The following is a 225,716-nucleotide window of genomic DNA, read 5'->3' as shown; positions in this document are numbered from 1 at the left end:
TGCCTTATCGGCGGTCGATGCGGGTCAGCGTCGCATCACATTTGGAGTACTACCACGTCGATTACCGCCAGTTTCCCGACGCCGACGGGATGAACACGTTCTCGCCAGCCGAACCCGCGTCCGACGTGCTGGACACGCTCCGGTCCGCCGGCGCAACCGACCCCAAGCCTGCGGCCGCCGGCGTCGCGCACAGCAATCGGGTCATCGATCTCCCCGCCGGCGCCGGGCAGACCATCGCCGAATCGACCGGATCGGCCAGCATCTCGGCGCTGAGGCTCCAGCTGCCCGAACCGGCGGCCCAGCAGTTGACCGGATTGCGGCTGCAAATCGAGTTCGACGGCAGGACCACGGTGGATTCGCCGCTCGGGGAGTTCTTCGGCGCCGGACTGGGCGCGAATCCCGTGCGGTCTCTGATGTTCGCGACCATCCCGGCACCCGATGGGTCGTTAGTGTTATCCGATTGGTGGCCAATGCCTTTCGCGGAGTCGGCCCGCGTCACGCTCGTCAACGCGGGGGCCGAACCGGTGACGGGGATAGCCAGCGACGTCGCCACCACCCCCGACGCGCAGTGGGCGCCCGCGCTGGCCGGCGGCCGCGCCGGCTACTTCACCGCGCGCTCACATGCCGGACCGACGACGCCCGGCCGGGACTGGGTTTTCGCCGAAGAACAGGGGCACGGAAAATTCGTCGGCGTCAGTCACACCATTCACGGCTACCGAACCAAAACGGCATTCAGTGACGATGCACCGTACTTTCTCGAAGGCGCCGAACGGGTCTACACCGACGGATCCGCGTCCCCGCAGTGGTACGGAACCGGCACCGAGGACCTCTACGAGGGTGGCTGGTACTTCAAGAACGGCACCCACTTCAGCGACCCGCTCAACGGCCAACCCGATCAACGCACGGCCACGGGCGGGTGCGCCGACTACTGCGTCTCCGTGTACCGGATCATGCTGGCCGACGCGATCGGCTATCACTCCGGGATCCGGTTCGGCATCGAGCACGGCAAGAGGAACATGGTCCAACCCGACTACAGCTCAACCGCATTCCTCTACACACAGCCGGACGCCGATGTCACCGGGGGAGACGACGTCAGCCCCGCCGACCCCATCAGCCGAGTCCTGCACGGCTACAACGATTCTGACGCAATCGATCAGCTGCTGGTCAGCGAATACGAGGGCACTCAGGACACCCTGCCCGTCGTCGGCTCGGTGCGTAGCGCCCAGGGTGCGATCACGTTTCACGTCCAGATCGATCCGGACAACCACGGCTTATTGCTGCGCCGCACATCGGATCAAGCGGCCGGCTTCCAATCGGCCGACGTTGCGGTCGACGGCGTGCCAACCGGGAACTGGCTGCAGCCGCGCAGCAACACCTTTCACCGGTGGCTCGACGACACCTACCTGGTGCCGCGGTCGGTCACCGCGGGCAAGTCGCAGGTGACGGTCAGTTTGACGCCGACCGCGGGCTCACCGCCCTGGACCGCCGGCCGCTACCGCGTCGACACACTGACGGGGCCCTCTGACTAGCGAGCGATTGCCGGCCAGTCCGATGAGCGCGCCCGCCAGCCCGCCGACCGGCGCCAGCAGCGACGGCCCGGCGAGCACGAGATAGCCGAACGTCACGCCCACCACCAGCAGGGCCTGGTGCAGGGGTGTCCATGAGGTGAGCGGGCGCATCCGGAACGACAACCCCATGCCGAGCAGCAACGCCACCACGTGGCCGACGGCGGTGAAGTCCGCGCCCGCGGCCGCCACCACCGCGGCACCCAGCCACCAGCCCGCCCAGACACCGCGCCAGCGCGCGGGAACCGCCGCCGTGAACGCGCCGAGCACGCACATCGCGCCATAACTGATCCCCACGTCACTGGCACGTGCGACCGAGGCCGGCAGCATTCCCGTTTCGATAGCGGCGACCAGCCCGACCGCGACGATCAGCGTGGCGCCGATGTGGCCGACGGCGAAGGTCAGGAGTAGTCCCCGGCCGCACCACATCAGTTCGCCCAACGCCAATAGGCAGGCGAGCCCGGGCAACCAGAAGAACAGATCACCGCCGTCGTTGACGAATGCGCTCCCGATCAAGGTGCCCAGCTGTCCGCGCCCGAGATTGTGCACGTTGGTGCTCATTCGGCTTACGGCCACCTCGTGAGCGTGTGGACCGAGCGCCGCCAGGATGAGATAGACGCCGAGCAGGGTGACCGCATAGGTGGCCGTCACCCGCACCGATGCCGCGCCGGGCACGGCACGCAGCGGCGCCTCAGTCCAACGCAGGGCGCCGTCGCGGGTGGCGGCGGCTGTCATAGGTCTACCGTGCGGGTCGCGCGGCCGTCGTGCCTCGTTCTTAACGAAGCCTTCACACCCGTGCCGCAAATCTTCACGGAGTGGACGGCCTTGTGACGTGCCCTTAAAGGGAGGTGATCGCAGCGACGGCCTCGTCGGCGGTCACGATGGCCGAGGCGTAGTTGGGCATGTTCACCTCGAGGGCGGCGCGCATTTCGGTGTCGGAGTAGTCGGCGGTGGCATCCCGGACCACGGTGACGTCATAACCGAGTTCGGCGGCGAATCGAACCGTCGCCTCGACGCAGGTGTGCGCGATCAAACCCATGACGATGACCCGCTCGATACCGTGACGCTTGAGTTGCAGGTCCAGATCGGTGTTGGCGAAACCGCTCGAACACCAATGCTCATGCGCGACGACGTCGCCCGGTTGCGGCTCGAACCCGGGACGGATCTCGCCGCCCCAACTGCCGTATTCGAAGGTCTTGCGCGACCACGCCGCTCGTTGCACGGGCGCAACGTATTTCCACGTCTCGTAGTCGCCCGGCCGGTAACGACGATGCAGCGCATAAAAGACCCGCAGGTTCGCCCCGCGGGCGGCCTCGAGCACCTGCTGCATATGGGTAACGCAATCATTGCCCTCGATGACGCCCCGCAACCGATCCCACACTTTCCCGCCCGGGGAAATGAAATCGTTGTAGGGATCGATCAGCAGAAGGCCGGTCGCCGCTTTGTCATTCGCCATCGGACCATCATCTCCCGCGGCCCGAATGATGAACTGCAGATCGTCGGCGCACCGCGGTCTTGACGGACTCGTCGCGATGCTGCTAGACATGGCCTGCGCCACGCGTTTGGGCGATCGCCCAAAGTCGATGGGTGGAGGATGTCATGGGCCGGATGGACGGCGAGGATCACCATGGTCGGCGTCTGTCGTGCATTCAATGGATCGCCGGTCCCCGCCGCTGCGCTGGACGATCTCACGGCGATCTGCCCGCCGGCAGCTGCCTGAAGTAAGGAAAGCATCGATGACCGTCACCAACGACACCGTCTACTACGACCCCTACGACGTCGACATCAATGCCAACCCCTACCCGATCTATGCGCGGCTTCGTGAAGAGGCGCCGATCTACTACAACGAGCGCTACGACTTCTGGGCCCTGTCAAGGTATTCCGACGTCGAACATGGACTGGCCGACTGGGAGACGTTCTCCAACCGGCGAAGCGACATCCTCGAGCTGGTCCAGTCGAAATTCGACATGCCCGGCGGCGTCATGATGTTTCAGGACCCGCCGGAACACTCCAGGTTGCGCGGACTGATGTCGCGAGTGTTCACCCCCCGCCGGATGGCCGCCCTCGAGGACCAGATTCGGCAATACTGCGTATGTTGCCTGGATCCGCTGGTCGGATCCAGCGGTTTCGACATCATCGCCGAGCTGGCGTCCATGATGCCGATGCGCGTGATCGGCATGCTGCTGGGAATTCCGGAATCCGAACAGATCTCGGTGCGCGACGCCAACGATGCCAACCTGCGCACCAAGCCGGGCGCACCGTTGAAGGTCGCCGACGCCGACTCCATCGCCGACGGCCGGATCTATGCCGACTATGTCGACTGGCGCTCCAAAAACCCCTCTGATGACCTGATGACGACTCTGCTCAATGTCGAATTCGATGACGAGAACGGGGTGCACCGCAAGCTGACTCGCAAAGAGGTGTTGCACTACACGCAGGTGGTCGCCGGCGCGGGCAACGAGACCACCGGCCGCCTGATCGGCTGGCTGGCCAAGGTGCTCGCCGAGCACCCCGACCAGCGCCGCGAAGTCTACGAGGACCGGTCACTGTTGACCCGTACCATCGACGAGACGCTGCGATTCGAGCCCACCGGTCCGCACGTCGCGCGTTGGATGGCAAAGGATTTCGAGTGCTACGGCACGACGGTCCCGGCGGGCAGCGCCATGCTGCTGTTGTTCGGCGCCGCCAATCGCGATCACCGCCGCTACACCGATCCGGACACCTACAACATCCGCCGCGACAACATCTCACACATCACGTTCGGAAAAGGTGTGCACTACTGCCTGGGCGCCAACCTGGCTCGCCTCGAGGGCCGCGTCGCGCTCGACGAGATCCTCAACCGGTGGCCCGAATGGGACATCGATTACGACACCGCACAATTGGCGTCGACGTCGACCGTGCGCGGCTGGGAGCGGCTGCGGGTCGTCTTGCCCTGAGTGAGGACGGGTGCGTGAAACTCGCCGAACGTGATCTCAGGGCGGAAGAATGGCCGAAATCCCGCCCCCAGTGCACGTTCGGTGACGACGCTAGCCGGCTCAGCCCTTGCGGCCGCGGCGGCCCTTCGGCTCGGGCATCTCGTACTTGTCCAGGAGCCGGTTGACCAGGGCGATGGCGGCTTGGTGGCCCCCGGAGGATCCCAGCCCTTCTTCCAGGATCAGGGTGCGGCCGATCGAGGCGATGAAGACCGCGATGGCCGCGGGCGGGAACTCGTCGGTGTCGATGTCGTGTTCGCGGATGATGAAGTTCAGCGCGGTGATCTGCTGCTCGCGCCACCGGTCCGACCACGTGGCGATCTCGGCGCGAATCTCCTTGCGGTGGTTGGCAAGTCCCATGAACTCCAGCAGTAGCCGGGTGTCCTTGGGCTCGATGAGGGTATCCCAGAAGGCGTGCAACGGCCGGTCGGACGCCAGCGCCTCCTGCTGGCGCTCCAGGTACACGGCCGCGCCGCGGCGGAAGACGGCCAGATACAGGTCGTCCATCGTGGGGAAGTAGTAGTGCACCAACGCCGGTTTGACGCCGGCCTTGGCGGCCACGCGGCGCGACGTGGCCGCGGCGTAGCCCTCCTCGAGCATGATCTGACTCGTCGCGGCCACCAGCATGTCGCGCGTCGTCGAGTCGCGCGCCTTGGGTCGTTCGGCTGCCGTCACGTTGTGGTCCTATCGCGCGGCCGGCGCGCCTGGCAGACCATGAACAGGATGCCGTCTTGGTCGAGCTCTCGCCGGTAATTCGCGTACCGATCGTGGTATTCGCTGTACCTGGTTCGCTTTGCCATGGAGCCGTCTCATTTCCGAGAAACCGTCAGCCCGCTGGTTTGGGCGATCGCCCAAACGGGGTAGCTGACATGCTTGCACCCGACATCGCGGTGGTCAAGCTTCAGGCGAGCCGACCACGGTCGCGAAGGATCGACAGTTGCCCGGTGAGCCAATCCATTTCGGCCGCGATGGGATGACCTGCGCCGCCACTAGTCAAGTTTAAGTTTCTTAACTATCGGGGATAGGCTTGGGGCATTCCATTCATAGATAGGGAAGACGCGTGACCCCCAGCTTCAAGGACGTTATTCAGTCCAAGTACTTGCTCTTGACGACGTTCACCAAGGATGGCCGTCCGAAACCGACACCGATCTGGGGCGTGCCCGACGGCGACGACATGCTCTTGGTGATCACCGACGACGGTTCGTGGAAAACCAAGCGAATCAACAACACTCCCAGGGTGACGATCGCCAAGAGCGGCGCGCTGGGCAAGCCGAAGAGCGACGAGGTCGAAGCGACAGCCAGGGTGCTACCGAAGTCGGAGACGCGACGCGTCTACAACGCCGTCCTCAAGCGGTACTGGTACCACGCGCCGTGGTTCTACGCGCACTCGATCGTCCGCGGCGGCATCGACAAGGTGCACGTCGGCCTGGAAATCAAGCCGGCCGGCTGAGACGCACAGTGCTAGCCGCCTTCGGCGCGCATCGCCGCGAAGGTGTCCGCCACCGTCTCCTTGGGATCGCGAAAGGTGATGCCGAGGTCCCGTTCGCTCGGGGAATCGTCGGACGCCGGCATCTGCGTGTAGTACTGCATGCCGGCCCAGGTGAACGGCGTTTCGAAGGGCAGGAAACGGTTCGCCCGATCCAGCACCGCGCCCGCGACGCGAAGCGCGCTGTCCGGGATCGGGACGGCGACCATCGGCGTCCCGGCAACCTCCCCGAGCAGGTTCGCGAGGTCGGCCGCGGGCACCCGATGACCGCCGGCGGTGTAGCGGCGTGGCCCGCGCCCGGGCTCGAGCAACGCCGTGTGGAGCGCGGCCAGATCGCGGACGTCGACGATCAGCCACGCGGCGCTGCGGCCGGGGATCGCGTGCATCTGCACGGCCGCCCGCACCCCCTCGCCGGCCTCACCGAATTGGTCGCCGACCGGCGGGCCGAGCACCATGCCGGGATAGGTGATGTTGACCGGCGCGCCCGCATCCTGTAACCCCCGCGCATAGATCTCGACCTGCGCCTTCGACGTCCCGTATCCGTCCGCCCCGCCCACCACCGGCAGGTCCGCGGTCAGCGTCTCCAGGTCCGGATGGAACAGCGCGGTGAAACTGGACACGTGGACGATGGGATCCAGGCCGAGCTCGACGGACTGGCCCAGCACGTTCTGAGCGCCCTGCATGTTCGTGGCGAGCATCTCGGGTGTCTGGCGCGGGTCGGTCGCGACCAGCGCGGCGCTGTGCACGACGGCGTCGCACCCCTGCAAGGCCGCGCGCACCGCGACGCGATCGATGATGTCGGCGACGGCGAAGTCCGATACGTCGACGCCCAGCTTGGCGACGGTGGTGTGCAGCTTGTCGGGGTTGCGGACCAGGAATCGCACGGAGTGCCCCGCATCGGAGATTGCCTTGGCCGTCCACCCGCCGACGAAACCGGTACCACCCGTGATCAGAACCCGCATGGGCTCATTGTGCAAGACCGCAAAATCTAGAGGTGGCTGGAGGCGAAGTTGGCGGCTTGGTTCGTCATGCCGTTGACCGGATACGATGTGTGCGCGGCGAAGTTGGTGGTGTCGGCGTTCCCGCAGATCGGATCGCCCTGCGCGCACAGTTCGAGCGTCTTCGGCTGATACAGCGGCCCGATGGTCAGCGGCGGCGCGTTGTACTTCTGCAGGAACTGGCCCGATGGGGTGCCGAATAATGTCACGGCGGCGACGTGCTTCGCGACGTCCGGCGGCATCGGTGCGGGCACGGTGGAGGCGGGCACGCCCGCGGGCACGGCGGCCGAGGTGGTGTAGCCCGCCACCGCCGCGCCCTGCGAGTAGCCGCCGAGCACCTCTTTGGTATTAGGGCAATTCGCCGCCATCGATTCGAGGTGCGAACTGGCGTCCCGGATGCCGTCGATCACAGTGAGCGGGAAGTCAGGGCTGGAAAAGTCAGTGCTGGCAGGGTAATTGACTGGATACACGGTCAGTGATCTGCCGCCGACCTGCGAGCGCAACGCGTCGATGAACGGCCGACCGATCCCGCCGACACCGGGCGCTTCCCCGGATCCCCGGGCGAAGACGACTTCGACGTCGGGACACGGCTCGGCCGCCGCGGACGCGGCGGGCGCGCTCGCCACGAACGCACCCGCCAGCGCCGCGGCCGACATGGCCGATAGCTTGCGGATGTTCACTACTTCTTGAAGGCGTCCTTCACCTTTTCGCCGGCGTCCTTCAGGCTGGACTTCGCCTGGTCCGCCCTGCCCTCGTCCCTGGTGTCGTGGTCGCCGGTCGCCTTGCCGATGGCTTCCTTCGCGCGGCCCCCGAGGTCCTCGATCTTGTTCTTCAGCTTGTCTTCGTTGCTCATGGCGTGCTGGCTACCCCTCAACAGGAGATATCGAAACCCCCGCCCTGTCATCATGGACGGGTGAGCACCGCGATCGTGGTGGCAGTAGTGGTGGTGTTGATGCTGCTCGGCATCGGCATGGTGGTCAATCAGCTGCTGCGGCTGAGGCGGTATCTGGGGGACTCACCCACCGAAGAAGGCCGCGGTTCGAAACCCGAGCCACCGGACGACTGATAGCTTCAAGCTCGTGAACGCTCGAGGCGTCGCGACGCGGTGACGCCGTCGACTCTGCTGGTCACCGACGCTGGTTTGCCACGCGGTGTGTCCGGTGCTGCCGACCCTCGTTTCGCGAGCGCCATCAGACTGTTCTCCCAGCTGTTTCCCGGTCGCCGGTTCGGCGGGGGAGCGCTGAGCGTCTACGTCGACGGAATTCCCGTCGTGGACGTCTGGACCGGCTGGTCGGACCGGGCCGGCACCCAGCGCTGGACGGCGGACACCGGCGCCATGGTGTTCTCGGCGACCAAAGGGGTCGCCTCCACGGTGATTCACCGGCTCGCCGACCGCGGCCTGCTCTCCTATGACGCGCCCGTCGCCGACTACTGGCCCGACTTCGCCGCCAACGGGAAGGCCGAGATCACGGTCCGCGACGTCCTGCGGCACCGGTCCGGGCTGTCACACCTGCGCGGGGTCAGCAAGACGGAACTGATGGACCACCTCCTCATGGAGGAGCGGCTGGCGGCGGCGCCGGTCGATCACCTGCGCGGTGTGCAGGCCTACCACGCGCTCACCTACGGGTGGTTGCTGTCCGGTCTGGCCAGGGCGGTGACCGGCAAGGGCATGCGCGAGCTGATCCGCCAGGAGGTGGCGCGTCCGCTCAACACCGACGGGTTGCACCTGGGGCGCCCACCGCAAGGCTCACCGACCACGGCGGCCCAGATCCTGATACCGCAGGGCAGGCTGCGCGCACCGGTATTCAGCTTCATCGCGCCGCGGGTGGCCGGCCTGCCGTTCTCCGGCGCGCTGGGCGCGATGTACTTCCCCGGCGTCATCTCCCTGATCAAAGGCGACACCCCGTTCCTGGACGGCGAGATCCCCGCCGCCAACGGCGTGGTCACCGGTCGGGGCCTCGCCAAGATGTTCGCTGTCCTGGCCAACGACGGCCGCATCGACGGAAAGAAGTTCCTCTCCGAGGACCTGACCCGCGGGCTGGCCGGGCAGGCGCGCCGCAAGTGGCCCGACGCGAACATGGTGGTGCCCATGCCTTTTCACCTGGGCTACCACGAGTCGCCGGTTCCCGGTTTGCTCCGCGGTTTCGGTCACGTCGGCCTGGGCGGAACACTCGGCTGGGCCGACCCAGAGACGGGCAGCGCCTTCGGGTTCGTCCACAACCGGCTGTTGACGCCGCTGCTGTTCGACATGGGATCCTTTGCGGGCCTTGCCCGTCCGCTGCGCAACGCCATCGAGGCGGTCCGTGACCAAGGCCCGCTCGCGGTGCCGTCCCTGGGCGCCCGCTACGCCAAACCCGCTCGGCGACGGGCGAATGTCGGCGAGGCCATGGCGGCGGGCGAGGGCTGAACCGGGCTATCCGACGTAGGCGTTGCCGCGCGGCAGTGTCAGCGGAAGATCGGCGTAGGTGGCGATTCCCGGCGCCGCGGCGACGACGGCGGCGATCCCGTTGATGGCGGGCACCGCCGTCATGATGTGTCCGAGGTCCATGAATTCCTCGAGCGTGGTGGCCTCGAAGTACGGCGGCGGCAGGAAGCCGACCTTGGTGGTGACCGTGGGCTGGCCGTCGACCTGGATGACCCAGCCGTCCTGCTCGATCTTCCAGTCGGGTTCCAGGGTCTGCCCCTTCCTCCACCGGACGTTGAGGTCGATCAGGACCTTGCCGTTGACGATGCCCTGCCAGCTGATGTAGGTCCCCGCGACGTGTCCCGCGGGGATGGTCCAGGAAGCCATGACCAGGTCCTCGGTGGTCTGGGCGAACTCGGCGACACAGCGCACCTCGTCCAGCTCGATTCCGAGCGCGTCGCCCACCAGCCGGACGGCCTCGCCGAAAATGGCCGTGCCCTTCGCGGCCATCGCCGGCAGGTCGGGATGGTCGATCGGCTGGCCGAAGCCGACGGGCTTCTCGGTCTCCGGCGAGTCATAGAAGGTGGTGTCGGCGGCCTCGTTGACGGTGACCTTGTCGATCCGGTTGCACACCATGGCCGACACGATGGCCAACAGTTCGGCGAAGCCCGGGCTGACACCCGAGCCGAAGATGGTGGAACCGCCCTTGTCGCAGGCCTCCAAGATACGGTCACGGCCGTCGCCGAGGTTGTGTCCGGTGATGAACGAGGCGGTGGTCACCACGTTGACGCCGGCGGACAGGATGCGGACAAGCTCGTCGACGTTGATCCACATCGGGTTGTAGACCACACAGTCCGGCTTGAGCGCCAGCAGCTCGTCGATGTCGTTGGTCGCCTTGATGCCGAGCGGCTCGATGCCGACGAGTTCGCCGGCGTCGCGGCCGGCCTTCTCCGGTGACCAGGCGTAGCAGCCGACCAATTCCAGCGTGGGGTTGGTGACGATCGATTTCAGTGAGCTCTTGCCGACGTTTCCGGTGTTCCACTGAACGACGCGATAGGTGTTTGGCACTCGCTCAGCATAGGGAATGAGCGGGGTTCTTAGTAGACCTAATAGGCAGATTCCGACGCCAGAATCTCGGCCAGGAACGCGTCTCGCGGCGGCAGGTCCTGGCGCGCCCGCGCCCACCGGCGCGCCCGCTCCCGCATTTCGGCGGCTTCGGCTGTTTCGGCGCCGACGACCACCGATGTCGTCGACCAATCGTGGTCCCATGCCGCCGACTCCGTCAGGGCGCGCCGCTGGGCGTCTTTCAGCGCAAGGGTGGCGCGCCCGGTCGCGTCCAGGGTGCCGGTGCCGTCGATGGGCGCCGAGCGCAGCCGCACCGGTAGGCCGGTTGCCGGGTCCGGCCCGATGACGGCCGCCTGCACGACGGCGACCACCCCCGTGCCGCCGGACTCGATGCTCCAGTCGACGGTGCTCTCGGCGGCGTCGAAGATCGCGGGGGGAACCCCGCTCCAGGCGATGGACGCGACGCCCCGTGCTATCACGCCCGCGCCGCGCGGACCCGCGCCGGCACCGGCGGCCAGCGCGTAATCGTCGCGACGATCGCTCGGCGGGGCAATGATCACGTCCGTATCATCAACTGCCGCAATCAATTCGGACCACCGATCGCCGTCCGCGCCGAATTCGTCGGCGAGCCCGGCACCGGCACGTACCAGGTCGACGATCCGTGAATCATCGCTGCGGACATGGCCTATCAGCGCGGCGGCGTGCGGCGCCAGCAGCTGCGCCACATCGGAGTCCAGGGTGTCGTCGGGAAAGAAGCTCTGCGCCCCGGCGGTCAACAGCGCGACCTCGGTATCGAGCAGCGCGCGGTCCAGGCCGGCGATGCCGTCCTGCCTGCTGGCCGGCCACCACCGGCGCAGCCAATGCCCGATGGCCAGCCTGCGCAGCGGGGCGATCGAGCCCGGCACCAGCTCGACGCCGGTGAGCTCGATGCTGTGGGGGCGCCCGGTCGTGTGGTTCATGGCCGACACCAGCGCGACATGGCCGGCCTCGCCGAAGATCCGCCACAACCAGTCCGCGCGCGACACATCGGTGAACGTGATGTGCGGAGCCGCATCGTCGGGATCGTCCACCGACCAGGACAGCACCGCGCCGCTGACTTCGAGCAGCGCGACCAGTGGCGTCGCGACGGGCGCATCGACGGGCCAGGTGCTCCAAAGCCCGGCATCAGCAACAAGTCTCATCCGGCCACCTGCAATTCCAGCATCGATTTGATTCGTTGCCGGTGGTCGAGGCTCACCGAGCGCGCCACCCCGTCGAGCAGTGCGCGCACGTCGTCGACGTCGGCACAGGGTTCCTGCCAGACGTCGCGACCATGCAGCCGGGCCCACAGCCGGCTCAGGTACGGCTGCGCGTAGGCGCCCAGGTCGTCGACCACCTGTTGTTGGCGCGGATGAATCGGTCCGTTGTCGGCCAGATAGCGCCGGGCGTGTAACACGTAGGCTTCCTTGCGAAGTCGTGCCTGAATCTGGGTCGCCAAGTCATAGCGGCAAGAAGCGGATGGGTCCAGCGGAGCCAGCTGCACCGCGACCTCGATGCCGGCCACCAAAGTGGCTTGTTTGTCTTCGGCCAGCAGCCCCCACGGCGCGCAGGCCCGGTCGACTTCTTCCTCGCACAGCAACGGGATTTCGGGCAGCGCGTCGCGATCCAGGGCGCGGCGCAGGGTCGCGCGCACGCGGTCCACGATGCTGCGGTCCAGCGGGCGGTCCCCATCCGTACCCCGGGAGATCGCCGGAGGACGCTGCGGCGCAATCGAACTCAAGCCCAGCTCGACGATCGACCATGGCAGCCGCGTCGTGTCGGTGCGGGCCAGCGCACCCATGTTATACGGGGTGGTGCCGGCGATCATCGCCGACCAGACGCGCTGACGTGCCGCCGCGGCGCCATGGCTGCCGGCCGCGCCCAACACCGTGTCGAGCTCGCCCCGCAACGAGTCGACGACGGCCTCGCCCGCCCGCACGTCGCGCCAACTGCGTTCCAACTGCTTGGCCAGCCTGGCAACGACCTCGGCGTCCGCCACGTATCGGTGCAGCACCTCGATCGCGGTGCGATCGCGATCCCGGTGGATGTCACCGAGCACCGCCGCCGCCGTCGCGTAATCATGCGGCGTCGGTGCGCCTTTCGTGACGGCGAGCTCGAAGCAGACCGGAAAGTACAATTCCTGGGCGTTCCCGCTGCGTATCCGCTGCCGGCGGCGCTCCAGTTTGAGCGCCTCGAACCAGGCTGCGGCCGAGCGTAATTCGGAACCACTGCCGACGATGAGGTCGTGCATGGCGCGTGCCGTCTCGCGCGTCACGACCGGGGCCGAATACGCCGGATTGCCGCGCAGTCGCAGCACCAATGGGTCGATGATGCGTTTGACGGTCCGGCTCAGCGGACCCCCGTCGTCGGCGCTGAAAGCCTCCACACCCGGACCGATGGCGCGCCAGGCCGCCTCGATAACCAACCGCCGCGGCTGGCCCACCGCCTCACCCCCCACGGCGGTCGCTACCTGCGGTTCGGCGCTCATCAGCACAGAATAGGGCCATCGCAAAGTTTGCGGCAGCCACAAAGTTGGGTTCGGTAGCCGGTATTCGGCAGCACCCTGGTCGCATGAACAAGCTGTCGGGTGAATGGTTCGGGTCCCGCCGTCGCGGGGATGCGGGAAACCGTACCGTCGGGGTCGGCACCGTGCGCAAGGTCAAACGTCAGGCGTTCATCGAGGTGGTGGCCGTCTCGGGTGAGACGTTCATCGGCAAGCTGGCGCGACGCGAGGGTGGTCGCGACCTATCCATGCTGCGGCCGGGCCTGCTCGTGCTGGTGGCCTTCGATCCGACGGCACGCGAGGAGCTTTCGCTGCCCGACGATGTGCTGGCCGTCCACGCGGCCTGGGTGGCGTCGCTGTGAGCGTCAGCGGGCGCCGTCAACCGCGAACGTGACCAGGGCGGCCCAATACAGCGGGCTGGCGCTGACATCACCGCCGCGCCAGCGCCGCAGCTGTTCCCGCTGCCAACGGTTCACCTCGCATCCCGCCTCCGGCGCGACATCGTGCGAAGCGTCCACCGCGGCCACCAGATCCGCCATCGGGTCGGCCTGCTGCGCGCCCAGCGCATCGCGCGACTCAAATTGCCGATACGCGGCCGTCGTCGGCAGCGACCACAAGGTGGCGGTCACCAACTGCGCGCCGTTGAGGATCATCGCCGCCACCACCCCGGTCGCCTCATCGAATTGATAGTCACCCCCCGAGCCGCACGCCAGCAGCGCCACGCGCGGCGGCATCGGCAATCGAAGGGCCATCAGATCCGAGGCGGTCAGCGGGCGGTGATCGCCGATTGTGTTGGCATCCCCGGGGATAGCCGCCGTGTCGGCCAGGTGAAGGGCCGCCCGGTCCGCCCGAGTTCCCCCGTCGTGTTGTTCGGTCGCCGAACTCGCGTGCCCGACATAGAGCAGCCGGCAAGGGGTTTGAGCGAGCAGGCCGGCCAGCCAGGCGCGATCGGCATCTTGGCGACGGAACAGGTCGACCACGGTGTCGGCATGCGGCAGGACGGGACGCCGTTCGAGGAGTTCGGCGAAGTGCCGCGCCAGCGGCGTGTGCGGCGATGGCCTGCCCAGCACCGAGCCGAGCGCGGAGTCCGGTCGCTGCCCCGGCACCCGTGGGTCGAGAACCAGCAGCGGTGGCCCGCCGCGCCGGGCGTCCCAGCCGGCGGGCGTGCGCGGCGAGTGCACGATGTTGGGCGGCACCGCCATCAGCACGTCGACCAACTCCATCAGCCGATGGCCGTCGGTCAACTCGTCGATGTTGTCCAGCCGCCAAGGGATTTGGGCCGCGGCGCGGCCGCTCGCGGTGATCGCGTCCTGGCGCGCACGCACCAGTTCCTCTTTGCTGGGGCCCGATTTCGGAATCGCCAGCAGTCCCCAGGGCACTCGCGCCAGCCGCGCGCTGGGCGAGACGAACAGCACCGCCCGGGGCGAGGTCATGCATTCGGCCAACAGCTGCCACCCGGGCGCACCGATCAGCAGCACGCCGAGGATGTAGGCGACGGTGAGTTCGGTGTCCGGCTTGGCGAATGGTCCGGTGGTCAGCGCGCGCTCGATGGCGTCACGCCGGGTTTCGTCACCGTGCGGCTCGGGCAGGGCGGCGCTGAGTTCTTGCAGCGCGGCCAGCAGCAGCGGCTCTTCCAGCACCCACGTGACGGTTCTCGACGGCTGACCGACGATCTGGAGGCTGGCGTACGTCGCGATCCCGAGGTCGGCGTAGCGCAGCGTCAATGTCGGCCGGTCGGGCTCACTCACGGCCACGTGCACCAAGCGGGCTCGGCCGCGGTGACCTCGCGCCCGTAGCGCTGCAATGCCAGGGCGCGGTAGTGGCTCAGGATCGGCGCCTCCCCGGGTTGCATCCGCAAGGGCGGCAACGCTCCTAGCCTGGTCAACGAGGCGCCCGCCGCGACGGATGGGCCGGCGGCGGACAGGGCGGCGGGCTCGGCGTCGGCGTCGACGGGCACCGACGCGAGGGCCGTCGAGGCCCATTCGCCGAGTCGCGGACGTTGCAGACCCTCGAAAGTTCCACGCGCACTGTGGTATTCGACGAGCTCACTGATCAGCGTGGTGTTCTCCCACTCCCAGGCCACGGCGAAGGCGCCGGCCAGGATGGGCGCCGAAATGCCGGTGGCCCAGCGGGCCCTCGCGTCGGCGTCGGCGATCGAATACCGCACCGAGTCGACGGCCAGCGCGGCCGGCACCTTGAGCTCGGCGGCCTGCTCGAGCTTGGCCATCCCGCGCCAGTACTCCGGTGTGCCGACCTCGCCGCGCAGGACGCCGAGGCCCTCGGCCTGGCGCGCCTCCGTTTCCTGCAGCGTCTCATCGGGATCGCCCGAGCTGTCGAAGCCGAGATCCGCCAACGCATCCGCGCGCCAGACCGTGCCGAGATGATTGTCGAGCTGGGCGTATTGCAGCCAGCTGCTGCGCGGCGAGGAGTCCAGCAGCTCCCGCGCCTGCGCGATCAGCTCGACCGCGTCCGAGAAGTGGCTCCAGAAGATGGCGATCCAGCTGCGCTGCAACAGGATGCGGTGCAGGGGCAGTGGTTTTCCCAACTCCCGCCAGTGCCGCTCGGCGTGTTCCCAGCATTCGTCGGCGGCCTCCAGTGCGCCGGCTGCCAGCCGAGTGAGTCCCATGTACAGCCAGCACCGGGCGACGTCGTGGGCCCGGTCATGACGGGCGATGACGGGATAGGCCTGTCCCACCAGCTCCTCGGTGCCGGCGTGGTCGTTCGCCCCCCAGCGCGCCGCGGCGCGCTCCAATTGCGCTCTGGCCGTGGCCAATTCCCAGCCGTTGGTTCGCGCGCGCGCTTCGGCGCGGCGCAGCCACGGCTCCGCTTCTGACAACCGACCGGTTTCCACGCAGAACCTGCCGTACCCGGTCGCGGCGGCGACCCACAGATAGTCGGACCGCTCAGCGCCGCCGCCAGTGTGCTCGAGGCCGTCAAGAACGTTCTGCCACAATGGGACCGACCGGACATGCAGGTCGTCGTCGCACAGCGCGGTGGCGCACAGGACATGCGCCAGGGTGCACAGGTACCGGTGTTCGTCGGTGAGTTCACCGGGCTCCGAACCGGAGTCGTTGTCGCCCAAGCGCCCCAGCTCCGCCGCCGCGCCATCGTGGTCGCCCAGCGCCGCGGCCAGACCGGTCTGCAGGAACTGGGCGCGCCGCGAGTAGCGGCGGATCATCAGTGTGATCTCGGCGCCGGACAGCCGCACCCGTTCATCGCCGGCGACGATGCCGGCGTAGATCGCCACGCAGTCCCGGATGCGGCGGACGGATTCGCGGACCCCGTCGTAGGCTCCGCGCGCGAGATAGATCTCCCCAAGCTGCGCAAGGGCTTCCACCATGAAGTCGTCTCGATCCTCCCGCTCGATCCTCGGAATCAGCGAGAGCAGCAGATCCCGCGCACCGGCCTCATCGGCGGCGAGCGCCATACGACGCGCCTTCGCCAATTCGTCCGAGATCGACACGGCTGCATCATAAGTCCGGGGGCGGCGTCTGGTTGGCCAAACCGCGAGCGGCGGACGCGTGAGTGAGGCACGTCCGCCGCTCGAGGCCGCAACCGATCAGCCGCAGGACACCTTGATGTTGAAGTCCTTGGTGATCATTCCCGCCATCGGATTCTTCATGTCGGCACCCTGGGCCTGACCGGTGATGGTGTAGGTCTTGCCATCGACCGCGACGTTGGCCGAACCCACCTTCGCGCCCATGTTGTCGCTGACCGCCAGGGCGTTGCCGTCGACAACGAGGGCCAGCGACTGGACCTTCGGGGTGGCCTCGTCGGTCATCACGACGGCCAGCGCCTGCTGGGCCCCGCCCGTGGAGCCGCTGCCGATGTTGATCTTGCCGCCGGTCCGCACACAGGTCACCGACGCGGGGTTCACGCCGGCCAGGTCGGTACCGCCCACCTTGACTTGCGCATTGGTGCCTGTGGCGACGCTGGCCGTCGTGCTCGACGCGGGCGATGCGCTGTGGCCGCCGCCCGAGCACCCCACCAAGGCCACTGAAGCCGCGGCGCAGCCCAGGGTCGCAATCGCAGCTGCGAGATGACGTTTCACTTGTGGTTCCTTCCTTCGTGCGCCGCCCCAATGGCGTCGTCCTGACGCAAGTACAGAACGCTTCGGTTGCTACCGATCCCAAATTTCGCGGGGCCGAACCGGTAGGCTGCGTCGATGTCGGAGCCGGCGAAGGGAGTAACGCGATGCTCAGCGTGAAATGGCTGGAAAAGCCTGAGGCTCATGACTTTCCGGCGGCGGCGGACTACCTCACCATGCTTGCGGACAAGCAAACCGTGAAGAAGGTGATCAAAAAGCTGAAATCCGGGACCGTGGCGCACCGGAAGGCAAAAGACATTCTGCGGGCGGCGCAGCTGAGCCTGCTTCCGGTGGACAATCCCCACGTCGCCGCGGACCTGACCAAGATCGAAAAGGGCCTACCGCTGTCACCCATCCTGTTGGTGCGCGGAGACTTCATGGCCGGGGTTGCGTTGCAGATCGCCGACGGCTACCACCGGGTCTGCGCGAGCTATCACACCGACGAGAACACGCCGATTCCCGTGGTCCTTGCGACCGTCAGCCGCTGATCGGAGGAATGATCATGATCGACATCAGCACCGTCGGGACCGTGCAGGTGCTGACGCTGTCGTCCGGTCCGGTCAATGCGCAGGATGTCGAGCTGCTCGAAGAGCTGACTTTGGCGGTGCGCGAGCTGGCGCGTTCGGACGCCGGCGCGCTGGTGGTCACCGGCGCCGGCCGCGCCTTCAGCGCCGGCGTCGACCTCAATCGGGTGGTGCAGGGCGGCACCGGCTACACCGATCGGCTGGTCCCCGCGCTGTCCGCGGCGTTCGATGCGATGTTCAGCTATCCGGGGCCGACCGTCGCCGCGATCAACGGCGCCGCCATCGCGGGCGGCTGCGTGCTCGCGTGCGCCTGCGACCGCCGCCTGATCGGCCCGGAGGCGCAGATCGGCGCGGCCGAGGTGCGCGTCGGGGTGCCGTTCCCGGTCGCAGCCTTGGAGGTCATGCGCTACGCCTGCGGAATCCATGCCGACGAGGTGCTGCTCGGGGGCCGCAACTATCGGGGCGCGGAGGCCGTGGCCCGCGGATTGGCCCACCGCATCGTCGCCGACGAGCTCGTCGAGGCGGCCGTGGCGGAGGCATCGGACCTGGGCAGCATCCCCGCCGACGCCTACCGGCAGACGAAGAATCAGTTGCACGCCCCGGCGATGGCGCGGATCCGCGAGGCCCGCGACGTCGACGACGAGGTGCGCCGGATGTGGGGGACGGACGAGACGCTGCGCCGTATCGCCGCCTACGTGGAGCAGCTACGGCGGCGCTGACTATTCCTCGTCGGTGTTTTCGTCTACGGCCACACCGGCCCGAGTGCGCCTGCGGCGCATCCGGTGTGACCCCTTGCCGGTCGGGCGCCGGTTGCGCAGCTTGGCCTTCGACTCGTCGGCGGCCGCGTCGGACGGCTCGGTGGTGTCTTTGACGGGCGTCGCCTCGGCCGCCGGCTCCGGTGCCGCCTCAGCGTCGGTTTCCGCGGTGACTTCGGTAGGGGCCGCCGCAGGCTCGGCCGCCTCGGCTTCTTCTGTTTCTTCGGCTTCGGCAGCGGCGGCCTCCGCCTCGTCCGGCGCGCCTTCGTCGGCTTCGTCGGCTTCTTCTGTTTCTTCGGCTTCGGCTTCGGCTTCGGCTTCGGCTTCGGCTTCGGCGCCCTTCTTGCGCCGCACGCGGCGCTCCTTGGGCTTCTTCGCCTTGATCGGTTTGGGCGGCGGCGGGGGTAGCTCGGCGACGAAGGAGAGGTAGAAGGCGAAAATGCCGAGCAATGCGATCGCGGCGGCCGCCCCGTAGATCCCGAACAACCACCGCCCCGCGGCGTCCAGGCTCAGCCAGATCTCGCTGATCGCCGTCCCGATGATCAGCACCCCGGCCAGCACGTGGGCCACGATCGACCAGATCCTGATGGACAGGGCCAGCTGCGGCGTCCCCAACTCGGGCTTGCGGGTGCGCAGCAGCGTGAACACCACGGGCAGCGCCGCGAGCGCAATCAGCGCACCCGTCACGATGCGCAGCGAAGTCCCCAGCGAGTGTGCGGTGTCGCCCATCAGCTCGGGCCAACGCGGCAACACGAAAAAGAAGTAGAGGACGCCGGCAGCGATCGAAAATGACGCGTGCCACGGGATGGCGACCTTGCGCCCCATACCCCTCCTCGTGCTGGTGAGTCCACGCCAGCCTAAAGCCGGCCGACCCGAATCCATATCAATTCGTACGTGTCCGCTTGGCGGACCAATGGCGGAGGATGCGGGATTTGAACCCGCGAGGGCTGTTAACCCAACCCGCGTTCCAGGCGAGCGCCATAGGCCACTAGGCGAATCCTCCGTGGCCATGGTAACCGAGGGCCAGATGACCCCCGCCAGTTGCTCAACGTCGACTCCGAGGCGGGTATTACACTCGTCGCTGGACCCCGCGCGGCGTCTATCCTGTGAACTCCCCCAGGGCCGGAAGGCAGCAAGGGTCAATGGGCTCTGTCGGGTGCGCGGGGTCCCCTATGTCCGATGAGTGGCGACCCGCTTCGCCCGGCTCCGCCGCGACTGGTTTCCCGCTTCGACAGCGAAAGGGTTCATGGTGTCGCTGGAGTCCCTCACCCCGGCCGAGCTCGCGGCTGCGAACACTCGTCACCAGCAGGACTACGCGGACCTGCAGGCCAAGAAGCTCTCCCTGGACCTGACCCGCGGCAAGCCGGCACCCGCCCAGCTCGATCTGTCCAACCAGCTGCTGAGCCTGCCCGGGGACGACTTCCGCGACAGCGAGGGCACCGACACTCGCAACTACGGCGGCCTGCACGGCCTGCCCGAGCTGCGGGCCATCTTTGGGGAACTGCTCGGTATCCCGGTGCAGAACCTGATCGCGGGCAACAACTCGAGCCTGGAGCTGATGCACGACCTCGTCGCCTTCTCGATGTTGTACGGCGGGGTGGACTCGCAGCGCCCCTGGAAGGACGAACCGAGCATCAAGTTCCTATGCCCGTCGCCGGGCTACGACCGGCACTTCGCCATCACCGAGACGATGGGCATCGAGATGATCCCCGTGCCGATGCTGTCCGACGGGCCGGATGTCGACCTGATCGAAGAGTTGGTCGCTGCCGATGCGGCCATCAAGGGCATGTGGACGGTGCCGGTGTTCGGCAACCCCACCGGGGTCACCTACTCCTGGGACACCGTCCTGCGGCTCGTCCAGATGCGGACCGCGGCGGCCGACTTCCGGTTGTTCTGGGACAACGCATATGCGGTGCACACCCTGACGCATGACTTCGTCCGGCAGGTCGACGTGCTCGGGCTGGCCGCCGCGGCCGGGAACCCCCATCGGCCCTACGTGTTCGCGTCCACCTCGAAGATCACCTTCGCCGGCGCCGGCGTGAGCTTTTTGGGCGGATCGCTGGGCAACATCGCCTGGTACCTGCAATACGCGGGAAAGAAGTCGATCGGGCCCGACAAGGTCAACCAGCTGCGACACCTGCGCTTCTTCCGCGACGCCGACGGGGTGCGGCTGCACATGCTGCGGCACCAGCAGATCCTGGCGCCGAAGTTCGCGTTGGCGGCCGAGATCCTGGATCAGCGGCTCAGCGACTCCAAGATCGCGTCGTGGACCGACCCCAAGGGCGGCTACTTCATCAGCCTCGACGTGCTGCCCGGCACGGCGAAGCGGACCGTCGCGCTGGCCAAGGACGCCGGCATCGCGGTCACCGAGGCGGGTGCGTCGTTCCCGTACCGGAAAGACCCGAAGGACACCAACATCCGGATCGCGCCGACCTTCCCGTCGCTGCCGGACCTGCGTGACGCCGTCGACGGCCTGGCCAGCTGCGCGCTGCTGGCGGCGTCGGAGTCGCTGCTGGCGTCGTCCGCGTCGAGCGTGAACTGACGTCGAGAAAATCGCCGAAATCGCGCCCCACGTTCACGCTCGACGCCCCGCGGGCCCTAGTCACCCGACGCCGGTAGCCTGCTGACCGTGGCCCTCTACCGCAAGTACCGACCGGCAACGTTCGCCGAAGTGGTGGGGCAGGAGCACGTCACCGAACCACTGTCGATCGCCCTGGAAGCCGGTCGGATCAACCACGCGTATTTGTTCTCGGGCCCGCGCGGGTGCGGGAAGACGTCGTCGGCGCGCATCCTGGCCCGCTCGCTGAACTGCGTACAGGGCCCGACCGCCAACCCGTGCGGGGTCTGTGACTCGTGCCAGGCGCTAGCGCCGAACGCGCCCGGCAGCATCGACGTGGTGGAACTCGACGCCGCCAGCCACGGCGGCGTGGACGACACCCGCGAGCTGCGGGACCGCGCTTTCTACGCGCCCGCGCAGTCGCGCTACCGGGTGTTCATCGTCGACGAGGCGCACATGGTCACCACGGCCGGGTTCAACGCGCTGCTCAAGATCGTGGAGGAGCCCCCCGAGCACCTCATCTTCATTTTCGCCACCACCGAGCCGGAGAAGGTGCTGCCGACGATTCGATCGCGCACCCATCACTACCCGTTCCGGCTGTTGCCGCCGAAGACCATGCGGGCGTTGATCGCGCGGATCTGCGAGCAGGAGGGCGTCGCCGTCGACGACGCCGTCTACCCGTTGGTGATCCGCGCCGGCGGCGGCTCGCCTCGCGACACCCTGTCGGTGCTGGATCAGCTGGTCGCCGGCGCCGAGGGCGCGCACGTGACCTATCAACGGGCGCTGGGCCTGCTGGGCGCCACCGACATGGCGCTGATCGACGACGCGGTGGACTCGCTTGCCGCCGCCGATGCCGCGGCGCTGTTCGGCGCGGTGGAGTCGGTGATCGACGCCGGCCACGACCCGCGGCGGTTCGCCACCGATCTGCTCGAGCGGTTTCGCGACCTCATCCTGCTGCAGGCCGTCCCGGATGCGGCCAGCCGTGGCGTGGTGGACGCGCCGGAGGACGTGCTGGAGCGGATGCGTGAGCAAGCGACCCGGATCGGGCCGGCGACCCTGACCCGCTACGCCGAGGTGGTGCAGGCGGGGCTGGGCGAGATGCGGGGAGCCACGGCGCCGCGCCTGCTGCTCGAGGTCGTGTGCGCGCGGCTGCTGCTGCCCTCGGCCAGCGACACCGAATCGGCGCTGCTGCAACGCGTCGAGCGAATCGAGACCCGGCTGGACATGTCGATCCCCGGCTCGGAAGTTTCCACTGCGACGCCACGCAGCGCCCAGGCCGAAGCACAACCCGCCCGGTTCACCCGGCCCTCCGCGGCGCCCGCTCGCAAGCCCGAACCGCAACCGGAACCGAAGCCCAAGCCCGAACCCGAGTCGCCTCCGCCCGCACCCGTCGACGCGCCGGCGGCCGAATCAGCTTCGGCGCCAGGCGAACTCAACACCGCGGCGGTGCGCAGCATGTGGCCCACGGTGCGCGAAAAGGTGCGTCAGCGGAGCCGTACCACCGAGGTGATGTTGGCCGGGGCGACCGTCCGGGCCATCGAGGGCAACACGTTGGTCCTGAGCCACGAATCGGCGCCGCTGGCCAAGAGGCTCTGCGAACAGCGCAACGCCGACGTCATCGCCGAGGCGCTCAAAGACGCGCTCGGTGTCGATTGGCGAGTGCGGTGTGAGGCCGGCGCCCCGGTGTCGGCCGCGTCACCCACCCTCGCCGGCGAGGAAGCCGGGCGCGCGGTTCCCAACGTCGCCGAGCCCGCACCCGACGTCGATTCCGCGCGCCGCGACGAAGAGGAACACATGCTCGCCGAGGCGGTCCGCGACGAGTCGTCTGCGCCCCGCCGCGACCCCGAAGAGGTCGCGCTCGAACTGCTGCAGAACGAGCTGGGCGCCCGCCGCATCGACAACGGCTAGCGCGTCAGGCCGTCCACCACGGCCGCAGTGGCAGGTCGTCATCCCCGCGCGCGTCGGTGTTGGCTGCCAGCACGTGATGGAGCTGAAGGTTGTTCTGCTCGAACGCCACTCGTGAAGCCGCCATGTACAGGCCCCATACCTTGGCGGTCGGCAAGCCGACCTCGCTGACCGCCACGTCCCAGTGCTCGACCAGGTTGCGACACCAGTCGCGCAGCGTCATCGCGTAGTGATGGCGGAAGTTCTCCGCGTGCAGCACCTCGAAGCCCACATCCTGGACCGCACAGGTGATGCGGCCCGAGCCGGTCAGCTCGCCGTCCGGGAAAACGTAGCGGTCGGTGAATCCGCCGGCGAACGAGGTGGAGGTGTTGTCGTGGCGGGTGATGCAGTGGTTGAGCAGCAGCCCGCCGGTGCGCAGCTTCGACTTCAGGAATCCGAAGTAGGCCGGGTAGTTCTTGACGCCGATGTGCTCGGTCAAACCGATCGAGGAGACGGCGTCGAACTGCGTCTCGCCGACGTCGCGGTAGTCGCAGTGTCGCACCTCGGCCAGCTCCGCCAGCCCCTCGTCGGCGATCGCCCGCTGCGCCCACTTCGCCTGCTCGGCCGACAGGGTGGCGCCGATCGCCCGGACACCGTGCCGCGCGGCGTACCGCACCATGCCGCCCCACCCGCAGCCGACGTCGAGCAGCCGGTCGCCGGGCTGCAGCCGCAACTTCTCGAAAATCAGCCGGTACTTGTTTTGCTGCGCATCCTCCAGCGTCGCCTCGGCGTCGGGATACACCGCGCAGGTATAGGTCATCGACGGGCCCAACACCAGTTCGTAGAAGGCATTGGAGACGTCGTAATGGTGGTGGATGGCCTCGGCGTCGCGGGTCTTGCTGTGCATCAGCCCTTCGGTGACCCGGCGCCACCGCGGCCGGGTTTCCTGGGGTGGCGGTGGCACCGGCAACAACCGCTCGAAGCCCAGCGAACGCACGACGTTGGCCAGCACCCGCGCCGGCGGCCGTTTGAATTCGACCCGATCGGTCAGCGTCTTGAGCAGTTGGTACGGGTCACCCGGATGCACGCCGTAGGCCTGCAGGTCGCCCGACACGTAGGCGCGAGCCAGGCCGAGTTCGCCGGGCGCGGTGGCCAGGTAGGTGGCCCCGCGAGGCGTCCGAAGATCCAGGCCCAGTTCGGCGTCTTCGCTTCCCGCCGTGCTGCCGTCGTAGGCGGTGAACCTCAGCGGATGTCGTCCGGTCGCGGCGAAGACCTCCAGGATCTCGGCCATGCTCAATTTGCCGGTCGGCGAGCGGTGGGGTTCTTTCGTCGTCGTCATCGCCGTTGCACCGCCTTCGCGTAGAGGTCGAGTAAACGAGAATCGGGGTCATAGGTTTTCTTGACGGTGTTGTAGGCCTCGCCGCCGTACAACTCGTCGAAATCCTCGCGGGAGTAGTAGGACTCGGAATACAGCGACTTGTGGCCACCGAGTTCGCTCACCTTGGCTTCGATCATCCGATTGGTGGCGCCCTCGCATGAGCCGGCCGGCACCGATGACCAGAAGCCGACGTTGACATAGGTGTGATCCGGCCGCATCGGGTACAGCGGCCAGCCCTGGTGGTCGCGTAGACGCAAGGGGCACAACCAGATTGGCGTGATGGGCACGCTGTCTAGGAACCACTCCAGGAAGTCGCAGGTCCGTTCGACCGGCACCTCGACGTCCTGCACCACCCGTTCGCGGGGTGGGCGGCCGTTGCGCGCCTCGATCCGGTCGGCGATGCCGAACCGCCGATCCATCGCGATGAGCTTCGAGTAGAAGCTGCTGCGCCGGTAGCGGCGCGGCCACCAGCGCCGCAGCCGCGGGTTCTGCACGCCGAACGCGCGTGAGCACCAGAACCAATCGGTGTCCCAGCGCCAGAAGTAATCGTTCATGGTCAGCCGGTCATCCTTGGTGGCTTCGACCCCCGGGGCGTCGTGCCGGATGGACTGGTAGTAGATGTCGCGGCCGGTGTAGTCGCTGACCGGGCCGGGAGTGGTGGTCCGCCGGCCCACGCACAGGTAGCTTTCGTCGGCGCTGAAGACGACGCCGTCCAGGTAGTCGACGGGCGTCCCGCCCTGCCCGCCGGTGTCGATGATGCGTTCCATGGCCGCAACCAGATCGGGCAGCGAGCGGAAACGGATGTGCCGCAGCGCCACGAACGGCGCGACGGGCTCCAGCTCGATGCGGAGCCGGGTTGAATAACCAAGCGTCCCATAGGAATTCGGGAAGGCGCGGAACAGCTCGGGGTGCTGGGTGCGCGAGGTGGTGAGCAAATCGCCAGCGCCGGTGAGGATGTCCATCTCCAACACCGATTCATGGGGCAGCCCGTTGCGGAAGGACGACGACTCGATGCCCAGGCCGCTGACCGCGCCGCCCAGCGTGATGGTCTTCAGCTGCGGGACTACCAGCGGCGAGAGGCCATACGGCAGCGTCGCCGTCACCAGGTCCGCGTAGGTGCACATGCCGGCCACATCGGCGGTGCGGGATTCGGGATCCACGTCCAGAACGCCGGTCAGTCCGGACGTGTCCAGACCGGGCGCATCACGTTTGGTGCGGGCGCGGAACAGATTTGACGTCGGCTTTGCCAATCGGACGGCCGAAGTTGGGGGAATGGATCGATAACTTGCCAGCATCCGGTCAACGCCGGACTTGTGGGCCGAGAGTGCAGATCCAAGGACAGGCACCACATATACCCTAGTCTTCGACAACAACCCGTGCACCCGTCGGAAGGGCCGCGTCGGGGAAATCATCATGAGGAGGGGTCGCTTTGGCACCGGTGAGCGCGGAAAGCACCATCTTGATCAACGCGGAGCCCGCGGCAACCCTTGCCGCCGTCGCGGACTATCAGACCGTCCGTCCGAAAATTCTGTCCCCGCAGTACAGCGACTACCAGGTGCTGCAGGGTGGGCAGGGGGCCGGCACGGTCGCCAAGTGGAAGCTGCAGGCCACCAAATCGCGGGTGCGCGACGTGCAGGCCAACGTCGACGTGGCCGGGCACACGGTCATCGAGAAGGACGCGAACTCGTCGATGGTGATCAACTGGACGGTCGCTCCCGCCGGACCCGGCTCCAGCGTCACCGTGAAGACCACTTGGGACGGCGCGGGCGGTGTGAAGGGTTTCTTCGAGAAGACCTTTGCGCCGTTGGGGCTCAAGAGGATTCAGGGCGAGGTGCTGGCCAACCTGAAAAAGGAACTGGAGAGCTGAGCTAGCGTCGCGGGTCTAGCGCGCCTGGCCCTGCGAGGCGAGGAAGCCCGCGACGCCGCGGACCAGTGCGTCGGCGTACTTCTGCCGGCCTTCGGCGGACTCCATCAGCGCCGAGTCCGCGGGGTTCTTCATGTTGCCGCACTCGACCAGGATCGACGGGTACTGCGCCAGGTTCAGGCCGGTCAAATCCGAGCGGCCGTAGAGGCCGTTCTGGCCGATGTAGTTCGCCGGCGGGATCCCCGAGGCCTGCATCTGGTCGCGCATGATCCGTGCGTACTGCACCGACGGGCCCGCCTGCACCTGGTTGAGCGGCGGGGCCGAATAGTTGACGTGAAAGCCTCGGCCCGACGGCGGGCCGCCGTCGGCGTGGATGGACAGGACCGCGTTGGGGCGCAGGGCGTTGGCCGCGTTGGCGCGCTCGTCGACGCAGGGTCCCAGGCCGTTGTCGTTGGCGCGGGACAGCGCGGTCCGCACCCCCAGGGCGTTCAGCTCGGCGCGCACCCGCAGCGCGGTGTCCCAGGTGAAGGTGTGCTCCATGTAGCCGGAGTTGGTGGCCGTCCCGCTGGTCTGGCAGTCTTTGGTGCCGCCGCGACCGGTCGGCACCTGGCGGTTGATGGAGCCGTCATTGGAGCCGTTGTGGCCCGGATCGATGAAGACCACCATGCCGGCGATGCTGGATGGCGCTGCCATTGCGTTCGGGATGACGATGGCCGACGCAGCAACGATCATGCAGATGATCGTCCTGAGGCCGACACGCCTGCTCACTCGTAGGTCCACGGCGCAAAGCTAGCGCCGCGCGGTCTACGCTGGGTATTTCGAATCGCCGGAGACTCACGAGCGAAACCAACTCGAGACCAAGATGCGAGGGGATTGTCATGCAACCCGGAGGCGATATGTCGGCGCTGCTGGCCCAGGCGCAGCAGATGCAGCAGAAGCTCATGGAGGCGCAGCAACAACTGGCGAACGCTGAGGTCCGCGGTCAGGCCGGTGGGGGCTTGGTCGAGGTCGTCGTCAAGGGCAGCGGCGAGGTGGTCGCGGTGAAGATCGATCCGTCCGTCGTGGACCCGTCGGACGTCGAGACCTTGCAGGACCTGATCGTCGGCGCCATGGGTGACGCGTCCAAGCAGGTCACCCGGATGGCCCAGGAACGGCTGGGGTCGCTGGCCGGCGGCTTCGGCCCGCCGCCGGGGCAACCGCCCGCGCCCGCGCAGGGGCTTTAGACTCCGCGACCGACATGTTCGAAGGACCCGTCCAGGATTTGATCGACGAGCTCGGCAAGCTGCCGGGCATCGGACCCAAAAGCGCCCAGCGCATCGCCTTCCACCTGCTATCGGTTGAGCCGCCGGACATCGACCGGCTGACCGCGGTGCTGGCCAAGGTCCGCGACGGCGTGCGGTTCTGTGCGGTGTGCGGCAACGTCTCCGACAACGAGCGCTGCCGGATCTGCGCCGATCCCCGCCGGGACGGCTCGCAGGTGTGCGTCGTCGAGGAGCCCAAAGACATCCAGGCCGTCGAGCGCACCCGCGAATTCCGCGGCCGCTACCACGTGCTGGGCGGTGCGCTCGATCCGTTGTCCGGCGTAGGGCCCGAACAGCTGCGGATCCGCGAGCTGCTGAGCCGGATCGGGGAGCGGGTCGACGACGTCGACATCACCGAGGTGATCATCGCGACCGACCCGAACACCGAAGGCGAGGCGACGGCCACCTACCTGGTGCGAATGCTGCGCGACATCCCTGGGCTGACGGTCACGCGAATCGCGTCGGGACTGCCGATGGGCGGCGACCTGGAGTTCGCCGACGAGCTGACGCTGGGTCGCGCGCTCGCCGGCCGCCGGGCCATGGTGTGAGGCGCCAGCAGGCTCTCACGCGCCGGCCAGCTCGCCTGCCTCGCGTTCGGCTGCGGGCCCGGACCCCGGCAGCGGCCTGCCCGCGACTTCCGGCATGAATCGAAGGGCGACCGTCCCCACCAAGCCGGCGAAGATCAGCATGTAGGCCGGCACCATGGCGCTGCCGGTGGCGGATATCAGCGCCTGAGCGATCACAGGAGTAGTTCCGCCGACGGTCGATAGCGCGATGTTGTACGAGATGGCCAGCGCTCCGCTGCGCACCCTGGTCGGGAACAGCGCCGGCAGGGCTTGGGGGGTGGTGCTGTCGAAACACAGTTCCATCAGCCCGACCAGCAGCACGCCGATGAAGATCAACGGAACGACGCCGCTGAAGCGCATCAGCAAGAACGCCGGGACCGACGCCAGAACGAGCAATCCGCAGCCCGTCCACATGATCGGCTTGACGCCGATACGGTCGGACAACATGGCGACGAAAACCACCGCGGCCATCAGGATCGCCAAGGTCGCCACGATGATCACCAGTGCGGCCGTGTTACCCACGCGCACAACCACTTTCAGGTATGTCGGCAGGTATCCGGTGAGCATGAAGTCCGGCACCTGCGAGGCCACCACGACTGCCGCGCAAACCACCATCGGCTTCCACTGCTCGACCACTGTGCGCCGAAATTGCCGCCACCCGCGGTCAACCGGCGCATCGGTGTTGCCGCGCGCCTGCGTGTAGGCCGGTGACTCCTCGATCCGCAGCCGCAAGTAAAGGGCGAGCACGCCGAAGGGCGCTCCCAGCAACAGCGGAATCCGCCAGCCCCACGCCAGCATGTCGCGGCTGGGCAGCCAGGCCTGCAACGCGGTCACCAGCAATCCGGCGAGCACGAACCCGACCAAGTTGCCCAACGGCAGGAACCCAACCATCCTGCCGCGTTTGCGGTCCGGGGCCCGCTCGACGAGGTAGGTCATGGCGCCGACAAACTCGCCACCGGTGGACAAGCCTTGAAAGACCCGGGCGACCAGCAGCAGGATCGGCGCCCAGATGCCGATGGTGCCGTAGCCGGGCAGTAGGCCGGTCATGGTGGTCCCCACCGCCATCAGCAGGATCGTGATCACCAAAACCCGCTTGCGCCCGACGCGGTCACCGAGGGGGCCGAGGACGAACCCGCCGAGCGGGCGCACCACGTACGCCGCCGCCAGCGTGCTGAACGTGGCGATGAGATGGACAGCGCTGACGCTGTTGCCCGGATAGAAGACCTGCGCGATGGTCGTCGCGATATAGCCGTAGACGCCGAAGTCGTACCACTCCATGAAATTGCCGATGGCCGTCGCGAGGGTGTCCCGCCGCATCGCCGCATCGGTATCTCGGGAATCAGTGCCCGCAAGCATGCGTTTCCCCCAACCAGGCCCTAGCGGGCGGCCAACCGTTCACGGCGCAGCAGGTCCACCTCCGGCATCGGCAGTGGCGCCAGCTCGCCCACCACCGTGCTCAGCAGCAGGTCGGCCAGTTGCGGGTTGCGGGCCAGGCACGGCCCGTGCATGTAGGTCGCGATCACGCTGCCCTGCACCGCGCCGTCGAAGCCGTTGCCGGCAACGTTGCCCGCGCCCTTGACCACCGCGCCCAGCGGCGACGCCGCCGGTCCCAGCACGGTGCCGCCGCGGTGGTTCTCGAAACCGGTGAGACGCTCGGTCAAGCCCGCCGGCAGCGGTTTGGTCGCCAGCTCGCCGATGGTGCGTGCCGGTTGCGGTGACGTCGTCGCGTCCAGCATCCCCACACCGTCGACGCGCTCCCCGGCCGACGTTTCATACCAGTGCCCGAGCACCTGAACGGCCGCGCAGATGGCCAGCACCGGGGCGCCGCGTTCCGCGGCGCGCTGCAGGCCGGGGTACTTGATCAAATGCCGGGTGGCCAGGCGCTGCGCGTAGTCCTCGGCCCCGCCCAGCGTGTAGAGGTCCAGCGACTCGGGCACCGGGTCGGCCAGCGTGATCTCGACGATTTCGGCGGCGATGCCGCGTAGGCGGAGCCGCTGCCGCAGCACCAGGGCGTTGCCGCCGTCGCCGTAGGTGCCCATCACGTCGGGCAGCACCAACCCGATCCGCACCACCGAGTCAGCCATGGCGCGCCAACGCTCGCTGCAGCTGGAGGAACGCGGTGTAGTTGGCGACGACTTCCACCGTTCCCGGCGGGCACGATGCGATCGCGGCGACGGTGTCGTGCACCAGGGTGTGCTCCACGCCCGCATACCCGAGGCGCACCGCCAGGTCGGTGCCGCGCTCGCCGGCGGCCACGACTTCCGTCTCCTCGAAGTGCTCGAATCGCACATCCCAGAGCCACGACAGGTCTTCCCCGTCGGGCACCTGGCCGTTGACCGAGATGACCACCCCGGCCGCATGCTTGTCCACCATCGACAGCGCCTCCTGCCAGCCGGCCGGATTCTTGGCCAGCAGGATGCGCACCTCGTGCGCGCCGACGCGGACGGTCCGATAGCGCCCGGCGACCTCGTCGACCGTCGAGACCGCCGCCACCGCCGACGCGGGATCGGCGCCCAACGCGACCGCGGCCGCGACGGCCTGGGCGGCGTTGCCCCGGTTGACCGCGCCGGGCAGCGCCAACCGCATCGGCACGGCCAGGCCGTCGGGCCCGTAGAGGGTGTCGTCGTCGAACCACCATTGCGGGCTGGGCCTTTTGAAGTCCGCACCCGTGGAATACCAATGACCCCGCTCGCGGACGATGACCTCGCCGCTGCGCGGGCAGCTGACCGAGTCGTTCGACCACGAACCGCCCGCGGCCACCCACACCACGTTCGGGCTGTCGTACGCCGCGGACGTCATCAGCACGTCGTCGCAGTTGGCCACGACGACCGCCCCGGGGTGCCGGGCCAGGCCCGCGCGCAGGGTCCGCTCGATGACGTTGATCTCGCCGACCCGATCCAGCTGGTCGCGCGAGAGGTTGAGCAGCACGACGACGCTGGGTTCGACGGCATCGGAGACGTGCGGGACGTGCATTTCGTCGACTTCGAGGGCCGCCAGGGGTGCATTGCGGTTGGCCGCCAGCGCCGCGACCAGGCCGGCGTCCATGTTGGCGCCCTCGGCGTTGGTGGCAACCGCACCCAGCGTCGCCAGCGCGGCCGACGTCATCCTCGTGGTGGTGGACTTGCCGTTGGTGCCGGTGACGATCACGGTGCGCCGTCCGGCGGCGAGTTGCCGGAGAACCGAGCGGTCCAGCGTCATCGCGATGAGCCCGCCGATCATCGCCCCGGCCCCGCGTCCGGTCACCCGCGACGCCCAGCGCGCGCTCGCTCCTGCGGCGAGCGCCAGACGGGCGCGGGTGGTAATCACCCGGGAAGTTTAAGGGCGGCGGGTCGCCCGCATCGAATTCCGGGCGATCGCAAGCGCGGCGTTGGCGCCGGGCGCGGCGGGTCGCCCGCATCGAATTCCGGGCGCCCGCATCGAATTCAGCCCGACACGACCCGCAGCGAACGGGCGATGTCGGTCGGCCGTGCCATCCTCAGTGCATGAGCGGGGCTTCCTGGGGTCGGCCGGCCAGCGAGCCGGACGCGGGCTGGGCCGTCGTCGACGTCGAGACCTCGGGCTTTCGGCCGGGTCAGGCACGGATCATCAGCGTTGCGGCGCTCGGCCTGGACCCCGACGGCAACGTGGAACAGTCGGTGGTCAGCCTGCTCAACCCCGGCGTGGACCCTGGCCCCACCCACGTGCACGGCCTGACCGCCGCAATGCTGGAAGACCAGCCGCAGTTCGCCGACATCGTCGGTGATGTGGCCAAGCTGCTGCGCGGCCGCACGCTGGTAGCCCACAACGTGGCTTTCGACTATGCGTTTCTTGCCGCCGAAGCCGAGCTGGCCGACACCGAGCTGCCCGTCGACAGTGTCATGTGCACCGTCGAGCTGGCCCGACGGCTCGACCTCGGCATCGACAACCTACGGTTGGAGACGCTCGCGGCGCACTGGGGCGTCACCCAGGAGCGCCCCCACGACGCCTTCGACGACGCGATGGTGCTGACCCACGTGCTGGCCTCGGCGCTCAAGCTGGCCCGCGCGGGCGACATCTGGTTGCCGATACATCCGGTGACCCGGCGCCGCTGGCCCAACGGCCGCGTCACCCATGACGAGCTGCGACCGCTCAAGGTGCTGGCGTCCCGGATGCCCTGCCCGTATCTCAACCCGGGCCCCTACGTGGGCGGCCGACCGCTCGTGCAGGGCATGCGGGTGGCGCTGGCGGCCGAGGTCGGCCGCACCCACGAGGAACTCGTGGAACGCATCCTGCACGCCGGGCTGGCCTACACCGAGGCCGTCGACCGGGAGACCTCGCTGGTGGTCTGCAACGATCCCGCGCCCGAGCAGGGCAAGGGCTACCTCGCCCGGCAGCTGGGGGTGCCGGTGATCGGCGACGCGCAGTTCATGGACTGCGTGGGCGCCGTCATCGGGGGCACCAGCATGGACGAATTCACCGACGCCAGCACCCTGGACCAGCAGCTGGCGCTGTTCTGATCAGCCGCGAGCGGCGCGGTTGACCGCCGAGACGACCGCGCGCAGCGACGCGGAGGTGATCGACGGCGCGATGCCGACCCCCCAGACCGTGCGACCGTCGACCGACGCCTCCACGTAGGCGGCCGCCTGCGCGTCGTCACCGGCGCTCATCGCGTGCTCGGAGTAATCCAAGACGGCCACGTCGAAACCGACACCGCCCAGCGCGTGGACAAATGCGGCAAGTGGGCCGTTGCCCTCCCCGCTGATCTCGGTCTCCGCGCCGTTGATCTTGACGGTCGCGGTGAGGCGGGTGACGCCGCTGTCGTCCTCGGAAGCGTCGACGCGTTGTTTCATCCGCTCCAGCGGCACCACCGGCGCCAGATACTCCTCGGAGAAGGCGTCCCACATCTCCTTGGGGCTGACCTCGCCGCCTTCCCCTTCACTGATCTTCTGGACCACCTGGGAGAACTCGATCTGCAGCCGCCGCGGCAGCGCCAGGCCGTGATCGGCCTTCATGATGTAGGCCACGCCGCCCTTGCCGGACTGCGAGTTGACCCGGATCACCGCCTCGTAGGTGCGCCCGACGTCTTTGGGGTCGATCGGCAGGTACGGCACCTGCCACAGCATGTCGTCGACGTCGGAGTCCGCGGCGTCCGCGTCGATCTTCATCTGGTCCAGGCCCTTGTTGATGGCGTCCTGGTGGCTGCCGGAGAACGCGGTGTAGACCAGGTCCCCGCCGTAGGGGTGACGCTCGTGCACCGGCAGCTGGTTGCAGTACTCGACCGTGCGGCGGATCTCGTCGATGTTGGAGAAGTCGATCTGCGGGTCCACGCCGCGGGAGAACAGGTTGAGCCCCAGCGTCACCAGGCAGACGTTGCCGGTGCGCTCGCCGTTGCCGAACAGGCAGCCCTCGATGCGGTCGGCACCAGCCTGGTAGCCCAATTCGGCTGCGGCAACGGCGGTTCCGCGGTCGTTGTGCGGATGCAGGCTCAGGATGACCGATTCCCGGTTGGCCAGGTTGCGGCTCATCCACTCGATCGAGTCGGCGTAGACGTTGGGTGTGGCCATCTCCACCGTCGCGGGCAGGTTGAAGATGATCGGGTTGTCCGGCGTCGGCGCGATGATTTCGCCGACGGCGTCGCACACCTCTTTGGCGTACTGAAGCTCGGTGCCGGTGTAGGACTCCGGCGAATACTCGAACCGCCACCGCGTGCCCGGGTGCTTGGCGGCTTCTTCGACGCACTTGCGCGCACCCTCGGTCGCGATGGCCTGTACGGCGGCCCGGTCGGCGCGAAAAACGACGCGGCGCTGCAGGATCGAGGTCGAGTTGTAGAAGTGCACGATGGCCTGCGGCGCACCGTCGCACGCCTCGAAGGTGCGCTCGATCAGTTCCGGCCGGCACTGGGTCAGCACCTGGATGGTGACGTCGTCGGGGATGGCGCCGTCGGTGATGATCTCGCGGACGAAGTCGAAGTCGGTCTGGCTGGCCGACGGGAATCCCACTTCGATTTCCTTGTAGCCCATGCGAACCAGCAAGTCGAACATGCGGCGCTTGCGCGCCGGGCTCATGGGATCGATCAGCGCCTGGTTGCCGTCGCGCAGATCCACCGCACACCACAGCGGCGCATGAGCGATGACGCGGTCGGGCCACGTGCGGTCGGGCAGCCGGATGGGCTCGACCTCATCGGCGAAGGGGCGGTACCGATTGACCGGCATCGACGAGCCCCGCTGCGGGTTCCACGCGGGTTGTCCGGGCGCCGAGGGGCCCGCGGGCTGAACGATGGTTCGCGTCGAGCTGAATGCGTCGGGATTGGAAGTCACGGTAGTTGCTCCGGGGGATTCAGAAGGGAACTTCAGACCGGCGCATCGCGAACACCCGCGACGGGAAGCCGGTCTGGATCAGACCCCGTCGCGGCGTCCGAGGAGGAGCACCCGCTGCACGTCCCAGACTTTACCGCTTTTGGCGCATTGGCAAAAATTGCGCCGAGACCGCGGCGAATGCGCATGACGGGGTGCAGCGGTATCGCGACGTAAATCACCATGCGGTGGCACGTATTCTGTTGTGGACTTATACCCGAAATCGTCAAATGCCGAGGCCGGAGAGGCAGGAATAACGTGGCGCTCGTCGTGCAGAAGTACGGCGGATCCTCAGTGGCGAACGCCGACCGGATCCGGCGGGTGGCCGAGCGCATCGTCGCTACCAAGAAGCAGGGCAACGACGTAGTAGTCGTCGTCTCAGCGATGGGCGACACCACCGACGACTTGATGGATCTGGCCCACCAGGTGTGCCCGGCGCCGCCACCGCGCGAACTCGACATGCTGCTGACCGCCGGTGAGCGAATCTCCAATGCATTGGTCGCGATGGCGATCGAATCGCTGGGTGCGCAGGCGCGCTCGTTCACCGGTTCGCAGGCCGGGGTGATCACCACCGGCACGCACGGCAACGCCAAGATCATCGACGTCACCCCGGGACGGCTGCGGACCGCGCTGGACGAAGGGCGCATCGTGCTGGTCGCCGGATTTCAGGGTGTCAGCCAGGACACCCGGGACGTGACCACGCTGGGCCGCGGCGGCTCGGACACCACGGCGGTGGCGCTGGCCGCGGCGCTGCACGCCGACGTCTGCGAGATCTACACCGACGTCGACGGCATCTTCAGCGCTGACCCGAGGATCGTGCACAACGCTCGCAAGCTGGACACGGTCACTTTCGAGGAAATGCTCGAGATGGCGGCGTGCGGCGCCAAAGTTTTGATGCTGCGCTGCGTGGAATACGCACGCCGCTACAACATGCCGGTGCACGTCCGGTCCTCCTATTCGGAAAACCCAGGCACCATCGTCGTCGGATCGATCAAGGACATAGCCATGGAAGACCCCATCCTGACCGGAGTCGCGCACGACCGCAGCGAGGCCAAGGTGACCGTTGTCGGCATTCCCGACATCCCCGGATACGCCGCTCGGGTCTTCCGGGCGCTCGCCGATGCCGACGTGAACATCGACATGGTGTTGCAGAACGTCTCCAAGGTCGAGGACGGCAAGACCGACATCACCTTCACCTGCTCGCGCGACAGCGGACCCACCGCGGTGGCCAGGCTGGACGCGCTCCAGGACGAGATCGGGTTCAGCCAACTGCTTTACGACGACCACGTCGGCAAGGTGTCGCTGATCGGGGCGGGCATGCGCAGCCACCCCGGGGTCACCGCCACCTTCTGTGAGTCCCTGGCCGAGGTGGGCGTCAACATCGAGCTGATCTCCACGTCCGAGATTCGCATCTCGGTGCTGTGCCGCGACACCGAACTAGACAAGGCCGTTGTGGCGTTGCACGAGGCGTTCGGGCTCGGCGGCGAGGAGTCGGCGACGGTGTACGCGGGGACGGGTAGATAAATGGTTGCCATTGGAGTTGTGGGCGCTACCGGCCAGGTCGGCCAGGTGATGCGCCGGTTGCTCGACGAGCGGGATTTCCCCGCGACGTCGGTGCGGTTCTTCGCGTCGTCGCGCTCGCAGGGCCGCAAGCTGGAATTCCGCGGCCAGGAGATCGAGGTCGAGGACGCCGCGACGGCGGACCCTACCGGCCTGGACATCGCGTTGTTCTCCGCCGGCAAGACGATGTCGCTGGTGCAGGCGCCGCGATTCGCCGCGGCCGGCGTGACGGTGATCGACAATTCCTCGGCCTGGCGCAAGGACCCGGAAGTGCCGCTGGTCGTCTCCGAGGTGAACTTCGACCGGGACGTCCGGGACGCCCGCTCGCTGACCAAGGGCATCATCGCCAACCCGAACTGCACCACGATGGCCGCGATGCCGGTGCTCAAGGTGCTGCACGAGGAAGCCGGGCTGCAACGCCTGGTGGTGTCCAGCTATCAGGCCGTGTCCGGCAGCGGGATCGCCGGGGTCGAGGAGCTGGCGACGCAGGCGCGCGCGGTCATCGACGGCGCCGAGCAACTGGTGCACGACGGCGGTGCGGCGCAGTTCCCGCCGCCCACGACCTATGTGGCGCCGATCGCCTTCAACGTGGTGCCGCTGGCCGGATCGCTGGTGGATGACGACTCGGGTGAGACCGACGAGGACCAGAAGCTGCGCCACGAGAGCCGCAAGATCCTCGGCATTCCCGACCTGGCCGTCAGCGGCACGTGCGTGCGGGTACCGGTGTTCACCGGCCACTCGCTGTCGATCAACGCCGAATTCGCGCGGCCGCTGTCGCCCCAGCGGGCCCGCGAGCTTCTGGACGGCGCGCCCGGCGTCAAGGTGGTCGACGTGCCGACCGCGCTGGCGGCCGCCGGCGTCGACGAATCCCTGGTCGGCCGGATCCGGCGCGACCCCGGGGTGCCCGACGGCCGCGGCCTGGCACTGTTCATCTCCGGTGACAACCTGCGCAAGGGGGCGGCGCTGAACACCATCCAGATCGCCGAGCTGCTGGCCGCCCAGCGGTGACAAGCGGGTGAGCACCACCCATACTCGCTTGGCCGCGCGGTGCTCATTGTTCGCCGCGGTGTGTTTGGTTCTGCCGCAATGGTTTAGCGTCGCGCACGCCGACCCGGCGGCGCCGGCCCCCGAGCCCGTGCTGCAGCCGCTGGCGCCCGGTCAGGTGTTGCGCATCGGTCCCAGTGCCGGAACCGGCACGCCGACCGTGGATTACGGCATTGGCGCGACAGACCTGTGCGAGTTCGTCGAGTTTCCCGCCGAATTGCTCCAGGTCTGCGGCGACAGCTTCGCCGGGCAGGGGGTCGGATTCGGCGGTTGGTACGCACCCGTGGCGCTGCGCGTCGACACCGCTTCCGTCGACGACCCCGCCGGGGTGCGCTACACCGGGGTGACCGGCATCAACAAACCGTTGCTCGCCGAGCCCACCCCGCCGGGAGCCTCGCAGCTACCGGCAGGTGTGGTGCAGATCAACCGGCGCAACTACCTGATGGTGACGACGACCAAGAACCTCGAGCCGCAGACCTCACGGCTGGTGACCGCCGAACCGGCGCGCGCGGGCTGGCAGACGATCCCGGGATCCAAGCGACCCGCGTCGTACCAGGGCGGCTCGCAGACGCAGATCAGCGGCTACTACGACCCGATTCCCACGGCGGACTCACCCAGCGGGTGGGTGTACATCGTCGCCGACAGTTTCACCCGCAGGTATCCGGTGCTGCTGTATCGGGCCACGCCGCAGACGTTCACCGACCGGTCGCGGTGGCAGGGCTGGGCGGTGGGGCCGGGCGGGGGCTGGGGCAAACCGCCGACGCCGCTGTGGCCGGACGCGGTGGGCGAGTTGTGCATTCGGCAGATCGACGGCAAGGCCGTGCTGTCCTATTTCAATGCCGTCACCGGCAACATGGAGGTCCGGGTGGCCAACGATCCGACGTCGCTGGGCGACGCGCCGGTCACCACGGTGGTGCAGCACGACGAGTGGCCCGAGCCGGCGGAAAGCCTGCCGCCGCCCTACGACAACCGGCTCGCGCAACCGTATGGCGGTTATATCTCCCCCGGTTCGACGCTCGACGAGCTGCGAATCTTCGTGAGCCAGTGGGACACTCGGGCGCGGGTCGCCGCGCCGTATCGGGTGATCCAGTTTGCGGTCAACCCGCTGCAGCCCGAGTAGCGGCCTTTCCAATTGGCCTGTTAAGGCCGCGCTGCGCCGGGTCACGCGGACCCGTTTCATGCGCTGAGCGGGACTTTTAGTTCACAGCTGCTACATAAGTAGCGCATAGCGGCCACTACTGTTAACGGCTTCATCATTTGTCTCATGAGTGAAACATCTGAAACCCCCACTGTGCGGCACTCGACCGCAACTGCGCCGGCCGCCGCGGAAGCGGCGGCGGCCTACCGGGCCCCGCGGGTCTTCCAAATCGCCGCGTGGGTCGCCATCGTCGCCGGGATCGTGTTCATCGTCGCGGTCATTTTCTTCACCGGCTTCATCCTCGGCCACCGCGGCGGGCATCACGGCCACCACCACAAGCACCACCACGCGATGATTCACCACCGCGGTCCGGGCGGACCCGGAAACTTCGGTGGCCCAGGCGCACCGGGTGCGCCGGGTGGTCAGGGTGGACAGAACGGACAGAACGGTCCGGGAGCCACCACCGCGCCTCCGACCCCGTCGGGCGTTCGCCCCAGTGGCATGGCCCCGGGTCAGCTGCCGCCGTCGGTCTTGCACTCGGCCGCCGCGCTGGGACAGGTTCCGAGCGTCATCGTTTTGACCAACTGAATCCCTTGTCAACCAGTGGCCCGGCGCTTCACGAGCGCCGGGCCGCCTGTTGTTTGCGGTCACCGACACTGACCGCCGCATCTCGATTCGCCACATTTTTGTCGCCGAACCCTGTTAGAGCACAGGTGTGCGGGGCAATATGGCAAGGCATGAGCGAGACACCCGAACCACGAGATGAGCCGACCACCGAGGCGACGCCAGCCGCATCAGTCGCCGGGCCACCGTCGCAACCACCCCCGCACCGGGTGACACCGCCGCGGCTCTACACGGCGGCGGCCTGGGTGGTGATCGTCGCCGGCGTGGTCTTCATCCTTACGTCGCTGTTCTTCGTCGGTGCCTTCATTTGGAAGCACCAGCACCCGTGCCAGCATCACCACGGCATGTTCCACCCCGGCGGCCCCGGCAATCCCGGGCCGGGCAACGGGCCCTGGGGACCTGGCGGCCCCGGCGGCGGCTACGGACCGTATTACGGCGGACCCGGTGGTCCGGGACCCGACAACGGACCGGGGGGATATGGGCCCGGCGGGCCCGGGTTGATCGTTCCGATGCCCCCGAGCGGTCCGGGCGGTCCCGGCGGACCGCATGCCGGCCCGGGCGTCAGCGGCCCCGGACAGCCGCCTGCCAGCGCGCCCCCCGGCGCGCCCGCGCCGCGTCCTTGATAGCGCTCACTTAAGCCACGCCCGGAATGGGTACTAACCCGTAGTGGGCCGACCGAGAGTTGCCCGCATTTTCGTGGCCACATCAAGATGAGGAGACACCGGGTTGCGGGTCGGAAGATCCGGGGCGTTCAACACCACAATGAGAATGCTTGCTGTGCGGGCAGATTCGGCGAGGCGGTGTGCGACTTCGGATACTGCGGCCTTCAGCCGGTGACGAGGAGAGAGCGTAATGACGGAGCGTTTCACGACCAATGACGCCGGTATCGCTGCGCCGAGCGACGATCAGTCGCTGACGATCGGCCCAGACGGCCCGATCCTGCTGCAGGACCACTACCTGATCGAGCAGATGGCGATGTTCAACCGCGAGCGCATCCCGGAGCGTCAGCCGCACGCAAAAGGTGGTGGCGCGTTCGGTCAGTTCGAAGTGACCAATGACGTCAGCCAGTACACCAGGGCCGCCGTTTTCCAGCCCGGCACCAAGACCGACATGCTGGCCAGGTTTTCCACCGTCGCCGGCGAGCGGGGCAGCCCGGACACCTGGCGCGACCCGCGTGGCTTCGCGCTGAAGTTCTACACCAGCGAAGGCAATTTCGACCTCGTCGGCAACAACACCCCGGTCTTCTTCATGCGCGACCCGTTGAAGTTCCAGCACTTCATCCGCTCCCAGAAGCGCTTGCAGGCAAGCAACGTTCGCGACCACAACATGCAGTGGGACTTCTGGAGTCTTTCCCCGGAGTCGGCGCATCAGGTGACCTGGTTGATGGGCGACCGGGGAATCCCCAAGACCTGGCGCAACATGAACGGCTACAGCAGCCACACCTACAGCTGGATCAACGCGGCCGGCGAGATCTTCTGGGTGAAGTACCACTTCATCACCGATCAGGGCATCGAGTTCCTGACCCAGGAGGACGCGGACCGGTTGGCCGGCGAGGACGGCGACTACCACCAGCGCGACCTGTTCGAGTCGATCGAACGCGGGGATCACCCGAGCTGGACGCTGAAGATGCAGATCATGCCGTACGAGGAAGCCAAGGATTACCGGTTCAACCCGTTCGATCTGACCAAGGTGTGGCCGCACGGCGACTACCCGTTGATCGACGTCGGCCGGATGACGCTGAACCGCAACGTCACCGACTATCACGCCGAGATCGAGCAGGCGGCATTCGAGCCGAACAACACCGTGCCCGGCACCGGCTTGAGCCCGGACAAAATGCTGCAGGCGCGGGGCTTCTCGTACTCCGACGCGCATCGCGCCCGACTGGGGACCAACTACCGGCAGATCCCGGTCAACACCCCCAGAGTCGAGGTGAACAGCTACTCCAAAGACGGGGCGATGCGGATGAACAACGTCTCCGACCCCGTTTATGCGCCCAACTCCTATGGTGGGCCGCACGCCGACCCGGCACGCGCCGCCGAGATCCGCTGGCATGCCGACGGTGACATGGTCCGGTCGGCGTACACGCTGCACGCCGAGGACGACGACTGGGGGCAGGCCGGCACCATGGTCCGCGAAGTCCTCGACGACGCGGCCCGGGAACGCTTGGCGGGCAACATCATTGGCCACGTGTCCCAGGGTGTGAAGGAGCCGGTGCTGTCGCGGGTGTTCGAGTACTGGCGCAACGTCGACCCCGACCTCGGGAAGAAGGTCGAGGACGGCGTCCGGGGCAACGGGGGCTGACCGCACGTCCGTGCGCCTGGCATGATCGCTGCATGACCATGCGGGTTCGCGCCACCGCGATCACCGTCGCCCTGGCCATCGCGGGCGCGGCCGCCCCTCCAGTGGCGGCAGCGCGCCCGTCGGAGCCGGGCGTGGTGAACTACGCGGTCCTGGGCAAAGGCTCGGTCGGCAACATCGTCGGCGGACCCATGGGGTGGGAGTCGGTCTTCACCCAGCCCGGGCAAGGCGACTGGGTGGACCTCCCGGAGTGCAACAACTGGGCCGACATCGGCTTGCCCGAGGTGTACAACGATCCCGACCTGGCCTCGTTCAACGGAGCCCTCACCCAGACGTCGGCCACCGACCAGACACATCTGGTCAAGCAGGCCGTCGGGGTGTTCGCCACCAATGAGGCCGCGGGCCGGGCTTTTCATCGGGTGGTGGATCGAACGGTGGGCTGTTCGGGACAGACGACCGCGCTTCACCTGGACAACGGCAGCACCCAGGTCTGGTCTTTCGACGGTGGGCCGGCCGGCCCCGCCGACGAGAACTGGACCAAGCAGGAGGCGGGCACCGACCGCCGGTGTTTCAATCAAACCAGGCTGCGCGAAAACGTGTTGCTGCAGGCGAAAGTGTGCCAATCCGGCAACGCCGGGCCCGCGGTGAACGTGCTGGCCGGGGCGATGCAGAACGCCCTGGGTCAATAATCGGCCGATTTGGGTATCCGTCTTCCCCGTGCACGCGCAGGTGCGAGAAGGGAATATGTCGGGGTCATCTGATAGATGAAGCACTAGACGAAGTTGTGCCGATTATCGTTCGATTGGCTGCCGCAGGGAAGCGGTCCGCAAGTCCATGTTCCGGCTTGCCCGGACCCGAAGGGATCGTGATATGACGTTCGCGCCGATCACCTCCGCGGCTTCGCAGTCGGAGTCGCGGGTGGCCGGCGCTGACCCCGCCCCGCAGCTGGACGTCGCCGAGCTGGCCGACTCCGCGGCCGTCGCGCAGTACATCGCCGACGGATGTCTGGTGGACGCCCCGCTGGGCCGTATCGGCCTCGAGCTGGAGGCCCATTGCCACGACCCGGCCGACCCGCACCGCAGACCGGGGTGGAACGAGATCGCCGCCGTGCTCGACGCGCTCCCCGCGTTGCCCGGGGGCAGCAGGATCACCGTGGAGCCGGGCGGCGCCGTCGAACTGTCCGGGCCGCCGGCCGACGGCGTGCTGCCGGCCATCGACGCCATGCGCCGCGATCAGGCCGTGCTGCAGCCGGCGTTTGCTGAGGCCGGGCTGGGCCTGGTCTTCCTCGGCGCCGACCCGCTGCGTCCACCCAGGCGCATCAACCCCGGCGCCCGGTATCGCGCCATGGAGCGCTTCTTCGCGACCAGCGAGTCGGGGGACGCGGGTGCCGCGATGATGACGTCCACCGCATCGATCCAAGTCAATGTGGACGCTGGGCCGCGGGACGGCTGGGCGGCGCGAGTGCGCCTGGCACATGCCTTGGGGCCCACCATGATCGCGATAACGGCGAACTCGCCGATGCTGGGCGGTGAATTCACCGGCTGGGTGTCGAGCCGGCAGCGAGTGTGGGGTCGGATGGACTCGGCGCGCTGCGGACCCATCTTGGGGGCGAGCGGTGATGACCCGGGCACCGACTGGGCCCGGTATGCGCTCAAGGCCCCGGTGATGCTGGTGCACAACCCCGACGCCGAGGCCGTCACGTATTGGGTGCCCTTTGCCGACTGGGTCGACGGCCGCGTGTTGCTCGCGGATCGCCGGCCCAGCGTCGCTGACCTGGAGTATCACCTGACGACGTTGTTCCCGCCGGTGCGGCCCAGGCAGTGGCTGGAGATCCGGTATTTGGACAGCGTGCCGGACGCGTTGTGGCCCGCTGTGGCGTTCACCCTGGCGGTCCTGCTCGATGACCCGGCCGCGGCCGACATCGCGGCCGAGGCGGTCGAACCGGTTGCCACCGCCTGGGATACCGCCGCCCGGGTGGGGCTGCGGGATCGGCGGCTGTATGCGGCGGCCAACGCCTGCGTGGCCGTCGCCGCCGCGAAAGCCCCGGCCGAGCTGGGTGATTCGATGCAGCGGTTGGTCCGCCTTGTCGACCGGGGCCGCTGCCCCGGCGACGAGTTCTCCGACCAGGTGATCGAGCACGGCCTCGCGCCAACGGTGGCGCGACTGGCTCAAGGAGAGCTGTGACGTCTCCTGATGATTCCGACCCGCTGCGCCCGGTCCCCCGCAAGCGGGTGGGGGCACCTCCCGCTCGCGGGGGAGTGCCCCCAGCGCCGCGCTTGCGGTCGTCATGCCGGGAGGGCATCGCCCAGGACTTGGCGCGGGCGCGCACGCGGACGTTGCGTCTGGTCGAGTTCGACGACGCGGAGCTCTGCCGGCAGTACGACCCGTTGATGAGTCCGCTGGTGTGGGACCTCGCGCACATCGGCCAACAGGAAGAGCTGTGGCTGTTGCGCGGTGGTGATCCCGCGCGGCCCGGGATGTTGCCGCCGGCGGTCGAGGGGCTCTACGACGCCTTCGTGCACTCCCGCGCCAGCCGCGTCGACCTGCCGCTGCTGTCGCCGGACAAGGCGCGGGCATATTGCCGAACCGTGCGGTCCGCCGTGCTCGACGCGCTCGACGTGCTGCCCGACGATCCCGCCGGCGACGAGGCGGCCTTCGTGTACGCGATGGTGGTCAGCCACGAAAACCAGCACGACGAAACGATGCTGCAGGCCCTGAACCTGCGCAGCGGCACACCGCTTTTGCGAGACGCCCCGGGGCTACCGGGCGGCCGGGCGGGATTGGCCGGCACGTCGGTGCTGGTGCCCGGCGGCGAGTTCGTGCTCGGTGTGGACGCCGCCAGCGAACCGCACTCGCTGGACAACGAGCGTCCGGCCCACGTCGTCGACCTGCCCGCCTTCCGGATCGGGCGGGTTCCCGTCACCAACGGCGAATGGCGCGGGTTCATCGACGACGGCGGCTACGACCAGCCGCGGTGGTGGTCGGAGCGCGGCTGGCAGCACCGCCAGGGCGCGGGCCTGACCGCGCCGCAGTTCTGGAGTTCGGACGGCACGACTCGCACCCGATTCGGCCACGTCGAGGACATTCCCGCCGACGAACCCGTCCAGCACGTCAGCTATTTCGAGGCCGAGGCCTATGCGGCCTGGGCCGGTGCGCGGTTGCCCACCGAGATGGAATGGGAGAAGGCCTGCACCTGGGACCCGTCCACCGCGACCCGGCGCCGCTACCCCTGGGGAGAGCGCAAACCGGACGAGACGCTGGCCAACCTGGGCGGCACCGCGTTACGGCCCGCGCCCGTCGGCGCCTACCCCGGCGGCGCGTCGGCGTACGGGGCCGAGCAGATGCTCGGCGAGGTCTGGGAGTGGACCGCCTCCCCGCTGCGGCCCTGGCCCGGGTTCGTCCCGATGCTCTACGAGCGTTATTCGCAGCCCTTCTTCGACGGCGATTACCGGGTGCTGCGCGGCGGCTCGTGGGCGGTGGAACCCGGCATCATCCGGCCGAGTTTCCGCAACTGGGACCACCCCTACCGGCGCCAGATCTTCTCCGGCGTCCGGTTGGCGTGGGACGTCCCCGAGGCCCGGGGTCGCGCCTGATGTGCCGGCACCTGGGCTGGCTGGGGGCCGACGTCACGGTTTCCTCGTTGGCGCTCGAGCCGCCGTTCGGGCTGCGCGTGCAGTCCTATGCGCCGCGCCGCCAAAAGCACTGCCTGCTCAACGCCGACGGTTGGGGCGTCGGGTTTTTCGACACCTCCGCGCAGGGCTCCCCGGAGGGCGGGGCGCCGCGCCGCTGGCGCAGCCAGGCGCCGCTGTGGGGCGACGTGTCGTTCGATTCCATCGCGCCCGCGCTGCGCAGCCACTGCGTGGTGGCCGCCGTGCGTTCGGCCACCGTCGGCATGCCGATCGAGGCCAGCGCGTGCGCGCCGTTCACCGACGGGCAGTGGTTGTTGTCGCACAACGGAATCGTCGACCGAGCCGTGTTGCCGACGACGGCGCGCGCCGAATCGGTCTGTGACAGCGCGATACTGGCGGCCACAATCTTCGAGCGCGGACTCGACGCGCTGGGGCAGATCATCGAAGAGGTCGCCGCGGCCGATCCACATGCCCGGCTGAACATATTGGCCGCCAACGGGTCTCGCTTGTTGGCGACGGCCTGGGGCGACACGCTGTCCATCCTGCGCCGCCGGGACGGCGTGGTGCTGGCCAGCGAACCCTACGACAACGACTCCGACTGGGAGGACGTGCCGGACCGCCACCTCGTCGAAGTCACCGCGAACGGTGTCACGCTGACGCCGCTGGACCAGTCGAGAGGATCTTGATGACGCTGTCGCTGTCGAACCACCTGGCCGCCGACTCGGCGTACCACGCGTTGCGCCGCGACGTGCTGGAAGGCCTGCAGAAGACGCCGAAGGCGTTGCCGCCCAAATGGTTCTACGATTCGGTTGGCAGCGATCTGTTCGATCAGATCACCCGGCTGCCGGAGTACTACCCGACGCGCGCCGAAGCTGAGATCTTGCGCGCCCGTGCGGCCGAGGTCGCATCGGCCAGCGAGGCCGACACCCTGGTGGAATTGGGCAGCGGCACGTCGGAGAAGACGCGGCTGCTTCTGGACGCGCTGCGGGCGCGGGATTCGCTGCGCAGGTTCGTCCCGTTCGATGTCGACGCCGGCATCCTGTCGACCGCCGCCACGGCCATCCAGCGGGAATACGAGGGCGTCGAAATCAGGGCCGTCTGCGGCGATTTCGAAGAGCACCTGACCGAGATCCCCGAAGGCGGGCGACGGCTGTTCGTGTTCTTGGGGTCCACGATCGGCAATCTCACGCCCGGACCGCGCACGGAATTCCTTGCCGCGCTGTCCGCCCAGATGCGGCCCGGCGACAGCCTGCTGCTGGGCACGGACCTGGTCAAGGACACCGGGCGGCTGGTGCGCGCCTACGACGACGCCGCCGGTGTGACGGCGGCGTTCAACCGCAATGTGCTCGCGGTGGTGAACCGGGAACTCGACGCCGACTTCGACGTCGACGCCTATCGGCATGTGGCCCGGTGGAACGCGGCCGAAGAACGCATCGAGATGTGGCTGCGGTCCGATCGTCAGCAGCGGGTGCGGGTCGGTGCTCTCGAGCTGACCGTCGACTTCGACGAGGGTGAGGAGATGCTCACCGAGGTGTCGTGTAAGTTCCACTCCGACAAGGTGACTGACGAATTGGCCGCCGCGGGATTGCGTCGCACCCGGTGGTGGACCGACGAGGCGGGCGACTTCGGGTTGTCGTTGGCCGTGAAGTGACCGGCCCCAGCGCGCTGGCCGAGCGATGGCGGTCAGCCCGCCCGCCGATGGCGGGGCTGCACCTGGACAACGCGGCGTGTTCCCGTCAGAGCCTGGCGGTGATCGAGGCGACCGCGCAGCACGCCCGCAATGAATCCGAGGTCGGTGGCTATGTCGCAGCCGAGGCCGCCGCACCGGTGCTCGATGCCGGACGCGTCGCATTCGCCGCGCTGGCCGGAATGCCCGATGCCGAAGTGGTTTTCACCACCGGCTCGCTGAACGCTCTGGATCTGCTGCTGGGCAGCTGGCCGGCGAAACGCGCAACGGTGGCTTGCCTGCCCGGCGAGTACGGGCCCAACCTTGCCCTGCTGGCCGCCCACGGGTTCGACCGGCAGCTGCTGCCTACCCTGGAGGATGGGCGGGTCGCGCTCGACGACGCGGCGCTGGCCTTGGACGCCGATCCGCCGGACCTGGTGCACCTGACGGCGGTGGCCAGCCATTGCGGTGTGGTGCAACCGCTTTCGATGGCCGCCCAACTCTGCCGAGAGTTGGGGCTGCCGCTCGTCGTCGACGCGGCGCAGGCGCTGGGCCAGATCGACTGCGCGGCGGACGCCGACGTGACCTACTCGTCGTCGCGCAAATGGATAGCCGGCCCGCGCGGTGTCGGGATGCTCGCTGTGCGCCGCGAGCTGATGGAAAGCCTGCACCCCCGGCTGTCCGCGCCGGAGTGGGCCCGCACAGACGGCTCGCCGACGGTAGCCGAACAGCTGGAGTTCGGTGAGGCCAATGTTGCCGCGCGCGTGGGCTTTTCGCTTGCGCTGGGCGAGCATCTGGCGTACGGGCCGCAGGCGGTGCGCGCGCGTCTGGCCGAGGTGGGCAGCCTGAGTCGTACGGTGTTGGCCGACGTGACCGGCTGGACGGTGGTCGAAGAGGTCGAAGAACCCAGCGCCATCACCACTTTGGCGCCCAACGACGGCGCCGACCCGCAAGCGGTGCGCGACTGGCTACTCGCCGAACGGCGGATCCTGACCACGTTCGCCGGCGTGCAACGCGCGCCGCTGGAGCTGACGGAACCCGTGCTGCGGATCTCGCCGCACGTGGACATCACGGCCGAAGACCTGGAGACGTTCGCCGAGGCGCTCATCGCCGCCACCGCGGCGACCGCGACCAGTTAGCCGGCTTTGTGTGCGGTTAACAGGTAGGCAGGCATCTTCATCTGCTCCACGGCGGCGGCCCCTCGAAGTGGGCCTGCTCGCGATATGCGCTGTCCCAGTCCATGACCTCGGCAGACGACCTGATTGCGAACCTAGTCCCAGGTGTGCACCGGTTCGTTGGCATGCATGTGGCCGCAATACCGGCGCAGCATCTCTGCCAGCGCCGCGGGCCTGCTCATGCCGCCGTCCTGCAGCGCCCGCACGGTCGACGCCTGCCAGCTGGCGCCGTTGCGTCCGGCTCGGGCCCGACCCTCGATGACCCCGAGGAACCGGTCGCGCACCTCGGTGTCCACGCCCCAGCGCTGCAGGCCTTCGTCGGCGATCGGCAGCAGCGTGTCGAGCACGAGTTCGCGTGCGCTCACCTCACCCAGCCCCGGCCAACGCTGCCGGGCGTCGATGCCGTAGCGCGCCGCCGCCAGGAAATTGGCTTCCGCCACCCCGAATTCCATGCTGCCCCACAGCGGGTTGTCGGCTTCGGAAAGGCTGCGCAGCACGCCGTAGAAGAACGCCGAGTTCGCCAGCATGTCGACGACGGTCGGCCCGGCCGGCAACACCCGGTTCTCCAGTCGCAGGTGGGGGCGACCGTCGACGACGTCGTACACCGGGCGGTTCCACCGGTATACCGTCCCGTTGTGCAGGCGCAGCTCGGAAAGCTGCGGGATGCGCCCGGCGGCCAGCTCGGCGACCGGGTCCTCGTCGGACACCTCGGGCAGCAGCGACGGGAAGTAGCGGATGTTCTCTTGGTAAAGGTCCAGGGCGGAGCTGATCCACTGCTCGCCGAACCACACGCGCGGGCGCACGCCTTGAGTTTTCAGCTCCTCGGGTCTGGTGTCGGTGGACTGGGTGAACAGCTCGATGCGCGTTTCGGCCCACAGCAGGTGCCCGAAGAAGAACGGCGAGTTCGCGCCCAGCGCCAGCTGCGGGCCGGCCACGATCTGCGCCGCATTCCAGTTGGCGGCGAACGCCTCGGGCGCCAACTGCAGATGCAATTGCATGCTGGTGCAAGCGGATTCGGGCGCGATCGTGGCGGTGTGCCAACTCAGTGGCTCGGGCCCGGAGATGTCGATCGGAATGTCTTCGCCGCGGGCGGTGAAGATCGAGTCGTTGAGGGCGGCGTATCGCGTCGACTCGCTCATCCAGCCGTGGTCGAGGTGTTCGGACATCAGCGTGGGCAGGATGCCGATCATGACGATGTGGGCGCCACCGTCGGCGCTGGCCTTCTTCTCGGCCTCGTTCAGGCTGGCACGCACCTCGGCCTCGAGATCCAACGTGGTGTGTCCAGGCAGCGCGTGCGGCGGAACGTTGAATTCGATGTTGTAGGCGCCTAATTCGGTCTGATACGCCGGATCGCCGATGGCGTCGAGCACGTGACGATTGGACATGGCCGGCTGGTAGCCGGCGTCCACGAGATTGCACTCGATCTCCATGCCGGTCAACGGCTGCTCGGACTCGAAGCATGAGCGGTCCAGCATCGTCTCGAAGGTGTCCAGGCACAGCTGTACCTTGCGGCGGTATTCCCGTCGATGCGCGCTGTCGTACGTGGTGCGCTTGACCTCTTCGCCCACAACGCAGATGCAACAGGGTTACCGCCCGTAACGCAAGCTCTCACGTGTCGCAGTCCCTGCACCGTCGGTCTCCCGGGTAGACCATGATGGACTTTTGCCGCTAAACGTGTCCGACCTCACGGGTGGAGGAGAACAGTTGGCCGAGTTCGCCGAATTCGTCGCAGCCATCGACCAGGGGACCACCAGCACGCGCTGCATGATCTTCGATCACGATGGTGCCGAAGTGGCCCGCCATCAACTCGAGCACGAACAGATCCTGCCCCGGGCCGGGTGGGTGGAGCACGACCCGGTCGAGATCTGGGAGCGCACCTCCTCGGTGCTGACGTCGGTGTTGAACCGGGCCGATCTGAGTCCGGAAAACATTGCGGCGCTGGGCATTACCAATCAGCGCGAGACGACCCTGGTGTGGAACCGCAAGACCGGGCGGCCGTATTACAACGCGATCGTCTGGCAGGACACCCGCACCGACCGGATCGCGTCGGCGCTGGACCGCGACGGTCGCGGCGACGTCATCCGCCGCAAGGCCGGTCTCCCGCCGGCCACCTACTTTTCCGGCGCCAAGCTGCAGTGGATTCTGGAGAACGTCGACGGCGTGCGTCAGGCCGCCGAAAGCGGCGACGCGTTGTTCGGCACCCCCGACACCTGGGTGTTGTGGAACCTGACCGGGGGGCCGCGGGGCGGTGTGCACGCGACGGACGTGACGAACGCCAGCCGGACCATGCTGATGAACCTGGAGACCCTGGACTGGGACGACGAGCTGCTGTCGATCTTCTCCGTTCCTCGCGCGATGCTGCCGACGATCGGCCCGTCGTCGTCGCCGCAGCCCTACGGCGTGACGTCGGAGGCGGGGCCGGCCGGTGGCGAGGTATCGATCACCGGGATCCTCGGTGACCAGCATGCGGCGATGGTGGGTCAGGTGTGCCTGTCCGAAGGGGAAGCGAAAAACACCTACGGCACCGGAAATTTCCTGCTGCTCAATACCGGTGAGACGATCGTGCGGTCCGAAAACGGGTTGCTCACCACTGTCTGCTATCAGTTCGGTGACGCGAAACCCGTTTATGCGCTCGAGGGTTCGATCGCGGTGACCGGGGCGGCCGTGCAGTGGCTGCGCGATCAGCTGGGCATCATCAGCGGTGCCGCCCAAAGCGAATCGCTGGCGCGCCAGGTCGAGGACAACGGTGGCGTCTACTTCGTCCCCGCGTTTTCCGGGCTGTTCGCGCCCTACTGGCGATCCGATGCGCGCGGCGCGATCGTCGGGCTGTCGCGATTCAACACCAACGCGCATCTGGCGCGCGCGACGCTGGAGGCGATCTGCTATCAAAGCCGCGATGTGGTGGACGCCATGGCGGCGGATTCCGGTGTGCGCCTTGAGGTCTTGAAGGTCGACGGCGGTATCACCGGCAACGACCTGTGCATGCAGATTCAGGCTGACGTGCTGGGGGTGGACGTGGTCCGGCCCGTCGTCGCCGAGACGACGGCGCTCGGCGCCGCCTACGCGGCCGGTCTGGCGGTGGGGTTCTGGGCCGATCCGGCCGATCTGCGTGCCAACTGGCAGGAGGGCAGGCGCTGGGCTCCGGCGTGGGACGACGAGCAGCGGGCCGCGGGTTATGTGGGTTGGCGAAAAGCCGTGCAGCGGACCCTGGATTGGGTCTCCGTAACCTGAGGGGTCACGTGACGCCGCCCGATCCAGGGCCCGCCGAAGGCACTCAGTCTTCGCCGAGGATGCCGTAGATTTCACGCCGCGCATTGTTGAGGATGTCGACAATGCGCTGCTGCTGCTCGGCCGAAGCGGTGTGGGCGGACTGCCCGACCGCGCCGAACAATTGGCCCACGGCGGCCCGCAGGTTCATATGACCGGGGTCCGCCCCTTCGGTGATCTCGTCCCAGGGTGGGGTCTCGATCTTGTCGGCCGCGGCGCGACCCTGCTCGGTCAGCTCGAAAAGCTTCTTGCTGCCTTCGGTTTCGCTCGCGGTGATCAGCCCTTCGTCGTCGAGCAGCTGCAACGTCGGGTACACCGAACCGGGGCTCGGCTTCCAGAGTCCGTTGCTGCGTTCGGCGATCTGCTGGATCATTTCGTAGCCGTGCATCGGCCGCTCGACGAGCAGCTTCAGGATCGCCGCTCGCACGTCGCCGCGCTTGCCGCGCCCCGGGCCGCCACGGCGCCATCCGCCGCGCCGGCCACCGGGGCCGAAGCCGAATCCGGGACCGAATCCGGGACCAAATCCCGGTCCGAACCCGGGTCCGAAGCCGAGCGGGCCGTCGTGGCCGCCGGCATGATCGCGCAGATGCTCGCGGAAGTCCCGACGGGCCTGGCGCCGTGCCTCGTGCAGGGCGCGCCGGTCAACTGGGCCGGAGCCGAATCCGAAGCCGGGCCGGCCGCCGAAGGGGCCATCGGGGGGAGTGAATGGGTTAGTCAATGTTCTGTCCTTACGTTTGTGGGTCGCGCACCGGTCGTGCGCTACGAAACATCACGATATATCGGAAACTAACGCGATGCAACTAAGAGTGTCGAAGAAGTTCGGCGAACCCCGCCTGAACTGGGAAATCCTGGCCGTATCTGCCAACGACCGGTCCGCCAGGCGGTTTGCACGGGCGAAGCGACGGGTAGGAACTATCGGGATGGATCCCGACAACGACCTGAGGGTCAATAGCGGTGGCGCCGGCGCGACCGCAGCCGGACGACCAGATGGTGCCCGGACCCGCAGTACCTGGCCGTGGATCAACTGGGGACTGGCGCTGGCGACGGTGCCGGCCGCCGCACTTGTGATGCTGTTCGCGCTCGGCGCCATCATGAGCACCGACGGCTGCAGCGATGGCGGCTGTCCCAACCTGGGTCATGGCGGGATCGACTTCGGCGTCGCGTTCTACGGTGCGCCCGCCGTCGCCGTCGTCGTCATCGTCATCTCGTTCTTCACCGCCAAACGCCGGGGCGGTATCGCGGTTCCCCTGTGCGGATGGGCGTTGCTGGTCGCCGACGTGCTGCTCATGGCGGCGAGTGTGGCCGGCTAGCTCGGGGGTGAGAAACCGTCGGGCGTGTCGGCTTCTCCCGGGCCGGATGGACCGGGTTGCGGTCCCGGCCATCCCGTGGCCTGTGGTGGTGCTGCGGCCGGCGGACCTGGCCAGGCCGGGGGGCCCTGATAAGGGGGGCCGGGCGGTGGCCACGTCGCCGGACCCATTGGTTGCCCCGGCCCGGGCATGACCGGCCGCAGCCGGGCCAGTTCGCGGCGGTGCCGCTCGGCGAGGACCGCGGCGAGCACGAGTTCCGGCGGAGCGCCGGGCGGTGGCGGCGGCGCGATGCGGGCCACCACGTCGCCGGCGATCCGGTATCCCATCTGTACGCGCAGCTGACGGTCGAGCTGCGTTGCCCTGGAAAGGAATTGACGGGCAACCTCGACCTGGCCGGCGGACAGCCCCGACAACTGCAGCGACGACGCCCACCACGCCAATGAGGGCGGCATCATCGGGGGTGGTCCGAGTCGAGGTCCGCGTTCGTTGACCACCACCGTGCCCGCGAAGACGTCGCCGATTCGTTTGGCCTTGGGCGACAAGATGCTGCAGATGACCGCGGGGCTCCCGAACAGCATCCAGATCTCCACCAACGAAGCCAGGGCGCGAAACAACGCCTGGCGGAAGCGTTCCGGGCCGCCGTCGTCGGACACGACTCGCAGGCCCATCGCGATCTTGCCCACGGAGCGTCCCCGCGTTGCCGTTTCGAGAATCAGCGGATAGCCCACGACCACCAGCACCGTGAAGATCAGCAGGATCGCTTGAGACAGTGCGCTATCGAATTGAGTCAGCGTGGCAGCCCACAACATGAGGCCGAGCAGGTAACCGATGGCGATGACCGCGATATCGATCAGCGCGCTCAACGTCCGAACCGGCAGCTGGGCGATCTGCACATCGAGCACCACAGCGTCCCCGGTCACCACCTCCGACATAACTTCGAACGGTACAGGTTGGCTTGCGTGTGGCCTGCTGCGCGCTTGGCCGAGCCGGCGGTGCGATTAGGCTGCCGAGGGTGGATGTCGATGCATTCGTGCTGGCCCATCGCCCTACCTGGGACCGCCTTGACCGATTGATCGGGCGGCGCCGGTCGCTTTCCGGCGCAGAGATCGACGAACTCGTCGACCTCTACCAGCGGGTCTCCACCCACCTGTCGATGCTGCGCTCGACATCGTCGGACTCCATGTTGATCGGTCGGCTCTCGAGCCTGGTAGCGCGGGCCCGTTCCGCGGTGACCGGTGCCCATGCGCCACTGAGCCGTGCGTTCACGAGGTTCTGGACGGTGTCGTTTCCGGTGGTTGCCTACCGCACCTGGCGGTGGTGGCTGGCTACGGCGGCGGCGTTCTTTGCCGTCGTTGCGGTCATTGCGCTGTGGGTGGCCGGCAGCCCGGACGTGCAGTCCTTGATCGGAACACCCACGGACATCGAACAATTGATCAACCACGACGTCGAGTCCTACTACAGCGAACATCCCGCCGCGGCGTTCGCGCTGAAGATCTGGGTGAACAACTCGTGGGTGTCCGCTCAATGCATCGCGATGTCGGTGGTGCTGGGACTGCCGATCCCCCTGGTGCTCTTGGAGAACGCCGCCAACCTGGGTGTCACGGCCGGCCTGATGTTTCCGGCAGGGAAGGGGGCCTTGCTGCTGGGTCTGCTTGCCCCACATGGACTGCTGGAACTCACGGCCGTATTCCTTGCGGGCGCAACGGGAATGCGGCTCGGCTGGTCGGTGATCTCGCCGGGTGAGCGGCCTCGCGGCCAGGTACTCGCCGAACAGGGCCGTGCCGTCGTCTCGGTCGCCGTGGGTCTGGTTGCGGTGCTCTTGGTCTCCGGTTTGATCGAAGCGCTGGTGACCCCTTCGCCACTGCCGACGTCCGTGCGAGTCGGCATCGGCGTCATCGCCGAGGTCGCTTTCCTGTCCTACATCGTCTACTTCGGCCGCCGCGCTGCGCAGGCCGGCGAGAGCGGTGATATGGAAGAGTCGCCCGACGTCGTTCCGACTCGCTGAGCGTCCCGGCGGCCCGGGGCCGGCAGCTACAGGCGCCCGGTCGCCTTCATCGCGAGATAGTGATCGGCAAGGGCGGGCGCCAGTTCGGCGGGAGGGGCGTCCACGACTTCCACCCCGCTGCGGCGCAGCCGGGTGGCGATCGCGCCACGGTCATTGCGGGAGCGTTCGGCGGCCGCCGCGTCGTACACCGCCGCGGCATCCCATCGCCCCCCGGCCATGTGGTCGACGCGCGGATCGGAGACCGCGGCCAGCAGCAGGTGATGTTTGGCCGACAGCCGCGGCAACACCGGCAACAGTCCCTCTTCGAGGGCGGCCGCATTGAGGTCGGTCAGCAATATCACGAGTGAGCGCCGGCGGGCGCGCAATAATATGGCGGAAACCATTGCCCGCCAGTCGGATTCGACAAGCGTTGGTTGCAGCGGCGCCATCGCCTCCACCAGCTGCGCGAGCAGCTCGGTGCGCGAGGCGCCGAACACACCGGCCCGGCTCACCTGGTCGTGGGCGAGGAAGTCGACATGGTCCCCTGCGCGCGATGCCAGCGCCGCCAACAACAGTGCGGCGTCCATCGACCAATCCAGCCGCGGCCAGCCCGCGGGATCGGACGCGGTCGGATCGACGCCGACCCGACCCGCAGCCGTGCGGCCAGTGTCGAGCACGATCACCACCCGCCGGTCGCGTTCGGGTCGCCACGTGCGCACCACCACATCGGCGCGACGCGCGGTGGCGCGCCAGTCGATCGAGCGCACGTCGTCGCCGACGACATACTCTCGCAGCGAGTCGAATTCGGTTCCCTGACCGCGGACCAGCGTCGGCAGCAGGCCGTCGATCTCCCGTAGCTTGGCCAGCCGCGACGGCAGGTGCTTGCGGGCCAGAAACGGGGGGAGCACCCGCAGCTGCCCCGGCACCGGTCGCGAACCCTGGCGACCCGCCAGCCCCAGCGGGCCGATGGATCGGGCGGTCACCACCGTCGCTCGCTGGTCGCCGCGGCGAACCGGTTGGAGCTGGGTCTGGACGTGCTGGTCTCGCCCGGCGGGAATGTCGATGGGATGGATGCGCGGCTGCGCTTGAGCGCTGGGCGGCCAGGCGTCGCGAATCTGGCCCCGGAACCGGCGCGGGCCATCGTTGCGGATCAGCAGGCCGCACTCCACGTGCTGCCCGAGCCGGGCCGAGCGATCCGGGGAACGCACGTAGTGCAACCTGGCGGGGCTGGCCGCCAGTGCGACGTCGACGGCTACCACGATCGCCAGCGCTATCAGCAGGACCGCGAAAGCTGTTGCCGGCCAAGGGGACAGCGCAATAGGCAGGACGCAGATCAGTGCGACCAAGCCGGTGCGTCCGGTCAGGACCACTAGCGGGGCACCGGAACCGACGCCAGAATCCCGTCGAGCACCCCGTCGGGTGTGGCCCCCTCGAGTTCGGCCTCGGGCCGCAACATCACGCGGTGCCGCAGCGTCGGGCGGGCCATGGCCTTCACGTCGTCGGGCGTGACGTAGTTGCGCCCGGACAGCCAGGACCAGGAGCGCGCCGTCGCCAGCAGGGCGGTCGCGCCGCGGGGCGACACGCCGAGTTGCAGCGCGGGGGAGGAGCGGGTGGACCCGACGATGTCGACGATGTAGCCCAGCACCTCGTCGGCAACCAGCACGTTTCGCACGGCGTCGCGACCGGCCGCCAGGTCCGCGGGCCCGGCCACCGGCTTGATCGCCGACAGATCGCGCGGGTCGAAGCCGTGCGCGTGCCGATGCAGGATGGCGATCTCGGCGTCGCGGGGCGGCAGCGTCACATTCAGTTTGAGCAGAAAGCGGTCCAGCTGGGCCTCCGGCAACTGGTAAGTGCCCTCGTATTCCACCGGGTTCTGGGTCGCGGCCACGATGAAGGGGTCGGGCAGCGGCCGCGGTTCGCCATCGACGCTGACCTGCCGCTCTTCCATCGCCTCGAGCAGCGCGGCCTGGGTCTTGGGTGGGGTGCGGTTGATTTCGTCGGCGAGCAACAGGTTGGTGAACACCGGACCGGCGCGGAAAACGAACGCGGCCGTGCGCGCGTCGTACACCAGCGAGCCCGTCACGTCGCCGGGCATCAGGTCGGGGGTGAACTGCACCCGCTTGAACTCCAACTGCAGCGCCGCGGACAGCGCCCGGACCAGCAGCGTCTTCGCCACTCCGGGAACGCCTTCCAACAGCACGTGGCCGCGGCACAGCAGCGCGATCACCAGGCCGCTGACCACACCCTCCTGTCCGACGACGGCCTTGGCCAGCTCACCGCGCAACGCCAGCAGCGCCTCGCGCGCCGATTCAGCGGTGGGAGATTCGGTGGTAGTGGGTTGTGTCACGGGTGTGCGACCTGCCTTTCGATGTCGTCGAGCGCACGGGCAAGTTGTAACAGGTCGTTGTCGGTCGTCGGGGGCGGACCGAACAGATGGTAGGAGACGAACGCCGGATCGGCTCCGATGCGCCCGGCCGCGGTGGCCACCACCGCCGACGGCGAAGCGCCCGCACCCAAGCCGAGCCGCGGCAGCAGCCGCGCCAGGGTGGCCGCACGCAATGCGGCGGCCGCGCGATCGCGCGCCCGCCGGGACCGGTACAGCCGGCCGCGGCCCTCGACGGTCTCCGACGCGCGCACCACCACCGGTAACTCCTCGGCCACCAGCGGTCCGGGCCGGCGGGCCTTCCACACGGCGACCAGCAGCACCACCAGCGCCAGTTGTCCGACCAGCCAGAACACCTTGGACGGAAGCAATTCTAAAAGTGTTGACTTGGGCGAAGATTCACCCTCGACGGCGTGCGGTGCGTACCAGACGAGCCGGGGCCGGTCGCCCGCGAGGTTCATCGCCAGCGCGGCGTTGCCCGCTTGCAGCAGGCTGCTGTTGGTCATGAAGTCGGTGTTGCCGACGGTTGTGATGGTGCGCCCGTCGTTGCGGAAGCGGATCAACGCGCCGTCATAGCAGCGGGTCATCTCGCGACCGTCTTCGGACTCGTAGGTGCTGCTCACCCCGAACCGGACCGGCCCGGAGCGAACAGCCTCGCGCAGTGTGCAATTCGGGTCGAGGTCGAAACCCTTGGCGTGCGAGACCCGCACACCGGGCAGCAGCGCCCCGCGGGCCCGCGCCGTCGGTTCCACCAGCAGCAGATCCGAATGGACGTTGTCCAGCCGGTCTAAAAGCGCATCGGTGAGGTATTGGCTCTGGGCCACCAGGATCAGCGCGTCCGGGCGTGCCGCAGCTTCGACGTCGGCGATGTTGTTGGCCACGACGACGTCGACTCCGGCGCCGCGCAGCAACTCCACCAGGGCGTGCGCACCGTCGGGGCTGGTCGACGACGGGTCCATCCGGGGCCCGGGTCGCGGTGCGTTCAGATACGCGTCGACGCCGGCGATGACGGCGAGCACCAACACCGTGACGAGCACCCAGCGCCAGGCGCGCCAGCGGCGCGGTGCGGCTTCGGGACCGGCGCCGGTGATCGTCGCCATCACCGCACCTGCGCCCACGACTCGCTAGCGGCAGGCTGGCCGGGCTCGAGCGGACCGCCCTGCCAGCGGGTCAGCAGATGATCGTCGAGGTCGGCGACCATCTGGTAGGCGGCCTGGGTTCCGGGTTGCTCGCCGTAGGTGACGTCGTTGAAAGCCATTGCGGCTCGCCTCAATTCGCTGAGCAGGTGCGGTAACGCCGCACCGGCATCGCGAGCCAGCTCGTTGGCCGTCCGGCCGGGGGCGGGTATCAGCACTCCGGTTTCCTCGAGCTGGCGGGCGACGGCGCGCAGCCGGTGACGAATCGCGGCAGCCCAATTACCCTCGGCCGCAGAGTTTTCGGCGGTAGCGCGATGCTGGGCGGCGGTCAGCTGGGCGGCTTCGAACAGCGAGTGGTCACCGCCGCGGCGGGTGCGCATGGTGCGTCGCAGAATATAGATGCCGACGATCAGTGCGATCACGAGCAGGGTGAAAAGCACTGTTGCGGTGAACCATCCGCCCGGAACCGAGGAGATCTTCTGCAGCAGCCGGTAAAACTGATCGCTGATCCAGTTGATGAGCTGTTCCCCGGGGGAGCCCTTCGAATAGATCGGTTTGTCAAGCTCGTCCTGCGCGGCACGATGAGCGGCATCGCGGTCGATGTCGATGGAAGGCATCGTCAGCTAGTCCTCGCTCGGCCCTACCGGGGCCGCGTCAGCCAGAGGTTGTCGGTGGACGCGGCCGCGTAGGGACCCTGGGCCGCTCCGCTTTGCAGCACCAGGTCGAATGCCTCGGCGCGCATGCGGCGGTCGGTATACAGCAGGACGATGACGCCCGCGTTGAACGGCGCGGTGATGATCTCGCCGATCGCCGCCCCCACCGACAGAATCGCCGTGCTGACCACAAACGCCGCGGCGGACGAGTTGATCTGGACGAACTGGCCGGCGATGCTGAACGGCACCGCAACGGCGTTGGCGACGACGGATGTCACCAGCAACGCGAGCACCCGGATGCCCAGCACTCGCCAAAAGCCGTGGCGAACCAGCTTGAACGATCGGGTGATCGCGTCCATGACCGGCAGCCGCTCCAGCACGATCAGCACCGGGGCGAACAGCACCACCGTGTACAGGTAGACCAGCAACGCCAGGACGGCCAGCGCCAGCGGGATGCCCAGCACTACGGCCGCCGCGGCGTTACCGATCGCCGCCAGCACGCCGATGATCACCGCGACCAACCCGGCAAGGGCCGCCACCGCGACGGCTTCCAGCAGGGCCAGGCCGAGCAGGGCCGGCAGGCGGCCGCGGATCTTGGCCCAGGTTTCGCCGATGGTGATGGGTGACCCGAAAACCGCTCGCCCGATGATGACGGTGAGCATCCCGGACAGCAGCATGCCGCCCAGCCAGCTGACCAGCAGGCCGCCGATCAACGACGCGGACCAGGCCCCCAGGACCGCCGAGCTCAGTTCGCCGGGTCGATCGCTGGGGAATCGGTCCGCCGCGGCCAGGGGCCCGAAGAATGCGACCTTGGTTATGATCTGCATGATCACCACGACGACGGCCGTCAGGCCGAGCGTCGCTTTCGGGTTCGCCCGAACGTAGCCGACCGCGCCGTTGAAGATGTCGCCCAGGGTCAGCGGCCGTAGCGGGATGATGCCTGGTTTGACGGCTCCGTAACCGCCGAAGCGTGGCGGCGATCCATAGCCCCACGCGGGCCCGTAGCCGGATGGCGACCCGTAGCCAGGAGGTGGTCCGTAACCGGGCGGGGGCTGGTAGCCAGGCGGGGGGCCGTATGCCGGGGGCGGACCGTAAGCCGGGGGCGGGCCATACGTTGCGGGTGGACCGTATTGGGGTGGTGGGCCGTATGCCGGTGGCGGACCAGCCGGATAACCAGGTGGCGGCGCGCTCACCGAACCCCGCGGCCTTTGCAGCCGGGCGCCTCGTATGTCATGGGCTCCATCCTGTCGGCGGCCGGGGCATTTCACAACGTTGACCCCCCGCCCGGCGCGTAGCGTCTCCCACATGGCGGAACTCAAATCCCGGATCCGGACGGACCTGACCGCGGCGATGAAGGCCCAGGACAAGTTGCGAACGGCCACCCTGCGCATGCTGTTGGCTGCGATCCAAACCGAGGAAGTCTCCGGTAAGGAGGCCAAAGACCTCAACGACGAAGAGGTCATCAAGGTGCTGGCCAGGGAATCGCGCAAGCGGAGCGAAGCAGCGGAGATCTACACCCAGAACGGGCGCGGGGAGCTCGCCGCCAACGAGCACGCCGAGGGGCGGATCATCGACGAATACCTGCCCACCCCGCTCACCGAGGCCGAGGTGGCCGACGTTGCCGACACCGCGATCGCGCAGGTCGCCGAAGAAATCGGCGAGCGGCCGGGGATGAAACAGATGGGTATGGTGATGAAGGCCGCGACGGCGATCGCCGCCGGCAAGGCCGACGGCGCGCGGCTCTCGGCCGCCGTCAAAGAGCGTCTGTAGCCCGGGAGGGTCGGCCGGCGAAAACGGCCCGGCGCCCGGCTCGTCGAGCCAAACACGTTGCGCCGCAACACCAGACGCCTCACCGGATAGCGGTGACACCGCGCGCCGGTTTGCGCTCGGGGCAGTCGGGTACTCCGTCACGCATGACCAGTTTTGGCTACACTTTGATGACCGAGCAGAGTGGACCCAAAGACCTTGTCCAGTATGCGGTTTCGGCCGAGGAGCGGGGCTTCGACTTTCACGTGTGCAGCGACCACTTTTCGCCGTGGCTCGCCGCACAAGGACACGCTCCGAACGCCTGGGCGGTGCTGGGTGCGGTGGCGCAGGCCACCGAGCGGGTCGACCTCTACAGCTACGTGACGTGCCCGACGATGCGGTATCACCCCGCGATCGTCGCCCAGCAGGCGGCCACCGTGCAGATCCTGTCCGACGGCCGGTTCACCTTGGGCCTGGGCAGCGGTGAAAACCTGAACGAACACGTCGTGGGCAAGGGCTGGCCGGCCGTCGCGCGCCGGCAAGACATGCTGCGCGAGGCCATCAAAATCATCCGGGAGCTGTTCGGCGGGCAATTGGTCGACTTCACCGGCGACTACTTCCAGGTCGATTCGGCGCGGCTATGGGACGTGCCCGATGTTCCGGTGGGCATCGGGGTGGCGATCGGGGGTACCCAGGCGGTCGACAAGTTCGCCAAGCTGGCGGACCATCTGATCGCAGTGGAACCCAGCACGGAGCTTGTCGACGCCTGGCACGGCGCCCGCCAGGCGGCCGATCTCGCCGGCGGCGGCCGGGTCGTCGGGCAGATACCGGTGTCCTGGGATCCCGACCGTGAGACGGCCGTCAAACGTGCGCACGAGCAGTTCCGCTGGTTCGCCGGCGGCTGGAAGGTCAACGCCGACCTGCCGACGCCGGCCGGCTTCGCCGGTGCGACCCAGTTCGTGCGACCCGAAGACGTCGCCGAGACGATCCCGTGCGGCCCTGACCTCGATGCCATCGTCGAGAGCGTCCGGCCCTACTGGGAAGCCGGTTTCACCGACATCGCGCTCGTGCAGATCGGCGGGGACACCCAGGAAAGGTTCCTCGCCGAAGCCGCTGAGCCGCTGCTCGCGGCTTTGCGCGACGCAGCGAACTGAGCACAGGTTTGACCGCTTTTCGCCCGGGTACCCGGGTCGCAGTCGTGCGCAGCCAACCAACGCGCGCCGGACGCCGGTAGAGCTGGGACGTGAACGGGCGTTCCGGCGCGCGTTGGTCCGATCAAAACCGCTGACGCACAGCCGGCTCGCAAGTGTGCGCATTCCGGCTAAGCGGGGGGAGTGAACGATGACCGATGGCGATGGTGACACTACGACCACACTGGTCAGGGCGCTCAGCGGCGCCAGCTTCGGCCTGGGCGTCAGCGAACTGGTAGCCCCGGGGAAGGTCGCCGCCATTGCCGGCGTCGACGACACCAGCCGGTCGCGGCGGGTCATCCGCGCTCTCGGGGTGCGTGAATGCGGCCACGGCGCGGCGCTGCTGGGCGGTCCACCCACGCTGGTGTGGACCCGGGTGGCCGGCGACGTCCTGGACATGGCGCTGTTGATCGCGGGAGTAGTCGCCCGCGGGACCGGGCGACGGCGTCGGGGCACCATCGCGGCCGTCGTTCTTTCGGGGATCGGCGGACTGGACCTTTATACGGCGTTGCGAACGACCGGGGCGTGACACGGCTGCAGTTGAGAGCTCTTTGATCCGACGGAAGTCGGCGATCGCAGGAAAGGGATGTGACGATGTCAAATGAATTGCAGGGCAAGAAAATAGCGATCCTTGCGGCTGACGGTGTGGAGAAGGTGGAGCTCGAACAGCCTCGTGCGGCGTTGCAGGAGGCCGGCGCGCAAGTGCAGCTGCTGTCGTTGAAGGATGGCGAAATACAGGCGCGCAACCACGATCTCGAACCGGCCGGAACCTTTGCCGTCGACCGCAAAGTGTCCGAGAGTTCGGTGGACGATTACGACGGCCTGGTGCTCCCGGGCGGCACCGTGAACCCGGACAAGCTGCGCATGGACAGCTCCGCGGTGTCCTTCGTCCGCGACTTCGTCGGGTCGGGCAAGCCGGTCGCGGCCATCTGTCACGGCCCCTGGACGCTGGTCGAAGCCGGTGTGGCAGTGGGCCGGACGCTGACGTCGTATGCCAGTATTCGCACCGATCTGCGTAACGCCGGCGCCCACGTCGTCGACGAGGAGGTCGTCGTCGACGGCAATCTGATCACCAGCCGCTCGCCATCGGACCTCTCGGCGTTCTGCGCGACCATCCTCGAACAGTTCGCGCATGCGACGGCGGGTTAACCGCGGATTTCCGGCTCGTTCGTTTGAAAGCGCCGGTTTGCGGGCATTATCCCGCCAAGCCGTGATCAGCGGCGAATTTTATAGGGTTCTCGAAAGGCCAACAGTGACAACCACGTATCCCGAGCCCGCCGTTTCGTCCGTCCCCAACGTGTATCAGCCGCAAGAGGACTCTCGGTTGCTGGTGGACGTGATGCATGACACCGGCCTCATCCCGGGGCGGCGGGTCCTCGATCTGTGCACCGGCAGCGGTTTCGTAGCGATCGCTGCCGCCGCCATGGGGTGCACCGGCGCAACGGCCTTCGACATCTGCCCGCAGGCGGTGCGGTGCGCTCGGGAGAACGCGGCGGCCGCCGGTGTGGAGGTGGACGTTCGCGAAGGATCGTGGATCGCTGCGGTGGACTGCGCGCCGTTCGACGTCGTCGTGTCCAACCCGCCGTATGTGCCCACGCCGCCCGGCGCCGAGCTGGAAGAGATCTGCCCGGCGGCCGGACCGTCGTGGGCGTGGAACGCCGGGGTCGACGGCCGGACGATCCTCGACCCGCTGTGCGAAACGGCGCCAAAGCTCTTGCGCGACGGGGGATCCCTGCTGCTGGTGCATTCGGCGCTCGCTGGTGTTCAGGAGTCGCTGGATTCGCTCAAATGGGCGGGCATGGATGCGAAAGTGATTGCCTCCAAATGGATACCGTTCGGACCGGTGATGTCTTCGCGGGCCACGTGGCTGGAGGAAGTCGGCCTGATACCGCGCGGGCGCCGGGAAGAAGAACTGATCGTGATCCGCGCGGAAAAGCGATGACGACAACCCGGGTTCAGGTGGTGCCGAACGGGCCCGTGCTGGTGTCGGGCCCGGTGCGAATCGAGATGCCCAATGGCGAGGTCGTCGAGTCCGACCGGTTCATGGTGGCGATCTGTACCTGCCGGCGCAGCGACCGCTACCCGCTCTGCGACACCAGTCACCGCCGGTGCCGGCGCCTCAAGACGCCGGCACGCTCATCTGCTCCAGCGGCATCCGCAACGACGTCTGATTCTTCTTCCACGACGTCATAATCCGTTGCGCCAAGCGGTCTTCGACCGCCGCGTGCGCGCGGATGCCGAAGACGACGTCGTGTTCCAGTCGCGGGTCCTGGGCTACCAGATCGCCCACCACGTCGTTGCGCACGACGTGTTCGTGCACCGCGTCGGCCTCGACGTGCTCGCTGTAGAACTCGATGCACGCCGCCGGTGCCTGCAGCCGCCGCAGCGCCTGCACCATGCGTTGCGATCCCGGCGGTGAGGTGATCTCCGTGGAGGCGAAGTGCCCGATCGCGGCGCCGCGCAACGAGCGGTGCAGACCGAACAGCGACATGAGGTTGACCACCGCCAGCGCTTCGGCCGGCACCGCGTCGACGTAAGCCCAATACGTCGCATCCAGGCCGGCCGCCGCGAGCAGATCGGCGAACAATTGCTGGTGCAGCCGTGAGCCCCGTCCGGCGCCGTATTCGTCGAATTCGATTGCCACAAAAGCCGCTTTCGCCACACCCGTCAGACGCGGGATGGCAAAAGCGTGCGGATCGCCCTCTTTGAGGTGATAGAGCGAGCGGTGCACGAAGTACTCGCACATCTGCTGCCAGGTTCCGGTGTCGCGCAGGTAATACGACGGGCCCGTGCCGTCGACGGGTTCGATTGTGAGCGCTTCCATCTCGGCCGCCGCGGTCTGGTCTGGATCGATGTGACCGACGTCGCGGCGCACGCCGGCCAGGAACACCCGTTCCAGTTCGGCGCGCAGACCCAGCAGCGTTGGATTCCACTCCCAGGCGGGGTCGACGCCGGCAAGCCCGCGGTAGTGCAGCTCATAGCACATGGACAGCGCCAGTTGCAGATCCAGACCGTACGGATCGGAATCCCGCACAGAGGCGCCGATGCGCGCCAGGTGGTCGGTCGATGGCGGACCCGCCAGCGCGCAACGTACGGCTGTCGACAGCGGCCCGTGCGCCGCAGGCAGGACGGGTTCGGTCAAGGTCGATGTGTGGGTCACGCCGATGTCTACCCGCTGTACGGGATGGGCAAACGGGCGGGCGGCAGCTTCCACGGTCGCAATCCGCCTCAGCGGGCCGTTGCGGGCAGGCGGAAGGTGATGTCGGCGGTGGTGCCGGTTTCGGTGGTGTCGAGCTCCATCGAGTCGCTGAGCATTCGCATCAGCGGCAAGCCGCGCCCGCCGTTGCCCGGGACGGCGGCCGGCGCCTTCCACGATCCGTAATCGGTGATCCGGGTGCGCACTTCGCCGTCGGCAAGGCTGACTTCGAGCAACATGGCCCCGGCCGCGAAACCACGGTAAGCGTGTTCGACACAGTTGGTGCACGCCTCGTTGACGACCAGCACAATGTCGGCGGCCTGGTCTTCCAATACGCCACCGGCGTGCAGCCAGTCCGCCAGCCGATGCCGGATGAGGACCAATTGGTCTGCGGTGGCGTCGCTTTCGATGCGTAGCGGGGTCTGCTGATGCCGGTAGATCACCATCGCGACATCATCGTCGTACCCCGCGGCGGGCGCCAGTTCGCGAAGCACCACATCGGCGATGGTGTCCAGAGGCGATGTCATGGTCTGCGCCAGAACGTCTGCCGCACGGGCGATTCCGTCGTCAATCGACTCGTGCTTGCGTTCGACGAGCCCGTCGGTGAACAGCATCAGTGTCGAGCCGGGCGGCAGCACCTGGGTGGCTTGCGGTCGCGGCTCATTGCGGCGCACAGCGAGCGGTACCGATGCGGCATCGGTCAACAGCATCGTGGTGCCGGCCTGCGGTCCGGCCAGCACGGCCGGCATGTGGCCGGCGTTGCTGTACTGCAGCACCCCGGTTTCGGTATCCAGAATCGCCAGGAAGACCGTCGTGCAGTACGCGTTCGGGATGAGCGATGCCGCCGAGTCGAGCTGGTCGAGCAGCACCGCGGGCTCGGCCCCGTTGATCAACAGTGCGCGCGCCGAGCTCCGTAGCTGGCCCATGATCGCGGCCGCGGGCAGGCCGCGCCCCACGCAGTCTCCGACGACGATGCCGATATGGTGCTCACCGATCGGTAGCACGTCATACCAGTCACCGCCGATCTCCAAGGGCGGCACCGCGGGTTCGTACCGAACGGTGAACCCCGCCGGCGGCTGAACCGGCGGCAGCATGGCACGCTGCAACGTCAGCGACGTCTCACGCGCGCTTTCGAACTGACGCACGTGCTGCATGGCCAGACTCAGGTGACCGATCAGCACGGTGACCAACAGGCGGTCCTCGCCGCTGACCCAGCGAGGCGTGCGCAGCTCCAACCACAACGCCAGGTCGCCGGTACCGGAGAGCACCGCCACCAGCCCCTGAACCTTGCCGGGATTATCCGGCGCCTCAATCGTTTTCGCCGTCAGCGGCAATTGATGGCGCGCATCTTGAAAGGTATGGCGCAGCCACGGATCCAGCTTGCGCCACGACGCGGCCGAGGGCTCGCCGGCAGCCTGGACCGTGGGATCGCCGTCGCCGTTGGGCCACGAGACCGCGATCACCCGTTGCACATCGATTGCGGCACTGCACTCGTCGAGCGTGATCGACAGCAGCTCGTCCACGGTCTTGGCCACCGCGACGGCGGTGGCCAACCGCAGCACCGCGGTCTCCCGGGCCGCGAAGGCACGCTCGGCGGTGACGTCGCGGATCGTTCCGACAAAGACGTCCCGATCGCTGCCGGCTTCCTTGACCGCGTTGATGCTCACCTTGACCCATGCCAGGTGCCCGTCGGCATGACGAATGGGCGTCTCGTAGTCGGCCCTGCCCTGCGCCATCACCCGTGACGTCTGTTCGGCCGCCGTGGTCGTGTCGACCAGCCAGGGGTGCGGCCATTTGTACGGTAAGCCCTCGCTGGGATATCCGAGGATCTCGATAAAGGCGCTGTTTATCTCGACCACGGAGCCCTGGTGATCGGCGACGAAGAAGCCTTCCTGTAGCGAATTGACCAGCGCGGTGCGGAATTTGTCGCGGTCGGCCAGCCCTTCGGCGCGGGCGCGTTGTTCGGCATAGCGTCGGTTGCCGTCGATGAAGCCGCGCGTCGCGACGTCGAGCGGGACCAGCAGCTGCAGCAGGAATTCCAGCGCGATCGGCGCATCCAGGCGCACGTCCTGCGAGATTTCGAAGACCAGCCGGACGTGCTGTTCGACGAGGTCGAGCAGGCTGATCTGTTCCTGCAAGGCCCTGCGCCCGAGCTCGTTGCCGATCGACAGGTCGGCCTCGTCGTGCGAGTTCAGATAGGCGCGCAGCGCAGCCTCGTACTGACCGTGGAAGTCGTTGTCGCCGCTCAAATCGTTGCTCCCCTGTGACGCGCCGTCAGCACCATCGCATCGTCGGTCTCCTTCGCGTCCTTGCCGAGGAGCCCTTCGGCGATAGCGACAGCGGTGGCCGAGAAGTCGATGTGGTCGAGGTAGTCTTCGGCGATGCCGTCAGTGCTCATCAGCAGCAGATCTCCGGGGCGAATGGAAACCACCTGTGCCGGTGTGGTTTCCGGTATCCGGTAGCCGACGATACCCCCGGCAAGCAGCGCACTGGACCGAACCTGGATACCGGTGGGGGCCTTGGCCACCAGGTCCGCGGTGACATTACCGACGCCGGTCCAGGTGACGGTGTTAGCGGCGAAATCGATGCGCGCCAACGTCATTGCGACCCCCCTGGTGCCGACCAACGCACGGTGGCAGAGCTGGATCAAAACCTCGACCGGCTCGAACCTGGCGCGTGTGACCACATCGACCGCGCGCAGCGCGGCTTCCGCGGCGGCGGGCCCGTGGCCGAGCCCGTCCACCACCCCGAACAGCGCCGCCCCGCCGTCGACATCGACCGCGATACCGCGGTCGCCAGACGTGTACTCGCTGGGCAAAGGCCGCCCCGCCCTTGCCCATTCGATCGGTCCGAAGCGGCCGTTTTTATGCACGAGGGGGGACCCATTTCCACATTTCGATGACGGTTCCCCGACCGGGCGTGGACTCGACGACCAACCGGTCCATCAGGCGGCGCGCACCCGGCAGGCCCAGCCCCAGCCCGCGCCCGGTGGTGTAACCGTCTTCCATCGCCCGCTCGATGTCGGCGATGCCCGGGCCCTGGTCCTCGGCGCGCACCACCAGGGCTTTACGCCCTTCCCGGTCGGCGATCGCAACGGAGACGGCGCCACGGCCGGCGTAACTGGTGATGTTCCTTGCGATCTCCGAGATCGCCGTGGCGATCATCGTGACGTCGGTGAGGGAGAATCCCAAATCAAGCGCGAGTTGGTGACCGGCTTTGCGGGCTTCGACGATGTCGTCGGGGTGATCGATGGCGACGACGATATCAGCCGCCACCGTCGGGCCCGATCGTTGATTTCCCCACGCCGCCTTGGCGATTCAGAGCTTGGCGATTCAGCAGGGCGAGACCCTCTTCAAGATCCAGCGCGGTGTTCATGTCGTCGAACGCCAAACCGAGCTGAACCATCGCGAAGGCCACCTCCGGCTGCAACCCGACGATCACCGTGTCCGCGCCGCGCAGTCGGGTCATGTGCGCAATCGTCCGCAGCGACCGGGCCGCGAAGGAATCCATCACGTCGATGGCGGTGACGTCGACGATGATGCCCTGGGCACGGAACTGGCTGACCCGTTCCATCAGGTCGTAGCGCAGGCGTTCGGCGTCGGAGTCGGTGAGGGCGGCCTGTACCGACGCGATGAGAATCGAGCCCTGTTTCAGGATCGGTACTGGCATGGGGCGCTCGTGTCGATTGTGGTTATCCGGTTTGTTCGCCCGTGCGGGTGACCTCGTACCCCAGCAGGCGTTCGGCTTCCTCGATACCGCCTTGCAGGTCACCGACGGCGTTCATCTTGGACAGGTCCAGCCCGATGGTCACCAGCGTCAGGGCGATCTCGGAGGACAGGCCGGTGATGATCACGCTGGCACCCATCAACCCCGACGCGTCGACCGTCTGCACCAGGTGGTTGGCCACCGTCGAGTCGATCGTCGGAACACCGGTGATGTCGATGACCACCACTTTGGCGCGGTTCGCGCGGATGGCGCGCAGCAGCTGTTCGGTGACCTGGCGGGCGCGCTGAGAGTCCAGCACGCCGATGATCGGCAGGATGAGCAGCTGCTCACGCACCTGCAGCACCGGCGTCGACAGTTCGCGGATGGCCTCCTGCTGCTGGCGGATGATGCGCTCGCGTTCCTGCACGAACGACACGCCCACGGTGTTGGCGATGCGGTTGGCCGCCGGCTCGTAGGCGTCGAGGACGCGGTTGAGCATCTCGAACTCGGCTTGGTACTTCTCGAACAGCGAGCGGGCGAGCACGTCGCGCAGCAGCAAGACGATGCCCAGCACCTCGTCGGTCTCGACGCCCCGCGGAATGATGCGTTCGGACAGGTCACGCGCATAGGCCTGCAACGCCTCGACGCTACCGGTCTCGAGCACCTCGACGTAGTTGTCGTAGACGGCCGTCGCCTCGGAGAAGAGCTCCTCCGGGGTCATCGCGGTCAGCAGCTCGGCCTCGGTGATCCGGCGAGCCCACTCCTCGCGCAGAACGGTTCGATTCTGCCGCAGATGCTGAACCAGCTGTGGCAGCAGCCCCTCGCTGGACACGCCCACGGTCTGAGCCGCAGGGCCGGTACTGTTGAAATCCGACGGCGAATCTGACATCTGGCCTCCCGAGTGCCACGTCGCGCCCTGCGGTGTGCAGTTCTTTTTGCGAGACTAGCGTGGGTTGTCGCGGGGCACGTATAGAGGGCATATTCTTCCCGCAGTTCGTAACGGCAGGCTAGGGTTGTAGCACGCTTACGGCACGCAAGGCCCAGGACAAAGGATTGCCATTGTCAGCTCCTGATTCGATTACCACGTTGGTTGAGGACCACGACGGGGTGTCGGTGGTCAGCGTCAGCGGCGAAATCGACTTGGTCACGGCTCCGGCCCTGGAACAAGCCATCAGCGCGGTCGTCGCAGACAGCCCGACGGCACTGATCATCGACCTTTCCGCTGTCGAGTTTCTCGGTTCGGTCGGGCTGAAGATCCTGGCGGCGACCTACGAGAAGCTGGGTAAGCAGACCGGCTTCGGGGTGGTCGCGCGAGGCCCGGCCACCCGCAGGCCGATCCATCTGACCGGTCTGGACAAAACCTTCCCGCTGTACCCGACGCTCGACGACGCGTTGACCGGGGTTCGGGACGGCCAACTCAACGGCTAGCGATTCGCCCCTCGGGCGCGCGCCGTCTCGCATGCCGCATGCATCGCTTGCCTGACACCATGTTTGGCGCACGCACGCCGAAAACGGTTGCGCATGGCATCGATTTCGGGGCTGACCGCGGCTCGAGCATCTTCATCGCGAACAACCATCGTCGAGGCCGGCCCTGTCCGATCCGGTGTTCACACCCGACTCAGGTGCGATGATCAGGGTATGGACGTCGACCATCCGCAAGAAGACCAGCGGTGGGATCGCCGTGAGCGGGACGAAACCGAAGTTCAACGGCTGGACCGCAATTGGAACAGTCTGCTGCAGGAGCTGCGGGTCGTCCAGACCGGGGTGCAGCTACTGACCGGATTCCTGTTGACACTGCCGTTCCAGCAGCGCTTCGACGTATTGGGACCGCCGATGCGCATCATCTATCTGGCGACCGTGGTATCCGCGGTGTGCGCGACTTTGTTGCTGATCGCGCCGGTCGCCATGCACCGGATGCTTTTTCGGCGTCACCGGCTCCAGGTCCTCGTGTCGGCCGCACACCGTTGTGCCTTCGCCGGCCTGGGTTTTCTCGGTCTGGCGGTGATCGGCCTGACCACGATCATCTTCGCCGCGGTGGCAGGGCCAAATGTCGGCCTGATAGCCGGAGCGTGCGCGCTGCCGCTGTTCGTCTTCTTCTGGTGGGTGCTGCCGCTGGTGCTGCGCACGCACGGCGAGTGAGCGAGCGTCGCCGGTCAGCCTCGCTGCGCAAGTGCGGCGATTCGGGTGGATTCCAGGTGCTCGAGCAGGTCGCGGGGGTCGTCGAAGACAGGGTCGGCGCCGGCCTCCTGCAGCTCCGCGCGGGCGATGCCGCCGCTGCGCAGCCCGATGCACGGCAAGCGCGCGCCGGCCGCGGCGTGCGCGTCCCAGACGGCGTCGCCGACGAACACGGCGTGCTCGGCATCGACGCCGGCGCGCTCCAGGGCCACCTGCACTATCCCGGGTTCGGGTTTGGCGGTGTCGACGTCCCGCGAGGACGTCGTCTCGGAGATGACGTCGTCGCAGTCGAGCACCTTGCGCAGAATTTCCAGTTCGTCTTCGGGCGCCGAGCTGGCCAGCACGACCTGTAAGCCCAGGCCGGCGACGCGGTGCAGCAGGTCGCGGGCGCCGGGCAACGGCTGCAGCAGCGGAGTGATTTCCCGGTAGTACTCGCTGTGCTTGTCGCTGAGCCGCTCCCGCACGTCGTCGGGGGCGTCATCGGAAAGCTTCCGGACCAGCCGGGATCCGTCCATGCCGATGCAACGATGAATTTGCCAGGACGGCACCACCATGCCTTCGTAGTCGAATGCGCGCTGCCAGGCATGAACGTGCAGATAGTTGGAATCCACCAGGGTGCCGTCGACGTCGAACAGGACGGCGGGTGTGCCCCCACGCGCCATCAGTGCGGGCTCCCTGCGTCGGTTTCGGGGCGGTTTTCCGCGTGCGATCGTGAAGTCATGTGTCCGGCATACCCATGCCTGCCATCGCTGACACGGCCGTGGCTTCGTTTGACCACCGGGCCGACGGGTACACCTCGATGGTGATCCGCGCATCACGGGGGTCCGGCTCGCCTAGCGGGCGGAGCCGACCACAGCCATGTGCGGGACGAAAACGGTTGGCACACAATGACTTCGACGAGGAATGACGTTGGATTACCGCAAGGACGCCCCAGTCGACCACGCCCGGACCACTCGTCAGCACGCCGGCGAGTCCCTCAAGAACGGCGCCAACGTCCCCGGCCTGGCCGGTTCGGCCCTCGCGGTGATAGCGCTGACCGTGGGCTTGTTCTCCGTGGCGGCCGGGCATTTGGCGACCGGCGCCATCGCCCTGATCGTGGCGGTCGCACTCGGTGCGCTGAGCGCAGCGTGGCTGGTGCGTGCCCACCGCAAGGTCCGCGACGCCGAACTCCGGTGGCACGCTGCGCATTCCGACGAGCCCGCGCCGCCGCCCAGCAGCTGAGCATCCGAATGTTTGCCGCGCGTGCGACGCACCGCGCGCGAGCTAACGATCATCGGCAGGCGCTGACGCGCTTCCCCGGGCAAGCACCGGGCGAGACGTCGCCGTCGGCCGTTTCTCGGTCGCCGCAACTTTTTCGGGCCGCATCGGTGTAGTCCGCCCGCGAACTGGGTACTGCCTGCGCCACGGGTGAGTACAGGAAAGTGCGTCAGCCCGTTTTCCTAGCAGGAAGGAACTCCGATGGCGACCACCACTGACTACGACGCACGCCGTGTATCCGACGCCGACACCCAGGACAAGCCCTCGCTTCGCGAACTGGCGCCGACCCTGCAGGGGTCCGTGACCGGCGTGGTCGACGAGGACCCCAACGATGTGCACTTCTTCGAACTGCCGGGCGCCGACCTGTCCGGGGAGGAGCTGTCGGTGACGGTGATTCCCCAACGCGCCGACGAGTTCACCTGCTCATGCTGCTTTTTGGTACAGCACCGTAGCCGGCTGCGCGCCTCCAGCTCCGGTCTACCGGTGTGCGCCGACTGCGCCTGACACCCGCTCCTTAGGCGGGCCGAGCCGCCCGATGCGGTGGCCCGACCCCGCGAACGTGCGCCGATTGCGCCGAATTGTCAGTGGTATCCGCTAGGTTCAGCGACCAATGGAGAAGGTACTCGGGTCGCTCCTCGTGCTGGGATTAGTGCTCCCTTGGTATTTCACGCAGAACGCCACCGGCAGTCTGCCGGCTGGTTGCTTGGCCGGGATCGGTGGGCTCGCCGCCTCGGTGGCCCTCCTGTGGTGGCTCTCGTTGCAACGGGACCGCTACGAGGTCGACGCGCACCGGCGACGCGATCTCAAATACGCGAAGTCGGGGCTGCGGGCAATCGACCGGATGTCCGGCATCGAGTTCGAGGAATTCGTTGCGGCACAACTTCGCATCGCGGGCTACAGCGTCGCACCCACGGCCAGCACCGGTGACTACGGCGTGGATCTGATCGCCAGAAAAGACGGCGTCCGGATGGCGGTCCAATGCAAAAGGCTGATGAAGGCCGTCGGTGTCGCCGCCGTCCAACAGGTCGTGGCCGGGGCGCTGCAGCACGGCTGCAACCGGACTGTCGTCGTCACCAACCAGACCTTCACGAAGGCGGCCCGCCGATTGGCAAGCACCCACCAGTGCCGGCTGGTGGGGCGCACGCAACTGCAAAGCTGGACGCGCATTCAGCCCATCGCCGTGCGGGGTTCGCGGCGGGCGCATGGGATCTCGCCGCCGCACGTCAAGACACAGCGGCTGGAACCGGAATGGGAAGCCTAGCGAGATAGGTTGGGTCACAGCATGTTCGGCCCGGTAAGGCGGCCACGCCGCGACGTCACCGCCGAGTAGCGTCCTCGATCACCCGGCACGCGACATCCCGCAGCGGGGTGTTCATGCTCTGCGAGAGTTTGATCAGGGTGTTGAAGGCGGTCTGATCGTCGAGGTCGTAGCGCTCGATGAGGATGCCCTTGGCCTGTCCGATCGTGTCGCGGGTGCTCAGCGCCTCCCGAAACTGTTGGGTCCGCACGACGTTGCTCCATGCCAGGGCGCCCAGCGTCGCGAACATGGCGGCGACCCGGCGAGAGTCTTCGGAGAAGGACTGCGGGCTTTCGGCGTAGAAGTTCAGCGCACCCATGCTCAACTCGTCGGCGAACATGGGCAGCGACAGCACGCTGCGAATCGGTGTTTGCGCGAGCGCGTCGGCCCGATACCTGGGCCAGCGGGCGTCGGCTTCGAGGTCGTCGATGACGACGACCTTGCGGGTCCATGCGGCGTGAAGGCAAGGCCCTTCGAGGTGGCGCTGCTGGAACTCGTCGAGCAACCGGGCGCACTCGTGCGTGACCGACGGGGTGCTGACCTCGTTCTGCCGGCTGGTGACGGTGATCCCCGCTTCCTGCGCTCCCGGCACCCAGCGCGCGGCGGCGCTGGTCAGGTCGTCCAGCACCCGGGGGAATGCCCCGGCGTCCGCCGAATAGATGGCGCGCAAGACGTCGGTGAGCAGGGTGAGATCGTCGAAATTGGTCACTGAGTGTCGCCCTCTTGCTTCGAGACCGGTGCAGGCATTACCCCGTGCCGTTTGCGCAGCCTGCGGCCTCGCGAGGCGATCACTTCGGATTTTGACGGCGACGGATGTCAATGCTGTTTGCTCAGCATTACGGTGAGATCCACTATATCGGCCGGTTTCGGGTGATTGCGCCCGACTCAGCGCTTTGATCAGTGCTCGATGTGCCGGGGCTCGACCTACGCGATGTGTTCGAGGCGCGACTCCCGCAAAAGCTGTTCTCCGCGGTGGAAACGGGTATCCGCTGCGTGAGGAAAAGGAGTCCGAGGTGACGAAAGATCATGGGTCGAGCGTCAAGAACGACAAACAATATGAGGGGCTGCGCAAGAAGGGTATGAGCAAGTCGCGTGCGGCGGCGATATCGAACTCGCCTGGCGCCTCCAGCAGGGGCGGCAAGAGTTCGGGCAGCAGCCAGAGCAGCCGTAGCAGCGGTAGCGGTAGCGGCGGCAACCAGTCCCAGAAGAAGGCCGCAGGGCGCAAAGGCGGCAAGAAGTCGAGCTAGACCTGATCGCGGAGAAGCACTGACCGTAGTACTGCTGGTCAGGCTTTCTGGGTCGGGGTGGCGGGATTTGAACCCACGGCCTCTTCGTCCCGAACGAAGCGCGCTACCAAGCTGCGCCACACCCCGCTTGAAGCTTCGACAGCCTATCGCACCGGGCGGTCGGCTGGCCAAATCGCGGTGCCCCGATCACTTCCAGGAGCACGATCGCTCGAACTCGACCAGGGCCTGGGCCGCGCTCGTCGGATCCAATCCCTGCTCCGCTACCCATTCGTCGCTGAAATAGGTGTCGCGGTAGCGGTCGCCGCTGTCGGCGAGCAGCGTCACCACCGAGCCGCCGCGGCCCTCGGCGACCATTTCGGCGATCAGGCCGAACGCCCCCCACATGTTGGTGCCCGTCGACGGCCCGACCCGGCGCCCCAGGACGGTGCTCACGTGCCGGGCGGCCGCGATCGAAGCCGCGTCCGGAACGGCCACCATGCGGTCGACCACGCCGGGCAGAAACGATGGCTCCACCCGCGGCCGGCCGATGCCCTCGATGCGCGACGAGGTGGGCATCACGATGTCGTAGCGGTCCTCGGCGTAGGCGGGAAAGAACGCGGAGTTCTCCGGGTCGACGACGCACAGCCGGGTGGCGTGGCGTCGGTAGCGGATGTAGCGGCCGATCGTGGCGCTGGTTCCGCCGGTGCCCGCTCCGACCACAATCCAGTCCGGGACGGGGTAACGCTCTTCGCGCATCTGGTCGAAGATCGACTCGGCGATGTTGTTGTTTCCCCGCCAGTCGGTGGCGCGCTCGGCGTTGGTGAACTGGTCCAGGTAGTGCCCGCCCGTTTCGCGCGCGACCCGCTCGGCCTCGGCGTAGACCTCGCCGGAGCTCTGCACGAAATGGCAACGGCCACCGTGGGCTTCGATCAGCGCCACTTTCGACGCGCTCGTCGCCGCGGGCATCACGGCGACGAACGGCAAGCCGAGCAGTGCCGCGAAATAGGCCTCTGAGACCGCCGTCGAGCCCGACGACGCCTCGACCACCGTGGTGCCCTCGTCGATCCAGCCGTTGCACAGCGCGTAGAGGAACAACGAGCGGGCCAACCGGTGCTTGAGACTGCCGGTGATGTGTGTCGTCTCGTCTTTCAGGTACAGCGCGACCTGGGCGCCGGGGCCGCCCGCGCTCCACGAGCAGGGCAGCGGATAGCGCAGCAGATGGGTGTCGGCGCTACGGCGCGCATCGGCCTGGATCAGCCGGATCGCGTCGTCTGTCCAGCAGCGCGACCGGTTGCGGCCCGCGATCCGGGTCTGGCCGGTCAACGCACCGATGCTGTTGGCTGCGAACGGCTCAGATCGCTGGCCGCGTCGCGGTCACCCATCGGGGCGGCGATCAACGTCAGCAACGTGGCCTCCGGTCGGCAGCAGAAGCGCACCGGCGCGAACGGCGAGGTGCCGATCCCGGCGGAAACGTGCAACCGCATGTTCGCGCCCCAGCGGGACGGCCCCTTCGCGCGGGAGCGGTCCAGACCGCAGTTTGTCACCAGTGCACCGTAGAGCGGCAGGCACACCTGACCGCCATGGGTGTGCCCGGCCATCACCAGCTGATAGCCGTCGGCGGCGAAGCGGTCCAGCACCCGCGGCTCCGGCGAATGGGTCAGTCCCAGCCGCAGATTCGCGGCCGGACTGGCCGGGCCGGCGACGGTTTCGTAGCGGTCGCGATCGATGTGCGGGTCGTCCACGCCCGCGGCGGCGATGTGCAGACCCGCCACTTCGAATTCGCGCCGGGTGTGGGTGAGGTCGAGCCAGCCCCGCTCGGTGAACGCCGCCCGCAGGTCCTGCCAGGGAAGCGGTTCGCCCCGAACGCGGTGCGACGGGTTGGTCACGTAGTTCAGCGGATTCTTCAGCCGCGGCCCGAAGTAGTCGTTGCTGCCGAACACGAAGACGCCCGGTCGCGATAGCAGGTCGCCCAGGGCCTGGATGACCGACGGCACCGCCCTGGGGTGGGCCAGGTTGTCACCCGTATTGACCACCAGATCCGGTTCCCAGCCGGCTAACTCGCGCAGCCACGCCTGCTTGCGGCGCTGGCCGGGCGTCATGTGGAGGTCGCTGATATGCAGCACCCGCAAGGGGGTGGAGCCCGGGGTCAGCACGGGCATGGTGATCTCGCGCAGGACGAACGCGTTGCGCTCGATGACCGCGGCATAGCCGAGGCCGGCGACGCTCGAACCGAGCGCGGCGGCGCCAGCACGTATCAGGACGGGCAAAACGTCAGCCATGCTGGCAAGCCTACTGCCGCTCGCCGACCGGCAATGTGACTCTTGGCGTCGCGACGCCTATGGGGGTGGCTGGCCGGGTGCCGGCGGCGGTGGCGCCAGCAGCGGAATGGTGATCGGCGGCAGCCCCGGAATCTCGACGACCTGCGAGCCGACCGGCGGCGGGGCGCCTTCCGGCGGTGGCGGCGGGGCAGGCGGTATGCCGTTGCTGACTTGGATGGTGATGATCGAGCCAGGGATCGTCGCCCCGCTCGGGGTTGTTCCGACCACCTCGCCCTGCTTCGCACTGCTGTTGACGAAGTTGTTCTGGTCGGCGACCTGGAATCCCGCCTCCTTGATGCGCTGGCGCGCGGCGTCGATATCCAGGCCGGCGACGCTGGGCACCCGCGAGCCGGGTGACCCGTCGACGTAACGAGGGTCGGTCGGCGGCAACTGCACCGGCCCGAAGTTGTTGGCGATCGGCTTCATCGCGGTGAACCACGTGCGCGCCGGTTCATTACCGCCGTACAGGTCGCCCTCGCCGCAGTGGCGCAGCGGGGCCGAGCACAGATCGGTGGGGTTGGGGGAGTCGTCGTAGATGTAGTTGGCCGCCGCGTAGTGGTTGGTGAACCCCACGAAGCCCGACGAGCGGTGCGCCTCGGTGGTCCCCGTCTTGCCGGACATCGGCAGGTCCCAGCCCGACGCACCGGCCGACCCGGCCGCCGTACCGCCGCCCAGGGCGTCCTTGCTCATCGCGTTGGCCAGAGTGTTCGCCAGGCCCTCGGGCACCACCTGGTCGCAGGTCTCGGTGGTCACCGCGACCTCATTGCCCTTGCGGTCGACCAGCTTGTCGATCGGATTGGGCGGGCACCAGGTGCCGCCCGAGGCGAGGGTGGCCGCGACGTTGGACAGCTCCAGCGCGTTCACCTCGATCGGCCCCAGCGTGAACGACCCGATGTTCTGCCGTTTGACGAAGTCGGCCAGGCTCTCGTTGCTGTCCGGGTTGTAGTCGCGGGCGGTGCCCGGGTCGGCGTAGGACCGCAGCCCGAGTTTGATCGCCATGTCCACCGTGCGCGTCACGCCGACCTGCTGGATCAGCTTGGCGAACGCGGTGTTGGGCGAGGTGGCCAACGCGTCCGTGACGTTCATCGACCCGCGGTAGTTGCCGGCGTTGACCACGCACCAGTTGTCCTTCGGGCAGCCCTTGGCCCCACCGCTACCCATGCCCTTCGCCTGGAACCGGCCCGGCACCTCGAGGGTGGCGTTGATGCCCATCCCCATGTCTAAGGCCGCGGCGGTGGTGAAGATCTTGAAGACGGATCCCGCGCCGTCGCCGACCAGCGAGAAAGGCTGCGGGCGCATGGTTTGACCGGCGTCGACGTCGAGCCCGTAGGTGCGGTTGCTGGCCATTGCCATCACCTTGTGCGACGTCTTGCCCGGCTGGAGCACGCTCATCACGCTCGAAATCCCGGGCAGCGTCGGGCTGGCGAACTTGTCGATGGCCGCCTTGACCGGGATCTGCACGTCCGGGTCCAGCGTGGTTTTGATGGTGTAACCGCCCCGCGCAACCTGTTCCTTGCTGATCCCGGCCCGGGACAAGTACTCCTGGACGTAGTCGCAGAAGAACGCGCGATCGCCCGCCGCGATGCAGCCGCGGGGTAACTCGTTGGGCTGCGGAAGGATCCCGAGCGGCGCGGCCTTGGCGGCGCGCAGCGCGTCCTCCTCCTGCGGAATATTCTCGATCATGGTGTCCAGCACCAGGTTTCGCCGCGCCAACGCTCCATCGGGATTGATGTACGGATTGAGCGCACTCGTCGACTGCACCATGCCGGCCAGCAGCGCCGCCTGCTGCCAGTTCAGGTCGGAGGCGTTGATGCCGAAGTAGGTCTGCGCTGCGTCCTGCACGCCGAACGAGCCGTTGCCGAACGAGACCAGGTTCAGATACCGGGTCAGGATCTCTGGCTTGGTGAACGTCTTGTCCAGCGTCAGCGCCATGCGGATCTCGCGCAGCTTGCGCGCCGGGGTCGTTTCGATGGCCGCGCGCTTCTCGGCGTCGGTCTTCGCCGTCACCAGCAACTGGTAGTTCTTGATGTACTGCTGCTCGATGGTCGAGCCGCCGCGTGTGTCGACGTCGCCGCGCGCATAGCCGGCCAGCCCGGTCAGGGTGCCTTTCCAGTCCACGCCGTTGTGCTCGGCGAACCGCTTGTCCTCGATCGACACGATCGCCAGCTTCATCGTGTTGGCGATTTTGTCGCTTGGCACCTCGAACCGGCGCTGGGAGTACAGCCAGGCGATGGTGTTGCCTTTGGCGTCGACCATCGTCGACACCGCCGGCACCTCACCCTCGAGAAGCTGAGCCGAGCCGTTGGCAACCACTTCCGAGGCCCGATTGGACACGAGTCCGATGCCGCCGGCGAACGGGAACAGCAGCGCCGTGGCGACGACGCTGGCCAGCAAGCACAGCCCCGCGAGCTTGAGGATGGTGAGTGCGGCCGGGGGGCGGTCAGACATGGCTACTACATTAGCGGCCCTCAGTCACGCCGCCACGCTGCGCGTTCGCCCATAAAATGTGTCTATAGGAGCGCCGGGCGCCGGCGGGTGCGAAATTTGCGGTCGCGTCACGCCGCGCGCACCTTACCGCCCACGACCACTTCCGCGCCCGCCATTTGGTACGAGACGGCACGCCCGTCCCAAAAAAAGCGTTATCGGACTGTTGCGCAATTGCCACCTGACCACCTAACTTAGACACACGGTGAGATTCAGGTAACACCGATGTACATGGTGTGGCGTAGATCGCTAAGTCGGGATCTGCACCCGAGGAGGGCGGCCGTGTCGGGCGGCCGAAAGGGAAAGGGAACAGTTCGTGTCACCAATACGGCCGGCGGCGCGTAGGACAAACATTGCAGCCGCACAAGGGGTACTTCGCAGTGTCGATGCCGAGGAACGGATCGCTTGGGTCTCAAAAGCGCTATGCCGGACCACCGATCCCGACGAACTGTTTGTCCGAGGAGCGGCCCAGCGCAAAGCTGCGGTGATCTGCCGGCACTGCCCGGTGATGCAGGAGTGCGGGGCGGACGCGCTGGACAACAAGGTCGAGTTCGGGGTGTGGGGCGGCATGACCGAGCGGCAACGTCGCGCCCTGCTCAAGCAGCACCCCGAGGTGGTGTCGTGGGCGGACTTCTTCGACAAGAGGCGCACCCGCAGCGTCGGCTGAGGCTTTCGTGGGGGCGGAAGGTTTTCAGCGGGCCGTCGCCCGGCCCGCATCGTCCACTACCGAAGTGATCTGATCGGCGAGCGCGCGCAGCGCCTCCAGGTCCGACACATCAAAGGGCAGGGACGGCACGCCGATGACCGGCACGTGCGGATTGGCCCCGGTGAATCGGGAAAGCAGTCTGATCTCCCGCTTGGCGGTCTGCGCACGGTCGGCGTGAATCTTCAACACCGCCGAGGCCAGCGACGCGGCTTCGGAGTCGCCTTCCTGCTCCAGCATTTCGCTGCCGTCGATCGCCCGCTCGGCCGGCAGGGAGCACAGCGGCGGATGGGTGCGGTTCAAGACCAGCCCGGCGAGCGGCATGCCTTCCTGCGAAAGCCGGTCGACGAAGAAGGCCGCCTCCCGCAGCGCGTCCGGTTCGGCCGCGGACACCACAACGAACTGCGTCCCACGCCTTTTCAGCAGCGCGTAGGTGCGATCGGCCTTCTCGCGGAAGCCGCCGAAGGTGGCGTCCAGCGACTGCACGAACGCCGCGGCGTCGCCGAGCATCTGTGAACCCAGGATTGTGGACATCGCCTTCATCGCCAAACCCATTGCGCCGGTGACCAATCGCCCGATGCCCCGGCCCGGTGCGAGCAGCAGCCGCCATAGCCGGCTGTCCATGAAGCTGCCCAACCGTTTCGGCGCGTCCAGGAAGTCCAGCGCGTTGCGCGACGGCGGGGTATCGACGACCACCAGGTCCCAGCGATCCTCGGCCAGCAGCTGGCCCAGCTTCTCCATCGCCATGTACTCCTGCGTGCCGGCGAGTGAGCTGGCGACGGTCTGATAGAACTGATTCTCCAGAATCGCTTGTGCGCGACCCGGTCCGGAGTACTGGATCACCATCTCGTCGAAGGTGCGACGCATGTCGAGCATCATCGCGTGCAGCTCGCCGGGAACCTCCGCCGCCAGCGGGACGCGTTGCGGCGTGTTACCGAGGTCGCTGACCCCGAGCGCCTGCGCCAGTCGCTTGGCCGGATCGATCGTCAAAACGCAGACGTTGCGGCCGTATTCGGCGGCACGCAGCGCGATCGCGGCGGCGGTGGTGGTCTTGCCCACCCCGCCGGCGCCGCAGCACACCACCACGCGGTTGGTCGTGTCGGCCAGGATGGCCGCCATGTCAAGCTGTTTAGGTGTGGTGCTCATCGAACTCCCTGCTGTGCAAGCGATTCCGACAGCTCGTAAAGGCTACCGAGGTCGACCCCGTCGGAGATTGCCGGTAGTTCCAACCGCGCCACCTTCAACGCGTCGAGCTGCTGGGCGATTTCGGCGCGGGTGGCGACGACCGTGGCGTGCTCGATGGTCTCCGTCAGCAGGCCGGCAAAGTCTTTGTCGCTCAGGCTGATTCCGGATTTCTCCAATCCCGAACGCACCGAGTCCGCGTCGACGTCGCCCTCGGCGGCCTTCGCCAGATCGGCCGGCTGCAGGTAGGAGGGAATGTTGCGGTTCACGATCACGCTGCCGATCGGCAGCTGCATCTCGGCGAGCTCCTCGATGGCTTCCAGCGTCTCCTGGACCGGCAGCGCCTCCAGCAGGGTGACTAAGTGAATGGCCGTCTGTTCGGAGTGCAGTAGCTTCACCACGCCGTCGGCCTGCGAATGCACCGGGCCGCCCTTGGCCAAATCGGACACGGCCTTCGTGACATCCAGGAATCGCGCGATCCGTCCGGTCGGCGGGGCGTCGACGACGATCGCGTCGTAAACCGGCAGCCGGTTCTTGTCGACGCGTATCACCGTCTCTTTGATCTTGCCGGTCAGCAGCACGTCACGCAGGCCCGGCGCGATCGTCGTCGCGAACTCGATCGCACCGATCCGGCGCATCGCGCGGCCCGCAATGCCCAGGTTGTAGAACATGTCGAGGTATTCCAGGAAGGCGGCCTCGATGTCGATCGCCAGGGCGTTGACCTGACCGCCGCGCTCGGCGGTCGCGATCTTCACCTCCTGATAGGGCAGGGGTGGCACATCGAAGAGTTGTGCAATCCCTTGGCGGCCCTCGACTTCCACGAGCAGGACCTTGCGTCCTCCCGCGGCCAGGGTCAGTGCCAGCGCGGCCGCGATGGTCGACTTACCCGTTCCGCCTTTGCCGGTCACGAAATGTAAACGGGCCTTCGTCAAGCGCGATGGCCAGCCGACGGCAGCTCCGCCGCTCGATGTGGTTGCCACCTTCGCATGCTAGCCCGACCCGATAAGCTCGCGGCATGAGCCAACCGACCGCATGGGAGTACGTCACCGTTCCGCTGCTGACGCATGCCACCAAACAGATCCTGGACCAGTGGGGCGCCGACGGCTGGGAGCTGGTGTCGGTGCTGCAAGGGCCGACCGGCGAGCAGCACGTCGCGTATCTGAAGCGGCCCAAGTAAAAGGGTCGGGTCCGATGACTGCTTCGGCCCGGCTCGGCCAGCTCGGCCTCGCGCTCCCGGAGGTGGTTGCGCCGCTGGCCTTCTATGTACCGGCGGTGCGCACCGGCAACCTGATCTACACCGCGGGCCAACTCCCCATGCGGGAGGGAAAGCTGTCGGCCACCGGCAAGGTCGGCGCCGACGTCAGCCCCGAAGATGCCAAGGCGATGGCCCGGATCTGTGTGCTCAACGCGCTGGCGGCCGTCGACTCGCTGGTGGGGATCGACGAGGTGACCCGGGTGGTGAAGGTCGTCGGGTTCGTCGCCTCGGCGCCGGGATTCAACGGCCAGCCGAGCGTCATCAACGGCGCCTCCGAGCTGCTCGCCGACGTGTTCGGCGAACAGGGGGCGCACGCGCGCTCGGCGGTCGGCGTCTCCGAGCTGCCACTGGATGCGCCGGTGGAAGTGGAGCTGATCGTGGAGGTCGGCTGACGTCCGTGACCCAGGCCGCCGAGTCGTTGACCCATCCCGCATACGCCAAGCTGCGGGCGGTCACCGAGACCGCGTCGGTCCTGTTGGCCGAGAATCCCGGGCTGCTGACGCTCGAGGGCACCAACACCTGGGTGCTGCGCGGCCCGCGCAGCGACGAGCTGGTGATCGTGGACCCCGGACCCGACGACGACGGCCACATCGCGCGGGTCGCGGCGCTCGGCCGTATCGCATTGGTCCTGATCAGCCACCGCCACAGCGATCACACCGACGGCATCGACAAGCTCGTCGAGCTGACGGGCGCGACGGTGCGCTCGGCGGGTAGCGGTTTTCTGCGCGGCCTCGGCGGGGAGCTGACCGACGGCGAGGTGATCGATGCCGCCGGCCTCAAGATCAAGGTGCTGGCGACCCCCGGCCACACCGCGGATTCGCTGTCCTTTTTGCTCGACGATGCCGTGTTGACCGCCGACACCGTCCTGGGCCGCGGCACGGCCGTCCTCGACAAGGAGGACGGCAGCCTGACGGATTACCTGGAATCGCTGCGGCGGTTGCGCGGCCTGGGCCGACGCACGGTGTTACCCGGACACGGCCCGGATCTGGCCGATCTGGAAAGCGTCGCGCAGGGCTATCTCGTGCACCGGCGGGAGCGATTGGATCAGGTCCGTTCGGCGTTGCGCGAGCTGGGGGAGGACGCCAGCGCCCGCCGGATCGTCGAACACGTCTATGTCGATGTCGACGAGAAACTGTGGGATGCCGCCGAGTGGTCGGTACAGGTGCAGCTGAATCACCTGCGCTCGGAGCCGTCGGCATAAACCGGCAGGCGCTCACGGCGTTGAGCGTGTCGTGAGGGCGGGACATTCGCGGAATTCCCGCCCTATGAGCACACTCGAGGGCCTGGCTGCACACTCGAGAGCCGGCGCGGGCTTCGCCCGCGCTTACCTCGCTCGGCGCGCCAGGCGCTCGGAGTCAGAGATCAGCACGCTCTTGCCCTCCAGGCGGATCCAGCCGCGGTGGGCGAAATCGGCCAGCGCCTTGTTCACGGTCTCCCGCGAGGCCCCGACCAGCTGCGCGATCTCTTCCTGCGTCAGGTCGTGGGTCACCCGCATGGCGCCGCCCTCTTGGGTGCCGAACCGCTGCGCGAGCTGCAGCAGCTGCTTGGCCACCCGGCCGGGCACGTCGGTGAAGATCAAATCGGCCAGGTTGTTGTTGGTGCGGCGCAGGCGCCGGGCCAACACCCGTAACAACTGCTCGGCGATCTCGGGACGATCGGCGATCCACGCCCGCAGCGCGTCGCGGTCCATCGACACCGCGCGCACCTCGGTGATGGTGGTGGCGCTGGACGTCCGCGGACCGGGGTCGAAGATCGACAATTCGCCGAACATGTCCGAAGGGCCCATGATCGTGAGCAGGTTCTCGCGCCCATCAGGTGAACGGCGACCGATCTTCACCTTCCCCGCGACGATGATGTACAGCCGGTCGCCGGGTTCCCCCTCAGCGAAGACCGTGTGTCCACGGGGGAAGTCGACGGGTTGCAGCTGCTTGGTCAGCGCTGTGACTGCGCCGGGTTCAACCCCTTGGAAGATTCCTGCCCTTGCCAGGATCTCGTCCACGTTGCCTCTTCAACTTTCCCAGAAAATTAGTGTGCTACGGGCAGGCTAACCCCTTGCTCGCGTGACGAGTCTAGAGGAACGCCGTTGTGTCTAACGTGCCAACGCTACACAGGATTGGCGTGTCGAGGTGCCCTAAACTGCGGATTGACGTGCGAATGGCCGTGTATCCGGGTCGGAAGCGTCATTTCATCGCGGTCGACGAAGCGCACGGCGAACGACGGCGCGGCGTGGCGCGGGCCACCACCGCGCCCGTTCGCCGGGGACTCAGGCAGCTGCGCGAGCTCGCGCCGGTGCAGGTATTCCAGCGCCTCGGGCATGCCTTCGGCGGCGAGTGTGTGCATATCCACAGCGTCGGCACGCTCGAGGAGCTCGCCGGCGTCGGCCACCGGCCAAGCGGCAGGGGTGAGCTCGGACTCGAGCTTCCCGAGACCCAGCGCCGCCAGCATCAGCAGCGCCGGAACGCCGGCCACCAGCAACCACGACACATCGAAGAGTAAACATCGCCTTGAATCAACACGGGGTCTCGACGAGATCACGAAATCAGTACTCTGTCGTAGGTGACAGCGGCAAAGTCGTCCGGGCGTTCGAAATCGACTCCGGCCCAACCCGGTGGCGCCGATTCGCGACGTCGGTCGCAGGAATCTCGAGTCGGCTTGGTGCGACGGGCGAGGCGGATGAATCGTGCTCTGGCACAAGCGTTTCCGGACGCCCACTGCGAACTGGATTTCACGACGCCGCTGGAATTGACGGTCGCCACAATCCTTTCGGCGCAGAGCACCGACAAGCGGGTCAATTTGACGACGCCGGCGTTGTTCAAGCGGTATCCGTCGGCGCTGGACTATGCGCAAGCGGACCGCGTCGAGCTGGAAACGCTGATCCGCCCGACCGGCTTCTTTCGCAATAAGGCGTCCTCGCTGATCGGTTTGGGGCAGGCCCTGGTTGAACGGTTCGACGGCGAGGTGCCGTCGACCATGGCCGAACTGGTCACCCTGCCCGGGGTCGGGCGCAAGACGGCCAACGTCATCCTGGGAAACGCCTTCGGGATTCCCGGCATCACCGTGGACACCCATTTCGCGCGGCTGGTGCACCGGTGGCGCTGGACCGCGGACACGGATCCGGTCAAGATCGAGCACTCCGTCGGTGAGCTCATCGAACGCAACGACTGGACCATGCTGAGCCATCGGGTGATCTTCCACGGCCGCCGGGTCTGCCACGCGCGCAAACCGGCGTGCGGCGTCTGCCTGATCGCCAAAGACTGCCCGTCTTTCGGCCTCGGCCCCACCGAGCCGGCGCTGGCCGCGCCCTTGGTGAAGGGCCCGGAAACCGAGCACCTGCTCGCCCTGGCCGGGCTGTAGGCCGGCCCGCGAACGACGCGCACTGGGACCGCAATGCCGACGCTGACCCGGAAGGCTCGCTGGCACATCGCGATCCTGGCGGTGGTGGCGGCGCTGATCGCGGCGCTGGTTGCCCAGCTGCGCGACGACTCCGCCTCGCCCTCGATGCCGGCGAATGATCAGAAGGTGGCCGACCGGGAACACCGCGACGCCGATACGCCCGCCGCGTTGTCGGGCCCGCGGCGCCGCGCCGACCTGCCGCCGTGCCCCGCCGCCGGAGCCGGCGACGGCCCCGAGGCGCTGCGCGGGGTGACGGTCGATTGCGCCGCCGACGGATCGGTGGTCGACGTCGCGCGCGCGCTGGCCGGGCGCCGGGTGGTCCTCAACCTGTGGGCGTATTGGTGCGCGCCGTGCGCTGCCGAACTGCCCGCGATGGCCGAGTATCAACGTCGGGCCGGTTCCGACGTGATGGTGGTGACGGTGCATCAAGACGAGAACGAGACGGCGGCGCTGCTGCGGCTGGCCGAGCTCGGGGTGCGCCTGCCGACGCTGCAGGACGGTCGCCGCCGGGTCGCGGCCGCGCTGCGGGTGGTAAATGTGATGCCCGCGACGGTGGTCCTGCGGCCGGACGGTAGCGTTGCCCAAACGCTGCCACGAGCTTTCAACACTGCCGATGAGATCGCCGCCGCGATCGGCGACGACAGGGGATAAGCGGACAAATTGAACCCGACTGGAGGGGCCGTGAGTGCTGGGGGTTCGCCCCTGCGGAATGGGGACCCCGCTCCCGCGCGCGGGACCGTTCCGCTGAGGCCTGACGCCTGCCCGTCGTGGCTGCGTCCGCTGGTCGACAACCTGGACGACGTCCCCGATGCGGCCCGGCGCCGCCTGCCGGCCGACGTGCTGGCGATGATCACCAGCAAGGCCGTATCGGCGGTGGCGAACCTGCGCGGCGCCAGCCGCGAGGCCGCCGTCCTGGTGTTGTTCTCCGGTCCGGAATCCGGCTCGCGCGACGGGGGTTTCCCCGCCGAGGCCGACCTGCTGGTCACCGTGCGGGCGTCGACTCTGCGCCACCACGCCGGCCAGGCCGCATTCCCCGGCGGTGCCTCCGATCCCACCGACCACGGTCCGGTGGACACCGCGTTACGCGAGGCCCGCGAGGAAACCGGCATCGACGTCAGCAGGCTGTCCCCCCTGGCCACGATGGAAAAGATGTTCATCGCGCCGTCGCAGTTTCACGTGGTCCCGGTGCTGGCCTACTCGCCGGATCCCGGCCCCGTCGGCGTCGTCAACGACGCCGAAACGGCGATCGTGGCGCGAGTTCCGTTGCGCGCCTTCATCAATCCGGACAACCGGCTGATGGTGTACCGCGGCGATCTCGGCCGCCGGTGGGCCGGGCCGGCGTTTCTGCTCAACGAGATGCTGGTCTGGGGATTCACCGGCCAGGTGATTTCCGCGCTGCTGGACGTCGCCGGTTGGGCTCAACCGTGGGACACCACCGACGAGCGGGAGTTGGACGCGGCGATGGCGCTGGTCGGCGAAGGCGGTGGGTCTCGATGAATTCCATGACTCCGTCGCAGTGGCTGGATGTCGCCGTCCTCGCGGTCGCTTTCATCGCGGCGATCTCCGGCTGGCGGTCCGGCGCGCTGGGGTCGTTGCTGTCGTTCGTCGGGGTCCTACTCGGCGCAATCGCGGGCGTGCTGCTGGCGCCTCACCTCGTCAGCCACATCGCCGCGCCGCGCGCGAAATTATTTGCCGCACTGTTCCTGATCCTCGCGCTCGTGGTCATCGGCGAGGTCGCCGGTGTGGTGCTCGGACGGGCCGTGCGCGGGGCGATCCGCAGCCGCTCCATCCGGACGGTCGACTCGGTCATCGGGGTGGCGGTCCAGCTCGTCGTGGTGCTGACCGCGGCGTGGTTGTTGGCGACGCCGCTGACCCAGTCCAAGGACCAGCCGGAACTGGCCGCCGCGGTTCGCGGTTCGCGAGTGCTGGCTCGGGTCAACGACGTCGCGCCGCCCTGGCTCAAGACGGTGCCCAAGCGGCTGTCCGCGCTGCTGAATACCTCCGGTCTGCCCGCGGTGCTGGAGCCGTTCAGCCGCACCCCGGTCATCCCGGTCGCATCTCCCGATCCCGAGCTGGCCGGCAACCCGGTGGTGCAGGCCACCGCGCCCAGCGTGGTCAAGGTCCGCAGCCTGGCCCCCAGTTGCCAGAAAGTGTTGGAGGGCAGCGGATTTGTGATCGCACCCGACCGGGTGATGACCAATGCGCACGTGGTGGCCGGCTCGAACAGTGTTCAGATCTATGCCAGCGGCAATCCCCTCGACGCCACCGTGGTGTCCTACGATCCGGCGGTCGACGTCGCGATCCTGGCTGTCCCCAACCTGCCGCCGCCCCCACTCGCCTTCGCCCAAGGCGACGCGAAAACCGGTGCCAGCGTTGTGGTTCTGGGTTATCCCGGTGGCGGGAACTTCACCGCGACCCCGGCCAGGATCCGCGAGCTGATCAAGTTGAGCGGACCCGACATCTACCGGGATCCCGCACCGGTCACCCGTGACGTCTACACGATCAGAGCCAGTGTGGAGCAAGGCAATTCGGGCGGCCCACTGATCGATCTGGACGGTCACGTGCTCGGCGTGGTGTTCGGCGCGGCGGTCGACGACCCCGACACCGGCTTCGTGTTGACCGCCGACGAGGTGGCGGGTCAGCTGTCCAGGATCGGTGACACCCAGCTGGTGGGAACCGGGTCCTGCGTCGGCTGAGCCGCGCCTACCGCGTCCGGGTCAGGTGCACCTGCTCCAAGAACTTCGTCAGGTGCCTGTTGATTTCCTCGGGCGCCTCTTCATGGCTGAAATGCCCTGCGCCCGCGATGGATACGTAGCGGCCCTGCGGCGCGTAGCGCCGGGTGCGGTCGACGGGGTCGGCCAGTACGTAGGGATCCGCCTCGCCGCGTAGATGCAACAGCGGCACGCTGAGCTGCCGGCTCATCGACTTCATGAAACGCCGGCCTTCGTCGCGCAGCTGGCTGCGCGCGGCCCAGCGCTGGTATTCCAGCGCGCTGTGCGCGGCCGCCGGAATCTGGATCGCCGTCCGCAAATGGCCGATGGTCTCCGAGAAGTCTTCGGAGGCAAGCCATTTCTCGCAGCTGCGACTTCGGACCAGGCGCTCGATCTCGGCGGCGTTGTCCCGGGTCAACAGCCGCTCGGGCCACAACGGGATCTGGTGCTGCAGCAGCGTCGGCAAGAGCGCGTAACCCTGGTCGCGCCGCGTCAACGTGGATCGTCGCAACGCCGCCGGATGCGGAGAACTGATCAGCGCGATCGCCGACACCAGTCGCGGATGCAACAAGGCGGTGGCCCAGCAGCCCAGCCCGCCGTCGGCGTGGCCCACCAAGGTCGCCGACGAATGCCCCAGCGCGCGAATCAGCCCGGCGGCGTCTCCGGCCAGCGTCCAGCCGTCGTAGCCGCGGGGCGGCTTATCGCTGCCGCCGTAGCCGCGCAGGTCGACGGCGACCACCCGCGCGCCGCGCAGTCCGCGTAGCTGATGGCGCCAAGACCACCAGAACGACCCGAAACCGTGCAGCAGCATCACCAGCGGGCGGGCGGTCGCGGGCGGCCCGTCGGCGTCGTTGAGCGCCTCGACGACGTGAAAGCGGATGCCGTTGGCGTGCACATCGAGGTGGCGCCACGGCCCCTCGATGCGCGTTACCGACGGATCCGGCGGTGCCATCTACCAACCCGATGGATCGCCGACAGCACCGTTTCCGGGCTTCGCGTGCCGGCCGGGCGACGCGGGGAGCTGCTTGGCGTCGCCGGGGGCCTTGTCGTGGCCCGGCGTGAGCGCGGTGCGCGTCTCCTTGACCGATTCGATGGTCTGACGCGGCCCGCGGATCCGGCGCACCTTGAGGAAGCCCAGCAGGGCCAGCACGGCGCCGACGAACACCATGAACCCGAACACGATCAGATAAGAAGCCCAGCGCCACAGCCAGGTGTCGAGCAGCTCGGCGACGAAGAAGAAGAAAAAGAAGGTGGAGTAGAACAGCACCACTAGCGCCGCGATGAAGAAGACGCTTCCGGTGAGACCTTTTTTGACGTCGCGGGTAATTTCGGCGCGGGCCAGTTCGACTTCGGCGCGCACCAGCGTGGAGACCTGGGTGGTCGCATCCTTGATCAGATCACCGATCGACGGCTCGGCGGGTTTGGCATGCGGGTCCGTCAACGGAATCGTGGTAAGGGTGCTGGGCACACCGTTCTTGTCATCGGCTTTGCTCACAGACGGTCCTCTTTCGTCATCGCCGGCTCCCGGTCATCGCGGTTCATGTTGCCATGTGGTGCCTGGACAGGAGAAGCCAGACGATGCCGGCCGAGCACTACGCCGCGGAGCCCGACGCGCTCTCGCCGGAGCGAAACATCACATCCCGGGCGATTACACTCGGCCAAGCCGGCCGTGATGTCCGGCCTACCGATAGGAGTGGGGCTGTGCGGAGGGCGCACCGATGCTTCTTACTGGCAATGGTTGCCCTGCTCGTGGCCGCCCTAGGTTCTTTTGCCCGAGCCGCTGCCGCTGACGTGCGCATCCCGATTGGCGGTGGTGCGGGCATCGTCATCAACGGCGACACCATGTGCACCCTGACCACCATCGGCGGCGATGCCGCCGGTGAGCTGATCGGCTTCACGTCCGCGCACTGCGGCGGCCCCGGCGCCCAGGTCACCGCCGAGGGCGCGGAGAACGCGGGCGTGTTGGGCACCATGGTGGCGGGCAACGACAACCTCGACTACGCCGTGATCAAGTTCGACCCGGCCAAGGTGACACCGGTGGCCAACTTCAACGGCTTCCTGATCACGGGCGTCGGCCCGGACCCCGCCTTCGGCGAGATCGCTTGCAAACAGGGCCGCACGACCGGCAATTCGTGCGGCGTCACGTGGGGCATGGGTCAGTCACCGGGCACCATCGTCATGCAGGTCTGCGGTCAACCGGGCGACTCCGGCGCTCCGGTGACCGTCAACAATCAGTTGGTCGGGATGATCCACGGAGCGTTCAGCGACAACCTGCCGACCTGCATCATCAAATACATCCCGCTGCATACGCCGGCGGTTGTGGTGTCATTCAACGCCGTCCTGGGCGACATCAACGCCAAACATCGGCCCGGTGCGGGGTTCAGCCCACTTCCGGGCTGAGGAGGCAGCGACTACTTCGCGGCCCTGATCGCGTCGAACACGTCGGGATCCAGCAGCGTAGAGGTGTCACCCAATTCGCGGTTTTCGGCGATGTCGCGCAACAGCCTGCGCATGATCTTGCCGCTGCGGGTCTTGGGTAGCTCGGGCACCACGTGGACCTCGCGCGGGCGGGCGATCGGTGAGATCTCCCGGGCCACTTCGACGCGCAATTCGTCGACGATCCCGTCGTGCACTTCGTGATCGCCACGCAGGACGACGAACGCGCAGATGGCCTGGCCGGTGGTCGCATCCGTCGCCCCGACCACCGCCGCCTCGGCCACCGAGGCGTGGCCGACCAGCGCCGACTCCACCTCGGCGGTCGACAGCCGGTGCCCCGACACGTTCATCACGTCGTCGATGCGGCCCACCACCCAGATGGCGCCGTCGCGGTCGTAATAGGCGCTGTCGCCGGCGAAATACCAGCCCTGCTCGGCGAACCGGGACCAGTAGGTCTCGACGTATCGTTCCGGATCGCCCCAGATGCCGCGCAGCATCGACGGCCACGGCCGGTCCAAGACCAGATAGCCGGTGATGTGTTCGCCCTGGTGCACGACCGGCGTCAGCTCATCGCCGTGGTCGTCGACGATCTTGGCCGAGATGCCCGGCAGCGGCCTCATCGCCGAACCGGGTTTGGCCGCGGCGACTCCGGGCAGCGGGGAGATCATCGTGGCGCCCGTTTCGGTCTGCCACCAGGTGTCCACGATCGGGAGGCTCTCAGCGCCGATCACCTTGCGGTACCAGCGCCACGCTTCGGGATTGATCGGTTCACCGACCGTCCCCAGCAGTCGCAGGCTGGACAGGTCGTGCGCGTCGGGAACCTCGCGTCCCCACTTCATGAACGTGCGGATCAGCGTGGGTGCGGTGTAATAGATTGTCACGTCGAACTTTTCGATGATTTCGAAATGCCGGTGCTGGGTTGGCGAGTCGGGCGTGCCCTCGTAGAGAACCTCGGTGACCCCGTTGGACAGCGGACCGTAGACGCCGTAGGTGTGCCCGGTGACCCAGCCGATGTCGGCGGTGCACCAGAAGACGTCGCTTTCGGCCTTGATGTCGAAGACGTAGTAGTGCGTGTACGAGGCGTGGGTCAGATAGCCGCCGCTGGTGTGGACGATGCCCTTGGGCTTGCCGGTGGTTCCCGAGGTGTACAGCAAAAACAGGGGCTGCTCGGCATCGAAGGGTTCCGGGGTGTGTTCGGCCGATGCGGCGTCGACGACGTCATGCCACCACAGGTCACGCTCGTCGTTCCACGACACATCAATTCCCGTGCGCCGCACCACAATCACGTGCTCGACCGGGCTGTCGGCAGCCGAGACGGCCTCGTCGGCCGCGTCCTTGAGCGGGGCGGGCTTGCCGCGCCGGAACTGCCCGTCGCTGGTGATCAGCAGCTTGGCCTGGGCGTCGGCGATGCGGGCGCGCAACGCCTTGGCGGTGAAACCGGCGAACACCACGCTGTGCATGACGCCCAGGCGCGCGCAGGCCAGCATCGCGATCACCGCTTCGGGGATCAATGGCAGGTAGATCGCGACCCGGTCGCCGGCGGTCAGACCGAGGTCGGTCAGCGCGTTGGCCGCTTTACACACTTCGGCCTGCAGGTCGGAGTAGGTCAGGCTGCGGCTGTCGCCGGGTTCACCCTCCCAGTGGATGGCGACTCGATCCCCGTGCCCGGCCTCCACGTGGCGGTCGACGCAGTTGTAGGCGACATTGAGCTTGCCGTCGGCGAACCACTTGGCGAACGGCGCTTCGGACCAGTCCAGCACCTCGGTGAACGGCGTCGCCCACGCGAGCCGATTGGCCTGCTCAGCCCAAAACGCCAACCAGTCATCCTCGGCCTCGCGGTAGAGTTCCTCGCCGGCGTTGGCCTGCTCGGCGAACTGCGCCGGCGGCGGATACGACGACGGGCCCGCGGAATTGGTGGCGGTCACTGGCTTCTCTCCTGTGTCGAGACTGCGCCGTGGGAGCGGCCTCACGCTTTGGCCGACTGCGAGCCTAGCCGGGTGAGGCGTGGCTGTGCGAGTGCTGATGCCCGGCTACCCACACTTGATCATTGATCCAGGTGCGCCCGATCACCGCGTGCTGAGCGGCTCAAGAGTCGACGATCGCCAAGCAATAGAGGCGCGGGGGCTTGGGGTACGCGTTGGCCCTGGTTTCGGGCGGGCATTGCGCTGCATCAGTGTCGCCGTCGATGCGTTTGCCGACCTTGAACCGTGCGAACCGAGACTCGTTGCAATCGACCGGCGTCCACGTCGCCGTCGTACGCTCGTCCGTCCTGAGGTAGCAGTGCCCCTGTTGAAGGTTGGGGGCGAAACACAGGATGTGGGATTCGTTCGTCAGGCGCGAATAGACGGAGTCATCGCGTTTGCCATCGGGGCACATTGTTGTCGGACCGCCTTTGGCGGCGAGTTCGTAGGTCGCCACGGGATCCGCGCAGTCGGTGGGTCGGTCGAACGAGCCCATGCCGACGTCGAATTCACTGAAGCATTGACCGATCTGAGGCCCGGCGGCCGCCGTAGACGGGGAAGACGGGTCGGCGGTGCGCGTTGCGCGGCCGCGCTCCGGCAGCACCCGCACGGCGTTGCCGAGGATGCCGAGGGCGAGCAGCACCGCGCCGATGGTGATGAGCGCGGTGGCCGACTTCGGCGTCCGCGGCCGCAGCGGATGACCCGGCGCGTAACCCGGATGGGCCGGATACGGCGGAACCGGGTAGCCCGGCGGTGGCGGATAGGCGTAACCGGGGGGATACTGCGGCGGCGGGTAGGCGGGTGTCCGCCGGCGGCGGCGCGAGCGCTCCACCAGCCCAATAACCAGGCAGACCAATCCAATTGCCGGCACACCGAGGGAGAACATCAAACGACCCGCCCGCACCGCCGAGTCCGAGGCCAGATACGCCACAGTCACGGCTGAATTCTAAGTTGGCGACGCCGTGCCGGGCACTTCACCGTCGTACGACTTCAGGCCCTAGGGTCGGGGTCATGTGGCGAATGCGGATACCGGTGGCCTTGCTGGCCCCGGTCGGCGCCGCTCTGGTGGCGGTCGCCTCGCTGGCCGGATGCGGTGGCGGCGTCCTCAGCCCGGATCTGGTGGTGGTCAACGGCGGGGAACCGCCGAACCCGCTGATTCCCACCGGCACCAACGACAGCCTGGGTGGCCGGATCCTCGATCGGCTGTTCGCCGGGCTGATGTCCTACGACGCCGCCGGCAACCCGTCGCCGGAGGTGGCCGAGTCGGTCGAGACCACCGACAACGTCAATTACCGGATCATCCTCAAACCCGGTTGGAGCTTCACCGACGGCTCGCCGGTGACGGCCCATTCCTTCGTCGACGCCTGGAACTACGGCGCGCTGAGCACCAATGCCCAACTGCAGCAGAGCTTTTTCAGCCCCATCGACGGCTACGACGCCGTCGCCGGGCTGACCGCCGACGGCAAGCCAACGACTACCACCATGTCCGGCCTACGGGTGATCAACGACCGGGAGTTCACCGTCCGGCTGAAGGCGCCCACCATCGACTTCACGTTGCGGCTGGGGCACAGCGCGTTCTATCCCCTGCCGCAGGCGGCCTTTCGGGACATGAGCGCTTTCGGACAGCACCCGATCGGTGATGGCCCGTACCAGCTCGCCGACGGCCCCGACGGGCCGGCGTGGGAACACAACGTCCGAATCGATCTGCGGCCCAATCCGGACTACCACGGCAACCGCAAACCCCGCAACAAGGGCCTGCGGTTCGAGTTCTATGCAAACCTGGACACCGCGTACGCCGACCTACTGTCGGGCAATCTCGATGTGCTGGACACGATTCCGTCGAGCGCATTGACGATCTACAAGCGTGACCTGGGCGGCAACGCCGCGAGCGGACCCGTCGCCGTCAGCCAATCGCTCGACACGCCGCTGCGGCTGCCGCATTTCAGTGGCGAGGAAGGCCGGCTGCGCCGGCTCGCGTTGTCCGCGTCGATCAACCGACCGCAGATATGTCAGCAGATCTTCAACAACACCCGCAGCCCCGCCCGCGACTTCACCGCCAGCTCGTTGCCGGGCTTCGACCCGAACATTCCGGGCAGTGACGGGTTGGACTTCAATCCCGAACGGGCGCGCCAACTCTGGGCCCAGGCGAACGCGATCGCGCCGTGGGGCGGGCGGTACGCCATCGCCTACAACGCAGACAGCGGCCATCAGGAGTGGGTGGACGCGGTGGCCAACAGCATCAAGAACGTGCTGGGCATCGACGCCGTCGGTGCGCCACAGCCCACCTTCGCCGGGTTTCGCACGCAGATCACCAACCGCACGATCGACACCGCCTTCCGGGCCGGCTGGATAGGCGACTACCCGTCGATGATCGAGTTCCTCGCCCCCTTGTACGCCACCGGCGCGGGATCCAATGACGTCGGATACTCCAGCCGCCAGTTCGACGCCGGCCTGGCCGCTGCCGAGGCGGCTCCCGACCTACGGCGGGCCGACGTGCTGGTCAACGTCGCCCAACGAATCCTGTTGCACGACATGCCCGCCGTACCGCTGTGGTACTACATCGCGGTGGTCGGGTGGTCGCCGGAGATCAGCGCCGTCAAGGTCACCTGGAACGGGCTTCCCGACTACGAGAACCTCGTCAAGGGTTAAGGCATGGGCTGGTATGTCGCGCGCAGGATCGCCGTCATGGTGCCGGTCTTCCTGGGCGCCACCCTGCTGATCTACGGAATGGTGTTCCTGCTGCCCGGCGACCCCCTGGCCGCCATCGCCGGGGACCGGCCGCTGACGCCGGCGGTGGCCGCCGCGCTGCGGGCGCGCTACCATCTCGACGATCCGTTCATCGTGCAGTACCTGCGCTACCTGGGTGGCGTTGTGCACGGCGACCTGGGCCGCGCGTATTCCGGGTTACCGGTCAGTGCCGTTCTGGCACATGCGTTTCCAGTCACGCTCCGGCTCGCGCTGATCGCTTTGGTGGTGGAGGCGGTGCTCGGCGTCGGGTTCGGCGTGGTATCCGGGCTGCGCCAAGGGGGGCTCTTCGATGCCACGGTGCTGCTCACCGGGCTGATCATCATCGCGATCCCGATCTTCGTGCTGGGGTTTCTGGCCCAGTTCCTGTTCGGGGTCAAGCTGGGCATCGCGGCGGTCACCGTCGGCGAGCGGGCGACATTCGCGCGCCTGCTGCTTCCCGGAATCGTCTTGGGCTCCGTTTCATTCGCCTACGTCGTACGGTTGACTCGGTCTGCCGTGGCCGCCAACGCGCACACCGACTATGTGCGCACCGCCACCGCCAAGGGGTTGTCGCGGCCACGGGTGGTGACCGTGCACATCCTGCGCAACTCGCTGATCCCGGTCGTGACGTTTTTGGGCGCCGACCTTGGGGCGCTGATGGGGGGCGCCATTGTCACCGAGGGCATCTTCAACATTCATGGTGTCGGCGGCGTGCTCTATCAGGCGGTCACCCGGCAGGAAGCACCGACCGTGGTGTCGATCGTGACCGTTCTGGTCCTGATCTATCTGGTCACCAACCTGGCGGTGGACCTGCTCTATGCGGCGCTGGACCCGAGGATCCGCTATGGCTGAGCATTCCGGCTTCTGGGGTGAGACGTGGCGGAAGCTGCACCGCCGCCCGAAGTTCGTCGTCGCCACCGTGCTGATCCTGCTCATTCTCCTTGTCGCGCTGTACCCTTCGTTGTTCACTCACGCCGACCCCAGCTATGCCGACCCGAGCCAAAGCCTGCGCAGCCCTTCGGTGGCGCACTGGTTCGGGACCGACCTGCAGGGCCACGACATCTACACGCGCACCATCTACGGGGCGCGCGCGTCGGTGACCGTCGGGCTGGGTGCGACTCTGCTGGTCTTCGTCATCGGCGGGGCGCTGGGCGCGTTGGCCGGTTTTTATGGCGGCTGGCTGGACGCCGTCGTCTCTCGCGTCACCGACATCTTCTTCGGCCTGCCACTGCTGCTGGCGGCGATCGTGCTCATGCAGGTTCTGCACCACCGCACGGTGTGGACGGTGATCGCCATCCTGGCCTTGTTCGGCTGGCCGCAGATAGCCAGGATCGCTCGCGGTGCGGTGCTGGAGGTGCGGGCCAGTGATTACGTGCTGGCGGCCAAAGCGTTGGGGCTGAGCAGGTTTCAAACGCTGCTGCGACACGCGCTGCCCAACGCGGTGGGGCCGGTGATCGCGATGTCCACGATCGCGTTGGGGGCTTTCATCGTCACCGAGGCGACGCTGTCCTACCTCGGGGTCGGGTTGCCCACGTCGGTGGTGTCGTGGGGCGGCGACATCAACCTCGCCCAGACGCGACTGCGCGCCGGTTCGCCCATCCTGTTCTATCCCGCCGGTGCACTGGCGATGACGGTGCTTGCGTTCATGATGATGGGCGACGCCCTGCGCGACGCTCTGGATCCCGCCTCGCGGGCGAGGCACCCATGACTGCGCCGGCGACGATGCAGAGCGAAGCGATGAGGAGTGGCGCGCATGACCACGCGTGAGCCACTGTTGACGGTTGAGGGCCTGGAAGTCAGGTTCGGCGACCACACTCCCGCGGTCGCCGGAGTAAACCTGCGCGTCCATCGCGGGCAGACCGTCGCCGTGGTCGGTGAGTCGGGATCCGGGAAGTCCACCACGGCCGCCGCGATCCTCGGGCTGCTGCCTCCGGGCGGCCGAATCACGGCCGGCCGCATCACTTTTGACGGCCTCGACATCACCTCCGCCGATCGGCGGTTGCTGCGGTCGATCCGAGGGCGTCGCATCGGCTACGTGCCCCAGGACCCGATGACCAACCTCAATCCCGTCTGGAAGGTCGGCTTTCAGATCTCAGAAGCGTTGCGGGCCAACACCAATGGCCGTCGGGACAGACGGCGGGCGGTGGAGCTGCTCGCCGAGGCCGGCATGCCGGAACCGGCGAAGCAGGCCGGTAAATATCCGCACCAATTGTCGGGCGGCATGTGCCAGCGGGCGCTGATCGCCATCGGGCTGGCGGGCCGCCCGCAGCTGCTGATCGCCGACGAACCGACGTCGGCCCTCGATGTCACGGTGCAACGTCAGGTGCTCGACCATCTTGCGCGCCTCACCGCCGAGCTGGGGACCGCGCTGTTGCTGATCACTCACGACCTGGCGCTGGCCGCCGAGCGGGCGGAGGGGATCGTCGTCGTCCACCGCGGTGTCGTAGTGGAATCCGGCGCCGCACAAGCCATTCTGCGCGATCCGCAGCACGAGTACACGCAGCGGTTGGTGGATGCGGCCCCGTCACTGGCCCGCGGGAGCCGGCCGGCGGCCCCCCGGACCGACGACATCCTCGTCGCCTCGGACCTCACCAAGGTCTACCGGGATCCGCACGGCGCGCCGTGGCGGCGTGGCGAGTTTCGCGCCGTCGACGCGGTGTCGTTCCGGCTGCAGCGAGCCCGCACCCTGGCCATCGTCGGTGAATCGGGTTCCGGAAAGTCGACGGTGGCCCGCATGGCGCTGGGTCTGCTGCAACCCACTTCGGGCGCAGTCGTTTTCGATGGCACTTCGATCTCCGACGGGATGGACCGGGACGCGATGATGGCTTTTCGCAGGCGCGTGCAGCCGGTGTTCCAAAACCCTTACAGCAGCCTCGATCCCATGTATTCGGTGTTTCGCGCCATCGAGGAGCCGCTGCGCATTCACCGCGTCGGTGACCGCGGGCGCCGCGCGAAGGCCGTGCGCGAACTCGTCGACCAGGTGGCGCTGCCCTCGTCGCTGCTGAGCAGGTTGCCGCGTGAGCTGTCGGGCGGCCAACGCCAGCGTGTTGCGATCGCGCGGGCGCTGGCGTTGCGGCCCGACGTCCTGGTCTGCGACGAGGCGGTGTCGGCGCTCGACGTGTTGGTGCAGGCGCAGATACTCGACCTGCTTTCCGAGCTGCAGACCGAACTGGGCCTGGCCTACCTGTTCATCAGCCACGACCTGGCGGTGATCCGGCAGATCGCCGACGACGTCCTGGTCATGCGGGCGGGCCGCGTGGTGGAGCACGCGCCCACCGAGCGCCTCTTCAGCGACCCCGCGCACGAATACACCCGGCAGTTGCTGGATGCCATCCCGCGTGCGCCGGAATCCGACGGGGATAGGTTGTGAAGTTGTGACAGCTGACCCGCTGGCCCCCCTGATGGAACTGCCCGGCGTCGCCGAGGCCAGTGACCGCGCCCGCGACGCGCTGGGGCGTGCCCACCGCCACCGCGCCAACCTTCGGGGGTGGCCGGTGTCCGCCGCCGAGGCGGCGCTGCGGGCGGCGCGTGCGTCGTCGGTGCTGGACGGTGGCCCCGTTCAGCTGGAGGATCTCGCCGACGCCGGGCAGGTCAGTGATCCGGTGTTCGGGGGAGCGCTGCGGGTCGCCCAGGAGTTGGAGGGCGGCGAGGGCCCGTTGGTGCGGACCTGGGAGCGGGCACCGTTGCAGGCGCTGGCCCGCTTGCACATGCTGGCCGCTGCGGACTTGGCCGACGAGGATCGACTGGGCCGGCCACGCCCCGGCGGCGAGGTGGGGGCGCGTCTGGCCTTGCTGGCGGACATCGTGGGTGGCCGTACCCAAGTTCCGGCCCCGGTGATCGCCGCCGTCGCGCACGGAGAACTGCTGGCACTCAAGCCATTCGGCAGCGCGGACGGCGTCGTGGCGCGCGCGGTGGCACGATTGGTCACCATCGCCAGCGGACTGGACCCACATGGATTGGGGGTTCCCGAGGTCAGTTGGATGCGCCAACCCGCCGCGTATCGCGACGCCGCACAGAAGTTCGCCGAAGGCACGCCGCAGGGTGTGGGAGCCTGGCTGGTGCTGTGTTGCCGCGCGATGAAAGCCGGTGCGCAAGAGGCCGTGTCGATCGCCGACTCGATGTCTGACAGATAGCTGAGGCGGTGGCCGCTGCCGGGAAAACGCCACCGGAAACGGCCGCAGAAATGCAGAGCGGGCGACGTTCCGAATGTTCGGTCCGCCGCCCGCTAGCACGGGACTCGGTTACCAAGCGTGCATCTCTGGGCTGCGTGGGTTGGCCTCGGCGATCTCACGACGCTTACGGTTGCGACCCCACCCAAAGGGCCGTCAGTACCTTCCGCATTTCGCAATTTCGCAGGCCCGCAACACTTCTGCCATTTTCGCGGCTATGACTCCGCGTGGGTGCCGAGCACCGTGCTGGGCGCCCGGGTCGGGAGAACGAACCTTCTCTTCCGGCTCGACCTTGGCCTCACCGGGCTTCCGTGGTTCCTTTGTACTACTAGACCCCCAGCACAGCAAGGCCCAATTGCGAATAGCGCCGAATCGGTTTTGGGTTGCGCGTTCAAGGAGTTTGCTCCTCCGTGAATCGCGGCTCAGAACGCGTAGCGGCGCAACAACGAATACGTGACCGCGCCGGCGGCCAGCGCGCTGACACCCACCGCAGCCGTCGTGGCGATGGCGGCGCCGGAAGGCGCCGGTATGCGGTCGCGCAAGGACACGGGCCGGGAGAAGGACATGACGGGCCACCCGCGTTCCACGGCTTCCCTGCGCAACCCGCGGTCGGGATTCACGACGCTGGGGTGCCCGACGGACTCGAGCATCGGGAGATCGGTGATCGAGTCCGAGTAGGCGTAGCAGTGTTCCAGCGGGTAGCCCTCGCGCGCGGCCAGTTCGCGGATCGCTTGGACCTTGCCCTCGCCGTAGCAGTAGAACGCGATCTCGCCGGTGTACCGACCGTCCTCGACCACCATCCGGGTTGCCATCGCGTGGGTGGCGCCCAGGGCACGGGCGATCGGGGCGACGATTTCTTCCCCCGAGGCCGACACCACCACGACGTCACGCCCGCACAGCTTGTGGGCCGCGATCAGGTCGGCGGCTTCGGCGAACACCAGCGGAGTCACGATGTCGTGCAGTGTCTCGTTGACGATCGACTTGACCTGTTCGACGTCCCAGCCGGTGCACATATTGGTCATGTGGGCGCGCATCCGGTCCATCTGGTCATGATCGGCACCGGAGAGCAGATAGATGAACTGGGCGTAGCTGGACTTGAGCACGGTGCGGCGATTGAGCAGGCCCTGATTGAAAAACGGTTTGCTGAAGGCCAGGGTGCTGGACTTGGCGATGATCGTCTTGTCCAGGTCGAAGAAGGCCGCCGTGCGCGCGTGGGGGGCGGTGGTTGCCGCTGATGGGTCCGAGGCCGACTGCTCCGCGGTGGGGTCGAAGACGGTCACCGACCCAGCATAGGTCGGTGATTGCGCGTGGCGGCGACCCCGCACCGCAAAAGGGCCGCTCAGCGGATTGGGAGGCGCGACGCGCGGTGTTTACGCGGCTCAAGCTGTTTTTTCAGCAAATGCGCTCTTGCGTTACTACGGCTTGTCATGTGTATAGTAAGCATTACTCGGCCTGCGCCGAGGGTGTATCAGCCCGACCCCCCGGGGCTGATACACGACGACCCTCGCCTCCTCCCCCCCTGGCGGGGGTCGTCCCATTTCTACGGTCGGTTTTCTCGGCGCGCGGCGCCAAGCTCGGCTCCCGGTGCGTTGCGGGAAACTGTGTGGGTCGTCGCTGGCGGCGTGCGCTTGCGATGCCCTTGCGATGCCTTTGTGCACACTCGCGTCTCTATCCACAAATCCGCGTTTGGGACTGTCGTGCCAAGGTCACCACCGCGCACAGTGGTCGGGTGGCTAGCGGTTCCGGAGTTGATGCGGCGGGTTCGGTGGGTGTGTTGGCGGTATTGGCCGAGCCCGAGGTGCGCGCCGAGTTGGACCGGGTGGCGGCGGCCGCCGGCGTCCGTGTGGTGCACGCCAGTGACACCTCTCCGGTCAGCCGCAAGAGTTGGGCGGCGGCCGCGGCCGTCGTGTTGGACGCACGCGCGGCGGCGCGCTGCCGGCGCTGGGCGCTGCCGCGCCGCGATCACGTGACCGTGCTGACGCTGCTCGAACCGGATGCGACGACGTGGGCGGCCGCCGTCGAGGTCGGCGCCGAGCATGTGTTGCGGCTGCCCGTCCAGGAAGCGGATTTGGTCCGCGCACTCGCCGAGGCCGCCGAATCGTCGCGCGACGACGGGTCGCGCGGCCACGCCGTCGCCGTCATCGGGGGCTGCGGCGGAGCCGGCGCCTCCTTGTTCGCGGTCGCCTTGGCTCAGGCCGCCGCCGACGCGCTGTTGGTGGATCTCGACCCGTGGGGCGGCGGCCTCGACTTGTTGCTCGGTGGCGAAACCGCGCCGGGTCTGCGCTGGCCGGATCTGGCGTTGCAGGGCGGGCGGCTCAACTGGTCGGCCGTCCGGGACGCGCTGCCCCGGCACCGCGGAGTCAGCGTGCTGTCCGGCACGCGGCGCGGTTACGAGTTGGATGCCGGGCCGGTGCACGCCATCGTCGACGCCGGGCGGCGCGGCGCGGTCACCGTCATCTGCGACCTTCCCCGTCGTCTCACCGACGCGACCCAAGCCGCACTGAACGCCGCCGACTTGGTGGTCGTCGTCAGCCGTTGTGACGTGCGGGCATGCGCGGCGACCGGTGCGCTCGGTCCGGTCCTGGCGTCGATGAACCCCAATGTCGGTCTGGTGGTGCGGGGCCCTTCGCCTGCGGGATTGCGCGCGGTCGAGATCGCCGAAATCGCGGGCCTGCCGTTGCTGGCGTCGATCAAAGCGCAGCCCCAACTCGCAGAGCAGATCGACCGCGGCGGTCTGCGGCTAGGGCGACGCTCGGCGCTCGCGGTGGCGGCGCATCAAGTGCTCGGCGTGCTCCCGCCCGCCGGTGCGCGGCGACGCGCGGGACAGAACGGCAAGGCGGCGTGAGCGGTTCGCTGATCGAACGTGTCCGGGAGAGGCTGGCCGGCGAGGCCGGCCCGCTGGGGCCGGCGGTGGTGGCCGCCGCGATCCGGGCCGAGTCCGGTGGGATGCTCGGCGACACCGAGGTGCTGTCCAACCTCCGAGTGCTGCAGACCGAACTCACCGGTGCCGGCATCCTCGATCCGCTGCTTTGCGCAAACGGAACGACCGATGTCCTGGTCACCGCGCCGGATGCCGTGTGGGTCGACGACGGCACGGGCCTGCGGCGCACCGAGATTCGTTTTCCGGACGAAGCGGCGGTGCGGCGGCTGGCGCAGCGGTTGGCGCTGGCCGCCGGCCGTCGCCTGGACGACGCGCAGCCCTGGGTGGACGGCGAGCTGACCGGCATCGGCGCCGGCGGCTTCGCGGTGCGGCTGCACGCGGTGTTGCCGCCGGTGGCCGCCGCGGGCACCTGCATTTCGCTGCGCGTCCTGCGGCCCGCCAGTCAGGAGTTGGGGGCCCTGATCGCCGCGGGTGCGATCGAGCCCGTAGCCGCGGCACTGGTCACCGACATCATCGAAGCCCGGCTCGCATTCCTGGTCAGCGGAGGGACCGGGGCCGGTAAGACGACGCTGCTCGCCGCGATGCTGGGCGCCGTGGCGCCAACGGAACGGATCGTCTGCGTCGAGGATGCCGCGGAGCTGGCGCCGCGTCACCCGCATCTGGTGAAGCTGGTCGCCCGATGCGCCAACATCGAAGGCGTCGGCGAGGTTCCGGTACGCCAGTTGGTCCGGCAGGCGCTGCGGATGCGGCCCGACCGCATCGTGGTCGGCGAGGTCAGGGGCGCCGAGGTGGTGGACCTGCTGGCCGCGCTGAACACCGGCCACGACGGCGGCGCGGGCACCGTGCACGCCAACAGCCCCGGCGAAGTTCCCGCCCGCCTCGAGGCGTTGGGTGCGCTCGGCGGCCTGGATCGTGCCGCACTGCACAGCCAACTCGCCGCCGCCGTGCAGGTGTTGCTGCACGTCGAGCGCGACCGCGGCGGGCGGCGGCGGCTCAGCGAAATCGCTGCGCTGCAACAGGATCAAGGGCAGGTTCGCGCGGTCACCGTCTGGCATGCGGACCAGGGCATGACGGATGCCGCCCCGCAACTGCAGCGCCTGCTGCGCGGCAGGATATCGGCGTGAACGGCCCGCTGGCCGGCGCTCTGCTGGTGTCGCTGGCGCTGATCGTCGTCCGGCCCTCCCCGCGACGGCGACTGTCGCCGTCACCGCAGCGCTGGCTCCCGACGGTCGGGCTTCGTGGGGCGCGCTGCGTCGCCGCGGGCGTCGGCCTCATCGCCATGATCGTGCTGCCGCTGACGACCGTCCTGTGCGCCGCTGTCGTCGGCGCGACTGCCGGACTGCGGTATCGGCGACGACGGCGCGGCCGGCGAGCAACAGCCGAGGGCCACGCGCTTCAAGCCGCCCTCGAGGTGCTGGTCGGTGAATTGCGGGCCGGCTCGCATCCGGTGCGCGCGTTCTGCGTCGCCGCCGACGACAGCGCCGGTGCGGTTGCGGTATCAATGCGCTCGGTGGCGGCGCGGGCCCGGTTGGGGGCCGACGTCGCGGCCGGCCTGGCCGCCGCGGCCCGTTACTCGGCGCTGCCCATGCATTGGGAGCGGCTCGGGCTGTGCTGGCGGCTGGCCAGCGACAACGGGCTGGGAATAGCCACCCTGATGCGTGCCGCTCAGCGCGATATCGCTGAGCGGCAACGGTTCTCGGCCCGGGCGTCCTCGAGCCTGGCCGGCGCGCGGGCAACCGCGGCGATACTGGCAGCGTTGCCGGTACTCGGCGTGCTGCTGGGCCAACTGATCGGGGCCCGGCCACTGAGCTTCTTGCTGGGCGGGCGCGCGGGCGGGTGGCTGCTGCTCGTCGGCTCGGCGCTGGCCTGCATCGGTCTGTTGTGGTCGGACCGCATCGCCGACCGGGTCGCGTCGTGAGCGCGCGTCGGCGATCCGAAGCGAAGCGATGAGGAGGGGCGTGCCACATGAATTTCGCAGCGGTGCTGTTGGCCGCGGCGCTCTGCATCGGTCCGGGCCCCTCGCTGGCGAGCCGCCGCGCCGCGATGCCGGTGCGCGGCGGTCGGCCCTTGCGGGGCCCGGCGGCGGCGCCCGGCCCGGATCCGCTGGCGGTCGCCTCCTGTCTGGACGTGCTGGCCGTGTGCCTGGGGGCGGGCATGGCGGTGTCGACGGCCGCGGCGGCCGCCGCCCCGTCCGCACCTCCGGATCTGGCCAGGGTGCTGCGCCGCGCCGCCGACCTGCTCGCGCTGGGCGCCGATCCCGCTGTCGCATGGTCGATTCCGCCCGGCCCGCAGGATCCGGCCGACCCGCACATCGACGCGCTGCTGCGACTGGCCCGGCGTTCGGCGTCCTCGGGGGCGGCGCTGGCCGATGGCGTCACCGAGTTGGCCGAGGAGTCTCGCCAGGACGCCGCGCACGCGGCGACCGCGGCCGCCGAGCGGGCCGGCGTACTGATCGCCGGACCGTTGGGTCTGTGCTTCCTGCCGGCGTTCATCTGCCTGGGCATCGTCCCGGTGGTGGCCGGCTTGGCCGGTGAAGTTCTGCAGTCGGGCCTGCTGTGAAACGAAGGGAAGACATTGGTGATCAACATGATTCGCGGCCTCTGCGCACGTGCCGTCGTCCTGGTGGCCGACGAGTCGGGCATGTCGACCGTCGAGTACGCCATCGGGACCATCGCGGCGGCGGCCTTCGGTGCGGTGCTCTACACCGTCGTCACCGGCGACTCCATCGTCTCCGCGCTGACCAACATCATCGGTCGTGCGCTCAACACCAAGGTGTAGTCGCCAGTGCGGGCGCCAGCACGGTGGAGGCGGCACTGGGCATCGCCGCGCTCGTGGTGGTGCTGGTGCTGTGCCTGGCCGGTGTCACCGCGGTATCGATGCAGGTGCGCTGCGTCGACGCTGCCCGCGAAGCCGCCCGGCTGGCGGCCCGCGGCGACCAACGCTCGGCCGTGGCCGCGGCGCGCCGGCTCGCGCCCGGCGGTGCCCGAGTCGACTTGCGGCGCGACGGCGATTTCCTGGTGGCCACCGTCGTCGCGCATTCGAAGTTGTTGCCCACCATCGACATTGCGGCCAAAGCGGTCTCGGCGGCCGAGCCGGGCCGGTGAGCGGGGGTCGGCCACCTTGGTCGCCGCCTGGATGATCGTGGTACTGCTGACGGCGACCGGGGCCGGTGCCTACCTGGGCTCGGCGGTCGTGGCACGGCACCGCGCCCAGGCGGTGGCCGACCTGGCCGCGTTGGCGGCCGCGGCGCGGTTGGGTTCCGGGGCGGATGCTGCCTGCGCCACAGCCGCCGGCGTGGCCCGCCAGATGCGTACCGACGACATTCGCTGTGTCGTCGACGGTCTCGATGTCGTCGTCACCGCCCGGGTAGCGGTCGCCTTCGGCGGCGCGGCGAGGGCCGCGGCGCGGGCGGGGCCGGCGACCGGTGAATCCGGCTAGGGCGCGGCGTCGGGGCTGGGCGACAATCCCGCGGTGGCCAGCTCGTCGTCGGTGGGCAGCCGCAGCGACACCAGTCCGGCGTACGTATCCGGTTCCAGCTCCACGCGGTTGACGGTGACGTGCACCGGCACCCAATCACCGTCGTGCCCGGGCATCCGCAGCACCCGGCTGGTGGCGCCCCCGCTGAATTCCCTTGTCATGGTGGCCATCAGGTCGTGGTCGTCGGGATGAACCCGGGGCTTGCCCGTCTCGCTGCTGCGCCAGTCGTAGAAGGGGCAGGGCTCGTCGAGCCATTTCAGCAGAACCCACGTGTTGAGGTCGATCAGTGCGCGGTGCACGCCGGCCTGGGCCAGCCCGCTGAGGATTCGTTGCGCCAGAACGTCGGTCGAGACCTCCGGGCCCTTCAGTTCGGACGGCCAGTTCATCGCCCGCGCCACCAAGTGCTCCCGGCCGTCTGGCCCCGGTTCCAGAATCGTGCGTGCGACGAAACCTATCCGGATCGACTCACCGCGCCAGTCGGTGAGATCCCAAGTGCTGCACAGGGTTTGGTCGGGCTTGGCCTTGACCGCCATGGCCAGCACCTTGGTTTCGTTCGGATTGAGTTCACGCGACGGAAGGTCCTCGGCGAAGGCCCTGCCGAACGTGACTTCCACCTCGGGATTCTTCCCGCTGTTGAGCAGCGACTCGCGGGTGTCGGTGGCCACGCCGAGCGTCAGGTCCCACTTCAACGGTCCCGGGATCGGCCGCTCGGGCGGCTCGACGTCGGCGGGGCCCGTCCAGACATGCACGCCGTGGATGAAACCGTCGGACATCACCACCGGTTCGGTGCGAATGATGCGGTCCCGCTTGGTCGTGATGCTGGTCAGGGCCTGGCCGGTCTGCACCGCCTCGGCGATCGCCGTGCGAACCGCGGCGAGATACGGGCTGCGGCGCAGGAATGTGGTGATGGGCACCAGATTTTTGAGTTGACGGCCCTGCGCCACCACGGTGGGCTCACCCCCGAGCGTCTCCACGAGCAACCAGTCGTGGGCCATGCGGTCGACTTTACCGGTGAGCAGACCGGCCTAGGGGAGTGCCGGCGGTATCGCCGGTGCCCAAGCCCGCAGGCATCGACACCCGCCGAGCCGCGTCGCCGGTGCTTGCGATGCCGTCGCGGCCTTGGTAACTTTTGCTGCTGCGCCCGCATCGTCGGGATTGTGGGCGGCGCACAACCGAGTCATTCCTGATCCGTGCGACAGCACGCCGCGATTTCTTGAGCAGCAGGAAATGCGTTCTTGGCGTAGGCGTCACAAGACAAACCCGGTGAATCGACCGTCGAGGGGTCGGTCGTCATCGGCGGGTTTGCGCTCCCGTGGCCCCTGCGCCAACTCTGCGAGGACCAGCTTCAGCACCAGCACCGCGCCCGCCTTGTCGAGTGGGTCGTTGCCGTTGCCGCACTTGGGGGACTGCACGCACGACGGGCACCCCCGCGGGCACTCGCATGCTTCGATGGCGGCTGCCGTCGCACCCAGCCAGGTGCGGGCCTGACGAAAGCCCCGCTCGGCGAATCCTGCGCCACCCGGATAGCCGTCGTAGACGAAGACGCTGGGCAAACCAAGGGGATCGGGCCCCACGGCGGTCGACAAGCCGCCGATGTCCCCGCGGTCGCAACTGGCCACCAGCGGCAGCAGCCCGATCGCCGCATGCTCGGCGGCGTGCAACGCTCCGGGGATCCGTGTGTCCTCAATACCGTTGCGCCGCAGCGCGTCCCCGGCGATCGTGTACATCACCGCCGTGGTGGCCAAGGTGTGTTCCGGCATGTCCAATTCGATGAAGTCGATCACCTCTCCGGAGAGCCTGCGACGCAGATAGCCCACCACCTGGTGGGTGACCCTGACCGGCACCAGACCCAACGTGACCGCGCCGAACGCCAACCGCTCGCCCGTACCGGTGACGGCGATATCGGTGATCTCGCGGGCGAACGTCGCGTAACCGGGGTCCTCGGCGTGCACGAACGCGATGCCCTCCTCGGGGTCCAGGGAGTCGACCACGTAGCTGTCGCCTTGATGCAGATACACCGCGCCGGGGTGAACGGTGGCCGGTGCCTGCCCGGCGCCGGCGCTGCCCAGCAGCCTTCCGGTATCGGCCTCGACGATGACGATCTGGCCACCCGCCGAGCCTCGAATGTCCACGGCGGCATGGGGTTCCAGGCCGGGCACCGGGAAATACCGGCCGCCGCGCCGCCGCAGCAGCCCGTCGTCGACCAGGCCGTCGGCCACCTCAGTGGCGCCCAAAGCGCGCACCTCGGCCTCGTCCAGCGGTAGTTCGGTTGCCGCGCACAGCAGCTGCGGGCCCAGGATGTAGGGGTTGGCCGGGTCGATCACCACCCGCTCGACCGGCTTGTCCAGCAGTGCGGCCGGGTTGTGCACCAGATAGGTATCCAGCGGATCGTCCCGGGCGATTAGCACCACCAAGGCGCCCTGCCCGCGCCGGCCGGACCGGCCCGCCTGCTGCCAGAACGAGGCGACCGTGCCGGGGAAGCCGGCGAGCACCACCGCGTCGAGCCCCGCGATGTCCACGCCCAGTTCCAGCGCGTTGGTGGTGGCCAGGCCGCGCAACCGGCCCTCGGCCAGCGCGCGCTCCAGCGCGGTGCGGTCCTCGGCGAGGTAGCCGGCCCGATACGACGCCACGGTCGGCGACAGCTCCGGCGCGACGTCGTCCAACCTGGCCCGGGCGCCCAGCGCGGTCAATTCCGCGGCGCGGCGCGACCGCACGAACGTGAGCGTCTGAGCGCCCTCGGCGATCAGGTCGGCCATCACCCGCGCCGCCTCGGCACCGGCGGAGCGGCGCACCGGCGCGCCGTTCTCGCCGGTCAAATCGGCGCGCAGCGCTGGCTCCCACAACGCCACCGTCCGGGCGCCCTGGGGCGAACCGTCCTCGGTGACCTCCTCGACCGGCAAGCCGATGAGCTCGGTGGCCGTCGCGCCCGGCGAATCCGTTGTGGCGCTGGCGAAGATCACCGTCGGCGAGGACGAATAACGGGCGCACAACCGCAGCAGGCGGCGCAGCACCATAGCCACGTTGGAGCCGAAAACTCCACGGTAGTAATGACATTCGTCGACGATCACGAATCGCAACCCGCGCAACAAAACGGCCCAGCGGGCGTGGTTGCGCAAAATCGACAGATGGATCATGTCGGGATTGGAGAACAACCACCGCGAACGTTCCCGCGCGAAGCGCCGGACGTCGGCGGGGCTGTCACCGTCGTAGGCGGTGGGCGCGACGTCATGCAGCCGCGGAACGGCCGCGGTGAGCGCGTGCGCGGCCCGCAATTGGTCATGGCCCAACGCCTTGGTCGGTGACAGGTAGAGCACCCTGGCCCGCGGATCGGTCGCCAACGCGTTGAGGACGGGAAGCTGGTAGGCCAGCGACTTGCCCGAGGCGGTACCGGTGCTGAGCACCACGTGACGTCCGGCGTACGCCAGATCCGCGGCCGCGAACTGATGCGACCAGGGTGAGGTGATCCCGCGTTCGGCGAACGCGCTGACCACGTCGGCCTCGGCCCAGGACGGCCAATCGAGCGGGCGGCCGCTGCGCGGTGGCAGTTCGGCGACATGGCGCAGCGGATGCTCGTCTGACGCGGTTCCGGCGAGTGCGGCGGCAAGCAGGTCACTGCCGAAGCTCGCCATCTCACTCCTTCCGTGAATCCGTCGTGAAATCGGCCCCGCAATAGGCCTTCGAATCGGCGGGAGACACAAGTCTGTCGCCAACGCGATGAACATGGTTGACTATTTGCGGTCGCAGCTTCTGTGTTCGTGTCAAACTTTCGCAGGATCGACGTTGCGGCCGCGGTTCCTGCGAGGTTAATTGGTCGGGTGAAGTTCCGGCGACTCAGCGAGGTAAGCGGTCGTACCAGGCCCGGGGCATCGAAAGGCGATGCCCCGCACCCAGAAGAAAAGGAAAGATCGAGAGATGCCACAGGGAACTGTGAAGTGGTTCAACGCGGAGAAGGGCTTCGGGTTCATTGCTCCCGAAGACGGTTCCGCTGATGTGTTTGTCCACTACACGGAGATCCAGGGTTCGGGCTTCCGCACCCTCGAAGAAAACCAAAAGGTCGAGTTCGAGATCGGCCACAGCCCTAAGGGCCCCCAGGCCACCGGAGTCCGCTCCGTCTAAGACAGAGCAGACCTGAACGGATACCCCCCGTGCAGACCCGCCCAGCGGGTCACGCCGGGGGGTTTCCTCTTGTACTGCCGCGAGCCACGTGTGCCCCGGACGCCGCGCCGGTTGCCTCAAGACGCGGACGGGCCCGCTGGCCTACTGTCGGGGGCGTGAGCCAGCTTTCCTTCTTCACAGCGGAGTCGGTGCCGCCCGCGGTCGCCGATCTTTCCGGGGTGCTGGCGGCGTCCGGGCAGATCGTCACCGTGGGTACCACCGGTGAGAATCCCGTCGGGGGTGCCCGGCTGTCGGTGGTCGTGGATCAGCCCTGGCGGGCCTCCGGGCTGGCCGAGATGATCCGGGAGGCCGGCCTGGTCGCGGAGATCAGCCGCACCGACGAGGACACCCCGCTGGTGCGGACGGCGGTGGACCCGTCATTGCGGACGCTGGCCACCGAATGGACGCGCGGGGCGGTCAAGACCGTCCCGCCGCGTTGGCTGCCCGGGCCGCGTGAGCTGCGGGCGTGGACACTGGCGGCCGGAAACCCGGAGGGCGAGCACTACCTGCTGGCGTTGGATCCCCACGCGCCGGACACGCACTCGCCGCTGGCGTCGGCTTTGATGCGCGTCGGGATCGCGCCCACCCTGATCGGCACCCGCGGCGGTCGGCCGGCGCTGCGGATCAGCGGACGCCGTCGGCTATCGCGCCTGGTAGAAAACGTGGGGGAGCCCCCCGAGGGCGCCGAGGCGTTATCGCGGTGGCCGCGCGTTTAGCCAGCAGATGGCGCCCGAAATCGCGTCGGCTTTTCGTCGTTGTCGCGAAGGTCAGTTTGCGTGGGCGCGCCCAAGGGTGCGAAATTGTCAGGTGCCGCAGGGCGAAGGAACGGTCGCGTACCTGAGTTTCACCGGAATTTTCGATGCCGACCTGTCATTCTTCCTGCAGGTGGTCTCGTGGGGGGACCAATCAGGGATGGAGCGTAAGGGCAGTTGGCTGACCCGAAACTGAAGGACACCGGCAGCGGCCGGCGGCGGCTCGTGATCGTCGAGTCGCCCACCAAGGCGCGCAAACTGGCCAGCTACCTGGGTTCCAGGTACATCGTCGAATCGTCGCGCGGTCACATCCGCGACCTCCCCCGGGCCGCGGCCGACGTGCCGGCCAAATTCAAGTCGGAGCCCTGGGCCCGCCTCGGGGTCAACGTCGACGCGGACTTCGAACCGCTGTACATCATCAGCCCCGAGAAGAAGAGCACGGTCACCGAGCTCAAGGGATTACTCAAGGACGTCGACGAGCTCTACCTGGCGACGGATGGCGACCGCGAGGGCGAGGCCATCGCCTGGCACCTGCTGGAAACCCTCAAGCCGAACATTCCGGTCAAGCGGATGGTGTTTCACGAGATCACCGAGCCGGCGATCCTCGAGGCCGCCGAAAACCCCCGGGACCTCGACATCGACCTGGTCGACGCGCAGGAGACCCGGCGCATTCTGGACCGCCTGTACGGCTACGAGGTCAGCCCGGTGCTGTGGAAGAAGGTCGCGCCCAAGCTGTCGGCGGGCCGGGTCCAATCGGTGGCCACCCGCATCATCGTGCAGCGGGAACGCGACCGCATGGCGTTTCGCAGCGCCTCTTACTGGGACATCCTGGCCAAGCTGGACGCCAGCGTGTCCGATCCGACGGCACAGCCGCCCACCTTCACCGCCCGGCTGACCGGTGTCGACGGCCTGCGCGTGGCCACCGGCCGCGACTTCGACTCGCTGGGGCAGCTGCGCAAGGCCGACGAGGTGACCATCCTCGACGAGGCGAGCGCGACGCAGCTGGCCGCTGGCCTGCGCGGCGCCCAGCTCACCGTCGCGTCGGTGGAGGAAAAGCCCTACACCCGGCGCCCGTACGCGCCGTTCATGACCTCGACGCTGCAGCAGGAGGCCGGCCGCAAGCTGCGGTTCTCCTCCGAGCGCACGATGAGCATCGCCCAGCGGCTTTATGAGAACGGCTACATCACCTATATGCGTACCGACTCCACGACGCTGTCGGAGTCGGCGATCAACGCCGCGCGCACCCAGGCGCGCCAGCTCTACGGCGCGGAATACGTGTCCCCGTCGCCGCGCCAGTACACACGCAAGGTCAAGAACGCCCAGGAGGCCCACGAGGCGATCCGACCCGCGGGTGAGACGTTCGCGACGCCGGACGCGGTGCGGCGCGAGCTCGACGGCGACGAATTCCGCATCTACGAGCTGATCTGGCAACGCACGGTGGCCTCGCAGATGGCCGACGCGCGCGGCACCACGCTGAGCCTGCGGATCAACGGCCAATCAGCCGGCCGGGACGTAATGTTTTCGGCCAGCGGTCGCACCATCACCTTCGCGGGCTTTTTGAAGGCTTACGTGGAGACGGTGGACGAGTTGGCCGGTGGCGAGGCCGACGACGCCGAGAGCCGGCTGCCGCAGCTGACCCAGGGCCAGCGGCTGGACGCCCTCGAACTCACCCCCGACGGCCACGCCACCAACCCGCCGGCGCGCTACACGGAGGCGTCACTGGTCAAGGCCCTCGAAGAGCTGGGCATCGGCCGTCCGTCGACGTACTCCTCGATCATCAAGACCATCCAGGACCGCGGCTACGTGCACAAGAAGGGCAGCGCGCTGGTGCCGTCCTGGGTGGCGTTCGCCGTAACCGGTTTGCTGGAACAACATTTCGGCCGCCTGGTCGACTATGACTTCACCGCCGCGATGGAAGACGAGCTCGACGCGATCGCCTCGGGACAGGAACGGCGCACCGACTGGCTCAACAATTTCTACTTCGGCGGCGAGCACGGGGTGGCCGACTCGGTGGCCCGCTCCGGTGGCCTGAAGAAACTGGTCGGCGTCAACCTGGAGGGCATCGACGCTCGAGAAGTCAACTCCATCAGGCTCTTTGACGACGAGCAGGGCCGGCCGGTGTACGTGCGGGTGGGCAAGAACGGGCCGTATCTGGAACGCATGGTGGCCGGCGGCCCCGATGATCCCAGCGGCGAACTGAAACCGCAGCGGGCCAACCTCAACGACTCGCTGACCCCCGACGAGCTGACGCTGGAGGTGGCCGAGCAGCTGTTCGCCACCCCGCAAGAGGGCCGCGTGCTCGGGGTCGACCCGAACACCGGTCACGAGATCGTCGCCAAGGACGGGCGCTACGGGCCATACGTTTCCGAGGTTCTGCCGGAACCACCGCCCGACGACGACGGCAGCGCCGCGCCGGCGAAGAAGGGCAAAAAGCCCACGGGCCCCAAGCCTCGCACCGGTTCGCTGCTGCGCACCATGGACCTGCAGACGGTGACGCTCGAGGACGCGCTGCGGCTGCTTTCGCTGCCGCGGGTGGTCGGCGTCGACCCCGCCTCCGGCGAGGAGATCACCGCGCAGAACGGCCGCTACGGCCCATACCTGAAGCGCGGCACCGATTCTCGCTCGCTGGCGACCGAGGAGCAGATGTTCGACATCACCCTCGAGGAAGCGCTGAAGATCTACGCCGAACCCAAACGCCGCGGAAGGCAAGGCGCCGCCGCGCCGCCGCTGCGTGAGTTGGGCGCCGACCCGGCGACGGGCAAGCCGATGGTGATCAAGGACGGCCGGTTCGGGCCGTACGTCACCGACGGTGAGACGAACGCCAGCCTGCGCAAGGGCGATGACGTCCTCTCCATCACCGACGAGCGCGCCGCGGAACTGCTGGCCGACCGCCGGGCGCGGGGTCCGGCCAAGCGTCCCGCGAAGAAGGCCGCCCGCAAGGCCCCGGCCAAGAAGGCCGCGGCCAAGAAGGCCGCCAAGCGCAGCTAGCCCGGCTCAGTAGCCCGGGCCGATGGTCTCACCGGACATCTCCTGGGCCCGGACCTGCGTGGGCGCGGAATCCGTGTCGGCCAGGTGCACGGGGCGCGCCAGCTGGGTGGGCGCCCGGCGGCCGCGCAGCTCGACGACCTCGCCGACATCCCAGCACAGGGCTTCGGCGTCCAGCGCCCCACTGACCGCGATCGCCGACGCGAGCACGTGCCCCGGTTCGAGCTTGGCCAGCTCGGTCAGCCGGGCGGCCTCGTTGACCGGGTCCCCGATCACGGTGTACTCGAAGCGGGCCTGCGCGCCGATGTGGCCGGCGATGGCCCGCCCGGAGGACACCCCGATGCCGAACTCCGCCGAACCGATGACCGGCAGCAGCGCGTCGTGCAGTTCCCGGGCCGCGGCCAGCGCCCCACCGGGTGAGTCGGGATGTTCGATCGGCGCGCCGAAGATGGCCAGCGCGGCGTCGCCCTGGAACTTGTTGACGAAACCCCCATGCTTGCCGACGGTTTCGACGACCACCCGGAAGAACTCGTTGAGCAGGTGGACGACCTCGGCGGGTGGGCGGGTCGCGGCCAGCTGGGTGGAGCCGACCAGGTCCACGAACAGCACCGCGACATCGCGCTCCTGGCCGCCCAGCTCGGTGCCACGCTCCAGCGCCCGCCGGGCCACGTCCTCACCGACGTAGCGGCCGAACAGGTCGCGCAGTCGCTGCCGCTCGGACAGGTCGCGCACCATGTCGTTGAAGCCCGCCTGCAGCAGGCCCAGCTCGCTGGCGTCGTAGATCTGCATGTGCGCGTTGTAATTTCCGCGCTGCACCTCCGAGAGCGCCCAGCGCAGTTGGCGCAGCGGGTCGGCGATCGACATGGCCACCAGCAGCGTGCTGATCAACCCGATGCCCAGCGCCGCCACCGCCAGCAACAGGATCGGGGTGAACAACTTCTCCGGCGTCGCATGCAGCAGCGAGATCTTGTCGGCCACCACCGCCAGCACGATCGCCAGCACCGGCACGGCGGTGGACAGCATCCAGGTCAGGATCTGGCGCAGGATGACCCCGGGCGCCTTGACGTTCTCGGGCACCCCGCTGCGCAGGGCGGCCACCGCGACCGGCCGCAGCACCCGCTCGGACTGCAGGTACCCGATGATCGAGGTGGCCGCGGCGCCCAGCCCGGTGGCCACCGCCACCACGGGAGCGGCGTATCTGGCCACCGACCAGCTGGCGATAATGAACACCACGCTGCCGATGGCCCAGGCCACGATGCTGATCAAGGTGCGGTAGAACGGCATTCGCAGCGCCCGGCTGCGGGCGAGTTCGGTGGCCGCGGGATCGGCCTCGGCGAGCATGTTGTCGCGGCGCTGCCACCGGAACACCGGCAGCAGCAGCCGCAGAGTCAGGGCCAGTCCGGTGAGGAAGACGACGACCAGCGCGGTGGCGAAGATCGCCACGTTCAGGACTGGCAGGTCCTGTAACTGGATGCGGTCTTCGGGCGGCAGCGCGTAGCGAAGGAAGCCGAGCACGAACAGTGCGCCGATGATGTCGGCCTGCAGCATGCTGAGCGAGAACAGCGGCCACGGCGTGCGCATCACCCAGCGGACGAATGCGCTGATCCGCCCCGGTAGTGCCGCCGCCGTTGTCACCAACCCACCGTATCGGTCACCGGTGACCCTTCGGAAACTTAATACCGATCTCGGCGGGCGGCCCGGGGCCCGCCACGACGTCGAAGATAACGGAATGGTCGCGGTACGGTGGCCGTTCGGTATCTGTCGGCAGCGCCATTACTGTTACCGGTGATGTCCGGGGTGTTTACGCGGCTGGTAGGCCAGGATGCGGTGACGGCCGAGCTATTGGCGGCCGCCCACGCCGCTCGCGGTGACTCAGCGCACAGCGGGGTGGCCGCCGGGACTATGACACACGCGTGGCTGATCACCGGTCCGCCGGGTTCCGGACGCTCGGTGGCGGCGTTGTGTTTCGCGGCCGCGCTGCAGTGCACGTCCGACGGCGAGCCGGGCTGCGGGCGTTGCCACGCGTGCACGACGACCATGGCCGGCACCCACGCCGACGTGCGGCGGGTGATCCCCGAAGGCCTGTCCATCGGCGTCGACGAGATGCGCTCGATCGTGCAGATCGCGTCGCGGCGGCCCGCCACCGGCCATTGGCAGATCGTGGTGATCGAGGATGCGGACCGGCTGACCGAAGGCGCCGCCAACGCCCTGCTGAAGGTGGTCGAGGAACCGCCGCCGTCGACGGTGTTCCTGCTGTGCGCGCCGTCGGTGGATCCCGAGGACATCGCCATCACGTTGCGTTCCCGGTGCCGGCATGTGGCGCTGGTGACGCCGTCGACCGAGGCGATCGCGCACGTGCTGGTCGACAGCGACGGCCTGACACCAGACACGGCGAGCTGGGCGGCGTCGGTCAGCGGTGGCCATGTGGGCCGGGCGCGACGGCTGGCCACCGACCCCGAGGCCCGCGCGCGCCGGGAGCGGTCGCTGACGCTGGTGCGCGACGCCGCCACCCCGTCGCGGGCCTACGCCGCCGCCGAAGAGCTGGTGGCGGCGGCCGAAGCCGAGGCCATCGTGCTGACCGCGGACCGCGCCGAGGCCGAGACCGAAGAGCTGCGCACGGCCTTGGGCGCCGGCGGCACCGGCAAGGGCACCGCGGGCGCGATGCGCGGCGCGGCCGGAGCGCTGAAGGACCTTGAGCGACGGCAGAAGTCGCGTCAGACCCGGGCCTCGCGAGATTCCCTGGACCGCGCGCTGATCGACCTGGCGACCTACTTCCGGGACGCGCTGATGACGTCGGCCAATGCCGGCGCGGTGCGAGCCAACCATCCCGATATGGCTGAGCGGGTCGCGGCGCTGGCCGCCCACGCCCCACCCGCGCGGCTGCTGCGCTGCATCGAAGCGGTGCTCGAATGCCGCGAGGCGCTGGCGATCAACGTCAAGCCGAAGTTCGCCGTCGACGCCATGGTCGCCACCATCGGCCAGGAACTGCGCGATTGATTTCGTGGTGCCCGCCCGCCTGCCGTAGACTCGTGCCGCCCGGCGTGCGGGTATGCCGCCTTAGCTCAGTCGGTAGAGCGATTCACTCGTAATGAATAGGTCGGGGGTTCGATTCCCCCAGGCGGCTCCATATTTCCGCCCCGCGTCACGCCAGGGTGGCTGTCGGCGTCGAGGGTCACGCTGGCGTGACAATCGCCGGACCAATCAAGCCGGTGCGACGAACCCCACCGGGCCCGATGCGAGACACAACGCCAGCGCGGTCGTGTTGGCGCGCACGGTGATCGCGTCCCCGGCGCCCGGCAGCCGGGCGAAGACCCGGTTGAGTCCCGGATGCACCGGCACCTTGACCTCGGGGCCCTGCGTCATCGACAACGTCATCGAGCCCTCGCTGTTGGCAAGGTAGTTCAGTTCGACGGTCCAGTCGGCGGGCAGCAGCGGGCCGTCGAGGACCATCCGCGCCGGCCTGTCCGGCTGCGCGAAGTAGCCGCACTGCGGCATCGGCCCGGGCGCGATGGTCCGAACCCAGGTGACCCGCGCCTTGATCAGTCGCCCCGAGCTGTCGATCATGTGCAATTGGGTTGTTGCAGAAGCGAATTCGGGCCTATCGCGCAGCAGGGCGAACAGGTGGCTGGCCAGATTCTCCGGCGCGGCCACCCGCTGCAGCACCAACGGATCGACCTCCTGATCCAGCAGCGGCGCGTCCGAGGCCGCACGCGCGGCCGCCAGAGAAGCCCGGGCGTTCCGCAGGTAGGGCTGCGCGGGATTGTCGCGCCAGCTGGTCAGGAACGTCGACGTCGAGTACAGGCTGCTGGCCACGAACAACACCGCCAACACCGCGACAACCGCGGTGCGTTTCGGCGAAGCGTCGAGCCGGCGCGGCCCGGCCCGCCGGTTGGGGGCGCACAATGCGACGGCGGCCAGCAGTGCCAGCACCACGACCAGATCCGGCAGGTAGCGCAGCGTCTGCGCGAGTTCCAGCGCGGTCTGCTTCGAGGACCGCATCAAATAGATCGGCACCTGACAGGCCACGGCGTAGCCGACGGCGACCAGCCACACCGGACCGATGCGTTCCTTGCGAACCAGCGACAGCGCCACGGTTCCGGCCAGCACCAGCCAGCCGAGGGCCATCACCGACAGCGGGGGCGTGGCCCAGGGTGAGGCCGGCGCCCACCGATCCCAGTGCCACGGCCCGCCGGCCAGCCCCGGCACGATGCCGTGCGTGATCGACCGCATCAGGAGTCGCCACGTCATCGACAGGTCGGAACTCCACCGCTGCTGATTGACGACGGCCAGATACAGCGCGACCCAGGCCGCGGTGAGTGCCAGGGCGGCGATCCACAATCGCCGGCCGGCCCGCCACACCGTCGCCAGCGCCGACCCGAGGCTCCGATCGCCGGTCACGTGGCACAGCAGCGCGGTCACCGCGAACGCGACGAACGGGATCACCGCGGCCTTCTCGAAGAACAGCAGCCCGCCGAAGTACACGACCACGCCCGTCGCGGCGTAGCGCCGGCTGCCGGTGCGCACCAGCAGGATGGCGTCAGCGCACACCCAGGCCAGCGCGGCCAGCATCGGCAGCGAGTTCAGCGCCGCCGCCCACCACGCGAATCCGGGCACGGCCAACGGCGTGAACAACGCGAACGTCAACGGGATCAACAGCACCGGCCGCCAGCCCAAGATGACGTACAGGGCCCGCAACAACGCCAGCGAGGCCAGCAGTTGCAGCACCACCAGGCTGACCGCGGGCCAGGTCCAGTTCAGCGGCGCAAGCCGGATGATGATGCCCGCGACCAGAAATGCCCCGGGCATGACGTGTCCGTCATGGTCGTCGAACAGATACGACGGCGCGAGCAGGTTGTGGGTGCCGGCCTTGCCGATGAGGATCAGGTCATCCCAGTAGAAGTAGCCACCGAAGGCCAGGACCGCGCGCACCACCAGCTGCACCGCGACGAGCGTGGCGGCCAGGGCAGCTATGTATGGTGGGCCGGTGCGTGCACTGGTTACCGGGGCGGCCGGATTCATCGGGTCGACGCTAGTCGACCGGCTGTTGGCCGACGGTCATGCGGTGGTGGGGCTGGACAACTTCGCCTCCGGCCGCGCGACCAACCTCGAGCACCTGGCCGGCAATCCGGCATACGCCTTCGTCGAGGCGGACATCGTGACCGCCGACCTGGAGGCCATCCTCGACGAGCACCGCCCGGAGGTGGTGTTTCACCTGGCGGCGCAGATCGACGTGCGGCACTCGGTGGCCGACCCGCAATTCGACGCTTCGGTCAACGTGATCGGCACGGTGCGGCTGGCCGAGGCCGCGCGACGGGCGCAGGTCCGCAAGGTCGTGCACACCTCCTCGGGCGGATCCATCTACGGCACCCCGCCGCGCTACCCCACGCCCGAGACCGTGCCGACCGACCCCGCGTCGCCGTACGCGGCGGGCAAGGTGGCGGGCGAGATCTACCTGAACACCTTCCGCCACCTGTACGGCCTGGACTGCTCGCACATCGCCCCGGCGAATGTCTATGGCCCCCGCCAGGATCCGCACGGTGAGGCCGGTGTGGTGGCGATCTTCGCCCAGGCGCTGCTCTCGGGTAAGCCCACCAAGGTCTTCGGCGACGGCGGCAACACCCGGGACTACGTTTTCGTCGACGATGTCGTGGACGCCTTCGTCAAGGCATCCGGCGATGCGGGCGGCGGGCAGCGGTTCAACATCGGCACCGGCATCGAAACCTCGGACCGCCAGCTGCATTCGGCGGTCGCGGCCGCCGTCGGCGGGCCCGACGACCCGGAATTCGCGCCGCCGCGGCTCGGCGACCTCAAGCGGTCCTGCCTCGACATCAGTTCGGCCGCAGCGGTATTGGGCTGGAAACCGAAGGTCGACCTAGCCGACGGGGTGGCCCGCACGGTGGAATTCTTCCGCCGGACGCAGAACCGCTAGCCCGCTTCGGGCGCCTGAGCGGACTCCAGCGCCACCGCCCGGGCCAGCCGCGCGTAGCGCAGCTCGAGGTCCTTGAATCGCATGTAGGTGCTGAGCGTGGTGAAGCAGAACGCCATGATCAGCGCGTAGAGCATCAGGTCGGTCCCGCGGCGCACCCCGAACCACTGCGCCACCACCGTCGTGTCATCGGGTCGCAGCACGGCGTAGATGCCGGCCAGCACGAACACCACGTAGCCCACCTTCACCCACGCCTTCGACCGCGAATTGCGGCGCGAGCGCAACAGATACACCAGCAGCGCAACGATCGCCCCGATCAGCAGCACCTGGATCCAGTTCATGGAGTCCTCCCTCGCAGGAACCCGTCGAAAATGATGTTGACGCCGTTGAGCAGGGGCTGGCCCTTCGACATCGAGTACTCGGTGTAGAGCACCTCGATCGGCTCTTCGGTGACACGCCAATGGTTTTCGTCGATCAACATGATGAATTCGTTGGCGTGGCTCATGCCGCTCATCGTGATGTCCAACCCGTCGGCGACCTTCTTGTTGAACACCCGAAGCCCATTGTTGGTGTCGGTCAGGCCAAGTCGGCGGCCGCGCCGGCTCAACCGCGCGGCGGTCTGCAACACGATCCGTTTCACGAACGGCGGCCGGGCGCCGTGCTGCGCGCCGAACCGGGTGCCGACGACGACGTCGACGTCGCCGGCGCCCAACCGGTCGACCATCGTCGCCAGATCCTTGACGCGGTGCTGGCCGTCGGCGTCGAAAGTGGCGAAAATCTGGGCCCCCGGCTGCTTGCGCGCGTACTCGACACCGGTCTGGATCGCGGCGCCCTGGCCGAGGTTGATCGGGTGCCTCACCAGGTGAGCGCCGGCCCGCCGGGCGATCTCGCCGGTGTCGTCGGCGCTGCCGTCGTCCACGCACACGACATGGTCGAACACCGCGCGCACATCAGCTACCACCTCGCCGATGACAGCTGCTTCGTTGAAGGCGGGAATGACGACCCAGACGACATCCGTTTCAATACCCATTTAAGCCCACAAGGTACACGCTGCTGCGGCCATATCAGCCGGTAGAGCGCGCGGCGCGCGACAAAGCGACCAAGTGAACGCCGATCCCCACCGCCGGGCCGCACAGCAGTCCGACCACGGTTCGGGTCTGCAGGGACAGCGGCAGCAATAGCAGCAACCCCGACGCGACCGTGGCGCTCACCCAGCCCAGCGAGTAGGCCCGGTGCAGCGCGGCGGCCACCGCCGCCGCGCCCGTCAGCGTCAGCATGGCGATCGCCACCGCCGCCGCGGTCAGCCAGGCCAGCAGCGCGCTGCTGGCCTGGTACTGCGGCCCGAAGGCGACCCGCAACAGCCACGGACCCACCACGGCCGCGGCCGCCACCCCGACCGCGCCGATCGCTCCGACGATCGCCGCCGGCGCGAGCAGGGCACGAATCCGGTTGCTGCGCTCGTCGACGAAATGGGCAATCAGGTTGCCCTGCATGGCCGTCAGCGGCACCAGCAGTGGCGCACGGGTCAGAGTGACCGCCAGGATGATCACCCCGCCCTGCGCGCCGAGCTCGGCGCTGGTCAGTTTCAGCAGCACCGGAAATCCCATCACCAGGATGGCGCTGGCCCCGGCCGCGGTGATCGAATGCGCCGCGCCCCGGAGAAAGGTCGCGGTACCGCCGGGGGTCAACAGGCGCGCGGTGGCCCTGGCCGCCGGCGAGGCCATCAGCAGGATCAGCCAGGCGACCGCGCCCGCCACCGTCGCCCACAAGAAACCGACCAGACGCCACCCGAGCGCCACCGCTGCCGCGGCCACCATCACGCGGATGACGGCGTCGGTCACCATCAGCGCGCCGTAGCGGGTCCACTGGTTGGTGCCGGCCAGCATGCCCAGCAGGGTGGCGTGCGCGCAGAACCCGGCCAGCCCGGCGGACAGCAGCGCCACCGATAGCAGCCGCGCCTCGACGAACACCCGTCCGCTCCACAACGGCGAGCTGCCGGCGATCACTACGGCCGCGGCCATCCCGACCAGCACCGCGACCCGCATCGGGTGGGTACGCGGTTCGCCGGGCGCCGGCAGGGCGGCCAGGTCGCTGACATAGGGAGTCGAGCGAACTTCCCGGGTGGTCTCCTGCAGCAGGCCGTTGGCCGCGCCCGTCACCAGCCCGAAGGCGCCCCAGAACACGCCGAAGATGGAAAAGCCGCTCGGCGCCAGGTCACGGGCGGCCAGGTAGATCACCGCGTAGCCGCACAGCGCCGTCACGGCCGTGGCGGTGCCGACCCGGGCCATGCTGCCGCGCGCCACCGGCCCCTGTGAGGCGCTGATCTCGGTCATCGGGGCAGCGGCGCTTTCGGCCGGTCGTCCCGATGTTTCGTCACAATTTGAAAATTCTATGCGGCCCGAAGCGATCCCCCTTCGCGCGATGCGGTTCGCTAGTGTGGTCGGCGGCCGGAAAGGATCCATGTCCGCTTTGCGTACCTTCGGGATCTCGCTTGCGGTCACCGCGGCGGCCCTGGGCGTCGGATATGCCTACGGCGGCCTCAAAGGTCTCTATCTGCTGGTGGTGCTGGCCGTCCTCGAGGTGTCGTTGTCGTTCGACAACGCCATCATCAACGCTTCGATCCTGAAACGGATGAGCCGCTTCTGGCAGCGGATGTTCCTGACCATCGGGATCCTCATCGCCGTGTTCGGCATGCGACTGCTCTTCCCGCTGCTCATCGTGTGGGCGACGGCGGGGCTCGGCCCGGTGCGCGCGATGGAGCTGGCCCTGCATCCGCCCGCGCACGGCGCGCTGGAGTTTCCGGACGGCTCGCCCAGCTACCACAAACTCGTGATGGCGGCGCACCCCCAGATCGCCGCGTTCGGTGGAATCTTCCTGTTGATGCTTTTCCTGGATTTCATTTTCTATGACCGAGAAATCAAGTGGCTCAAGTGGATTGAGATCCCGTTCGCGCGCCTGGGCCGGCTGGGGCAGGTGTCGCTGGTGGTCACCGGTCTGGTGCTGGTCGGGGTCGGCACGCAATTGACGCACTCGGGTGACGAGGCGGCGACGGTGCTGACCGCGGGGCTTTTGGGCATGGTGACCTATCTGGTGGTCAACGGGTTGAGCCGGGCGTTTCAACCATCCGACGCCGAAGCCGCCGAAGCCGGCGAAGCCGGCGCGGCGACGGGCCGGGCCGGCCTGACGCTGTTCCTCTACCTCGAAGTGCTCGATGCCTCCTTCTCATTCGACGGCGTCACCGGCGCGTTCGCCATCACCTCCGACCCCGTCGTCATCGCGCTGGGGCTGGGACTGGTGGGCTCGATGTTCGTCCGGTCGATCACCATCTACCTGGTCAGCCAGGAGACGTTGGGCCGGTACGCGTACCTGGAACACGGCGCGCACTGGGCCATAGGTGCGCTCGCGGTCATCATGCTGGTCTCCATCGAGCCCAGGTTCGAAGTCCCCGAGGCGTTCACCGCTTCGATCGGCGTGGTCTTCATTGCGGCGGCGCTGGGCTGGAGCATCCTGCGCAATCGCCGCGACGCCCGCGCCGGGGGCTAGCGCCCGCAGGTGTGGTTCAGTGCCCTTCGGTCTTGAACCGCTCGATCGAGCGCTGGATCTCTGCCTCGGCTTCTTCGCGGCCAACCCAGTCCGCGGCCTTGACGAACTTGCCCGGTTCCAGGTCCTTGTAGTGCACGAAGAAGTGCTTGATCACGTCCAGCTCGAATTCCGGCACGTCCCCGATGTCCTGAACGTGGTCCCAGCGGTGGTCACCGGCCGGCACGCACAGGACCTTGTCGTCGCCGCCCTTTTCGTCGGTCATCCGGAACATGCCCACCGGGCGGGCCTCGACGATCACGCCGGGAAACACCGACTGCGGCAACAGCACCATCGCGTCCAGCGGGTCGCCGTCCTCGCCCAGGGTGTCCTCGATGAAGCCGTAGTCGGTCGGGTAGGCCATCGCGGTGTACAGGTAGCGGTCCAGACGTAGCCGTCCAGTCTCGTGGTCGACCTCGTACTTGTTCCGCTGGCCCTTTTGGATCTCGATGGTCACGTCGAATTCCACCGCGTCGGCTCCTTGTCTGGTAGGCAGACCAATTTTGCTCTGCTACACCCTAGTCGAGCGCATCGGCGCCGATTCGGCAGAATGGCTTGGAGACAGTCAGGAGAGTGATGGCCCGTACTCGCTGGCAAAAATCCACCCCAGTGCTCATCGGGTTGGGTGTGCTGGTGTTCGTCGCCGCCGTCGTGGTGGCGGCGGTGTTTTTCACCACGACCGGACACGGCGCCAATAGCGCGCATGCCCCGATACCGCCCCCGCACGCCCCGACGGTGAAGCCCGGCATGACGCCGGTGAGCGACACCGCCGAGCTACCCAGCGGGCCCGGCGTCAGCGCGATGCTGGCGCCGGTGGCGAGCGACCCCAACCTGGGCCGGCTAGGCGGACGGATCACGGACGCCATCACCGGAAAGGAGCTCTGGCAGGTGGCGGCCGACATGCCGTTGGTGCCGGCGTCGACCAACAAGGTGCTCACGGCGGCCGCGGCCTTGCTCACGCTGGACCATCAGGCCCGGATCAGCACTCGGGTGGTGGCCGGCAGCCAAAACGCCCAGGGACCCGTCGTGCTGGTGGGTGCGGGCGATCCGGCGCTGTCGGCCGCGCCGCCCGGCGTGGCGACGTGGTACCGGGGGTCGGCCCGGATCAGCGACCTGGTCGAACAGATCCGCCGCAGCGGCGTGACGCCGACCGCCGTACAGGTGGACACCTCGGCGTTCAGCGGTCCCACGATGGCGCAGGGTTGGGACCTGGCTGACGTCGACAACGGCGACATCGCGCCGATCGAGTCGGTGATGATCGACGCCGGCCGCATCCAGCCTTCGACGGTCAACTCGCGGCGGTCCCGGACCCCGGCGCTGGATGCCGGGCGGGAGCTGGCCAAGGCGCTGGGACTGGACCCGAACGCGGTCACGACCGCCGCCGCGCCGTCGGGGGCGCGGCAGCTGGCGGTCGTGCAATCGGCGCCGCTGGTCCAGCGGCTGTCCGAGATGATGGATCACTCGGACAACGTGCTGGCCGAATGCATCGCTCGCGAGGTGGCGGCCGCGATCAACCGGCCGCGCAGCTTCGCCGGCGCCGTCGACGCGGTGACCAACCGGCTGACCACCGCTCACGTCGACACCGCGGGCGCGACGCTGCTGGATTCCAGTGGACTCTCGGTCGACGATCGGCTGACGGCCAAGACGCTCGACGGCGTGCTGCAGGCCGCGGCGGGGCCCGACCAGCCGTCGCTGCGGGCGCTGCTGGATCTGCTCCCGATCGCCGCCGGCAGCGGGACGCTGGCCGATCGCTTCACCGACGCTTCCACCGCGCAGGGCCCCGCGGGCTGGCTGCGGGCCAAAACCGGCTCGCTGACCGGCATCAACGCGCTGGCCGGCGTGCTCACCGACCGCAGCGGCCGGGTGCTCACCTTCGCGTTCATCTCCAACGACGCCGGCCCGAACGGCCGCAACGTGATGGACGCGCTGGCGACCCGGCTGTGGTCCTGCGGGTGCTCATGACACCGGCGCCGGACTTGACGCTGGGCACCGCGGTCGACTGGAAGTTCGCGGCGTCGGTCGGTCGGCGGCTGGCCCGCCCGGGTCCGCCGTCCAGCGAGTACACCCGCCGCCAGGTGATCGACGAACTCGCCACCGCGTCCACCAAAGCCGAACCGTTGGTGCGTGACGTCACCGGCCTGGTCACCAACGGCGCGGTGCCGGCCGCGCGCATCGTCGACCGTTCCGACTGGATCGCCGCGGCCACCGAGTCGATGCGGGTGATGATGCACGGCACCGAGAAGCCGCGCGGCTTTCTGACCGGTCGCGTCACCGGCGCGCAGACGGGCGCCGTCCTGGCGTACGTGTCCTCGGGCATCCTCGGCCAATACGACCCGTTCGCCACTACTGACGGGGCCAAAACGGGCTGCCTCCTGCTGGTGTATCCCAACGTCATCGCCGTCGAGCGGCAACTCCGAATCGAACCGGCCGATTTCCGGCTATGGGTGTGCCTGCACGAGGTCACCCACCGAGTGCAGTTCACCGCCAACCCGTGGCTGCCCGACTACATGTCGCAGGCGCTGGGCCTGCTCACCCGGGACGCCGGCGAGGACATCGGGCAGGTGATCAGCCGGCTCGCCGACTACGCGCGCGGCCGCGCCGACAACGCGTCGGAATCAGACGCCAATTCCTCGGGAATTCTCGGGCTGGTGCGCGCGGTGCAGTCCGAACCGCAGCGGCAGGCGCTGGACCAGCTGCTGGTGCTGGGCACCCTGCTGGAGGGCCACGCGGATCACGTCATGGATGCCGTCGGGCCGATGGCGGTCCCGTCGGTGGCCACCATCCGGCGCCGGTTCGACGAGCGCCGCCACCGCAAGCAGCCGCCGCTGCAGCGGTTGTTGCGCGCACTGTTGGGGCTCGACGCCAAGCTCAGCCAATACACCCGCGGCAAGGCCTTCGTCGATCACGTGGTCGGCCAGGTGGGAATGGAGCGGTTCAACGCCATCTGGACGGGTCCCGACACGCTGCCGCTGCCCACCGAGATCGAAGAGCCCCAGCGATGGATCGACCGGGTGCTGTAGGCCAGCTGCGCGCAGCTGTCGAGGCGTTCATCAAGGCCCACCTCGCCACCGTCGAACAGTGGTGCGTGGCGCTGTCCGGCGGTCCGGATTCGCTGGCGCTCACCGCGGTCGCGGCCAAGCTACGACCCACCACCGCGGTCGTCGTCGACCACGGCCTGCAAACCGACTCGGCGGCAGTGGCCGAGACCGCCCGCGCTCAGGCCATTTCATTGGGATGCGTTGGGGCCCACGTGGTTCGGGTGCAGGTGGGCAACCGGGGTGGTCCCGAGGCGGCGGCGCGCGCTGCCCGCTACGCCGCGTTGAGCGCATTCCACACCGGCCCGGTGCTGCTGGGCCACACGCTCGACGACCAGGCCGAGACGGTGCTGCTGGGGCTGGGCCGCGGGTCCGGGGTGCGTTCGATCGCCGGGATGCGTCCGTACGATCCGCCGTGGTGCCGGCCGTTGCTGGAGGTGCGTCGAGCCGTAACCCACGGTGCGTGCGAAGAGCTTGGGCTGACCCCCTGGCAGGATCCGCACAACACCGACCGCCGCTTCACCCGCACCCGACTGCGCGCCGAGGTACTGCCCCTGCTGGAGGACGTCCTCGGCGGTGGCGTGGCCGAGGCGCTGGCCCGCACCGCGACCTCGCTGCGCGAGGATTCCGATTTGATCGACACCCTGGCGGCCCGCGCGCTGCCCGAGACCAAGGCGGACTCCGGCCTGCTGGTGCAGGCGCTGGCGGGGCTGGACGCCCCCGTGCGGCGGCGGGTGATCCGGACCTGGCTGCTGACCGGCGGCGCAACGAACCTGACCGACAAGCAGATTCGCGGGGTGGACGCCCTGGTCACCGGCTGGCATGGGCAGGGCGGGGTGGCGGTGGGCTCCTCGGTGCCCGAGGAACGACTGTTCGCGGGCCGCCGCGACGGGGTGCTGAGGCTGTGGAGCGAGCCGGTCGGCAAACCGATCCGATAGCCGCAATATCGGGGCTGCCATTGGTTATTCGCCCGTCCTCGTGGCACTCTGTGGGCGTGGCCCAGATCTCCTCGGCGATCACCCCCGCCCAACCCGCGGAGCTGTACCCCGGGGATATCAAGTCTGTCCTGCTGACGTCGGCGCAAATTCAGGCGCGAATCGCCGAACTCGGCACCGAAATCGGCGAGAACTACCGCGACGCCGCGATCGAGACCGGACAGGACCTACTGCTGATCACCGTGCTCAAGGGAGCTGTGATCTTTGTCACCGACCTGGCCCGTGCGATCCCGCTGCCCACGCAGTTCGAGTTCATGGCCGTCAGCTCCTACGGGTCTTCGACGTCCTCCTCGGGCGTGGTGCGGATCCTCAAGGATCTGGACCGCGATATCGAGGGCCGCGACGTGCTGATCGTCGAGGACGTCGTCGACTCCGGCCTCACCCTGTCGTGGCTGCTACGCAACCTCAAAACGCGCCACCCACGTTCGCTGCGGGTGTGCACCCTGCTGCGCAAGCCCGACGCGCAGGGCGCGCACGTCGACATCGCCTACGTGGGCTTCGACATCCCCAACGACTTCGTCGTGGGCTACGGCCTCGATTACGACGAGCGCTACCGCGACCTGTCCTACATCGGAACCCTGGATCCCAGGGTCTACCAGCAGTAGGCCCCGCCCCGGTTGGCCCGCTAGTCCAACTCCCAGACGGCGGTCACCGAGAAGTTCACGGTCTGCTGGCCGGGTTCCAGCGGAACCATCGACGGCATGGCCCGTGGCGCCCCGGTCGGCGGCGGGGCGTTGCCGGTGGCCTCCGAAATGGACAGCACCCGGCCCAGCCGAAGGCCGGACAGCTGGGAGTACTGCTCGGCGCGGCTCTTGGCGTCGTTGAACGCCCGCGAGCGGGCGTCCTTGACCAGCTGCGAATCGTCGGCGATGGAATAGCGGACGGACTTGATCCGGGTGGCGTCGCCGCCCGTGCCGACGATCAGCGCGAGCAAGCGCGACGCGGCATCCGCCGGGTGGATTTTGACTGCGATGGCGTTGGTCGCGCGGTACGCGGTGATGGCGGCGGTACCGCTGGGCCCGGGGTTGTTGTATTCGGGCGACAGCGTCACCTCGGTGGTGCTGATGTCCTTGCGATCGATGCCGGCGCCGGTCAGTGCGTTGATGACGGCCTGTTGACGGTCGTTGGTTTGGTTCATCGCCGTGGTGACGTCGGGGGCGGTGAATTCGATGCCGACGTCGGCGGTCAGGGTGTCCGGGACGCCTTGCACCTGACCGGTGCCCACAACCGTGACCTGACGAGGGTTGGCGCCGGGCGGCGGGTTGTGCTTGTCGCACGCCGAGATCACTGCGATCGTCAACCCGGCCGTGACCACGGCCGTCGATCGGCGGACAAGGGTTTCAGTGCTGGGTTTCGGCATGAGTGGACACTAGCGGCTACCGCGCTTCGGCCTGCGTTGCGGGCATCACAATGCAGTGACGATCACGGTTAGCCTTGCGCGAGTGGATGATTGGTGCACTTACCTGACACGATGGGCCCGCGCTACAGAAGCGGCAGCATCCTTCCGCCCGGACCCTCGTCGGGTGGCCCGCTCAGGTCGGACTTGAATCCACGGAATCCGCCGTCCTTCGTCCTTTTATCCTCGAGTCGCCTCTGGACGTCGTCGGGGAGGCGTCCAATGCGGTCGGGCGAATTCCACAGTTCCCAGGTCTGAACCGCCCAGTACACCGCGAACTCGAGGATCACCGCCGATTCCAGCCAGATGACCCATGGCTCCCACCCGGGGCGCCTGAGATGCACTGCAATGACTGCGATTAACGTCACCACCATCACTAGGGCAATGACCCGGTAGAACCACTTATAGCGGTCCTTGTGCGGTGACTTCTTCGTGTCCTCCTGCCCCACGACGTATGCGGCGCAGAACACGGTGATGATGAAGGACAAGAGCATCAACACACCGGAGATGCCGTGAATATGCGCGTAGAACTGGTTCGGGAAGAACACAAGGGCGAAAAAGCCAAGCGCCATCATCACCCAGAAAACCCACTGTGCGACCGTGCCCAACGGACTTCTCTTATGCCGAGTGTGGTTGCGCCAGTGCAGCAAGGCCATCGCCGACCACCCCACAATCAGTGCGACGACGACCGCCCACACGTTGGGCTGAATTGCGGGCACGAATTCGGGCGGAAGATCGTATCGCCCACACCGTTGCTCGGGCGTAAGCGGACCCTGTGGCACCATCGCGATCATCAATGCGGAGACCCCCGCCAGAGTCAACAGCGCATCCTCGGTGTCGTTGCTGCCCTTGTACATGATGAAAAGCGTGCCGAGCGCCAGCAGCGCGGCGATCAGGATGCTGTGCGCGGAGGTGTAATAGTAAGCACTGAGGGCGAATTGCCAGCAGGTCGCCGACAATTGCCGGATGACGATGGCCACGAATACCATCAGCGTTACGATGACCATGCCGACGCGTAGGTCACGGTATATGGCAAGTGTGATGGGCGTTGGTTTCTGGTTGCTCATGCTGCCTACTTCGGACCTGTCCGGTGTCTATGCCGGGACGATAGCCGGTGACATGGCTGGCCGCAGCGAATTTGCAAATTGTGCGCAGTGGCCCGGCATGCGCGGCCGATCGCTGGGCGGATCGCGGCGCAGTCGATAAGATCAGACGCGACAGTCCATTTGGGATCGATGCCTCATCACCGCTGGCAACCGAGTTCAGGCCGGCCGGGCCGAAAAGGTCGGCCAGCTCGGGCATCACGGCGTTGCTTTGCCACTGTGTTGCTCAGCCGCCCACTGCGCAGAATCATCGCGTCCGTTTCCCGCGCACCGGGCTCAACCGGCACCCGGGCGGGGCACGCCCTTCGACGAAGAGCCGCGATCGGCCCGGCCGATAACCGCGTCCAATACAGCGCCGGCAAAGCCCGGTGGCCACGTCAGTAGCCTCATATAGGTTCATATATGTCTCCAATAATATTTGTTCTCAACATTTTTCATATCAACTCCAAATGATGCAGCATTTCAGATCAGCTAAATGAACAGTTTTCGTCCTGGTCATGAATTAGCCGCTCTCGGGCTGTCATCTCTGGACACGACTGGCCTAACGTGTCCAGGCGTCCGACTAGGCACTTCCATTGGTGTCGAGAGCTATTGATTTGAAAGGGTTTTGAGAAGACATGTCGTTCTTGCTGGCGCAGCCGGAAATGCTGGATGCCGCTTCCCGCGAGTTGCACGGGATCAACGCGTCCGTGCGGGAGGGGACTTCGGCGGTGGCAATGCCGACGACCAGCGTCGTGCCCGCCGCGGCCGACGCGGTATCGATTTTGACCGCGCAACAATTCTCCCGGCACGGTGCGCTCTTCCAGGAGATCAGCGCACAGGCCGCCCTGGTCCGCGAGCACTTGGCGACAATGCTTGGCGCCAGTGCCGGTTCGTACGCCGCCACGGAAATCGCCAACACTGCCGCGGTCGGTTAGGCGGGGACACCATGCTCGACTTCGCGCAGTTGCCGCCGGAGATCAACTCCGCGCTGATCTATTCAGGACCCGGCTCAGGCCCGCTGCTGGCCGCAGCCGCGGCCTGGGACGGCCTGGCCACCGACTTGCGATCCGCGGCGTCCGCCTACGGGGCGGTGATCTCGAGCCTTACCGACGGACCATGGCAGGGGCCGGCCGCCTCCGCCATGCTCACTGCGGTTGTCCCGCAGGTGGCTTGGTTGTCCGGCACGGGCGGCAAGGCCGAACACGTCGCCGCCCAGGCGGTGGCGGCGGCGACTGCCTACGAATTGGCGTTCGCCGAAACGGTGCCACCGCCGGTGATTGCGGCGAACCGGGCGTTGCTGGCCGAATTGCTGGCGACGAACGTTCTCGGCCAGAACATCGCGACCATTGCGGCTACCGAGGCCCAATACGGCGAGATGTGGGCTCAAGACGCCGGCGCGATGTACGGATATGCCGGTGGGTCGGCCGCGGCGTCGATGCTGCCGCCATTCGAGCCGGCCGAGCCTGCTACCGACCCGGCCGGCGCGGCTCGTCAGGCCGCCGCGGTGGCTCAAGCGGCCGGCCGCGGAGGCGAGAGCGCGCAGGACGTGGTGCCCCAAACGCTGTCCGCGCTGGCCGGATCGACGAATAATCCCACTTCGACCGGCAACCCCGCGCCCTTCCTGGGAGGAATCAGCCTGAACCCCGAAGGCGATGGGCTGGTGGTGGGTGGCCCGCTGGGTGATTTGTTGGAGGGCCTGACCGGGTCGCAAACATTGGATGCCAGCACGCCTTTCGACGCCTTCATCCGGTTGATTTCTCCGACGCGGCTTTTCACCACCTCGTTCAAAGACATCCAGAGCCTTGCGCAGGGGTTCATGCCCGCCGCGAAGTCCGCGGCCGAGGGCGCGGCCAAGGCAGCGGAAGCGGTTGTGCCCACGGCTGTTTCGGGTGCGGGCCTGGGTTCCGTCGGCGCGATTGGCGGAGCTGTCGGCAAGGCGGCATCCGTCGGTGGATTGTCGGTGCCGGCGGCTTGGGCGGGCGCGGCGCCGACCGCGCCTTCGGTGGCCGTGGCCCTCAACGGCGCCGCCGCGGCGGGGGCGGCAGACCGTGCCACGAATGCGGTTGGTGGGCTGCCGATGATGCCCGCCGGCGGGGCGGGGCGCGGCGCCGGCGCCTTTGTGGCGCCTCGATACGGTTTCAAGCCCACCGTCATCGCCCAGCCCCCGGCGGGGGGCTGATCCGATGACCGGACCGGCAATCGCTCAGACGAATCAGCGGGGCGGGCGTCGCGTCCGCGACCGGCCCGCACTACAGACACGGCGGAGAACCTTTGGTGAAGCGCATAATCCGGTCAGGTGTTCGCCACAGGTCGATCGTTTGAACCACCCAGTACGCGGCGAACTCGAGGATCAGCGCCACCTCGGCCAGCAGGCCCCAATGGCCCCCCAACCCTCTCGAGAAATTAACCCAGAGAACCGCAATCAACGTCGCCAACATCAGCCAGGCTATTGCCCAGTAGATCCGCTTATAGCCGCGCTGATGCGCGGACTTCGACGGGTCCTCGCGCCCGACGACGTACGCGGTGCAGAACGTGGTGGCGATGAAGGCCGAGAGCATCAGTATCGCGGCGGCGCCGTGTGCACACTTCTTGAACGTGCCCGGAAAGAAAAGCAGCGCGATGAGGCCGAGCGCCATGATCAGCCAGAAAACGCACAGCGCCACTATTGCGCCCAGCCTTCGTTTCCGCGGAGGGCGGCCGCGCTTCCATTGGTAGAGCATCACCGACCAGATCACCAGATAGCCCAGACCCAATGCGATGGCCGCCGCCCAAACATTGGGCAGGATGGAGGCTTTGGCAGTGTCGTCGAAGTCGAGCGGCAGATTTGCTGGCCCGGGGCACAGGTCGTCGGGTCGAGACTGCGGCACTATCGCCGCGGTCAATGCACTGACACCGGCCAGAGTCAACAAGACATCCTCGGTGTCGGTGCTGCCCCGATAGATGATGAAGAGCGTGCCGAGCGCCAGGAGCGCGGCGATGACGATGCTGTGCGCCGAGGTGTAATAGTACGTGCTGAGGGCCGATTGCCAGCAGGGCGCGGACCTCTTTTCGATGAGCACCCCCGCAACGACCATCACCATGAGTACGACCATGGCGACGCGTAAGTCGCGGTATATGGCAAGCGTCATGGGAGTGCGGAGCGGGCCTTGGCCGCCCGCGCCGCTTGGCTGGCTCACGCGGCCCACACTTCTCGATGACGGGCGCTTTCGCCCTTTTGGTTCGCTTCAGTCATATCGCGACCTGTTTGTGGACGAAGTTGATTTGGCTGCTGCAGATTTTAGGGATATTGGTCTAGCGATGTGCAGCTACGCGGTTTTTGATATCCCTAGGGCGTGACGAGGATCTTGCAGTGCCGCTCGGGGTCGGCGAGATCGTCGAAAGCCGTACCGACCGCGTCGAGGCCGACTTCGCCGGTGATCAGCGGGCTGACGTCGATGTCGCCCTCGGCCAGGGCGCGTAGCGAGTCGCCGAACTCCTCGGGCGTGTAGGCGAGTACGAATTGGACGTTGATTTCTTTGGCGATCGCAAAGAACGGATGCACCGTATCGGGTTGCATGCACACACCTGCGACCACCAGTCGCGTGCCGCTCCGCGCCCGAAGGAGAACGTCATCGATGATGCCGGGCACGCCGACCGCCTCGAACACCACCGCGGGCTTGACGGTGTCGAAGGGCGAACCCTGCGCCGCGTCCAGTGTCTGGTGGGCTCCCATCGCCGTGGCCAGCTCACGGCGTTTGGGCGAAAAATCCGATGCCACAATGGCTTCGACGCCTTTCGCACGCAGCGCGGCGATGATGGCGATCCCGATCGGGCCACAGCCGAGCACCAGGGCCGTCTCGCCGGGCGCGATACTGGACTTGTTGACCGCATGCAGCCCCACGGCCATCGGCTCGGTGAGCGCGGCGTGCTTGAGGTCCAGGCCGTTGGGGATCGGCAGCAGCAGCGGCGCCGAGAGCAGCATCCGTTCGGCGTAGCCGCCGATGGTGCTGTTGCTGTAGACGATCGGCTCGACGCCCTTGGCGGACAACAGCACCGGTAACGACGTCACGAGAGTGCCCGGCGGATGGGTCTCGGTGTCCGGCCCGGCTTCGAGGATCTCGACGCTGAACTCGTGACCCATGAAGATGTCGTGCCTCAGGTCGACGTGCATGCCGCCCGTGCCGCCGGCCACCCGGTCGCTCATCTCCAGCACCTGCGCGCCGTGGGCGGCGAAATGCAAGTCGGAGCCGCAGATTCCGCACGCCCGCACGCCCACCAGCACCTGACCGGCCTCCGGTATCGGGTCGGGCACGTCGTCCCGGTAGACCATGCGGCCGTCCCGCAGCACCGCCGCGCGCATCAGTGCACCGCGTCTTTCTGCTCGTCGACGTGTTCGGTGATGGCCTTCACCACCGCTTCGCCGGCCCGGCCGATCAATTGGTCGCGTTTGCCCTTCGCCCAGTCGTGCGAGGAGCGGGACGCTTCGAGCTGTCGTTTGAAGTGCGGAATCACCTTGCGCGCCATCAGGTCATAGCTGTGGTACGTCGCCTGCGGCGACGCCCAGTCGTGGCCGAGCATCAGCAGGGTGCCGAAGCCGCCGGAGCGGTCGAGCAGATCCTCGATGTGGGCGATGGCGTCCTCCGGAGTGCCGATGCAGCAGTTTCCCTTCGCCGCGTAGTCGGCGACGAACTCGTGCGGCGTCTGGGTGCCTTCCACGCTGTTGGCCAGCGGCACAAACCCGGCGGCGCCAAAGTAATTCGCGAAATCCTGCAGTCCGTAGGTGCAGTCGTCAATGGCTTGCTCACGGCTGTCGGCGATGTGCATGATGCTCAGGACGCGCCAGCCGGCCCGGTCCGGCTCCTCCCGGCCCACCTTCGCGGCCTGTTCGCGGACCACGTCCCAGGTGGTTTCCAGCGCCGCGTAGCCGCCCGGTACCGACATCGACAACGACAGCAGCGAGGTGCCCAGTGCACCCGCCAGCCGCGGGCCCGACGGCGAAATCATTGCCGCCGTGGAGATCTCGGGATACGGCCAGGTGTAGGGCCGGATATGCAACTGCGCGTCTCGCAGGGTGAACCAATCGGAGTGACGGTCTATGCGTTCGGTGGGTGCGGCGCGGAACAGCGCCAGGATCGCCTCGAGAGACTCCTGCATCATTCGACGCTGCTCGATCGGGTCGATGCCCATCATGTAAGCGTCCGAGGGCAACGCGCCGGGGCCGGTGCCGAACATCACCCGCCCGCGGGTCAGGTGATCCAGCAGCACCCAGCGGTCGGCGACCATGAGCGGATGGTGGTAGGGCAGCGACACGACGCCGGTGCCCAGCCGGATGTGTTTGGTGCGCTCGGCCGCCGCCGCGATGAACACCTCCGGGCAGGCGATCAGTTCGTAGCCACCGGAGTGGTGCTCGCCGAACCACGCCTCGTCGAATCCCAGCCGGTCCAGGGCGACGACGCGTTCCATGTCGTATTCCAGTGCCACGGTTGGGGATTGGCCGATGGGATGAAACGGGGTGATGAAGACACCGAAACGCAGGGGCGCGCTCATTGCAGCTCCAATCCGTTGAGGAATTCCAGTAAGGCCGCATTCACCTCGTCGGGGCGCTCCTGCTGCAGCCAATGCCCGGCGCCCTCGATCATCACCTGTCGGTACGGGCCCGAGATGGCATCCGCAGCGCGATCGGTGCGGGTGAAAGCCAGGACGGGATCGGCCGTCCCGCCGATGAACAGACAGGGGACCGGGATCTTCGCACCGTCGAGTTCGGCGGTGGTCTCCCAGTTGCGGTCGAAATTGCGATACCAGTTCAGTCCGCCGGTGAAACCGGTACCGGTGAACTCGGCGATGTAGTGGTCGAGCTCGTCCTGGGTTATCCAGTCCGGCAACGCGTCGGGCTCGGGCAGCCGCTCGATGAAACCTTCCGGCCCGGGGGCCACCATCCGTAACGCCGCGGCCTTGTCGCCGGATGTCCCCAGGCTGCCCATCATGCGGCGCATCACCCGAGCGGGATCGGCGTTCAATTCGGCGTCGGCGACGCCGGGCTCCTGGAAGTACAGGATGTAGAAGAAGTTCTCGCCGAACGTCTTGCGCCACGCCGTCGTCGGCGCCACCCGCGGGCGCGGCGTCACCGGCACGCTCATCGCGGCGACGGCCGCGGCCCGGTCCGGGTGCAGCAGCGGGGCGTTCCACACCACGGCGGCACCCCAGTCGTGCCCGACCCACACGGCGCGCTGTGCGCCGACGTCGTCGAGCAGACCGACCAGGTCGGCGGTCAGCTGATGAATGTCGTAGGCGTCGACGGCATCCGGACGATCCGAACCGCCGTAGCCGCGCTGATCGGGTGCCAGCACGTGGTAGCCGGCGTCGGCGAGGACGGGTATCTGGTGACGCCAGGAGTAGGCGAGTTCGGGAAAGCCGTGCGCCAGGAGCACCACGGGTGCGCCTCTGTCGCCCGCTTCGGTCACTCGCAGCCGCACACCATTGGTCTCTACTAACCGTTCGGTTGGGGGCACCGTCTCACCAAAGCACAACGGTTGCTGGCTGAGAAGGCCCCGAACGGTGTTGGCTCGCCGGACGGCGCTCGGTTGACGATCAAAAAGGCGGCAGCCGGGAATACTCGATTCGATGCGACTGGACCATGTGGTGCTGTGGACCGAAAATCCGCGGGTGTCGATGGACTTCTACACCCGCGTCGTCGGGCTGGAACCGGTCCGCTTCGCCGAATTCGAAGCTGGAGACGCGCCGTTTCCGAGCGTGCGGGTCTGCGCGGACTCCATCATCGACTTGATGCCCGCCGACGGCGTTACGGCGACCGAAGCGTTGACCCGCATCGAGGGCAGCGCCGGCCACCCGGTCAACCACGTCTGCCTGGCGCTGTCGAAGGCCGAATACGATGCGCTGGACCGGCGGCTGCAGGCCGAAGGCGTGGACACCAGCGCACGGCTGAACCGCAGCTTCGGCGCGCGGGGGTGGGCGCCGCAGGGGTACTACTTCCCCGATCCGGACGGCAACGTGGTCGAGGCGCGGTATTACGAGTAGCCGGGAACTGCCGGTCGTTAACTGAGCAGGACGGCGGCGGCCTGGCGCATGCGCCCCGGCTCTGCCGGAGCTGGCGATCGCCACTGGCGGTATGGTGTCGACCCGCTGCGCCCCGGCTCTGCCGGAGCTGGCGATCGCCACTAGCGGTATGGTGTCGACCCGCTGCGCCCCGGCTCTGCCGGAGCTGGCGATCGCCACTAGCGGTAGCCTGGACTTTTCCAGCTGCGTGCACATCGGGGAAGGACCTGGCCGGCAAGGCCGATGATTGATGAACCGGAAAAACGTGATTCGCACCATCACGGCGATTGCTGTCGTGGTGCTGCTCGGCTGGTCGTTCTTCTATTTCAGCGACGACACCCGCGGCTACAAGCCCGTCGACACGTCGGTGGCGATGGCCCAGATCAACGGCGACAACGTCAAAAGCGCACAGATCGACGACCGCGAACAGCAACTTCGATTGACCCTGAAGAAGGGCAACGGTGACACCGACAATTCGAACAAGGTCATCACCAAATTCCCCAGCGGCTACGCCGTCGACCTGTTCAACGCGCTGACCGCCGAGAACGCGAAGGTCAGCACCGTCGTCAACCAGGGCAGCATCCTGGGTGAACTGTTGGTCTACGTCCTGCCGCTGCTGCTGCTGGTCGGGCTGTTCGTGATGTTCTCCCGCATGCAGGGCGGCGCCCGGATGGGTTTCGGCTTCGGCAAGTCGCGCGCCAAACAGCTCTCCAAGGACATGCCCAAGACCACGTTCGCCGACGTCGCCGGCGTCGACGAGGCGGTCGAGGAGCTCTACGAGATCAAGGACTTCCTGCAGAACCCCGGCCGCTATCAGGCGCTGGGCGCCAAGATCCCCAAGGGCGTGCTCTTGTACGGGCCGCCGGGAACCGGTAAGACGCTGCTGGCCCGCGCGGTCGCCGGGGAGGCCGGGGTTCCGTTCTTCACGATCTCGGGCTCCGACTTCGTCGAGATGTTCGTCGGCGTCGGTGCGTCCCGGGTGCGCGACCTGTTCGATCAGGCCAAGCAGAACAACCCGTGCATCATTTTCGTCGACGAGATCGACGCGGTGGGCCGCCAGCGCGGCGCGGGCCTCGGTGGCGGTCACGACGAGCGCGAGCAGACACTCAACCAGTTGCTGGTCGAGATGGACGGGTTCGACCCCCGGGCCGGCGTCATCCTGATCGCGGCCACCAACCGACCGGATATCCTGGACCCCGCGCTGCTGCGTCCCGGCCGCTTCGACCGGCAGATCCCGGTGTCCAATCCTGACCTGGCGGGTCGCAAAGCGGTGCTCGAAGTGCACTCCAAGGGCAAGCCGATCGGCCCCGACGCCGACCTCGCCGGGCTGGCCAAACGCACCGTCGGCATGACCGGTGCCGACCTGGCCAACGTCATCAACGAGGCGGCGCTGCTCACCGCACGCGAGAACGGCACCGTCATCACCAGCGCCGCCCTGGAGGAAGCGGTGGACCGGGTGATCGGTGGGCCGCGGCGCAAAGGCCGGATCATCAGCGAGCAGGAAAAGAAGATCACCGCCTACCACGAGGGCGGGCACACGCTGGCCGCCTGGGCGATGCCCGATATCGAGCCGATCTATAAGGTCACGATTTTGGCGCGGGGGCGCACCGGCGGGCACGCGGTGGCGGTGCCGGAGGAAGACAAGGGCCTGCGGACCCGCTCGGAGATGATCGCGCAGCTGGTATTCGCCATGGGTGGGCGCGCCGCCGAGGAGCTGGTCTTCCGGGAGCCGACGACGGGCGCGGTGTCCGACATCGAGCAGGCGACCAAGATCGCGCGCGCGATGGTCACCGAATTCGGCATGAGCTCCAAACTCGGTGCGGTCAAATACGGTTCGGAGCACGGCGACCCGTTCCTGGGTCGCACCATGGGGACCCAGGCCGACTACTCGCACGAGGTCGCCCGCGACATCGACGACGAGATCCGCAAACTGATCGAGGCCGCCCACACGGAGGCGTGGGAGATCCTCACCGAATATCGCGACATCCTCGACACGTTGGCCGGCCAGCTGCTGGAAAAGGAAACCCTGCACCGGGCCGAGCTGGAGGGCATCTTCTCCGGCGTCGAAAAACGCCCGCGGCTCACCATGTTCGACGATTTCGGCGGCCGCATCCCGTCGGACAAACCGCCGATCAAGACGCCCGGCGAGCTGGCCATCGAGCGCGGCGAGCCTTGGCCCCCGCCGGTTCAAGAGCCCGCCTTCAAGGCGGCCATCGCGCGGGCCAGTGAGGCCGCCGCGGCCGCGCAGGCCGAGGCCGAGCGAAACGCCAACGGCGGCAATGGTTCTCATGGTGCTCCAGGCGGTAACCGCCAGGGCGAGCCGCAGGGGCAAACGCAACCCGACTACGGCGCCCCGGCCGGCTGGCGCGCGCCGGGCTGGCCGCCGCCGCAACAACCGCCCAATTACTGGCATCCGCCCGCGCAACCCGGCCAGCAGCCGCACTGGCAGCAACCGGCACGCGGCTACGCCGCACCGCAGGGGTATCCCGGACAGCAGGGCGGCCCGGGTGGTCAGCAAAGTTATCCCGGTCAGCAGGGCGGCGCGGGTCACCCGGGTCAGCCACATCCCGCCTATCCGCCGTATCCGCCGCCCGGCCAACCCGCCCCGCGGGGCGGCTCGCCCGACCGGCAGGATGACGACGTAAGCCGGTCCAACCCGCCGGCTCACGGCTGAGCAAACGGAGGATTCGATGGCCTTACGTGGTTTGGGGCCGGATACCGCGATGCACACGACACGGCTGTTCGATCAGGAGCGCGCCGAGGCCGCGGTCCGCGAGTTGCTGCACGCGATAGGTGAAGACCCCGACCGGGATGGTTTGCGGGAAACGCCGGCCCGGGTCGCCCGCGCCTATCGCGAGATGTTCGCCGGGCTCTACACCGACCCGGACAGCGTGTTGAACACGATGTTCGACGAGGATCACGACGAGCTGGTGCTGGTCAAGGAGATCCCGCTGTACTCAACGTGTGAGCACCATTTGGTGTCGTTCCACGGGGTGGCTCACGTGGGCTACATCCCGGGCAACGACGGCCGGGTCACCGGCCTGTCGAAGATCGCCCGGCTGGTCGATCTGTACTCCAAGCGGCCCCAGGTGCAGGAGCGACTCACCAGCCAGATCGCCGACGCGCTGGTGAAAAAGCTCAATCCGCGCGGCGTGATCGTCGTGGTGGAGGCCGAGCACCTGTGCATGGCGATGCGCGGGGTACGCAAGCCCGGAGCGATCACCACCACCTCGGCGGTGCGCGGACTGTTCAAGACCAACGCCGCTTCTCGAGCCGAAGCGCTCGACCTGATACTGCGTAAGTGAGTCTGGCGCCTGTGCAGGTAATGGGAGTCCTGAACGTCACTGACGATTCGTTCTCCGACGGCGGCCGCTATCTCGACCCCGACAAGGCCGTCTCGCAGGCCTTGGCCCTGATCGCCGACGGCGCCCACATCGTCGACGTCGGGGGAGAGTCGACCCGTCCCGGCGCCGCGCGGATCGATCCGCACGTCGAGACGTCCCGCGTCTTGCCCGTTGTGAAAGATCTTGCGGCACAAGGCATCACGGTCAGCATCGATACCATGCACGCCGACGTCGCGCGGGCGGCGCTGTGCGCCGGAGCGCGGATCGTCAACGACGTGTCCGGCGGCCGCGCCGATCCCGCCATGGCGCCGCTGCTGGCCGAGGCGAAAGTGCCCTGGGTGCTGATGCATTGGCGATCGGTGTCGGCCGAGCGGCCGCACGCGGTGCCGCACTACCGGGACGTGGTCGCCGAGGTGCGCGACGAGCTGCTGGCCAGCGTCGACGCCGCGGTGACCGCCGGTGTCGACCCCGGGCGGCTGATGATCGATCCAGGGCTGGGCTTTGCCAAGACGGCACAACACAATTGGGCGCTGCTGCATGCCCTGCCGCAACTGGTCGCCACCGGCATCCCGGTGCTCCTGGGTGCATCGCGCAAACGATTCCTCGGTGCGTTGCTGGCCGGGTCCGACGGTTCGCCGCGACCGCCCGATGGGCGTGAGACGGCCACCGCGGTGGTTTCGGCGCTGGCCGCCCTGCATGGCGCTTGGGGGGTGCGCGTGCACGACGTACGCGCCACGGTCGATGCCCTCAAGGTCGTGGCGGCCTGGACCGACGGGTCGCACCCGGAACCGGCTGGCGACAATGGCTGATCGAATCGAGTTGCGCGGCTTGCAGATTCGCGGACAACACGGGGTTTTCGACCACGAGCGTGCCAACGGTCAGGACTTCGTCGTCGACATCACGGTGTGGATCGACCTCGTCGACGCCGCGGCCAGCGACGAACTGGCCGACACCTACGACTACGCCGCGCTGGCCCAATTGGCCGCCGACGTGGTCGCCGGCCCCGCGCGCAATCTGATCGAAACCGTCGCAGCCCAGATCGCCGACCGGGTGATGGTCGACGAACGCGTGCACGCCGCCGAGGTGGCGGTGCACAAGCCGCAGGCCCCGATCCCGCAGCAGTTCGCCGACGTCTCGGTGGTGGTGCGGCGGTCGCGCCGCGGTGGCCGCGGTTCGGTGATCCCGGCGGGCGGGGCGCCATGACCCGCGTTGTGCTGTCCATCGGCTCCAATCTGGGCGACCGGCTGGCGCGGCTGCAATCGGTGGTCGACGGGCTGGCCGATGCGGTGCTTGCCGTGTCGCGGGTGTACGAGACCGACCCGTGGGGGCGGGTGGATCAGGCCCCGTTCCTCAACGCGGTGCTGATCGCCGACGACCCGGACTGCGACGGGCAGGGCTGGCTGCGGCGGGGGCAGGAGTTCGAGCGCGCGGCGGGCCGGGTGCGCGGCGAGCGATGGGGCCCGCGCACCCTCGACGTCGACCTGATCGCCTGCTACGGCCCTACCGAGGTGATCTCCCGGGAGAACAACCTGACGCTGCCGCATCCGCTGGCCCACCTGCGGGCGTTCGTGCTCATCCCATGGCTGGATGTCGACCCGGACGCTCGGCTGACGCTGGCCGACGGGCCGCAGCCGGTTGCCGGCCTGCTCGCCCAGCTGGAGGCCGCCGATCGGGACGGGGTGCGGCCGACCGGACTGACGTTGCGGCCGAATGGGAACCCGCCGGCCGGCCGGGGGCCGGCGAGCTGATGGGCCCTACCCGCAAGCGCGACCTGACCGCCGCGGTGGTCGCCGCCGCCGTCGTGGGGTATTTGCTGGTCAACGGCCTCTACCGGTGGTTTCCCCCGATCACGGTGTGGACCGGCCTGTCGCTGCTGGCGGTGGCCGTCGTGGAGGCGCTGTGGGCGCGCTATGTGCGGGCCAGGATCAGCGAGGGCGAAATCGGGTCGGGTCCGGGCTGGCTGCACCCGCTTGCGGTGGCGCGCAGCCTGATCGTCGCCAAGGCCTCTGCTTGGGTCGGCGCGTTGATGCTGGGCTGGTGGGTCGGCATCCTGGTGTACTTCCTGCCCCGCAAATCCTGGTTGCGGGCCGCCGCCGAGGACACCTCGGGGACCGTGGTGGCGGCCGTCAGCGCGCTGGCGCTGCTGATCGCCGCGCTGTGGCTGCAACACTGTTGCAAGTCGCCGCCGGATCAGACGGAACACGGCGAGGGTGCGGAAAGCTAGGCCCCGCCACGGATTGCCCGCGGTGGGCGGGCGGTTAACCCCCGCGACCCCGCGGATAACGCGCGCGAGAATCGCCGAAGGCGCGCGACACGCGGATTGACCTCGCACAGGTACTCTCAGGCCATGACCGTTCTGTCCCGCGGCGCCCGGGTCCGGCGCGGCGGCCGCAGGCCGGGGTGGGTGCTCTTGACGGCGTTGCTGGTCCTCGCGATGGGGGCCAGCTCCGCATTGGTTTTCACCAATCGGGTGGAACTTCTCAAGCTCGCTGTAATCCTGGCGCTGTGGGCCGCAGTCGCCGGCGCCTTCGTTTCCGTGCTTTATCGCCGCCAAAGCGACGCCGATCAGTCCCGGGTCCGCGATCTCAAGCTGGTTTACGACCTTCAGCTGGACCGGGAGATCTCGGCCCGGCGTGAATACGAGCTGACCGTCGAGTCGCAGCTGCGCCGCGAGCTGGCCTCCGAGCTGCGCGCTCAGGCCGCCGACGATCTGGCCGAGTTGCGCGCGGAGCTTTCCGCCCTGCGGACCAGCCTGGAAATCCTGTTCGACACCGACCTGGCGCACCGGCCAGCCCTCGGCGGCACGCCGGACGCCGAGCCGCAACCGGAGCGCGCGTACAGCGAGTGGGATCGCAACGGCGAGAATCCCCGCGACACTCCGGTCGATTGGGTGTCCAGCGACCGCGTGACGTCGGTGCCGCAGGACAGCCGCACCGATGACGCCATCATCGACGTCCCCGAGGAACCGCTGGTCCCCCCGCGGCAGCAGCCGTCGCCGCACCGCCGGGAGCGGGTGCCAAACCAGTACGAGCCGGCGCCGGATCCCGCGTACGCCCAGGACCCGGCGTACGCCGAGGACACCCCCTATGCGGGGCCGGCGGAGCCGCGATTCGAGCCGCGCCCCCAGCCGCCGCCAGCCGCGGCTGCGGCGCAGTTCGCACCGGAGCCGCCGCCGGAGCCCCAACCGCAGCGCGAACCAGAACGAGCGCCGGAACCGCAACCACAGCCCCAGGCGCAGTGGCCGGGGCAGGGCTGGCAGCCGGTCGCCGCGGAAGGCCAGTGGTTGCCTCCCGGCGCGCCGGGGAGCAATTGGGCCGGCGCGGATTTTCGCGCGGAATCGTCCGGTGGGCGGCGGCGCGCCCGGCATTCGGGCGTCGACGAAGCCTGGGATGGCCCGCCCGTCGAGCCCGTGCCGGCACCGCAGTACGGCGACTCCGGCCGCCGCGCACGGTCTCGCCACTCGGCGGAGTACCGCGACTACGGGGTGAACAACTTCTCGCCGAACAACGAACCGTCGCCCGGACCTTCCGCCGCGCCGCCCCCGCCGGCCGCCGCGACGCCACCCCCGCCGCCGGCTCCCCCGATGCACCCCGGTCCATCCGCGGGCGCGCCACCGCCGCCGCGGCTGGCGCCGCCGCCGGCACCGGAGCAGGCGCCCAGGCACGGCGGTGACCCGCAGCAGCAAGAGGACCCCAACGGCGCGGGAGATGGCAGCCCCACCGGGGGCCAATCGGTGGCCGATCTGCTGGCCCGCCTGCAGGTGCAGCCCTCCCAAGGCGGCCGGCGACGCAGACGTGACTAGCCGACCTGGGAGCTTCCTCACATTGGGTAATGCCTGGTAATCGACTACAGTCGTAGTGACCGAACGGTACCCACCAGGTGGGACCGGAACGAACAAGATATCTGTGAGGTCGTCTGCGATGGTGCAGCTCGACGGTTTGCGCCCGGCTCGGCTCAAGGTGGGAATCATCTCGGCCGGCCGCGTGGGCACCGCTCTCGGTGTCGCGCTGGAGCGCGCGGACCACGTCGTGGTGGCGTGTAGCGCCATCTCCCATGCCTCGCGGCAGCGCGCACAACGCCGGCTGCCCGATACGCCGGTGGCTCCACCGCCCGAGGTGGCCGCCGGTGCCGAGCTGTTGCTGCTCGCGGTCCCGGACAGCGAACTCGCCGGCCTGATATCGGGGCTGGCCGCTACGTCTGCGGTACGGCCCGGAACCATCGTGGTCCACACGTCCGGCGCCAACGGGATCGGCATTCTCGAGCCGCTTGCGCAGCACGGCTGCATCCCGCTCGCGATCCACCCGGCGATGACCTTCACCGGCTCGGATGAAGACATCAGCCGGCTGGCCGATTCCTGCTTCGGCGTCACCGCGGCCGACGAGATCGGATATGCGATCGGGCAATCGCTGGTGCTGGAGATGGGCGGCGAACCGTTCTGCGTCGCCGACGAGGCCCGCGTCCTGTACCACGCCGCGCTCGCCCACGCAGGCAACCACATCGTGACCGTGCTCGCCGACGCGCTCGACGCGCTGCGCGCGGCACTGCGCGGCAGCGAACTGCTCGGCCAACAGACCGTCGACGATCAACCGGGCGGCATCGCCGAACGCGTCATCGGACCGCTGGCCAGGGCCGCGCTGGAGAACACCCTGCGACGCGGACAGGCGGCCCTCACCGGTCCGGTCGCTCGCGGTGACGCTGCCGCCGTCGCGGCGCATCTGTCCGCGCTGGGGGAGGTCGGGCCCGAGCTCGCGCAGGCGTACCGGGTGAACGCCCTGCGGACCGCCCAGCGCGCGCACGCCCCCAAAGACGTCGTGGAGGTGCTGGCGCCATGAGTCCCGGCAAGGCCCCGGCCTTCACGGCGGGCGAACTCAACGTCTATGCCGCGCCGCGCGATGTCGCCGACGTCAGCCGCGCCCTGCGCCACACCGGGCGCCGGGTGATGTTGGTGCCCACCATGGGTGCGCTGCACGACGGACACCTGGCGTTGGTGCGCGCGGCCAAGCGGGTGCCCGGCGCGGTGGTGGTGGTGTCGATCTTCGTCAACCCGCTGCAATTCGGCGCCGGCGAGGACCTCGACGCCTACCCGCGGACCCTGGACGACGACGTCGCACTGCTGCGGGCCGACGGCGTCGAAATCGTGTTCACCCCGACGGCCGCCGCGATGTATCCCGACGGTCTGCGCACCACCGTGCAGCCGGGGCCGCTGGCGGCCGAGCTGGAGGGCGCTGTCCGGCCGACCCATTTCGCGGGAATGCTCACCGTCGTGTGCAAGCTGCTGCAGATCGTGCGGCCGGACCGAATCTTCTTCGGGGAGAAGGATTATCAGCAGCTGGTGCTGGTCCGTCAGATGGTCGCCGACCTCAACATCGACGCGCAGGTGATCGGCGTGCCGACGGTCCGGGAATCCGACGGCCTGGCGATGTCGTCGCGCAACCGCTACCTGGACCCCACGCAACGCGAACTGGCCGTGACGCTTTTGGCCGCGCTGACGGCCGGTGCGCACGCCGCGCACGACGGCGGGGCGGCCGCGCTGGCCGCGGCGCGCGCGGTGCTGGACGCCGTACCGGACCTCACCGTGGACTACCTCGAGCTGCGCGACGCCGGGCTCGGACCGGCGCCCGCCCACGGTTCGGCCCGGCTGCTGGTCGCGGCCCGGCTGGGCACCACCAGGCTCCTGGACAACATCGAAATGCAGATCGAAACACCCGCCGGCACCGCTGGGCCGGACGGACACCACGAATACGCCCAATCACCTTGGAGGAATTGATGCTACGGACGATGCTCAAGTCGAAGATCCACCGGGCCACCGTCACGCAGGCCGACCTGCACTACGTCGGCTCGGTGACCATCGACGCCGATCTGATGGACGCCGCGGACCTGCTCGAGGGCGAACAGGTCACCATCGTCGACGTCGACAACGGCGCCCGTCTGGTCACTTACGCTATCACCGGCGAGCGCGGCAGCGGTGTGATCGGAATCAATGGTGCCGCAGCGCATCTCGTCCACCCGGGCGACCTGGTTATCCTGATCGCCTACGGGACGATGGAGGACGCCGAGGCGCGTGCCTACCGGCCGCGCATCGTGTTCGTCGACGCCGACAACAAGCAGATCGACCTGGGCAGCGATCCGGCGTTCGTGCCCGACGACGCGGCCGAGCTACTCAATCCCCGGATCGTTGCGCGGTAGCCGTGCTGCTGGCGATCGACGTCCGTAACACCCACACCGTCGTCGGGCTGATCTCGGGATCCAAAGAGCACGCAAACGTCGTGCAGCAATGGCGGATCCGCACCGAAGCGGAGATCACCGCCGACGAATTGGCGCTGACCATCGACGGTCTCATCGGCGACGATTCGGAGCGGCTCACCGGCGCCGCGGCGCTCTCGACCGTCCCCTCGGTGCTGCACGAGGTGCGGCTGATGCTCGATCAGTACTGGCCGTCGGTGCCGCACGTGCTCATCGAGCCCGGGGTGCGCACCGGCATCCCGCTGCTCGTCGACAATCCCAAGGAAGTGGGCGCCGACCGAATCGTCAACTGCCTGGCCGCTTTTCACCGGTTCAACGCGCCCGCCATCGTCATCGACTTCGGATCCTCGATCTGTGTGGACGTCGTGTCGGCCAAAGGCGAATTCCTCGGCGGCGCGATCGCGCCGGGATTGCAGGTGTCCTCCGACGCCGCCGCGGCCCGCTCGGCGGCCCTGCGCCGGGTGGAGTTGACCCGGCCCCGCTCGGTGGTGGGCAAGAACACCGTCGAGTGCATGCAGGCGGGGGCCGTCTTCGGTTTCGCCGGTCTGGTCGACGGCTTGGTGGGGCGCATCCGCGAGGACGTGGACGGATTTGCCGGCGACGACGTCGCGATCGTCGCCACCGGCCACACCGCGCCGCTGCTGCTGCCCGGATTGCAGACCGTCGCTCACTACGACCAGCACTTGACCCTGCACGGCCTGCGGCTGATCTTCGAGCGCAACCGCGACGCCCAGCGCGGCCGGCTGAAGACGGCACGCTGACCCACGCGCCCGGGGCCCCGCAAAGCCGTCGGCGCACCCGCAAAGCGCAGTCCTTTAAGCTGGCACGTCGTGAGTGCCGACGACCTAGACGTTCCCGAGCAGTACCGAATTCGCCGCGATAAGCGCGCTCGGCTGCTCGCCGAGGGGCACGACCCCTACCCGGTCGCCGTCGAACGCACCCACACGCTGGCTCAGGTCCGCGCCGCCCATCCCGACCTACCGGTCGACACCGCGACCGATGACGTCGTCGGCGTGGCCGGCCGGGTGATCTTCGCCCGTAACTCCGGCAAACTCTGCTTCGCCACGCTGCAAGAGGGCGACGGCACCAGCCTGCAGGTGATGATCAGCCTCGACAAGGTCGGCCGGCAATCCCTTGACGCCTGGAAGGCCGACGTCGACCTCGGTGACATCGTCTACGTGCACGGCAACGTGATCAGCTCACGACGCGGCGAACTGTCGGTGCTGGCCGACTCCTGGCAGATGGCGTCCAAGTCGCTGCGTCCGCTGCCGGTCGCGCACAAGGACATGAGCGAGGAGGCGCGCGTCCGGCAGCGCTACGTCGACCTGATCGTGCGCCCACAGGCGCGCACGGTGGCGCGGCAGCGGATCGCCGTCATCCGCGCGATACGCAACGCTTTGGAGCGCCGCGGGTTCCTCGAAGTCGAAACCCCGATGTTGCAGACGCTGGCCGGTGGGGCGGCCGCGCGGCCGTTCATCACGCATTCCAATGCACTGGACATCGATCTCTACTTGAGGATCGCGCCCGAACTGTTCCTGAAGCGCTGCGTCGTCGGTGGTTTCGACCGGGTTTTCGAACTAAATCGAGTGTTTCGAAACGAAGGTGCGGATTCCACGCATTCTCCGGAATTCTCCATGCTGGAGACCTACCAGGCGTACGGAACCTATGACGATTCAGCAGTAGTGACGCGCGAGCTTATTCAAGAGGTCGCCGATGAGGCCATCGGAACCCGACAACTCCCGCTTCCCGACGGCAGCGTCTACGACATAGACGGAGAATGGGCTTCCATACAAATGTACCCGTCATTGTCTGCGGCACTCGGCGAGGAGATCACGCCTGCGACGCCGGTCGAACAGTTGCTCGGAATCGCCGATCGGCTCAGCGTCGAGATTCCCGCCGACCGCGGCTACGGACACGGAAAGATCGTCGAGGAACTGTGGGAGCACACCGTGGGCAACGCGCTCGTCGCTCCGACCTTTGTGCGGGATTTCCCGGTCGAGACAACGCCTTTGACGCGCCAGCACCGTAGCATCGCGGGCGTCACCGAGAAGTGGGATCTCTATCTGCGTGGAGTCGAATTGGCCACCGGATATTCCGAATTGAACGATCCCGTCGTGCAGCGTGAGAGGTTCGCCGCGCAGGCGCGCGCGGCCGCCGCGGGCGACGATGAGGCCATGGTGCTCGACGAAGATTTTCTCGCCGCGCTCGAGTATGCGATGCCGCCGTGTACCGGAACGGGAATGGGCGTCGACAGGTTGTTGATGACTTTGACTGGTCTGTCAATTCGAGAGACAGTTTTGTTCCCGATTGTTCGGCCCCAGTCGTAGTTGAAACTATCAATGTGCGGCTTCCGTACAGATTGAGTATGCTTCCCTGTTATGGCACATTGGTGACCCGGGGAGGTTTGATCCGATCTGCTAGTAACTGTTCAGGACGAAATGCGAGGATAAGCCAATGGCCAAAAAAGTGACCGTCACCCTGGTCGATGATTTCGACGGTGCCGGCGCAGCCGACGAAACGGTGGAATTCGGACTTGACGGCGTGACCTACGAGATTGATCTTTCGTCCAAGAATGCCGCGAAACTGCGCAGCGATCTGAAGCAATGGGTGGAGGCCGGTCGCCGCGTCGGGGGCCGTCGCCGTGGCCGTTCCGGCTCGGGACGCGGCCGGGGCGCCATCGACCGTGAGCAGAGCGCGGCCATCCGCGAATGGGCCCGCCGGAACGGGCACAACGTCTCGACGCGGGGCCGCATCCCGGCCGACGTGATCGACGCGTTCCACGCAGCGACCTAGCAGTTCTCAAACCGGCGCCGGGGCTTGTGGGCCCGGGCGCCGGTTTGTCGTTTCGCTGGGCGCGAAACAATCGCCGGGCGGTCCGGGGAAACGAATTCGAACACCGCAACGTTTCCTCAGTTATGGCGGGCAACGCCGCAGGCACTCGCAGGTGAGATCGGCCTTGGATCGGCCCAGGAAAGACCGGGCGGGTCCGCAGCGCAGAACGCACGGCAAGGTTAGGCCCGCCGGCAAGCCGACCACTACAGTGGAGACAGGTACGCGATTCCGGCCACAGGGGTCCGGCAGGATTGCTCGAAGGGCCGCTAACTAGTTTGTACCGATGTTGAGGGAGAGCAGGTAACCCGATGTTTGAAAGATTTACCGACCGAGCACGGCGGGTCGTCGTCCTGGCGCAAGAAGAGGCCCGGATGCTCAACCACAACTACATCGGAACAGAGCACATCCTGCTGGGTTTGATCCACGAGGGCGAGGGTGTCGCGGCGAAGTCGCTGGAGTCGCTGGGCATCTCGCTCGAGGGCGTCCGCAGCCAGGTCGAGGAGATCATCGGCCAGGGCCAGCAGGCCCCGTCGGGACACATTCCGTTCACGCCCCGCGCCAAGAAGGTTCTCGAGCTGAGCCTGCGCGAGGCGCTGCAACTCGGTCACAACTACATCGGCACCGAGCACATTCTGCTGGGCCTGATCCGCGAGGGTGAGGGCGTGGCCGCCCAGGTGCTGGTGAAGCTGGGCGCCGAGTTGACGCGCGTGCGCCAGCAGGTCATCCAGCTGCTCAGCGGCTACCAGGGCAAGGAGTCCGCGGAGGCCGGCACCGGTGGCCGCGGCGGCGAGTCCGGCAGCCCGTCGACGTCGCTGGTGCTCGACCAGTTCGGCCGCAACCTGACGGCCGCCGCCATGGAAGGCAAGCTCGACCCGGTCATCGGCCGCGAGAAGGAAATCGAGCGGGTGATGCAGGTGCTGAGCCGGCGCACCAAGAACAACCCGGTGCTGATCGGCGAGCCCGGCGTCGGCAAGACCGCCGTCGTCGAGGGCCTGGCCCAGGCCATCGTGCACGGCCAGGTCCCCGAGACGCTGAAAGACAAGCAGCTCTACACGCTGGACCTGGGATCTTTGGTGGCGGGCAGCCGCTACCGCGGTGACTTCGAGGAACGCCTGAAGAAGGTGCTCAAGGAGATCAACACCCGCGGCGACATCATCCTGTTCATCGACGAGCTGCACACCCTGGTCGGTGCCGGCGCCGCCGAGGGCGCGATCGACGCCGCGAGCATCCTGAAGCCCAAGCTGGCCCGCGGCGAGCTGCAGACCATCGGTGCCACCACGCTCGACGAGTACCGCAAGTACATCGAGAAGGACGCGGCGCTGGAGCGCCGGTTCCAGCCGGTGCAGGTCGGCGAGCCGACCGTGGAGCACACCATCGAGATCCTCAAGGGTCTGCGCGACCGCTACGAGGCGCACCACCGGGTGTCGATCACCGACGGCGCGATGGTGGCCGCGGCCACCCTGGCCGACCGGTACATCAACGACCGGTTCCTGCCCGACAAGGCGATCGACCTGATCGACGAGGCGGGCGCCCGGATGCGAATTCGGCGGATGACCGCGCCGCCAGATCTGCGCGAGTTTGACGAGAAGATCGCCGAGGCGCGCCGGGAGAAGGAGTCGGCGATCGACGCCCAGGACTTCGAGAAGGCGGCCAGCCTGCGCGACCGCGAGAAGCAACTGGTCGGTCAGCGCGCCGAGCGCGAAAAGCAGTGGCGCTCAGGGGATCTCGACGTAGTCGCCGAGGTGGACGACAACGAGATCGCCGAGGTGCTGGGTAACTGGACCGGTATCCCGGTGTTCAAGCTCACCGAGGCCGAGACGACGCGGTTGCTGCGCATGGAGGACGAGCTGCACAAGCGGATCATCGGCCAGGAGGACGCCGTCAAGGCCGTCTCTAAGGCGATCCGCCGCACCCGGGCCGGGCTGAAAGACCCCAAGCGCCCGTCGGGTTCGTTCATCTTCGCCGGCCCGTCCGGTGTCGGTAAGACCGAGCTGTCCAAGGCACTGGCCAACTTCCTGTTCGGCGACGACGACGCGCTCATCCAGATCGACATGGGCGAGTTCCACGACCGGTTCACCGCGTCGCGGCTGTTCGGCGCGCCCCCCGGATACGTCGGGTACGAGGAGGGCGGCCAGCTCACCGAGAAGGTGCGGCGCAAGCCGTTCTCGGTGGTGCTGTTCGACGAGATCGAAAAGGCCCACCAGGAGATCTACAACAGCCTGTTGCAGGTCCTCGAGGACGGCCGGCTCACCGACGGCCAGGGTCGCACGGTCGACTTCAAAAACACCGTGCTGATTTTCACCTCGAACCTGGGCACCTCGGACATCTCGAAGCCGGTCGGCCTGGGCTTCACCCAGAGCGGCGGCGACAACAACTACGAGCGGATGAAGCAGAAGGTCAACGACGAGCTGAAGAAGCACTTCCGCCCGGAGTTCCTCAACCGGATCGATGACATCATCGTCTTCCACCAGCTGACCAAGGACGAGATCATCCGGATGGTCGACCTGATGATCACCCGGGTGGCCACCCAGCTCAAGAGCAAGGACATGGCCCTCGAGCTGACCGACAAGGCCAAGGCGTTGCTGGCCAAGCGTGGCTTCGACCCGGTGCTGGGCGCCCGCCCGCTGCGGCGCACCATCCAGCGCGAGATCGAGGACCAGCTCTCCGAGAAGATCCTGTTCGAGGAGGTCGGTCCGGGCCAGGTCGTCACGGTCGACGTGGACAACTGGGACGGCGAAAGCGCCGGCGAGGACGCCACATTCACCTTCATCGGTACCCGCAAGCCGCCGGCGGAGCCGGACCTGGCGAAAGCCGGGGCGCACAGCGCCGCGGACCCGGGACCGGACGTCCAGTAGCGATCAACAGAACAACGGGCGGTTAAGTCTTAGGCGGACTACCGCCCGTTTTCGCTGCCCCCTACACTGACCGTTGTCATCGACGTGTAACGGAATCTGGTGAAACCCCAGAACGGTCGCGCCACTGTCACAGTCAGACCCGAGACCCGTCATACCCAGCGGGGACGCGTTATCCCCAGAAGGAGTCCATTGTGTCCCACCCGCAGCTGACCGGCAGCCGCACCCGCTCGGTCGATCTGTCCGCGGCCCGCACCGCACTCTGGCTGGCGGCGACCGTCTTCCTCGCGTTGCTGGCGCTGTACTTCGTCGACATCGACCAGGGGGCCGTCTCGCTGTTCGGCAGCGATTCGCACGTGCACGAATTCGTGCACGACGCGCGGCACCTGCTCGGCTTCCCCTGCCACTGACCGCGTCTCGTGGAGAAACGCCTAATTGGCGGCGGTCTTCTTGCGGGAGCCGTTGGCGCGTTGCTGGCGTTCGTCTTCGCCCGCGTGTGCGCCGAGCCCGTCATCGCCCGCGCAATCGCCTTTGAAGACGGCCGCGCCGACGCCGAGAACGCCCACGGTGTGCACGAGCACGGCGCGGAGCTGTTCACCCGCGGCGTGCAATCGGGCCCCGGGCTGGGATTCGGTGTGCTGATCTTCGGCCTCGCCATGGGCGCGCTGTTCGCCGTGCTGTTCAGCGTGATCTATGCGCGGGCGCAAGTTGTTCAGCCGCAGCGGCTTTCGCTGCTGTTGGCGGCAGGCGCATTCGGGGCGGTGTACGTGGTGCCGTTCGTGAAATACCCGCCGAACTCGCCGGCCGTCGGGCAGGCCGACACGATCGGAGCGCGCACCGGCTGGTACCTGGTGATGGTGGTGCTGTCGGTGGTGCTGGCGATCGGCGCGGTATGGCTGGCGCGGCGGCTCGCAGCCCGGTTCGGCGTCTGGAACGCCGGGCTGCTGGCGGCCGCAGCGTATCTGGTGGCGATCGTGGTGCTGGCGGTGCCGCTGCCGACCGTCAACGAGACACCCGAACCGCTGCGCGACGCCGCGGGCACGATCGTCTATCCGGGATTTCCCGCCGACGTCCTTTACGAATTCAGGTTGCTGTCGCTGGCCACGCAGCTGGTGCTGTGGGCGGGCATCGGCCTGGTGTTCGCGGCGATCAGCGGGCGGCTGCTTTCGGTGCGGACGCGGCAGGCGTCGAGTATCGCGGCGTGACCGCCGTCGTCCGGCTGACGCTGCTCTCGCACGGCATGACGGACGCCATGGCGGGCGGGCGTTTTCCGGCCGACGAACCGCTGAACGCTCTCGGCCGCCGCCAGGTCGAGGCGACCGACGACGTCGCCGCGCAGCGCAGGATGTCCGGACCAGAGCGGCGCACCCGGCAGACCGCGAAACTGCTTGGCCTGCAAGCCGAAACGGAGCCGCTATTGGCCGACCTCGACTGTGGGCGGTGGCGCGGGGAGGCGCTTGAGGCCCTGCCGCCGGACGACGTCGAGGCTTGGCTGAGCCAACCGGGCGCCGCGCCGCACGGCGGCGAGTCGATCGCCGACCTGATCTTTAGGGCCGCGCGGTGGCTGGAGTCGTTGACCGCCAACCCATTACGCACAGTCGCGGTGACACACCCGGCGGTGATCCGGGCGGCCATCGTGGCGGCGCTGAACATCGACCCGGCGTCGTTCTGGCGGATCGACGTCGAGCCGGCCGGCCGCGTCGTCATGCACTTCCGCGGCGGCCGTTGGACTCTGCGGTTGTAGGCCTCAGCGCGGGGCGATCAGCGCGAACGCCTGCTTGGCGATCTTCAGCATCCAGCCGGTCACCGTCGGCCCGTGATCGCGGGGCCAGTTCAGCTGGAAGCTGACCACCCACGGCTGCCGCGTCTTGTCGACGGCATACCAGCTGAACGTCAGATCACCCGGCAGGCCACCGGCTTTCGCGCCGATGTACGGCCACACATTGTGGTCCAGCTGGATGCCCGCGACCGCGGAGAGGATCTCACGCACCGGCGCGGCCTTGCCGACCGCGTCGGCCTGCAGCGCCGCATGGACCCGACAGATGTCCTCGGCGTTGCCGTACCACTCCGCACCGTAGGAGGATGCCGGCGAATGGGCCCGCATCGGATCCGGGTCATACGGCGTGGAATTCGCCTGCTTCAGCAGTTGCGCGCGGACTTGCGGCGATCCGTGCTCCCATTGGCTGCGCAGGTCTGGCCGACCCCATCCGACGGAGAACAACTCGTACATGGTGGGGAACGGCGTCATGCTGGCCGGGTCGTGATGGCCGGCCGTGGCCAGCGCTTCGGAGATGGCGCGCGTTCCCATCTTCTCGATCAGCAGGTCGGTAGCCATGTTGTCACTGGTGGCGATCATCTTCTCGGCGGCGGTGCGTACCGAAACATGCGCTCCGGCAGGCAAAGCCAGCCCCGACGAGCCGACCGCCCGGCTCTTGTCGGTGACCGTCAGCTGGTCATCCCAGGCCACCGTCCCGTCCTTGATCGCGCCCGCCAGCGCGTGCAACACGTACAGCTTGAAAATCGATGCCAGCGGCAAGGATTCGTGTGTGTTGGTGCCCGCCACCGGATCGCAACGCCCATCGTCGACCTTGGCGACCTGATAGGAGTAGCGCGCACCGGTCTTGCTCAGCACCGCGTCGATGTCGTGCCACGAGCTGATGGTGGGCGCCTGGGTCTCGAGGTCGAAATGGTCCACCGAACCGGCGTCGTCGGTGTGAATCCGGATGTCTTGCCGGGCGCCGTAGGACGAGGTCAGGTGCAGGGTCGCCACGCTCGCGCCAAGGTCGACGCCGTTGAGCGTGAACGGCCGGTCCCACCACAGCGCCTCCATGGTGGTTTGAACCGACTCGACCTTGTCGGGCGCGGCAAGGGTGCCGACCCCGACCGGGCCGATCGGCCAGTCCGAGTTGAGCATGTCCAACGTCTGCTGGGCCCGGATGCCGGGCGGGGTGCGGGTGTCGATCTGTCGTCCCGGATTCGCCGCGTTCGCCTGCGGGGACGGGTTAGGGGCGCAACCGGGCGCCGAGGTCAACACCAACGCGGCGGCCGCGCTCAGCACCCACGCGCGGCGCCTGGCCGACAGCCCGCTAGCCAGCCTGCTTGTTGCCGGCAACGTCCATCACAACCTCGAATTCCAGCAGCGAGGCCCCGGTCGCCACCGGCTTCGCCCGCTCGCCGGAGTGCGCCTCGATGGCGGGCCCCTGCGCCCACGCCTGGAATGCCTCTTCGGACTCCCACTGGGTCACCACGAAGTAGCGGTTCTCGCCCTTGATCGGGCGGAGCAGCTGAAAGCCGAGGAAGCCGGGCTGGTTGTCGACGGCGTGCGCCCGGTGGGCGAACCGCTTCTCCAGTTCCGGGCCGGCGTCGGCGGGTACTTCGATTGCGTTGATCTTCACCACTGGCGACATGCCCGCTAGGCTACCTCGCCCATCCCCGTGCCCGGGTCGTGGGCGGTGCACGCAAGATGGTGCTATGCCCAGCCAGCTGTTGACTTGCCACGGGGGAGACGGCGACCCGCTGGTGCTGGTGCACGGCCTGATGGGACGGGGAACCACCTGGCCGCGGCAGCTGCCCTGGCTGACCCGGCTGGGCACTGTCTACACCTACGACGCGCCGTGGCATCGGGGCCGCGACGTCGAAGATCCGCACCCGATCAGCACCGAACGGTTCGTGGCCGACTTGGTCGACGCGGTGAGCACGCTGGAGGCGCCCGTCCGGGTGGTCGGGCATTCGATGGGCGCCCTGCACGCATGGTGCCTGGCCGCCGAGCGACCCGAGCTGGTTACCGCGCTGGTGCTCGAGGACATGGCGCCGGACTTCCGCGGCCGCACCACCGGCCCCTGGGAACCCTGGCTGCACGCCCTTCCGGTCGAATTCGGCTCCGCCGAGCGGGTTTTCGCCGAATTCGGACCGGTCGCCGGCCAATACTTCCTGGAGGCCTTCGACCGCACCGAAACCGGTTGGCGGCTGCACGGTCACACCGCGCGGTGGATCGAGATCGCCGCCGAGTGGGGCACCCGGGACTACTGGGCGCAGTGGCGCGCGGTGCGTTGCCCCGCGCTGCTGATCGAGGCCGGCAATTCGGTAACCCCGCCCGGGCAGATGCGGGAGATGGCCGAAACCGGCTTAGCTACAACGTATTTGAAGGTCCCGGAAGCCGGTCATCTGATTCACGACGAGGCGCCCGGGCTGTACCGCCAAGCGGTCGAGTCATTCCTCGCCGGCTAGGGCGAACCGGCCGTCGCGCGTCTGCGTCACCAAGCCGTCGGCCAGCAGCGAATACAGCGCCCGGTCGCGCTGTGCGGTGTCGGTCAGCCACGCTACGTCCAGGTCGGCGCGGGTCACCGGAGAGTCGTTGGCGCGCAACACATCCATCAGCCGCCCGCGGACCTGACGGTCGGTCCCGGCGTAGGCCTGAACGCGGCGCGCCGGGCCCTGCGCGGGCGGATAACCGGCGTGCCGCCACGCGCACCGGCCCAGCGGGCACAGCCCGCAGCGCGGCGCGCGCGCCGTACACACCGTCGCGCCCAGTTCCATCAGCGCGACGGAGAACTTCGGTGCCGTTCCGTCCTCGGGCAGCAGCGCCGACACGTCGGCGTGGTCGCGGGTCGCCGACGGCGCCCCCGCGTCGGCCAGGCCGTGCACCACCCGCGCCACCACCCGGCGCACGTTGGTGTCCACCACCGGAACAGGCTGTCCGTAGGCGAAGCAGGCGACGGCGCGGGCGGTGTAGCTGCCGACACCGGGCAGCGTCAGCAGGGTGTCGACGTCGTCGGGCACGACGTCGTCGTGCTCGCGCGCGACCGCGATGGCGCACTCGTGTAACCGCTTGGCCCGCCGCGGGTAGCCCAGCTTGCCCCAGGCGCGCAACACGTCGGCGGCGCTGGCCGCGGCGGTGGCCGACGCGGTGGGCCAGCGCCGCACCCAATCCGACCAGATCGGCAGCACCCGCGACACCGGGGTCTGCTGCAGCATGAACTCGCTGACCAGGATCTGCCAGGCGCTGACCCCGGGCTCGCGCCAGGGCAGGTCGCGGCGCGAGCTGTCGTACCAGGCGACAAGATTGGTGGCTGATATGAATTCCGGGCCCGTCAGACCCGTCACCTCTGCTTGCGGCACAATCTCTGCCATGCCTAACACCAGTCCGGTAACCGCTTGGAAGTCACTCAAGGAGGGTAACGAGCGATTCGTCGCCGGTAAGCCGCAGCATCCCAGCCAAAGTGTTGAGCATCGCGCCAGCCTGGCCGCCGGTCAGAGCCCGACCGCGGTCGTGTTCGGCTGCTCGGACAGCCGGGTCGCCGCCGAGCTCATCTTCGATCAGGGCCTGGGCGACATGTTCGTGGTGCGCACCGCCGGGCAGGCCATCGACACCGCGGTCTTGGGTTCCATCGAGTTCGCGGTGAGCGTGCTCAACGTGCCCCTCATCGTCGTCCTGGGTCACGACAGCTGTGGCGCGATCAAGGCCGCCCTGGGCGCCATCGACGAGGGATCCATCCCCGGCGGGTTCGTGCGCGACGTGGTGGAGCGGGTGGCGCCGTCGATCCTGATGGGCCGCCGCGACGGCCTGAGCCGCGTCGAGGAGTTCGTGGAACGACACGTCCGCGAAACCGTTGCGCAGCTCGTGTCGCGGTCCACGGCGATCGCCGAGCGCATCGCCGACGGCACGGTGGGCGTGGCCGGTGTCACCTACCACCTCGCCGACGGCCGGGCGGCGTTGTGCGACCACGTCGGCGACATAGGCGCCTGACAGGCGACCAATAGGCCACGCGCTCGGCCGCCACTACACGGCGGTTGGCCAGCAAACCTGGCGACACGCCGAGCCGGGTCAGCCGAATCGATGTGACCTGGGCCTACGCTGCGAACGTGCTCGATCTGGAACCGCGTGGCCCGCTACCCACCGAGATCTATTGGCGGCGCAGAGGCCTGGCCATTGGTATCGCGGTCGTCGTGATCGGGATCGTGGCCGCAGTCGTCATCGCATTCATGGGGCATAACGCGGGAGCCAAGCCCGCCAATGCCGACAAAGCCAGTGCCGCTCAGAACAAGCCGGGATCGCCTGCGCCCCAAGCGCCCCCACCGCCGGGACCCGAGGGCCCCGCTCCGGCGGCCCCGCCCGCGCAGGGTCAGAACCCCGAAACCCCCACACCCACCGCCGCGGTCCAACCGCCGCCGGTGCTGAAGGAGGGCGACGACTGCCCCGATTCGACGCTGGCGGTCAAGGGTCTGACCAACGCGCCCCAGTACTTCATCGGTGACCAGCCGAAGTTCACCATGGTCGTCACCAACATCGGCCTGGTGGCCTGCAAGCGCGACGTCGGCGCGGCGGTGCTGGCGGCCTACGTCTACTCGCTGGACAACAAGCGGCTGTGGTCGAACCTGGACTGCGCCCCGTCCAACGAGACGCTGATCAAAACCTTCACGCCGGGCGAGCAGGTGACCACCGCGGTGACCTGGACGGGCATGGGCTCGGCGCCGCACTGCCCGCTGCCGCGACCGGCGATCGGGCCGGGCACCTACAACCTCGTCGTGCAGCTGGGCAATCTGCGTTCGATGCCGGTTCCGTTCATCATGAACCAGCCGCCGCCACCACCGGGCCCGGTGCCCGGGCCGGGGCAGCCGGGCGCCGTGCCCCAGCCGGAGGCGCCGCCGATGGCCCCGCCGCCGGCCGGCTGAGGCCGCACAGGCTTTAACTCAATGAGTCGGTGATCGTCGACTCCGCCAGCTGCGACAGTCCCTCCCGCACGTGCCGAGCCCACATCGCGCCGATGCCGTCGACCGATTGCAGGTCGGTGGCGCTGGCGGCCAGCACGTTCTGCAGCGTCCCGAACGAGCGGACCAGTAGGTCGGCGTGGGCGAACTGCAGCCGCGGGATGCCGGCCAGCGCCTGGTAGCCGCGCGGGCTGACCGCCGAGTCCTGCGCCTCGGTGGTGGTCGGATACCCGAAAACCTTTGCCAGGATGGTGAAGTCGAGCAGCTCGGTATCCGAAAGCGCGTCCAGCTCGTCCAGCGTGGCCGTCGTCTGCATCTCGGACAACGGCTCCGGGCTGGCGTGATAATCACGCACGATCAGTTCGCGCGCGTTGTCGTTGCCGCCCAACAGCTCGTCGAGCTGCAGCCGCAGTTGGCGCCCGTCGGTGCCGAGTTCGACGACGTCGTTGTCGATCACCCGGCCGATCCGGCGGACCAGCTCCAGCCGCTGCACCACGGTCATGACGTCGCGCAGGGTCACGAAGTCCTCGATCTCCGCGCGGGACAGCTGCCTGCTGACCTCGTCGAGCCGGATCTTGTACCGCTCCAGGGTGGCGATGGCCTGGTTCGCCCGCGACAGGATGGTCGCCGAGTCGGCGACCACGTGGCGCTCGCCGCCCACGTAGACGGTCACGATGTTCATCGAGTGGCTGACCGAGATCACCGGGTATCCGGTCTGGATCGCGGCCCGCTCCGCGGAGCGGTGCCGGGTTCCCGATTCGTCGGTGGCGATCGACGGGTCCGGGACCAGCTGCACGTTGGCCCGCACGATGCGGCTGCCGTCAGTGGACAGCACCACGGCGCCGTCCATCTTCGCCAGCTCGCGCAGCCGGGTGGGGGCGTAGCGGACGTCGAGGGCGAACCCGCCGTCGCAGATGGCCTCGACGGCCTCGTCGTTGCCGAGCACGATCAGGGCGCCGGTACGCCCACGCAGGATGCGTTCCAGGCCGTCGCGCAGCCCGGTGCCTGGAGCCAGGCGGGCGACGGTCTCACGCAGCGTCGGACGGGTCACAAAAGGTCATTCTTCAGGCCGAAAGCGCCATGCGTCTAGCGATCGCAAGTTTGCGGGCGGGCCACCGCGGTGGTCGGCGATGTCGATCATGTGCTCCAGCGCCGCCACGATGGTGGGCGCGCGGAGCGCCCGCATGCCGTTCGGCACGATCTCGCGCCGCGGATCGTCCCCGTCCGGGATGAGCGCGATGGAAAACCCCTGGCGCGCGGCCTCGGACAGGCGCCGCTCCATGCCGCTGACCCGCCGCAGGTCGCCGGCCAATCCCACTTCGCCGATCATCACCGCCGTGGTGGGCAGCGGCAGGTCCGCGAGCGCCGAGGCCAGCGCGACCGCGACCGCCAGGTCCGACGACGGGTCGGTCAGCCGCATGCCGCCGACCGTGGACAGGTAGATGTCGTTGGCGGCGACGGGCAACCTGGCGTGCTTTTCCAGCACCGCGGTGATCATCGCGGCCCGCGATTGGTCGATGCCGCTGACGGCGCGGCGCGGCGAACCGCCGGCCGGCGTGGCGAGCAGCGCCTGCACCTCACCGATGAGCGGGCGCTTCCCGTCGAGGGTCACCGTGATCGCGGTCCCGGGAACCGGCGCCGGGCGCTGATCGAGGAACAGGTTCGACGGGTCGGCGACGCCCTCGATTCCGTTGTCGTGCAATAGGAAACACCCGACCTCGTCGGCGGCCCCGAACCTGTTCTTGATGCCCCGGACCATGCGCAGCGAGCCGTTGCGGTCGCCCTCGAAGTGCAGCACCACATCGACCAGATGCTCCAAGGAACGCGGCCCGGCGATCGCCCCATCCTTGGTGACGTGCCCGACCAGGATCAGCGCGACCCCATTGGATTTGGCCGCGGCGGTCAGCGCTGACGTCACCGCGCGCACCTGCGTGACGCCCCCGGCGACACCGTCGGCCTCGGTGGTCGACATGGTCTGCACCGAGTCGACGATCACCAGCGCGGGCTTGACCGTGGCGATGTGCTCGAGCACGGCGTGCAGATTCGATTCGGCGGCCAGATAAATTTCGTCGCTGCCACAGCCGATGCGGTCGGCGCGCAGCCGGATCTGGCCCGCGGACTCCTCACCCGAGATGTACAGCGCGCGGCGGCCGGATCGCGCCCAGCGATGGGCGACCTCGAGGAGCAGCGTCGACTTACCCACGCCCGGATCGCCGGCCAGCAGGGTGACCGAGCCGGGCACCACGCCGCCGCCGAGCACCCGGTCGAGTTCGCCTACCCCCGTGCTGCGGTGCCGGCTGGCGTTGGGCTCGACCGACGTGATGGGCACCGCCGGCGACGCCGTCGCCAGTCCGCTGCGCCGGCCGGCGACCGCACTGAGAACTGGAACCTCGTCAACGGTGCCCCAGGTGCCGCACTCCAGGCAGCGGCCGACCCACTTCGCGGTGACATGCCGGCATTCCGAACACCGGTATTGGGAGCGCGCTGTTGCCACGCCATGACGGTATCGAGCCGCTACGACAAGCCCGCGTCACGACAGGCGGTTACCCCGCTTGGTTTTGCTGCGGCGGCTTCAGCCCGGCCGAAATCGGCACGGCCACGGTGGCCTGCCCGGCCTTCTCGAAGTTGAAGGTGAAGTTGTAGAGGAGGCCGTTGGAGATGGGCTTGGCCAGGTTGACCGTCGCCTTGGCCGCCGCGGTGTTGGAACCGATCGGACCGGGTGCCACCTTCTCGCCCTCCGGCGTGCCGATGAACAGCGACCCGCCGGCGGGCAGTCGAGCGTCGCCGCTGACCGTCACCGTGCCGATGTCGCTGGTGATGCCGACCAGCCTGTCGGCGGTAATGGCCGACTGGTTGACGGCCACCAGCACCAGGTCCACGGTCCGGCCCGGCTGCAGGTAGTCGCCGGTTTGGCTGGCCTGAATCCGGATGTCGCGCAGCGCCACGTTGTTGAATGTGACCTTGTTGCCGTTGATGGCCGGCTCCTGGACCGCCATCTGCGAGACCTGACCGGCTCCGCAACCGCTGAGCAGAGCGGCCAGAACGGCCATCGCGCCGGCGACGGCGAGCGCGGGGTGGCCGAGGCGCATCTTGAAGCGGTTCACTCTCTCAAGCCTCCTGCTGAGCCGGTTCGACTAAATGCAACTATGCACAGTAGTAGCAAGGTCTCGCGCGCGATAGCGCGGGGCGCCAGACCTGCGCAGGAGCGGCGCAGGAGCTGATTTCAAGCCCGCCGCCGGGCCTCTCCGGGGGCGTTGGTAATGTGCTGCACTGCACGACTTGATCCCCATGTCAACCCCTAATCTTCGCGTGTTGTGCCCCTGACCTGCATCGTTGCTTCGCGCGTAGTTAGGTGGCCGTGTTAGGATGAAGTAACGAAAGGGGCTCGAATCAGATGATCTTCAAGGTCGGCGACACCGTTGTTTACCCGCATCACGGTGCTGCGTTAGTCGAGGCGATCGAAACCCGCACCATCAAAGGGGAGCAAAAAGAGTATCTCGTCTTGAAGGTGGCGCAGGGTGACCTGACCGTTCGAGTTCCCGCTGACAACGCCGAGTACGTCGGTGTTCGCGACGTCGTCGGACAGGAAGGCCTCGACAAGGTCTTCCAGGTGCTGCGCGCCCCGCACACCGAAGAGCCGACGAACTGGTCACGCCGCTACAAGGCCAACCTCGAAAAGCTTGCTTCCGGCGATGTCAACAAGGTCGCCGAGGTAGTCCGCGACCTGTGGCGTCGCGACCAGGAGCGTGGTCTGTCGGCCGGCGAGAAGCGGATGCTGGCCAAGGCCCGCCAGATTCTGGTCGGTGAATTGGCGCTGGCCGAGAGCACCGACGACGCCAAGGCGGAGACCATCCTCGACGAGGTTCTGGCCGCCGCTTCCTGAAGGTCCTGACACTTCGTTGGTCCCGGAGACGGGGTTGGCCCCGGAGACGGGCACCTCGGGCAAAGTAGTCGCTGTCGTTCCCGCCGCAGGGTCGGGCGAACGACTGGCCGCCGGAATTCCCAAGGCATTCTGTCTGGTCGACGGGCGCACGCTGCTACAGCGCGCCGTCGCCGGCTTGCTGGAATCCGGCGTCGTCGATCACGTCGCGGTGGCCGTCCCCGCCGACCGGATCGACGAGGCCAGGCGGCTCCTGGGTGATCACGTCGGCGCTGGACGGGTCACCGCCGTCGCGGGCGGCCCCGACCGCACCGAATCCGTCAGCCTGGCCCTGGCGGCCCTGCCCGCGGCGTCTGAGTTCGTGCTGGTGCACGACGCCGCGCGGGCGCTGACGCCCCCGACGCTGATCACCCGCGTGGTGGCGGCGCTGCGGGCCGGTCACGACGCCGTGGTGCCCGCGTTGCGTCTGCATGACACCATCAAGGCCGTGGACGCCAACGGGGTGGTCCTGGGGACGCCGGAGCGCGCCGGGCTGCGCGCCGTGCAGACTCCGCAGGGCTTCGCGGCCGACCTGCTGTCGCGTGCCTACCGCGCCGGGGCCGGGATGCCGGGTTTCACCGATGACGCGTCGCTGGTCGAGCATGTCGGCGGCCAGGTCCAGGTCGTCGAGGGCGATCCGCTGGCATTCAAGATCACCACGCAGCTCGATCTCTTACTGGCCGAGACCGTGGTGCGCGGGTGAACGGGCCGGATCCCTTTCCCAGGGTGGGGCTCGGCGTCGACGTACACCCGATCGAATCCGGCCGCCCGTGCTGGCTGCTGGGTCTGCTTTTCGCCGACGCCGACGGCTGTGCCGGACATTCCGACGGCGACGTCGCGGCGCACGCGCTGTGCGACGCGGTGTTGTCGGCGGCCGGGATGGGCGACGTGGGCGCGGTGTTCGGGGTCGACGATCCGCGCTGGCAGGGCGTCAGTGGCGCCGACATGCTGCGCCACGTCGCGGAGCTGACCGCGCACCACGGTTTCCGGATCGGCAACGCCGCGGTGCAGGTCGTCGGAAACCGGCCGAAGGTCGGTCCACGCCGCGACGAGGCGCAGCGGGTGCTGTCGGAGCTGCTGGGGGCGCCGGTCTCGGTGTCGGCGACGACGACCGACGGGTTGGGGCTGACCGGACGTGGCGAGGGCCTGGCCGCGATCGCCACCGCGCTGGTGATCGCCACCGGGTAAGCCCGCGCAGCGCCGGGCGCCTGGGAAGCACCCGGTAAGCTGGCACGTCGTGACCGATCGCGCCCGCTTGCGGCTACACGACACGGCGGCCGGTGCCGTGCGTGACTTCGTTCCGCTGCGCGAGGGTCACGTCTCCATCTACCTGTGTGGCGCCACCGTCCAGGGCCTGCCGCACATCGGCCATGTCCGCAGTGGGGTGGCCTTCGACATCCTGCGCCGATGGCTGATCGCCCGCGGCTGCGACGTCGCGTTCATCCGCAACGTCACCGACATCGAGGACAAGATCCTGGCCAAGGCGGCCGCCGCGGGTCGGCCGTGGTGGGAGTGGGCTGCCACCTACGAACGCGCCTTCAGCGCCGCCTACGACGCGCTGGACGTGCTGCCGCCGTCGGCCGAGCCGCGAGCCACCGGGCACATCACCCAGATGGTCGAACTGATGGAACGGCTGATCGAAACCGATCACGCCTACGCCGCCGGGGGCGACGTCTACTTCAACGTGCTCAGCTATCCCGAATACGGGCAGCTGTCCGGCCACAAGATCGATGACGTCCATCAGGGCGAGGGGGTCGCCACCTGCAAGCGTGACCAGCGCGACTTCACGCTGTGGAAGGGCGAAAAGCCCGGCGAGCCGTCATGGCCGTCGCCGTGGGGGCGGGGGCGCCCGGGCTGGCACCTGGAATGCTCCGCGATGGCCCGCACCTATCTCGGGCCGGAATTCGACATCCATTGCGGTGGAATGGATTTGGTCTTTCCGCATCACGAGAACGAGATCGCCCAGAGCCGCGCCGCCGGCGACGGATTCGCGCGCTACTGGCTGCACAACGGCTGGGTGACGATGGGCGGCGAGAAGATGAGCAAATCGCTGGGCAACGTGCTGGCCATACCGGCGTTACTGCAGCGCGTGCGCGCCGCCGAACTGCGCTACTACCTGGGCAGCGCCCACTACCGGTCGATGCTGGAATTCTCCGAGGTCGCCCTGCAGGACGCGGTGAAAGCCTATGTGGGCGTTGAGGACTTCCTGCATCGCGTTCGGGTGCGGGTGGGCGGCGTCGAGCCCGGGCAATGGACGCCAAAGTTCGCCGAGGCGCTCAACGACGACCTGGCCGTGCCGGCCGCGCTGGCCGAAGTGCACGCTTCCCGCGCGGAGGGCAACCGGGCCCTGGACTCCGGCGATCACGAAGGCGCGCTGCGACATGCGAACGCGATCCGCGCGATGATGGGCATCCTGGGTTGCGACCCGCTCGACGAACGCTGGGAGACCCGCGACGAGACATCGGCGGCGCTGGCCGCCGTCGACGTGCTGGTCCAGGCGGAGCTGGAGAATCGGCAGAAGGCGCGCGAGGAACGCAACTGGGCGCTCGCCGACGAGATCCGCGACCGGCTCAAGTACGCCGGAATCGAGGTCACCGACACCGCCGACGGCCCGCAGTGGGAGCTTTTGGCCCACGAAGAAAAACGCGACAAGTAAATGGCCGGCAACTCGCGTCGCCGTGGCGCGATCCGCAAGGAGGGCACCAAGAAGGGCGCCACCGTGGGTTCCGGGGGCCAGCGGCGCCGCGGCCTGGAGGGACGCGGCCCCACCCCTCCCGCGCACCTGCGCCCCAACCATCCGGCTGCCAAGCGCGCCAAGGCCGAGGCCCGTCGGCCGGCGCGGGGCCGCACCGACGAATCCGAGACGGTGCTCGGCCGCAACCCGGTGCTGGAGTGCTTGCGGGCCGGGGTGCCGGCCACCGCCCTCTACGTGGCGCTGGGCACCGAAGCCGACGAGCGGCTGACCGAATCCGTCACCCGCGCAGCGGATTTGGGAATCGCCATCCTCGAGGTGCCGCGCAACGATCTGGACCGCATGACCAGCAACCACCTGCATCAGGGAATCGCGTTGCAGGTGCCGCCCTACGACTACGCCCACCCCGACGATCTGGTTGCCGCCGCGATCGCCTCGCCGCCGGCGCTGCTGGTCGCGCTGGACAACATCTCCGACCCGCGCAACCTAGGCGCCATCGTGCGTTCGGTGGCGGCGTTCGGCGGCCACGGGGTGCTGATCCCGCAGCGACGGTCGGCCTCGGTGACCGCGGTGGCATGGCGTACCAGCGCAGGGGCCGCGGCCCGCATCCCGGTGGCGCGGGCCACGAATCTGACTCGGACACTGACGGATTGGGCCGCGCGCGGGTTGCGGGTGGTCGGGCTGGATGCCGGCGGTGACACCATGCTCGATGACATCGACGGCACCGATCCGCTGGTGGTCGTCGTAGGCTCGGAAGGCAAGGGTCTGTCGCGCCTGGTTCGGCAGAACTGCGACGAGGTCGTGTCCATCCCGATGGCCGGAAACACCGAGTCGCTGAACGCATCCGTCGCCGCCGGGGTGGTGCTTGCCGAAATCACGCGCCAGCGAAGGCATTGAGTGATCGCCCGCCTCGCCGCCGCGCTGCTGGCGATGGCGGTGTTGCTCGCCGGGCCGGCCACCGCGCAACCCCCGGAATTCGACCTGCAGGCCCACCGCGGCGGGCGCGGCGAGACGACTGAGGAATCGTTACGGGCCTTCGCCAAGGCGATCGAATTGGGCGTCAGCACATTGGAATTGGACATCGTCATCACCAAGGACGCGCAACCGCTGGTGTGGCATGACCCGACGATTCAGCCCGAGAAGTGCGCCGATACCGCTCCCGCATACCAGAATGACCCGCAGTATCCGTACGTCGGCAAGCTCGTGCACGACCTCACCCTGGCGCAGGTCGATACCTTGGACTGTGGGCACCTGCTCGGCGACTACCCGCGGGCCGAAGTGGTGCGGGGAAACAGGATAGCGACGCTGCCGCAGGTGTTCGCGCTCGCCGACTCCTACGGCGCCGACGCGATCCGCTACAACATCGAAACCAAGGTGGAGGCCGATCGGCCCGGCGCGTCTGCCGAACCGCAGGAGTTCGTCGACGTGATACTGGCCGCGGTCCGATCCGCGGGCAAGGTCGACCGCGTGCAGATCCAGAGCTTCGACTGGCGCACCCTGCCACTGGTGCGCGGCGCCGAACCGTCGATTCCGTTGGTGGCCCTGTACGACGATCACACCTGGGCGCCGGGCATGGGCGATCCCCTGATCGGCGCGCGGACGGTGGGCGCCGACATCGTCTCACCGGACTACCAGCTGGTCACCGGCAAGCCGTACGTCGAGCGCGCACATGCGTTGGGGCTCAAGGTCATTCCCTGGACGGTCAACGATGCCGCCGCCATGCGTCAGCAGATCGGCTTTGGCGTCGACGGCATCATCACCGATTACCCGACGGTGTTGCGCAGCGTCCTGGCCGAGCTCGGCATGCCGTTGCCCCCTAGCTACCGGCGCGGCTAGCGGGGGCCGCGCTTCCGGCCAGGTCGCCGTCCGCACGAGCCGGCCGCTCGTCGCCGGGGCGCGGTTTGCGGCGGTTGGCCAGGGCGGCCCGCCACACCATATTCGGGCGCAGCAGCCGGGTAGCGGGGTCGATGAGCGCGGTGACCTTGACGAAGCGGTCGACCGCGACGGGGTCGTATTCGGTGGCGGTGAGTATGCGATCGAGATACCCGTTGAGCATTCGGGTGAACAGCGGTGCGGTGCCCTCGATTTCGGGTAGGCACAGGTCCGGGTTGGCCGACAGCTCCCACGCCTGGCGGATCGGCACCGCGGCGGCCCGGAAGAATCGCCGCGCCAAATGCTTTGTGCCACCGGACAAGCAGTCACGCAGTGCCACCGCCTCCAGCGCGGCGACCGTCATGCCCTGGCCGTAGATCGGATTGAAGCTGCAGATCGCATCGCCCATGACCAGCAGGCCTTCGGGGAACTGCTGCATCTGGTCGTAGCGGCGCCATTGACTGGACGGCTGGCCGTGCCGGGTGGGCTCTCCGATGGGTTCGGCGGCCAGGACCGCTGCCAGCAGGTGGGGCGGCGCGCAGTCCCAGACGAACTCGCACATGGATATCAGGTCTATCGACGGCGGCGCGTGGCCCGCTACTCCGAAAACCGTGAACATCCAGGTGTCGTTCTCCGCGCGCAGCGTGCCCAGCCCGCGCGGCCGGCCCGGCACCGTCCCGACGACGAAGCCGAATTCGTGCAGCGCGTCCGGTGCCATGCGCAGGCATTGGCTCGCATAGGTCAGGTGCACCGGGACGTGCACCTCGGCCGGGCGCTCGTAGCCCAGGGCCGTCAGCCATGCCGGGGTGCGGGCGCCGCGCCCGGTGGCATCGAGCACCAGGTCCGCGCTCAGCGTGATGTCCTCGCGGGTCCGACGGTTGACGATTCGGGCGCCGGTGACGCGCCGGCGGTCCGGCGTCGTGGTCAGGTCCACGATGTCGTGCTCGTCGAGCAGGGTGACATTGGCGATGCGGCGCAGCCGCGCGCGGACGTGTTCTTCGAGGAAGGGCCGGGTGGCGAGATACGCGGCGAACGAGGGGGCGCCGCCGGTGCGCACCATCAGGTGCCCGCCCAAGTGATAGTAGAGCCGGGAGAGGTCGCGGCCATCCAGGTGATGTGCGCCGTCCATGACCATCTCGTCGAGGACACCGGGGAACAATTGCTCGAGCACCTGAGCGCCGCGGGGCAGCAGGCCATGGAGGTGGCGGCCCTGCGGCACGCCCCGGCGAGCGGCGGCGGTTTCGGGAGGGATGTCGGGCAGCGGATCGCGCTCCACCACCGTGACCGTGTGGAAGAACTCGCTGAGCGTGCGCGCGGCGACCAGACCCGCCATGCTCGCTCCCAGTACCAATGCGTGATTGCCGACCTTTGCCATACTCCACCACCTGTGCTGAGCGCCTGACTAACAAAAGCCATGCTCATGCCCCGAAAACGGGGCCGACAGCGTAGTCGACTACGTCATTGCTGCGCGGCGGCTACACGTAAGGTCGCCGAATCACCGGCAAAGCCTCGCGTTCGACGCTCGCGCGCCGTTATAGTCGCCGAGTGATCGGCGCCGAGACGCTGACCGGGCGTGACAGCGAATGGGGGATCATCCGCCGCGCCCTGAGTCCGGGCGGCGCCCACACGGGCGTGGTGATCGCCGGGGCCGCCGGAGTGGGCAAAACCTGGCTTGCCCATGAAGTGTTGCGGCGCGCCGAGGCGTCGGGCGAGCGGACCAGGTGGATCGTCGGCACCGACTCGGCGCAGGCGCTGCCCCTGGGGGCGTTCATCGGCGTGATGACCGATGCGATGAACCAGGCGCAGTCGGATCCGCTGACCGATGTGCGGCGAGTGATCAATTCGTTTGTCGCGCAACAGCGCCAGCGCCGCGTGGTGGTGGGCGTCGATGACGCGCACCTGCTGGACGGCCTGTCCGCGCTCGTCGTCCACCAGCTGGCGCAGTCCGGTGGGGTCCGGCTGGTGGTCACCGTCCGCAGCGGCAGCGATGAGCCCGACGCGGTGACCGCGCTGTGGAAGGACGGGCTGCTGGAAAGGCTTGACCTCAAACCGTTTTCGGCTGCCGAGACGCGCGAAGTCATCGAAAGCAGGCTGGACGGCCCGGTCGATGCGCGCAGCGCGAACCGGTTCCACAAGCTGACCGGTGGCAACGCGCTGTTCCTGCGACAGCTGGTGGCCGACCAGGTGGGCGCCGGGCGGATGCGCAAAACGGCCGGGGTGTGGATGTGGGACGGCGATGTCGCGGTCTCGGCGAGCCTGTCCGACACCGTGGGCCGCCAGATGGGCCGACTCAGCCCGGAAACGGCGATGGTGATCGACACGCTGTCGCAGTGCGAGCCGCTGGACGTGGAGGTGCTGTGCGATTTGGCCCGGCGCAGCGACCTGGCCGCGGCCGAGCGGATGGGGCTGGTCAACATCGAACGCACCGGCGGCGGATTGACGGCCAGGCTCGCCCATCCGCTGTTCGGTGAGCTGCGCCGCGCGGGCGCCGGCGAGCTGTACCTGTCGGAGATCCGTGGCAGGTTGGCGACGCGGCTGGGCAAAGACGGCGACGCCGGCATGCAGGCCACGGTGCGCCGCGCGCTGCTGCGTCTCGAGTCCGACCTCGATCCCGACCCCGTGCTGTACCTGGAAGCGGCACGGCACGCGATGACCCTGCTGGATCTCGATCTGGCCGACCGGTTCGCCACCGCCGCAGCCCAAGCCGGTGCGCCCGGGGCGGCGGGAGTGCGGGCCATGAACCTGGCGCTGCTCGGGCGCGGCGAGCAGGCCGAGGCGGCGCTGCGCGCGATGGCCGACGGTGACCTGCCCGACGGCCACCACTGGGCGACGGTGCGGGCGGCCAACCTGATCTGGCACCTGTTCAAGCCCGACGAAGCGGCCGAGATCCTCGACGGTCTCGCGGCGCTTGATTCCGAGACTCCGGCCCAGCGCGCGGAGCGGTTGGCCGTGCAAGCGTGCCTCGATGCGGTGGCGGCGCGCTGTGAGGTCGCGGCCGCAAACGCCCGGGCCGCCCTGGCTTTGCCCGAACTGCCCGGTTTCCACGCGATGATGGCGTCGCTCGCGCTGATCATGGCGATGGGGGCGCTGGGCCAGGTCGACGAGCTCGCCGACCTGGCCGGGCAGGCGCTGCGGCGGGCGACGACCTCGTTCCAGGCATCGCATATGCGGTTCTGGTTCGGCGCCGTCTACGGGCGTGCTTGCCGGCTGACCGGTCGGATCGATGAATTCGTCGGCACGGCACGGGAACTGGCCGATTCGTCCCGTGACATTCCGGGGCTGGCGTATGCGAACCTCGCCCTGTTGTCTGGCAACGCCGAGCTGGCCCGCGGCGCCGTCTCCGAGGCGGTCCGGCTGCTGCACGAAGCGGTGGCAGGAGTTCAAATACATTATGTGACAACGGGTTTGCGCCCCGCCAGTTACTTCGCGCTGGCCGAGGCGCACGCCAAGCTCGGGCAGGCCGGCGAAGCGAATGACGCGGTCACCGCGGCGCGGTCATGCGTGCCGGCCGACTTTGCGTTCATGCACACCGGCCTGTCACTGGCCGCCGGGTGGGCCCTGGCGGCGAGCGGCCGGTTGGCCGAGGCGGTGGCGGGCGTGCAGGAGGCGGCGCGGCTTGCCCGCGATCGCGGCCAGCCCACGCACGAGCTGGCCTGCATCCAGGCGGCCGCGCAATGGGGTGACGCCTCGCAGGCGGTGCGGGCGCGGGAGCTGGCCGACGTGTTGTCGCTGCCGCTGGCCACCGCGGTCGCCTCGCACGTGCAGGCGTTGTCGGCCAAGGACGGCGAGGGCCTGCTGGCGGCCTCGGCGGCGTACCGAGGGATCGGCGATCGGGTTGCGGCCGCCGACGCGGCGGCGCAGGCTTCCGTGGTGTTCGACGAACACCAGCAGCGTCGCCGCGGGCTGTACGCCGCGGCGCTGGCCCGGGAGTTGGCCGACGATTGCGGTGGCCTGCACACGCCGGCGCTGCACACTCCGACCGGCCTGAAGTTGTCCGGCCGGCAGCGCGATGTCGTCGAACTGGTCGTGGCCGGCCTGTCCAACCGCGAGATCGCCGAGGCGCTGGTGATGTCGGTGCGCACCGTGGAGGGCCACATCTACCGGGCCTGTCAGCGGGTGGGGGCGCAGTCGCGCGAGGAGTTGGCCTCGATCATCCGATCGGGCCCCTGCGGCGCGCCCGCGTCCTAGAGGCCCAGCAGCCGCGCCGACGCCCACAGGGCGACCACCGCCACCAGCAGCGAGGCGGGCACGGTGCACACGCCGAGGCGGGTGTATTCGCCGACGCCGGCGTCGACGTCGTGCTGGCGTAACACGCGCCGCCACAACAGGTTCGACAGCGAACCCACGTAGGTCAGGTTGGGGCCGATGTTGACCCCGATCAGCACCGCCAAAACCGCCACCGGTCCGCTGGGGGCGACCAACGGCAGCAGCACGAGCGTGGCGGGCAGGTTGTTGACGACGTTGGCCAGCGCTGCCGCTATCGCGGCGATGGCGAGCAAGGCGGGCAGGCTCGAGCCCGAGGGCAGCACCGCCGACATCGCCCGGTCCATCCCGTTGAGCATGACCGCCTGCACCACGACGCCCAGCGCCAGGACGAACACCAGGAACGAGACGTTGACGGAGCGCACGATGTCGGACACCGAGGTGTGCCGGTGCCGCAGGCTGCGCGCCGCCAGCGCCGCGGCCCCGCACAGCGCCACCCAGGCCGGGGCGATCCCCACGGACTGGGCGACCGCGAACCCGGCGAGCGTGAGCGCGACGACCACCAACACGAACACCGGCGGCCGCGGCGGCGCGCCCAGCTCTTCCGGATCGGGCTGCACCCGCAGGTCTTTGGCGAAGAACCACCGGAAGATCACGTAGAGGACGGCTATCGCGCCGACCCACGGCGCCGCCATCGCGAGGGTGAACTTGGTGAACGAGATGTTGGCGGTGTGGAAGGCCAGCAGGTTGGTCAGGTTCGACACCGGCAGCAACAGCGATGCGCCGTTGGCCAGATGGGCGGTGGCGTAGGCATAGGGCCGCACCCGGGTGCGCTGCCGGCGCACGGCCGCCAGTACCACCGGGGTCAGCAACACCACTGCGGCGTCCAGGCTCAGCACCGCGGTGATCAGCGAGGCGATGACGAAGACCCGCCGCAGCAGGCCGGCCGACCCCACCCGGCCCCGGGTGATCGCCGCGCCCGCGGCTTCGAACAGGCCCTCGTCGTCGCACAGCTTGGCCAGCACCAGCACCGCGCCCAGGAACGCGACCACCCCGGACAGGTCGGCGATCTCTTTGACCGCCTGGTGCACCGAGATCGCGCCGACCGCGATCAGGATCAGGGCCGCCGGGACCGCCGCCAGCGCCTCGGGCCAGCCCCCGGGGCGCGCGACGGCGAACGCCAGGACCACAGCAAGCAACAACAGCGCAAGCGTCAGGGCCAAGGTGTGAATCGCCTTACTTCCAAGGGTCTTCGCGCCGCCACACCGTGGGCAGGTGCACGGCGACACCGTGCCGTGCGGCCAGCTCGTCGATGATGCCGACGGAGGCGTCCAAGTCGTCACCGGCATAGGGCAAGGCGCGCAACGGTCTTGTCAGCGGGCGGAAGAAGTCGTCCCAGTGAATGAGGATCACCCGGCGCGCCCCCACCGCGCGCACGGTCTCGGTCCAGTAGTCGATCAGGTAGGACCGCGGCTGCAGCCCCAGCTGCCCCACGGACAGGTACACCGCGTCGGCGCGCTGGCCGGCCAGCGCGCCCTCGATGAAGCCGGCGCTGCCCTGGATCAGCAGTCGCCGGCCCGTCGGACGGTGGTGCACCAGCGTCGACCAGGATTCCCCGCAGCGATACGCCGACGCCTTCACCGGCGGGGTCACCGGTTCGTCGATGACGCCGGGAAACCGGTCGGGCGGGCAGTGGTGCGATTCGATCAGGGTGACGTCGTAGGCGCCCAGCTGCATGGGTTCGCTGTCGACTGCGACGACGATCCGGTTCTCGGGCAACCCGTGCCCGCGCCCGACGTTGGCGGCGGACTGCCCGCCGACCAGTTGCGCGCCGGTGCGGTCGGCGACCAGCGCGGAGTCCAGAACGTGGTCGAAGTGGGTGTGCACCGGTATCACCGCCGCAAGCCGCGAAACCTTCGCTCGCGCAAGGCATCCGTCGACGCGTGCGGGCGAGGGTGCCACCTTACCGGCCGCGACCTTGGCCAGGCTGGGCCGGGAGAAGTAGCCGTCGGTCATCAACGCCGACGAGCCGTCGTCTATCAGCAGGGTCGCCACACCCATCCAGGTCACCGAGAGCGCGTTGGGTGCTGCGGCGGGGGCGTCGAACCGGCTTGCGTAGCGGGCGATGTCGGGGCGACCGAGTTTCAGCCGCATCAGCAGAAGGCCCTGATCTCGGTGCCGGCAGCCACGAGGCGTTCACGAACGGCCGTGGCGATCTGTACCGCTCCCGGTGAATCACCATGCACGCAAACAGATTCCACCTTCAGCGTGACTTGGGTGCCGTCGATCGCGGTGACCTGCCCGGACTCCACCATGGTCACCACCCGGTCGGCGACCGCCGCCGGGTCGTGCAGCACCGCGCCGTGCTCACGACGGGACACCAGCCGGCCATCCGGCCGGTACGCCCGGTCGGCGAAAGCCTCTGCGACCGTGTGCAATCCGCGTTGGGTGGCCTCGTCGAAAAACGCTGAGCCCGCCGTGCCCAGCACCGGCAGCCGGGCATCCACCAGCCGCACCGCCTCGGCCACGGCGGCCGCCTGTTCGGTATGGGTCACGATCGTGTTGTACAGCGCACCATGCGGTTTGACGTAGGACACCGCGGAGCCGGCCGCGCGCGCTATCGCCTGCAGCGCCCCGATCTGATACATCACGTCGGCGATGAGATCCTCGGCGGCGACGTCGATGAAGCGTCTGCCGAAGCCGGCCAGGTCTCGGTAGCTCACCTGCGCTCCGATCCGGACCCCGCGCTGGGCGGCCGACCGGCATACCCGCAGCAGGCCCGCCGGGTCGCCGGCGTGAAAACCGCACGCGACGTTGGCGCTCGTCACGATGCCGAGCATGGCGTCGTCGTCACCCAGGCGCCAGACGCCGAAGCCCTCGCCCAGGTCGGCGTTGAGGTCGATACGGGCCACCCGCCCAGCTTATGGGGGCGTGCGGGCGCCGGCGTAGCCGGAGGACGCGATGTGACGCCCGGCTACTGCCTGGCGACCTTGGCGGCGATCTGCTCGGCCAGGTCGACCGCCGACCCGCCGGGCAAAAACGAGCCGCAGGTGGCTACGTCGATGACGACGTTGTTGCGCGCGGTCAGCGCCCGCTGGCACGTCCAGCCGTTGCTGTCGTCCTGAACCTCCGACGTGCTCAGCGTGCCGCCGACCTTGTGGGCCTCGCCCACCTTCCACACGATTTCGGGCTTGTCCGTGGGACGTTCGACGAACGTGCGATTGGCGCAGCCGAACCACCGTCGCACCGAGGCGTCGTAGAACGTGTTGGCCTTCCGCGCGGAGGGGTAGGCGATCACGGCCTGGATGGCGGAATTGTTGCGGACCGCCGGGTCGTCGAAGTTGTCATCCAGCCGCTGGCCGCGCATCGCGGTCCAGCCGGTGTCCGCGTAGACGGCTTGCTGGGCCGGGCCGTCCATCGCCAGGCAGGTCCTGTCGCTGAAAGTCGAGCTCCAGTCCCACATCGCCTGTGAGCCGTACCGGAGCCGCATGCCCGACGTGAGCGAGGAGTTGATCTGATCCACGTCGAGCAGCAGCGCATCCAGGGACGCGGCGGCCACCGGGGTCTGCGGCAACGGGCCGGAGGTGTCCGCGGGCGACGCGCTTCCGCCGACAACGGTGGTGCAGCCCGTCGCCAGGGCGGACACCGCCGCCTGCATCAGGAACGCGATTCGCCGGTTCACAATTGCCTTCTCCGACGTTGGTCGATCTCTGCGCCCAGCTTAGGCGGCAGCGGATCGTCGGCGCCCGATCGACCAGCAGACCAGATAGATCAGAAACGAGATGCCGGCGACGAAGACCGACACCGGCACGCCGGGCGCCAGCGACAGCAGCAGGCCGCCCACGGCGGACACCTCGGCGAACACCACCGAAACCACCATCGCCGCCGCGGGCGAGGAGACCACCCGGGCCGCCGCGGCGGCCGGGGTGATCAACAACGACATCACCAGCAGCGCCCCGACGATCTGCACCGCCTGGGCCGCCACCACGCCGACCAGGGCGGCGAAGACGATTCCGAGCGCGTAGACCGGCACACCGCGCGCCGCGGCGACGTCGGGATCGACCGTGGCGAACAGCAGCGGGCGGTAACACGTCGCCAGCACGACGATGACGAGCAGGCAGACCAGGGCCAGCATGGTCAGGCCCGTGTAGCCGACCCCGACGATCTGGCCGGTCAGCAGGGCGAAGCTGGTCGAGGTGCGCCCCGGGTAGAGGTGGATGAACAACACAGCCAGGCCCAGCCCGAAGGCCAGCACGACGCCGATCACCGAATCGCGCTCGCGATCGCGCCGCCCCAGCACGCCAAACAACGCCGCCGCCAGGGCGCTGCCGACCAGCGCGCCCACCCCGACGCCGAATCCGGCCAGCAGCGCGAAAGCGGCTCCGGTCAGCGACAATTCACTGGAACCGTGCACGGCGAACGACATCTGCCGCATGACGATGAACGGCCCGATCAGCCCGGCCACCAGCCCCAGCAGGGCGGCCGCCACCAGCGCCTGCTGCACGAAGTCATGGCTGAGCAGGTGCGCGGTGATGTCGAACGACAGCAGGTGGTCCAGCAGGCCGACGAGCCGATGCTCCATCAGCAATGCCCGTCGTCGCGCGCGCCGGCCACCACGTAGCCGTCCTTGACCTTGACCACTTGGATGTCCGATTGGTACAGCGCCGAGAGTGTCTGGCTGGTCATCACCTGCTCGACGGTGCCGATCTCGAAACGGCCGTCGACCAGATACAGCAGCCGGTCCACGTACGGCAGGATCGGGTTGATCTCGTGGGTGACGACGATGACCGTGGTGGCGGCGTCCTGTCGGCGCCGCTCGATCAGCGCCGACACCAGCTTGGCGTTGGCCGGATCTAGCGTCAGCAGCGGCTCGTCGCACAGCAACAGCAGCGGATCGCTGACCAACGCCTGGGCGATGCGCACCCGCTGCAACTCCCCACCCGACATCATTCCGACCCGGACGTCCGCCAGGTGCTCGCCGTTGACCTGGCGCAGCGCCTGCCGCACGGCCGCGCGCCGGCGGGCCCGATCGGCGGATCGCAGCGGAAAGGCACCCCAGCGTGGCCCGTCGATGCCCAGCCGAACCAGGTCGCGCCCGCGTAGCATCACGTCGGCGTCCATCGGATGATGTTGGGGCACATAGCCTATGCGCCCGCTGCCCGAGGTGATCGGCTTTCCGTCGACCAGCCCGGCGCCGGCGCTCAGTGGCAGCTGCCCGAGCAGCACCCTGAGTAGCGACGTCTTGCCGCTGCCGTTCGGGCCGAGCACCGCGATGAACTCGCCGCGCGCCACCGACAGGTCCAGGTGGTCCCACAGCACGCGGTCGCCGAACGACAGCCGCGCGCCGCGCAGCGTCACGGTGTCGGCGGGGTCGTCGACGGCCGCGACCGGCTCGAGGCTCATGACCGCACGGGCCGGCTCGACTGCAGCGCGGACTGCAGCTGGCTGACCGTATTGCGTTGCCAGGCAAGGTAATCCGTGCCTTCGGTCAGCGTTTCGGCCACATCGGTGACCGGGACACCCGCGCGGCGAGCGGCGTCACGCAGGCCGGTGATCGCGGTCGTGGAGGTCTGCGGGTTGATCAGCACCGCCGACACCTGGCGCCGGTTGACCAGGTCGAGAACCGCCGCCATGTCGGCCGGCGCGGGGTCGGTCTCGTTCTCGATGGCCGCCTCGAACGCGGACGGGGTCCGGTTGATCAGCCCCGTAGCCCTCAGCAAATAGAACGCGACGGGTTCGGTCGCGATCACCGAGGTGTTGGGGTAGCTGGTGGCGATCGAGTGTTCGGCGCCGGCGATGGAGTCGGCGCCTCGGCCGAAGGCGGCGGCATTGGCGCGATAGTCGGCGGCGTTGCCCGGGTCGATGGTCGCGAGGCGCTCGGCGATGGTGGCGGCAACGGATTTGGCGACGGTCAGGTCGTAGAAGACGTGCTCGTTGCGGGGTAGTCCGTCGGGCTGAAGGAAGGAGTAGGCGGTGACCGGCTTGGCGTCACGGTGGTGGGCCAGCACCTCGTCGACCCAGCCGTCATAACCGCCGCCGTTGGAGACGACCAGCGGGGCGTCGGCGATCGCGGCGGCGTCCGCCGGGCTGACTTCGTAGGAGTGCGGGTCGATATCCGCCCCGCTGAGAATGGATTTGACGGCGACGTGGCGGCCGGTGACGGCACGCGCCACGCTGCCCCACACGTCGGTGGAGGCGACGACGGAGAGGGCGCGAGAATGCGCCGTGCCGCTGCAGCCGCTGAGCAGCACGCCGCCGGTCAGCACGAGTGCGGCCGCCAGCCATCGCGTCGCATCGGCGGGCCCGGCCTGCGCCGTTCGTTGCCGCGTCAGTGCCATGCGCACGCCCGATTCCTCCCGCCGGCCCCTCAGCCGATCCACAATACTAATGAAAACCGTTTCCATTACAAAGCCGCAAGCTGAAGCCCATACGCGCGGGCCCCGGACCGCTGTAGCGTCACCGAACGTGAGCCCCCCACCGCGCCGGCGTGCGACTCTGGCGTCGTTGGCGGACGAGCTCAACGTTTCCCGCACGACGATTTCGAATGCCTTCAACCGGCCCGATCAGCTCTCCCCGGATCTGCGCGAGCGCGTGCTCGCGACGGCCAAGCGGCTGGGCTATGCCGGCCCCGACCCGGTGGCGCGTTCGTTGCGGACCCGCAAGGCCGGCGCGGTCGCTCTGGTGATGGCCGAACCGCTGACCTACTTCTTCAGCGACCCCGCGGCGCGTGACTTCGTCACCGGGGTGGCGCAGGCATGCGAGGAGGTGGGTCAGGGGCTGTTGCTGGTGGCCGTCGGGCCCAGCCGCAGCCTCAAAGACGGCACAGCCGCCGTGCTTTCGGCCGGCGTGGACGGCTTCGTGGTGTATTCGGTGTGCGACGAAGATCCCTACCTGCAGGTGGTACTGCAGCGCCGGCTGCCGGTTGTGGTGGTCGATCAACCCAAGGGGCTGGCCGGCGTCTCGCGGGTAGGTATCGACGACCGCGCCGCGATGCGTGAGCTTGCCGACTACGTGCTGGGCCTGGGGCACCGCGAGATCGGGCTGCTGACCATGCGGCTGGGGCGGGATCGACGCCAGGGCCTGGTGGACCCCGACCGGTTGCGCTCACCCGCGTTTGACGTGCAACGCGAGCGCATCGTCGGCGTGTGGGAGGCGATGGCGGCCGTCGGTATCGACCCGGACTCCCTGACGGTGGTGGAAAGCTACGAGCACCTACCCGAGTCCGGCGGCGCGGCCGCCAAGGCGGCCCTGGAAGCCAATCCGCGGATCACCGCGCTGATGTGCACCGCCGACATCCTGGCCCTGTCCGCCATGGATTACTTACGGGCACACGGCATCTACGTGCCCGGGCAGATGACCGTCACCGGTTTCGACGGCGTGCCCGATGCGATGAACCGCGGCCTGACCACGGTGTCGCAGTCCAGCCTGCAGAAGGGCTGCCGGGCCGCGGAGTTGTTGTTGAAGCCGCCGCGATCGGGTCTGCCCGCGATCGAACTCCTGGACACGGAGCTGGTCCGGGGCCGCACCGCCGGTCCGCCGGCGTGAGCCGGACTACTTGGAGTCTTGGTCGCCGATCAGCAGCCGCACGGCCAGGTCCAGCCGCTTGCTGACGTCGGTGGCCGAGGCCCGGCGGGTGAGCCACGCCAGCAGGTTCGACAGCCACACGTCCGAGATCACCCGGGCGATGTGGTACTGGTCCTCGGTCGGCTCGCCGTCGGACATCGCCCGCGCGAACATCGAATCGATGAGCTTCTCGACCTGGTCGACCTCGCTGGCCGCCGACGCGTCGGCGAACACGTACGCGCGCGTCATCGCCTCGGTCAGCAGGGGATTGCGTTGCATCGCCCGGTTGAGCTTTTGCACCATGAAGTTGAGTCGCTGAAACGGCGTGCCGCCGGTCATGGCCGAGCGGTCCGTCTTGGCGTCGATGCGGCTGAACTCGCGGCCCAGCGCCGACACGAGCAGGTGCACCTTCGAGGGGAAATAGCGGTACAGCGTCCCCACCGCGACGTCGGCGCGATCGGCCACCGCGCGCATTTGCACCGCCTCGTAGCCGCCCTTGGAGGCGATGGCCATGGTGGCATCGAGGATGCGCTTGCGGCGTTCCCGCTGCGCCTCAGACCCCAGTTCGGATTCCGCCAGTACCGCCACGTTCATGACCTCGCGCGGTTGCGAGTCGGAAACGCGGCTCGGATTTGCGTTGGCTGGCATGTGACGGTTTGCTCCTGTTCCCGGCGGTTCGTTCGCAAACGATACGCATTCTGCGTGTGAATCTCCCACCTCCATACCGCCGCGGACAAGCGTTGTGCTGCTGTGATGGCGTTCGACTTGACGGTCGATCACTGGCACTATTAGAACACGTTCTAGTCTCTGGAGAGCGGGTTGCGTGCCAACACGCGACTGCAGAGGTACCCGCTCGGCGGGCAGATCGCACAATCAGGGCAAGGGCCCAACCCTTGTCACGTCGAAGTCATGGACGCGGAGGTCCTCAAGGTGGTAGCGACCGTCACCGACGAGCAGTTTGCCGCGCGAGCCCTGGTGCGCGACTGGGCCCGCAATGCGGCGTCCGGGCCCGGCGGAACCGCGGCGATCCGCGATGTGGAGCAGGGTAAGTCCGACGCTTGGCGGCCGGTGTTCGCCCGGCTGGCGGAACTGGGGATCTTCGGCGTCGCGATCCCGGAGCGATTCGGCGGCGCGGACGGCAGCATCGAAGATCTGTGCGCGATGGTCGAGGAAGCGGCGAAAGCGCTGATCCCCGGGCCGGTCGCCACCACCGCGCTGGCCACGTTGGTTGTCTCGGATCCAGAGTTGTTGGGCGCCCTGGCGTCCGGGCAGCGCTTCGCCGGGCTGGCTCTGGAGGGCGACATCGAGTTCGACGACGCGACGTCCACGGCTTCGGGCGCCGTGGCGTTCGCGCTGGGGGTGGCCGACGGTGCCGTGTTGTTGGCGCCGGCCGGCGAGAGGTGGCTGCTGATCGACACCGACGGCGAGGGTGTGCAGATCGAGCCGCTGGTCGCCAGCGACTTCTCCAGGCCGTTGGCCCGGGTGGCGCTGAACTCGGCCCCGGCCACGGTGGTGTCGGACACCCGCGAACGCGTCGAGGAGCTGGCCGCGACGGTGCTTGCGGCCGAGGCGGCCGGCATCACCCGGTGGTCGCTGGAGACCGCCGTCGACTACGCGAAGGTCCGCGAGCAGTTCGGCAAGCCGATCGGCAGCTTCCAGGCCGTCAAACACCTCTGCGCCGAGATGCTGTGCCGCGCCGAGCAGGCCGAGGTGGCCGCCGCCGATGCCGCGCGCGCCGCGGCGGAGGGCGACGAATCCCAGTTCTCCATCGCCGCGGCCCTGGCCGCAAGCACCGGCATCGCCGCCGTGAAGGCCAACGTCAAGGACTGCATCCAGGTGCTCGGCGGCATCGGCTGCACCTGGGAGCACGACGCGCACCTGTACCTGCGCCGGGCGCATGCCATCGGCCGCTTCCTGGGCGGGGCGGAGGCGTGGCTGCGCCGCGTCACCGCGCTGACCCAGGCGGGCGTGCGACGCCGGCTGGGGATCGACCTCAGCGAGGTCGAAGACCAGCGTCAGGAGATCGCCGCCGCCGTCGCCCGGATCGCCGAGCTGCCCGAGGAGAAGCGGCAGGCGGCCCTGGCCGAGGCGGGCCTGCAGGCGCCGCACTGGCCAGCGCCCTACGGGCGCGGCGCCGGACCGGCCGAGCAGTTGCTGATCGATCAGGAGCTGGCGGCGGCCGGCGTCGCCCGGCCCGACCTGGTGATCGGCTGGTGGGCGGCGCCGACCATTCTCGAGCACGGCACGGCGGAACAGATCGAGCGCTTCGTGCCGGGCACCGCGCGCGGCGAATTCCTGTGGTGTCAGCTGTTTTCCGAGCCCGGAGCCGGTTCGGACCTGGCCTCGCTGCGCACCAAGGCGGTCCGGACCGACGGGGGATGGCACCTGACCGGGCAGAAGGTCTGGACATCGGCGGCGCACAAGGCGAAGTGGGGAGTGTGCCTGGCGCGCACGGATCCGGACGCGCCGAAACACAAAGGCATTACGTACTTCCTGGTGGAGATGAGCTCACCGGGAATCGAGATCCGTCCGCTGCGCGAGATCACCGGCGACTCGTTGTTCAACGAGGTGTTTTTGGACAACGTGTTCGTTCCCGACGAACTGGTGGTCGGCGAGGTGAACGACGGTTGGCGGCTGGCCCGCACCACGCTGGCCAACGAGCGGGTCGCGATGGCCAACGGAACCGCGCTGGGCAACCCGATGGAGGAGCTGCTCGAGGTGTTGGCCGAGCTCGACCTCGACGCCGCGCAGCGAGACCGGTTGGGGCGGTTGATCGTCGCCGCGCAGACCGGCGCGCTGCTGGACCAGCGGATCGCTCAGCTGGCCGTCGGCGGGCAGGATCCCGGGGCGCAGTCCAGCGTGCGCAAGCTCATCGGCGTCCGCTACCGCCAAGCGCTGGCCGAATACACGATGGACGTGTCCGAGGGCGGCGGCTTGGTGCACAACCAGGCGGTGTTCGATTTCCTCAACACCCGCTGCCTGACGATCGCGGGCGGCACCGAGCAGATCCTGCTGACGGTCGCCGCCGAGCGGCTGCTCGGCTTGCCCCGCTGATACAGGCTTGCGGCCGCCCGTTGCTCGCGTGACCTGCCGATAGCGGGTTGCGGCGAAGCCGTTAGGCGAAAAGTGTAGGGAAATCCCTAATTGAGACGGCTGCACGCGCGGCCTTAGCGTGTAGCGACCGCTCCGGCGATAGTTGCTCACCGTGAGACTGCGGGCGCGCCTGCGTGTCGCCGCGATCGCGTATCGAAAGGGACGCCATGCCAACGGATTCGGCTCGCCACCACTTGAATGCTGACTCTTGCCGGAGGTGTCGCCCCGCCAAGGCGCCACGGCCGAGCGCGTTGGCCGGTGTGTTCGCGGCGCTCGCCATCGCGATGAGCGCAGCGCCGCCGGCCATGTTGCCCGCCGCCAAAGCGGATCCGACGCAGCATACGGTCGTGTACCGGATCCTCGGGGGCGGTGACGTCTTCTCCGTCATCCCGGACCCCGGAACCCCGGTGTATCCGGCGAGCACCACGACCTGGGTTTCAGTCCCCTGGTCGCAGACCGTGCAGGTGACCGGAAGCCCGTACCTGGCGTTGAACTACACCGACAAAACCGGCGGTCCACACGACTGCGCGATTCAGGTGGACGGGCAGTCCGTCAGCCTCACCGAACACACGGCCGGCAGGTGCGCTTACCAAATCCCGGGCCCCGCGCAGTAACCGTCGGGGTCGCGAACAGTGGACACCCCACATGAAGGAGAACAGCGGTGAAGCGTCAGATCATCGTCGGCGTAGCCGGCCTGGCCATCGTAATCGCCAGTGGCACTGGCTGTTCCGGCAATAAGTCGAGCCCGCAAGCGTCGAACTCGGCCGGTCCGCCCGCCGGGCCGCAGGTGATCGTCGACGGCAAGACCCAGAACGTCAGCGGTCCGGTCACCTGCAAACCGGTCGGCGACAACATCAACATCGGCATCGGCGACCCGGCCAAAGGCGTTGGTGCGGTGGTCAGCAAGGACAACCCGCCAATCGTTCACGCGGTCGGACTGGGCAACGTCGACGGCATCACGCTCGGTTTCTCCGACGCCGCAAAGGGGCAGGGCGGCAACGCCGGAGCCGCGGTGGGCGACAACGCAATTCAGATCAAGGGCACGGCCACCGGCGCCGATGTGAGCGATCCCCACCAGCCGAAGCCGGTGACCAAGCCGTTCGAGATCGACGTGACCTGTCCGTAGCGCCAGCCGAATCGTTCGGACCGAAGCCCGAGAGGGGACGTAACAATGTCGATCAAACGCCTCGCCGCAGCCGCGGCAGTCGCGACGGGCCTGGGAATGTCGGTAACGGCTGTCAACGGGAGCTTCGCGAACTCCGCCCCGCTGGACCCATGCCCCAGCTGGCAGAAAGGCTGTTCCGGTAACCCCAGCCCCAATCCCGGTTACGGGGGCACCGGCACGCCGCCGGTAGCCACGACGCCGCACGGCACGCCGCCGCCACAGAGCACGTGGCAGTCGACGCCGGCGCCGCACACCACGCAACCGCCCAGCACGCCCCCGCCCAGCACGTGGCAGTCCACTCCCGCGCCGCACACCACGCCACCGCCGCCCAGCACGCCGCCGCGTAGCTCGCCGCCGCCCGCGTCGAGCACCTGGCAACAGGCGCCGCCGAACAGTACGACGGCCCCGATGCCCACCGAATGCCCCAACTGGGACAAGAACTGCACCCCAGCCCCCGCCCCCAGCCCGAATTCCGGTTACGGGGGCTCGGGCTCGACACCGCCGAACAACACGCCGCCGAGCCCGTGGCAGCAGCAGTCGCCGAACAACACGCCGCCGAGCCCGTGGCAGCAGCCGGCGCAGAACGGCTCGACGTCGGCGCTGCCGACGGTGTGTCCCGCCTGGTACAAGAACTGCACCCCCGCGCCCAACCCCAACCCCAATCCCAACCCCGGCTATGGGGGCTCGGGCTCGACGCCACCGAACGGCTCGCCGTCGGGCGGCGTGACGCCGACCACCGGGGCGCCCTGGGGCGGTACGACCAACCAGCCGGGCAACTCATACCCGCCCAGGCCTCCTCGCCCGATCCTCAACGCGCCGTGGAGTCAGCCTCCGCACCCGCCGTACTACCCGCCGCCCCCGCCCATCCTTCGTCCCACCGGGGAGATAGGCGGCCCCACCAACCTGCCGAATGGCTACTGGGTCCCGGGCCAGGGAGCGCCACCTCCGCCGCCGCCGAGCGGCTACGGCTGGAACAACGGCCCCGCCCCCGGGGCCCCACCGCCGAACTGGGAAGGCCCGCCACCGGCCGGTGGCTGGAACGGCCCGCCGCCCGCCGGCGGCTGGAACCAGCCCTGGCAGGGGACGCCGGTTGACGCGTCCTACGGACAGAACTATTACGCGCCGTTCACCTACAACAACTTCACGGTCCTTCCGGTCTTCAACGCGGACTATGGGGGCTTTGGTTACTGGTTCTTCGGTACCTGGATACCGCTGTACTGACGGCGACGACGGCTGAGCCGGGGGCCTCGATTCGGTTGCCCCCGGCCGCGAGGAACAAATGGTGATCACCGGGCCTCAACCACGACGGTTCCTCGTCGAGTGGTACGGACCACGAACGTCCGCCCCCTCGATAGGCGATATCGTCGATCGGCTGAATAGCCGTGCCGAACTGATGACGACCCGTGGCACGCCGGTCCAGCTTCTGACGGCGATGACGGTGCCGGCCGACGACTACATGTTCGGTGTCTTTGCTGCCGAGTCGGCCGAGCTGGTCGCGCAGATCTGCGCCGACGTCGGCACGCCCGCCGAACGGATCAGCTGCGGCGTCGGTTGGACGCGGCCCCTGGACCGCTGACGGGCCGGTTCGATGGCTGCAGCCCTGTCTTCGGGTGGGCCGGCCGGTGCCGTCGAGCAAAGTTTTCCGGCTGTGCACGCATAGTTGCCGATCAATTTTGTGTGGGAAATCGAGCCGTTTCAGCGAAGTTCTGCGAGAATCCCTGCAGTAGCCACCGACCGGGTCGGGCTCCAGGGCTGGCAAACGAAGGAGCCAAGGGTGTGGGTGTCGGGCCGTGAAGGATAGGCCGTCATCGCGACCCCAGTGCCGAGGTGGCAGCCCAGCCGTCTGATGGTGCGAAGGGTTGATGTGACGGAGCGATTGGTCGGCAGACAGGCCGAAGAGCGCGCCGTGAGCGACTTCCTCGATTCTTTGCCACATCGATCGTGCGCACTGGTGATCGAGGGCGAGGCGGGAATAGGCAAGACGGCCGTGTGGGCCGACGCGGTCCGTCGGGCTGATGAATGCGGATATCGCGTGTTGAGCTGCCGCGCCGCGGCGGCCGAGTCGGTGCTGGCGTACACGGTGCTGGCCGACCTGCTCGATGACGTCGATGACTCGGTGTGGGCCGACCTGCCGGCTCCGCAGCAGCAGGCTTTGGGCGGAGCGCTGTTGAGAGACCTCGTCGAGGCTTCCGGGATTGATCCCCGGGCCGTCGCGGCGGCGTTCGTGGCAATCATCGGCCGACTCGCCGCCGTTCGGCCCCTCGTGATTGCCATCGACGATCTGCAGTGGTCGGACCCGTCGAGCGCCAGTGCGGTGGCCTACGCCGCGCGCCGCCTTCGCGCCGGCGCGGCCCTGTTGTGCACGACGCGTACCGAAGAGGCCGCCGCGCGGTTGCAGCTGCCAAGCCCCGACGACGTGCGCCGCATCCGAATGCAGCCGTTGACCGTAGGCGAGTTGCATCAGGTTCTGCTGCTGCGGCTGGGACATTCGGTGGCGCGTCCTACGCTGCTACGCATTCACGAGATCGCCGCGGGCAACCCGTTTTTCGCGCTGGAGCTGACCCGAGAACTGCGCGCGGAGGAACACGCTTTCCAGGCGAGTCTGCCGGGCAGCCTCACTGAGTTGGTCCGCGCGCGGATCAGCCGGGTCGGCGCCGAAGACGTTCTGCTTGCCATCGCCAGCCTGCCCGATCCGACGGTGGCGATGGTGGCACAGGCCACCAATTGCCCGCCGGATCAGGTGGTGCAATCGCTCAGGCAGGCCGAAGACCAAGCGGTGGTGGCGATCGACGGGAGCCGGGTCCGGTTCACCCATCCCCTGCTGGCGCACGGCGTCTACAGCGCAGCGGCGCCCGGTCGCCGCCGCGAAATGCACCGCCGCCTCGCCGAACTCACCGCCCATCCCGAGTTGCACGCCCGCCACCTCGCGCTCGCCGACACATCCGGGAAGCCGGAGACGGTGGCCGCGCTGGACAGAGCCGCCGAGATCGCCCGCGGCAGGGGCGCGCCGGCCGCCGCCGCCGAGCTGGTCGAACTGGCCGTCGGTCTGGCCGGTGACAACGATCCAGAACGCAAGATACGCTGTGCGACACACCATTTCGTTGCGGGAGATCCCGCCCGCGCCCGGCGGATCCTGGATGCGGTCATCGCAGCGCTGCCGGCCTGCCCCACCCGCGCCGAAGCATTGCATCAGCTGGGGCTGATAGTCCTCTCCGACGACAGCTTCCTGGAAGCGGCGGGCGTCCTCGAGCAGGCTGTCGACGAAAGCGGTACCGACGCCGCCTTACGCGTCCGCATCCTGATCAGCTTGGCATTCGCTCTGCTCAACGCGGGCCGGCACGAGCACGCCTATGCGCGAGTCGAGCGGGCGGTGACCGAATCCGAGCGGCTCGGCACCGCCGCACTGCTCGGGCCGGCGCTGGGCATGCGGGTGATGATCGACTTCATGGGCGGCAAGGGCTTTGACGAGCCCGCGATGCAACGCGCAGTCGAACTGGAAGGGCCGGGCGCGCCAGTCCCGTTGCCGTTGCGGCCTCGCGCACAGATGAGCCTGCTGCGCGCCTGGACGGGTGAATTGGGGACGGCCCGCGACGAGCTGGCGGAAATTGAACGCGAATGCCTTGCCCTCGGCGAGGAAGCGGAACTGATCTTCATCGGGTTTCACCTCACGCTCATCGATATCTGGCTCGGCGACCTCGCCAGTGCGGCGGTCATCGCGGACGCCACGCTGGAGCGGGCGACTCTGCTGGGCGGTGACTTTCCGATGTTCATCGGGCTCACCCTTCGGGCCGCGGTCGCCGCCCACGTCGGCCGCCTCGGCGACGCTCGAAGCGATCTGGGCCGGGCGATAGCGGCTGCCCGGCGTTGTGGCTCAAGACGTTTGGCCGAGTGGCCGGCGACGATAGCCGGATTCGTCGAGGTGTCATCGGGTGACTACCAAGCTGCCATGACTGCGCTCGAACCGCTGTTGCCCATGGTGGGTCTCTTCCCGGAAGCAAGTGAGATCATCTCGTCGTCGTTCGTTCCCGAGGCCGTCGAAGCCATGGTCGGTCTCGGTCGATTGGATGATGCCGAGCCGCTGGTGGAAGCCTTGGAGCGCAATGGCCTCCGGCTTGACCGGGCATGGACCTTGGCGGTCGGTATGCGTTGTCGCGCCATGCTGCAGGCTGCGCGCGGCGATGTCACAGGCGCGCGGACGAGCGTCGAGCTGGCTTTGGCCGAGCACCAACGCCTTTCGATGCCGTTCGAACGCGCCCGCACTTTGCTGTTGGCTGGCCAGTTGCAGCGCCGCCAGCGCCGGCGCGACGCGGCCGGTGCAGCGCTGCGCGAGGCGCGGGACATCTTTGTGCAACTCGGCACGGCGGTGTGGGCCGAGCGCGCCGAAACCGAACTGGCGCGCGCCCTGTCGAGCCGAGGCCGCGACCCCGGGTTGACCGCCACCGAAGAACGCGTTGCCGACCTGGCCGTGTCCGGATTGACCAATCGCGACATCGCGGCCGCCCTGTTCGTGAGCCCGAAGACCGTGGAAGTCAACCTCAGCCGCATCTACCGCAAACTGAGCATCCGATCCCGCGCCGAGCTCTACCGGGCACTTCAAGCCTGGAAGGAAAGACCTTGACCCGATCCGCCTCGGCGTTTCAGGAGAACGTGGTGACCGCGCAGGTGCTCGGGGACGTGATGTTGACCCCGGAGTAGACCACCTGGATGTGGGTGCAGGCGATGACGTTGTTGTCGGTCTTGGGCTGGCCCGTCTGCCAGTCGGTGGAATCGATGCGCCCGTGCGTCTGATACTTGTCCGGCGGGCCCTCGCCCATGTAGATGGTAGTGATCTCGTCCGAACCCATCGCCTTGTGCACCCGCTCGTACTGGCCGTCGGCGTGCGCGTCGAGGTAGGCCAGCCGGTTGGAGGACCGGATCTCGGTGGTCTGCCGGGCCCACAGGCCGGGCGGGAAGCCGGTCACCCCGTCGGGCGTCAGCATGTCAGCCCCTGCCGTGAAGTCGCAGTGGCCATCGGCCTTGAAGCAATTCAGGATGACGCGCGTCTCCAGCTGATTGGGCCCGTCCAGCGGGAACAGCGTGGTGGCGGTGTTGCTCGCCGCCGCGCACACCCCGGCGGACAGAAACATCGGCAGCGCCGCGACCGCCGCGAGTCCCGATACCAGCCGCATCATCGATGCTTCCCTTCCCTGTGATCCAAGGGTGAACTTAACCCCGCGACTACTCGTCGTAGGTGACTTCTACCGAATCAGATTCAGGGTGAGATTGACAGGCCAGGATCAGGCCCTCGTCCAGATCTTGCTGCTCGAGCACGTCGTTGACCTCCATGCTCACGTTGCCGCTGCGCAACGTGCACGCACACGCGCCGCAATGGCCCTCGCGGCAGGAGAAGGGCGCGTCGAGGCCCTTGGCCAGCAGCACGTCGAGCAGCTTGGCGTTGCGCGGCCACGACACGGTGTGGGTTTCGCCGTCCAGCTCGACCACCGCGGTCGCCGGCGGCTCGTCACCTTCGGCGGTGTCCTCGATCTTCACCGCCGCGAACGGGTCCGAGTCCAGCGACTTGAACACTTCGATATGTATCTGCGGCGCAGGCACTTTCAGCGTTTCCAGCGCTTGTTTCGCCGAGTCCATGAAGGCGCCCGGGCCGCAGATGTACACAGGCCGTGCCGTGTAGGGGGCGGCCAGCTTGGCCAGCGCGGCCACGCTGGGCAGGCCCTGCAGCGATTCCAACCAGTGCAGCACCGTGAGCCGGTCGGGATATTTGGCCGACAGCTCGCGCAGCGCGTCGGAGAAGATCACCGACCGGTCGTCGCGGTTGGCGTAGACCAGCGTCACCTGCCCGCTGCCCTCGGCCAGCGCCGACTTGCAGATCGACATGATCGGCGTGATCCCGCTGCCCGCGGCCATCAGCAGGAAGTCGTCGCCCAGCGTTTTGGGGACGAAGTTGCCCGACGGGGCCAGCACGTGGATCCGCATGCCCGCCTTGGCGTGGTCGCACAGCCAGTTGGACGCGTAGCCGTCCGCGGTTCGTTTGACCGTGACCGTCAGAGCTTCGTCGGTGAACGGCGAGCTGCACAACGAATAGCAACGGGCCACCGACCCGGTGCGCTCGCTGGGGATGCGCAACGTCAAGAACTGGCCCGGCGCGTATCGCAGCCGCTCGGGCGGGATGTCGGGATCGCCCGCGTCATCGGGCACCGCGAACACCAGCGACCGCGCATCGTCGGTCTCGGCGATGACCTCGGCGACCTGCAGTTCAAGGACGTGGTCACCCAGCGGCTCGTCGGGTGCTTGGTCCAGATCCGCCTCGGTCAAGGCCCGTCCCTTCCTTTCGTTGCAAAACGTGGCGACCCGCTGCGACCGGCTCCGCCGCTCTTGCGATCGCCACGGGCAACTAGAACATGTTACAGAAAAGCGGATTCGTATCGCTACCAGCCGCAGGAATACCCTGCTCGACACAAATCGGAACGTGTTCTAGTCTCTGGTGTAAGTCCGCTGAGTAAGTCTGGCGCAGGAGGCAAACGTAAGTGACGTCCATTCAACAGCGTGATGCGCAGTCGGTTTTGGCTGGCATCGATGATCTGCTCCCGCAGATACGCGAACGCGCTCAGGCGACGGAGGACCTGCGGCGGCTGCCCGACGAGACCGTCCAGGACCTGCAGGACGTGGGGTTCTTCACCCTGCTGCAGCCCGAGCAGTGGGGCGGGCTGCAGTGCGATCCGGCGCTGTTCTACGAGGCGGTGCGGCGGCTGGCCAGCGCGTGTGGTTCCACCGGCTGGGTGAGCTCGATCATCGGCGTGCACAACTGGCACCTGGCGCTGTTCGATCAGCGGGCGCAGGAGGAGGTCTGGGGCGAGGACCCCAAGACCCGGGTCTCGTCGTCGTACGCCCCGATGGGCGCGGGCGTCGTGACCGACGGCGGTTATCTGGTCAACGGTTCGTGGAACTGGTCGTCGGGTTGTGACCACGCCACGTGGGCGTTCCTCGGCGGTCCGGTGATCAAGGACGGCCGCCCTGTCGACTTCGGTTCCTTCCTGATCCCGCGCAGCGAGTACCGCATCGACGACGTGTGGCATGTCGTCGGCCTGCGCGGCACCGGCAGCAACACCGTCGTCGTCAAGGACGTCTTCGTGCCGCGGCACCGATTCCTGTCCTACAAGGCCATGAACGACGGCACCGCGGGCGGCTACGAGACCAACACCGCCGCGGTCTACAAGATGCCTTGGGGCACAATGCATCCCACCACGATCTCGGCGCCCATCGTCGGCATGGCCTACGGCGCGTACGACGCGCACGTCGAGCACCAGGGCAAGCGGGTGCGCGCGGCGTTCGCCGGCGAGAAGGCCAAGGACGACCCGTTCGCCAAGGTCCGCATCGCCGAGGCGGCCAGCGACATCGACGCGGCCTGGCGCCAGCTGAGCGGCAACGTCGCCGACGAGTACGCGCTGCTGTCGGCCGGTAAGGAGATCCCCTTCGAGCTGCGTGCCCGCGCTCGCCGCGACCAGGTGCGCGCCACCGGCCGTGCCATCGCCTCCATCGACCGGCTGTTCGAGGCTTCCGGTGCCACCGCCCTGGGCAATGACCAACCGGTGCAACGGTTCTGGCGTGACGCTCATGCCGGCCGCGTACACGCGGCCAACGACCCCGAGCGGGCCTACCAGATCTTCGGGAACAACGAGTTCGGGTTGCCGCCCGGCGACACCATGGTGTGATCCATGACTGCGACCGAGGAATTGACCTTCGAGTCCACCTCGCGCTTCGCGGAGGTGGACGTGGATGGGCCGCTGAAGCTGCACTACCACGAGGCCGGTGTCGGCAACGACCAGACGGTGGTGCTGCTGCACGGCGGCGGCCCGGGCGCGGCGAGTTGGACGAACTTCTCCCGCAACATCCCGGTGCTGGCGCAGCAGTTTCACGTGCTGGCCGTCGACCAGCCCGGCTACGGCCACTCCGACAAGCGCGCCGAGCACGGACAGTTCAACCACTACGCGGCGCGCGCGCTCAAGGGCCTCTTCGACCAGCTCGGCCTGGGACGCGTTCCGCTGGTGGGGAATTCGCTGGGCGGTGGCACCGCGGTCCGCTTCGCGCTGGACTACCCGGACCGGGCGGGCAAGCTGGTGCTGATGGGCCCGGGCGGGGTGAGCGTGAACCTGTTCGCGCCCGACCCGACCGAGGGCGTCAAACGGCTGGGCAAGTTCTCCGCCGAGCCCACCCGCGAAAACCTCGAGGCATTCCTGCGGGTGATGGTCTACGACCAGAAGCTGATCACCGACGAATTGGTCGAGCAGCGTTTCGAGTTGGCCAGCACGCCCGAATCGCTGACGGCGACCCGGGCGATGGGAATGTCGTTCGCCGGGGCCGATTTCGAGCTCGGCATGATGTGGCGCGAGGTGCATCGGCTGCGCCAGCCGGTGCTGCTGATCTGGGGCCGCGAGGATCGGGTCAACCCGCTGGACGGTGCACTGGTCGCACTGAAAACCATCCCGCGCGCACAGCTTCACGTTTTCGGGCAATGTGGGCATTGGGCGCAGGTGGAGAAGTTCGACGAGTTCAACAAGCTCACCATCGATTTCCTGGGAGGTGCGCGATGAGCATCCGCTCGCTGGGCTATCTGCGTATCGAGGCCACCGACATGGCGGCCTGGCGCGAGTACGGCTTGAAGGTCCTCGGCATGGTCGAGGGCAAGGGCGCGACCGAAGGAACACTGTATCTGCGGATGGACGATTTCCCGGCCCGGCTGGTGATCGTGCCCGGCGAACAGGACCGGCTCATCGAGGCGGGCTGGGAGTGCGCGAATGCGGCTGGCCTGCAAGAGATCCGGAACCGGCTGGACGTCGAGGGCACCCCCTACAAGGAGGCCACCGCCGCCGAACTGGCCGATCGCCGGGTCGACGAGATGATCCGGTTCTCCGACCCGTCCGGCAACTGCCTGGAGGTCTTCCACGGCGCCGCCCTGGAACACCGCCGCGTGGTCAGCCCGTACGGCCACAAGTTCGTCACCGCCGAGCAGGGCCTGGGGCACGTGGTGCTGACCACCCGCGACGACGAAGAGACACTGCACTTCTACCGGGATGTGCTGGACTTCAAGCTGCGCGACTCGATGCGGCTGCCGCCCCAGGTGGTCGGCCGGCCCGCCGACGGCCCGCCGGCCTGGCTGCGGTTCCTGGGCTGCAACCCTCGCCATCACAGCCTGGCCTTCATGCCCGGACAGACCCCCAGCGGCATCGTGCATCTGATGGTCGAGGTCGAAGAGGCCGACGACGTCGGGCTGTGCCTGGACCGGGCGCTGCGTAAGAAGGTGCCGATGTCGGCGACGCTGGGCCGGCACGTCAACGACCTGATGCTGTCCTTCTACATGAAGACACCCAGCGGATTCGATGTCGAATTCGGCTGCGAGGGAAGGCAAGTCGAGGACACCGATTGGATCGCCCGGGAGAGCACCGCAATCAGCCTGTGGGGCCACGACTTCAGCGTCGGCTTCAAGGGTTAGATTCGGGGTTATGACTGCCGCGCCGATCGACCCGCGCACGTTCCGCAGCGTGCTCGGCCAGTTCTGCACCGGGATCACCATCATCACCACCGTGCACGACGACGTCCCGGTCGGCTTCGCCTGCCAGTCCTTCGCCGCGCTCTCGCTGGATCCGCCGCTGGTGCTGTTCTGCCCCACCAAGGTGTCGCGGTCGTGGAAGGCCATCGAGGCGAGCGGCCGATTCTGCGTCAACATGCTGACCGAGCAGCAGAAGCACGTCTCGGCCCGCTTCGGCTCCAAGGAGCCGGACAAGTTCGCCGGGATCGACTGGCACCCTTCCGAACTCGGTTCCCCGATCATCGACAATTCGCTGGCCTACATCGACTGCACGGTTGCCTCCGCGCACGACGGCGGCGATCACTTCGTTGTTTTCGGTGCGGTGCAATCGCTTTCGGAGGCGCCCAAGATCAAACCGCGGCCGCTGCTGTTCTACCGCGGCGAATACACCGGCATCGAGCCGGACAAGACGACGCCGGCGCAATGGCGCGACGACCTGGAGGCGTTCCTGACCACCACCACCCAGGACACCTGGTTGTAGCAGTCCTCAGGTAGGCCCGCCGCGATGGCTTCCGGCGTCACGCTCGGTGCCCGAGAGGTTCACCGTGGGAGAGTTGTCGGGGATCGGCTGCTCCTGGCTCCACGCGGCGTCGCGGTCGGCTTCGCCCTTGTCGGCAGCGGAGTCTTTTTCGGTCTTCACTTTGGGATCCAGGCTGTCGGCCCGCTGCCACTGCTCGTTCAGCTGTTCGCGCGAGGACGCCACTTCGCTCTGATGCGCTGACGCCCGGTCCTGCAGCCGCGCGGCTTCGGCCGCCTTGGCCTCGGCTTCGGCCTGCGCGGCGCGCGCTTTCGCGGCGGTTTCCGCGGCCAGTGCCTCGCGGCGCTCGACCTTGGCGGTCTCCACTCGGGCCTGTTCGCGAATCCCCTCGGCCTGCCGCTCGCGGCGGCGCATGCTCGCTCTGCGGGCAAGCATGACGAGAACGATGATGATGAAGACGGCCACGACTGCGGCGACGACGATCCAGACGGTGTTGCTGGTGTTCATGATGGACTCCGTTGTCAGTGTTGGGAAGCGCTGAGTTCCCCGTTGACGGGTTGCCGTATTCGACATGGATGAAACAACCGATGCCGGCGCCCGCTGCCGCGGCCGGGGGGCCGCGCGCCAGAATGGTGGCATGACGCTGGATCTTGGCGCGTACTTCGACCGCATCAACTACGGCGGTCCCGCCGAGCCGACCCTCGAGGTGCTGCAGGACCTGATGACCGCGCACACCGGCTCGATCCCGTTCGAAAATCTCGACCCGCTGCTGGGCGTCCCGGTCGACGACCTGAGCCCGGAAGCGTTGACCGACAAGCTGGTCTACCGGCGCCGCGGGGGTTACTGCTACGAGCAGAACGGGCTGATGGGGTACGCGCTGACCGAAATCGGCTTTCGGGTGCGGCGGTTGGCCGGGCGGGTGGTCTGGATGCAGCCGCCCGACGCGCCGCTGGGCGCCCAGACACATACGGTGCTGGCGGTGACCTTCCCCGGCTCGGGGGGTTCCTTCCTGGTCGACGTCGGCTTCGGCGGCCAGACCCTGACCTCTCCCATCCGATTGCAGACCGGGAACGCCCAGCCGACCACGCACGAGCCGTACCGGCTGAACGACCGCGGTGACGGCCTGGTCCTGCAAGCCCTGGTCCGCGACGAGTGGCGACCCCTGTACACATTCGGCACCCAGACCGTGCCGCAGATCGATCTGGCGGTGGGCAGCTGGTACGTGTCCACGCACCCGTCGTCGATCTTCGTGACCGGCTTGACGGTCGCGCTGACCACCGAGGACGCCCGCTACAACCTGGCCGGTAGGAACCTGACCATCCACCGCGCCGACGGCAGCGAGAAGATCCGCCTCCACGACGCCGCCGCGGTTGTCGACGCGCTCGTTGGGCGGTTCGGCATCGACGTGGCGGGTGTCGGCGATCAGGGTGCGCTCGAGGCGCGCATCGCGCAGGTGCTCGACGCTTAGGCGCCTGTCCGGCTGTCGCTAGCGGGCCGAAAGCCAGGGACCGAGCCGTCGCAGCGCTTCGTCGATGTCGTTCGTCGGCCCCGCAAATGACAGTCGCACGAACGAATCGCCCCGCGCGGTGTCGAAGTCGATGCCCGGCGCGATCGCAACGCCGGTGTCTTCCAACAGCTTCGAACAAAACGCGAGCGAGTCGTCGGTGAATTCCGAGACGTCGGCGTACACGTAGAAGGCGCCGTCGGTCGGGGCCAAACGCTCGATGCCGATGCCGCGTAGCCCGTCGAGTACCCGCGAACGATTGGCCGCATAATGATGCAGGTGACCGTCGGCCTCGGCGGTCGCCTCCGGGGTGAAGGCCGCGACCGCGGCGACTTGCGACAGCACGGGCGGACAGATGGTGAAGTTCCCGGTGAGGCGATCCACCGCGCGGCGCAGCTCGGACGGCACCAGCAGCCAGCCCAGTCGCCAGCCCGTCATCGCGTAGTACTTCGAAAAGCTGTTGACCACAACGGCATTCCGCGACGTCTGCCACGCGCAGCTGGTCTGCGGTGACCCGTCATAGACCAGACCGTGGTAGACCTCGTCGCTGATCAGCCGCGCCCCCGTCGCATCACACCACGACGCGATCGCGGCCAGCTCCGTCGGCTCGATGACCGTGCCAGTGGGGTTGGCCGGGCTTGCGACGATCACGCCCTGCACCGGGGGGTCGAGTTCGGCGAGCATCCGCGCGGTGGGCTGGAAGCGCGTCTGCGGTCCGCAGGGGATTTCCACCACCTCACATCCCAACGCCGACAGGATGTTTCGGTAGCAGGGGTAGCCAGGGCTGGCCAGGGCCACCCGGTCACCGACGTCGAAGCAGGCCAAAAAGGTGAGCAGGAAGCCACCCGAGGAGCCCGTCGTGATCACCACCGCGTCGGGTTCCACGTCGAGCCCGTGCTGGCGCTGATAGTCGGCGGCGATCGCGGCTCGCAGGTCCTGAATGCCCAGTGCCACCGAGTAACCGAGTTCGTTGGACTGCACGGCGGCGGCCGCGGCCGCTCGCACCGGTCCGGGCGCGCCCACGCTGGGCTGGCCGGCCGACAGGTTGACCAAGTCGCCGTGGCTGCGCTGGCGTTGCGCGGCAGCCAGCCAGACATCCATCACGTAGAACGGTGGGATGCCGGCTCGTAGCGAGACGCGGTCGGTCACGGCGCCGTGAGTACCTCGGATTCCAGTCGCTTCAGTAGTTCTTGGCACGATTCCAGCAGATGCGCGCTGCCGTGGGCACGTTTGAAGTACAGGTGCATGTCGTGTTCCCAGGTGATCGCGATGCCGCCGTGCAGCTGGATGCCCTCGGCGGCCACGGTGTTCAGTGCCTCGGTGGCGGCTAGCCGGGCGGCGGCGGCGTTGGTGGGCGTGGGGTGGTCGCACGCATCGGCGACGACGGCCTTCGCGGCGGCGACGGTGACATACAGATCGGCCATCCGGTGCTTGAGGGCCTGAAAGCTGCCGATTGGTCGGCCGAATTGCACGCGGTCCTTGGCATATTCGACGGTCAGTTCCAGGCAGCGTTCGGCGGCGCCGATCTGCTCGGCGGCCAGCAGGATGGCCGCTTGGTCCGCCAGGCCCGGGTCCGTGCCGATCGGCACGGTCTCCTCGGCTTTCACCCGCGCCAGGCGCCGGGTCGGGTCCATGGTGGTGACGGGCTCGGCGCCGAATCGGGTCCACCGGCTGAGCCGCCCGTCCTCGACGGCGACCACGACGTCGGCGACATCGCCGTTGATCACGTAATCGGCATCGAGCACCAGCGCGCCGATCGAGCCGCCCTCGGCAAGGCTTTCCAGCGTCGCGGTGTCCGGCTCGGCCGCGCTCAGCAGCGCCAGCTCGGCCAGCGTGGTCCCCAGCAGCGGGGAAGGCACCAGCGCGCGGCCCAGTTCCTGCAAAACTGCTGCGGCGTCGGCCAATTCGCCGCCCGCGCCGCCCAACTCCTCGGGCACCACCAGGGCGGCGGCGCCGACCTGCTCGCACAGCAGTCGCCACAGCGATTCGTCGTAGCCACGGTCGGACTCCATGGCCGCGCGCACGGCGGCCGGGCCGGCGTGCTTGGCCACCAGGGCGGCGACCGTCTCGGCCAGCATCTGCCGTTCTTCAGTTGTGGTCATAGCGCCTCCAGCACTCGCCGCCGATGTTCCACCGGCGTACCCCAGGCGGACCGCAACGCCTGCACGCGCAGCAGCAACAGCGACAGGTCGTGTTCCTGGGTGAAACCGATTGCGCCGTGGGTCTGCAAGGCCGACCGAGCCGCCAGCAGCCCCGCCTCAGATGCGGCCGCCTTGGCGGCGCTGACGTCGCGCGGATCCATGGTCAGCGCCGCGCCGTAGACCAGCGGACGGGCCAGTTCGATGGCGATGTGCACGTCGGCGAGCTTGTGCTTGATCGCCTGGTACGAGCCGATCACCCGGCCGAACTGGGTGCGTTGCTTGGCGTAGTCGACCGCGCCGTCGCGCAGCGCCTCGGCCGCGCCGATCAGCTGGGCCGCGGTGGCCAGCGCGCCGAATTCGTAGGCGCGCTTGATGTCTGCTTGCCACGCCGCACCGGTCGCGGTCACATCGGAGAGCTTACGGCTGGGGTCGACGGATTCGTGGACGGCGCCCGGTGTCGCCTCGGTGACGCCGTCCTCGCCGGCCAGCAGCAGCAGGCCGGCCACGTCGGCGTCGACGGCACGCGGTGCCTGCGGCGGCATGGCGACCGTGGCGATCAGCTCCCCGGATGCCAATCCCGCGCAGCGCTCGGCGTGATCATCAGAGCCGAGCAAAACCGGTGCCACGGCGATGGATTCGGTCACCGGGCCCGGCACGCACCAGCGCCCGAGCCGCTCGATGGCGACGACGAGGTCTACCGGATGGGCCTCGATGCCGTCGAATTTCTCCGGCACGGCCAGAGCGGTGACGCCCAGGTTGGCCAACTGCTCCCACACCTTGCGGCCCGGTGCGGTATCGCCGGCGGACCACGCCCGCACGGCGCCGGGCAAGTCCGCCGCACCGAGCGCGGCGTCGATGCTGGCCGCGAAGTCGCGCTGCTGTTCGTCTAGCGCAAATTTCACTTCTAGCCCCCGGACTTCTCGCGCGGCAGGCCCAGCAACCGCTCGGAGATGATGTTGCGCTGAATCTCGTTGGTGCCGGCGTAGATCGGGCCGCCCAGCGCGAACAGCAAACCCTCCGTCCACCGGCCGGCGAGCTCCCCGTCGGCGGCGAGTAGGTCGAGCGCGGCCTGGTGCAATTCGACGTCGAGGTCTGACCAGAACACCTTGGTCACCGACGACTCGGCGCCCAGCTCGCCGCCGAGGGCCAGCCGGGTCACCGTCTCGAAGGTCTGCAGCCGGTAGGCCTGCGCCTTGATCCAGCCGTCGGCGACCCGGTCGGCGAATGCGGCGGGCGAGCCACTGTCCTTCCACAGCCGCACCAACCGCTCGGCGGTCGCCAGGAAGCGCGCCGGGCTGCGCAGCGACATGCCGCGCTCGTTGCTCGACGTGCTCATGGCCGCCCGCCAGCCCTCGTGCGGGGTACCGATCACGTCCTCGTCGGGCACGAAGACGTCGTCGAGGAAGATCTCGCCGAAGCCGGTGTCGCCGCCCAGCTGGACGATGGGCCGCACCGTGACACCCTCGGCCTTCAGGTCGAACATGAAATACGTCAGCCCGTTGTGCCGCTCGGCGCCGGGATCGGAACGAAACAGCCCGAAACCCCGCTCGGCGAACGGGGCTCGCGAGCTCCAGATCTTCTGCCCGTTGAGCAGCCAGCCCCCGTCGGTCTGGGTGGCGGTGGACCGCAGCGACGCCAGGTCGCTGCCGGATTCGGGCTCCGACCACGCCTGAGCCCAGATCTGTTCGCCGCTGGCCATTTTCGGCAGAATCCGGTCGAGTTGCTCTTCGGTGCCGTGCGCGAAGAGGGTCGGCGCCAGCATCGAGGTGCCGTTGGCGCTGGCCCGGCCCGGCGCACCGGCCCGGAAGTACTCCTCTTCGAAGACCACCCAGTGCAGCAGCGGCGCGTCCCGGCCGCCGTACTTCTTCGGCCAGGTGATCACCGAAAGGCCGGCGTCGAACAGCACGCGGTCCCAATGTCGGTGCTGCTCAAAGCCTTCGGCGTTGTCGTATGACTTCGTCGGGACGGCATCGGCGTTGGCCGACAAGAAGTCCCGCACCTCGGCCTGGAAGGCCAGGGTGTCTTCGTCGAGTTCCAGATCCATTAGCCCTGCTCTCGCAGTTGTGGTTTGAGCACCTTGCCGCCCGCATTGCGCGGCAGCGCGTCGACGAACCGCACCGACCGCGGTGCCTTGAAGTTCGCCAAATGTTCTCGGGTGTAAGCGATCACGGATTCTTCATCGAGCTGGGCGCCGGGCCGGGTAACCAGGTACGCCCGGCCCACTTCGCCGAGGCGCTCGTCGGGAACCCCGATCACCGCGGCGTCGGCCACGCCGTCCATGCGGGCCAGCACCTGCTCGACCTCGGCGGGGTAGACGTTGAATCCACCGCAGATGTACATGTCCTTGAGCCGGTCGGTGATGCGCAGGTTGCCGGCCGCGTCGACGGCGCCGATGTCGCCGGTGTGCAGCCAGCCGTCGGCGTCGATGGCGGCCGCGGTGGCCTCCGGGTCCCCGAGGTAGCCCAGCATCACGTTCGGCCCGCGCAGCAACACCTCTCCCGAATCCTCGGGCGGGTCGGCGTCGATGCGCAGTTCGAAGTCGGCGAAGGGGCGCCCGCAGGTGGTTGCCACGGTGATCGCGTCGTCGTCGGCGCGGCACATGGTTCCCATGCCGTTGGCCTCGGTCAGCCCGTAGGCGGTCAGCACGATGTCGATGTCGAGTTCGGATTGCATGCGCTCGACCAGCACGACCGGCACGGTAGCGGCGCCGGTCACCGCGAACCGCAGTGAGGTCAGGTCGTAGTCGTTGCGTGCCGGGTGGTCCAGCAGCGTCTGGTAGATGGTGGGCGGCCCGGGCAGCACGGTGATGCGGTGCCGCTCGATCGCTTGCAGCGCGCGCAGCGGGTCGAAGGTCAGGTGGGGGATCAACGTCGCGCCGGTCTGCAGACAGGCCAGGATGCCGGCCTTGTAGCCGAAGTTGTGAAAGAACGGGTTGATGCACAGGTAGCGGTCGTCACTGGTGATCTTGCCGTTGGCCGCCCAGGATGCGGAGGCCGACAGCGACTGCCGATGCGCGCACAGCACGCCTTTGCTGCGGCCGGTGGTGCCGGACGTGAAGAGGATGTCGCTGACGTCATCGGGCGCGACGGCGGACGCGCGAGCGGCGACGGCGTCGAGGTCGCTGCCCCGGGCGACGAACTCGTCCCAGGTCCCGGTCCCGGTCTCGTCGGCCTCAACCGGTATCCGCACGATGTGGCGCAGCGCCGGGAGCGCCGCACGGTCCAGGTCGGCAACGCGATCGTGGCCCAGGAATCGGCCCATGCCGAACAACACGGGCGCGCCGGTGCGGGCCAGGACGTCGCCGGCCTCGGCGGCGGTGTAGCGGGTGTTCAGCGGCACCATCGCCGCGCCGGCGTGGTGTATTGCCAGGCAGGCCACCACCCAATGCCAGGTGTTCGGCGACCAGATGGCCACCCGGTCGCCCGCTTGGACGCCGAGATCGATGAGGGCGGCGGCGGCTCGGTGCACCTCGTCGCGCAGCGCGGCGGCGGTGAAAGACCGTTCGTCGGTGATCAGCGCGTCGTGGTCGGGCAGCTGGTCCGCGAAACGATCCAGCGCCGCGGGCACCGTGCGCGGATCGTCGGTCATCGAATGCTCCTAGAGAGTTCCGCGCGCGAGGCGCAGTCACCGAGCTACAAAGCAAGTGCTTGGTAGGTTAGCCTACAGGTCATGCAGGACGTCGAGGAGTTCCGGGCGGAGGTCCGGCAGTGGCTCGCCGACAATCTGGTCGGCGAATTCGCAGCTCTCAAGGGTCTCGGCGGACCCGGACGCGAGCACGAGGCGTTCGAAGAGCGCTGCGCATGGAATCAGCATCTGGCCAAGGCCGGGCTGACCTGCCTGGGCTGGCCGGTCGAGCACGGTGGTCGGGGCCTGTCCACCGCGCACCGGGTGGCCTTCTACGAGGAGTACGCCAAGGCCGACGCCCCGGACAAGGTCAATCACTTCGGCGAGGAGCTGCTGGGCCCCACGCTGATCGCCTTTGGGACGCCCGAGCAGCAGCAGCGCTTCCTGCCGAAGATCCTCGACGTGACCGAGCTGTGGTGCCAGGGCTATTCGGAGCCCGGCGCCGGCAGCGACCTGGCCAACGTGGCGACCACCGCCGAACTCGACGGCGACGAGTGGGTGATCAACGGCCAAAAGGTGTGGACGTCGCTGGCGCACCTGTCGCAGTGGTGCTTCGTGGTCGCGCGCACCGAGAAGGGCTCCAAGCGGCACGCCGGCCTGTCCTACCTGCTGGTGCCGCTGGATCAACCGGGCGTGGAGGTCCGTCCGATCGTCCAGATCACCGGCACGGCGGAATTCAACGAGGTGTTCTTCGACGACGCCCGCACCGAGGCTTCGCTGGTGGTCGGCGAGCCCGGCGACGGCTGGCGGGTCGCCATGGGCACGCTGACCTTCGAGCGGGGCGTGTCCACGCTCGGGCAGCAAATCCGTTACGCCCGTGAGCTTTCCAACCTGGCCGAGCTCGCCCAGCGCACCGGGGCGGCCGACGACCCGTTCATCCGCGAGCGGCTGACCAGGGCGTGGACCGGGCTGCGGGCCATGCGCAGCTACGCGTTGGCCACGATGGACGTCGAGCAGCCCGGTCAGGATAACGTGTCGAAGTTGTTGTGGGCCAACTGGCATCGGGATCTGGGCGAGCTGGCCATGGACGTCATCGGCAAGCCCGGACTGACGCTGGCCGACGGCGAGTTCGACGAATGGCAGCGGCTGTTCCTGTTCACCCGTGCCGACACCATCTACGGCGGATCCAACGAGATCCAGCGCAACATCATCGCCGAGCGGGTGCTCGGCCTACCCCAAGAGGTCAAAGGATGAGTCTGTCCGAAGCTCCGAAAGAGATTGCCGGACACGGACTTCTGCAGGGCAAGGTGGTGGTCGTGACGGCGGCCGCGGGCACCGGCATCGGCGCGTCGACGGCACGACGGGCGCTGGCCGAGGGCGCCGACGTGGTGATCTCGGACCACCACGAACGCCGGCTGGGGGAGACCGCCGACGAGCTCGCCGCGCTGGGACAGGGCCGGGTCGAAAGCGTGCTGTGCGACGTGACGTCGACCGCGCAGATCGATGCGCTGTTCGCGTCGGCCACCGCGCGGATGGGACGCGTCGACGTCCTGGTGAACAACGCCGGGCTGGGCGGCCAGACCCCGGTGGTCGACATGACCGACGAGGAGTGGGACCGCGTCCTGGACGTCACCCTGACGTCGGTGTTTCGCGCCACCCGCGCGGCGCTGCGCTACTTCCGCGACGCGCCGCACGGCGGGGTCATCGTCAACAACGCCAGCGTTCTCGGCTGGCGCGCGCAGCACTCGCAGTCGCACTATGCCGCCGCCAAGGCCGGTGTGATGGCGCTGACCCGTTGCAGCGCAATCGAAGCCGCCGAATACGGCGTGCGGATCAATGCGGTGTCGCCGAGCATCGCGCGGCACAAATTCCTGGAAAAGACGTCGTCGTCGGAATTGCTCGACCGGCTGTCGGCCGGCGAGGCCTTCGGGCGTGCCGCCGAGCCGTGGGAGGTCGCGGCCACCATCGCGTTCCTCGCCAGCGACTACTCGAGCTATCTCACCGGAGAGGTCATCTCGGTTTCCAGCCAACACCCGTGAGCTGCGATATCGCTGACTGGCGCGCCGCCGCGACGTGTTTACAATTGTCGACCAACGCGGTTGATGCAGGTGGGAGGGTGCTGTGAGCGAAGGGCCGGGTCACCGACCGTGGGGTGAGAACCCGACGCCTGCAAACACACCCGGCCAGCCCCCGGGCGCCCCCTGGCAATCCGACGCCGGATGGCCAGAACAGTGGGGTCAAGGCGGCCAGGCGGCCCCGTTCGGGCAGCCCGCGTACGGGTCGTGGTCCTCGCCACCCCCGGTCACCGTCGCCAACTTCAACGGGCCGCACGGCAGCCCCGGTCAGCGCAATCGCAAGCCACTGATCATCGGACTGAGCGTGGCCGCCGTCGTCATCGTCGTCATCGTCATCACCGTGATCGCCGTCAGCAGCGGTGGCGGCTCGGGCAGCGCCGGCGATGCGGCCAAGGGCTACCTCGAAGCGCTTGCCCGCGGCGACGCGCAAGCCGCGCTGACGTACAGCACCGACCAGCCCGCGTCCAAAGACTTTCTGACCGACGACATCCTCAAACGGCAGATCGCGCGGTGGCCGATCACCGACATCAAGATCCTCGACGACAATTCCGCCCGCGGCTTCGGCTTCGGCCAGGTGCATGTCTCGGCGAAATTCGGCGAGAACACCTCGGACGTGACCATGTCGATCAAGAAGGCGGGCAGCGACTGGAAGCTCGATCACGCTGCGATCAAGGTGGACACCCTCAACGCGGGCATCGAGCAGGCCGCCGTCAAGACCGCGACGTTCTTCGACAAGCCCGTCGGCACCGCACCGGTGTACGTCTTTCCCGGTTGGGTGGACGTCGCCAGCACCAATCCGAATCTGGCCGTCACCTTGAAAAAGCCGTTCCTGCTTGACAATTTGACGGCATCGGGCGCGTACTTCAACGACCTGGAGTTCAAACTCAGCGACAGGGGGTTGTCGGCGACCAGCGCCGCGATATCGGCCGCGCTGGCCAATTGCGCGAACTCGAACCAACTGCGACCGCCCGACTGCCCCCAACACGCCTTCGACTACGACCTGGTGGACGGGACCGCGGCCTGGGGCAAGCCGGACATCGGTGGGCTCAAGATCAACCTGTTCGACCCATTCCGACTCGAGGCGACCTTCTCCGGGTCGGTCAACTTCCCGCTGACCGCCCAGACCCGGTCGGGCGGCACCAAAACGAGCGTGGTCAACGCGTTCGTATCCGGCAACGCCGACGAGTCGCAGACCCCGCCGGCCGTCTCGCTGCGCTGACGCTTGCGGCGGGACCCCGAAGTCGAAATACCACCTCAGTGGCCAAGCAAGCGCTTGGTTGATACTCTGATCGGGTGGACCGAGCGCCCGGTCAGGCCAACAGCCGTCGAGACGAGTTACTGGAGCTCGCCGCGACCATGTTCGCCGAGCGTGGCTTGCGCGCGACCACCGTCCGCGACATCGCCGACAGCGCCGGCATCTTGTCCGGCAGTCTGTATCACCACTTCTCCTCCAAAGAGGAGATGGTCGACGAGCTCTTGCGAAGTTTTCTGGACTGGTTGTTCGCGCGCTACCGCGAGATCGTGGACAGTGAGGCCAACCCTTTGGAGCGGCTCAAGGGACTGTTCATGGCGTCGTTCGAGGCGATCGAGCACCGGCACGCGCAGGTCGTCATCTACCAGGACGAGGCCCAGCGGCTGTTGTCCCAGCCCCGGTTCGCCTACATCGAGGACATGAACCGGCAACAGCGCAAGATGTGGCTCGAGTTGCTCAATCAGGGCGTCGAGCAGGGCTACTTTCGCCCCGACCTCGACGTCGACCTGATCTACCGCTTCATCCGGGACACCACCTGGGTGTCGGTGCGCTGGTATCAGCCGGGGGGGCCACTCACCGCCGAACAAGTCGGTCAGCAATACCTCGCCATCGTTCTCGGCGGAATCACTGCGGGATCAAACAAGATCGAAGAAGGAGTCTGAAATGACTGAGGCGTACGTCATCGACGCTGTGCGTACCGCGGTCGGCAAGCGCGGGGGATCGCTGGCCGGGATTCACCCGGTGGACCTGGGTGCCCTGGGCTGGCGCGGGCTGCTGGACCGGGTCGACGTCGATCCCGCCGCCGTTGACGACGTGATCGCCGGCTGTGTCGATGCCATCGGCGCGCAGGCCGGCAACATCGCCCGCCTCTCGTGGCTGGCCGCCGGCTATCCCGAAGAGGTTCCCGGCGTCACCGTCGACCGGCAGTGCGGTTCCAGCCAGCAGGCCATTTCCTTTGGCGCACAGGCGGTTCTGTCCGGCACGGCCGACCTCATCGTCGCCGGCGGCGTGCAGAACATGAGCCAGATCCCGATCTCGTCGGCCATGACGGTGGGCGAGCAGTTCGGATTCACCTCGCCCACCAACGAATCCAAGCAGTGGCTGCACCGCTACGGCGACCAGGAGATCTCGCAGTTCCGCGGTTCGGAGCTGATCGCCGAGAAGTGGAATCTGTCGCGCGAGGAGATGGAGCGCTACGCGCTGACCAGTCACGAGCGCGCGTTCGCGGCCATCCGCGGCGGCCACTTCGACAACGAGATCATCACCGTCGAAACGGAATCCGGGCCGTTCCGGGTCGATGAGGGTCCGCGCGAGTCGTCGCTGGAGAAGATGGCCGGGCTCAAGCCGTTGGTCGAGGGTGGCCGGCTGACGGCGGCAATGGCCAGTCAGATTTCCGACGGCGCCAGTGCCGTGCTGCTGGCGTCCGAGAAGGCCGTCAAGGAGCACAACCTGACCCCGCGGGCCCGCATCCATCACATCAGCGCTCGCGCCGCCGACCCGGTCTTCATGCTGACCGGGCCCATCCCGGCGACGCGCTATGCACTCGACAAGGCCGGGTTGTCGATCGATGACATCGACACCGTCGAGATCAACGAGGCTTTCGCGCCGGTGGTGTTGGCGTGGCTCAAGGAGATCAAGGCCGACCCGGAAAAGGTCAACCCCAACGGTGGCGCGATCGCGCTCGGCCACCCCCTGGGTGCCACCGGCGCCAAGCTGTTCACCACCATGCTCAACGAGCTCGAGCGCATCGGCGGCCGCTACGGTCTGCAGACGATGTGCGAAGGGGGCGGCACGGCCAACGTCACGATCATCGAGCGCCTGTAGCCGCCTGGAACGGGTGGGCGATCAGCCCCGGGTCGGATCGAACTCGAGTACTTGGGTGAGCCGAATGTTGTTGCCGGACGGGTCGCGGAAGGAAGTGTCGATGCCGTACGCCTGCCGGGTGGGAGGATCGTTGAACGTAACACCGCGAGCGGACAATTCGTCGTAGCGAGCCTGGCAATCGTCGGTTTCCAAGAACAAAGTGCCGCCCGCCCCCTTGGCCACCAGTTCGGCTAGCTGTGTGCTGGACTCGGCGTCGAGCATCGGTGGTTTCGGAACGGGCATCAGCACCAGCCCGACATCGTCTTGCCCGACGGGCCCGACGCACAGCCACCGAAAGTTCCACGCCTCCATCGTCACGTCCGCTCGGATCTCCCAGCCGAGCGTCTTGGTGTAGAACTCCAGCGCTGCGTCTTGGTCATGCACCCAGAATTGGGCGTTCGCGATCTTGAGCATCGGTTCTCCTGAGTTTGGTCTGTCGCTTTGAAGCTACGGAGGTCGCGGTTCGCAGTCTTCTCGAAACGTGCGGTTTTGCGGGCGTCCGTAAGCCAGCGCGACACAGCGTGGAATTCGCACGTGGCGTTCGGCCGGCGGGAACTTGTTCCGGTACGCCTGCGGCGTGCCGCCGAACATGCGGCGAAAGCTGGTGGTGAACGAGCCGACGCTTTCCCAGCCGACGGCGAAGCAAACTGCGGCGACCGTCCAGTCCGTGGTGCGCAGCAACGCCGCGGCTCGTTCGAGCCGTCGCGTCAGTAGGTACTGGTGCGGCGACTCGCCGAACGTTTGCTTGAAGAGGCGACTGAAGTGGGCAGGTGACAAACCCGCCGCCGCCGCCAGGTCGGCGATGGAGAGCGGCTCGTGATAACGGGCGTCGACCAGGTCTTTGGCGCGCAGAAGATGTCGGGCTGTTGGTGCAGCTGCCACCCGCATAGTGTGCCGCACCTCCAAACGCTCAGCGGGTAGCCACGACCAGACCGATGCCGCCCAGGGCGAGTAGCCAGCTCGTGAAGCTGCCGACCAGGAAGTACTCGGTCACCTCGTCGATGCCGACGGCGCCGTTGCGGTTCGTTTGGGCGTTCAATTCCGGAAACCGGATGATGCCCTTGGCCGCGACGACGGCGCTGGCCGCGGCCACCTGTCCGCCGACGCCGAGGCTCAGGATCAGCAGGCGTTCCATCGGGCCCAGCAGCCTGCCGCCCTTCAGCCGGTCCGACGGCTGCGGCTCGCCGGCCGGTCGCACCGCGCCCACCGAGCCAAGCACCAAGCGCACCAGCTGATTTGCGGTGGCGAACTGGACCAGGACCACGCCGACGAGCATCAGCAGCCGGGTCGGCGTGACGTGGCCGAGAGGCAGGTGAACCCAGGCCGACCACCGCGCCACGGCGCCATCGGCCGGTGACGACCAGCCGGACATCACCGCCAGCAACGCCAGCACGGAGCCGAAAACGGCCAATGGTGCGCCCTGCGCGGTGCCGGTGCGTTCGCTTCGCGCGCATAGCCATTCCCAGGCGATCACCGCCGCGGCCGCCAGCACGAGCAATACGATGTCACCGGCATGCCACAGGGCGCCCAGCGCCGCGCATGCCGAGACGGTGACCGGTCCGATCAACAGCGGCGGCCAGGCCGCGCTGGCCGCTCGCCGGCAGAAATCGGCGACGCCCAGTGCGATGAGCAAAACCGCGATGACGCTCACGGCAGGCTCCGAAGATATTGGCTGGCAACAACAATCAGGTCCAGGCCGTCGCGGCTGGCGCGCTGGGAAACCGCCGACGGGGTGATGCCCTCGTCCGCGGCGAGCTCCTTTTTGGTCCGGCCGGTCATCAACCCCCTCACAATCCGCAACGATCTCTCATCGAGCGATCCAAGCAGATGGTCCCGACAGATCAGGGCCGCGTTGACCGCGGCGACGTCGCCGCGCGTCTCGCCATCGGCCCGGAAGGTCGTGCGTATCAGCGCGAAGCCGGGCTGTCGCTGAGCGTGTGCGGTCTGCTGGATCGCCTCCCGCGCGGTCCACCAGCCCGGTCCGTCCTGGATTCCCGCGTCGGCGTCGAGGATGGTGACCGTGCCCCAGCCGATGCCGAACCGGACATCGACTGCGGGGCCGACGGCGAGCCGCAGCCCCAGGGCGGCATCGATCGCCGCGCCGACGGTCGGGTAGCTGCCCTGGAACTCGTCGCCGACGGTGAACGCCGGCGGGTCGATTGCGTCGCGGACGGCTTGCCGCAGGGCGCTCGCCAGGATCTGATGCAGCCCCGGGCGGTCGGCGGCGCGGCGGGAACCGACGACGTCACCGATGAGGGTCGCCCGTGGTGAAGAACTCGGCTTCATCGAGCCCATTTGAAGATTATAGCTTAATAGCGGATCAATTTAGTTATAAGCTTCATTCGGGTCGCCGACTGGCGGGTTACGCCCCGTCCACCAGCCCGGACGCCGCCTGCAGATGCTTGATCGCGTCGCGCACGATGCCCTCGATCAGCTCGGCACATGACGGCAGGTCTTCGAGAATGCCGGCCACCTGCCCGGAAGCCAGCACGCCGGCCTCGGTGTTGCCGTCCACCAGGCCGGCCTTCAACAGCATTGGCGTGTTGGCCGCCATCACCACCTGCGACCAGGTCAGCTCCTTGCCGTGGCGCATCGCCAGGCCGTCGCTGATCATCGACCGCCAGGTCATCTGCGACATGTGTTTGAACTTGGCGGCGTTGCGCACCGCGGCAGTCAGGCCCCTGATCGGCGTGCCGCTTTCCAGCTTCTCGACGAGGCCGGTGCGCAGCACCCGGTGCGGCATGCCGTCCACCCGCGTCGTGACGACGGTGCCGTCCAGCGCCGACTCCAGGTAGCGACGTTTCACCGCGTCCGGCACCGTCGAATCCGAGGTGAGCAAAAAGCGGGTGCCCATCGCGACGCCGGCGGCGCCGTAACTCAACGCGGCCGCAAGGCCGCGCCCGTCGAAGAAGCCGCCGGCCGCGATCACCGGAATACCGGTGCCCTGCACGGCATCCAGGACCGAGGGCAGCAACAAGGTCGTGGCGACGGGCCCGGTGTGGCCGCCACCCTCGCCGCCCTGCACGATCATCGCGTCGGCGCCCCAGCTCGCCACTTTGCGGGCGTGCTTGGCCGCACCGATCGACGGAATCACCACGGCGCCGGCATCTTTCAGCCGGGCGATGAGTTCCTGCTTGGGCGCCAGGGCGAAGGACGCCACCTTGACGCCTTCGCGGATCATCAGGTCGACGCGGTCGCCGGCGTCGGCGGCATCGGCGCGGATGTTCACGCCGAACGGCTTGTCGGTGGCGGCCTTGACCTTGCCGATGGCCGTCGCCAATTCGTCCAGGGTCATGGTTGCCGAGGCCAGGATGCCCAGCCCGCCGGCGTTGGCGGTGGCGGACACCAGCCGGGCGCCGGCCACCCAGCCCATCCCGGTTTGCACCACCGGGTGCTCGACACCGACCAGCTCGGTCAGCGGCGTGCGCAATTTCATCAACGGATCTCCCTGTCGCGCAGGGCCTTCGGGTCGATGACCTCGCGGATCAAGCGCAGTTCGTCCTCGGTCGGCAATCGGGTCTCCGCCGCGGTGTCCAGGCCGTGGATGTCGAACGACGTGTTTTCGGCTACCTCGTCCGCCGTGACGCCGGGATGCAACGACACCGCCCGCATCGTACGGTCCGGGCCGCCGAAGTCGAAGACGCCGAGGTTGGACACCACCCGATACGTGTTGGCGAAGCGGAAGGCCGGGTTGTCGGGATCGACGTTGTCCCAGCCGATCCCGCAGACAACGTCGACCTTCTCGCAGAACACCCGCTTGGAGTGGTTGCCCACCCAGTAGCTGGTCGCGTGGTTGATGGCGTTGCCGGGCGCGCCGCGGACACCGAACATCTGGCGTTTGGGCTGCTGCAGCGGGCCGAACGCCGAGATGTTCTGATTGCCGAAGCGGTCAACCTGATTGGCACCCATCACCACGTGGCGCCGGCCCCAGGCCAGCGTTTCGAAGACCCGGCCGAACGGCATCCAGCCCTCGACGGGTGCCGACGCGCCCAGGGCGGGGGTCTCGGCCAGCAGCTGCGCCTCGCCGTCGGTGAGCAAAATGTCCGGCGAGAAGGTCAGCCGGGCCAGTCGGGCCCCCACCGAGGCCATGTTCGTCATCGGGCTCACCATGATTTCGCCGGCGCCCCGGAACAATTCGGCGCACGCGACCGCGCAGACCTCGGGGCGGGTGATCGCATCGCGGCTCATGACGATGTCTCCTCTTTGAACGCGCGCACGGCCGCCTGGTAGTCCTCTTCGCTGCCCGACAGGTACGTCTGCACGAACTGCTGCCAACCCTCGTCCGTCGAGGCTGCTTCGGCGTAGTGCCGCTGGAATTTCTCGTCTCGGCCGTAGTCCGGTGCGGCGGTGGTGAAGTGGGCGCCGCCCGGCGCCTCCACCACGCCGTCGACCATCATGCGGTTGATTAGCAGGGCCTGCGGCGGGACCGCCTTGACCAACTCCTGGGTGGACACGATGCGCTCCACCGACAGGAAGCGCCTCTCGGCGGCCATCAAAAACAGGTCGTCGAAGTACGGGTCGATCCCGGTGTAGGCCGCATTGCCTTGCGCGTCACCGAGATTGAGGTGCGCGAATGCGGCGTCCAGGCGCAGCGCGGGCATTGCGAGCAATGTCTCGTGCCCGCCCCCCGGTGCCGGGTACGGGCTGGTCACCGTCTGCAGTTCGCCCTCCCAGAAGTCCAGCACCGAGCTGCCCAGCCCGGCCCGAATCGGCAGGAACGGCAGGCGTTGCGCCGCGGCCTGCAGCCCGCAACGCAGCATGCCTTCATCCATCTCGCGGGCCTCGATCGCGCCACCCGCGCGGGCCTTGGCGAACCAGGGATCGTAGAAGGGCGGGGAGTCGAGCGAAACGAATCCGTAGTAGACCCGCTTGACCTTTCCCGCCGAACACAGCAGGCCGAGGTCCGGCCCGCCGTAGGTGACGACGGTCAGGTCGGTGACGTCGGTGCGCAGCAGCGCGCGCACGAACGCCATCGGCTTGCGCCGCGATCCCCAGCCGCCGATACCGATCGTCATGCCGCTGCGCAATTGCGCGACGGCCTCGTCGAGAGTGGTTCTCTTGTCGCTCAAGATTTTTCACCCTTCGTCGTACCGGCGAACGCGTCGCGGTGCTCGTCGGAGACCCCGGCGAGGTTGAGCTCGAAGGTAAAGCCTTGCTCCATGCGGTAACTCGAGTTGACTCGTTGCACGTCGATGAGGTTCAGCGCCTCCTTGGCGGCCCGGATGACGCGGGTGTCTTTGGCGGCGATGTCGCGCGCGACGCGCAACGCTGCCTCGTCGAGCTCGTCGTGCGGCACCACCTCGTGCACCGAACCGAAGTGGTGCAGGGTGGCGGCGTCGACGGTGGCCGCGGTGAAGAACAGCCGCCGCATCATGTGCTGCGGAACCAGTCGCGACAGGTGCGTCGCCGCGCCGAGTGCGCCGCGTTCCACCTCGGGCAGCCCGAAGGTGGCGTCGTCGGAGGCCACGATGACGTCGGAGTTGCCGACCAGCCCGATGCCGCCGCCGACGCAGAATCCGTTCACCGCCGCGACGACGGGCACCGCGCACTCGTAGACCGCGCGGAACGCGGCGAAGCACCCGCGGTTGGCGTCGATCAGGGCGGTGAATCCCTCGGTGCGCTGCATTTCCTTGATGTCGACCCCGGCGTTGAAGCCCCTGCCCTCTGCGCGCAGGATCACCACGTGGGTGTTGGGGTCTTGGCCGGCCGCGGTGATGGTGTCGGCGAGGTCGAACCAGCCGCGCGACGGGATGGCGTTGACGGGCGGGAAGTCGACGGTGACCGCGACGATGCCCGGTTCGGTGATTGTGGATGTGATGGGCAAGGTGCCACTTCCTTGTGGGGGTAACTACCTAAGCAAGCACTTGCTTGGTACGCTAGCACAGTGACTCGCGCCGAAGCATGCCCCCCTTCTGACGCCATCAAGTTGGGGCTGGCCGGGCGGGTCGTTCTCGTCACCGGCGGTGTGCGCGGGGTGGGTTCTGGCATCAGCTCGGTTTTCGCCGAGCAGGGCGCCACCGTCGTCACCTGTGCGCGGCGGCCGGTCGAGGGATCGCCGTATGAATTCCACTCCTGCGACGTCCGCGACGACGACGCCGTCAAAGCCTTGATCGACACGATCGTGGACCGGCACGGCCGGCTAGACGTCGTCGTCAACAACGCGGGGGGATCGCCCTACGTGCTGACCGCCGAATCCAGCGCCAAGTTCAACCGCAAGATCATCGAGCTGAATCTGATTGGTGCGCTGTCGGTTTCGCAGCACGCGAACGCTCACATGCAAACCCAGCGGGGCGGGTCGATCATCAACATCTGCAGCCTGTCCGGCCGCCGCCCCTCCCCGGGCACGGGCGCCTACGGGGCGGCCAAGGCCGGCCTGGAAAGCCTCACCCAAACCCTCGCCGTGGAGTGGGGCCCGAAGGTGCGGGTCAACGCCTGTGTGGTCGGCATGGTGGAGACCGAGCAGTCCGAGCTGTTCTATGGCGACGCCGACTCCATCGCCGCTATCTCGAAGAATGTGCCGCTGGGCCGGTTAGCCAAGCCCGAGGATGTCGGCTGGGCCGCAGCGTTTTTGGCTTCGGACGCGGCCGCCTATATCAGCGGCGCTTCGTTAGAGGTGCACGGTGGCGGCGAGCCGCCGCACTATCTGTCCACGACGACCGCCAGCGCGGTCAAGTAGAGGAGACAAGGGCTATGGGAGTGGTTGACGGCCGTGTCGTCATCGTCACCGGAGCGGGCGGCGGTATCGGTCGCGCGCATGCACTGGCGTTCGCGGAAGAGGGCGCGCGGGTGGTGGTCAACGACATCGGGGTGGGCCTGGACGGTTCGCCGGCCGGCGGCGGCAGCGCCGCCCAGACCGTCGTCGACGAAATCACCGCCGCCGGTGGCGAAGCCGTCGCGGACGGCTCCAACATCGCGGATTGGGACCAGGCGGCGAGCCTGATCAAAACCGCCGTCGAAACCTATGGCGGCCTAGACGTTTTGGTGAACAACGCCGGCATCGTGCGTGACAGGATGATGGCCAACACCAGCGAAGAGGAATTCGACGCCGTCATCGCCGTGCACCTCAAGGGGCACTTCGCCACGATGCGCCACGCCGCGTCGTACTGGCGTGGGCTGTCCAAGGAGGGCAAAACCGTTGACGCCCGGATCATCAACACCAGCTCGGGCGCCGGCCTGCAGGGCAGCGTCGGGCAGGGCAACTACAGCGCCGCCAAGGCCGGCATCGCGGCGATGACGTTGGTCGGTGCCGCCGAGATGGGGCGCTACGGTGTCACCGTCAACGCCATCGCGCCTTCGGCCCGCACCCGCATGACCGAGACGGTGTTCGCCGAGATGATGGCGACGCAGGACCAGGACTTCGACGCCATGGCCCCGGAAAACATTTCACCGCTGGTGGTTTGGCTGGGCAGCGCCGAATCGCGCGACGTCACCGGCAAGGTGTTCGAGGTCGAGGGCGGCAAGATCCGTGTCGCCGAGGGCTGGGCGCACGGGCCGGAAATCGACAAGGGCGCGAGGTGGGATCCCGCGGAACTGGGACGCGTCGTCGCCGATCTGCTCGCCAAGGCCCGACGGCCGGTTCCCGTCTACGGCGCCTAGCGCGGTTCGCACACCACCAGCGGGATAACTCGATCGGCGGCCTCGCGGTACTTGCGGTAGGGCGGGTACATCCGCGTCAATTGTGGCCAATACCGTTGGCGCTCAGCCTCTGTGGCGTCGCGCGCGATCAAGTCCAGGCGCTGGGCGCGGATTTGCACCCGCACGTCGGGGTTTTCTTTCAGGTTGAGATACCACGACGGATCCTTGTCGCGCCCGCCGAAGGACGCGGGCAGGATCACCCGCTCGCCGTCGCGCAGGTACAGCGTCGCGGTGGTTCGCGGCTCGTCGGATTTGCGCCCGGTGGTGGTCAGCAGGGCCGCCGGGAACCGCAGCAGCTTCGCCCCGACCTTGCCGTTGGTTCGTCGGTACACCCAGATATGGGCGCGCGCGAAATACTTGAGCAGCAGGGCAATCGGGCGCGAATTACGGATCCAGCGGCGGTCGGTCATGGTGCCCTGATGATTCCCCACTCGGGCGGCGGGGAAACTCAGGGATCGCAGATGACGATCGGGATGACCCGATCGGTCCACGACCGGTAGTCGTCGAACGACGGATACATGGCATCCAGCTTCGGCCAGTACTCGGCGCGTTCCGCCTCGGTGGCATCGCGGGCCCGCAGTCGCAGGACCTCGTCCTTGATCTGCACGGAGACTTCGGGGTTGGCCTTGAGGTTGAAGTACCACTGGGGGTGTTTGTCACTGCCTCCCTTGGAGGCGACCAGAATCACCCGGTTCCCCTCGCGCAGGTAGAGCAGCGGGCTGACCCGGGGTTCACCGCTCTTGCGACCCGTGGTGGTGAGCAGCGCGACCGGCGCTTTCTGGAACGTGTTGCCCAGCTTTCCGTTGCTGCGCTGATAAATCCATGCGTTGCTCTTGGCCATCCACTTGATGATGAAGCCGACCCACGGGGCATTGAGTGAACGAGGCTTCGGTTTCGGCATGCGAGCTCCTTGACGTCCTCACCGCTGGATAAAGGGTTGGAAGCGAACCTTGATGTGGTGGATTTCGGCTTTCCCGCTTGCGCTTTCGGCCGGAATCACGAAGGTCTCGTCGACGTGTGCGGCGAGCCGCCGACCACCGAACGCCGCCCTGGTCAGCACCCGGTACGCCGCGTGCACCCGGTCGCCGTCGATGCGGTAGTCCGGTGGTGTCGTGTCCGCGAGCAACCGGTACTGGATTCCGCGATTGAGGCTGCGCCGCAGGTGATTTCCCGAGAAGCCGTTCTTGATTCCCTGCTCGACGCGGGTGCACCCGCGCGCGAACGGAACGGCGTCACCCTCATGGCTGACGAGCGCGTCGATGTATGACTGCGCCGCGGCGATGCGGCTCTCTTCGGAGACGATCAAGGGCGTGCTAGATGCGTTCGATGATGGTGCCGGTCGACAGGGCGCCGCCCGCGCACATGGTGATCAGCGCGGTCGTCTGGTCGGTGCGCTCCAGCTCGTGCAGCGCGGTGGTGATGAGCCGGCTTCCGGTGCTGCCGACCGGGTGCCCCAGCGCGATGGCCCCGCCGTTGACGTTGACCTTGGCCATGTCGGGATCGTGCACCCGTGCCCACGACAGCACCACCGAGGCGAACGCCTCGTTGATCTCGGTGATGTCGATGTCGCCCATCTTCATCCCGGCCTTCTCCAGCACCTTCGCCGTCGACTGCACCGGGCCGTCCAGGTGGTAGTACGGCTCGGCCCCGACCAGCGCCTGGCTGACGATGCGGGCTCGCGGCCGCAGGCCCAGCGCCTTGGCCTTGTCCTCGTCCATCCACAGCACTGCCGCCGCGCCGTCGGAGATCTGCGACGACGTTCCCGCGGTGTGGATTCCGCCTTCGAGCACGGGCTTCAGCGCGGAGAGGCCCGACAGGGTGGTGTCGCGGAGGCCCTGGTCGCGGCTGATCGTGACGCGCTCGGACGTCGGTTGTTTGTTCTCGTCGAGCGCCGGGGCCTCGATCGGGGAGATCTCGCGATCGAAACGGCCTTCTTCCCACGCCTGCTTGGCTTTGGTCTGGGACGCCAGGCCGAATTCGTCGATCTCGTCGCGAGTGATGCCGCGCCGCTTGGCGATCCGCTCGGCCGCGGTGAACTGGTCGGGAAGGTCGATGTCCCACGACGACGGGCGCAGGATGGTGCGGTCGGGACCCGCGTTCGCGCCGAGCCCGACGCGGCTCATGGCCTCGATGCCGCACGCGATGCCGATGTCGATGGCGCCCGCCGCGATAAGACCGGCGACCAGGCCGTTGGCCTGCTGGCCGCTGCCGCACTGGCAGTCCACGGTCATCGCACCGACGTGCTCGGGCAGGCCCGCGACGAGCCAGCTGACGCGCGTGATGTTGTTGGACTGCTCGCCGAACTGCGTGACGCAGCCGCCGACGATCTGCTCGACCATATCTATTTCGAAGCCGGAGTCGGCTCGTACCTTCTCCACGAGGGCCTTCTGCGTGGCCCCCAGCAACTCGGTGGCGTGCAGACCGGACAGCCACCCGTTCCGTTTGCCGATGGGGCTGCGAGTGGCTTCGACGATGACAGGGTTACCCATTCCGTCAGGCTAGAACACGTTTCATTACTCTGACAAGCGAGGATGGTGACCTGCCTTTTATCTGCGCAGGAGGCGTGTTTTACTGGCACTAGAACACGTTGCAATTAGTGTTGTAAAAGGAGCGCACCCTACATGGCACCCCCCAACATTCCCGCCGATTTCGACTTTCTCGACCCCGACGTCAACCTCGCCGGGCTGCCCGTCGAGGAGCTCGCCCAGCTTCGCAAGGCGGAGCCGATCCACTGGGTCGACATCCCGGATGGCGCGGGCGGGTTCGAGGACCACGGCTACTGGCTCGTCACCAAGCACGCCGACGTCAAGGAGGTGTCCAAGCGCAGCGACGTCTTCTCGAGCTGGATGAACGGCGCCATCCCGACCTGGCCGCCGGAGATGAAGCGGGAGCAGGTCGAGCTGCAGCGCAGCGTCATGCTGAACATGGACGCGCCGCACCACACCCGGCTGCGCAAGATCATCTCCCGCGGGTTCACCCCACGGGCCATCGGGCGGCTGGAAGCCGAACTGGCCCAGCGTGCCCAGAACATCGCCGCGACCGCCGCCAAAGAGGGCAGCGGCGACTTCGTCGAACAGGTCTCGTGCGAGCTGCCGCTACAGGCCATCGCCGGTCTGCTCGGCGTTCCCCAGGAGGATCGGGACAAGCTGTTCCGCTGGTCCAATGAGATGACCGGTGGCACCGACCCCGAGTACGCCCACGTCGACCCCGCGCAGTCGTCGCTGGAACTGATCACCTACGCCATGGCGATGGCGGCGGAGCGCAGCAAGAACCCCACCGACGACATCGTCACCACGCTGATCGAGGCCGACATCGACGGCGAGAAGCTCTCCGATGACGAGTTCGGTTTCTTCGTGGTCATGCTGGCGGTGGCGGGCAACGAAACGACGCGGAACTCCATCACCCACGGCATGATCGCGATGGCGAACAACCCCGATCAATGGGAGCTGTTCAAGAAGGAGCGGCCGGTGACCACGGCCGACGAGATCATCCGGTGGGCCACTCCGGTTTCGGCCTTCCAGCGCACGGCCAATGAGGACACGGAGCTGTCCGGCGTGCCGATCAAGAAGGGTCAGCGGGTGGTGATGTCGTATCGGTCGGCCAACTTCGACGAAGAGGTCTTCCAAGATCCGCACACCTTCAACATCCTGCGCGACCCGAACCCACACGTCGGCTTCGGCGGCACCGGCGCCCACTACTGCATCGGTGCGAACCTCGCCCGCATGACGATCAACCTGATCTTCAACGCGGTCGCCGATCACATGCCGGACCTCAAGCCGATCGGCGAGCCCGAGCGGTTGCGGTCGGGGTGGCTCAACGGCATCAAGCACTGGCAGGTCGACTACGCCGGCAAGCCCGCGGTGACGTCCTGATGGACTTCGACCTCACCGCGACGCAACAGGCCGTCGCCGATGTCGTCACGTCGGTGTTCGAGCGTGAATTGAGTTGGGACGCTTTGGTCGACGGCGGTGTCACGGCACTACCGGTGCCGGAGCGCCTCGGTGGCGACGGCGTCGGCCTAGCGGAGGTCGCCACCGTGCTGACCGAGATCGGCCGCCACGGCGCCATCACGCCGGCCCTGGCCACCCTGGGTTTCGGCGTGCTGCCACTGCTCGATCTGGCCTCCGATGAACAGCAGGACCGGTTTTTGGCCGGCGTCGCCAAGGGCGCCGTGCTGACCGCCGCCCTCAACGAGCCGGGTGCGGCGCTGCCGGACCGGCCGTCGACCACCTTCGCGGGCGGCCGCCTGTCGGGCACCAAGGTCGGCGTCGGCTATGCGGGACAAGCGGATTGGATCGTCGTCACGGCCGACAGCGCGGTCGTCGTCGTGTCGTCGAAGGCCGACGGTGTCGACACGGTCCAAACCCCGACCTCGAACGACTCCGAGGAGTACACGGTCACGTTCGCCGACGTCGCGGTCGAAGACTCAAACGTTTTGGCGGGCGCGACGGCGTCCCGGGTCAACCAGTTGGTGCTGGCCGCCGTCGGCGCCTTCGCCGACGGCCTGGTCGCCGGGGCGCTGCGGCTGACGGCCGACTACGTGGCCAACCGCAAACAGTTCGGCAAGCCACTGTCGACGTTCCAAACCGTCGCCGCTCAGCTCGCCGAGGTCTACATCGCCTCGCGCACAATCAATTTGGCGGCGAAGTCGGTTGCGTGGCGGCTGTCGGATGGCCGGGACGCGGACGACGACCTGGATGTCCTCGGCTACTGGATCACGTCACAGGCGCCGCCGGTCATGCAGATCTGCCATCACCTGCACGGCGGGATGGGGATGGACATCACCTATCCGATGCACCGGTACTACTCCACGATCAAGGACCTGTCCCGGCTGCTGGGCGGTTCTTCTCATCGTCTCGACCTGGTGGGAGCGCAATGTTCATAGACCTGACTCCGGAGCAGCGCCAGCTGCAAGCGGAACTACGGGAATACTTTTCGAACCTGATCTCGTCCGACGAGATGAAGGCGATGGAGCAGGACCGGCACAACGAGGCCTACCGCGCGGTGATCCGGCGGATGGGTAAGGACCGCAAACTCGGCGTCGGATGGCCGAAGGAGTTCGGCGGCTTGGGCTTCGGCCCCATCGAGCAATCGATCTTCGTCAACGAGGCGCATCGGGCCGACGTGCCGCTGCCCGCGGTGACGCTGCAGACGGTCGGTCCGGTGCTGCAGCAGTTCGGCAGCGAGGAACAGAAGAAGAAATTCCTGCCCGCCATCCTGGCCGGCGAGGTGCACTTCGCGATCGGCTACACCGAGCCCGAGGCCGGCACCGACCTCGCCGCCCTGCGGACGACCGCGGTGCGCCAGGGCGACGAGTACATCGTCAACGGGCAGAAGATCTTCACCACCGGCGCCCACGACGCCGACTACATCTGGCTGGCCTGCCGCACCGACCCGGAAGCCGTGAAACACAAAGGCATTTCGATCCTGATCGTCGACACGAAGGACCCCGGCTACTCCTGGACGCCGATCATCCTGTCCGACGGTGCCCACCACACCAACGCCACCTATTACAACGACGTGCGGGTGCCCGCCGACATGCTGGTCGGCGAGGAGAACGGCGGGTGGCGGCTGATCACCACCCAGCTCAACAACGAACGCGTCATGCTGGGCCCGGCGGGCCGGACCGCCGGCATCTACGACCGGGTGCACGCCTGGGCGTCCAAGCCGGGCAGCGACGGCGTCACGCCGATCGACCACCAGGACGTCAAGCGGGCCCTCGGTGAGATCCATGCCATGTGGCGGATCAACGAGCTGCTCAACTGGCAGGTGGCCGCCGCCGGTGAGGACATCAACGTGGCCGATGCCGCGTCGACGAAAGTCTTTGGCACCGAGAAGATTCAGTACATCGGCCGGCTCGCCGAGGAGATCGTCGGCAAGTACGGCAACCCCGCCGATTCGGATACCGCCGACCTGTTGAAGTGGCTGGACTCGCAGACCAAACGCAACCTGGTCATCACCTTCGGCGGCGGCGTGAACGAAGTGATGCGGGAGATGATCGCCGCGGCCGGACTCAAAGTGCCGAGGGTGCCTCGATGACCGACATCAAGGAAGCGGTCGCGGAGATCACCGCCACCGTCGTGGCTGCCCCGCGCCAGGCCCGGGATCCGGTGAACCAGCCGACGATCAACAACTGGGTCGAGGCGCTCGGGGACCGCAACCCGATCTACGTCGACGAGGCGGTCGCCAAGGCCGCCGGCCATCCCGGAATCGTCGCCCCGCCGGCCATGATCCAGGTGTGGACCATGTTCGGGCTGGGTGGGGAACGCCCGACCGACGACCCCATGGGCCCGATCATGCAGCTGTTCGACGAGGCCGGCTACATCGGGGTGGTCGCCACCAACTGCGAGCAGACCTACCACCGGTATCTGCGTCCGGGCGAGCAGGTCACGGTCGTCTCCGAGATGCGCGACGTGGTGGGCCCGAAGCAGACGGGGCTCGGCGAGGGATGGTTCATCAACCAGCACATCACCTGGCGGGTCGGTGACGAGGATGTCGCCGAAATGGCTTGGCGCATTCTGAAATTCAGGCCCCGCGAAGATTCCGGCGCGGCCGGGTCGGTCCCGCAGGACCTGGACGCCGACGCCATGATGCGTCCGGCGGTGTCGCGCGACACCGCCTTCTTCTGGGAGGGCGTGGCGGCGCACGAGCTGCGCATCCAGCGCCTCGCCGATGGCGCCCTGCAGCACCCGCCGGTGCCTGCGGTGTGGCAAGACAAGGCCGAACCCATCGACTACGCGGTGGCCAGCGGCCGTGGCACGGTGTTCAGCTTCGTGGTGCACCACGCGCCGAAGGTGCCCGGGCGCACGCTGCCGTTTGTGATCGCACTGGTCGAACTGGAAGAGGGCGTCCGCATGCTCGGCGAGCTACGCAACGTCGAGGCCGCCGAAATTAAAATCGGAATGCCGGTCCGCGCAACCTATATCGACTTCCCGGCCGGTGAGTCCGGCCCGGAGTGGAGCCTCTACGCCTGGGAGCCCTTGGGAGATCAAGCATGAGTGCACCCGTCGTTGAAGTGGGCACCACCCTGCCCGAACTAAAGCTGCACGGTACGCCGACGTTCATCATCTCGACGGCCCTGGCCACCAGGGACTTTCAGGATGTGCACCACGACCGGGACCTGGCTCAGGCCAAGGGTTCCAAGGACATCTTCGTCAACATCCTCACCGACACCGGCCTGGTGCAGCGCTATGTCACCGACTGGGCGGGTCCGACGGCGCTGATCAAGTCGATCGGCCTGCGGCTCGGTGTGCCGTGGTATGCCTACGACACCGTCACCTTCTCCGGCGAGGTGACCGCCATCGACGACGGCCTGATCACGCTGAAGGTGTTCGGCCGCAACAGCCTTGGTGATCACGTCATCGCGACTGTGACTTTGACGATGGGGGCTGCTTGATGCTTTCGGGTAAGGCCGCGATCGTCGGCATCGGTGCCACCGACTTCTCCAAGGACTCCGGCCGCAGCGAGTTGCGGCTGGCGGCCGAGGCGGTGCTGGATGCGCTCGACGACGCCGGGTTGAGCCCCTCCGATGTCGACGGGCTGACCACCTTCACGATGGACACCAACAACGAGACCGCCGTCGCGCGTGCGGTCGGCATCGGTGACCTGAAGTTCTTCTCGCAGATCGGGTACGGCGGCGGCGCCGCGTGCGCGACCGTCCAGCAGGCGGCGATCGCCGTGGCCACCGGGGTGGCCGACGTCGTCGTCGCGTACCGGGCGTTCAACGAGCGTTCGGGCATGCGGTTCGGTCAGGTGCAGACCCGGCTGGTGGGAAACGCCGGGGTGCAGGCCGATTCGACCGCGGCGGACAATTCGTTTTCCTATCCGCACGGCCTGTCCACGCCGGCAGCGCAGGTCGCGATGATCGCCCAGCGCTACATGCATCTGTCGGGTGCCAGCAGCCGGGACTTCGGTGCGATTTCGGTGGCCGACCGCAAGCACGCGGCCAAGAATCCGAAGGCGTACTTCTACGAGAAGCCGATAACCATTGAGGATCACCAGAATTCGCGGTGGATCGCCGAGCCGCTGCGGCTGCTGGACTGTTGCCAGGAGACCGACGGCGCGGTCGCCATCGTGGTGACGTCGCCGGAGCGCGCGAAGGATCTCAAGCAGCGGCCGGCGATCATCGAAGCCGCCGCGCAGGGCTCCAGTCCCGACCAGTACACGATGGTCAGCTACTACCGGCCGGAGCTCGGCTTGCCCGAGATGGGGGTCGTTGGCCGGCAGCTGTGGGCGCAGTCGGGGCTGAAGCCGACCGACATCCAGACCGCCGTGCTCTACGACCACTTCACCCCTTTCACGCTGATTCAGTTGGAGGAGTTGGGATTCTGCGGCAAGGGTGAGGCCAAGGACTACATCGCCGACGGTGCCATCGAGATCGGTGGGCGGCTGCCCATCAACACCCACGGGGGCCAGCTCGGCGAGGCGTACATCCACGGCATGAACGGCATCGCCGAGGGAGTGCGCCAATTGCGGGGCACCTCGGTGAATCCGGTGCCCGCCGTCGAGCACGTGCTCGTCACCGCGGGAACCGGTGTGCCCACGTCGGGCCTGATCTTGGGCTAGGGCCTGGCGGCGAGGCTGTCTCCCCGCCGCTTCCCCCCGCTGCCCGCGCTTCCGGCCGAGCGTGCCGCCGCTTCCGGCCGAGCGTGAAGTTAGTTTCACGCTCGCTGCCGACCGTGAAACTAACTTCACAGTCGACGAGTGAAGTGACGCCGGCAATGACACGTGCGACGCTGCCGTCGTGGTTGAGCCGTTCCTGGGGAGTGAGGCCGTTGCTCGAGGCGTATTAACCAGAGGCCAACTCTGCACTGGCTATCTCCGGCTGTTCCGAGACGTCTACGTCGATCGGGATGCGGATGTCACCGCCGCGCTACGAGCGAGGGCCGGCTGGTTGTGGTCCGGACGCAAGGGCGTGGTTGCCGGGTTCGGCGCCGCAGCATTACACGGGAGCAAATGGGTCGACGACTTGACGGTGGTGGACCTCATCCACGACAACCGCCACTTCCAGGCTGGGATCAGGGCGCACGGCGACCGTATCGAGGACGACGAAATCGTCGTCATGGGAAAGATCCCGCTGACCTCGGCAGCTAGGACAGCCCTCGATATCGGATGCTGGTATTCGAAGAATGCAGCGGTTGCCGGCATGGACGCGTTGGCCCGCGCGACCGGAATCAAGGCGGCCGACGTCGAGATACTCGCGGAAAGGTACTCGCGCCGCCGAGGCATCGTGCAGGCGCGCAAGGCCATAGCGCTATTCGACAGCGGCGCGCAATCACCGAAGGAGTCGTGGCTGCGGATTGTCTTGATCGAGGCCGGCTTGCCGCGGCCGCAAACCCAGATTCCCGTGCTCGACGAATTGGGCAGCGCGATCGCATATTTGGATATGGGTTGGGAGGACGTCAAAGTAGCGGTCGAGTATGACGGTGAACATCACCGCAGCGATCGCTGGCAGTACAGCTGGGACGTCCGGCGATTGGAGAACATCGAGCGTCGCGGCTGGATCGTAGTGAGGGTGCTCGCAGGCGACAGGCCGGCCGGAATCGTCCGTCGGGTGCGCGCGGCTCGCGCCCGCCGAGCGTGAAACTGCTTTCACGCTCGTAGCCGAACGTGAAACTAACTTCACGCTCGGCGCGAGAAGGCTGGACGCTCGGCGCGAGAAGGCTGGGCGCGAGAAGGCTGGGCGTTCGGCGCAAAAGCTACGCAGGGACCAGTTCGACGCCCGACAGCACGACGGCGTTGTCGCGCGAGGGCGCGACAACGCTGGCCAGGAAGCGGCCTTCAGAAGACGTCGAGTCCTTCCAGATGCCGACCTTGAGCGTTTCACCGGGGAACGCCACCCCGGCGAAACGCGCGCCGTAGGCCGCGACAGCGCCGGCATCACCGTCGAGCAGCGCATCGGTGATCGCCTTGCAGGTCATGCCGTACGTGCACAGTCCGTGCAGAATGGGCTGCGAAAACCCTGCGGCGGCGGCGAATTCGGGATCGGAATGCAGCGGGTTGCGGTCGCCGCACAACCGGTAGAGCAGTGCCTGTTGCGGCAGGATCGGCACGTCGACCTCGAGATCGGGAGCACGGTCCGGCGGGCCGTCCGAGGTCGAGGCGCCACGCTCGCCGCCGAATCCGCCTTCGCCGCGGGCGAAGATGGACCGGCGCTGCGTCCACAGCAGCGTGCCATCCGGCGCGGTCACCGTCGTCTCGCTCCAGATCACCGCGGCCTTGCCCTTGTCCCAGATGTCCGTGAACCGGGTGACGGCCTTGGCCGAGCCCGACGGCGGCAGCGGAGCGGGCGCTTCGACGCGCTCGCTGGCGTGCAGCACCTTGCCCAGCTCGATGTCGATACCCGGAAATTTGACCGTCGGCGGTTTCGTGGCATGGAAGGTGGCGGCCACGTTGCCGAACGTCGGCAGCACCTGCGGGGTGTCGTCGATCAGGTAGCGCAGCTCGCGCGGATCCATCGGATCGGCGCCCGCGCCCAGTCCCAGGTGGTAGAGCTGCACATCGCTACTGGCCCAAGAGAATTCGATGGGATCCAGCTCGGCGTTCAGCGCGACTTCTACGTCGATCGGCATCTCAGCTCTCCTCCGCGATGTGCAACGCCGCCAGGTAGCCGAATGTCATGGCCGGACCGATGGTGCCACCCGGACCGGGGTACGTGTGGCCCATCACCGGAGCACTGACATTGCCTGCGGCGTAAAGGCCTTCGATGATACTGCCGTCGTCGCGCAGCGCGCGGCCGTGGACATCGGTGCGGATGCCGCCCTTGGTCCCCAGGTCACCGGGCACCATCTTGGCCGCGTAGTAGGGCGCATGACTGATCTCGCCGAGGTTGGGGTTCGGCTTGTTGGTCGGGTCGCCGTAGTACCTGTCGTACGCGCTCTCGCCACGCTTGTAGTCCTCGTCGACGCCGGAGCGCGCGAACCCGTTGAAACGTTCGACCGTCGCGGCGAGTTCGCCCGGTGGGAGGCCGGCCTGCTGCGCCAGCTCGGCCAGCGTGTCGGCCTGGATGATGACCCCGGACTCCAGCCACTTACGCGGAATACGTTGTCCGGGCTGCAATCCCGCGAAAATGTAGCGGTCCCGGTACTGCTGGTCGAACACCAGCCACGCGGGAATGTTTTCGCCCGGGCCGGGTCCCTGACCGTATTGGCCGCCATACATGTGATGGCAGGCTTCGACGTAAGGCATCGATTCGTTCATGAACCGCCTGCCCGACATGTTGACGATGATCGATCCGGGCGAGTTGCGCTCGGACAACGCGAACCAGGGCGCACCCACCAGCGGGACGGTCGGACCCCACCACGCGTCTTCCATGATGTCCAGTGCGGCGCCAAGCTTTTCGCCTGCCAGGATTCCGTCGCCGGTGTTGGCGACCGCGCCCACGGTCCACTCGGTGGTGATCGGTGCGCGCTGGTATTTCACCCGCATCTGCTCGTTGTGCTCGAACCCGCCCGACGCCAGGATCACGCCACGGCGGGCCCGGATCAGCTGGGGCTCACTGGATTCGGCGTCGCCGGTGCCGCGCGCGTAGACGCCGCGCACGACGCCGTCTTCGACGTAGAGGTCGGTGAGCGCGGTGTTGAGCACTACCGGCACCCCGGCCCGCTGCAATCCAATGCGCAGCGGACCGATCAACGCCCGGCCCATGCCGACGAGGTTCTTGCCGGTCGCCTTGGCCCACATGGTGCGTGCCCCGACCTTCAGGCTGCGCGCCACGCCGCGGGGGTGCCGCTTGAGCTGGTTCAGCCGCACGTAATCCTGTTGCATCACCACGACGTTCAGCGGGACCTTGCCGTACGCCGGCTCCAGGCCGGATTCGTCGGCGCCGAGCTTGCGGGCGTTGAACGGCTTCGGCTCGATCGATCGGCCCTCCGCGCGGCCGCCCGGCGACTCGGGGTAGTAGTCGGAGTAGCGCGGGACCCAGCACATCTTCAGCGGGGTGTGCATGAGGACGAACGACAGCATCTCGGGGCCGCGCTCGAGGTAGGTATCGATGCGCTCGGGCTCGACGACGTCTCCGATGATCCCGTGCAGATAAGTACGGGCGGCCTCGGCGGTATCGCGGACCCCGTCACGCTTGAGCACTTCGTTATTTGGGATCCAAACGCCGCCTCCTGAGCGTGCGGTGGAGCCGCCGAAGTGGGGGGCCTTCTCGATGACTATGGTGGAAAGACCCCGGTGAGCGGCGGTAAGGGCGGCCACCATGCCGGCTCCGCCGCTTCCGACCACGACGACGTCGTACTCCTGCGCTGACATGTAGAACACGTTATAGAATTGCCCGGGGCGGCCGCTACTGGCCCGGTCGAGCGACGAGGAGACTTGGAGAGATGCTCAGTGTTGCCATGCGCGACGAGCTGGCCGCCGACTTGGCGCAAGCCGAGCGCAGTGGCGAGCCGATAACCCCGCTGACCGCCACCTATCCGGAGATCGACGTCGTCGACGCCTATGAGATTCAGCTGATCAACATCCGCCAGAGGGTCGCCGAAGGCGCCCGGGTGCTGGGCCACAAGGTCGGCCTGTCCAGCGAGGCGATGCAGCAGATGATGGGGGTCGACGAGCCGGATTACGGCCATCTGCTCGACGAGATGCAGCTGTTCGAGGACAC

General features: G+C 68.1%; 229 protein-coding genes, 3 tRNA genes and 1 other RNA gene (2 of these 233 only partly in view). 131 read left to right on the top strand and 102 right to left on the bottom strand.

Annotated elements, in window-relative coordinates:
• On the top strand, positions 1–1,529 hold the 3' portion of the coding sequence (locus AC5Y30_RS05925) for a glycoside hydrolase family 172 protein (RefSeq protein ID WP_499917649.1). The gene continues 424 nt to the left of window position 1, outside the view; 1,529 of the gene's 1,953 nt are visible here — the last part of the coding sequence; its start codon lies beyond the left edge, outside the window; its stop codon occupies positions 1,527–1,529.
• On the opposite strand, the gene AC5Y30_RS05920 is transcribed toward AC5Y30_RS05925, so the two are convergent.
• Together AC5Y30_RS05920 and AC5Y30_RS05915 are read right to left on the bottom strand one after the other, a co-directional pair.
• Positions 1,470–2,300, bottom strand: coding sequence for a rhomboid-like protein (locus AC5Y30_RS05920; protein ID WP_499917175.1), 831 nt, complete (start codon positions 2,298–2,300; stop codon positions 1,470–1,472). The two genes, AC5Y30_RS05925 and AC5Y30_RS05920, sit on opposite strands and share 60 nt — an antisense overlap.
• A 103-nt stretch (positions 2,301–2,403) precedes the next feature.
• Positions 2,404–3,021 carry a cysteine hydrolase family protein gene (locus tag AC5Y30_RS05915; protein WP_499917174.1) on the bottom strand — a complete coding sequence of 206 codons (618 nt, stop codon included), beginning with the start codon at positions 3,019–3,021 and terminating at the stop codon, positions 2,404–2,406.
• A 280-nt stretch (positions 3,022–3,301) separates the two neighbouring features.
• Here AC5Y30_RS05915 and AC5Y30_RS05910 point away from each other — a divergent pair, with 280 nt between their 5' ends.
• Positions 3,302–4,501 (top strand): cytochrome P450, encoded by a 1,200-nt coding sequence (locus tag AC5Y30_RS05910; protein WP_499917173.1) that lies wholly within the window; start codon positions 3,302–3,304, stop codon positions 4,499–4,501.
• Positions 4,502–4,600: 99 nt separating this feature from the next.
• Here AC5Y30_RS05910 and AC5Y30_RS05905 read toward each other — a convergent pair whose 3' ends face one another.
• Positions 4,601–5,164, bottom strand: a complete 564-nt coding sequence (locus AC5Y30_RS05905; protein WP_499917648.1) for a TetR/AcrR family transcriptional regulator — start codon at positions 5,162–5,164, stop codon at positions 4,601–4,603.
• 433 nt (positions 5,165–5,597) lie between these two features.
• Between AC5Y30_RS05905 and AC5Y30_RS05900 the strand changes: the two genes are divergently transcribed.
• On the top strand, positions 5,598–5,987 hold the full coding sequence (locus AC5Y30_RS05900) for a PPOX class F420-dependent oxidoreductase (RefSeq protein WP_499917172.1): 390 nt from the start codon (positions 5,598–5,600) through the stop codon (positions 5,985–5,987).
• 11 nt (positions 5,988–5,998) lie between these two features.
• Here AC5Y30_RS05900 and AC5Y30_RS05895 read toward each other — a convergent pair whose 3' ends face one another.
• Genes AC5Y30_RS05895 through AC5Y30_RS05885 form a run of 3 tightly spaced genes read right to left on the bottom strand, consistent with a single transcriptional unit; the run spans position 5,999 to position 7,874 of the window.
• Positions 5,999–6,985, bottom strand: a complete 987-nt coding sequence (locus AC5Y30_RS05895; RefSeq protein ID WP_499917171.1) for an NAD-dependent epimerase/dehydratase family protein — start codon at positions 6,983–6,985, stop codon at positions 5,999–6,001.
• Between the two features lie 26 nt (positions 6,986–7,011).
• Complete coding sequence (locus tag AC5Y30_RS05890; protein ID WP_499917170.1) at positions 7,012–7,677, bottom strand: cutinase family protein; 666 nt, start codon at positions 7,675–7,677, stop codon at positions 7,012–7,014.
• A gap of 23 nt (positions 7,678–7,700) precedes the next feature.
• Positions 7,701–7,874 (bottom strand): CsbD family protein, encoded by a 174-nt coding sequence (locus AC5Y30_RS05885; RefSeq protein ID WP_046182002.1) that lies wholly within the window; start codon positions 7,872–7,874, stop codon positions 7,701–7,703.
• A 60-nt stretch (positions 7,875–7,934) separates the two neighbouring features.
• Between AC5Y30_RS05885 and AC5Y30_RS05880 the strand changes: the two genes are divergently transcribed.
• A complete protein-coding gene (locus AC5Y30_RS05880) occupies positions 7,935–8,087 on the top strand; it encodes a hypothetical protein (RefSeq protein ID WP_499917694.1) in 153 nt (50 codons plus the stop codon).
• Between the two features lie 39 nt (positions 8,088–8,126).
• Positions 8,127–9,428, top strand: a complete 1,302-nt coding sequence (gene lipL / locus AC5Y30_RS05875; RefSeq protein ID WP_499917169.1) for an esterase/beta-lactamase LipL — start codon at positions 8,127–8,129, stop codon at positions 9,426–9,428.
• A gap of 6 nt (positions 9,429–9,434) precedes the next feature.
• Here lipL and AC5Y30_RS05870 read toward each other — a convergent pair whose 3' ends face one another.
• The 3 genes from AC5Y30_RS05870 to AC5Y30_RS05860 are packed head-to-tail and all read right to left on the bottom strand — an operon-like array spanning position 9,435 to position 12,996.
• The gene (locus tag AC5Y30_RS05870) at positions 9,435–10,493 is read right to left on the bottom strand and encodes an NAD(P)H-dependent amine dehydrogenase family protein (RefSeq protein WP_499917168.1); all 1,059 of its coding nucleotides are present in this window, start codon (positions 10,491–10,493) and stop codon (positions 9,435–9,437) included.
• Positions 10,494–10,531: 38 nt separating this feature from the next.
• Positions 10,532–11,671 (bottom strand): hypothetical protein, encoded by a 1,140-nt coding sequence (locus tag AC5Y30_RS05865; RefSeq protein WP_499917167.1) that lies wholly within the window; start codon positions 11,669–11,671, stop codon positions 10,532–10,534.
• Positions 11,668–12,996, bottom strand: a complete 1,329-nt coding sequence (locus AC5Y30_RS05860; RefSeq protein ID WP_499917166.1) for a hypothetical protein — start codon at positions 12,994–12,996, stop codon at positions 11,668–11,670. Before AC5Y30_RS05860 ends, AC5Y30_RS05865 begins: the two co-directional genes overlap by 4 nt.
• A 44-nt stretch (positions 12,997–13,040) precedes the next feature.
• Here AC5Y30_RS05860 and AC5Y30_RS05855 point away from each other — a divergent pair, with 44 nt between their 5' ends.
• On the top strand, positions 13,041–13,373 hold the full coding sequence (locus AC5Y30_RS05855) for a hypothetical protein (RefSeq protein ID WP_499917165.1): 333 nt from the start codon (positions 13,041–13,043) through the stop codon (positions 13,371–13,373).
• 3 nt (positions 13,374–13,376) lie between these two features.
• On the opposite strand, the gene AC5Y30_RS05850 is transcribed toward AC5Y30_RS05855, so the two are convergent.
• The 3 genes from AC5Y30_RS05850 to AC5Y30_RS05840 all read right to left on the bottom strand — a co-directional run bounded on the left by AC5Y30_RS05850 (position 13,377) and on the right by AC5Y30_RS05840 (position 17,029).
• Positions 13,377–14,759: a CHAT domain-containing protein gene (locus AC5Y30_RS05850; protein WP_499917164.1), complete on the bottom strand. Its 1,383-nt coding sequence runs from the start codon at positions 14,757–14,759 to the stop codon at positions 13,377–13,379.
• Positions 14,756–16,474 (bottom strand): hypothetical protein, encoded by a 1,719-nt coding sequence (locus AC5Y30_RS05845; RefSeq protein WP_499917163.1) that lies wholly within the window; start codon positions 16,472–16,474, stop codon positions 14,756–14,758. Before AC5Y30_RS05845 ends, AC5Y30_RS05850 begins: the two co-directional genes overlap by 4 nt.
• A gap of 96 nt (positions 16,475–16,570) precedes the next feature.
• Complete coding sequence (locus tag AC5Y30_RS05840; protein ID WP_499917647.1) at positions 16,571–17,029, bottom strand: lipoprotein LpqH; 459 nt, start codon at positions 17,027–17,029, stop codon at positions 16,571–16,573.
• Positions 17,030–17,205: 176 nt separating this feature from the next.
• Here AC5Y30_RS05840 and AC5Y30_RS05835 point away from each other — a divergent pair, with 176 nt between their 5' ends.
• Positions 17,206–17,586, top strand: a complete 381-nt coding sequence (locus AC5Y30_RS05835; RefSeq protein ID WP_499917162.1) for a hypothetical protein — start codon at positions 17,206–17,208, stop codon at positions 17,584–17,586.
• A 14-nt stretch (positions 17,587–17,600) separates the two neighbouring features.
• Complete coding sequence (locus AC5Y30_RS05830) at positions 17,601–18,341, top strand: enoyl-CoA hydratase/isomerase family protein (protein ID WP_499917161.1); 741 nt, start codon at positions 17,601–17,603, stop codon at positions 18,339–18,341.
• On the opposite strand, the gene lucA is transcribed toward AC5Y30_RS05830, so the two are convergent.
• Positions 18,342–19,202 (bottom strand): lipid uptake coordinator LucA, encoded by an 861-nt coding sequence (gene lucA / locus AC5Y30_RS05825; RefSeq protein WP_499917160.1) that lies wholly within the window; start codon positions 19,200–19,202, stop codon positions 18,342–18,344.
• An 89-nt stretch (positions 19,203–19,291) separates the two neighbouring features.
• A tRNA-Ser gene (locus AC5Y30_RS05820) sits at positions 19,292–19,380 on the bottom strand.
• 76 nt (positions 19,381–19,456) lie between these two features.
• Here AC5Y30_RS05820 and ffs point away from each other — a divergent pair.
• The 3 genes from ffs to AC5Y30_RS05805 all read left to right on the top strand — a co-directional run bounded on the left by ffs (position 19,457) and on the right by AC5Y30_RS05805 (position 22,842).
• Positions 19,457–19,553, top strand: an RNA gene (gene ffs / locus AC5Y30_RS05815) — signal recognition particle sRNA small type.
• A gap of 73 nt (positions 19,554–19,626) precedes the next feature.
• On the top strand, positions 19,627–20,919 hold the full coding sequence (locus AC5Y30_RS05810) for an aspartate aminotransferase type Ic (protein WP_499917646.1): 1,293 nt from the start codon (positions 19,627–19,629) through the stop codon (positions 20,917–20,919).
• Positions 20,920–21,006: 87 nt separating this feature from the next.
• On the top strand, positions 21,007–22,842 hold the full coding sequence (locus tag AC5Y30_RS05805) for a DNA polymerase III subunits gamma/tau (protein WP_499917159.1): 1,836 nt from the start codon (positions 21,007–21,009) through the stop codon (positions 22,840–22,842).
• Positions 22,843–22,846: 4 nt separating this feature from the next.
• On the opposite strand, the gene AC5Y30_RS05800 is transcribed toward AC5Y30_RS05805, so the two are convergent.
• Both AC5Y30_RS05800 and AC5Y30_RS05795 read right to left on the bottom strand, forming a co-directional pair.
• A complete protein-coding gene (locus AC5Y30_RS05800) occupies positions 22,847–24,157 on the bottom strand; it encodes a class I SAM-dependent methyltransferase (protein ID WP_499917158.1) in 1,311 nt (436 codons plus the stop codon).
• A complete protein-coding gene (locus tag AC5Y30_RS05795; RefSeq protein WP_499917157.1) occupies positions 24,154–25,545 on the bottom strand; it encodes an FAD-binding oxidoreductase in 1,392 nt (463 codons plus the stop codon). The genes AC5Y30_RS05800 and AC5Y30_RS05795 overlap by 4 nt, the downstream gene beginning before the upstream one ends.
• Positions 25,546–25,625: 80 nt before the next feature.
• Here AC5Y30_RS05795 and AC5Y30_RS05790 point away from each other — a divergent pair, with 80 nt between their 5' ends.
• Complete coding sequence (locus AC5Y30_RS05790; RefSeq protein WP_499917156.1) at positions 25,626–26,063, top strand: SRPBCC family protein; 438 nt, start codon at positions 25,626–25,628, stop codon at positions 26,061–26,063.
• A gap of 15 nt (positions 26,064–26,078) precedes the next feature.
• Here AC5Y30_RS05790 and AC5Y30_RS05785 read toward each other — a convergent pair whose 3' ends face one another.
• Positions 26,079–26,840, bottom strand: coding sequence for an Rv3717 family N-acetylmuramoyl-L-alanine amidase (locus AC5Y30_RS05785; protein ID WP_499917155.1), 762 nt, complete (start codon positions 26,838–26,840; stop codon positions 26,079–26,081).
• 98 nt (positions 26,841–26,938) lie between these two features.
• Here AC5Y30_RS05785 and AC5Y30_RS05780 point away from each other — a divergent pair, with 98 nt between their 5' ends.
• A complete protein-coding gene (locus AC5Y30_RS05780; RefSeq protein WP_082971177.1) occupies positions 26,939–27,283 on the top strand; it encodes a YbaB/EbfC family nucleoid-associated protein in 345 nt (114 codons plus the stop codon).
• A gap of 14 nt (positions 27,284–27,297) precedes the next feature.
• Positions 27,298–27,909, top strand: a complete 612-nt coding sequence (gene recR / locus AC5Y30_RS05775) for a recombination mediator RecR (protein ID WP_499917154.1) — start codon at positions 27,298–27,300, stop codon at positions 27,907–27,909.
• 15 nt (positions 27,910–27,924) lie between these two features.
• Here the strand turns inward: recR and AC5Y30_RS05770 are convergent, their stop codons facing one another.
• From AC5Y30_RS05770 to AC5Y30_RS05760, 3 genes are read right to left on the bottom strand one after another with little or no spacing between them, the layout of a single operon-like run.
• On the bottom strand, positions 27,925–29,244 hold the full coding sequence (locus AC5Y30_RS05770; protein WP_499917153.1) for an MFS transporter: 1,320 nt from the start codon (positions 29,242–29,244) through the stop codon (positions 27,925–27,927).
• A gap of 59 nt (positions 29,245–29,303) precedes the next feature.
• Positions 29,304–29,999, bottom strand: a complete 696-nt coding sequence (locus AC5Y30_RS05765; RefSeq protein ID WP_499917645.1) for a type 1 glutamine amidotransferase — start codon at positions 29,997–29,999, stop codon at positions 29,304–29,306.
• 4 nt (positions 30,000–30,003) lie between these two features.
• On the bottom strand, positions 30,004–31,233 hold the full coding sequence (locus AC5Y30_RS05760) for a MurT ligase domain-containing protein (RefSeq protein ID WP_499917152.1): 1,230 nt from the start codon (positions 31,231–31,233) through the stop codon (positions 30,004–30,006).
• A 176-nt stretch (positions 31,234–31,409) separates the two neighbouring features.
• Between AC5Y30_RS05760 and AC5Y30_RS05755 the strand changes: the two genes are divergently transcribed.
• A complete protein-coding gene (locus tag AC5Y30_RS05755) occupies positions 31,410–32,402 on the top strand; it encodes a DEDDh family exonuclease (RefSeq protein WP_499917151.1) in 993 nt (330 codons plus the stop codon).
• Here AC5Y30_RS05755 and leuA read toward each other — a convergent pair whose 3' ends face one another.
• On the bottom strand, positions 32,403–34,202 hold the full coding sequence (gene leuA, locus AC5Y30_RS05750; RefSeq protein WP_499917150.1) for a 2-isopropylmalate synthase: 1,800 nt from the start codon (positions 34,200–34,202) through the stop codon (positions 32,403–32,405).
• A 294-nt stretch (positions 34,203–34,496) separates the two neighbouring features.
• Here leuA and AC5Y30_RS05745 point away from each other — a divergent pair, with 294 nt between their 5' ends.
• The 12 genes from AC5Y30_RS05745 (at position 34,497) to egtE (ending at position 47,336) form a co-directional block, all read left to right on the top strand.
• A complete protein-coding gene (locus AC5Y30_RS05745) occupies positions 34,497–35,762 on the top strand; it encodes an aspartate kinase (protein WP_499917149.1) in 1,266 nt (421 codons plus the stop codon).
• Positions 35,763–36,806 (top strand): aspartate-semialdehyde dehydrogenase, encoded by a 1,044-nt coding sequence (locus AC5Y30_RS05740; RefSeq protein WP_499917148.1) that lies wholly within the window; start codon positions 35,763–35,765, stop codon positions 36,804–36,806.
• Positions 36,807–36,813: 7 nt separating this feature from the next.
• Positions 36,814–37,962, top strand: a complete 1,149-nt coding sequence (locus AC5Y30_RS05735) for a DUF4185 domain-containing protein (protein WP_499917147.1) — start codon at positions 36,814–36,816, stop codon at positions 37,960–37,962.
• Positions 37,963–38,133: 171 nt separating this feature from the next.
• Positions 38,134–38,568 carry a hypothetical protein gene (locus AC5Y30_RS05730; protein WP_499917644.1) on the top strand — a complete coding sequence of 145 codons (435 nt, stop codon included), beginning with the start codon at positions 38,134–38,136 and terminating at the stop codon, positions 38,566–38,568.
• Positions 38,569–38,717: 149 nt separating this feature from the next.
• Entirely contained in the window at positions 38,718–39,227 is a 510-nt protein-coding gene (locus AC5Y30_RS05725) for a hypothetical protein (RefSeq protein WP_499917146.1), read from the top strand.
• 229 nt (positions 39,228–39,456) lie between these two features.
• Complete coding sequence (locus tag AC5Y30_RS05720) at positions 39,457–40,905, top strand: catalase (RefSeq protein ID WP_499917145.1); 1,449 nt, start codon at positions 39,457–39,459, stop codon at positions 40,903–40,905.
• A 38-nt stretch (positions 40,906–40,943) separates the two neighbouring features.
• Positions 40,944–41,591, top strand: coding sequence for a sensor domain-containing protein (locus tag AC5Y30_RS05715; RefSeq protein ID WP_499917643.1), 648 nt, complete (start codon positions 40,944–40,946; stop codon positions 41,589–41,591).
• 181 nt (positions 41,592–41,772) lie between these two features.
• Positions 41,773–43,086 (top strand): ergothioneine biosynthesis glutamate--cysteine ligase EgtA, encoded by a 1,314-nt coding sequence (gene egtA / locus AC5Y30_RS05710; protein ID WP_499917144.1) that lies wholly within the window; start codon positions 41,773–41,775, stop codon positions 43,084–43,086.
• 92 nt (positions 43,087–43,178) lie between these two features.
• Complete coding sequence (egtB, locus tag AC5Y30_RS05705) at positions 43,179–44,495, top strand: ergothioneine biosynthesis protein EgtB (protein WP_499917642.1); 1,317 nt, start codon at positions 43,179–43,181, stop codon at positions 44,493–44,495.
• Positions 44,495–45,217, top strand: coding sequence for an ergothioneine biosynthesis protein EgtC (egtC, locus tag AC5Y30_RS05700; RefSeq protein ID WP_499917143.1), 723 nt, complete (start codon positions 44,495–44,497; stop codon positions 45,215–45,217). The genes egtB and egtC overlap by 1 nt, the downstream gene beginning before the upstream one ends.
• Positions 45,217–46,182, top strand: a complete 966-nt coding sequence (gene egtD / locus AC5Y30_RS05695) for an L-histidine N(alpha)-methyltransferase (RefSeq protein WP_499917142.1) — start codon at positions 45,217–45,219, stop codon at positions 46,180–46,182. Before egtC ends, egtD begins: the two co-directional genes overlap by 1 nt.
• Positions 46,183–46,229: 47 nt before the next feature.
• Positions 46,230–47,336 (top strand): ergothioneine biosynthesis PLP-dependent enzyme EgtE, encoded by a 1,107-nt coding sequence (egtE, locus tag AC5Y30_RS05690; protein WP_499917641.1) that lies wholly within the window; start codon positions 46,230–46,232, stop codon positions 47,334–47,336.
• A gap of 131 nt (positions 47,337–47,467) precedes the next feature.
• Here the strand turns inward: egtE and AC5Y30_RS05685 are convergent, their stop codons facing one another.
• Positions 47,468–48,940: a glutamate-cysteine ligase family protein gene (locus AC5Y30_RS05685; RefSeq protein WP_499917141.1), complete on the bottom strand. Its 1,473-nt coding sequence runs from the start codon at positions 48,938–48,940 to the stop codon at positions 47,468–47,470.
• 136 nt (positions 48,941–49,076) lie between these two features.
• On the opposite strand from AC5Y30_RS05685, the gene glpK reads away from it, so the two are divergent.
• Positions 49,077–50,603 (top strand): glycerol kinase GlpK, encoded by a 1,527-nt coding sequence (gene glpK, locus AC5Y30_RS05680; protein ID WP_499917140.1) that lies wholly within the window; start codon positions 49,077–49,079, stop codon positions 50,601–50,603.
• Between the two features lie 43 nt (positions 50,604–50,646).
• Here the strand turns inward: glpK and AC5Y30_RS05675 are convergent, their stop codons facing one another.
• The gene (locus AC5Y30_RS05675) at positions 50,647–51,357 is read right to left on the bottom strand and encodes a PadR family transcriptional regulator (protein WP_499917139.1); all 711 of its coding nucleotides are present in this window, start codon (positions 51,355–51,357) and stop codon (positions 50,647–50,649) included.
• Between the two features lie 202 nt (positions 51,358–51,559).
• On the opposite strand from AC5Y30_RS05675, the gene AC5Y30_RS05670 reads away from it, so the two are divergent.
• Positions 51,560–51,949 (top strand): hypothetical protein, encoded by a 390-nt coding sequence (locus AC5Y30_RS05670; RefSeq protein WP_499917138.1) that lies wholly within the window; start codon positions 51,560–51,562, stop codon positions 51,947–51,949.
• On the opposite strand, the gene AC5Y30_RS05665 is transcribed toward AC5Y30_RS05670, so the two are convergent.
• Positions 51,946–52,878: an RDD family protein gene (locus AC5Y30_RS05665; protein WP_499917137.1), complete on the bottom strand. Its 933-nt coding sequence runs from the start codon at positions 52,876–52,878 to the stop codon at positions 51,946–51,948. The genes AC5Y30_RS05670 and AC5Y30_RS05665 overlap by 4 nt on opposite strands.
• 80 nt (positions 52,879–52,958) lie before the next feature.
• Between AC5Y30_RS05665 and AC5Y30_RS05660 the strand changes: the two genes are divergently transcribed.
• Complete coding sequence (locus tag AC5Y30_RS05660; protein WP_499917136.1) at positions 52,959–53,951, top strand: stage II sporulation protein M; 993 nt, start codon at positions 52,959–52,961, stop codon at positions 53,949–53,951.
• A 26-nt stretch (positions 53,952–53,977) separates the two neighbouring features.
• Here AC5Y30_RS05660 and AC5Y30_RS05655 read toward each other — a convergent pair whose 3' ends face one another.
• Genes AC5Y30_RS05655 through AC5Y30_RS05635 form a run of 5 tightly spaced genes read right to left on the bottom strand, consistent with a single transcriptional unit; the run spans position 53,978 to position 59,409 of the window.
• Positions 53,978–55,300 (bottom strand): DUF58 domain-containing protein, encoded by a 1,323-nt coding sequence (locus tag AC5Y30_RS05655; protein ID WP_499917135.1) that lies wholly within the window; start codon positions 55,298–55,300, stop codon positions 53,978–53,980.
• The gene (locus AC5Y30_RS05650) at positions 55,300–56,277 is read right to left on the bottom strand and encodes an AAA family ATPase (RefSeq protein WP_499917134.1); all 978 of its coding nucleotides are present in this window, start codon (positions 56,275–56,277) and stop codon (positions 55,300–55,302) included. Before AC5Y30_RS05650 ends, AC5Y30_RS05655 begins: the two co-directional genes overlap by 1 nt.
• A complete protein-coding gene (locus AC5Y30_RS05645; protein WP_499917133.1) occupies positions 56,274–57,413 on the bottom strand; it encodes a DUF4350 domain-containing protein in 1,140 nt (379 codons plus the stop codon). Before AC5Y30_RS05645 ends, AC5Y30_RS05650 begins: the two co-directional genes overlap by 4 nt.
• Positions 57,413–58,066: a DUF4129 domain-containing protein gene (locus AC5Y30_RS05640; protein WP_499917132.1), complete on the bottom strand. Its 654-nt coding sequence runs from the start codon at positions 58,064–58,066 to the stop codon at positions 57,413–57,415. The genes AC5Y30_RS05645 and AC5Y30_RS05640 overlap by 1 nt, the downstream gene beginning before the upstream one ends.
• Before the next feature lie 23 nt (positions 58,067–58,089).
• Entirely contained in the window at positions 58,090–59,409 is a 1,320-nt protein-coding gene (locus AC5Y30_RS05635) for a DUF7847 domain-containing protein (RefSeq protein ID WP_499917131.1), read from the bottom strand.
• Between AC5Y30_RS05635 and AC5Y30_RS05630 the strand changes: the two genes are divergently transcribed.
• From AC5Y30_RS05630 to AC5Y30_RS05605, 6 genes are all read left to right on the top strand, one after another.
• Positions 59,408–59,872, top strand: a complete 465-nt coding sequence (locus tag AC5Y30_RS05630) for a GatB/YqeY domain-containing protein (RefSeq protein WP_499917130.1) — start codon at positions 59,408–59,410, stop codon at positions 59,870–59,872. The two genes, AC5Y30_RS05635 and AC5Y30_RS05630, sit on opposite strands and share 2 nt — an antisense overlap.
• 143 nt (positions 59,873–60,015) lie before the next feature.
• On the top strand, positions 60,016–61,002 hold the full coding sequence (locus AC5Y30_RS05625) for an LLM class F420-dependent oxidoreductase (protein ID WP_499917129.1): 987 nt from the start codon (positions 60,016–60,018) through the stop codon (positions 61,000–61,002).
• Positions 61,003–61,189: 187 nt separating this feature from the next.
• Positions 61,190–61,567 (top strand): malate dehydrogenase, encoded by a 378-nt coding sequence (locus tag AC5Y30_RS05620; protein ID WP_499917128.1) that lies wholly within the window; start codon positions 61,190–61,192, stop codon positions 61,565–61,567.
• Positions 61,568–61,632: 65 nt separating this feature from the next.
• On the top strand, positions 61,633–62,187 hold the full coding sequence (locus AC5Y30_RS05615) for a type 1 glutamine amidotransferase domain-containing protein (RefSeq protein WP_499917640.1): 555 nt from the start codon (positions 61,633–61,635) through the stop codon (positions 62,185–62,187).
• 103 nt (positions 62,188–62,290) lie between these two features.
• Positions 62,291–62,980 carry a HemK2/MTQ2 family protein methyltransferase gene (locus AC5Y30_RS05610; protein WP_499917127.1) on the top strand — a complete coding sequence of 230 codons (690 nt, stop codon included), beginning with the start codon at positions 62,291–62,293 and terminating at the stop codon, positions 62,978–62,980.
• A gap of 65 nt (positions 62,981–63,045) precedes the next feature.
• Positions 63,046–63,231: a CDGSH iron-sulfur domain-containing protein gene (locus tag AC5Y30_RS05605; protein WP_499917639.1), complete on the top strand. Its 186-nt coding sequence runs from the start codon at positions 63,046–63,048 to the stop codon at positions 63,229–63,231.
• Here AC5Y30_RS05605 and AC5Y30_RS05600 read toward each other — a convergent pair.
• The 6 genes from AC5Y30_RS05600 to AC5Y30_RS05575 all read right to left on the bottom strand — a co-directional run bounded on the left by AC5Y30_RS05600 (position 63,158) and on the right by AC5Y30_RS05575 (position 68,828).
• A complete protein-coding gene (locus AC5Y30_RS05600) occupies positions 63,158–64,198 on the bottom strand; it encodes an iron-containing redox enzyme family protein (protein WP_499917126.1) in 1,041 nt (346 codons plus the stop codon). The two genes, AC5Y30_RS05605 and AC5Y30_RS05600, sit on opposite strands and share 74 nt — an antisense overlap.
• Positions 64,199–64,266: 68 nt before the next feature.
• Positions 64,267–66,483, bottom strand: a complete 2,217-nt coding sequence (locus AC5Y30_RS05595) for a SpoIIE family protein phosphatase (RefSeq protein WP_499917125.1) — start codon at positions 66,481–66,483, stop codon at positions 64,267–64,269.
• Positions 66,480–67,052 (bottom strand): SpoIIE family protein phosphatase, encoded by a 573-nt coding sequence (locus tag AC5Y30_RS05590; protein WP_499917124.1) that lies wholly within the window; start codon positions 67,050–67,052, stop codon positions 66,480–66,482. Before AC5Y30_RS05590 ends, AC5Y30_RS05595 begins: the two co-directional genes overlap by 4 nt.
• Before the next feature lie 46 nt (positions 67,053–67,098).
• Entirely contained in the window at positions 67,099–67,509 is a 411-nt protein-coding gene (locus tag AC5Y30_RS05585) for an ATP-binding protein (RefSeq protein ID WP_499917123.1), read from the bottom strand.
• The gene (locus AC5Y30_RS05580) at positions 67,499–67,903 is read right to left on the bottom strand and encodes an STAS domain-containing protein (RefSeq protein WP_499917122.1); all 405 of its coding nucleotides are present in this window, start codon (positions 67,901–67,903) and stop codon (positions 67,499–67,501) included. Before AC5Y30_RS05580 ends, AC5Y30_RS05585 begins: the two co-directional genes overlap by 11 nt.
• Positions 67,904–67,925: 22 nt before the next feature.
• Positions 67,926–68,828, bottom strand: a complete 903-nt coding sequence (locus AC5Y30_RS05575; RefSeq protein ID WP_499917121.1) for an STAS domain-containing protein — start codon at positions 68,826–68,828, stop codon at positions 67,926–67,928.
• A gap of 170 nt (positions 68,829–68,998) precedes the next feature.
• Here AC5Y30_RS05575 and AC5Y30_RS05570 point away from each other — a divergent pair, with 170 nt between their 5' ends.
• Together AC5Y30_RS05570 and AC5Y30_RS05565 are read left to right on the top strand one after the other, a co-directional pair.
• Positions 68,999–69,367, top strand: coding sequence for an STAS domain-containing protein (locus tag AC5Y30_RS05570; protein ID WP_499917120.1), 369 nt, complete (start codon positions 68,999–69,001; stop codon positions 69,365–69,367).
• A 210-nt stretch (positions 69,368–69,577) separates the two neighbouring features.
• Positions 69,578–70,078, top strand: coding sequence for a DUF6328 family protein (locus tag AC5Y30_RS05565; protein ID WP_499917119.1), 501 nt, complete (start codon positions 69,578–69,580; stop codon positions 70,076–70,078).
• 14 nt (positions 70,079–70,092) lie between these two features.
• On the opposite strand, the gene AC5Y30_RS05560 is transcribed toward AC5Y30_RS05565, so the two are convergent.
• Positions 70,093–70,776, bottom strand: a complete 684-nt coding sequence (locus AC5Y30_RS05560) for an HAD family hydrolase (RefSeq protein ID WP_499917118.1) — start codon at positions 70,774–70,776, stop codon at positions 70,093–70,095.
• Between the two features lie 241 nt (positions 70,777–71,017).
• Between AC5Y30_RS05560 and AC5Y30_RS05555 the strand changes: the two genes are divergently transcribed.
• From AC5Y30_RS05555 to AC5Y30_RS05545, 3 genes are all read left to right on the top strand, one after another.
• A complete protein-coding gene (locus tag AC5Y30_RS05555; RefSeq protein WP_499917117.1) occupies positions 71,018–71,335 on the top strand; it encodes a hypothetical protein in 318 nt (105 codons plus the stop codon).
• Positions 71,336–71,572: 237 nt separating this feature from the next.
• Positions 71,573–71,875 (top strand): DUF4193 domain-containing protein, encoded by a 303-nt coding sequence (locus AC5Y30_RS05550; RefSeq protein WP_499917116.1) that lies wholly within the window; start codon positions 71,573–71,575, stop codon positions 71,873–71,875.
• 106 nt (positions 71,876–71,981) lie between these two features.
• The gene (locus tag AC5Y30_RS05545; RefSeq protein ID WP_499917115.1) at positions 71,982–72,632 is read left to right on the top strand and encodes a restriction endonuclease; all 651 of its coding nucleotides are present in this window, start codon (positions 71,982–71,984) and stop codon (positions 72,630–72,632) included.
• Positions 72,633–72,687: 55 nt separating this feature from the next.
• Here the strand turns inward: AC5Y30_RS05545 and AC5Y30_RS05540 are convergent, their stop codons facing one another.
• Positions 72,688–73,377, bottom strand: a complete 690-nt coding sequence (locus tag AC5Y30_RS05540) for a GAF and ANTAR domain-containing protein (protein WP_499917114.1) — start codon at positions 73,375–73,377, stop codon at positions 72,688–72,690.
• A gap of 304 nt (positions 73,378–73,681) precedes the next feature.
• Between AC5Y30_RS05540 and AC5Y30_RS05535 the strand changes: the two genes are divergently transcribed.
• A complete protein-coding gene (locus AC5Y30_RS05535; protein ID WP_075234960.1) occupies positions 73,682–73,915 on the top strand; it encodes a DUF7218 family protein in 234 nt (77 codons plus the stop codon).
• 52 nt (positions 73,916–73,967) lie between these two features.
• Here the strand turns inward: AC5Y30_RS05535 and AC5Y30_RS05530 are convergent.
• From AC5Y30_RS05530 to ponA2, 4 genes are all read right to left on the bottom strand, one after another.
• Positions 73,968–74,041: transfer RNA gene (locus tag AC5Y30_RS05530), tRNA-Pro, on the bottom strand.
• A gap of 60 nt (positions 74,042–74,101) precedes the next feature.
• Positions 74,102–75,217, bottom strand: coding sequence for an L-cysteine desulfhydrase Cds1 (gene cds1, locus AC5Y30_RS05525; protein ID WP_499917113.1), 1,116 nt, complete (start codon positions 75,215–75,217; stop codon positions 74,102–74,104).
• Positions 75,214–76,173 carry a metallophosphoesterase gene (locus AC5Y30_RS05520; protein WP_499917112.1) on the bottom strand — a complete coding sequence of 320 codons (960 nt, stop codon included), beginning with the start codon at positions 76,171–76,173 and terminating at the stop codon, positions 75,214–75,216. The genes cds1 and AC5Y30_RS05520 overlap by 4 nt, the downstream gene beginning before the upstream one ends.
• Positions 76,174–76,230: 57 nt before the next feature.
• Complete coding sequence (ponA2, locus tag AC5Y30_RS05515) at positions 76,231–78,660, bottom strand: transglycosylase/D,D-transpeptidase PonA2 (RefSeq protein WP_499917111.1); 2,430 nt, start codon at positions 78,658–78,660, stop codon at positions 76,231–76,233.
• A 352-nt stretch (positions 78,661–79,012) separates the two neighbouring features.
• Between ponA2 and AC5Y30_RS05510 the strand changes: the two genes are divergently transcribed.
• A complete protein-coding gene (locus AC5Y30_RS05510) occupies positions 79,013–79,363 on the top strand; it encodes a WhiB family transcriptional regulator (RefSeq protein ID WP_007772220.1) in 351 nt (116 codons plus the stop codon).
• Between the two features lie 24 nt (positions 79,364–79,387).
• On the opposite strand, the gene bagB is transcribed toward AC5Y30_RS05510, so the two are convergent.
• Positions 79,388–80,545 (bottom strand): ATPase BagB, encoded by a 1,158-nt coding sequence (gene bagB / locus AC5Y30_RS05505; protein WP_499917110.1) that lies wholly within the window; start codon positions 80,543–80,545, stop codon positions 79,388–79,390.
• Positions 80,542–81,561 (bottom strand): ATPase BagA, encoded by a 1,020-nt coding sequence (gene bagA / locus AC5Y30_RS05500; RefSeq protein WP_499917109.1) that lies wholly within the window; start codon positions 81,559–81,561, stop codon positions 80,542–80,544. The genes bagB and bagA overlap by 4 nt, the downstream gene beginning before the upstream one ends.
• A gap of 35 nt (positions 81,562–81,596) precedes the next feature.
• Here bagA and sp36 point away from each other — a divergent pair, with 35 nt between their 5' ends.
• Genes sp36 through AC5Y30_RS05485 form a run of 3 tightly spaced genes read left to right on the top strand, consistent with a single transcriptional unit; the run spans position 81,597 to position 83,037 of the window.
• On the top strand, positions 81,597–81,758 hold the full coding sequence (sp36, locus tag AC5Y30_RS05495) for a Sp36 family protein (RefSeq protein WP_007772224.1): 162 nt from the start codon (positions 81,597–81,599) through the stop codon (positions 81,756–81,758).
• Positions 81,759–81,772: 14 nt separating this feature from the next.
• Complete coding sequence (locus tag AC5Y30_RS05490; RefSeq protein WP_499917108.1) at positions 81,773–82,228, top strand: RidA family protein; 456 nt, start codon at positions 81,773–81,775, stop codon at positions 82,226–82,228.
• Positions 82,229–82,233: 5 nt separating this feature from the next.
• Positions 82,234–83,037 carry an MBL fold metallo-hydrolase gene (locus AC5Y30_RS05485; protein WP_499917107.1) on the top strand — a complete coding sequence of 268 codons (804 nt, stop codon included), beginning with the start codon at positions 82,234–82,236 and terminating at the stop codon, positions 83,035–83,037.
• A gap of 123 nt (positions 83,038–83,160) precedes the next feature.
• On the opposite strand, the gene crp is transcribed toward AC5Y30_RS05485, so the two are convergent.
• Positions 83,161–83,835 (bottom strand): cAMP-activated global transcriptional regulator CRP, encoded by a 675-nt coding sequence (crp, locus tag AC5Y30_RS05480; RefSeq protein WP_007772229.1) that lies wholly within the window; start codon positions 83,833–83,835, stop codon positions 83,161–83,163.
• A 104-nt stretch (positions 83,836–83,939) separates the two neighbouring features.
• Positions 83,940–84,320: a hypothetical protein gene (locus AC5Y30_RS05475; RefSeq protein WP_499917106.1), complete on the bottom strand. Its 381-nt coding sequence runs from the start codon at positions 84,318–84,320 to the stop codon at positions 83,940–83,942.
• Between the two features lie 189 nt (positions 84,321–84,509).
• Between AC5Y30_RS05475 and nth the strand changes: the two genes are divergently transcribed.
• The 4 genes from nth to marP are packed head-to-tail and all read left to right on the top strand — an operon-like array spanning position 84,510 to position 87,925.
• Positions 84,510–85,190 carry an endonuclease III gene (gene nth, locus AC5Y30_RS05470; protein WP_499917105.1) on the top strand — a complete coding sequence of 227 codons (681 nt, stop codon included), beginning with the start codon at positions 84,510–84,512 and terminating at the stop codon, positions 85,188–85,190.
• A 33-nt stretch (positions 85,191–85,223) separates the two neighbouring features.
• Entirely contained in the window at positions 85,224–85,880 is a 657-nt protein-coding gene (locus tag AC5Y30_RS05465; RefSeq protein ID WP_499917104.1) for a TlpA family protein disulfide reductase, read from the top strand.
• A 30-nt stretch (positions 85,881–85,910) separates the two neighbouring features.
• Positions 85,911–86,726, top strand: coding sequence for an NUDIX hydrolase (locus AC5Y30_RS05460; protein ID WP_499917103.1), 816 nt, complete (start codon positions 85,911–85,913; stop codon positions 86,724–86,726).
• A gap of 5 nt (positions 86,727–86,731) precedes the next feature.
• Positions 86,732–87,925 (top strand): acid resistance serine protease MarP, encoded by a 1,194-nt coding sequence (gene marP, locus AC5Y30_RS05455; RefSeq protein ID WP_499917638.1) that lies wholly within the window; start codon positions 86,732–86,734, stop codon positions 87,923–87,925.
• A 7-nt stretch (positions 87,926–87,932) separates the two neighbouring features.
• Here the strand turns inward: marP and AC5Y30_RS05450 are convergent, their stop codons facing one another.
• Together AC5Y30_RS05450 and AC5Y30_RS05445 are read right to left on the bottom strand one after the other, a co-directional pair.
• Entirely contained in the window at positions 87,933–88,892 is a 960-nt protein-coding gene (locus tag AC5Y30_RS05450) for an alpha/beta fold hydrolase (RefSeq protein ID WP_499917102.1), read from the bottom strand.
• On the bottom strand, positions 88,893–89,435 hold the full coding sequence (locus AC5Y30_RS05445; protein WP_499917101.1) for a phage holin family protein: 543 nt from the start codon (positions 89,433–89,435) through the stop codon (positions 88,893–88,895).
• A 206-nt stretch (positions 89,436–89,641) separates the two neighbouring features.
• Here AC5Y30_RS05445 and AC5Y30_RS05440 point away from each other — a divergent pair, with 206 nt between their 5' ends.
• Positions 89,642–90,340, top strand: coding sequence for a S1 family peptidase (locus AC5Y30_RS05440; RefSeq protein WP_499917100.1), 699 nt, complete (start codon positions 89,642–89,644; stop codon positions 90,338–90,340).
• A gap of 11 nt (positions 90,341–90,351) precedes the next feature.
• On the opposite strand, the gene acs is transcribed toward AC5Y30_RS05440, so the two are convergent.
• On the bottom strand, positions 90,352–92,301 hold the full coding sequence (gene acs, locus AC5Y30_RS05435) for an acetate--CoA ligase (RefSeq protein ID WP_499917099.1): 1,950 nt from the start codon (positions 92,299–92,301) through the stop codon (positions 90,352–90,354).
• 160 nt (positions 92,302–92,461) lie between these two features.
• Positions 92,462–93,274, bottom strand: coding sequence for an LppU/SCO3897 family protein (locus AC5Y30_RS05430; RefSeq protein ID WP_499917098.1), 813 nt, complete (start codon positions 93,272–93,274; stop codon positions 92,462–92,464).
• 83 nt (positions 93,275–93,357) lie between these two features.
• On the opposite strand from AC5Y30_RS05430, the gene AC5Y30_RS05425 reads away from it, so the two are divergent.
• Genes AC5Y30_RS05425 through AC5Y30_RS05405 form a run of 5 tightly spaced genes read left to right on the top strand, consistent with a single transcriptional unit; the run spans position 93,358 to position 99,197 of the window.
• Positions 93,358–94,986 (top strand): peptide ABC transporter substrate-binding protein, encoded by a 1,629-nt coding sequence (locus AC5Y30_RS05425; RefSeq protein ID WP_499917637.1) that lies wholly within the window; start codon positions 93,358–93,360, stop codon positions 94,984–94,986.
• A 3-nt stretch (positions 94,987–94,989) separates the two neighbouring features.
• The gene (locus tag AC5Y30_RS05420) at positions 94,990–95,916 is read left to right on the top strand and encodes an ABC transporter permease (RefSeq protein ID WP_499917097.1); all 927 of its coding nucleotides are present in this window, start codon (positions 94,990–94,992) and stop codon (positions 95,914–95,916) included.
• A complete protein-coding gene (locus tag AC5Y30_RS05415) occupies positions 95,909–96,772 on the top strand; it encodes an ABC transporter permease (protein ID WP_499917096.1) in 864 nt (287 codons plus the stop codon). Before AC5Y30_RS05420 ends, AC5Y30_RS05415 begins: the two co-directional genes overlap by 8 nt.
• 45 nt (positions 96,773–96,817) lie before the next feature.
• The gene (locus AC5Y30_RS05410; RefSeq protein ID WP_499917095.1) at positions 96,818–98,434 is read left to right on the top strand and encodes a dipeptide ABC transporter ATP-binding protein; all 1,617 of its coding nucleotides are present in this window, start codon (positions 96,818–96,820) and stop codon (positions 98,432–98,434) included.
• Positions 98,435–98,438: 4 nt separating this feature from the next.
• Positions 98,439–99,197, top strand: a complete 759-nt coding sequence (locus AC5Y30_RS05405; RefSeq protein WP_499917094.1) for a Fic family protein — start codon at positions 98,439–98,441, stop codon at positions 99,195–99,197.
• 458 nt (positions 99,198–99,655) lie between these two features.
• Here the strand turns inward: AC5Y30_RS05405 and AC5Y30_RS05400 are convergent, their stop codons facing one another.
• Positions 99,656–100,513 carry an HAD-IB family hydrolase gene (locus tag AC5Y30_RS05400; RefSeq protein WP_499917093.1) on the bottom strand — a complete coding sequence of 286 codons (858 nt, stop codon included), beginning with the start codon at positions 100,511–100,513 and terminating at the stop codon, positions 99,656–99,658.
• Between the two features lie 491 nt (positions 100,514–101,004).
• Between AC5Y30_RS05400 and ssd the strand changes: the two genes are divergently transcribed.
• From ssd to AC5Y30_RS05365, 7 genes are read left to right on the top strand one after another with little or no spacing between them, the layout of a single operon-like run.
• Positions 101,005–102,078: a septum site-determining protein Ssd gene (gene ssd, locus AC5Y30_RS05395; protein ID WP_499917636.1), complete on the top strand. Its 1,074-nt coding sequence runs from the start codon at positions 101,005–101,007 to the stop codon at positions 102,076–102,078.
• Complete coding sequence (locus AC5Y30_RS05390) at positions 102,075–103,238, top strand: TadA family conjugal transfer-associated ATPase (RefSeq protein ID WP_499917092.1); 1,164 nt, start codon at positions 102,075–102,077, stop codon at positions 103,236–103,238. The genes ssd and AC5Y30_RS05390 overlap by 4 nt, the downstream gene beginning before the upstream one ends.
• Entirely contained in the window at positions 103,235–104,032 is a 798-nt protein-coding gene (locus AC5Y30_RS05385) for a type II secretion system F family protein (protein ID WP_499917091.1), read from the top strand. The genes AC5Y30_RS05390 and AC5Y30_RS05385 overlap by 4 nt, the downstream gene beginning before the upstream one ends.
• A 47-nt stretch (positions 104,033–104,079) precedes the next feature.
• On the top strand, positions 104,080–104,673 hold the full coding sequence (locus AC5Y30_RS05380) for a type II secretion system F family protein (protein WP_499917090.1): 594 nt from the start codon (positions 104,080–104,082) through the stop codon (positions 104,671–104,673).
• A 27-nt stretch (positions 104,674–104,700) separates the two neighbouring features.
• Positions 104,701–104,892: a DUF4244 domain-containing protein gene (locus AC5Y30_RS05375; protein WP_499917635.1), complete on the top strand. Its 192-nt coding sequence runs from the start codon at positions 104,701–104,703 to the stop codon at positions 104,890–104,892.
• Positions 104,893–104,915: 23 nt separating this feature from the next.
• On the top strand, positions 104,916–105,218 hold the full coding sequence (locus tag AC5Y30_RS05370; RefSeq protein WP_499917089.1) for a TadE family type IV pilus minor pilin: 303 nt from the start codon (positions 104,916–104,918) through the stop codon (positions 105,216–105,218).
• Positions 105,178–105,552 (top strand): Rv3654c family TadE-like protein, encoded by a 375-nt coding sequence (locus AC5Y30_RS05365; protein WP_499917088.1) that lies wholly within the window; start codon positions 105,178–105,180, stop codon positions 105,550–105,552. The genes AC5Y30_RS05370 and AC5Y30_RS05365 overlap by 41 nt, the downstream gene beginning before the upstream one ends.
• Here the strand turns inward: AC5Y30_RS05365 and AC5Y30_RS05360 are convergent.
• Positions 105,549–106,586, bottom strand: coding sequence for a PAS domain-containing protein (locus AC5Y30_RS05360; protein WP_499917087.1), 1,038 nt, complete (start codon positions 106,584–106,586; stop codon positions 105,549–105,551). The two genes, AC5Y30_RS05365 and AC5Y30_RS05360, sit on opposite strands and share 4 nt — an antisense overlap.
• 252 nt (positions 106,587–106,838) lie before the next feature.
• The gene (locus AC5Y30_RS05355; RefSeq protein ID WP_499917086.1) at positions 106,839–109,220 is read right to left on the bottom strand and encodes a DEAD/DEAH box helicase; all 2,382 of its coding nucleotides are present in this window, start codon (positions 109,218–109,220) and stop codon (positions 106,839–106,841) included.
• Positions 109,221–109,503: 283 nt separating this feature from the next.
• Between AC5Y30_RS05355 and cspA the strand changes: the two genes are divergently transcribed.
• From cspA to topA, 3 genes are all read left to right on the top strand, one after another.
• On the top strand, positions 109,504–109,707 hold the full coding sequence (gene cspA / locus AC5Y30_RS05350; RefSeq protein WP_007166602.1) for a cold shock protein CspA: 204 nt from the start codon (positions 109,504–109,506) through the stop codon (positions 109,705–109,707).
• Between the two features lie 155 nt (positions 109,708–109,862).
• Positions 109,863–110,462 carry a hypothetical protein gene (locus AC5Y30_RS05345; protein ID WP_499917085.1) on the top strand — a complete coding sequence of 200 codons (600 nt, stop codon included), beginning with the start codon at positions 109,863–109,865 and terminating at the stop codon, positions 110,460–110,462.
• Between the two features lie 213 nt (positions 110,463–110,675).
• Positions 110,676–113,486, top strand: a complete 2,811-nt coding sequence (gene topA / locus AC5Y30_RS05340) for a type I DNA topoisomerase (RefSeq protein WP_499917084.1) — start codon at positions 110,676–110,678, stop codon at positions 113,484–113,486.
• A gap of 6 nt (positions 113,487–113,492) precedes the next feature.
• On the opposite strand, the gene AC5Y30_RS05335 is transcribed toward topA, so the two are convergent.
• Complete coding sequence (locus tag AC5Y30_RS05335) at positions 113,493–115,118, bottom strand: adenylate/guanylate cyclase domain-containing protein (RefSeq protein ID WP_499917083.1); 1,626 nt, start codon at positions 115,116–115,118, stop codon at positions 113,493–113,495.
• Positions 115,119–115,271: 153 nt separating this feature from the next.
• Between AC5Y30_RS05335 and AC5Y30_RS05330 the strand changes: the two genes are divergently transcribed.
• Together AC5Y30_RS05330 and AC5Y30_RS05325 are read left to right on the top strand one after the other, a co-directional pair.
• Complete coding sequence (locus AC5Y30_RS05330) at positions 115,272–116,480, top strand: DNA polymerase III subunit delta' (RefSeq protein ID WP_499917082.1); 1,209 nt, start codon at positions 115,272–115,274, stop codon at positions 116,478–116,480.
• 54 nt (positions 116,481–116,534) lie between these two features.
• Positions 116,535–116,610, top strand: a tRNA-Thr gene (locus tag AC5Y30_RS05325).
• A gap of 74 nt (positions 116,611–116,684) precedes the next feature.
• On the opposite strand, the gene AC5Y30_RS05320 is transcribed toward AC5Y30_RS05325, so the two are convergent.
• The gene (locus tag AC5Y30_RS05320) at positions 116,685–118,502 is read right to left on the bottom strand and encodes a hypothetical protein (protein ID WP_499917081.1); all 1,818 of its coding nucleotides are present in this window, start codon (positions 118,500–118,502) and stop codon (positions 116,685–116,687) included.
• Between AC5Y30_RS05320 and AC5Y30_RS05315 the strand changes: the two genes are divergently transcribed.
• Complete coding sequence (locus AC5Y30_RS05315) at positions 118,468–119,412, top strand: NAD-dependent epimerase/dehydratase family protein (RefSeq protein WP_499917080.1); 945 nt, start codon at positions 118,468–118,470, stop codon at positions 119,410–119,412. The two genes, AC5Y30_RS05320 and AC5Y30_RS05315, sit on opposite strands and share 35 nt — an antisense overlap.
• Here AC5Y30_RS05315 and AC5Y30_RS05310 read toward each other — a convergent pair.
• The 3 genes from AC5Y30_RS05310 to AC5Y30_RS05300 are packed head-to-tail and all read right to left on the bottom strand — an operon-like array spanning position 119,409 to position 121,742.
• Positions 119,409–119,750, bottom strand: coding sequence for a DUF2304 domain-containing protein (locus AC5Y30_RS05310; RefSeq protein ID WP_499917079.1), 342 nt, complete (start codon positions 119,748–119,750; stop codon positions 119,409–119,411). The genes AC5Y30_RS05315 and AC5Y30_RS05310 overlap by 4 nt on opposite strands.
• Positions 119,747–120,439: a polyprenyl-phospho-N-acetylgalactosaminyl synthase PpgS gene (gene ppgS, locus AC5Y30_RS05305; RefSeq protein ID WP_499917078.1), complete on the bottom strand. Its 693-nt coding sequence runs from the start codon at positions 120,437–120,439 to the stop codon at positions 119,747–119,749. Before ppgS ends, AC5Y30_RS05310 begins: the two co-directional genes overlap by 4 nt.
• Positions 120,440–120,473: 34 nt before the next feature.
• The gene (locus AC5Y30_RS05300) at positions 120,474–121,742 is read right to left on the bottom strand and encodes a hypothetical protein (protein WP_499917077.1); all 1,269 of its coding nucleotides are present in this window, start codon (positions 121,740–121,742) and stop codon (positions 120,474–120,476) included.
• A gap of 127 nt (positions 121,743–121,869) precedes the next feature.
• Here AC5Y30_RS05300 and AC5Y30_RS05295 point away from each other — a divergent pair, with 127 nt between their 5' ends.
• On the top strand, positions 121,870–122,952 hold the full coding sequence (locus tag AC5Y30_RS05295) for a DUF475 domain-containing protein (protein WP_499917076.1): 1,083 nt from the start codon (positions 121,870–121,872) through the stop codon (positions 122,950–122,952).
• A 16-nt stretch (positions 122,953–122,968) separates the two neighbouring features.
• On the opposite strand, the gene AC5Y30_RS05290 is transcribed toward AC5Y30_RS05295, so the two are convergent.
• A complete protein-coding gene (locus AC5Y30_RS05290) occupies positions 122,969–123,457 on the bottom strand; it encodes an inorganic diphosphatase (protein ID WP_499917075.1) in 489 nt (162 codons plus the stop codon).
• A 107-nt stretch (positions 123,458–123,564) separates the two neighbouring features.
• Between AC5Y30_RS05290 and dacB the strand changes: the two genes are divergently transcribed.
• From dacB to hpt, 4 genes are read left to right on the top strand one after another with little or no spacing between them, the layout of a single operon-like run.
• The gene (dacB, locus tag AC5Y30_RS05285) at positions 123,565–124,950 is read left to right on the top strand and encodes a D-alanyl-D-alanine carboxypeptidase/D-alanyl-D-alanine endopeptidase (protein ID WP_499917074.1); all 1,386 of its coding nucleotides are present in this window, start codon (positions 123,565–123,567) and stop codon (positions 124,948–124,950) included.
• A complete protein-coding gene (locus AC5Y30_RS05280; RefSeq protein WP_499917073.1) occupies positions 124,947–126,008 on the top strand; it encodes a zinc-dependent metalloprotease in 1,062 nt (353 codons plus the stop codon). The genes dacB and AC5Y30_RS05280 overlap by 4 nt, the downstream gene beginning before the upstream one ends.
• Complete coding sequence (tilS, locus tag AC5Y30_RS05275) at positions 125,987–126,961, top strand: tRNA lysidine(34) synthetase TilS (RefSeq protein WP_499917072.1); 975 nt, start codon at positions 125,987–125,989, stop codon at positions 126,959–126,961. Before AC5Y30_RS05280 ends, tilS begins: the two co-directional genes overlap by 22 nt.
• A gap of 50 nt (positions 126,962–127,011) precedes the next feature.
• Complete coding sequence (gene hpt / locus AC5Y30_RS05270; RefSeq protein WP_067133494.1) at positions 127,012–127,623, top strand: hypoxanthine phosphoribosyltransferase; 612 nt, start codon at positions 127,012–127,014, stop codon at positions 127,621–127,623.
• Between the two features lie 20 nt (positions 127,624–127,643).
• Here the strand turns inward: hpt and AC5Y30_RS05265 are convergent, their stop codons facing one another.
• Together AC5Y30_RS05265 and AC5Y30_RS05260 are read right to left on the bottom strand one after the other, a co-directional pair.
• The gene (locus tag AC5Y30_RS05265) at positions 127,644–128,378 is read right to left on the bottom strand and encodes an SIMPL domain-containing protein (protein ID WP_499917071.1); all 735 of its coding nucleotides are present in this window, start codon (positions 128,376–128,378) and stop codon (positions 127,644–127,646) included.
• A gap of 122 nt (positions 128,379–128,500) precedes the next feature.
• Positions 128,501–129,481 carry a hypothetical protein gene (locus AC5Y30_RS05260; RefSeq protein ID WP_499917070.1) on the bottom strand — a complete coding sequence of 327 codons (981 nt, stop codon included), beginning with the start codon at positions 129,479–129,481 and terminating at the stop codon, positions 128,501–128,503.
• A gap of 653 nt (positions 129,482–130,134) precedes the next feature.
• On the opposite strand from AC5Y30_RS05260, the gene AC5Y30_RS05255 reads away from it, so the two are divergent.
• Both AC5Y30_RS05255 and AC5Y30_RS05250 read left to right on the top strand, forming a co-directional pair.
• On the top strand, positions 130,135–130,434 hold the full coding sequence (locus AC5Y30_RS05255) for a PE family protein (protein WP_499917069.1): 300 nt from the start codon (positions 130,135–130,137) through the stop codon (positions 130,432–130,434).
• Between the two features lie 11 nt (positions 130,435–130,445).
• Positions 130,446–131,678, top strand: a complete 1,233-nt coding sequence (locus AC5Y30_RS05250; RefSeq protein ID WP_499917068.1) for a PPE family protein — start codon at positions 130,446–130,448, stop codon at positions 131,676–131,678.
• A gap of 70 nt (positions 131,679–131,748) precedes the next feature.
• On the opposite strand, the gene AC5Y30_RS05245 is transcribed toward AC5Y30_RS05250, so the two are convergent.
• The 4 genes from AC5Y30_RS05245 to AC5Y30_RS05230 all read right to left on the bottom strand — a co-directional run bounded on the left by AC5Y30_RS05245 (position 131,749) and on the right by AC5Y30_RS05230 (position 135,987).
• Positions 131,749–132,579, bottom strand: a complete 831-nt coding sequence (locus AC5Y30_RS05245; protein WP_499917067.1) for a hypothetical protein — start codon at positions 132,577–132,579, stop codon at positions 131,749–131,751.
• A gap of 245 nt (positions 132,580–132,824) precedes the next feature.
• Entirely contained in the window at positions 132,825–133,838 is a 1,014-nt protein-coding gene (locus AC5Y30_RS05240) for a zinc-binding dehydrogenase (RefSeq protein WP_499917066.1), read from the bottom strand.
• Positions 133,838–135,025, bottom strand: a complete 1,188-nt coding sequence (locus AC5Y30_RS05235) for an LLM class flavin-dependent oxidoreductase (protein ID WP_499917065.1) — start codon at positions 135,023–135,025, stop codon at positions 133,838–133,840. Before AC5Y30_RS05235 ends, AC5Y30_RS05240 begins: the two co-directional genes overlap by 1 nt.
• Positions 135,022–135,987, bottom strand: coding sequence for an alpha/beta fold hydrolase (locus tag AC5Y30_RS05230; RefSeq protein ID WP_499917064.1), 966 nt, complete (start codon positions 135,985–135,987; stop codon positions 135,022–135,024). Before AC5Y30_RS05230 ends, AC5Y30_RS05235 begins: the two co-directional genes overlap by 4 nt.
• Before the next feature lie 112 nt (positions 135,988–136,099).
• On the opposite strand from AC5Y30_RS05230, the gene AC5Y30_RS05225 reads away from it, so the two are divergent.
• From AC5Y30_RS05225 to AC5Y30_RS05140, 18 genes are all read left to right on the top strand, one after another.
• Positions 136,100–136,513 carry a VOC family protein gene (locus tag AC5Y30_RS05225; RefSeq protein WP_499917063.1) on the top strand — a complete coding sequence of 138 codons (414 nt, stop codon included), beginning with the start codon at positions 136,100–136,102 and terminating at the stop codon, positions 136,511–136,513.
• A gap of 268 nt (positions 136,514–136,781) precedes the next feature.
• On the top strand, positions 136,782–139,205 hold the full coding sequence (gene ftsH / locus AC5Y30_RS05220) for an ATP-dependent zinc metalloprotease FtsH (protein ID WP_499917062.1): 2,424 nt from the start codon (positions 136,782–136,784) through the stop codon (positions 139,203–139,205).
• A gap of 16 nt (positions 139,206–139,221) precedes the next feature.
• Positions 139,222–139,836, top strand: coding sequence for a GTP cyclohydrolase I FolE (folE, locus tag AC5Y30_RS05215; protein ID WP_499917061.1), 615 nt, complete (start codon positions 139,222–139,224; stop codon positions 139,834–139,836).
• On the top strand, positions 139,833–140,684 hold the full coding sequence (gene folP / locus AC5Y30_RS05210; RefSeq protein ID WP_499917060.1) for a dihydropteroate synthase: 852 nt from the start codon (positions 139,833–139,835) through the stop codon (positions 140,682–140,684). The genes folE and folP overlap by 4 nt, the downstream gene beginning before the upstream one ends.
• Positions 140,677–141,078 carry a dihydroneopterin aldolase gene (folB, locus tag AC5Y30_RS05205; RefSeq protein ID WP_499917059.1) on the top strand — a complete coding sequence of 134 codons (402 nt, stop codon included), beginning with the start codon at positions 140,677–140,679 and terminating at the stop codon, positions 141,076–141,078. Before folP ends, folB begins: the two co-directional genes overlap by 8 nt.
• A complete protein-coding gene (gene folK / locus AC5Y30_RS05200; RefSeq protein WP_499917058.1) occupies positions 141,075–141,623 on the top strand; it encodes a 2-amino-4-hydroxy-6-hydroxymethyldihydropteridine diphosphokinase in 549 nt (182 codons plus the stop codon). The genes folB and folK overlap by 4 nt, the downstream gene beginning before the upstream one ends.
• Complete coding sequence (locus tag AC5Y30_RS05195; RefSeq protein WP_499917057.1) at positions 141,623–142,099, top strand: DUF3180 domain-containing protein; 477 nt, start codon at positions 141,623–141,625, stop codon at positions 142,097–142,099. Before folK ends, AC5Y30_RS05195 begins: the two co-directional genes overlap by 1 nt.
• Before the next feature lie 123 nt (positions 142,100–142,222).
• Complete coding sequence (locus AC5Y30_RS05190; RefSeq protein WP_499917055.1) at positions 142,223–143,677, top strand: DUF6779 domain-containing protein; 1,455 nt, start codon at positions 142,223–142,225, stop codon at positions 143,675–143,677.
• Positions 143,678–143,795: 118 nt separating this feature from the next.
• Positions 143,796–144,707: a Rossmann-like and DUF2520 domain-containing protein gene (locus AC5Y30_RS05185; protein WP_499917053.1), complete on the top strand. Its 912-nt coding sequence runs from the start codon at positions 143,796–143,798 to the stop codon at positions 144,705–144,707.
• The gene (panC, locus tag AC5Y30_RS05180; RefSeq protein WP_499917051.1) at positions 144,704–145,642 is read left to right on the top strand and encodes a pantoate--beta-alanine ligase; all 939 of its coding nucleotides are present in this window, start codon (positions 144,704–144,706) and stop codon (positions 145,640–145,642) included. Before AC5Y30_RS05185 ends, panC begins: the two co-directional genes overlap by 4 nt.
• Entirely contained in the window at positions 145,642–146,061 is a 420-nt protein-coding gene (gene panD / locus AC5Y30_RS05175; RefSeq protein WP_499917049.1) for an aspartate 1-decarboxylase, read from the top strand. The genes panC and panD overlap by 1 nt, the downstream gene beginning before the upstream one ends.
• Positions 146,062–146,063: 2 nt before the next feature.
• A complete protein-coding gene (locus AC5Y30_RS05170; RefSeq protein WP_499917047.1) occupies positions 146,064–146,879 on the top strand; it encodes a type III pantothenate kinase in 816 nt (271 codons plus the stop codon).
• A gap of 69 nt (positions 146,880–146,948) precedes the next feature.
• A complete protein-coding gene (gene lysS / locus AC5Y30_RS05165; RefSeq protein WP_499917045.1) occupies positions 146,949–148,445 on the top strand; it encodes a lysine--tRNA ligase in 1,497 nt (498 codons plus the stop codon).
• Positions 148,446–148,572: 127 nt separating this feature from the next.
• Positions 148,573–148,911 (top strand): histone-like nucleoid-structuring protein Lsr2, encoded by a 339-nt coding sequence (lsr2, locus tag AC5Y30_RS05160; RefSeq protein ID WP_066955505.1) that lies wholly within the window; start codon positions 148,573–148,575, stop codon positions 148,909–148,911.
• Between the two features lie 347 nt (positions 148,912–149,258).
• The gene (gene clpC1, locus AC5Y30_RS05155; RefSeq protein ID WP_499917043.1) at positions 149,259–151,805 is read left to right on the top strand and encodes an ATP-dependent protease ATP-binding subunit ClpC; all 2,547 of its coding nucleotides are present in this window, start codon (positions 149,259–149,261) and stop codon (positions 151,803–151,805) included.
• A 191-nt stretch (positions 151,806–151,996) separates the two neighbouring features.
• Complete coding sequence (locus AC5Y30_RS05150) at positions 151,997–152,212, top strand: CbtB domain-containing protein (protein WP_499917041.1); 216 nt, start codon at positions 151,997–151,999, stop codon at positions 152,210–152,212.
• Positions 152,213–152,221: 9 nt separating this feature from the next.
• Entirely contained in the window at positions 152,222–153,007 is a 786-nt protein-coding gene (locus tag AC5Y30_RS05145; protein ID WP_499917039.1) for a CbtA family protein, read from the top strand.
• Positions 153,004–153,546, top strand: a complete 543-nt coding sequence (locus AC5Y30_RS05140; protein WP_499917037.1) for a histidine phosphatase family protein — start codon at positions 153,004–153,006, stop codon at positions 153,544–153,546. Before AC5Y30_RS05145 ends, AC5Y30_RS05140 begins: the two co-directional genes overlap by 4 nt.
• A gap of 3 nt (positions 153,547–153,549) precedes the next feature.
• On the opposite strand, the gene AC5Y30_RS05135 is transcribed toward AC5Y30_RS05140, so the two are convergent.
• Complete coding sequence (locus AC5Y30_RS05135) at positions 153,550–154,914, bottom strand: serine hydrolase (RefSeq protein WP_499917035.1); 1,365 nt, start codon at positions 154,912–154,914, stop codon at positions 153,550–153,552.
• A complete protein-coding gene (mhuD, locus tag AC5Y30_RS05130) occupies positions 154,889–155,209 on the bottom strand; it encodes a mycobilin-forming heme oxygenase MhuD (protein WP_007772332.1) in 321 nt (106 codons plus the stop codon). Before mhuD ends, AC5Y30_RS05135 begins: the two co-directional genes overlap by 26 nt.
• Before the next feature lie 64 nt (positions 155,210–155,273).
• Here mhuD and AC5Y30_RS05125 point away from each other — a divergent pair, with 64 nt between their 5' ends.
• Complete coding sequence (locus AC5Y30_RS05125) at positions 155,274–156,029, top strand: alpha/beta fold hydrolase (RefSeq protein ID WP_499917032.1); 756 nt, start codon at positions 155,274–155,276, stop codon at positions 156,027–156,029.
• Here AC5Y30_RS05125 and AC5Y30_RS05120 read toward each other — a convergent pair.
• Positions 156,012–156,932, bottom strand: a complete 921-nt coding sequence (locus tag AC5Y30_RS05120; RefSeq protein ID WP_499917031.1) for an iron-sulfur binding domain-containing protein — start codon at positions 156,930–156,932, stop codon at positions 156,012–156,014. The two genes, AC5Y30_RS05125 and AC5Y30_RS05120, sit on opposite strands and share 18 nt — an antisense overlap.
• Between AC5Y30_RS05120 and AC5Y30_RS05115 the strand changes: the two genes are divergently transcribed.
• Positions 156,931–157,548 carry a carbonic anhydrase gene (locus AC5Y30_RS05115; RefSeq protein WP_499917030.1) on the top strand — a complete coding sequence of 206 codons (618 nt, stop codon included), beginning with the start codon at positions 156,931–156,933 and terminating at the stop codon, positions 157,546–157,548. The two genes, AC5Y30_RS05120 and AC5Y30_RS05115, sit on opposite strands and share 2 nt — an antisense overlap.
• A 116-nt stretch (positions 157,549–157,664) precedes the next feature.
• Positions 157,665–158,474 (top strand): hypothetical protein, encoded by an 810-nt coding sequence (locus AC5Y30_RS05110; RefSeq protein ID WP_499917028.1) that lies wholly within the window; start codon positions 157,665–157,667, stop codon positions 158,472–158,474.
• A 13-nt stretch (positions 158,475–158,487) separates the two neighbouring features.
• Here the strand turns inward: AC5Y30_RS05110 and disA are convergent, their stop codons facing one another.
• Genes disA through AC5Y30_RS05095 form a run of 3 tightly spaced genes read right to left on the bottom strand, consistent with a single transcriptional unit; the run spans position 158,488 to position 161,614 of the window.
• Positions 158,488–159,561 carry a DNA integrity scanning diadenylate cyclase DisA gene (gene disA, locus AC5Y30_RS05105; RefSeq protein ID WP_064952044.1) on the bottom strand — a complete coding sequence of 358 codons (1,074 nt, stop codon included), beginning with the start codon at positions 159,559–159,561 and terminating at the stop codon, positions 158,488–158,490.
• A 6-nt stretch (positions 159,562–159,567) separates the two neighbouring features.
• On the bottom strand, positions 159,568–161,004 hold the full coding sequence (gene radA / locus AC5Y30_RS05100) for a DNA repair protein RadA (RefSeq protein ID WP_499917026.1): 1,437 nt from the start codon (positions 161,002–161,004) through the stop codon (positions 159,568–159,570).
• A gap of 49 nt (positions 161,005–161,053) precedes the next feature.
• The gene (locus AC5Y30_RS05095; protein ID WP_499917024.1) at positions 161,054–161,614 is read right to left on the bottom strand and encodes a copper chaperone PCu(A)C domain-containing protein; all 561 of its coding nucleotides are present in this window, start codon (positions 161,612–161,614) and stop codon (positions 161,054–161,056) included.
• A gap of 290 nt (positions 161,615–161,904) precedes the next feature.
• Here AC5Y30_RS05095 and carD point away from each other — a divergent pair, with 290 nt between their 5' ends.
• From carD to AC5Y30_RS05065, 6 genes are read left to right on the top strand one after another with little or no spacing between them, the layout of a single operon-like run.
• The gene (carD, locus tag AC5Y30_RS05090) at positions 161,905–162,393 is read left to right on the top strand and encodes an RNA polymerase-binding transcription factor CarD (RefSeq protein WP_007166539.1); all 489 of its coding nucleotides are present in this window, start codon (positions 161,905–161,907) and stop codon (positions 162,391–162,393) included.
• Between the two features lie 34 nt (positions 162,394–162,427).
• Positions 162,428–163,132, top strand: coding sequence for a 2-C-methyl-D-erythritol 4-phosphate cytidylyltransferase (gene ispD / locus AC5Y30_RS05085; protein ID WP_499917634.1), 705 nt, complete (start codon positions 162,428–162,430; stop codon positions 163,130–163,132).
• Complete coding sequence (ispF, locus tag AC5Y30_RS05080) at positions 163,129–163,617, top strand: 2-C-methyl-D-erythritol 2,4-cyclodiphosphate synthase (RefSeq protein ID WP_499917021.1); 489 nt, start codon at positions 163,129–163,131, stop codon at positions 163,615–163,617. The genes ispD and ispF overlap by 4 nt, the downstream gene beginning before the upstream one ends.
• Positions 163,618–163,666: 49 nt before the next feature.
• Positions 163,667–165,085 (top strand): cysteine--tRNA ligase, encoded by a 1,419-nt coding sequence (gene cysS, locus AC5Y30_RS05075; protein ID WP_499917019.1) that lies wholly within the window; start codon positions 163,667–163,669, stop codon positions 165,083–165,085.
• Positions 165,086–166,018 carry a 23S rRNA (guanosine(2251)-2'-O)-methyltransferase RlmB gene (gene rlmB / locus AC5Y30_RS05070; RefSeq protein WP_499917017.1) on the top strand — a complete coding sequence of 311 codons (933 nt, stop codon included), beginning with the start codon at positions 165,086–165,088 and terminating at the stop codon, positions 166,016–166,018.
• Positions 166,019–166,051: 33 nt separating this feature from the next.
• Positions 166,052–166,957, top strand: coding sequence for a glycerophosphodiester phosphodiesterase (locus tag AC5Y30_RS05065; RefSeq protein ID WP_499917633.1), 906 nt, complete (start codon positions 166,052–166,054; stop codon positions 166,955–166,957).
• On the opposite strand, the gene AC5Y30_RS05060 is transcribed toward AC5Y30_RS05065, so the two are convergent.
• Entirely contained in the window at positions 166,938–168,326 is a 1,389-nt protein-coding gene (locus AC5Y30_RS05060) for an FAD-dependent oxidoreductase (RefSeq protein WP_499917015.1), read from the bottom strand. The two genes, AC5Y30_RS05065 and AC5Y30_RS05060, sit on opposite strands and share 20 nt — an antisense overlap.
• 212 nt (positions 168,327–168,538) lie before the next feature.
• Here AC5Y30_RS05060 and AC5Y30_RS05055 point away from each other — a divergent pair, with 212 nt between their 5' ends.
• Positions 168,539–171,181 (top strand): LuxR C-terminal-related transcriptional regulator, encoded by a 2,643-nt coding sequence (locus AC5Y30_RS05055; protein WP_499917013.1) that lies wholly within the window; start codon positions 168,539–168,541, stop codon positions 171,179–171,181.
• Here AC5Y30_RS05055 and AC5Y30_RS05050 read toward each other — a convergent pair.
• From AC5Y30_RS05050 to AC5Y30_RS05020, 7 genes are all read right to left on the bottom strand, one after another.
• On the bottom strand, positions 171,178–172,419 hold the full coding sequence (locus tag AC5Y30_RS05050; protein WP_499917012.1) for an SLC13 family permease: 1,242 nt from the start codon (positions 172,417–172,419) through the stop codon (positions 171,178–171,180). The genes AC5Y30_RS05055 and AC5Y30_RS05050 overlap by 4 nt on opposite strands.
• Before the next feature lie 13 nt (positions 172,420–172,432).
• Complete coding sequence (locus tag AC5Y30_RS05045) at positions 172,433–173,350, bottom strand: MBL fold metallo-hydrolase (protein WP_499917010.1); 918 nt, start codon at positions 173,348–173,350, stop codon at positions 172,433–172,435.
• On the bottom strand, positions 173,350–174,108 hold the full coding sequence (locus AC5Y30_RS05040) for a LamB/YcsF family protein (protein ID WP_499917008.1): 759 nt from the start codon (positions 174,106–174,108) through the stop codon (positions 173,350–173,352). Before AC5Y30_RS05040 ends, AC5Y30_RS05045 begins: the two co-directional genes overlap by 1 nt.
• A gap of 62 nt (positions 174,109–174,170) precedes the next feature.
• Positions 174,171–174,881, bottom strand: a complete 711-nt coding sequence (locus AC5Y30_RS05035; protein WP_499917632.1) for a sensor domain-containing protein — start codon at positions 174,879–174,881, stop codon at positions 174,171–174,173.
• A gap of 36 nt (positions 174,882–174,917) precedes the next feature.
• Positions 174,918–175,778: a metal ABC transporter permease gene (locus tag AC5Y30_RS05030; protein ID WP_499917006.1), complete on the bottom strand. Its 861-nt coding sequence runs from the start codon at positions 175,776–175,778 to the stop codon at positions 174,918–174,920.
• Positions 175,778–176,599 (bottom strand): metal ABC transporter ATP-binding protein, encoded by an 822-nt coding sequence (locus tag AC5Y30_RS05025; RefSeq protein ID WP_499917004.1) that lies wholly within the window; start codon positions 176,597–176,599, stop codon positions 175,778–175,780. The genes AC5Y30_RS05030 and AC5Y30_RS05025 overlap by 1 nt, the downstream gene beginning before the upstream one ends.
• Entirely contained in the window at positions 176,596–177,534 is a 939-nt protein-coding gene (locus AC5Y30_RS05020; RefSeq protein ID WP_499917631.1) for a metal ABC transporter solute-binding protein, Zn/Mn family, read from the bottom strand. Before AC5Y30_RS05020 ends, AC5Y30_RS05025 begins: the two co-directional genes overlap by 4 nt.
• A 127-nt stretch (positions 177,535–177,661) precedes the next feature.
• Here AC5Y30_RS05020 and AC5Y30_RS05015 point away from each other — a divergent pair, with 127 nt between their 5' ends.
• Positions 177,662–178,741 (top strand): Rv3575c family transcriptional regulator, encoded by a 1,080-nt coding sequence (locus tag AC5Y30_RS05015; RefSeq protein ID WP_499917002.1) that lies wholly within the window; start codon positions 177,662–177,664, stop codon positions 178,739–178,741.
• A 6-nt stretch (positions 178,742–178,747) separates the two neighbouring features.
• Here the strand turns inward: AC5Y30_RS05015 and kstR are convergent, their stop codons facing one another.
• Positions 178,748–179,347: a cholesterol catabolism transcriptional regulator KstR gene (gene kstR, locus AC5Y30_RS05010; protein ID WP_499917630.1), complete on the bottom strand. Its 600-nt coding sequence runs from the start codon at positions 179,345–179,347 to the stop codon at positions 178,748–178,750.
• A 342-nt stretch (positions 179,348–179,689) separates the two neighbouring features.
• Between kstR and AC5Y30_RS05005 the strand changes: the two genes are divergently transcribed.
• From AC5Y30_RS05005 to AC5Y30_RS04995, 3 genes are all read left to right on the top strand, one after another.
• The gene (locus AC5Y30_RS05005; protein WP_499917629.1) at positions 179,690–181,813 is read left to right on the top strand and encodes an acyl-CoA dehydrogenase family protein; all 2,124 of its coding nucleotides are present in this window, start codon (positions 179,690–179,692) and stop codon (positions 181,811–181,813) included.
• 290 nt (positions 181,814–182,103) lie between these two features.
• On the top strand, positions 182,104–182,466 hold the full coding sequence (locus AC5Y30_RS05000; protein WP_499917000.1) for a hypothetical protein: 363 nt from the start codon (positions 182,104–182,106) through the stop codon (positions 182,464–182,466).
• Between the two features lie 47 nt (positions 182,467–182,513).
• Complete coding sequence (locus tag AC5Y30_RS04995) at positions 182,514–182,978, top strand: lipoprotein LpqH (RefSeq protein WP_499916998.1); 465 nt, start codon at positions 182,514–182,516, stop codon at positions 182,976–182,978.
• Between the two features lie 200 nt (positions 182,979–183,178).
• On the opposite strand, the gene AC5Y30_RS04990 is transcribed toward AC5Y30_RS04995, so the two are convergent.
• Positions 183,179–183,433 (bottom strand): hypothetical protein, encoded by a 255-nt coding sequence (locus AC5Y30_RS04990; RefSeq protein ID WP_499916996.1) that lies wholly within the window; start codon positions 183,431–183,433, stop codon positions 183,179–183,181.
• On the opposite strand from AC5Y30_RS04990, the gene AC5Y30_RS04985 reads away from it, so the two are divergent.
• From AC5Y30_RS04985 to AC5Y30_RS04975, 3 genes are all read left to right on the top strand, one after another.
• Complete coding sequence (locus tag AC5Y30_RS04985; protein ID WP_499916994.1) at positions 183,426–184,238, top strand: MAP_0585 family protein; 813 nt, start codon at positions 183,426–183,428, stop codon at positions 184,236–184,238. The two genes, AC5Y30_RS04990 and AC5Y30_RS04985, sit on opposite strands and share 8 nt — an antisense overlap.
• A 58-nt stretch (positions 184,239–184,296) precedes the next feature.
• Positions 184,297–184,593 carry a hypothetical protein gene (locus tag AC5Y30_RS04980; RefSeq protein ID WP_499916992.1) on the top strand — a complete coding sequence of 99 codons (297 nt, stop codon included), beginning with the start codon at positions 184,297–184,299 and terminating at the stop codon, positions 184,591–184,593.
• Positions 184,594–184,881: 288 nt separating this feature from the next.
• Positions 184,882–187,635 carry an AAA family ATPase gene (locus tag AC5Y30_RS04975; protein ID WP_499916990.1) on the top strand — a complete coding sequence of 918 codons (2,754 nt, stop codon included), beginning with the start codon at positions 184,882–184,884 and terminating at the stop codon, positions 187,633–187,635.
• Positions 187,636–187,654: 19 nt separating this feature from the next.
• Here the strand turns inward: AC5Y30_RS04975 and AC5Y30_RS04970 are convergent, their stop codons facing one another.
• Entirely contained in the window at positions 187,655–188,188 is a 534-nt protein-coding gene (locus AC5Y30_RS04970) for a hypothetical protein (protein WP_499916988.1), read from the bottom strand.
• A 46-nt stretch (positions 188,189–188,234) separates the two neighbouring features.
• Entirely contained in the window at positions 188,235–189,329 is a 1,095-nt protein-coding gene (locus AC5Y30_RS04965) for a 2Fe-2S iron-sulfur cluster-binding protein (RefSeq protein WP_499916986.1), read from the bottom strand.
• Positions 189,330–189,541: 212 nt separating this feature from the next.
• On the opposite strand from AC5Y30_RS04965, the gene hsaA reads away from it, so the two are divergent.
• Genes hsaA through hsaB form a run of 4 tightly spaced genes read left to right on the top strand, consistent with a single transcriptional unit; the run spans position 189,542 to position 193,081 of the window.
• Positions 189,542–190,726, top strand: coding sequence for a 3-hydroxy-9,10-secoandrosta-1,3,5(10)-triene-9,17-dione monooxygenase oxygenase subunit (gene hsaA, locus AC5Y30_RS04960; protein WP_499916984.1), 1,185 nt, complete (start codon positions 189,542–189,544; stop codon positions 190,724–190,726).
• A 3-nt stretch (positions 190,727–190,729) separates the two neighbouring features.
• On the top strand, positions 190,730–191,605 hold the full coding sequence (gene hsaD, locus AC5Y30_RS04955) for a 4,5:9,10-diseco-3-hydroxy-5,9,17-trioxoandrosta-1(10),2-diene-4-oate hydrolase (protein ID WP_499916982.1): 876 nt from the start codon (positions 190,730–190,732) through the stop codon (positions 191,603–191,605).
• Positions 191,602–192,504: an iron-dependent extradiol dioxygenase HsaC gene (gene hsaC, locus AC5Y30_RS04950; protein WP_499916980.1), complete on the top strand. Its 903-nt coding sequence runs from the start codon at positions 191,602–191,604 to the stop codon at positions 192,502–192,504. The genes hsaD and hsaC overlap by 4 nt, the downstream gene beginning before the upstream one ends.
• Before the next feature lie 10 nt (positions 192,505–192,514).
• The gene (gene hsaB / locus AC5Y30_RS04945; protein WP_499916978.1) at positions 192,515–193,081 is read left to right on the top strand and encodes a 3-hydroxy-9,10-secoandrosta-1,3,5(10)-triene-9,17-dione monooxygenase reductase subunit; all 567 of its coding nucleotides are present in this window, start codon (positions 192,515–192,517) and stop codon (positions 193,079–193,081) included.
• A gap of 6 nt (positions 193,082–193,087) precedes the next feature.
• Here hsaB and AC5Y30_RS04940 read toward each other — a convergent pair whose 3' ends face one another.
• Positions 193,088–193,585: a hypothetical protein gene (locus AC5Y30_RS04940; RefSeq protein ID WP_499916976.1), complete on the bottom strand. Its 498-nt coding sequence runs from the start codon at positions 193,583–193,585 to the stop codon at positions 193,088–193,090.
• A gap of 130 nt (positions 193,586–193,715) precedes the next feature.
• Here AC5Y30_RS04940 and AC5Y30_RS04935 point away from each other — a divergent pair, with 130 nt between their 5' ends.
• A complete protein-coding gene (locus AC5Y30_RS04935) occupies positions 193,716–194,546 on the top strand; it encodes an arylamine N-acetyltransferase family protein (protein ID WP_499916974.1) in 831 nt (276 codons plus the stop codon).
• Positions 194,547–194,564: 18 nt separating this feature from the next.
• Here the strand turns inward: AC5Y30_RS04935 and AC5Y30_RS04930 are convergent, their stop codons facing one another.
• From AC5Y30_RS04930 to fadD3, 5 genes are read right to left on the bottom strand one after another with little or no spacing between them, the layout of a single operon-like run.
• Positions 194,565–195,731 (bottom strand): pyridoxal phosphate-dependent aminotransferase, encoded by a 1,167-nt coding sequence (locus AC5Y30_RS04930; RefSeq protein WP_499916972.1) that lies wholly within the window; start codon positions 195,729–195,731, stop codon positions 194,565–194,567.
• Positions 195,728–196,684 (bottom strand): acyl-CoA dehydrogenase IpdE2, encoded by a 957-nt coding sequence (gene ipdE2 / locus AC5Y30_RS04925; RefSeq protein ID WP_499916970.1) that lies wholly within the window; start codon positions 196,682–196,684, stop codon positions 195,728–195,730. Before ipdE2 ends, AC5Y30_RS04930 begins: the two co-directional genes overlap by 4 nt.
• Positions 196,681–197,625 carry an acyl-CoA dehydrogenase family protein gene (locus tag AC5Y30_RS04920; protein ID WP_499916968.1) on the bottom strand — a complete coding sequence of 315 codons (945 nt, stop codon included), beginning with the start codon at positions 197,623–197,625 and terminating at the stop codon, positions 196,681–196,683. Before AC5Y30_RS04920 ends, ipdE2 begins: the two co-directional genes overlap by 4 nt.
• A gap of 2 nt (positions 197,626–197,627) precedes the next feature.
• Entirely contained in the window at positions 197,628–198,767 is a 1,140-nt protein-coding gene (locus AC5Y30_RS04915; RefSeq protein ID WP_499916966.1) for an acyl-CoA dehydrogenase family protein, read from the bottom strand.
• A complete protein-coding gene (gene fadD3 / locus AC5Y30_RS04910; protein ID WP_499916964.1) occupies positions 198,767–200,311 on the bottom strand; it encodes a 3-((3aS,4S,7aS)-7a-methyl-1,5-dioxo-octahydro-1H-inden-4-yl)propanoate--CoA ligase FadD3 in 1,545 nt (514 codons plus the stop codon). The genes AC5Y30_RS04915 and fadD3 overlap by 1 nt, the downstream gene beginning before the upstream one ends.
• Positions 200,312–200,392: 81 nt before the next feature.
• Here fadD3 and ipdE1 point away from each other — a divergent pair, with 81 nt between their 5' ends.
• The 5 genes from ipdE1 to fadA6 all read left to right on the top strand — a co-directional run bounded on the left by ipdE1 (position 200,393) and on the right by fadA6 (position 205,438).
• Entirely contained in the window at positions 200,393–201,541 is a 1,149-nt protein-coding gene (gene ipdE1, locus AC5Y30_RS04905; protein WP_499916962.1) for an acyl-CoA dehydrogenase IpdE1, read from the top strand.
• Entirely contained in the window at positions 201,538–202,326 is a 789-nt protein-coding gene (ipdF, locus tag AC5Y30_RS04900) for a (5R,7aS)-5-hydroxy-7a-methyl-1-oxo-2,3,5,6,7,7a-hexahydro-1H-indene-carboxyl-CoA reductase (protein WP_499916960.1), read from the top strand. The genes ipdE1 and ipdF overlap by 4 nt, the downstream gene beginning before the upstream one ends.
• 82 nt (positions 202,327–202,408) lie before the next feature.
• Positions 202,409–203,581 carry a hypothetical protein gene (locus AC5Y30_RS04895; RefSeq protein ID WP_499916958.1) on the top strand — a complete coding sequence of 391 codons (1,173 nt, stop codon included), beginning with the start codon at positions 202,409–202,411 and terminating at the stop codon, positions 203,579–203,581.
• Between the two features lie 74 nt (positions 203,582–203,655).
• Positions 203,656–204,276, top strand: a complete 621-nt coding sequence (kstR2, locus tag AC5Y30_RS04890; protein WP_499916956.1) for a TetR family transcriptional regulator KstR2 — start codon at positions 203,656–203,658, stop codon at positions 204,274–204,276.
• A 1-nt stretch (position 204,277) separates the two neighbouring features.
• Entirely contained in the window at positions 204,278–205,438 is a 1,161-nt protein-coding gene (gene fadA6, locus AC5Y30_RS04885) for a steroid 3-ketoacyl-CoA thiolase FadA6 (RefSeq protein ID WP_499916954.1), read from the top strand.
• Between the two features lie 21 nt (positions 205,439–205,459).
• Here fadA6 and AC5Y30_RS04880 read toward each other — a convergent pair whose 3' ends face one another.
• The 8 genes from AC5Y30_RS04880 to echA20 form a co-directional block, all read right to left on the bottom strand.
• Positions 205,460–205,891 carry a VOC family protein gene (locus AC5Y30_RS04880; RefSeq protein WP_499916952.1) on the bottom strand — a complete coding sequence of 144 codons (432 nt, stop codon included), beginning with the start codon at positions 205,889–205,891 and terminating at the stop codon, positions 205,460–205,462.
• Positions 205,892–205,924: 33 nt separating this feature from the next.
• Positions 205,925–206,365 carry a helix-turn-helix domain-containing protein gene (locus AC5Y30_RS04875; RefSeq protein ID WP_499916950.1) on the bottom strand — a complete coding sequence of 147 codons (441 nt, stop codon included), beginning with the start codon at positions 206,363–206,365 and terminating at the stop codon, positions 205,925–205,927.
• 22 nt (positions 206,366–206,387) lie between these two features.
• Entirely contained in the window at positions 206,388–207,128 is a 741-nt protein-coding gene (locus AC5Y30_RS04870; protein ID WP_499916948.1) for a hypothetical protein, read from the bottom strand.
• Complete coding sequence (locus AC5Y30_RS04865; RefSeq protein WP_499916946.1) at positions 207,125–207,772, bottom strand: SatD family protein; 648 nt, start codon at positions 207,770–207,772, stop codon at positions 207,125–207,127. The genes AC5Y30_RS04870 and AC5Y30_RS04865 overlap by 4 nt, the downstream gene beginning before the upstream one ends.
• A 67-nt stretch (positions 207,773–207,839) precedes the next feature.
• A complete protein-coding gene (gene ipdC / locus AC5Y30_RS04860; RefSeq protein WP_499916944.1) occupies positions 207,840–208,913 on the bottom strand; it encodes a (3aS,4S,5R,7aS)-5-hydroxy-7a-methyl-1-oxo-octahydro-1H-indene-4-carboxyl-CoA dehydrogenase in 1,074 nt (357 codons plus the stop codon).
• Positions 208,913–209,665 carry a cholesterol ring-cleaving hydrolase subunit IpdB gene (gene ipdB / locus AC5Y30_RS04855; protein ID WP_499916942.1) on the bottom strand — a complete coding sequence of 251 codons (753 nt, stop codon included), beginning with the start codon at positions 209,663–209,665 and terminating at the stop codon, positions 208,913–208,915. Before ipdB ends, ipdC begins: the two co-directional genes overlap by 1 nt.
• Positions 209,662–210,546 carry a cholesterol ring-cleaving hydrolase subunit IpdA gene (ipdA, locus tag AC5Y30_RS04850; RefSeq protein WP_499916941.1) on the bottom strand — a complete coding sequence of 295 codons (885 nt, stop codon included), beginning with the start codon at positions 210,544–210,546 and terminating at the stop codon, positions 209,662–209,664. The genes ipdB and ipdA overlap by 4 nt, the downstream gene beginning before the upstream one ends.
• Positions 210,543–211,301, bottom strand: a complete 759-nt coding sequence (gene echA20 / locus AC5Y30_RS04845; RefSeq protein ID WP_499916939.1) for a (7aS)-7a-methyl-1,5-dioxo-2,3,5,6,7,7a-hexahydro-1H-indene-carboxyl-CoA hydrolase — start codon at positions 211,299–211,301, stop codon at positions 210,543–210,545. The genes ipdA and echA20 overlap by 4 nt, the downstream gene beginning before the upstream one ends.
• A 96-nt stretch (positions 211,302–211,397) precedes the next feature.
• On the opposite strand from echA20, the gene AC5Y30_RS04840 reads away from it, so the two are divergent.
• Both AC5Y30_RS04840 and AC5Y30_RS04835 read left to right on the top strand, forming a co-directional pair.
• Positions 211,398–212,153 carry an SDR family oxidoreductase gene (locus AC5Y30_RS04840; RefSeq protein WP_499917628.1) on the top strand — a complete coding sequence of 252 codons (756 nt, stop codon included), beginning with the start codon at positions 211,398–211,400 and terminating at the stop codon, positions 212,151–212,153.
• Positions 212,154–212,167: 14 nt separating this feature from the next.
• Positions 212,168–213,073: an SDR family oxidoreductase gene (locus AC5Y30_RS04835; RefSeq protein WP_499916937.1), complete on the top strand. Its 906-nt coding sequence runs from the start codon at positions 212,168–212,170 to the stop codon at positions 213,071–213,073.
• Here AC5Y30_RS04835 and AC5Y30_RS04830 read toward each other — a convergent pair.
• The 4 genes from AC5Y30_RS04830 to AC5Y30_RS04815 are packed head-to-tail and all read right to left on the bottom strand — an operon-like array spanning position 213,070 to position 215,601.
• Positions 213,070–213,522, bottom strand: coding sequence for a nitroreductase family deazaflavin-dependent oxidoreductase (locus tag AC5Y30_RS04830; RefSeq protein WP_499916935.1), 453 nt, complete (start codon positions 213,520–213,522; stop codon positions 213,070–213,072). The two genes, AC5Y30_RS04835 and AC5Y30_RS04830, sit on opposite strands and share 4 nt — an antisense overlap.
• A gap of 38 nt (positions 213,523–213,560) precedes the next feature.
• Positions 213,561–214,013, bottom strand: a complete 453-nt coding sequence (locus tag AC5Y30_RS04825) for a nitroreductase family deazaflavin-dependent oxidoreductase (protein ID WP_499916933.1) — start codon at positions 214,011–214,013, stop codon at positions 213,561–213,563.
• An 18-nt stretch (positions 214,014–214,031) separates the two neighbouring features.
• Positions 214,032–214,418: a DUF8021 domain-containing protein gene (locus AC5Y30_RS04820; RefSeq protein WP_499916931.1), complete on the bottom strand. Its 387-nt coding sequence runs from the start codon at positions 214,416–214,418 to the stop codon at positions 214,032–214,034.
• A 7-nt stretch (positions 214,419–214,425) separates the two neighbouring features.
• Positions 214,426–215,601, bottom strand: a complete 1,176-nt coding sequence (locus tag AC5Y30_RS04815; RefSeq protein ID WP_499916929.1) for a steroid 3-ketoacyl-CoA thiolase — start codon at positions 215,599–215,601, stop codon at positions 214,426–214,428.
• A 132-nt stretch (positions 215,602–215,733) separates the two neighbouring features.
• Between AC5Y30_RS04815 and AC5Y30_RS04810 the strand changes: the two genes are divergently transcribed.
• The 7 genes from AC5Y30_RS04810 to AC5Y30_RS04780 all read left to right on the top strand — a co-directional run bounded on the left by AC5Y30_RS04810 (position 215,734) and on the right by AC5Y30_RS04780 (position 222,695).
• A complete protein-coding gene (locus tag AC5Y30_RS04810) occupies positions 215,734–216,984 on the top strand; it encodes a cytochrome P450 (protein ID WP_499916927.1) in 1,251 nt (416 codons plus the stop codon).
• Positions 216,984–217,997: an acyl-CoA dehydrogenase family protein gene (locus AC5Y30_RS04805; protein WP_499916925.1), complete on the top strand. Its 1,014-nt coding sequence runs from the start codon at positions 216,984–216,986 to the stop codon at positions 217,995–217,997. The genes AC5Y30_RS04810 and AC5Y30_RS04805 overlap by 1 nt, the downstream gene beginning before the upstream one ends.
• Entirely contained in the window at positions 217,988–219,151 is a 1,164-nt protein-coding gene (gene fadE29, locus AC5Y30_RS04800; protein WP_499916923.1) for an acyl-CoA dehydrogenase FadE29, read from the top strand. The genes AC5Y30_RS04805 and fadE29 overlap by 10 nt, the downstream gene beginning before the upstream one ends.
• Complete coding sequence (locus AC5Y30_RS04795; RefSeq protein ID WP_499916921.1) at positions 219,148–220,110, top strand: bifunctional MaoC family dehydratase N-terminal/OB-fold nucleic acid binding domain-containing protein; 963 nt, start codon at positions 219,148–219,150, stop codon at positions 220,108–220,110. The genes fadE29 and AC5Y30_RS04795 overlap by 4 nt, the downstream gene beginning before the upstream one ends.
• Positions 220,107–220,508: a MaoC family dehydratase gene (locus AC5Y30_RS04790; protein WP_499916919.1), complete on the top strand. Its 402-nt coding sequence runs from the start codon at positions 220,107–220,109 to the stop codon at positions 220,506–220,508. The genes AC5Y30_RS04795 and AC5Y30_RS04790 overlap by 4 nt, the downstream gene beginning before the upstream one ends.
• A complete protein-coding gene (gene ltp2 / locus AC5Y30_RS04785) occupies positions 220,508–221,677 on the top strand; it encodes a 17-hydroxy-3-oxo-4-pregnene-20-carboxyl-CoA lyase (RefSeq protein ID WP_499916917.1) in 1,170 nt (389 codons plus the stop codon). The genes AC5Y30_RS04790 and ltp2 overlap by 1 nt, the downstream gene beginning before the upstream one ends.
• A gap of 178 nt (positions 221,678–221,855) precedes the next feature.
• Entirely contained in the window at positions 221,856–222,695 is an 840-nt protein-coding gene (locus AC5Y30_RS04780; protein WP_499916915.1) for a putative endonuclease domain-containing protein, read from the top strand.
• Positions 222,696–222,810: 115 nt separating this feature from the next.
• Here the strand turns inward: AC5Y30_RS04780 and chsH3 are convergent, their stop codons facing one another.
• Positions 222,811–223,683, bottom strand: coding sequence for an enoyl-CoA hydratase ChsH3 (chsH3, locus tag AC5Y30_RS04775; RefSeq protein ID WP_499916913.1), 873 nt, complete (start codon positions 223,681–223,683; stop codon positions 222,811–222,813).
• A gap of 1 nt (position 223,684) precedes the next feature.
• On the bottom strand, positions 223,685–225,367 hold the full coding sequence (gene kstD, locus AC5Y30_RS04770; protein ID WP_499916911.1) for a 3-oxosteroid 1-dehydrogenase: 1,683 nt from the start codon (positions 225,365–225,367) through the stop codon (positions 223,685–223,687).
• A gap of 71 nt (positions 225,368–225,438) precedes the next feature.
• Here kstD and AC5Y30_RS04765 point away from each other — a divergent pair, with 71 nt between their 5' ends.
• Positions 225,439–225,716, top strand: partial view of a 2-keto-4-pentenoate hydratase gene (locus AC5Y30_RS04765; protein WP_499916909.1) — the start only. The gene runs 508 nt beyond the window's last position; the window shows 278 of its 786 coding nt (coding positions 1–278); the start codon lies at positions 225,439–225,441; its stop codon lies beyond the right edge, outside the window.

Source organism: Mycobacterium sp. NGS27 (assembly GCF_059813005.1).
This window is presented reverse-complemented; position numbering and strand designations above follow the sequence as displayed.

Bases quoted from the DNA above. Each gene is read 5' to 3' on its own strand.
- AC5Y30_RS05920 (WP_499917175.1), bottom strand. From the start codon at position 2,300: ATGACAGCCGCCGCCACCCGCGACGGCGCCCTGCGTTGGACTGAGGCG.
- AC5Y30_RS05915 (WP_499917174.1), bottom strand. From the start codon at position 3,021: ATGGCGAATGACAAAGCGGCGACCGGCCTTCTGCTGATCGATCCCTAC.
- AC5Y30_RS05910 (WP_499917173.1), top strand. From the start codon at position 3,302: ATGACCGTCACCAACGACACCGTCTACTACGACCCCTACGACGTCGAC.
- AC5Y30_RS05905 (WP_499917648.1), bottom strand. From the start codon at position 5,164: ATGCTGGTGGCCGCGACGAGTCAGATCATGCTCGAGGAGGGCTACGCC.
- AC5Y30_RS05895 (WP_499917171.1), bottom strand. From the start codon at position 6,985: ATGCGGGTTCTGATCACGGGTGGTACCGGTTTCGTCGGCGGGTGGACG.
- AC5Y30_RS05890 (WP_499917170.1), bottom strand. From the start codon at position 7,677: ATGTCGGCCGCGGCGCTGGCGGGTGCGTTCGTGGCGAGCGCGCCCGCC.
- AC5Y30_RS05885 (WP_046182002.1), bottom strand. From the start codon at position 7,874: ATGAGCAACGAAGACAAGCTGAAGAACAAGATCGAGGACCTCGGGGGC.
- AC5Y30_RS05865 (WP_499917167.1), bottom strand. From the start codon at position 11,671: ATGAGACTTGTTGCTGATGCCGGGCTTTGGAGCACCTGGCCCGTCGAT.
- AC5Y30_RS05860 (WP_499917166.1), bottom strand. From the start codon at position 12,996: ATGAGCGCCGAACCGCAGGTAGCGACCGCCGTGGGGGGTGAGGCGGTG.
- AC5Y30_RS05835 (WP_499917162.1), top strand. From the start codon at position 17,206: ATGCTCAGCGTGAAATGGCTGGAAAAGCCTGAGGCTCATGACTTTCCG.
- AC5Y30_RS05830 (WP_499917161.1), top strand. From the start codon at position 17,601: ATGATCGACATCAGCACCGTCGGGACCGTGCAGGTGCTGACGCTGTCG.
- lucA (WP_499917160.1), bottom strand. From the start codon at position 19,202: ATGGGGCGCAAGGTCGCCATCCCGTGGCACGCGTCATTTTCGATCGCT.
- AC5Y30_RS05800 (WP_499917158.1), bottom strand. From the start codon at position 24,157: ATGACGACGACGAAAGAACCCCACCGCTCGCCGACCGGCAAATTGAGC.
- AC5Y30_RS05780 (WP_082971177.1), top strand. From the start codon at position 26,939: ATGCAACCCGGAGGCGATATGTCGGCGCTGCTGGCCCAGGCGCAGCAG.
- recR (WP_499917154.1), top strand. From the start codon at position 27,298: ATGTTCGAAGGACCCGTCCAGGATTTGATCGACGAGCTCGGCAAGCTG.
- AC5Y30_RS05770 (WP_499917153.1), bottom strand. From the start codon at position 29,244: ATGCGGCGGGACACCCTCGCGACGGCCATCGGCAATTTCATGGAGTGG.
- AC5Y30_RS05755 (WP_499917151.1), top strand. From the start codon at position 31,410: ATGAGCGGGGCTTCCTGGGGTCGGCCGGCCAGCGAGCCGGACGCGGGC.
- AC5Y30_RS05740 (WP_499917148.1), top strand. From the start codon at position 35,763: ATGGTTGCCATTGGAGTTGTGGGCGCTACCGGCCAGGTCGGCCAGGTG.
- AC5Y30_RS05725 (WP_499917146.1), top strand. From the start codon at position 38,718: ATGAGCGAGACACCCGAACCACGAGATGAGCCGACCACCGAGGCGACG.
- AC5Y30_RS05720 (WP_499917145.1), top strand. From the start codon at position 39,457: ATGACGGAGCGTTTCACGACCAATGACGCCGGTATCGCTGCGCCGAGC.
- AC5Y30_RS05715 (WP_499917643.1), top strand. From the start codon at position 40,944: ATGCGGGTTCGCGCCACCGCGATCACCGTCGCCCTGGCCATCGCGGGC.
- egtA (WP_499917144.1), top strand. From the start codon at position 41,773: ATGACGTTCGCGCCGATCACCTCCGCGGCTTCGCAGTCGGAGTCGCGG.
- egtC (WP_499917143.1), top strand. From the start codon at position 44,495: ATGTGCCGGCACCTGGGCTGGCTGGGGGCCGACGTCACGGTTTCCTCG.
- egtD (WP_499917142.1), top strand. From the start codon at position 45,217: ATGACGCTGTCGCTGTCGAACCACCTGGCCGCCGACTCGGCGTACCAC.
- egtE (WP_499917641.1), top strand. From the start codon at position 46,230: ATGGCGGGGCTGCACCTGGACAACGCGGCGTGTTCCCGTCAGAGCCTG.
- AC5Y30_RS05670 (WP_499917138.1), top strand. From the start codon at position 51,560: ATGGATCCCGACAACGACCTGAGGGTCAATAGCGGTGGCGCCGGCGCG.
- AC5Y30_RS05665 (WP_499917137.1), bottom strand. From the start codon at position 52,878: ATGTCGGAGGTGGTGACCGGGGACGCTGTGGTGCTCGATGTGCAGATC.
- AC5Y30_RS05645 (WP_499917133.1), bottom strand. From the start codon at position 57,413: ATGGCGACGATCACCGGCGCCGGTCCCGAAGCCGCACCGCGCCGCTGG.
- AC5Y30_RS05640 (WP_499917132.1), bottom strand. From the start codon at position 58,066: ATGCCTTCCATCGACATCGACCGCGATGCCGCTCATCGTGCCGCGCAG.
- AC5Y30_RS05630 (WP_499917130.1), top strand. From the start codon at position 59,408: ATGGCGGAACTCAAATCCCGGATCCGGACGGACCTGACCGCGGCGATG.
- AC5Y30_RS05635 (WP_499917131.1), bottom strand. From the start codon at position 59,409: ATGTGGGAGACGCTACGCGCCGGGCGGGGGGTCAACGTTGTGAAATGC.
- AC5Y30_RS05625 (WP_499917129.1), top strand. From the start codon at position 60,016: ATGACCAGTTTTGGCTACACTTTGATGACCGAGCAGAGTGGACCCAAA.
- AC5Y30_RS05620 (WP_499917128.1), top strand. From the start codon at position 61,190: ATGACCGATGGCGATGGTGACACTACGACCACACTGGTCAGGGCGCTC.
- AC5Y30_RS05615 (WP_499917640.1), top strand. From the start codon at position 61,633: ATGTCAAATGAATTGCAGGGCAAGAAAATAGCGATCCTTGCGGCTGAC.
- AC5Y30_RS05605 (WP_499917639.1), top strand. From the start codon at position 63,046: ATGCCCAATGGCGAGGTCGTCGAGTCCGACCGGTTCATGGTGGCGATC.
- AC5Y30_RS05580 (WP_499917122.1), bottom strand. From the start codon at position 67,903: ATGCCAGTACCGATCCTGAAACAGGGCTCGATTCTCATCGCGTCGGTA.
- AC5Y30_RS05575 (WP_499917121.1), bottom strand. From the start codon at position 68,828: ATGTCAGATTCGCCGTCGGATTTCAACAGTACCGGCCCTGCGGCTCAG.
- AC5Y30_RS05565 (WP_499917119.1), top strand. From the start codon at position 69,578: ATGGACGTCGACCATCCGCAAGAAGACCAGCGGTGGGATCGCCGTGAG.
- AC5Y30_RS05560 (WP_499917118.1), bottom strand. From the start codon at position 70,776: ATGGCGCGTGGGGGCACACCCGCCGTCCTGTTCGACGTCGACGGCACC.
- AC5Y30_RS05555 (WP_499917117.1), top strand. From the start codon at position 71,018: ATGACGTTGGATTACCGCAAGGACGCCCCAGTCGACCACGCCCGGACC.
- AC5Y30_RS05550 (WP_499917116.1), top strand. From the start codon at position 71,573: ATGGCGACCACCACTGACTACGACGCACGCCGTGTATCCGACGCCGAC.
- AC5Y30_RS05545 (WP_499917115.1), top strand. From the start codon at position 71,982: ATGGAGAAGGTACTCGGGTCGCTCCTCGTGCTGGGATTAGTGCTCCCT.
- AC5Y30_RS05520 (WP_499917112.1), bottom strand. From the start codon at position 76,173: ATGGCTGACGTTTTGCCCGTCCTGATACGTGCTGGCGCCGCCGCGCTC.
- ponA2 (WP_499917111.1), bottom strand. From the start codon at position 78,660: ATGTCTGACCGCCCCCCGGCCGCACTCACCATCCTCAAGCTCGCGGGG.
- bagB (WP_499917110.1), bottom strand. From the start codon at position 80,545: ATGAGCACCACACCTAAACAGCTTGACATGGCGGCCATCCTGGCCGAC.
- sp36 (WP_007772224.1), top strand. From the start codon at position 81,597: ATGAGCCAACCGACCGCATGGGAGTACGTCACCGTTCCGCTGCTGACG.
- AC5Y30_RS05490 (WP_499917108.1), top strand. From the start codon at position 81,773: ATGACTGCTTCGGCCCGGCTCGGCCAGCTCGGCCTCGCGCTCCCGGAG.
- nth (WP_499917105.1), top strand. From the start codon at position 84,510: ATGAATCGTGCTCTGGCACAAGCGTTTCCGGACGCCCACTGCGAACTG.
- AC5Y30_RS05465 (WP_499917104.1), top strand. From the start codon at position 85,224: ATGCCGACGCTGACCCGGAAGGCTCGCTGGCACATCGCGATCCTGGCG.
- marP (WP_499917638.1), top strand. From the start codon at position 86,732: ATGACTCCGTCGCAGTGGCTGGATGTCGCCGTCCTCGCGGTCGCTTTC.
- AC5Y30_RS05450 (WP_499917102.1), bottom strand. From the start codon at position 88,892: ATGGCACCGCCGGATCCGTCGGTAACGCGCATCGAGGGGCCGTGGCGC.
- AC5Y30_RS05425 (WP_499917637.1), top strand. From the start codon at position 93,358: ATGCGGATACCGGTGGCCTTGCTGGCCCCGGTCGGCGCCGCTCTGGTG.
- AC5Y30_RS05420 (WP_499917097.1), top strand. From the start codon at position 94,990: ATGGGCTGGTATGTCGCGCGCAGGATCGCCGTCATGGTGCCGGTCTTC.
- AC5Y30_RS05415 (WP_499917096.1), top strand. From the start codon at position 95,909: ATGGCTGAGCATTCCGGCTTCTGGGGTGAGACGTGGCGGAAGCTGCAC.
- AC5Y30_RS05410 (WP_499917095.1), top strand. From the start codon at position 96,818: ATGACCACGCGTGAGCCACTGTTGACGGTTGAGGGCCTGGAAGTCAGG.
- AC5Y30_RS05380 (WP_499917090.1), top strand. From the start codon at position 104,080: ATGAATTTCGCAGCGGTGCTGTTGGCCGCGGCGCTCTGCATCGGTCCG.
- AC5Y30_RS05375 (WP_499917635.1), top strand. From the start codon at position 104,701: ATGATTCGCGGCCTCTGCGCACGTGCCGTCGTCCTGGTGGCCGACGAG.
- AC5Y30_RS05360 (WP_499917087.1), bottom strand. From the start codon at position 106,586: ATGGCCCACGACTGGTTGCTCGTGGAGACGCTCGGGGGTGAGCCCACC.
- AC5Y30_RS05355 (WP_499917086.1), bottom strand. From the start codon at position 109,220: ATGGCGAGCTTCGGCAGTGACCTGCTTGCCGCCGCACTCGCCGGAACC.
- cspA (WP_007166602.1), top strand. From the start codon at position 109,504: ATGCCACAGGGAACTGTGAAGTGGTTCAACGCGGAGAAGGGCTTCGGG.
- AC5Y30_RS05330 (WP_499917082.1), top strand. From the start codon at position 115,272: ATGTCCGGGGTGTTTACGCGGCTGGTAGGCCAGGATGCGGTGACGGCC.
- AC5Y30_RS05320 (WP_499917081.1), bottom strand. From the start codon at position 118,502: ATGAATCCGGCCGCCCCGGTAACCAGTGCACGCACCGGCCCACCATAC.
- AC5Y30_RS05310 (WP_499917079.1), bottom strand. From the start codon at position 119,750: ATGAACTGGATCCAGGTGCTGCTGATCGGGGCGATCGTTGCGCTGCTG.
- ppgS (WP_499917078.1), bottom strand. From the start codon at position 120,439: ATGGGTATTGAAACGGATGTCGTCTGGGTCGTCATTCCCGCCTTCAAC.
- AC5Y30_RS05300 (WP_499917077.1), bottom strand. From the start codon at position 121,742: ATGACCGAGATCAGCGCCTCACAGGGGCCGGTGGCGCGCGGCAGCATG.
- AC5Y30_RS05295 (WP_499917076.1), top strand. From the start codon at position 121,870: ATGTCCGCTTTGCGTACCTTCGGGATCTCGCTTGCGGTCACCGCGGCG.
- dacB (WP_499917074.1), top strand. From the start codon at position 123,565: ATGGCCCGTACTCGCTGGCAAAAATCCACCCCAGTGCTCATCGGGTTG.
- AC5Y30_RS05280 (WP_499917073.1), top strand. From the start codon at position 124,947: ATGACACCGGCGCCGGACTTGACGCTGGGCACCGCGGTCGACTGGAAG.
- tilS (WP_499917072.1), top strand. From the start codon at position 125,987: ATGGATCGACCGGGTGCTGTAGGCCAGCTGCGCGCAGCTGTCGAGGCG.
- AC5Y30_RS05265 (WP_499917071.1), bottom strand. From the start codon at position 128,378: ATGCCGAAACCCAGCACTGAAACCCTTGTCCGCCGATCGACGGCCGTG.
- AC5Y30_RS05260 (WP_499917070.1), bottom strand. From the start codon at position 129,481: ATGAGCAACCAGAAACCAACGCCCATCACACTTGCCATATACCGTGAC.
- AC5Y30_RS05255 (WP_499917069.1), top strand. From the start codon at position 130,135: ATGTCGTTCTTGCTGGCGCAGCCGGAAATGCTGGATGCCGCTTCCCGC.
- AC5Y30_RS05250 (WP_499917068.1), top strand. From the start codon at position 130,446: ATGCTCGACTTCGCGCAGTTGCCGCCGGAGATCAACTCCGCGCTGATC.
- AC5Y30_RS05245 (WP_499917067.1), bottom strand. From the start codon at position 132,579: ATGGTGATGGTCGTTGCGGGGGTGCTCATCGAAAAGAGGTCCGCGCCC.
- AC5Y30_RS05240 (WP_499917066.1), bottom strand. From the start codon at position 133,838: ATGCGCGCGGCGGTGCTGCGGGACGGCCGCATGGTCTACCGGGACGAC.
- AC5Y30_RS05235 (WP_499917065.1), bottom strand. From the start codon at position 135,025: ATGAGCGCGCCCCTGCGTTTCGGTGTCTTCATCACCCCGTTTCATCCC.
- AC5Y30_RS05225 (WP_499917063.1), top strand. From the start codon at position 136,100: ATGCGACTGGACCATGTGGTGCTGTGGACCGAAAATCCGCGGGTGTCG.
- ftsH (WP_499917062.1), top strand. From the start codon at position 136,782: ATGAACCGGAAAAACGTGATTCGCACCATCACGGCGATTGCTGTCGTG.
- folE (WP_499917061.1), top strand. From the start codon at position 139,222: ATGGCCTTACGTGGTTTGGGGCCGGATACCGCGATGCACACGACACGG.
- folB (WP_499917059.1), top strand. From the start codon at position 140,677: ATGGCTGATCGAATCGAGTTGCGCGGCTTGCAGATTCGCGGACAACAC.
- folK (WP_499917058.1), top strand. From the start codon at position 141,075: ATGACCCGCGTTGTGCTGTCCATCGGCTCCAATCTGGGCGACCGGCTG.
- AC5Y30_RS05195 (WP_499917057.1), top strand. From the start codon at position 141,623: ATGGGCCCTACCCGCAAGCGCGACCTGACCGCCGCGGTGGTCGCCGCC.
- AC5Y30_RS05190 (WP_499917055.1), top strand. From the start codon at position 142,223: ATGACCGTTCTGTCCCGCGGCGCCCGGGTCCGGCGCGGCGGCCGCAGG.
- AC5Y30_RS05185 (WP_499917053.1), top strand. From the start codon at position 143,796: ATGGTGCAGCTCGACGGTTTGCGCCCGGCTCGGCTCAAGGTGGGAATC.
- panC (WP_499917051.1), top strand. From the start codon at position 144,704: ATGAGTCCCGGCAAGGCCCCGGCCTTCACGGCGGGCGAACTCAACGTC.
- panD (WP_499917049.1), top strand. From the start codon at position 145,642: ATGCTACGGACGATGCTCAAGTCGAAGATCCACCGGGCCACCGTCACG.
- lsr2 (WP_066955505.1), top strand. From the start codon at position 148,573: ATGGCCAAAAAAGTGACCGTCACCCTGGTCGATGATTTCGACGGTGCC.
- clpC1 (WP_499917043.1), top strand. From the start codon at position 149,259: ATGTTTGAAAGATTTACCGACCGAGCACGGCGGGTCGTCGTCCTGGCG.
- mhuD (WP_007772332.1), bottom strand. From the start codon at position 155,209: ATGTCGCCAGTGGTGAAGATCAACGCAATCGAAGTACCCGCCGACGCC.
- AC5Y30_RS05125 (WP_499917032.1), top strand. From the start codon at position 155,274: ATGCCCAGCCAGCTGTTGACTTGCCACGGGGGAGACGGCGACCCGCTG.
- AC5Y30_RS05115 (WP_499917030.1), top strand. From the start codon at position 156,931: ATGCCTAACACCAGTCCGGTAACCGCTTGGAAGTCACTCAAGGAGGGT.
- AC5Y30_RS05120 (WP_499917031.1), bottom strand. From the start codon at position 156,932: ATGGCAGAGATTGTGCCGCAAGCAGAGGTGACGGGTCTGACGGGCCCG.
- carD (WP_007166539.1), top strand. From the start codon at position 161,905: ATGATCTTCAAGGTCGGCGACACCGTTGTTTACCCGCATCACGGTGCT.
- rlmB (WP_499917017.1), top strand. From the start codon at position 165,086: ATGGCCGGCAACTCGCGTCGCCGTGGCGCGATCCGCAAGGAGGGCACC.
- AC5Y30_RS05065 (WP_499917633.1), top strand. From the start codon at position 166,052: ATGGCGGTGTTGCTCGCCGGGCCGGCCACCGCGCAACCCCCGGAATTC.
- AC5Y30_RS05060 (WP_499917015.1), bottom strand. From the start codon at position 168,326: ATGGCGGGTCTGGTCGCCGCGCGCACGCTCAGCGAGTTCTTCCACACG.
- AC5Y30_RS05045 (WP_499917010.1), bottom strand. From the start codon at position 173,350: ATGCGGCTGAAACTCGGTCGCCCCGACATCGCCCGCTACGCAAGCCGG.
- AC5Y30_RS05030 (WP_499917006.1), bottom strand. From the start codon at position 175,778: ATGGAGCATCGGCTCGTCGGCCTGCTGGACCACCTGCTGTCGTTCGAC.
- AC5Y30_RS05025 (WP_499917004.1), bottom strand. From the start codon at position 176,599: ATGAGCCTCGAGCCGGTCGCGGCCGTCGACGACCCCGCCGACACCGTG.
- AC5Y30_RS05020 (WP_499917631.1), bottom strand. From the start codon at position 177,534: ATGGCACTGACGCGGCAACGAACGGCGCAGGCCGGGCCCGCCGATGCG.
- AC5Y30_RS04985 (WP_499916994.1), top strand. From the start codon at position 183,426: ATGCCCACCGAATGCCCCAACTGGGACAAGAACTGCACCCCAGCCCCC.
- AC5Y30_RS04980 (WP_499916992.1), top strand. From the start codon at position 184,297: ATGGTGATCACCGGGCCTCAACCACGACGGTTCCTCGTCGAGTGGTAC.
- AC5Y30_RS04970 (WP_499916988.1), bottom strand. From the start codon at position 188,188: ATGATGCGGCTGGTATCGGGACTCGCGGCGGTCGCGGCGCTGCCGATG.
- hsaD (WP_499916982.1), top strand. From the start codon at position 190,730: ATGACTGCGACCGAGGAATTGACCTTCGAGTCCACCTCGCGCTTCGCG.
- hsaC (WP_499916980.1), top strand. From the start codon at position 191,602: ATGAGCATCCGCTCGCTGGGCTATCTGCGTATCGAGGCCACCGACATG.
- hsaB (WP_499916978.1), top strand. From the start codon at position 192,515: ATGACTGCCGCGCCGATCGACCCGCGCACGTTCCGCAGCGTGCTCGGC.
- AC5Y30_RS04940 (WP_499916976.1), bottom strand. From the start codon at position 193,585: ATGAACACCAGCAACACCGTCTGGATCGTCGTCGCCGCAGTCGTGGCC.
- AC5Y30_RS04935 (WP_499916974.1), top strand. From the start codon at position 193,716: ATGACGCTGGATCTTGGCGCGTACTTCGACCGCATCAACTACGGCGGT.
- ipdE2 (WP_499916970.1), bottom strand. From the start codon at position 196,684: ATGACCACAACTGAAGAACGGCAGATGCTGGCCGAGACGGTCGCCGCC.
- AC5Y30_RS04915 (WP_499916966.1), bottom strand. From the start codon at position 198,767: ATGGATCTGGAACTCGACGAAGACACCCTGGCCTTCCAGGCCGAGGTG.
- fadD3 (WP_499916964.1), bottom strand. From the start codon at position 200,311: ATGACCGACGATCCGCGCACGGTGCCCGCGGCGCTGGATCGTTTCGCG.
- ipdE1 (WP_499916962.1), top strand. From the start codon at position 200,393: ATGCAGGACGTCGAGGAGTTCCGGGCGGAGGTCCGGCAGTGGCTCGCC.
- ipdF (WP_499916960.1), top strand. From the start codon at position 201,538: ATGAGTCTGTCCGAAGCTCCGAAAGAGATTGCCGGACACGGACTTCTG.
- fadA6 (WP_499916954.1), top strand. From the start codon at position 204,278: ATGACTGAGGCGTACGTCATCGACGCTGTGCGTACCGCGGTCGGCAAG.
- AC5Y30_RS04880 (WP_499916952.1), bottom strand. From the start codon at position 205,891: ATGCTCAAGATCGCGAACGCCCAATTCTGGGTGCATGACCAAGACGCA.
- AC5Y30_RS04875 (WP_499916950.1), bottom strand. From the start codon at position 206,365: ATGCGGGTGGCAGCTGCACCAACAGCCCGACATCTTCTGCGCGCCAAA.
- AC5Y30_RS04865 (WP_499916946.1), bottom strand. From the start codon at position 207,772: ATGGGCTCGATGAAGCCGAGTTCTTCACCACGGGCGACCCTCATCGGT.
- ipdC (WP_499916944.1), bottom strand. From the start codon at position 208,913: ATGAAATTGCGCACGCCGCTGACCGAGCTGGTCGGTGTCGAGCACCCG.
- ipdB (WP_499916942.1), bottom strand. From the start codon at position 209,665: ATGAGCCGCGATGCGATCACCCGCCCCGAGGTCTGCGCGGTCGCGTGC.
- AC5Y30_RS04835 (WP_499916937.1), top strand. From the start codon at position 212,168: ATGGGAGTGGTTGACGGCCGTGTCGTCATCGTCACCGGAGCGGGCGGC.
- AC5Y30_RS04830 (WP_499916935.1), bottom strand. From the start codon at position 213,522: ATGACCGACCGCCGCTGGATCCGTAATTCGCGCCCGATTGCCCTGCTG.
- AC5Y30_RS04825 (WP_499916933.1), bottom strand. From the start codon at position 214,013: ATGCCGAAACCGAAGCCTCGTTCACTCAATGCCCCGTGGGTCGGCTTC.
- AC5Y30_RS04815 (WP_499916929.1), bottom strand. From the start codon at position 215,601: ATGGGTAACCCTGTCATCGTCGAAGCCACTCGCAGCCCCATCGGCAAA.
- AC5Y30_RS04810 (WP_499916927.1), top strand. From the start codon at position 215,734: ATGGCACCCCCCAACATTCCCGCCGATTTCGACTTTCTCGACCCCGAC.
- AC5Y30_RS04805 (WP_499916925.1), top strand. From the start codon at position 216,984: ATGGACTTCGACCTCACCGCGACGCAACAGGCCGTCGCCGATGTCGTC.
- fadE29 (WP_499916923.1), top strand. From the start codon at position 217,988: ATGTTCATAGACCTGACTCCGGAGCAGCGCCAGCTGCAAGCGGAACTA.
- AC5Y30_RS04795 (WP_499916921.1), top strand. From the start codon at position 219,148: ATGACCGACATCAAGGAAGCGGTCGCGGAGATCACCGCCACCGTCGTG.
- AC5Y30_RS04790 (WP_499916919.1), top strand. From the start codon at position 220,107: ATGAGTGCACCCGTCGTTGAAGTGGGCACCACCCTGCCCGAACTAAAG.
- ltp2 (WP_499916917.1), top strand. From the start codon at position 220,508: ATGCTTTCGGGTAAGGCCGCGATCGTCGGCATCGGTGCCACCGACTTC.
- chsH3 (WP_499916913.1), bottom strand. From the start codon at position 223,683: ATGCCGATCGACGTAGAAGTCGCGCTGAACGCCGAGCTGGATCCCATC.
- kstD (WP_499916911.1), bottom strand. From the start codon at position 225,367: ATGTCAGCGCAGGAGTACGACGTCGTCGTGGTCGGAAGCGGCGGAGCC.